The following is a 230,686-nucleotide window of genomic DNA, read 5'->3' as shown; positions in this document are numbered from 1 at the left end:
TCTGGCGGACCGTTCCGTGGGCGTACCCGTGCCGAGTTGGCCCACGTCACCGCTGCCGATGCCCTCAAGCACCCCACCTGGAACATGGGGCGGGTCATCACCATCAACTCCGCAACCTTGGTGAACAAGGGGCTGGAGTTGCTCGAGGCCGCCCTGCTCTACGACGTCGACCTCGACGACATCACCGTGGTGGTCCATCCGCAGTCGGTGGTGCACTCCATGGTCGAGTTCTGCGACGGAGCGACGATTGCCCAGGCCTCCCCGCCGGACATGCGGCTGCCCATTGCCCTGGGACTCACCTGGCCGGATCGTCTCCCCGATGCCGCCGCCGGCTGCGACTGGACCCAGGCCGCCTCATGGACCTTTGAACCATTGGATTCCGAGACCTTCGGTGCGGTGGAACTGGCCCGACGAGCCGGCAAGGCCGCCGGGACGGCACCAGCCGTCTTCAATGCCGCCAACGAGTCCTGCGTCGACGCCTTCTGCCGTGGCGAGATCGGGTTCACCGACATCACCGACATCATCACCGAGGCGGTCGACGAGCACCTTGCCCAGGGACACGTCGACGATGCCCATGTGAGTCTCGACGACGTCCTGGCTGCCGACACGTGGGGTCGCGAACGTGCCGCAGAACTCTGCGTGCAGCACAGGACCCACCCGTGAACGTCCTCATCTCGATCCTGGGCGGAGTCGTCTTCTTCGGTCTCATCATCGTCTCAGTGCTGCTGCACGAGGCTGGCCACTTCATCCCGGCGAAACTGTTCGGGATGAAGGCCACCGAATTCTTCGCCGGTTTCGGGCCGACCATCTGGTCGACGCGGCGGGGCGAGACCACCTACGGCTTCAAGTGGCTGCCGTTCGGGGGCTACACCAAGATCATCGGCATGTATCCGGTCGACGTCACCCATCGGCGCAGTACGTGGTTGACGAGGGTTGCCGACCAGGCCCGGCAGGCCGAGAGCGAGGAGATCACCCCGCAGGACCGGGGGCGTCTGTTCTGCGACAAACCGGTGTGGCAGCGTCTGGTCGTCATGAGCGGGGGAATCCTCACCAATCTACTGCTGGCTTTCCTGCTGTTCTGGGGTGTGTTCGGCATCGCCGGGCGCCCAGCTCAGACGACGAGTGTGGCGGCAGTCAACGAGTGCGTGCTGAGCACCAGCGACCCGTCGCGGTCGTGCACCGCGAATGATCCCGAGACGCCGGCCCACCGGATGGGTCTGCAGCCAGGTGACGAGGTCGCCTCGTTCAACGGTGTCGAGGTGACGTCGTGGGAACAGCTCTCCGATCTCATCCGGGCCAACACCGACCAGCCGGCCACCCTCGTCATCGTCCGGGACGGCCAGCGACGTACCCTGCCCACCGTCAACACCGTCACCAACACCGTGCGCGACCGTTTGGACCCGACCCGCACCGTCGAGGCCGGGTTCATGGGATTCATGCCGCAGGCCGTCGTCGTCCACTCCGGGCCGGGTGACACCGTCTCCGAGATGTGGCAGATGTCCAAGCAGTCCCTGCACGCGCTGGTGCGTCTGCCGGTACTCACGTGGAACGTCGCCTCCGACGTCGTCACCGGGAAGGCACGGGATGTCAACAGCCCGATGAGCATCGTCGGGGCCTCCGTGGTGGCAGGTGACGTTGCTGCCAACGACCAGCTCACGACGGGGGACAAGGTGGCGTTCGGGGCGAGCCTGCTGGGTGGTCTCAACCTCTTCCTGTTCTGGCTCAACGTCATCCCGCTGCCCCCGATGGACGGTGGACACATTGCCGGGGCGATCTACGAGTGGATCAAGCGCGGTGTCTTCCGGGTGCTGGGCAGGCCCGATCCCGGTCCAGCCGACACCGCCATGATGCTTCCGGTGGCGTGGGTGATCGGCGGAGCACTGTTGGTCATGGGCATCATCCTCATCATTGCCGACCTCGTCAGCCCGGTACGGCTGTTCTGAGGTGGCGTCGTTCGTCCGGTCGTGCTCCGGAACGCGTGCGGTTGCGGATCTACTGCGTGACGTTTCGGGGTCCTTCGGGTGTATGACAGGTGAAAGGCCGGTAATCATTGGATGGACTGGCATGTGAAGGGGCAAAGTGTGCTGTGGCCGCGCCTCTGCGGCTGAAAAGCTCTACCCTTGGAGTACCCGATGATGAACACCTCTGGCCGTATGCGCCGGGTGCTGACCGGTATCGCCGCGGTGACGACCTCGGCCCTCGCATGTGCCGGTCTGCTCGTACCAAGTGCCAATGCCGGCCCAGCTTCCCACCCACTCATCAATGAGGTCTACGGTGGCGGTGGCAACAGTGGAGCCACCCTCACCCACGACTTCGTCGAACTCGTCAACCCCACCTCCGAGACGATCTCGCTGGACGGATACGTCGTGGAGTACTACGGAGCCACCGGCAATCGCGGCAACAGGTGCACGTTGAGTGGATCGGTCGCCCCCGGCGGTCACTTCCTCGTCCAGCAGGCCAAGGGAGCCGGTGGTACCCAGGCACTGCCCACCCCGGATGCCACCTGCGGTGCCAACATGAGTGGCACCAAGGGATCGGTGCAGCTGGTCGGCCCGGATGGTACGGTCGTCGACCTCGTCGGCTACGGTGCCGCCACCAAGGCCGAGGGAAAACCGACCAAGGCACTGTCGAACACCACCTCGGCCCAGCGGGGTGGCCTCGAGGACACCGACGACAACTCCGCGGACTTCGTCATCGGCACTCCCAGCCCGATGAACTCCGCCAGCACACCGGCTCCCAGCACGCCAGGCACTCCTGACCAGACGGGCAGCCCCACCCCGAGCGGTTCTGCGACCCCCACTGCCTCCGAGACCCCGGCCGGCCAGACGAGCATCGCCGACATCCAGGGCACCACCGACACCAGCCCGATGGTCGGCAGGACTGTGACCACCACGGGCGTCGTCACCGCCGCCTACCCCAAGGGCGGGTTCAATGGTCTCTACATCCAGACCCCCGGAACTGGTGGTGTGGCCAAGGCCCCGACCGATGCCTCCGACGGCATCTTCGTCCACTCCGCCAAGGCCGCCAGTGCCTACACCGCAGGTCAGTGCGTCGTCGTCTCCGGTGAGGTTTCGGAGTTCAACGGCCTCACCGAGATCAATGGGACGAACGTCACCGAGACCAAGGGCTGTGCCGACGTCAAGCCGGTGAAACTCGCAGCCCTGCCGCGCACCGATGCGCAGCGTGAGGCGTATGAGTCCATGCTCGTGGAGCCACAGGGCACCTACACCATCTCCAACAATTACCAGCTCAACCAGTTCGGCACCGTTGGCCTCGCCTTCGGCACCGAGCCGCTGTACCAAGGTACCGAGGTGGCCCGTCCCGGTGAGGATGCCAAGAAGGTCGAGGACGAGAACCGTGCCCGATCCATCAATCTGGACGACGGTGCGAGCTGGAACTACCAGACCAACGACGAGGCCAAGAACTCCCCGCTGCCGTACCTGTCCCAGGACACACCGATGCGTACCGGCTCCCACGTGGGCTTCACCAAGCCGGTGATCATGGACTACCGATTCGGGTGGAACTTCCAGCCCACTGGCATGGTCTCGGGCGCCCAGTCGCCCCACAGTCCGATCACCACCACCAATGATCGTCCGGCCAAGGCCCCGAGCTTCGACTCCGATCTCAAGCTCGCCAGCTTCAACGTGCTCAACTACTTCACCGACCTGGGCAAGGACGAGGACGGCTGCAAGGCCTACACGGATCGCACCGGCACGCCGGTCACCGCCAATTTCTGCACGGTGCGCGGTGCCTACACCCGAGAGGCGTTCCACGACCAGCAGGCCAAGATCGTCACGGCCATCAACGGTCTGGACGCCGACGTCGTCGCGCTCATGGAGGTGGAGAACTCCGCGTCCATCACCTACCTGCCCGGTCAGCCTCGTGACAAGGCCCTGGCCCATCTGGTGGACGAGCTCAACAAGGCTGCTGGTTCCCAGGTCTGGGGCTACGTCGCCTCGCCGACCGTCGTGCCGCCCCATGAGGACGTCATCCGTACCGCGTTCATCTACCGACTCGACTCGGTGCGCCCGGAGGGACCATCGCTCATCCTCATGGATGATGCCTACGCCAATGCCCGTCAGCCACTGGCCCAGAAGTTCGCGGCCACGAACGGCAGGGGCTCCTTCGTCGCCGTCGCCAATCACTTCAAGTCGAAGGGTTCCGGGGAGGACGACGGCACCGGTCAGGGCAAGTCGAACCCCTCACGTACTGCCCAGGCCCAGGCACTGATCGACTGGAGCGCCAAGGAGTTCGCCGGCGAGCCGGTGTTCCTGCTCGGTGACTTCAACGCCTACGGCATGGAGGATCCGGTCATGAAGATCAAGGACGCCGGCTACACCGAGGTCGTCGAGCAGCTCGCTCCTGGCGCGTCGACCTTCCAGTACGGTGGACGTCTGGGTTCCCTGGACCACATCTTCGCCAATGCTGCTGCCATGAGGATGGTCCATGGTGCCGGGGTGTGGGACATCAATGCCGACGAGTCCATCGCCATGCAGTACTCCCGTCGCAACTACAATGTGACGGATTTCCACACGAGCGGACCATGGGCTGCCTCCGACCACGATCCCGCCCTGGTGGGGATCACGTTCCCGGGCGCGTCGACCCCGCAGCCCAGTGAAACCCCGTCCGTCGAGCCGAGCGCGTCGGTGTCGACACCGCCCAGTGGTGAGCCGTCTGTTTCGCCCACTGCGTCGCCTGCCACGCCGAGTGTGACGCCTGGTGGGCCGTCTGTCACCCCGGCTCCGTCGGTCTCGACCCCGTCTGCCTCGCCGTCGTTGCCTGCGTTGCCGACGCCTGATCCGGGCGATGAGCCCAGTGTGCTCCCCGTCCCCACGGTGACTTCCGAGTCCACTGTTACCCTCGGGCCCGCGATGAGTTCGGAGCCCACCGTGAGCCCGGAACCGACTCGTCCTGCCACACCCGGTGACGAGTCCAGTGCTGCTGCGGGTGGGACGCCCGGCACCCCGAGCGCCACACCGGCGGGGGCTTCGGCATCCGCACATGGAACCGGTACTGACGACGTGTCGGGGGATGCCGCTCAGGCTGCCGTCGTACCTGGAGGGTCTGCTGAGTTGCCGGCCCTGCCGGCCACCGGCATCTGATCACGCCATCGGCTGATTCGTCACCGAGCCGCCCCTGCCACTCGTGGTGGGGGCGGCTCTGGTGCTCCAGACGTGTTGCGCCTGCGGGTTACTATGAGTTCGGCATCTGATACCACCACGGCTGCACGCCACGGCGACAGACCATCACGGGGCCCACGCTTCGGCTCCCAACGCCTGGGTCTGCACCACTGCCGTGGAGAAGGTACTAGGCTCGCCATGTTGGATCGCACCCGCTTGCGAGGAGAACGTCATGACCGTCAATCTGGGCATGCCCACGCCCCCCATCCCGACCTTGGCACCGCGTCGCAAGACCCGCCAGATCAAAGTCGGTGACGTGCTGGTCGGTGGTGACGCCCCCATCAGTGTGCAGTCCATGACGACGACCAAGACGCACGATGTCGGGGCCACCCTGCAGCAGATCGCTGCCCTCACCGCCGCTGGTTGCGACATCGTACGGGTGGCCTGCCCGACCGACAAGGACGCAGCAGCCCTGCCTGCCATCGTGGCGAAGTCACCGATCCCGGTCATCGCAGACATTCACTTCCAGCCCAAGTACGTCTTTGCCGCCATCGAAGCCGGTTGCGGGGCAGTGCGCGTCAACCCCGGCAACATTCGCAAGTTCGACGACCAGGTCGAGACAATCTGCCAGTCGGCCCACGAGCACGGCACCAGCCTGCGCATCGGTGTCAACGCCGGCTCCCTGGACCCGCGACTGCTCGCCAAGCACGGCTCGGCCACTGCCGAGGCCATGGTCGAGTCCGCCCTGTGGGAGGCGAGCCTCTTCGAGCAGGTTGGATTCCACGACTTCAAGATCTCGGTGAAGCACCATGACCCAGTCGTCATGATCAAGGCGTACGAGCTGCTCTCCCAGGAGTGCGACTACCCCCTGCACCTGGGTGTCACCGAGGCCGGCCCGGCGTTCCAGGGCACGATCAAGTCGGCAGTCGCCTTCGGACACCTGCTCGCCGAGGGCATCGGCGACACCATCCGGGTCTCGCTGTCCGACGACCCCGTCGAGGAGGTCAAGGTCGGCGTCAAGATCCTCGAGTCGCTCAACCTGCGTCCCCGCGGCCTGGAGATCGTCTCGTGCCCGATGTGCGGTCGCTGCCAGGTTGACGTCCTCAAGCTCGCCAACGACGTCACCGACGCATTGGCCGATGTCGACGCTCCATTGCGCGTGGCCGTCATGGGATGCGTCGTCAATGGCATCGGGGAGGGTCGCGAGGCCGATCTGGGGGTGGCAGCCGGAAATGGCAAGGGCAAGATCTTCCAGCACGGCGAGGTCATCACCACCGTGTCCGAGGACCAGATCGTTGACACGTTGGTCTCCGAGGCCCATCGCATGGCGGCAGAACTCGACGAGGGCGGTGCCCCCGAGGTGACGGTTTCCTGAGGTGAGGACTCGAGTCCGTCCACTCGACGACGACGACCTTCCCGACACCCTGGCACTGCTCGGTGCCCACCCGGTGGAGAACCTCTTCTTCCTGGATCGCATCCAGCAGGGCGGGCTGAAACGATCGCGGTTGGGCTGCCCGGTGTACGGGGCATTTCGTCATGGCGACCTCGTCGGCCTGGTGCACGTCGGGTCCAACCTGGTTCCGGTTGCCGACGACGAGGAGGTACTCGCCGCCCTGGCAGCCCGGGTGGGGCCGTGGCGCACGTCAACGTCGATCATGGGTACCCAACGAGCTGTGCTGCCGTTCCACGAGCACCTCACCCATCTGTCGGAACGAGCATGGGGACACCCCCGTGCCACACGCACGGACCAGCCCCTGCTCGTCATCGACTCCCCACCGGCGATCACGCCGGATCCGCGAGTTCGGATCGTGGGATTCGAGGACTTCGAGTCGTACTTCCGTGCTGCCGTCGACATGTACACCGAGGAGGTTGGCGTCAGCCCGCTGGATCCGTCCAACGGATATCGTCGTCACATGCTCGCCATGATGCAGCGGGGGGACACATTCGGCATTCTCGACGAGCATCGCATCGTGCGATGGAAGTCCGACGTTGCCCTGTCCTGGGGCGGGGTCTGTCAGATCCAGGGGGTGTGGCTCGATCCCGCCCTGCGTGGCCAACGTCTGTCCGCCCCCGCCATGGCTGGTGTGGTTCAGCTCGCCAGGCTTCGCCACCACACCGTCACGTTGTACGTCAACGACTTCAATGTCGTTGCGCGGGGCACCTATGACGCGGTTGGTTTTCGTCGGATCGGCACGATGACGACCATCCTGTACTGAAGCGTTCTCGGCTGGACGTCCTGCGCCGAGGGCTGCGCACCGGATGACCGGTTCGGAGGCGATAGGATCACCCCGGTTGGTGACAGTCACGCCGAAGGGCGGCGGAGGGCCGAGCACCACCGGAAAGGCAGACATGTTGACGCGCATGAGCGAGTTCTTCGTCCGAACGCTGCGGGAGGACCCGGCCGATGCCGAGGTGCCCAGCCACCGTTGGCTGGTACGGGCGGGATACATCCGTAGGACGGCACCGGGCATCTACACCTGGCTGCCGTTGGGACTGCGGGTGCTGCGCCGGATCGAGGCCATCGCTCGTGAGGAAATGGCGGCCATCGGCTCCCAGGAGGTGCACTTCCCGGCGCTGCTGCCATCGGAGCCCTACAAGCAGACCAATCGGTGGGTCGAGTACGGCGACAACCTGTTCCGCCTCAAGGACCGCAAGGGGGCCGACCTGCTGCTCGGGCCCACCCACGAGGAAATGTTCACCCTGCTCGTCAAGGACATGTACTCCTCGTACAAGGACCTCCCGTTGTCGATCTACCAGATCCAGAACAAGTACCGCGACGAGGCGCGACCACGTGCCGGAATCTTGCGTGGCCGCGAATTCGTCATGAAGGACTCCTACTCCTTCGACATCGGCGACGAGGGTCTTGCCGCCTCCTACGAGAAGCATCGTGCGGCCTACATCAGAATCTTCGACCGGTTGGGATTCGACTATGCCATCGTGCGAGCCATGTCCGGTCCGATGGGTGGGTCACGCTCCGAGGAGTTCCTGGCGGTCGCCGAGAACGGTGAGGACACCTTCGTGCGCTCTCCGGGTGGGTACGCCGCCAATGTCGAGGCCGTGCGCGTCGCTGCCCCTGAGCCGCTCGACTTCTCGGACGTTCCGCAGGCGCAGGTGCGTGACACCCCGGATGTGCCGAGCATCGATGCTCTGGTACAGCTGTCCAACGAGCGCTATCCGCGTGAGGACCGAGCCTGGCAGGGCGACGACACCTTGAAGAACATCCTCTTCAAGGTCATCGAGCCCGACGGCACGACCCACCCGCTGGCCATCGGTCTGCCCGGGGACCGTGAGATCGACGAGAAGCGTCTCGAGGCAGCCCTGGAACCAGCTGAGGCCGTCCCGTTCACCGACGAGGACTTTGCCGTCCATCCACACCTGGTCAAGGGCTACATCGGTCCGCGAGCGCTGGGGGAGACGAGTGAGTCGAAGGTGAGGTACCTCGTCGATCCGCGGGTGGTCACCGGCACGGTGTGGATCAGCGGTGCCGACGAGGCCGGACGACACGTCTACGATCTCGTTGCCGGGCGCGACTTCACCCCCGATGGCGTCATCGACGTCGCCGAGGTGCGCGAGGGTGATCCGGCTCCGGATGGCTCGGGGCCGCTCACCCTGGCCCGTGGCATCGAGATGGGCCACATCTTCATGCTCGGCCGCAAATATGCCGAGTCGCTGGGGCTCAAGGTGCTTGATCAGAACGGCAAGCTCGTGACCGTGACGATGGGCTCCTATGGCGTGGGCATCTCGCGTGCCGTGGCCGCCGTGGCCGAGTACACCTGTGACGACAAGGGCCTGGCCTGGCCGCGCAGCGTCGCCCCGTTCGACGTGCACGTGCTGGCCACCGGCAAGGGTGACGACATCCGCACCGAGGCCACCCGGATCGCCACCGAGCTCTCGGAGGCCGGCCTGGAGGTGCTGTTCGACGATCGCAAGGCATCCCCGGGGGTCAAGTTCGCCGATGCGGAGATCCTCGGCATGCCGACCAGCGTCGTCGTCGGGCGTGGCCTCAAGGACGGGTTGGTCGAGATTCGTGATCGCAGGAGCTCCGAGCGTCGTGACGTGGCCGTGGCCGATGTCGTTGCCCAGGTTCTCGACGAGGTTCGGGGTTGACGCAATTCGTGGTCGGCGATGGATTCACCGGCGGGGTGTTCCGGCCCCCTCGGAATTGTTTGCCAGAACGTAACCTGAACTTCAATTTCTCGATGACTCGATGACTCCTCGGGGTCGGTCCATCTGCCTAGTATGCAGAAAAGACCGACCCCGTTCGTCAAGCTGAGTCGCGATGCCGATGGTGCCTCTCATGGGCACCATGACACCTCGAGTCGCTTGACGGATGTGGTTTTCCGCGTATGGAAGGACAGTCAGAGCCTTGACGAACATGCCCGAGAATCGTCCTGACACCCACCTCACCAACACCAACATCGGCCGACGTGGTTTCCTCGGCGGTGCCACCTTGGTTTCTGCTGCAGCTCTCCTGGGTACCGATGTGGTCCCCGGTCATGCCGCAGAGCGTACTCACAGCATTGCCGGCACCACCCTCGAGCAGGTTGGCCTGCCTGCGAGCAATGACGGCTACCAGCGCATTGTCGCCCACAAGGGTTTCCCGCTGCGCGTGCGTGAGGACATGATCTCGGCCAAGGGCGGACGCGACGATCGTCGTACCGCACTGGCCAGCTTCGTGCAGGTCACCGACTTGCACGTCACCGACGTCCAGTCGCCGATGCGAGTGGAGTTCATGCATCCCTTTGCCGGACCGGCATTCCGCCCCCAGGAGCCCCTCGGCCCGTTGGGCACCGCCTCCTTGGTGCGTCGCATCAACTCCTTGCCCGGTGGACCGTTCACCGGTCGCAAGTTCGACATGGTCGTGAGCACCGGTGACAACACCGACAACCACGAGACCATTGAGCTCGAGTGGTACCTCACCATTCTCTCCGGCGGCACCCTGACCGCCAACAGTGGCTCCAAGGAGCGCTGGGAGTCCGTCCAGACCTTTGGCGACAAGCTGTACTACAACCCCGAGTCCAGCATCAACGACATGTACAAGAAGGCCGGCTACCCCAAGGTGGACCGCTACTTCGAGCGCATCATGAAGCCGTTCAGCTCCCCGGGCCTCCAGATTCCGTGGTACGCCGTCTTCGGCAACCACGACGACTCGGTCCAGGGCACCCTGCCCTCCGACTGGAGCCTGTTGGAGGCCATGTACACCGGTGACCAGAAGCTCATGGGCTTCGCCGACGAGCGCGACAAGCAAGCCTTCCTCACGGCCACCAAGGGTGGCCAGAAGGTTGACCTCACCAACCGTGCCGTCTCGCTCACCCAGCACGTCACCCCGGATGCCAAGCGCCGCCCCTTCACCCCGGCGCAGTTCATCAAGGCGCACCTCGACAACGCCCCCGCCGGATCCCCAGCTCCCGGTCACGGCTTCACCCAGAACGATCTCGACGCCGTGCGCGGCTACTACACCTTCCAGATCGCTCCGGGCGTCACCGGCATTTCGATGGACTCCACGAACCGGGCTGGCTACACCAACGGTTCGCTCGACGACGTGCAGTGGAAGTGGCTCAAGCAGGTGCTGCGGGCTGGCAGCTCCACCTACTACGACGACTTCGGTGTGCGCCGCCACCACCAGGTCTCCGACCAGATGTTCATCCTGTTCAGCCACCACACCTCGTGGACGATGAACAACCTCATCCCGCCGATGGATGGCACCGGCAAGCGGCACGGCGGCAATCAGCTCGTCGACCTGCTGGGGCACTACCCGAACGTCCTGGCCTGGGTCAACGGTCACACCCACAACAACAACATCGTTGCGCACCGCAACTTCAGCGATGCACGTCGTTGCTGGTGGGAGATCAACACCGCTTCCCACGTCGACTTCCCGCAGATGGGTCGCATCCTCGAGGTCACCGACAATCACGACGGCACGATCAGCCTGTTCGCCACCCTGATCGAGTCCGATGCCCCCTACCAGGTGGACTACGACACCACCACTCCTGAGGGTCTGGCCAGCCTCTACCGTGAGTTCGCTGCCAACGACCGTCACCTGGGCGTTGTCGACCACCACGGAAACCGTCGTATGGGCAAGAGCACGGATCAGAACACCGAGCTTCTGCTGGCACACCCCTGGGCCTGATCTCCTGCTCCATCTCCCCTCATTCACCCAAGGTACTCGGTCAGTCACGGGGGATGCCTGACCGGCTCACGAGCGCCCGTCCAAGGACATCTTGGACGGGCGCTCTGGGTCGTCATCCGGGGATTGTCACGAACAATTTTCCAAACGCGGGGGATCGGACGCCGCGCCAGGCCATCACGGCACGGGCCGATCACCACCGGAGTCCTGTACGGCAGGATGTCCGACCCCAGTGCCCATCACGGCATGGAGCCGATCACCTTCCGGTGGGGGATCGGACTGCCGCTGCATCGTGGCCAGTTGCGGGTCGGTGGCCATGAGTGGTTGCCTGTGAGGTGGTGCCAGATTCCGCAGCACTGGGCTCCAGGGTGCCCGGTCTTCACAATGTCAGGTCCAGGAGTGTCAGCCGAATGCATGGCACCGACGTCATGTCTGGGGAGAGGAATTCATGGTCTCGACCGCTGTCCTGATCGGATTGATCGTAGCTGCCTTTGGAGCGGGATGGGTCAATGCCGTGGTTGGAGGTGGCGGATTGATCATGCTGCCCTCGCTGCTGGTGAGTCTGCCCCGGGAGGTTCCGGTGGCAAGCGTCGTCGGTACCAACAAGACGGCTCAAGTGGTGGGAAACATCACTGCCGGGGCGTCGTACCTTCGCAGGCAACGCCCGGACTGGCGAATCTTCCTGTGGGCTGCGTTCACCGCGCTGCTGGGTGCGCTGGCCGGGGTGCGCGTGCTTCGTCTCATGTCTCGCGACGTCTACACCCCCATTCTCCTGGTGGTACTCGTCGTCATCGGTGTCTTCACCTGGCGGCGCCCCACGATGGGGGTCAAGGTCAACGAGGCCGACCAGGGCGGGCACCCATTGCTCATGGCGATCATCGGATTCTTTCTGGGGTTCTACGATGCTGCAATCGGTCCAGGGGTGGGAACTTTCTGGGTGCTCGCCTTCGTTGCCGTGGGCGGTTACAGCTTCCTGCGCGCCTCGGGTATGGCCAAGATGTGCAACTCGGTGACGAACCTCGTGACGATCGTCACGCTGGCCCTTCATGGAGCCGTGTTGTGGCACGTGGTCTGGCCACTCGTCATTGCCAACGTCACCGGGGGGCTCGTGGGAGCCAGAACCGCGCAGAAACACGGTGACAGCTTCGTGCGCAAGGCATTTCTCGTCGTCATTGCCGTGCTGGGGGTCAAGTTGTTCGTCGAGATGATCTGGGGCGGGTGAACAACCACGCGGAGCGCCAGCCGCTGGTTCGTGGTCAGTGTTCACGCACGCCAACCACTCACTCCACCATTGCGCAGAAGGCGTGTCGGCGACGGCATACAGGGGCAGGGCCTCCCCGTACGGCACATCAGCCCGTACGGTACGTCAGGGCTCACACCCAGCCGGGCCAGGTCGGGGTCGCCGCACCCAGCTCACCCAGATGGGTGAGTTCGTCCGCCATGAGTTTCACGGCATCGGCGCGTTTCTGACTCTGCGTCGCAGCGGTGACACGTCCAGCCGCCGAGATGACGTTCTCCTGCAGCTGCGCCCACATGGCTCGCGTCGCAGCGGGGTTGGCCGGTCGTCCGGGCATGGAGTAGGCCGGGTTGAACGGTGTGGGCGTGGCCGATGCGTCGCGTACCTGCTCATGGATGCTCGTGCGCAAGGTGCGCAGCTGCTCGCGGCGTTGCGAGCCCCACTCGTGCAGGGTGGCATCGGTGGTCTGGCCGAGTCCCCACTCCAGCCCGCCCAGCATCGCGTTGATGTGACTGAGCAGCACCTGCTGGGCATCGACCACGGGTTCCTCGTCGATCTGTACCAGCCAGATGTCGTCGAGACGAGCCGCCGGAGCCGTTGAGGAGTTTCCGGCGAAGACGCTCAGCGATGCCCACAGCAGTGCCAGGGAGGGATCATCTGCACTGACGGCGTGGGTGCGGTACCACGCGGCCGTCTCCCGGCGTGTCCTGCGCAGCGAGTCAAGGGTGGGCGACTCGTCCGGGGTGGGGGAGGAACTGGCTTTCGCAGGGGTGCTCGAAGCCTTGGTCGCGGCCTGGGCATCGAATGGGTCGTCGGCGCCCAGCACGGCTGCGTGGCGGCGATGGGCTGCTGCCAGGGCGTTGAGTTTGGCACGGTTGGCGGCGTCCGCACCAGCCACGGCGGTGGCAAGGTCTGCGAGCTGGTTCTCCTTGTGTGCTCCGGCAGACAGGTCGTTGCGCACCTGGGGAGTGAGCTGTCTGCCCCCCGGTGCTTCCTTCTCACCGCGATGTTTTCTCGCTTTCGGATCGGGTGCACACCCCGCCAGTGCGAGTGCTGACATTCCCAGGGCCGTCCCGATGACCTGACGGCGTGACCACAATCCCATGACTGGCATTTTATCGCCGTTGGGCCACGGCTCGGCACTGGTGGAGTGCGCGTCATGAGTGTTCTCACGAAGTTCGTTAAGATGGCGTGGACAATCATGACGACAACAGGACAGGCTTGAGGCTATGAGCAGTGACAGGGTGAGGGCCGTGGTGGCCCCGATTCTCGATCAGTTGGGGTTGGAGCTGGACCGCATCGATGTCGTTCCTGCGGGTCGACGCCGTGTCGTCAAGGTGACTGTCGATGGAGACGGCAAGGACGGTCACGGCCCCGATCTGGACGAGATCGCCGAGGCCACCAATGCGATCTCCCACGGCCTGGACGACGCCGATGCGATGGGGGAGTCCCCCTACACCCTCGAGGTGACGAGCCGTGGGGTGCCGACCCCACTCACCGAACCCAGGCATTTCCGCCGCAATGTCACCCGGTTGGTCAAACTGACCCTCGCGGGCGAACCAACCGAACAGCTGCTCGGTCGCATCCTCAGTGCCGACGACGAGAAGATTGTCGTGCAGGTCGAGGCTGCCAATTCCAAACCCCACAAACGCGTGTACGACGAGCGCATGATCGACCTGACGCAGATTCAACATGCTGTGGTCCAGGTCGAACTCAATCGCCCCACCGACACCCAGGAGAACTGAACATGGACATCGATCTGGCCGCACTGCGGATGATTGAACGTGAGAAGGAGATCTCGCTCGACTTCCTCGTCAAGACCCTTGAGGACGCGCTGCTCAACGCCTACGGCAAGACCGAGCATCCCGTCAAGGACGCTCGAGTCGACATCGACCGCAAGTCGGGCAATGTCGCCGTCATGGCCCCGGAGAAGGACGACGAGGGCGAGGTCGTCGGATGGTACGACGCCACCCCGGACGACTTCGGCCGGGTTGCTGCCTCCACGGCTCGTCAGGTGATCTTCCAGCGGCTGCGTGAGGCCGAGGACGAGCACAAGTACGGCCAGTTCTCCGCCGTGGAGGGCGACATCGTCACTGGTGTGGTCCAGCAGTCCTACCGCGACACCCGCACCGTCCGAGTGGATCTGGGAGGGCTCGAGGCCATCATGCCGCCCGATGAGCAGGTGCCGGGCGAGGACTACCGCCACGGACGCCGGCTGCGAGTCTTCGTCGTGGCGGTGCGCAAGGAGATGCGTGGTCCCCAGGTGGTCGTCTCGCGTACCCACCCGGATCTGGTGCGTCGGCTCTTCACCATGGAGGTGCCCGAGATCGAACAGGGTGTGGTGGAGATCAAGGCCGTCGCCCGTGAGGCGGGACACCGCACCAAGATCGCCGTCGTGTCCCACAACGAGAATGTCTCGGCCAAGGGCGCGTGCATCGGCCCGATGGGGCAGCGTGTACGCGCCGTCATGCACGAACTGGGCGAGGAGAAGATCGACATCATCGACTGGTCGGAGGATCCGGCCCGATTCGTCGGGGAGGCTCTGAGCCCGGCCAAGGTCAAGCAGGTGACGATCGTCGATCCCAAGGCACGCGCTGCTCGTGTCGTGGTGCCGGACTACCAGCTCTCCCTGGCCATTGGCCGTGAGGGACAGAACGCACGACTGGCAGCTCGCCTCACCGGATGGCGAATCGACATTCGTCCAGACACCCCGGTCGCCCCGGGCACCCCGGTCGATGGAGCCCAACCGGGAATGCGACGTCCAGCCCAAGGCTGAATCACGGCCAGGTGCGAGCAGAGCCAGTCAGGGGATGCAGGGTGACTGAACCAGTACGCACGTGCGTCGGGTGTCGTCACCAGGACGCCCCCGGCGCCATGGTGCGCTGCGTGCTGGACGGATCCCTCGTGATACCCGACGTCTCGCGCACGGCTCCGGGACGTGGGGCTTGGGTGCATCCCCGGCAGACGTGCCTGACTGCTGCGCGACGCGGGGGATTCGCTCGATCGTTCCGCCGTGCCGTCCACGTGAGTGACGATCTTGCTGCGGTGATCGAGTCCTGCTGAATTGAGCTGGTGGGGGCCGATTGACTACACTGGGCCGCACATGTCTGTCGGAGAGTCCGGCAGCCTCACCGAACGTGCCCAGATCATCTGCTGGGCTTGAGAGAAAGTGGGCACACGCTCATGACCACTCGATGAGTTCGCGACAATGAGTATCCACGTCAAGCAGTTGGCCTGAGTCCTGACCGGACCAGGCCCGAAGGAGAGTAGTGGCCAAGGTCCGCGTTTATGAGCTCGCCAAGGAGCTCGGACTGACAAGCAAGCAGCTTCTGGGGAAGCTGAACGACATGGGGGAGTACGTCAAGTCCGCGTCCTCCACCCTGGAGACTCCGGTGGTGCGCCGGGTCTCCGACTACGTGACCAAGAATTCCGATGCCCCGGCGGCGAAGGCACCCAAGCCCGGCAAACCGGCCCCCAAGCCCGGCGCGTCGGTCAAGAAGGACGCCAAGCCGAGCCGTCCCCGTTCCGACAAGGGCAGTGCAAAGCCTGCAACCGGGAAACAGGGTGCTGGCAAGTCCGGTGCTGCCAAACCAGTTCCGCACCCGACTCCACGCAGTGTGCGTCCCGGGGCACGTACTGCCCCTTCGACGGCATCGTCGTCGGCGGCCCGGACGTCTGCGACACCACGTCCCGGCCTCATGAAGGCCAGGCCCACCACGTCGCAGGACAAACCTGCTGCTGAGCCCAGGCCCAGTGCAAAGCCGGGGCCCAAGCCGACTCCGAAACCCGGTAAGGCATCGCAGACCGGCAAGGCCTCCCGCGGCGAGAACACGAAGTCCGATGGCAGGAGGCCCACGTCGGAGGGTGCTGGAAGGCCAACTCCGTCGTCGGTCAAGCCCGGGCCACGTCCGGTTCCCGGTCCGCGGCCATCATCGGCAGGACGCTCCGGGCCCAAGCCCGGTCCTCGTCCCTCCAACGGACGCCCCGGCCCCGGTGGACACGCCAAGGGCGGTCGGCGCTCCGGTGCTCCCCGCCCGGGCAACAATCCGTTCGCCTCCAGCCAGGGAATGGGTCAGCAGCGTCATCGTTCCGACGGTGGTCAAGGTCGTTCCGGATCCGGCCGCGGTGGATCGCGGTCGGGCGGCGATCGGATGCCACGCCCGGGCGGCGGCTCTGGCATGCCGCGCCCCAACCCGGCCATGATGCCCAAGCATCAGTCCAAACAGCTCGGCCAGAATGCCCCGAGCCGTGGCGGTGGTCGCGGTCGTGGTCGTGGTGGCTCTCGCCCAGGTGGCTTCGGCGGCGGTTTCGGTGGCCGTCCCATGGGTGGCCGCGGTGGTCGTCGTGGTACGCAGGGCGCCTTCGGACGCGGCAATTCCCGTCGCGGTCGCAAGTCTCGCAAGCAGCGCAGGCAGGAGTTCGACGAGATCAAGGCACCGCTGGTTGGCGGTGTGCGTATCCGCAAGGGTGATGGCCAGACGGTGCGCCTGCGTCGTGGTGCCTCGCTGTCCGACCTTGCCGAGAAGATCAACACCGATGCCGCACAGCTGGTGCAGGTGCTGTTCAACCTCGGCGAGATGGTGACGGCCACTCAGTCGGTGCCCGATGAGACCCTTGAGGTCCTGGGCGCCGAGCTCGACTACAACATCGTCGTCGTCTCCCCGGAGGACGAGGATCGTGAGCTGCTCGAGTCCTTCGACCTCGAGTTCGGTGAGAACATCGGCAGCGAGGAGGACCTTGCAGCACGTCCGCCGGTCGTCACCGTCATGGGCCACGTCGACCACGGCAAGACCAAGCTGCTCGATGCCTTCCGCGACACCCATGTGGTGGAACGTGAGGCTGGCGGTATCACCCAGACCATTGGCGCCTACCAGGTGGATACCGAGGTGGACGGTCAGACCCGTGCCATCACCTTCATCGACACCCCTGGTCACGAGGCGTTCACGGCCATGCGTGCCCGCGGTGCCAAGTCCACCGACATCGCGGTGCTGGTGGTCGCGGCCGATGACGGCGTCATGCCCCAGACGATCGAGGCACTCAACCATGCCAAGGCGGCCGATGTGCCGATCGTGGTGGCCGTCAACAAGATCGACAAGCCCGAGGCCGATCCGAACCGGGTGCGTGGTCAGCTCACCGAGTACGGTCTGGTGCCTGAGGAGTACGGCGGCGAGACCATGTTCGTCGACGTCTCCGCCAAGCAGGGCACCGGTCTCGACGAGTTGTTGGAGGCCATCGTCCTCACGGCCGATGCTGCTCTCGATCTGCGTGCCAATCCGGACATGCCGGCCCAGGGCGTGGCCATCGAGGCTCACCTGGACAAGGGCCGTGGCCCGGTGGCGACGGCACTCATCCAGCGCGGAACCTTGCGGATCGGTGACTCGATCGTGGCCGGTTCGTCCTATGGACGCGTGCGTGCCCTCATCGACGACCAGGGCAGCAGCGTGGACGAGGCCGCTCCCTCCACCCCGGTGCAGGTGCTCGGTCTCACCTCGGTGCCCGGTGCCGGCGACAACTTCCTCGTCGTCGACGACGACCGGATGGCTCGTCAGATCGCCGAGAAACGTGCTGGCCGAATGCGTGCCGCCCAGCAGGCCCGTATGTCGCGCCCGAAGACCTTGGACGACCTGTTCAACCAGCTCAAGAAGGGCGAGACCGAGGAACTGTTGCTCATTCTCAAGGGCGACGGTGCCGGTTCCGTCGAGGCGCTGGAGGACGCACTGGTCAAGATCGACGTCGGCGACGAGGTCAGCCTGCGTGTCATCGACCGCGGTGTGGGTGCCATCACCGAGACGAACGTCTCCTTGGCATCGGCCTCCAACGCCGTCATCATCGGCTTCAACGTGCGCCCGACGGCCCATGCCCAGCGCATGGCCGACGAGGAGAACGTCGACATCCGGTACTACTCGGTCATTTACGACGCGATCAACGAGATCGAGGCGGCCCTCAAGGGCATGCTCAAGCCGATCTACGAGGAGAAGGCGATGGGTACGGCCGAGATTCGCCAGATCTTCAAGTCGTCGAAGGTCGGGACGATCGCCGGTTGCATGGTCTCCGACGGTGTCATCAAGCGCCACGCCAAGGCACGTCTGGTGCGCGACGGCACGGTGGTCAAGGAGACGGAGATCAACACCTTGCAGCGTGAGAAGGATGCCGTCACGGAGGTCCGCGAGGGGTACGAGTGTGGTGCCACACTGACGAACTTCTCCGACCTGCACGTGGGTGACGAGATCCAGTGCTACGAGATGGTCGAGGTCGCTCGCGACTGAGTCCAGTGATCATGACGGGGCCGTCCGATCCGAGGATTGGGCGGCCCCGCCATATCGGTCATCACCATGCATTCACCGTCCATGCACCTTGGCAGCTCCTCGACTGTCTTGGCATTTCCACGACTACCAAGAAGGGACGCCCGCCGGGAAACCTGCGTGGTGTATGGAGCCTGAGCACCATGGGACTGGGAGCCTCGACATCGCGGCGAGCTGCTCCTGATATGAGGGTCGGTGTGGTGGTCGATCGTGCTGAATGATCGGGACATGTCGTGGGTGTGGCAAGATGGACAAGCCGTTCACCCCCGTTGCGGTCGATGAGGAGAGATCATGAACACACCGAATCCACGTGTCGCCAAGTTGGCCGATCAGATCCGGGTTGTGGTTGCCGCGACCCTGGAGCGTCGCGTCAAGGATCCCCGGCTCGGCTTCGTGACGATCACCGATGTGCGTCTGACCGGGGATTCCCGTGACGCCACCCTGTTCTGGACTGCCATGGGCAGCGACAAGGAGATCGCCGACACGGCTGCTGCCCTGGAATCGGCCAAGGGAATGCTGCGCTCCACCGTCGGCAAACGGCTCGGCCTGCGCTATGCCCCCACCCTGACCTTCGTGCGTGACGCCACTGCTGAGACTGCCAAGTCCATCGAGGATGCCCTGGCCCGGGCCGCTGCCTCCGATGCCGACATCGCACGTCGTTCCGAGGGAGCCACACCTGCTGGTGAGACTGATCCCTATCGTCATCGTGACGCGGAGTGAAGCGCCAGCTATCTGCAGACGCCGGTGACCAGCCGAGGTGGGTGTTTGACACAGGACCGATCCTGTGCGCGGTGATGACGCCGGCCGTTGAGGGAGTCCTGACGGTGGGCCAGACCCGGGTCCTGCTGTGCCCTTGTGGGTCGAGGATGGCCCGGTAGCAGGAGTCCTGCTTGCGGCAGTCCGGCTTGTTGAAGCCCTCCTGAGTCCGAGATACTGGCTTCGATGAATACTCCTCAGTCTGGCGTCCTCGTCGTCGACAAACCTGCCGGTGTCACCTCCCACCAGGCGGTGGGGCGGGTGCGTCGCCTCATGGGCACCCGCAAGGTCGGACATGCCGGAACCCTGGACCCGATGGCCACCGGGGTTCTGGTCATCGGGGTCAATCGCGCCACCCGACTCCTCGGCCATCTGTCCCTGCGCGACAAGGACTACACCGCCACGATGAGGCTGGGGGTGAGCACCGTCACCGACGACGCCGAGGGGGATGTCACCAGCACCACCGACGCATCCGGGATCGACGACGCGGCGATCCTCGCTGCGATGACACGCCAGACCGGTGAGATCCAGCAGGTTCCGACCGCCGTCAGCGCAATCAAGATCAACGGTCAACGTGCCTATGCCAAGGTGCGAGCCGGGGAGGACGTCGTCCTGCAACCCCGCGCGGTGACCGTCTCCCGCTTCGAGGCCACCGAGACACGACGCCATGACGAGGTGATCGACGTCGACGTCGAGGTCACCTGTTCCTCCGGCACCTATGTGCGGGCCCTGGCCCGTGACGTGGGCGCCGATCTGGGAGTCGGAGGTCACCTCACGGCGCTGCGGCGCACCCGGATCGGACCTTTCGACCTCACTGCGGCGTGTCCCGACATCTTTGCCGATGATGCCGGCGCCCCGGCCCCAATGACGATGGCCGAAGCTGCCAGGCTGAGTTTCCCGGTCGTCGAGGTCACCGATGACCAGGAGGCTGCCATCCGGGTCGGACGACGTCTGGACGTGACCGTTCCCGCCGACGTCACCGCGATGATCACCGGAACCGGAGAGATGCTGGCTCTCTACCGGCCAGACGACGAGAGAAGGGGGCAGAGCCGCGCGATCTGCGTGCTGGTCTGACCGCACGCAAGTGCGTTTGGGGCCGTCAGGATGCAATCCGGCTGCCATCGGCAGGTGAGGCGTCCCACACTGCTTTGTACCATTCGGTACCTGTGCAGCTGACGCAGAGCAATTTCTGAGTATTCGCCGAAATTGATTCAGATCGGCGACAATTCCTTCTGGTTGCAGGTGCAAATACGTCATGATATCTTCAAAAGGTACTTTGCTCTGGGCTTGGCGTGATTTTTTGCGGCCCACCGCCCGTGACGCGAAGTCGTGGTGTCCTCGTGATCCGCATGAGTTGCTTCCAACTGCCCCTCCTTGACCCCATAGCCCATGTGAAAGGTTGCCGTACGACGTGGATTTGGTTCGAGCTTCCCATCTGTACAAGGTTTTCGGTAAACACGAACGAGAAGTGATCGAAAGACTCAAGGCAGGGGAGTCTCGAGAAGATCTTGCCTCTCTGGGCACGGCGGCTGTCATCGACGTCAGCTTCGAGGTCGCCAAGGCAGAGACCTTCGTCGTCATGGGCCTGTCAGGTTCCGGGAAGTCCACCCTCATCCGGATGATCAATGGGCTGTGGGCCCCCTCCGAGGGCACCGTCGAGGTCGCCGGCAAGGTCGTCTCCGACATGAATGACGCCCAGCTGCGCGAGTTGCGCCGGGACCATGTGTCCATGGTCTTCCAGCACTTCGCACTGCTTCCTCACCTCACCGTGCGTGAGAATGCGGCCTACGGTCTGAAGCTGCAGGGCAAGCTCAAGTCGAAGGACCGACTCGAGAAGGCCAATGAATGGCTGCACACCGTGGGCCTCAAGGGATGGGGTGACAAGTATCCCCATCAGCTCTCCGGTGGTATGCAGCAGCGAGTCGGTCTGGCCCGTGCCCTCGCCGCGGAGACCGACATCCTGCTCATGGACGAGGCCTTCTCGGCCCTCGACCCGCTCATCCGCCGCGAGATGCAGGACCAGCTCCTCGAGCTGCAGAGCACCCTCAACAAGACGATCATCTTCATCACCCACGACCTCAACGAGGCCATGTACCTGGGCGATCACATCGCGGTCATGCGCAACGGTCGAGTCGCCCAGATCGGCACCTCCGACGAGATCCTCACCCAGCCGGCCGACGACTACGTTGCGGATTTCGTCCAGGACGTCGACCGCAGCCGAGTGCTCACGGCATCGGCGGTCATGCGCCCCACCGAGGCTGTCGTCTCCGGGTCGGCGGACCCCCGACGTGTCCAGCGCATCATGGATCAACACGACTGGGTGGGCGTCTTCGTCGTCGACGAGCACCGTCGTCTGCTCGGCATGGTCGGTGACCAGGAAGTCACCGAGGTGGCCCGTCGTGGGGATCGCAGCATTGCGGCGGTCGTCGAGACCGGCGGCATCCTCACCGTGCGCACGGACACCCCGCTGTCGGAGTTGTTCGCCCCGTCGAAGGACGCACGAGTGCCCTTGGCCGTCGTCGACGAGGACTTCCACCTCATGGGAGTCATTTCCCGAATCGCCCTGCTCGACTCCATGTCAAGGTCCCAGGACAACGCGTCCGACGGATCGGTGAGGTCCTTGGAGGACACCGGGAAGTTGCCCGTCATCAAGGACGCCGGAGACCCCGTCGGTCTCTCGCCAGTTGACCAGACGACGACCGCTGCCACCCCGAGCATCGAGAAGGAGGCCTGATCGAGATGAGCTTCAATTTCGCCAACCCCCGTATTCCGTTGGGAAGCTGGATCGAAACCTTCTTCGACTGGTTCCAGCACGCCTTCGACTGGCTCATCACCTTCACCAATGTCGTCATCGGTGGCATGTACGACGGGCTCAACCTCGTCCTGTCCAAGCCGCTGTACCTGGTCATGATGGTGATCCTCGCCGCCATCGGCTGGGCCTGCGCCAACTGGAAGGTGGGCCTCTTCGCGCTCATCGGCTTCTACCTGGTCCGGGCCATGGATCAGTGGAACAACACCATGCACACCCTGTCCCTGGTCGTGGTGGCCGTGATCCTGGCCCTCATCCTGGCGATTCCGCTGGGGATCTGGGCTGCCAAGTCGAAACGGTTCTCGGCCATCATCAAGCCGATTCTCGACTTCATGCAGACGATGCCCTCGCTGGCGTACCTGGTCCCGGTCATCGTCCTCTTCGGCATCGGCCAGGTTCCCGGTGCCATCGCGACGATCATCTTCGCCCTGCCGCCTGGCGTGCGATTCACCGAGTTGGGCATCCGCGGCGTCGACACCGAGACGGTGGAGGCCGGCGCAGCCTTCGGTGCCAGTCCGCATCACATCCTGTGGCGCATCCAGATGCCGTTGGCCATGCCGACGGTGATGGCCGGCGTCAACCAGGTCATCATGCTGGCCCTGTCCATGGTCGTGCTGTCGGGCATGGTCGGCGCCGGTGGTCTCGGTGGTGACGTCGTCGCGGCCCTGTCCCAGGTCGACATCGGTCTGGGCATGGAGGCTGGACTGGCAGTGGTGATCGTGGCCGTCTACCTGGACCGCATCACCAACGGACTGGCCAATCGCACCTCGCTCGCCCGGGCGCAGCGTGCCAACTGATGACAAACAGCTGAACGCAGGAGGACGACCGAGTCCCATGCAGAACACGAACACGAGGTAACAAAGATGAGCACAGGTATGATTCGACGCAAGGTCATCGCCGTGACCTCCATCCTGGCGATGGGGGCCCTGGCCCTGTCCGGTTGCGATGCCTCCAACAGTGGAAACGGAGAGTCCGGCAGCTCCGACACGGGCTCCGACAACGTCAACACGAAGTGGGCCGACTGCACCCCGGGCGAGGGGTCGAAGGACACGACGTCCATGAAGGCCGATGGCAAGAAGAACATCACGATTGGCGCCTTCAACGGCTGGGATGAGTCCTTCGCCACCGCCGGGATCATGAAGAACGTCCTGGAGAAGGACGGTTACAAGGTGACGATCAAGGGCTTCGACGCCGGCCCAGGCTATGCTGGACTTGTCGCCGGGGACATCGACCTCATCACCGACGGTTGGCTTCCCCTGACCCACGCCGACTACGTCAAGCGCTACGGCGACAAGATGGAGAACCTTGGCTGTTGGTACGACAACGCCAAACTCACCATCGCCGTCAACAAGGACTCCAAGGCGAAGACCATCGGCGACCTGAAGTCGATGGGCGACGACTATGGCAACACCCTCTATGGCATTGAGGCCGGTGCTGGACTGACCAAGGTGACCCAGCAGTCTGCAATTCCGAAGTACGGGCTGAAGAACCTCAACTTCAAGATCTCGTCGACACCGGCGATGTTGTCCCAGCTGAAGAAGGCCACTGCCGCCAACCGTGACATCGCGGTGACGCTGTGGCGTCCGCACTGGGCCTACGGCGCCTTCCCGGTCCGCGACCTCGAGGACCCCAAGAACGCCATGGGTGACGCCGAGGTGATCTACAGCTTCGCTCGTCCGGGCTTCGAGAAGGACTTCCCGAAGGCTGCTCAGTTGATGCGCAACATGGCTTTCGACGACAAGACGCTTTCCGATCTTGAGGACACCATGTTCTCCGCGGACAAGTACGGTGGCAAGAACCAGGAGAAGGCCGTGGCGGAGTGGACCTCGCACAACGAGGCGTGGGTCGACAAGCTCAAGTCCGGTGAACTCACCGAGAAATGATCGACAGGACGGGCCGCCCCAAGGTGGGCGGCCCGGTTTGCGTCCGACGCGGTGAGGTGCCTGCCAATTTCACGGGGGACGACGTTCAGTGATGATCGTCGAATTCGGGTCATGGGCGGTTGTCACCATAGAATGACGGGCGTGTCTGTTCCCGAAGAATCGCCAACCGTCGTCATCGGAAACTTTGATGGTGTGCACCGTGGCCACCAGGCCCTCGTCCAGCAGGCCAAGAAGCTTGATCCGGACGGTCATGTCGTCGTCGTCACCTTCTGGCCCCATCCACTGACCGTCCTGGCCCCTGACCAGGCCCCAGCCCTGCTGTGCCCGTTGGAACGACGCATTGACTGGCTGACGGAGGCCGGTGCCAGCGAGGTGCGCGTGGTCAATTTCACTCCGGAGATCGCGAAGTGGTCCCCGGCAGACTTCGTCGAACGGATGATCACCCCTCTGCAGCCCGAGCACGTCCTGGTGGGCCAGAACTTCCGCTTCGGGCGTCACGCCGTGGGCACCCCGCAGGCCCTGTCCGAGATTGGCCATGGCCGCTTCGAGGTTCATGCCATGGATCTCGTCGCCATGTCCGGTGTCACGGTGTCGTCGACCCGGGTTCGCGAGGTGGTGGCAGCCGGTGATGTCGCTGAGGCCGCCAAGCTGCTCGGGCGCCCCTTCGAGGTCGGCGGTGTCGTCGTCATGGGAGACCAGCGCGGACGCGAACTGGGATTTCCGACGGCCAACCTCGTCCTGCCGGAAGGACGTGCCGTTCCTGCTGACGGGGTGTACGCCGGATGGTTGGAACCCAGTAGTGGTCCGGACGCCGGTCGCCGACTTCCCGCTGCGATATCGGTGGGGACCAACCCGACCTTCGACGGTCTCGAGCGCCGAGTCGAGACCTACGTCATCGATCGCGATGATCTCGAACTCTACGGGGTCGACGTCACGGTCACCTTTGCCGAGCACCTGCGTGGGCAGGTCAAGTTCGACGGCGTCGAGCCGCTGATCGCGCAGATGACCGACGACGTCGACGCGGCCCGCAAGATCCTGGCCTGAGGCGGGCATCACGCCGGCAGCCAATGGACCGGTACGGGGTGCGAGCGCCGCGGGCAACAGTGGGTCATGGTGCCGCTGGTCACGTGCCGAAAGACCATCCAGGTGCGGCCCGTTTCCGATCCGTGGTGCGGGCCAGGTGCCTTGGCCGGAACCTTCGTCAGACCGGATACACCAGGCTGGGCACACCCTCTGCATGAGGCGCTTGGCTGCTGCTCAGCACACGCGAATTCGCGCTTGGTGAGCAAGAGCTGATATCCTTATTCAGTTGCCGTCAGAACGGCCGCGGTCTCACAAGAGTTCCCTGCACACCGAGCATCGGGAACGCCGCGCAACGGATGGAAAGGGAGTATCAGACATGGATGCTGCCACGAAGAAGCACATCATCGAGGAATACGCGACTCACCCCGGCGACACTGGTTCCCCGGACGTCCAGATCGCGCTGCTGACGCGCCGCATCGCCGAGCTCACCGAGCACCTCAAGTCGCACAAGCAGGACCACCACTCCCGTCGTGGCCTCATGCTCATGGTCGGCCAGCGTCGCCGCCTGCTCAACTACGTCGCCAAGAACGACATCGAGCACTACCGTGAACTCATCGCCCGTCTGGGCCTGCGCCGCTGAGTGAACATGCATCCTGCTTCGGCCCTGCTGGCCGGAGCCGGGATCGGATTCTTTGCTCGCAGGGGCCGCTCCTTCATGGAGCGGCCCCTGCGGCGTTTCTCGGGGGAAGTACTGAGATGTGTCGTCCGAGGAAGGCATTGTCAGTGAGAAAAGCGGTGAATCCCTCGGCGAGAATCATGGCCCCGAGAATCCCGATGCCCGGGTGGAGTCCCTGCTGCCTCGCAGAGCATTGCTGCGCGCCCCGTAGCCGTTTCGCTATTCACGCTCGGTACCGTAGGCTTGAATCACAACAGGTGTGCACATGCACACCGCCCATTGATCGCTCACCCGCCGGACGCACGTCTCGGTCCTCGGTAGTGGTCACCGGGCTCAGGCCCCGATGACTTCGATCGAAGACCGGCGCGAGTGCCGGGCGGTGCACAAGGCGCCGCAGGGTGGCGGTTTCATCCCCACCTGAAAGGAATACCCCATGGAGGGACCCGGTCTCGAGTTCTCCGAGGCAATCATCGACAACGGTGCTTTCGGCAAGCACGTCGTCCGTTTCGAAGCCGGTCTGCTCGCTCAGCAGGCCGATGGTTCGGCTGCCGTCTACCTGGACGGCGACACCATGTTGCTGTCCACGACGACGGCTGCCAAGACCCCACGCGACTCCATCGACTTCTTCCCGCTGACGGTTGACGTCGAGGAGCGCATGTACGCCGCCGGGCGCATCCCCGGCTCGTTCTTCCGCCGTGAGGGACGCCCATCGGAGAACGCCATCCTGGCCTGCCGTCTCATCGACCGGCCGATTCGCCCGTCGTTCGTCAAGGGGCTGCGCAACGAGGTGCAGGTCGTCGTCACCGTCCTGGCCCTCAACCCCGAGGTCTACTACGACGTCGTCGCCATCAATGCCGCGTCGATGTCCACCCAGATCGCCGGTCTGCCGTTCTCCGGCCCGATCGGTGGCGTGCGCATGGCCCTCATCGGCGACCAGTGGGTCTGCTTCCCCACCGTCGAGCAGCGCAAGGAGTCCACCTTCGACATGGTGGTCGCCGGGCGTGTGCTGGCCGACGGTGACGTCGCCATCATGATGGTCGAGGCCGAGTCCACCCCTGCCACCTGGAACTTGGTGCGCGGCGGACGTACCGCCCCCACCGAGGAGGTCGTCGCCACCGGCCTGGAGGCCGCCAAGCCGTTCATCAAGGTGCTCTGCGATGCCCAGCTGGCCCTGGCAGCCAAGCTGCCCAAGGAGACCTACGACTTCCCGATCTTCAAGGACTACGAGGACGACGTCTACGCTGTCGTCGAGGAGCTCGGTTCCGACGAGCTGGCACGCATCGAGCAGATCGCTGCCAAGCTGGAGCGCCAGGACGCCGAGTCCGCCCTCAAGGCTCGCATCAAGGCCGAGCTGGCCGAGAAGTTCCCCGAGCGTGAGAACGAGATCTCCGGTGCCTTCAAGGCCCTCATGAAGAAGATCGTGCGCAAGCGCGTCCTTGACGAAGGGGTGCGCATCGACGGTCGCGGCCCCCGTGACATCCGTACCCTGTCCGCCGACGCCGGAATCATCCCCCGGGTGCACGGATCGGCCCTGTTCCAGCGTGGTGAGACCCAGATTCTGGGCGTCAGCACGCTCAACATGCTCGACATGGAGCAGAAGCTCGACACCCTCTCGCCGCAGACCACCCGGCGCTACATGCACAACTACAACATGCCGCCGTACTCCACCGGTGAGACGGGCCGCGTCGGCTCCCCGAAGCGCCGCGAGGTGGGTCACGGAAACCTCGCCGAGCGTGCCCTCATCCCGGTGCTGCCCACTCGTGAGGAGTTCCCCTACGCAATCCGTCAGGTCTCGGAGGCCATCGGTTCCAATGGCTCCACCTCGATGGGTTCGGTGTGTGCCTCCACCTTGGCCCTGCTCAACGCCGGTGTGCCGCTGCGTGCCTCGGTGGCCGGTATCGCCATGGGACTCATGAGCGAGACCGACGAGAACGGCGAGACCAAGTACCTGGCCCTCACCGACATCCTCGGCGCCGAGGACGCCCTGGGTGACATGGACTTCAAGGTGGCCGGCACCAGCGAGTTCGTCACCGCCCTGCAGCTGGACACCAAGCTCGACGGCATCCCCGCCGACGTGCTGGCCGGGGCGCTGCGCCAGGCCAAGGAGGCTCGTACCACGATCCTCGGTGTGATGAACGAGGTCATCGACGTGCCCGACGAGATGGCCCCGACCGCCCCGCGTATCATCACCGTGCACATCCCGGTCGCCAAGATCGGCGAGGTCATTGGCCCCAAGGGCAAGATGATCAACCAGATCCAGGAGGACACCGGCGCCAACATCTCCATCGAGGATGACGGCACGATCTTCATCGGGGCCGACAACGGTGATGCCGCCGAGGCAGCCCGTTCGACGATCAATGCCATCGCCAACCCGCAGATGCCCGAGGTGGGGGAGCGCTACCTGGGCACGGTCGTCAAGACGACGAGCTTCGGCGCCTTCATCTCACTGCTGCCCGGCAAGGACGGTCTGCTGCACATCTCGAAGATGCGCGAGCTCAACGATGGCAAGCGTGTCGAGGCCGTCGAGGACGTCGTCTCGGTGGGACAGAAGCTGCAGGTCGAGATCGCCGAGATCGACGATCGTGGCAAGCTCTCCCTGGTCGTCGCCTCCGATGAGGATGACGAGGACTGACGTCTGAGCCGACTGCTCCGCCGGAGTCTGTTGCCCTAGGGCGCAGATGTGGATGGATCCAGTGATCTGCCGCATTCGACCATGACTCATGGCGGGCCAGATCGGAGTGGCTGTGGTTGGGGCCTGTGCGGTGGCGCAGGCCCCTTCGTCATCCCTGACCCCGTGTGTGGGGACCTGCGGCCGTGTGGGGACCGGCGACACGGGATGTCTTCGCTCGAGTGCCCCGCGGCAGTTCCGCTCGAGAGCTTCGGTGCGGTTTCCGGGCCCCGCTGTCATGGGTGTCAGAGGCTGGTGGTGGGGCAGGGACGAGGAAGGTGCATCGAAAGTGTCTCACCAGCTGGGTAGTCTTGGTACCGATCGTCGTTCATGAGGAAGGTTGCCAGATGATCAAGGTTGGAGTGTTCGGATCTGCTGGACGGATGGGTTCGCAGGTCGTGCAGGCCGTGACGGATGCCGACGACATGGAGTTCGTCGGCGGGGTCGACGACGGGGACTCGCGTGACGCCCTGACCGGAGCCGACGTCATCGTCGACTTCACCAGGCCCGATGCCGTCATGGACAATCTTGCCTGGGCCATCGACCACGACATCAGCGTCGTCGTCGGCACCACCGGGTTCACCGAGGAACGCTACGAGCAGCTGCGCGCCCAGCTGGCCGAGCACCCACACACCGGTGCGGTCGTCGCACCGAACTTTGGCATCGGCGCTGTTCTCATGATGCACTTCGCCAAACAGGCGGCACGGTTCTACGAGTCCGCCGAGATCGTCGAGCTGCATCATCCCAACAAGGTGGACGCCCCCTCCGGCACCGCCCGCACCACCGCCGCCCAGATTGCCCAGGCCCGGGTCGATGCCGGATTGGGCCCGGTTCCCGACGCCACCGCACAGCAGGAGCCGGGAGCTCGCGGAGCCGACATCGACGGTATCCATGTGCACGGGGTGCGGCTGCGCGGCCTGGTGGCCCATCAGGAGGTGCTCTTCGGATCGGAGGGTGAGACCCTCACCATCCGCCATGACTCGTTGGATCGCGCCTCGTTCATGCCCGGTGTCCTGGTGGCGGTGCGCGCCGTGCAGGATCGTCCCGGCCTGACCATCGGTATCGAGGATCTTCTCCATCTTGACTGATCACAGCCGGTCCAGCAGTTTCGGTGGCGACGATCCCACGTGGTCACTGGGGGGTGCTGAGGACGATGTCACGGCCACCACGCAGCAGGCCAGCTCGTGGGACCCGACCGCGCCCACCCAGCCCTTGGGTTGGGATCGCGACATACCGGTGAGCCAGCCATGGGGCAGTGGTGATGACCGTTCCAACGCCAGCGGCCATCAGCGCGACGGTGGGTACCAGGTCGGGGAGGAGTACTGGGACGACGCCCCCACCATGATCCTTGGTCAGGAGCCCACCATGCCCGATTTCAGTCCAGCAGCCCATGAGGCTCCACCGCAGATGAATGCCCGCACATCCACAGCCTCCCAGGCCCCGATCACGCCACGAAAGCGTCGCCGACGCTGGTTGCCCAGGTTCATCGCCATTCTTGTCGTGCTCGTCGTGGTGGCTGGTTTCGTCATCGGTGACGCCACGGCACGTGCCAGAACCGAACAGCGCATCGACCAGGAGGTTGCCACCCAGGCCAACATCGACCCCTCCCAGGTGAGTACGAGTATCGGCGGATGGCCATTCCTGGCGGTCATGGTGACCAATACGCTCACGTCCCTTGACATCACCGTGCCACAGGCCACTGTGACCGAGGGAGACAAAACCCTCTCCCTCAGCAACCTCTCAGCTCATGCGCGTGACCTGCGCAATGTCCGGGACAACGACAATGCCACCGCTGGACACGTCGAGATGTCCGGTCGGATCGGCTACGACGAGCTGTCCCGACTTGCCCAGTCCGACGTGGGATTCGCCGAGCAGGGCCGTGTGGAACTGCACCGTGAGATGAATGTGCTGGGGGTGGACGTTCCGGTCGTCGTCAGCGCCCAGCCCGGTATCGACACGCAGCGGCAGGTGGTGGTCTTCACCGATGCCCACGCGAAGGTGGCGAACCTGTCGATTCCCGAGAGCCTGCTGGACTCCGTGTTGGACTCGATGACCCAGAGCGCTCCGTTGCCCGAGCTGAATGGCGTCGATTACACCGACCTGCATGCCGACGAGGACGGCCTCACCATCGAGATGTCCGGTGACAATGTGCGGTTGGCCGATCTCAGGATTCGCTGAGCGTCGGCAACTCCACTCATGGCCAGTTCTGATCGACGGAATCGAGGCATCGTGAAAGACAGAAATGACGTAAGGTTGAATCATGAGCACGATGGCGATGAGTTTCAGGAAGGCGATGTTTCGCGGGGCGCATCTGGTCACCCGCGCAGACCCCGCCGCGCTGAGTCGTCAACGAGAGCCGCAAGAGGTCAGCGCCTACCAGATCACTCAGATGGCTTGGGAGCAGGCGGGCAAACACCTGTACCGAGCGATGGACGAGATGCCGTCCCAGAGCTCCACGACGCCACCCTCGTCCGAGCACTGAGCTTCCAAGGTCCGCTTCCGCCACCTGAGATCCTGGCTGGCTACAACGATCTTGATGAAAGCTATGCTGACCGCATCTTCCACATGGCGGAGCAGTCCCATGAGGCCGAGGTCGAAGCCGCCAGAGCGCGCACGGAGTACCAGAGAGAATACGCGACTGGTGAGGTTGGGGACGCAGGTTGGCATCTGGACCCACGCTGCCGTCACCGTCACCTGTCTGGGGCTGGTCATTTTCGCAGTGGTGACGGGACGTTGGGCCGTTGCCGGTGTGAGTGCGGTCCTTCCGCTCGCTGAAGCTGCCGTCCGCCTCATCCAGGCTGTGCACGATGGTGACGAAAACGACGACAATTAGGAGCTTTCGTCAAGCGGCATACCCAACCGTGTTGGACCGTGTTGGTCGCACGGATCCCTCGTACCACCTGCAGCCGTGCGGCGAGAGCGGCATCGTGGGGAACGCAATACTTGACGTGGCGCGACTTGGCGGGGCGCGAAAGGTGAGAAACTTCACCAAACGTGTCGTAGAATGACCGTGGGTCGTGCTGGCCATCTCATCGCCGCTGCTACACCGGAGGACTTACATGAACGTTGCCGAACAACTCGTCAACCAGCTGCTGGATGCGGGAGTGCGCCGTATCTACGGCATCGTCGGGGACTCGCTCAATCCCGTCGTCGACGCCGTACGCAAGACCGGTGGATCCGCCAAGGGCGGTATCGACTGGGTGCACGTGCGTCACGAGGAGGCGGCCGCCTTCGCCGCTGCCGCCGAGGCCCAGCTCACTGGCGAGCTTGCCGTGTGCGCGGGTTCCTGTGGCCCGGGCAACCTTCACCTCATCAATGGTCTGTACGACGCCCAGCGCTCCCAGGCCCCGGTGCTGGCCATCGCCTCGCACATCCCCAGCGTCCAGATTGGCGCGAACTACTTCCAGGAGACCCACCCGGATCGCCTCTTCCTGGAGTGCTCGAACTACTGCGAGCTCATCTCTACCGCCGACCAGGCACCGCGTGTCGTCAACAGCGCCATCCGGCACGCCATGGCCAACAAGTCCGTCTCGGTGGTCACCCTGCCCGGTGACATCACCGATCAGAAGGCCACCGCACCGACCCCGCTCTACGTGCCGTTCCGTCGTCCGGTGCTCGCTCCCAACTCCGAGGACGTCGAGCAGCTGACCAAGCTCCTCAACGACGCCAGGAAGATTGCCATCTTCGCCGGCGCCGGTGTCGAGGGTGCCCACGACGAGGTCCTGGCCCTGGCGGACAAGCTCAAGGCCCCGATCGGTCACTCGCTGCGTGGCAAGGACTTCATCCAGTACGACAACCCGTTCGACGTGGGCATGACCGGTCTGCTCGGCTACGGTGCCGCCGCCGAGGGCATGAACGATGCCGACGTGCTCATCCTGCTGGGCACCGACTTCCCGTACAACCAGTTCCTGCCCGACACCCTCACCGTCCAGGTGGAGAACAACCCGGAGAAGCTCGGACGTCGCACCGACGTCTCCTTCCCGGTCTGCTCCGACGTCAAGGCCCTCATCGAGGCCATCCTGCCCCGACTCAAGGAGCATGACGACAAGTTCCTCAAGCAGACGGTCAAGCGCCACGCCAAGATCATGAAGGCCCCGATCGGCTCCTACACGCGCAACGTCGAGAAGATGAAGCCGATCCACCCCGAGTACGTCGCCCACATCCTCAACGAGGTGGCCGACAAGGATGCGATCTTCACCGCCGACACCGGTATGTGCAATGTGTGGACCGCTCGATACATCGATCCGCTGGGTACCCGCCGTCTCATCGGCTCGTTCCTGCACGGGTCGATGGCCAATGCCTTGCCGATGGCCCTGGGCGCCCAGGCCTCGCACCCGGGTCGTCAGGTGATCTCGGTCTCCGGCGATGGCGGGCTGTCCATGCTGCTCGGCGAGCTCGTCACCGCTCGTATGCTCAACCTGCCGGTCAAGGTGATCGTCTTCAACAACTCGACCCTCGGCATGGTCAAGCTGGAGATGCTCGTCAACGGCCTGCCAGACTTCGGCACCGACGTCCACGACGTCAACTACGCCGGAATCGCGGAGGCCGCCGGATTCCACTCCCAGCGAGTCGATGATCCCAAGCAGGTGCGTCAGGCCCTCACCGACGCCCTCGAGTTCGACGGACCGGCGCTGGTGGAGGTGCTCACCGACCCCAATGCCCTGTCGCTGCCCCCGGAGATCAAGGGTGAGCAGATGATCGGGTTCGCCACCGCCATGAGCAAGATCGTCCTCAATCGTGGTGCCGGCGAGGCCGTGTCGATGGCCACCTCGAACATGCGTAACATCCCGCGGTTCTGATCTGCCTGCAGTCCTGTCTGCTGTGCGAGGGGCGTCCCGTCATGGGATGCCCCTCGTGTCATGTCAGGCACGGTCACATGGGGAACACAGAGACTACTGTGTGGCGGCGCGGCCCTGATGCCCCGCGGTCCGGAATCCCCGCGCCGTGAGAGGTCTGCAGCGAGCAGGTCCGAGCTGGCAGCAGTGCGTTCCGCCGGTGGCGATTCTCAGTCCGTACCGATCCCGGTGTGCAGCCGGACTTCCTTGATGCGTATCCGATCATCCTCGGTGCCGGTCTCGCGGTGCGCGCCGTCGGCACCCCAGCCAGCTTCGGTGAGGAATCGGCGGGTGGCGTCGTCGCCAGCGCGTACCCACCACGTCGCCCGGGTGAAGCGGTCGGCTCGCAGGGTGTCGACGACGGCGTTGAGCAGCCTGGACCCATGCCCCTGACCACGGTGCCGGGGGTCGACGGCGAACTCTGCGACCAGCGCGTCGGTGTGCTCGGCGTCGGCATCCTCACTTGGACCGATTGCCGCGAAACCGCGCACCACTGCCGCGCCGTCCTCGTCGGGTTCCACGGCCACCAACACCCGGAAATCGGCCATCGGTGGGCGCATGATCGCCTCCGACCACGCGGTCGCGGCGTCGGTGCCGCTCACCTCGTTCGTCAGGACGGCCAGGTCGGGGTCCTCGGTCCAGGCGCGCTGCTGGATCTCGGCGATCGCCGTCGCCTCGGTGGGCAGGGCCAGTCGCACCGAGGCGGTGTGTGCCGGGTTGGCAGGGCAGGTGTGGGAGTCAGCCATGTCACCAGCCTACGAGGTCTTCTGACGCATGGGGGCTTGGCCAGGGCGATGATGCGAATGGACGGTCCAGGCCGCTTCGCCGGCGGGGTTGCCCCTGCGGTGGGGACGGATGAGGTGACGCAGGAGAGTTCCGAGGGTTCGGGGATTTCCGAGAGTTCTGGGCAACAGGTGGGCCGCACGGCTTGTACTGCCCGCCCAGCCGAGTCGTTGCCGCTATGCTGATTTCGTGCAGTTTCAAGGACTCAAGACCCCGCCCGCCCTCAAGCCCAATGTGCTACGCATCATCCCGCTGGGAGGGTTGGGCGACGTCGGCCGCAACATGTCCTGCTACGAGATCAACGGGGAACTGCTGCTCATCGACTGCGGCGTCCTGTTCCCCGAGGACGACCATCCCGGCGTCGATCTGCTCCTGCCGCACCTGGACTACCTCGACGACGACAAGCTGTCGCGAGTCAAGGCCTTGCTGCTGACCCACGGCCACGAGGACCACATCGGTGCGGTGCCGTTCCTGCTCAAGCGTCGTCCGGACATCCCGGTCTACGGATCCAAACTCACCCTTGCCCTGGTGGAGGCCAAGCTCAAGGAGCACCGCATCCGCAACTACGACCTGCGCGTGGTGCGTGAGGGCGACACCGCCGAGATCGGCGAGGAGTTCGACGTCGAGTTCGTCGCCGTCAACCACTCCATCCCCGACGCGCTGGCCGTCTACGTCAAGACCGACGCCGGGTCGATCCTCAACACCGGTGACTTCAAGATGGACCAGCTGCCCATCGACGGGCGGATCACCGACCTGCGGGCCTTCGCCAAGCTCGGTGAGGAGGGGGTCGACGTCTTCATGGTCGACTCCACCAACGCCGAAGTGCCCGGATTCGTGCGTTCCGAGCGCGACCTCGCCCCGGCCATCGAGCAGACCTTCGACCAGGCCACCCAGAAGCTCATCGTCGCCACCTTCGCCTCGCACGTCCACCGCGTCCAGCAGGCGGTCGACGCCGCCGTGCGGCACGGGCGCAAGATCTGCTACGTCGGACGTTCCATGGTGCGCAACATGGCGATCGCCCGCGATCTGGGCTACCTCAAGGTGCCCGACGACTCGCTCATCGAGTTGCGCGACCTCGACAAGTACCCCGACGACAAGGTCGCCATCATCTGCACCGGCTCCCAGGGTGAGCCGCTGTCGGCCCTGGCTCGCATCGCCCACGGTGAGCACCGGGACATCTCGGTGGGGGAGGGCGACGTCGTGCTCATGGCGAGCTCGCTCATCCCCGGCAACGAGAACGCCGTCACCCGCGTCATCAACGGCCTCATGAGCTGCGGTGCCACCGTGGTGCACAAGGGCAATGCGCTGGTTCACGTCTCCGGGCACGCCGCCCAGGGTGAGCTGCTCTACGCCTACAATGTCGTGCGACCGCGTGCCGTCATGCCGATCCACGGCGAGTACCGGCACCTCATGGCGAACTCCCGTATCGCGGTGTCCACCGGTGTGCAGCCCGAGGACGCCATCGTCGTCACCGATGGCGGCGTCGTCGACCTGGACGACGGCCGGGCCAGCGTCGTTGGCAAGGTGGATGCCTCCTACATCCTCGTCGAGGGAACCGGGGTGAGCGAGCTCACCCCCGACGCCCTCGCCGATCGCAAGATCCTCGGTGAGGAAGGGTTCATCTCGGTGTCGGCCGCCATCAACCCCAAGAGCGCGAGCATCGTGTCGGGGCCGGACATCAAGGCCAAGGGATTCGCCGAGGACGATCGTGGCTACGACGAGATCCGCGACCGACTCGTGAGCGAGCTGGAGTCGGCGATGCGCGGCGGCATGAGCGACCAGCACAAGCTCCAGCAGGTCGCCCGACGCACCATCGGACGCTGGGTGGCGCAGACCTACCGACGTCGTCCCATGATCGTGCCGGCCATCATCGTCGTGTGAGGGTGATTCCGGCTCTGGGGCGTGCGGGCGCTCCCAGAGGGTGCGCGTGACGATGGACATCGTCCAGTCGCTGCCGGAGCTGCCCATCTCATAGGATTTGGGTTCTGGTCGCTCGACCGTATAAGCTTGTCCAGTTCCCAAGGGAGCCCCTTGAGTTTCCCAGGAACCCTCGAACCCATCGATTGTGTGGGCGTCCGCGTGGCGCCGACCCCGAACAAGGAGATCTCCCAGTGGCTGCTGTCTGTGACGTCTGCGGCAAGCGCCCCGGTTTCGGACACAACGTCCCCTGGTCGAAGAAGAAGACCAACCGGCGGTGGAACCCGAACATCCAGCGCGTGCGCGTTGTGGTTGAAGGCACTCACAAGCGGATGAACGTCTGCACCTCGTGCCTCAAGTCCGGCTCTGTCGGACGCTGACCTTTTCCGGTACCGATCAAACACTGGTCGGTACCTCAGTCGATGAGCCCGTCCCTGTGGACGGGCTCTCGTCGTGTTTGCGGTGCCATAGCCGCGTGGCCAGGTGAGCCGGGCGCGGGTCAGGTGGGCCCCAGGGGCCGATTCGTCCAAGCGCCCCGTTTCTGCACTCGATGACCCGCACCCCAGCTCCCCACCTGTCCCGACAGTCCCGGGAGTATGGCTGCCCCACAGCCAGGCCGCCCCAGCCGTGTGCCGCTCAAATCATTGTCCGGTAACCTCGAAGCCGTGGCTGATGTCTCGTGGTTGACCCGTACCCAGAAGGAACTGCACCGGCCCCTGCGCTCGGTGCTGGGCAACCGAGCCGCCAAGGCCTTCGACGCCCTGGGCGTGCACGACGTCGGCGACCTGCTCGGCCACCTGCCACGCCGATACCTCACCGGCACCCAGAACACCGACCTCTCCGACCTCGTCGTGGGCACCGAGGTGGCGCTCATCGCCGACGTCTCCCGGGTCGAGATCCACGACATCGCCGGCGGGGCCGGATCCAGTGCCCGGCAACGCCTGGAGGTCACCCTCACCGACGGCAGGGCCACCCTGCCCGTGACGTTCTTCGGCCGTAAATGGCTGGTGGCCTACTGGAGCAAGCAGTTCACCGTCTCCAGCCACGGCATCTTCGTGGGCAAGGTGACCTCGTTTCGTGACAAACCCCAGCTCACCCACCCCGATTTCGTCATGTTCGACGAGACCGGTCAGGTGGTGGGGCGCGCCGACAAGAAGACCATGGCCAGCCAGGTGATGCGCAACGGACTGGTGGGTCTGTACCCCGCCAGCTCCAAACTGCCCACCTGGACCATCGCCGAGACCATCGACCTCGTGCTCACCGAGATCGGCCAGCTGGACGACACCCTGCCCGACTGGCTCGTCGCGGAGGCCGATCTGGCACCGCTCGCGCAGGCCTACGAATGGGTGCATCGTCCCGCGGCGGTCTCCGATGCCGCCAAGGGCGCCGAACGTCTGCTGTGGGAGGAGGCCGTCGCCACCCAGGTGACGATGGCACACCGTCGCCAGGTGGCGGCAACCCGCAGGGCACCAGCCTGCCCGCATCGTGACGACGGCATCGCTGCTGCCTTCGACGCCCGGCTGCCATTCACCCTCACCGAGGGCCAGGAACAGATCGGTGAGACCATCAGTGCCGATCTGGCCGCCGAGGCCCCCATGCAGCGGCTCCTGCAGGGCGAGGTCGGCTCCGGCAAGACCCTCGTGGCGCTGCGTGCCATGCTGCAGGTGGTCGATGCCGGACACCAAGCGGTGTTGCTCGCCCCCACCGAGGTGCTGGCCCGACAGCACTGGCAGACGATCACGTCCATGCTCGGTGACCTGGGCGGTGGACAGGTGCTCGGTGCGCCGGAGAACGCGACCGACGTCGTGCTGCTCACCGGATCGATGCGCACGGCCAGTGCTCGGCAGGCCCGTGCCCGGATCGCCGACGGGCAGGCCGGAATCGTCATCGGCACCCATGCACTGCTCTCCGGCACGGTGCAGTTCGCCGACATCGGCTTGGTGGTCGTCGACGAGCAGCACCGGTTCGGCGTGGCCCAGCGCGGTCTGCTCACTGCACGCGACGACGCCCGCCCCCACGAGTTGGTGCTCACCGCCACCCCGATTCCACGTACCGTCGCCATGACGGTCTTCGGAGATCTCGAGGTCTCCACCCTTGCGCAGCTGCCCAGCGGGCGAGCCGAGGTGCAGACCACCGTCGTCGACCTGCCAACCCATCAGACGTGGCTGGACCGGGCCTGGCAGCGGGTGCGCGAGGAGGTGGATGCCGGCCATCAGGTCTTCATCGTGTGCCCACGCATCGGCGCCGACGATGCCGAGATGGGGGCCGATACGCAGGTGGGGATCGGTCCGGGGATGTCGCGGGGGCCCGGGGGCAGGGCTGGCTCCGGGAACCTCGGGGGAGTCAAACCGGCTGCCTCGGTGGAGGAGCTCGGCCCCCGTCTGGCTCGCGGCCCACTCAACGGGTTGCGCATCGAGGCGCTGCATTCCCGGCTCGACGCCGAGGAGAAGGAGGCGATCATGGCACGGTTCACCGAAGGCGAGTCGCAGGTGCTGATCGCCACCACCGTCATCGAGGTGGGGGTGGACGTGCCCAACGCCACGATGATGGTCATCATGGATGCCGACCGGTTCGGCGTCTCCCAGCTGCACCAGCTGCGCGGGCGCATCGGGCGGGGCCAGTACCCCGGGCTGTGCCTGCTGGTGACCTCGGCCGCCCCGGACACCCCGGCACGCACCCGGCTGGACGCGGTGGCCAGCACCCGGGACGGATTCCGGCTCGCCGAACTCGACCTGGCCCAACGACACGAGGGCAATGTGCTGGGAGCCGATCAGTCCGGGCGTTCGGTGCTGAGCATGCTGCGGGTGCTCGATCATGCCGACGTCATCACTGCGGCCAAGGACCTGGCCACCCGCTGGGTGAGTCAGGATCCCGATGATCCACGTCTGGCAGACATGGTGCGCTCGACCGAGGAAATGGCCACCGGCGACCTCATGGAACAGGGCTAGTCAGGAAGGACTGGTCAGGAAGACAGCCAGCCCGACACTTGCAGGTGACGGCATCTCGGGCAGCATGGGATTTCCGCAGAAGGCACGGTTCTGCAGTACGAACACGCCTGCGCAGCATGCACTCCAACCGCGCCCGTCGCTCCAACCGGCCGCCTCGAGGACGACGCAATGGTGCGCAGGATCTCCTCAAGTGGGGTCCCAGGGCGGTACGAGAGCCGATGGAGGGGCCCTCCAGGGCGAAGTCAATGGGGAACACCTTTGTTTGACCATCCATGCTGGTGACCAGCCGCCCCACCTGCACGGTGCCCATGCGCTCCCTGTGCCCGATGCAACACCGCTCGCGACAGGTATGAGAGGGCAACGCGTGTGGTAATCCTGTTTCAGACCGTGGCATCTGCATCTGCCCGTGGCAGCAGGGGCCATTGGTGACACGATGTCCATGGAGCCGTGTGCAGTCGCGGCACGTGCCGGGCGCTGGCAGCTCGTCGAACCTTCCCAGGCGGGGTCGATATGCTGGAACCGTGAGCAGAATCATCGCTGGCCGTCACGGAGGACGCCGCATCAAGACGCCGCCCACCCAGCTGACCCGTCCGACCACCGACCGCGTGCGGGAGGCCGTGTTCTCCGCCATCGCCTCGTGGAACGGCACCGCCGACGAGCCGGTGAGCGATGCCCTGGCAGGGATCGCCTTCGCAGACCTCTTCGCCGGCTCGGGGGCGATGGGGCTGGAGGCTGCCAGCCGAGGGGCCGGGCCAGTGGTGTGCGTGGAGAAAACGCCCGCGACGAGCGCCATCATCGGTGCCAATGCCAAGGCGTTGTCTGCCACGGTGCAGGTGGTCACCGCCGACGTCTCTGCCTGGATCTCCCGGTCTGTCGGTGCCGCTGGAAATGACGGCACCGGGCATGGCGAACCGGGACGCGACAACCCGGGGCACGACGACACCGGGCGCTACGACGTGATGTGGTTCGACCCTCCCTACGACCTGTCCAGTACCAAGATGGACGAGCTCATCGCCCGAGCCACCGGCCTGCTCGTCGACTCCGGGCTCCTCGTCGTCGAACGCTCCGCTCGCACCGCAGCACCGACCTTTCCCGAGGGAATGGAGCACTGGTCGTCGTCCTACGGACAGACCGTCGTCCACTACGCCCAACGGGCTGATCCCAGTCAATGAGTTCTTCGGCAGCCCGCCCACCGGCCTGCAACCACGTCAACCCACCGCACCAACTCACACCAGGAGGAACGCCCATGAAGGCCGTCTTTTCCGGGTCCTTCGACCCGATCACCCGGGGCCATGTCGACATCGTCACCCGAGCCAGGAACCTTGTCGACGAGGTCATCGTGGGGGTGGCCGTCAACACCGCCAAGAACGGGATCTTCTCCATGGATGAGCGGGTCTCCCTCGTCCGGGACGCCGTCAAGGACATACCGCAGGTCTCGGTGCATCTCGTCGATGGGCTGCTCGTGGACTTCTGCCGCGCACATGGTGCCGACGTCATCGTCCGTGGCCTGCGATTCGGCGGCGACTTCGACTACGAGCTGCAGATGGCCCACCTCAACAAGGAGATGAGCGGCATAGAGACGATCCTGCTCCCGGCCGGACGAGAATTCGGCACGATCAGCTCGTCGATGATTCGTTCAGCAGCTTCTTACGGGGGAGACGTCAGCGCATTCGTCACTCCGACGGTCACCGAGGCCCTGCGCCGGAAGTTCGGTTCTGGCGTGTTGGGGGGCGAGCCCGGTCGTGACGAGTGACGTGACCCACGGCGACATATGGCCCGGTGCGTCCGAGGGGATTTGTCTGAGACGTCAGAGAGAGTAAACTGATGCGCCGGTCATGACCTCGTCGTGTTCCACTGGTCGAAGGGAATCTTGCGATGAACACCAACCATCGCCGTCCTGACGGTGACAATGCCCTGCTGATGGATGTCAGCGGACTGCGCCGTCAAGCTGGTCAGATGATTGCGGTGCATCGTCCGTTCCCCGCTCCAGCGGAGCTCGGTGTGGACATGATTCGTGTTCCCGAGGGCTCGTCGATCGACGTCGATCTCCGTATGGAGTCGGTGGTCGAGGGGATCCTCGTGACGGGAACTGCATCGACCACGCTGGTGGGGGAGTGCTCACGCTGCCTGGACCGGATCGAGGATCCTCGGACCTTCGACCTTCAGGAGCTGTACTTCTACCCCGATCGCGAGGCCGAGGAGGACTCCTTGTGGGTGCAGGACGATGACACCATCGATCTCGACCCAGTGCTTCGGGAGGCCATCGTGTTGAACCTGCCGCTCAACCCGTTGTGCGACCCGGACTGCTTGGGGCTGTGCCCGGAGTGTGGAGCCCACCTCAACGATGATCCCGATCACGACCACGGGGACCAGATCGATCCCCGATGGGCCGAACTGGCGAAGTTCGACCCCACGGAGTCCTGAGCCCGAAAACGCCGTCAAGACACATACCCCAAGGAGAAGATCGTGGCTGTCCCGAAGCGGAAGATGTCCCGTTCCAACACCCGGCACCGTCGTTCGCAGTGGAAGGCTGTCGCCCCGACCCTCGTCATGTGCGCCAACCCCGCCTGCCGTGCCAAGCACCTGCCGCACACCGCTTGCCCGGAGTGTGGCCAGTACGGTTCCCGCAGCAACATGCGTCAGGTGACCCAGGCCTGATGACCAGGCCAGCAGCTGGACCGGGGGCCCGCACCCCCGACGACAGCTGGGCATTCTTGGCGTTGCTCAAGGAGTTGGAGGTCGAGATCGACCCCCAACTCCTTGATCTCGCCCTCACACACCGCTCCTACGCCTTCGAACATGGCGGACTGCCCACCAACGAGCGACTGGAATTCCTCGGCGACGCCGTCCTGGAAATTGGGACGACCGACTACCTCTATCGAGCCTTCCCCGAGCTGAGCGAGGGCCATCTGGCCAAGTTGCGCGCAGCCGTCGTCAGCACGGTGTCGCTGGGACAGGTGGCACGATGTCTCGGCATCGGCCCGTACGTCAAGCTTGGCAAGGGTGAGGAGCTCACCGGCGGGCACGACAAGACGTCGATCCTGGCCGACACCACCGAGGCGCTCCTGGGCGCCGTGGAGCTGTCCGCGGGGTTGCCAAGTGCCCTGCGGCTCGTCCACCACCTCTTCGATCCGCTCATCGACGAGGCCCAACGCACCGGTGCCGGTACGGACTGGAAGACCGTCTTGCAGGAACTGTGCGCCGCCCATGACTGGGAGGGTCCGCAGTACCACGTCGTCGGATCGGGGCCGGATCACGACCGACGCTACGAGGCCCACGCCGTCGTCGCCGATGTGGCACACACCGGTTTCACCGGCCACAACAAGAAGGAGGCCGAGCAGGGAGCTGCTCGCCTGGCCGTCACCGAGTTGACGAGTGCCGGAACTTCCTGAGGTCGAGACGGTTCGACTCGGGCTCCGGGAACACGTTCTGGGCCGCCGAATCCGTTGCGTTGAAGTCAGCCATCCCCGCCTGGTGCGACGCCAGGTCGGGGGTGCTGCTGCATTCGTCCGCGGATGCCAGAATCGCACCATTGTCGAAGTGCGCCGCCGCGGCAAGTACCTGTGGTTCGCCCTGGATGACGACGCCGCACTGGTGGCACACCTGGGGATGAGCGGGCAGTTCCGCGTCGACGCCGGGCCCCACGCCGTCCGCACCGAACCTCTGCAGGCTGGCAGTGGGCACCAGTCGGCTGGTTCTGGGCGGCAACCGACTGACGCTGGACACCGTCACACCCGCGCCACCTTCCTCCTGGATGAAACGGCTCGCAGTGATGCCCGTTCCGGTGGGGCAGGGATCCTCAGGTTCGTCGACCAACGCACCTTCGGGGCCATGTGGGTGAGCCCAGGTGATGCTGCGCTGCCCACCGAGATCGCACACATCGGGCGGGACCTCTTCGACCCAGAGATCGACCTCGACGCTGCCGCCCAGCGAATGCGTCGGCGACGCAGTACCGTGAAACGCGCCATGCTCGACCAGAGTCTCGTCTCCGGGATCGGCAACATCTATGCCGATGAGTCCCTGTGGCGTGCCCGGCTGCATCCGCTGACCCCCACCAATGCCATGAGCCAGCGGCAGGCCGTCGAGCTGTGGCAGGTTGCTCGCGGGGTGATGGTCGAGGCCCTGGAGCAGGGTGGTACCTCGTTCGACAAGCTCTACGTCAACGTCAATGGCAGCTCGGGATACTTCGGGCGCTCCCTCGACGTCTACGGACGAGAAGGTGAGCCCTGCCACCGCTGTGGAACGCCCATCGTTCGCGAGTCGTTCATGAACCGGTCCAGCCACCTGTGTCCGGGGTGCCAACGGCTGCGCTGACGGCACATGCCGCGCTTCGGTGCATGTCCATCATTGTCGTATGAACAAGGACACGCCCATCGAGGAGCAGATCCAGGCATGGGTCGCTGAAGCCGAGGCTGGCTGTGACGTTGCGGCACTCAAGCGACGTGGTCGAGGTCATCCAGGGCGTGGAGCCGAGCCTGTGGACGTGGTCACGGTTCCTCTGCCTGCAGACGAGCTTGCTGCTCTGGATCGAACCGCTCGAGGATGACGACTGGCCGCATCGCGAGCTTCGCCTTGGGCTCGACACGAGCGTGATGTGCCTTATCCTGCCCATCGCCGTAGGATTACGGCCGTGATGTCCACCCACAAGCAGCGAGATTGGGCGAAGATCCTGCGCGAACTCATCAAGTTCGGGATCGTCGGAGGATCCGGGTTCGTCGTCAACGTCCTGGTCGCGATCGTCCTCAACAAAATGCACGGCGGCACCGCACATGCCCAGGACGTGCTGTTCAACCTGTTCGGGACGAGGTGGAACTTCCGGTTCACCTCGCTGGTGTGGATCGTGGCCTTCCTGGTGGCGAACGTCTTCAACTTCCAGCTCAACCGCTCCTGGACGTTCAAACGGGATGTGCGTCGCGGCTGGTGGGCCGAGTTCGGCCCGTTCTTCCTCGTCGGTTCGGTGGCCGCCGTCGCCGGTCTGTTCATCAAGGTGGCGTTGACGAATCCCACCTCACCCGTCTACCTCCCCGAGGGTTTCTTCCACGAATCTGCCGGTCTGCACTCCCGGGAGTACTGGTCGCAGATCATCACGATCGTCGTCACGATGCCCATCAACTTCGTCGTCAACAAACTGTGGACCTTCCGGGCCGTCAAGAGTCATGAGGGACAGACGCTGGCCTACATCGAGGCCGATGGCACGGCTGCGGGGCACCCCACCGAGGCTGCTGAATCGGCTGGCGATCCGACGGCAACCACCAGCGGTTCCACGACTGCCGCTGAATACTCCCGGTGAGATGGAGACACATTTCACGTCGGCTCGCTGATGGCTGTTCCCACGTCCGTGCCTGCGGTGCCATGGATCATCTGAATCCACGGCAGACCCCAGCGTCACTCGAAGGACGTCTTGCCCCGACCCGATAGGATGACGTCGTGAATTCTGCTGTTGTCATCGGAACCATCCTTGTCATTCTTGTCATCCTCGGGGTGATCGCCCTGGGGGTCGCGATCGTCAATCGCAAACAGGTCAAGAGTGGGCAGCGTCCACAGATCGGTGAGGGCGAGCCCACCTCCACCGATGAAGCTGCACATGCAGGTGCAGCGGACCAGGCTGAAGGCGCACCTGCCCAGGAACCGACCGGTGCCCCGGCTGCCGAGGAACCGGCCGACCGTGCCGAGGCCCAGCCCACCGTGGAGACGCCGGAGGCCTCCGCCTCACGTCTGGCACGGCTGCGTCGCCGTCTGGCCAACAGCAACAATGCCCTGGCTCGCGGTCTCGCCGAGCTGCTCAGCTCCGACCACATCGACGAGGACACCTGGGACGACTTCGAGACCACCCTCATCACCTCCGACCTCGGCGTCGGGCCGAGTACCGAACTCGTGGAGAAGCTGCGCTCCGAACTCGCCATCGACGGTGTCGCCGATCCGCAGCGCGCCCGCACGGTGCTGCACGACGAACTCGTCACACTCGTCAACCCGGACATGGACCGTGAGCTGAAGCTGGACCACGAGGAGGGCAAGCCGGCAGTCATCCTCATGGTCGGAGTCAATGGCACGGGCAAGACGACCACCTGCGGAAAGATTGCCCGCATGCTCGTCGCCGACGGCAAATCGGTCGTCCTCGGTGCCGCCGACACCTTCCGCGCAGCTGCCGGTGAGCAGCTGGAGACCTGGGGGGAGCGCGTCGGGGTGCGCACCGTGCGCAAGGACGCCGGGGCTGACCCCGCCTCGGTGGCCTACGAAGCAGTCCAGACCGGTATCGACGACGGCGCGGACGTCGTCATCGTCGACACCGCTGGTCGACTGCACAACAAGGCCGGGCTCATGGACGAGCTGGGCAAGGTCAAGCGCGTCATCGAGAAGCTCGCCAGCGTGTCCGAGGTGCTCCTCGTCCTTGACGCCACCACTGGCCAGAACGGCCTCACCCAGGCCCGCGTCTTCGCCGAGGTCGTCGACGTCACCGGTGTCGTCCTGTCCAAGCTGGACGGTTCGGCCAAGGGAGGCATCGTCGTGCAGGTGCAGCAGGAGCTCGGCGTGCCCGTCAAGCTCATCGGGCTGGGTGAGGGGCCCGACGACCTCGCACCCTTCGAAGCCGCGGGCTTCGTCGATGGACTCATGGGGCAGTGAGATGGGCACGCTGTACGGTGTGTGCCCCATGTCGATGTGAACCGGTGCCGACATAAGCCTGTGCCGATGTAAGCAGCGTCGATATAGGATCGCCCAACGTGATCGACATACTCAGCCCGGGCCTTGAGCTCACCGTGGCCATTCTCGCAGTTGCCACGCCACTGATCATTGGCATTGTCGTGGCCCTGCGTAGCTGGGGTCGATCGGTTCCACGACGGATCGGACGAGGTGCGGCTGCTCTCATCGTCGTCCTTCTGTGTCAGGCACTCGGGCTTGTCGCCGTATTCCTGCACGTCAACAACACCTATGCGTTCTACACGAGCTGGGACGAGTTGTTCGGGAGGACTTCCACCGTCTCGACTCACGACCTCGTCAAGATGACGAGTCCATCGGCCAGTGTCGTTCCGGTGTCACCACACAATCCAAATCCGGGTGGTCTCCTCACCGGCGTCGACGTGGCGGGGACAGACCCTGCGTACTCGCATGTGCCGGTCTGGTTGCCGCCACAGTACTTCGAGAAGTCCGAGGCACACACCCAGTTCCCGGTCCTCTACTGGATCGGAGGCGTCAATGACACCGGTGGCCACGCTCTGCAATCGATCCCGCTCATCGACCCGGCACTCTCGTTGGTCAAGAGCGGTGAGGTCACCCCATTCATCGTCGTCGTCCTGCCGGGCAAGATTCGTTCTGGGCAGGATACCGAATGCATGGACATTGCGGGGACCAACCATCAGACATGGGTCATGAAGACGGTCCGGGAACAGGTGGAGAGACACTATCGCGTCGGAAGCACACGGGAATCGCGATTCGTGGCTGGATGGAGTACTGGCGGCTACTGCGCTGCCAACCTCACCTCCAAGTACCCGCTCGACTTCAATGCGGGTTTCGCCTTGGCAGGGTACTATCATCCGACTTTCGAGGGGCCAGCACTTTCCAAGGTGACGCCTCAGTTGATTGCTGACAACTCGCCCTTGGCGAGGGTCAAGGAAGGGAATGTGGACTCCAGGGTGCGTTTCCTCTCGGTCATGTCAAAACGCGATCGGTCAACATGGGGCGACGTGGACAATCCGCTGATGTTGAACGGTCAGGTGTGGTCCGACGGACAGGATTTCTGGAATCATGCCCACGCACTCAAGCAGTATGAGTTCATCGTCCTCGACCAAGGAGGGCATGGTACTGGGACCTATGTTCCGTACCTTCGCCAATGTCTGAGATGGCTTGGCCAGTTCGGCCTGTGAGGCCTGTGCCGTGGTTCCCCGCCTCTCATGACAAGGTGAGGCGGTAGCCTAGGAGGAGCGCTCCCTGCGCACCTCGTCTTGTGACCCTTACCGAAGGACTATCCGTGTTCGACACTCTGCAGGACCGTCTCGCAACCACGTTCAAGGGGCTGCGTGGAAAAGGTCGTCTCACTGACGCTGACATCGATGCCACGACTCGGCAGATCCGTATCGCGCTGCTCGAGGCCGACGTCAACCTCAGTGTTGTCAAGGAATTCGTCGCAGCCGTCAAGGAACGCTGTCGTGGTGAGGAGCTGTCCAAGGCGCTCAACCCCACCCAGCAGATCATCAAGATCGTCAACGAGGAACTCGTCGACATCCTGGGCGGCGAGACGCGTACTGTCCGGTTCGCGAAGAATCCGCCAACGGTCATCATGCTTGCTGGTCTGCAGGGTGCCGGCAAGACGACCCTGGCCGGCAAGCTCGCCGCATGGTTCAAGGCGGAGGGGCACTCCCCGATGCTTGCCGCCTGCGACCTCCAGCGTCCCAATGCCGTCACCCAGTTGCAGGTGGTCGGGGAGCGGGCCGGGGTGCAGGTCTTCGCCCCCGAACCCGGCAATGGCGTCGGCAACCCGATCCAGGTGGCCCAGGACGCCATCGCCGAGGCACAGCGCAAGCTCTACGACGTCGTCATCATCGACACCGCTGGTCGTCTGGGCGTTGACGAGGAACTCATGGCCCAGGCTGCCGACATCAAGGCAGTGACCCACCCCGACGAGACGCTCTTCGTCGTCGACGCCATGATCGGACAGGATGCCGTCAACACCGCCGTGGCCTTCCAGCAGGGAGTCGGCTTCGACGGGGTCGTCCTCACCAAACTCGACGGTGACGCCCGCGGCGGCGCGGCGCTGTCCATCGCCCGGGTCGTCGGCAAGCCGATCATGTTCGCCTCCTCCGGTGAGGGACTCAAGGACTTCGACGTCTTCCACCCCGACCGGATGGCCTCGCGCATCCTCGACATGGGCGACATGCTCACCCTCATCGAACAGGCGGAGAAGGCCTTCGACGCCAAGCAGTCCGAGGAAGCTGCCGCCAAGATCATGGCAGGCAAGGGGGAGTTCGGGCTGGACGACTTCCTCGGCATGATGCGTCAGATGCGACGCATGGGGCCCATGTCCAAGATCATGGGCATGCTGCCGGGCATGGGCCAGATGAAGGACCAGATCGAGTCGATCGACGAACGCGACATCGACCGCATCGAGGCGATCATCCTCAGTATGACTCCGGCCGAGCGAGCCGACGTGGGCATTCTCAACGGATCGCGGCGAGCCCGTATCGCCAAGGGTTCCGGAGTCGAGGTGAAGGACGTCAACAGCCTCGTCAATAGGTTCGTCGACGCTCGCAAGATGATGGGTCAGATGACTCAGATGATGGGCCCTGGGGCCGGACGCGTCATGGGATCGGTCGCCAAGCGCGGCAAGAAGTCCAAGAAGAAGAACCGCAAGGGGTCCGGGAACCCGGCCAAGCGTGCCGCCCAGGAACGTGCCGCCGCCCAGGGACGTGCCAACAAGAAGCAGAAGCCCCAGGGCAGTGCCTTCGGTCTGGGCGACTCCAAGCCTTCTCAGGCCGATCTGCAGCAGGCCATGTCCGAGTTCCAGATGCCCTCGGGCATGGAGAAGATGCTCAAGCAGGCCAACAAGGGTCGGCGATGAGCAGGCCATGATGGCTGAGCAGAGGATGCCCGAGCAGGTGCTGCCGCATTTCCACGGTCACGACCATCCCCACCCGCGCCTTCCCGCCGGTCAACGGCTCGCCCCGGCGCAGGACCTGCACATCCACGGCGTCGTGCTTCCGGCTGGAGAGGTTCGCGATCTCTGGATCCATGATGGTCGGTGCGTCGAGGGACCATTGCCGCATGCCCGGACCCTGGCGTCCGAGTGCTGGGTGATCCCTGGCCTCGTCGACGCCCACAACCACATCGGTCTGGACGGCCACGGAGCCGTCGACCGGGAGACTGCCGAGGAGCAGGCCCGGGTGGAGTCACGGGTGGGTACCCTGCTCATCCGCGACGCCGGGTCTCCCAGCGACACGCACTGGATCGACGCCCGCGACGACCTGCCTCGGATGATTCGAGCGGGACGTCACATCGCCCGACCCAAGCGCTACATCCGCAACTATGCCGCCGAGGTCGATCCGGACGATCTCGTCGCCGAGGTGGAGCGACAGGCCGTGGCCGGGGACGGTTGGGTGAAGCTCGTCGGTGACTGGATCGACAGGTCGATCGGTGATCTTGCACCACTGTGGCCAACCGACGTCGCACGTGCCGCCATCACCCGAGCCCATGGGCTCGGTGCCAAAGTGACGGCACACTGTTTCAGCGAGGAGGCTCCCGCCCAGCTCGTCGCCGCCGGAATCGACTGCATCGAGCATGGCACCGGTCTCACCGACGAGACGATCGAGCTCATGGCGAGCCGGCAGGTGGCCCTGGTGCCGACGCTCGTCAACATCCAGACCTTCCCGAGCATCGCTGCCCGGGCCGAGTCCAAGTACCCGGTGTACGCCGCGCACATGCGTTCGCTGCACCAACGCCATGTGGACACGGTGGGCAAGGCCGTTGATGCCGGAGTTCCGGTCTACGCTGGCACCGACGCCGGGGGCACGATCGCCCATGGCCAGATTCCCACCGAGATCCGCCTGTTGTCGCAGCTGCGAGATCCCCTCTTCGGCCTGGGGGCAGCGTCCTGGCGGGCTCGCAGCTGGCTCACGGGCGACCGGGCGGCTGCCGGGTTGGGCGTTGGGGCCGCAGCCGATCTGCTCGTCCTCGACGCCGATCCACGTCGCGACGTCAGGGCCATCGCCCATCCCACGTTCGTCGTCCTGCGTGGTCGGGTGCTCCGCGACAGGTGATGAGCATGTCAGAGGTTCGGTAGGAGCCACAGTGCGAGTGCGGCAAGGCTTGCAGTGTGTGACTGTACTGTGGCAGGACTGGCTGGTGGCTCGGTTGGCCTCCGACCCCCGAATGTGGCAGAATATCGAGAGCTTCTGCCCGGCCGGTGCCCTCTCAATGCCGTTCGGGTGGTCCATTCTCGGAGCTGACTGGTGACCCCACATCATGATGGTCCGACCCCGTACGTCCCGGGACCTCCCGGGTGAGATCAACAGGAGATTCCACACACGTGGCTACCAAGATTCGTCTGAAGCGTTTCGGCAAGATTCGTACCCCGCACTACCGCGTCGTCGTCATGGACTCGCGTACCAAGCGCGACGGCCGCGCGATCGAGGAGATCGGCCAGTACCACCCCAAGAGCGATCCTTCGGAGATCACTGTCGACTCCGAGCGCGTCCAGTACTGGCTCGGCGTGGGTGCCCAGCCCACCGAGGCCGTCATCGCCCTGCTCAAGCGCACCGGTGACTGGCAGAAGTTCACCGGCGACACCACCGCCGCCGGAATCGACCCACAGCCGACCCGTCAGGACAAGGACGAACTCTTCGCCGCTGCCCTGGCCGAGGAGGATGACGCTCCTCGGGAGGCCATCACCAAGAAGGCGGATGAGACCAAGGCCGACGAGGCCGAGTCCTCCTCCGACGAGGCCTGATCATGCTCGCTGACGCACTGGAGCACCTGGTCAGCGGCATCGTCGCCAATCCCGACGATGTCCGCGTGCGCGACAAGGACCTGCGCCGGGGCCGGATGCTCGAGGTTCGCGTGAACCCCTCCGACATCGGCAAGGTCATCGGTCGTCAGGGCCGTACCGCATCTGCACTGCGCACGGTGATCTCGGCGCTGTCCGGCGGTGAGCAGGTCCGCGTCGATTTCGTCGACGTCGACCGGCGCGGCGCACGTCGCCGCTGAGAGCAGAAGCATTGATGTGACCGTGGTCCCGAGGGGCCGCGGTCATTGCTCTGTGTGAGGCCAGTTGCACATCGGTACACCCGAGCGCAGGTAGGAAAGAGTCATCATGGATCACGAGGAAGTCCTCATCGGCACGGTAGGCCGAGCCAATGGGCTCAAGGGAGACGTCGTCGTCAGGGTTCGCACCGACGAGCCAGAGATGCGTTTCGCGGTCGGTGCACATGTGCGCACCGCCGACCGTGATCTCACGATCGTCCGATCCCGATGGTCCAAGGGGTCACTTGTCGTCGGGTTCGCCGAGGTGACCGATCGCACGGCGGCAGAACGGTTGCGTGGCGCCGAGCTGTTCGTCGACGTCGATCTCGACGAGTCACCCGACGACCCGGACGAGTACTACGACCGTCAACTCCGGGGTCTGTGCGCCCTCGACCCGGCCGGCGGCCGACTTGGGCAGGTCACCGACGTGCTCCACCTACCGGCCCAGGATCTCCTCGTCATCGAGGTGGATGGTGGGGAACGCCTCGTGCCATTCGTCGGCGAACTCGTCCCCGAGGTGGATCTCGACCAGGGCACACTCACGATTGCCGAGCCCGGTGGTCTGCTGGACGATCAGGCTGAGGAGGCGCGATGAGACTGGACTACCTGACGATCTTTCCGGAGTTCTTCGACGTGCTGGGCATCTCCCTGCTCGGCAAGGCCGTCGACAACGGGATTGTCGACATCCATGCCCACGATCTGCGCACCTGGACCCATGACCGGCATCGTACGGTGGACGACACCCCCTGTGGCGGTGGGGCGGGCATGGTCATGAAACCCGATCCGTGGGGGGAGGCATTCGACGACCTGCTCGGAGCCGACCCAGACCCCAGCGTGCACGTCGTCGTCCCCACTCCCTCGGGCACGCCGTTTCGTCAGGATGACGCTGCGCAGCTGTCCCATGTCGATCGCATCGTCTTCTGCTGTGGACGCTACGAGGGCATCGACCATCGCGTCATCGACTATGCCAGCGAGCACTGGAGTGTTCATGAGCTCAGCCTGGGCGACTACGTCCTCAACGGGGGAGAGGTGGCTGCGCTTGCCATGACCGAGGCAATCGTTCGTTTGGTTCCCGGCGTCATCGGCAATCCGGAGTCGCTGAGTGAGGAGTCCTACTCGCAGGATCAGGAGGGTCTGCTGGAGTACCCGGTGTACACCCGTCCAGTCTCCTGGCGTGGCTGGGACGTCCCCGAGGTGCTCATGAGTGGTCACCACGGCCATATCGCGCAGTGGCGCCGGGAACAGTCGCGAGAACTCACCCGACGTCGACGTCCGGACCTCCTCACCGACGAGTGACACGTCCGCACCCGTGCCGGGGCCGGAAAACCCGTAGACGACTGCCCAGGATCGTGGTCCTGACCGGATGGCTCCGTGGTGTTGCGGAAAACCGACGCCAAAAGTGGACTTCACCATGAAAAGCTGACACAATGTATCGCTGTTGTCCGTCCCGGCTCCTGCCACAGGGGGATCGTTCGGGTTCGGAGAATGTCACTGCCTTCAGACCACCAGGTGACCTGTGGCACCGGCGAGGAAAAATCATGAGCAACGTTCTGGACGAGATTGCGCGCAGCGCCATGCGTGACGACATCCCCGAGTTCCGTGCCGGAGACTCGGTCAAGGTGCACGTCAAGGTCGTCGAGGGCAACCGGTCGCGTATCCAGGTGTTCGCAGGAACCGTCATTGCCCGTGACGGCGGCGGGGTCCAGGAGACCTTCACCGTTCGCAAGTCCAGCTTCGGTACCGGCGTCGAGCGCACCTTCCCGCTGCACTCGCCCATCATCGACAAGATCGAGGTGGACCGCCACGGTGCCGTGCGTCGCGCCAAGCTCTACTACCTGCGTGGCCTGCACGGCAAGGCCGCCAAGATCAAGGAGCGCGGCTCCAACCGTTGAGGCTGAGCCCTCAGACGTTTCCACGATGTGGAGAAAGCGGCAGATCATCGATCATGGTGACCTGCCGCTTTTGTCATGGACCGTGATCCGGTGCCGTCGACGCTTCGGTAGGTTGTGAGGAATCAGCCTTTCTCGTGACGGGCTAAGCTGTTTCCCGTCCCCGATCTGCAGTGGGTCATGGACGATGTCGAGCAGGATGGATCAGTGAGCAGAAAAACACATGGCGAGACCAGTACCTCAACCGGCGGCGTCGGTACTCGATTCCTCATGGGGATTCGGGAAATAGTTCTCATCCTCGTTCTGGCACTGGTCATCTCTGCGGTCATCCGAGCCTTCGTGGGCCAGCTCTTCGTCATCCCCTCGGGCTCCATGGAGCAGACCATCGAACCCGGTGATCGTGTCGCTGCCATCAAACCAGCTGATTTCAAACGGGGCGACATCGTCGTCTTCAAGGATTCTGGTCACTGGCTGGGAGCCAACCCCCCCAAGCGTTCCGCTGCTGGGCAGTTTGGCGAATTCGTCGGTGTTCTGCCCAACACGAGCTCGAACTACCTCATCAAAAGGGTCATCGGGATGCCCGGTGACACCGTGTCCTGCTGCGGTCCCAAGGGGCGAATGAGCGTCAACGGCAAGCCGCTGGACGAGAACTCCTACCTGTATCGCACCAATGGCGTGCCAGTGGAACCCTCGCAGATGAGATTCGAGGTGCGGGTACCCAGGGACCGCATCTTCGTCATGGGTGACCACCGGGACGCTTCGGGAGACTCCCGATGCCATCTCAGTGATCCGGCTCCCGGCGCCTACCGTGGGGCCAGCGCATTCATTCCCATCGATGATGTCGTCGGGCCGGCAAAATTCACCGTCTCCCCCTTGTCCCGCATGACGCACTTCTCCACTCCGGAAACCTTCGACGGGATCGCGGACCGGTCGGCCTCGGCTCCCGACAAGGCCGACATCACCCTGCATGATGCCGGGTGCTCCTGAGTCCTGACCAATGGAAGACTCCTCGAACCGTGACCTTGGGGTGACTCGGGCACCGACTGCTCGCAGCTGGCGAGTCGGTACTGGGGTACGCGGGCACGAGCGTCTGCTCACTCGCGCCGGTCTGGGGCCAGTGGCTGGTTGCGATGAGGCCGGTCGTGGTGCCTGCGCTGGCCCCTTGGTGGCAGCTGCCGTGATCCTTGACGACTCTGCCCAGCGCCGTATTCTTGGACTCGCGGATTCCAAGAGGCTCACCGCCAAGACACGTGATCGGCTCTTCGATGAGATCACTGACCGGGCGAGAGCCGTGTCCTGGGCAGTGGTCACCGCAGCCGAGTGCGATCGACTGGGGATGCAGGAGGCCGACATCCAGGGGCTGAGACGAGCCAGCTATCGTCTTGCAGTTCGGCCTGGTTACGTCATCAGTGACGGTTTTGCCGTCGACGGGTTGGACTGTGGCAATGTCGGCATGTGGAAGGCAGACGCCGTGTGTGCCTGCGTCTGTGCGGCCTCGATCGTCGCCAAGGTGGTGCGCGATCGCATGATGATCGACCTGGATGCGCGTCTTCCCGGGTATGACTTCGCCGTGCACAAGGGGTATGCGACGAAGCTGCACCAGCAGAGACTGGAAGCCCTCGGGCCATGCCCAGAGCATCGATTGACCTACGCCAATGTGCGTCGAGCGGCTAGAGTTCTTACATCATGAGCACCGAGGATCTTGAAGAGTACGAGAACCGGGCGGAGTTGTCGCTCTATCGCGAGTACAAGGACGTCGTCGGTATCTTCACCTATGCCGTGGAGACCGAACGACGTTTCTACCTGTGCAATGCCGTCGATCTGAAGGTACGCACCGAAGGCAGTGACGTCTACTACGAGGTGTCCATGGCCGACGCCTGGGTGTGGGACATGTATCGACCGGCGCGATTCGTCAAGACGGCGAAGGTGCTCACCTTCCGCGACGTGTCCATCGAGGAGATCGCACATTCCGAGCTGGAGGTTCCGGAGGCCTGAGCTCTCCAACTGCCGTGTGACCGCGAGATTACGAGGAATGCCAATTCCTGTGGACAACTCGGCGGGTCACGCGTCCGGGAGAATTGGGGTTGTGGACAACTGCCGGTTGACGGCCTGCCACGCATCAGATGGGTGTGGAGGTGGTCCACATGCCAGTCAGACCAGTCGATCAGGACGTCCCCACGACGACTCGCGGCGCCGCGCTGCGAGCCAGGAGGGGACATCGACATCACATCGCCGCATGGGGTGAGGATGTCGCTGCACGCTACGTGACGTCCCTGGGATGGCGAATGGTCGCCCGAAACTGGGTGACGGACATCGGTGAGGCAGACATCATTGCTCTCGATGACGAGGGCTGGGCGGTGCTCGTGGAAGTGCGCACCCGTACCGGCACCGGTTTCGGCACACCCTTGGAATCCATCACCCCGGCGAAACTTCACAAGCTCACTCAGCTGGCCCTGGTCTGGCGACGTCAGCATCCGGAACACCACCACATTCGAGTCGATGTCATCGGTGTGCTGAGGCGCAACTCGGCCGACCCGCAGATCACTCATGTGCGAGGGGTGGGACAATGACCTTGGCCAGTGCACGGTCAGTCGCCCTCATCGGTGTGGCGGGCACGATGGTGGAGGTGGAGGCCGCCACCGCAAGTGGTCTTCCCCGTACCATTCTGGTGGGGCTGCCCGACACCTCGCTGTACGAAGCTCGTGACCGGTGCCGAGCTGCCGTGGCCTCAGCTGGCCTGTCGTGGCCCGCGCAGGCCCTGACCATCAATCTCACCCCAGCCTGTCTGCCCAAGGCAGGTACCCACTTCGACCTTGCCATCGCGGCAGCAGCCCTGGCAGCAGACGAAGTCATCCCCACGGCCATGCTCTCCTCGACGGTGCTGCTGGGTGAGCTGGGACTGGATGGACGGGTCCGTCCGGTGCGGGGTGTGCTCCCAGCGTTGCTGGCAGCCCGGGAGGCGGGCTTTCACCGCGCCGTCGTCCCGCGTGGACAGGCTGCCGAGGCCAGGCTCGTCGAGGGGATGGCCGTGACATCGGTGGGGCACCTCAGTGAGCTCATCGACGTGTTGCACGGGCGTGCGCCACGTGAGGAGGACGCTGACGAGCCGCTCGCGCAGCCCTCCACCGCAGACCCCTCGAGTGCTGGGCGAGGAGATTTCTCCGAGGTCATCGGACAGCTGGAGGCACGTCATGCCATGGAGGTGGCAGCAGCAGGTCGACATCACATCGTGCTGCGTGGGGCACCGGGGTGTGGCAAGTCCATGTTGGCGGCGCGACTGCCGACGATTCTTCCCCCACTGGATGAGAAGGAGGCACTGGAGGTCACCGCGGTGCACTCCCTCGTGGGAAATGGTGCGGTCCATGAGCTCATGACGACACCCCCGTTGTCCGAGCCACACCACAGCGTGTCGATGGCGGCGATGGTCGGGGGAGGAGCTCGTGTGGCACGTCCCGGAGCGGTGTCGTTGGCCCATCGTGGGGTGCTCTTCCTCGACGAGGCACCGGAGTTTCCACCGCGAGTGCTCGACGCGCTGCGCGGTCCGCTGGAGAACGGGTACGTGACGATCTGTCGCTCCCAGGCCCAGACCACCTATCCGGCACGGTTTCAGCTCGTCATGGCACTCAATCCCTGCCCATGTGGGCTGGCAGACGACCGAGATGGCGGGTGTCGATGCACACCGCAGATGGTGCTCCGATACGCCAGTCGCATTTCCGGGCCGATCCTGGACCGGGTCGACATCCATCAACGTATGCGCCCACTCACCAAGATGCATCTCGTCGGTGCCACGAGTCTGCCGCAGGGCGAGTCGAGCAGGACTGTGGGGGAACGCGTCCAGGAGGCCCGCCACCGTGCTGCCCGACGCTGGGCAGGTACTCCGTGGCGCGTCAACGCAGAAGTTCCCGGCTCACAGCTTCGGAAAAGACTTCCCTCACCGGCGGCCGTCCAGGTCATCGAGGATGCCCTGGCACGCAGACAACTCACCGCACGCGGAGTCGACAAGGTACTGCGCATTGCATGGACCGAGGCCGACCTGGCTGGTTGCGATGACGTGACTGCCACGCACATTCGACAGGCCATGGCACTGCGGCAGGGGAATTGATCATGACGTGGGACGACGAACGACGTGCCCGAGCTGGCCTGTGTGCAGTATGTTCCCCAGGAGATCCCTGGTTGCGGCGTGCGCTGCACGACAGGAGCGCAGTCGAGCTCTGGGACGTCATTTCACACAGCAGTGAGGAGGATGCTCGTACCAGACGAGCTCACAAGTTGAGCGTGGACAGGCTCATGGACACCACCGAGGAACTGGGTTTTGAATTCCTCATCCCCACCGATGAGCAGTGGCCGGTGAGCCTGGGCGATCTTGACTTTGTCGACGAGCACCTGGGTGGGCCACCAGTAGGGCTGTGGACCCGCGGACATGCCGACCTCGCCAACCGTGTCACGAACTGTGTGGCCATTGTCGGATCTCGGGCAGCGACGAGCTATGGGCAGGACGTTGCCTCGGAACTGGCCTTTGACCTCGCCCGGCGCAGTGACATTCCCGATCACACGTCGTGGACGATCATCTCTGGGGGAGCCTTCGGTGTCGACGTGGCGGCGCATCGCGGGGCACTGGCGGCGCGGGGTTGCACTGTGAGCGTTCAGGCAGGTGGGCTTGACCAGCTCTACCCGCGAGGGAACACCGCAGTTCTGGAGCACGTCGCCTGCGGTGGAGCATTGGTGTCAGAAGTACCGCCGGGTGCTCATCCCACCAAACCCGGATTCCTGGCGCGCAACCGTCTCATTGCAGCAATGTCTTCTGGAGTGGTCATCGTCGAAGCCGGGACTCGATCAGGAGCACTGAACACGACGATGTGGGCCAATGCGCTCATGCGACCTGTGATGGCCATTCCGGGGCCAGTGACCTCATCCATGTCCGCAGGTACCCATCGGCTCATTCGAGACAACCAGGCTGTTCTGGTACGCGATGCTGACGACGTCAGCGCCCAGATTGGACCATTGCAGCCTGAGCTGCCACCAGTGCGTTCGCCGCAGCGGCAGATTGACACCTTGCGCTCGGATCTGTTGGCAGTTCACGAGGCGCTCCCGGCCTCCGGGGGATCCTGGGTTGATGAGATCGCACTCGATGCTGGAGTGGCGGTGAGTGAGTGCCTGGCGTTGTTGGCGGAGCTGGCTGAGCTGGGGATGGCGCAGCGGGGAGCAGATGGCACCTGGTCAGTGGTACCACCATGGCAGCGGGGTGCGTGCGGCATGTGACTGATCTGCGAGTGACTGCTCACCCATGCAATTCATGGTGACGCATGAAGACGTCACGCAGTTCTGATTCTTGGACGTGGTTCCAAAAACTTTGGTGACACTAAGCATGTGTCAGTCATGCACTGATACTCACTGCAGATGGATCAGGGCGAGGAGTGGATGGGCGATGCCATCGGTAGACGGAAAAGGCCCGATCTGGACGGATCCAGATCGGGCCGACATGCCTGTTTCAGTGAGACGGCTCACTTGTTCTTGTCGGCAACCTCGGAAATCTTGTCGTTGAGGTTCGAGGTGGCTTCCTTGACGTCGTCCTTGAGTCCCTCGACGACCTGACCGAGCTTGCCCTTGGCCTTGTCGCTCGAGCCCTCGTTCTTGAGGTCCTGGCTGTCGGTAGCCTCCCCGATCTTTTCCTTGGCTGTTCCCTTGAGCTCGTCACCCTTGCTCTGAATCTTGTCGTCAAGTGCCATGTCAAGTCCTTTCGTGAACTGTTGTGGGAATGACGCTCGAGGTTCCCGAGCATCTGGATCCACTCATTGTGGATGGCTCCACAGGGCCGGTGTGTACCAGCACTGAGCACAATGCTACGTCGTTGTGCATTATTCCTGAGCTGAATCCAAGAATTTGTTGGTGTGTGCACGCAACAGTGTCGAAGCAGGGGCACTGTGGTGATCGAGGCGTGAGCACTCCGCAGCGAGGTGTGTCAGGCGACCAGCCCGGAACGACCACATGATCCATGTGAGATGTCACGCCGAGATGGCGTAGGTTTGTGCCATGAATGCACGCACCCCATTCATTGCCGGTCTCGTGACCGTTCCGCTGGCTGTTTCTGCCATCATGGCAGCTGCCCATCCCACCACGGCTGCCGCAGAAAGTGCCCCGGTTGTGCCCATCGTGACTTCCCAGAAGCACAACGAGTACGTCAACAGTCTCGCTGAGGCTAGGGATACGGTGGCGAACACGGAGGAACAGGAATCATTCACTCGCGACGAGACTGCAGCAGCCTTGAAGGCCACGGTGGCCGATGACGTTGCCGGGGTGGCGGCAGCCCAGACCAGTCTTGACGCCGCTCATGCGTCGCTGGCCGCTGCCAGGAAACGTGCGGTCAGCACCGAGAAGCAGGCCATGAAGGCCGGGGACAAGTTGACTGAGGCACGCAAGGTCTTCGAGGCGGCCAAGCAGAACTCTCGCATGACGAAGTCCGACCACGACGCCGCCCGGTCAGCGTACGAAAGCGCCAGGAAGGCTGCCGACGAGGCCGACGCAGAATTGGACAGGGCCAACTCGAAGGTCGCTGACACTGACAAGGCGAACTCCATTGCCCGGGGTGAGCTTGCCAAGGCGCAGAAGGCCGAGGTGCATGCCCAGGGCGTCTGTCTGGCCGCTCAGAGCGCCGTCGACCAAGCGGCGGCTGAGGTGGATCAGACAAGGGCTGCTCTGGCCGCAGCACTCGAGCAAGGCGTGGATTCACCCACGGATCTCCAGGCCAGGGTTGACGCTGCCCTGCGTGTCTGGAACGAGGCTGAGCATACGTTCGAGGATGCCAGAAAGAGCAGACTTCAGGCCGAGGAGGTCGTCTCCGCCGCGGAGAAGAAGGCCGAGGGAGCCACCCAGGCTCACGACGCCGCGGTTTCCGCCGGCTCCGATCTCGCTGCACGTCGTGCCCAGGCCCGGGCCACGCTGGATGCTGCCCGGCACCATCTTGCCGAGACCAGGAAGGCCGACGCCGACGCCCAGCAGCGCGTGGCCGAGGCCAGTGCTGTTGTGCAGGAGGCCAGTCAGGATCGCGCAGATGCCGTTGGAATGGTTGGTGCCACGTCCTCGGCTGTGGAGAAGGCGGAAGCAGACAAGGTTGCTGCTGATGAGCGTCTGGCCCATTGGAGCAACGTCATGATCGACGATCTCATTGCAGCGGGATCCTTCGGTGAGGACCCCACCATCGATGCCCTTGTCAAGAAATTTGTCCAGGCTCGTGCCACTGCGGAGTATGCCAAGGCGGCTCTGGAGAAGGTAGCTGCGACCGAGGCGGAGGACTCTGCTGCGTACGCCGCCGCCTTGGCCAGGTACCGGACAGCTGTGGCCGATCTGGACAAGGCCGAGAAAGCCCTCGCCACTCATCTTTCCGCCAACACTGGTCGAGAACGAGAAACTCTTTCCGCCATCACCAGCCGAGGAACGGATCAGAGCGCAAGGACCGCCTCCGAATTGCCATCTGCCACAGCTGGTACCACGACGGTCACCAATGTGTCGCACCGCAAGGTGGCTGAGCAGCCGGGTGGACGAGTGGACAATCCGGTACACATCGGACTGCCACCCACCGGTGTCGACTCCGATCCGGTGAGCAGCTTGGGCTACATCGCAGCATCCCTGACCCTCGCCATGGGGATCACGATTTCGCGTCGCAAACGCTGAGCAGCAGATTCTGCCTCCTCTACTTGAGTGTTCCCGGCCGCTCGGACAGCTGAAGGACGTTCATTGACTGGCATCCTCACACCCCAGTCTTGTCTCCGCAGGTTCCTGAGGGGTGTTCAGACGGTCGTCAGATCAGGTATGGATGGAAGCATTTGATCGGGGCGTGGCAGGTGAGCAGATGGGATACGGGTGCCGCCTCGTGCTCCGAGAAGTCTGTGCTGACGGATGTGAGGAGCGGGAGCACACGGAGAAGCAACAAGGCCGGTGACCAGGATTCTCACCTGGTCACCGGCCTACGCCACTGTGTCCGGAAGAGGACTTGAACCTCCACAGCCTAAAAGCGGCCACTAGCACCTCAAGCTAGCGCGTCTACCAATTCCGCCACCCGGACGTGTGTCCTGCTGAATCACGTATGAACCACTCGGACAAGACAAGGATAGTAGTGGAAGATCCAGCAGCAATGCAAATCAACGTTCGACCTCCCAGAATCTGGGCGGGTCGTGGCATGGCGATCGCCGGTGGCATCATTGGGTCATGGTAGACATCTCTTCACCAAGTGTCGTGTCCAACACCCCCGACGCCGAGGTCATCGACATCTGCCAGCGTCTGGTGCGTATCGATTCATCCAACTATGGGGCCAATGGAGCTCGTGGTGAGACCGAGGTTGCCGACGTCGTGGCTGAACTGCTTGCCGAGATCGGTGTCACGTCCACCCGGTACAGCGCCGTGGAGGGGCGTCCGTGCCTGGTGGCCGACTGGGTCCCCGAAGGTACGGACACCTCCCGTCCATTCCTGTTGTTGCATGGCCACTCCGATGTCGTCCCCGCTGCCGCCGAGGACTGGACGGTGGATCCGTTCAGCGGCGAGATTCGCGATGGATTTCTGTGGGGCCGTGGCACGTTGGACATGAAGGACTTCCTTGCGATGATCCTCTCAGCCATTCGGGCCAGACACCGCCGTGGCGAGGTGCCGTCGCGTCCAGTTCGATTCATCCTCTTCGCCGACGAGGAAGGTTCGGGTGATCTGGGCTCCACCTGGATGGGGCAGAACCATCCTGAGGTGTTCGACGGAGTCACCGAGGCCATCAGTGAGGTCGGTGGATTCTCCCTGCCCACCCCGTCGGGCAAACGCGCCTATGTCGTGCAGTCTGCCGAGAAGGGGCTGTGGTGGTTCCGCATGAAGGCCACTGGCCTGGCCGGACATGGGTCGATGCACAATCCGAACAATGCCGTCACTCGGCTCGCTGCAGCCGTCAATCGGATCGCAAGTCATCAGTGGCCAGATCTACGTCATCCCGTGCAGGAGGAGTTCCTCGCCAAGGCTGCCGAGCTGTGGAACCTCACCATCGACCGTGACAACGTGGAGAGGTCGCTTGCCCCACTGGGGCCGTTGGCGCTCATGGCTGGGTCCGGGTGCACCAACATGGTCACTCCCACTGTGCTCGACGCCGGTTACAAGGCCAATGTCATTCCCAGTCGTGCCACTGCCGAGCTGGATGCCCGATTCATCCCCGGTCACGAGGACGAGATGGTGGCCACCATCAAGGAACTTGCCGGCGAGGGGATCGAGTTCGAGACGATCAGTACCAAACCCTCGGTGGAGGCGCCGTGGCGCGGGCCTGCCGTGGATGCCATCACGAGTGCCCTGCAGGCCGAGGACGATGGTGCCGTCGTGCTGCCCTTCCTCAATCCTGCCGGCACCGATGGCAAGGGCTTTGGCGAACTGCCCAATGGTCGCCACATCGACTGCTACGGATGCACCCCGCTGCGTCTGCCCGAGGGCTTTGAGTTCCTGTCGCTGTTCCACGGTGTCGACGAGCGCGTCCCACTCGACGCACTGCAGTTCGGTGCCCGTGTCGTCGATCGAATTCTGGGGGAGTCCTGAGATGACGGAGAACACCTGCACCATCACCATTGACGGCAAGACCGTTGAGCTCCCGGTGGTCGAGGGGACGACGGGGGATCGGGCCATCGACATCTCGCGGCTGCGCGAACTCACCGGTGTGACGACCTTGGATTCGTCCTTGGCGAACACGGCGTCGTGCCGGTCGGCGATCTCGTGGATCGACGGCGAGAACGGGCGTCTGCTCTACCGAGGAATCCCGATCGAGACCTTGGCCGAGAACAAGGTGTCGTTCGTGGAGACGGCGATGCTGCTCATCACTGGTCGGCTGCCGACCCCGGCGGAGCGCAATGACTTTTCCGAGCTGTTGGCGCGCAACTCGGCACTGCATCGCAACATGGATCTGCACTTCAACGCCTTCCCGCCCAACAGCCATCCGATGGCGATCATGTCGGCGATGATCAATGCGATGAGCACCCATGATCGTCCGAAGATCACCGACGAGGACTCCGCCATTCGCAACTCGGCCAAGCTCATGTCGCGAGTGCGTACCATCGCAGCTGCGTCGTACAAGGCTTCGGTGGGTGAGCCAGCCATCTATCCGCGGATGGACCTCAAATACGTGGAGAACTTCATGCACATGATGTTCTCCCTACCGTACCAGCTCTACGAGCCCGATCCCGTCGCGGCACGTGCCCTCAACCTGTTCTTCGTCCTGCATGCCGACCACGGCCAGAACTGCTCGACGACGGCGGTGCGGACCGTTGGTTCCTCTGGTGCCAATCTGTTCGCCTCGGCCTCGGCGGGGGTGTGTGCCCTGTGGGGCGATCGGCACGGTGGGGCCAACGTCAACGCAGTTCGTCAGTTGCAGACCATCAAGGAATCTGGCCTCACCCCGGCGCAGTACGTGGCGCGAGCCAAGGATGGCAAGGTGCGCATTGCTGGTTTCGGTCATCGGGTGTACCGCAACTGGGACCCGCGGGCTCGGGTGCTGCGCAAGGTGGTTGGACCGCTGCTGGAGCGGATGGATCGTCAGGACCCATTGCTCGACATCGCCCAGGAGCTGGAGGAGGCCGTTCTGGCCGACGACTACTTCATCGAGCGTCGTCTGTACCCCAACGTCGATTTCTACTCCGGGATCGTGCTGCGAGCCCTGGGAATCCCGCTGAACATGTTCACCGTGATGTTCGCCATCGGACGGGTCCCCGGTTGGATCGCGCACTGGCTCGAGCAGTTCAACGATCCGAGCATTCGTATCTGCCGACCTCGGCAGGTCTACGACGGGCCGGCATCGATGACGTGGGTGCCTCGTGAGGAGCGGTCGTAACCACTGATTGCATCCAATCGCCCGGGGCCTGAATCGGCCCCGGGCGATTGGCACAGGGGTGGCTGGAAGGTGCGGGGATCCTCCGTTGGTGTGGAGGGTTGCCGTGCGGGCACCCGCACTGCGTGGGTACTTGCCCGTCTCGTCGGTGTCGATCGAGGAAACCTCACACCCGGTGAGCGGAGGCGTTCCAGGACACCCCACGGATTCTCAGTCCACGTACTCGGTCAGCCCTGGCCGGCGTCCTGCTGGGGTTTGCGTCGAGCCAGGTTGGGCCCACCGGTGATGTCGTCGAGGGCCGTGGTGATCTCGTCGGGCAGGCTCATGTCCGCTGTCGCGAGCAGCTCTGCAAGTTGCTTGCGGTGGCGCGGTCCCACCAGGGCACATGCCACCGTCGGTGCATCTCGCACCCAGCACAGTGCCACCTGGGCTGGCGTCATGCCCAATCCTTCTCCGGCCTTGGCCACGGCGTCGACGACGGCTCGAGGCTTTTGCGCCAGATATGGCTCGACGAACCACGAAAGTTCCTGCGATGCCGCCCGGGAGTCACGCGGCGTGTCGGTGCGGTAGCGTCCGGCCAGCACACCTCGTCCCAGGGCCGACCAGGCGAGGATCCCCATGTGGTGGAAGGCTGCTGCCGGGATGACCTCGATCTCGGCGCGACGTGCCAACAGGGAGTACTCCACCTGGTTGCTGACGATGGGGATGCGCGATCCCATGGCCTTCTGCCAGGTGGCCGCAGTGGCCGACTGCCACCCCACGAAGTTCGACACCCCGACGTAGCGAGCCTTGCCGGAGGTCACTGCATGGTCCAGCACCTCGCAGGTTTCCTCGATCGGTGCGGATCCCCAGGCGTGCACCTGCCACAGGTCGACGTGATCGGTCCTCAGGCGTCGCAATGAGCCCTCCAGATCCTTGAGCAGAGCAGTTCTGGAGGTGTCGATGATCCGGGTGCCGTCCTCGACGCGGAATCCGGCCTTGGTGGAGATGACGAGATCGTCACGAGTCAGGTCGGTGTGCATGAGCTTTCCCAGCAGCTCCTCGGCCTGACCGGAGCCATAGGTGGGCGCGGTGTCGACGAGCGTGCCACCGGCTTCGACGAAGTCATGCACCATGGCCCGGGCCTGCGCGGTCGGGGTGGTGCTTGCCCACGTCAACGTCCCCAACCCCAGCCGTGACACCTGCAGGCCGCTGGCTCCGACGGTTCTCGACGCCATCTGTGTCCTTCCCATGAGATTCTCGACACAAACCATAATGGCAAGAGTCGGCGAAGGCTGGGCAACGTGCGTCGGTGAAACCGTCATCAGGCACTACAGTGAGCTGCATGACGCGTATCACCCATCGGCTCCATCACCCCGATCGCGTCGTCGCCGGCAGTGTGGGGGAGCCTGGACATCGTACCTTCCACATTCAGGTGCGTCAGTCCAATGAACTGTTCACCATGCTCTGCCACAAGGAACAGCTGCAGACCCTCGCCGACAGCCTCGATCGGCTGCTCAACGATCTGCATCGACTTTCGGAGGGACGACTACCCATCCCGCCCCAGGCGGATGAGGCTGATGATCAGCGGCCCCTCGAGCTGCCGATGGAGACCGAGTTCGAACTGGGCACCGTTGCCCTGCTGTGGGAGGAGATCCGCAATCTGGTGGGGCTGGACTTCTTCGCAGTCACCGATGACGAGGTGATGGCTGCCGATCCGCAATTCCTGCTCGATCTCTCTCCCCAGGCCGCTCCTGACTCGGTGGAGATTCGAATGCCTCCCGCAATGGCTCGTCAATTCGCCGCTCGGTGCCGGCAGGTCATTGCCGCTGGACGTCCGATCTGTCCGTTCTGTGCCCAGCCCATGAACCCCGGTGGCCACCTCTGCCCTCGTGCCAACGGATATCGACGGCCGCTGTTCCTGTGACCATTCGTGTACCGTGTGTCCACCGATGGTGGTGGGGCTGGGATGAGTGTCGGTGCAGCCAGCATGGCTGTCCATCGGCACCCCAGGAGGAACCTGACAGGGTCTCACCGTTGTCAACAGGTGCTGCCCCGGGGAGCGGCAGTCGTGGGGGAGGGGAGTTTCATGGGTGAGGCGCTGACTCAGATCGTCAATGCCCAGCTGGACGTGGGTCTGGGCAAACCGGTGCTGTACCGAGAGGTCGTCGGCAACGTCTTCGGACTCGCCTCGGCCATCGGTGGTGCTCATCGGAAGGTGTGGGCGTGGCCGGTTGGCATCATGGGAAATCTCGTGCTGTTCACCGTGTTCCTGGGTGCGGTGTTCCACACCCCGCAGAATCTCGACATGTGGGGGCAGGCCGGTAGGCAGGTGTTCTTCCTCATCACCTCGGCCTATGGCTGGATCGTCTGGGCCGGCACCCGACGGGGCAACGTGACGTCCAAGGTTGGGGTCTTCCCACGTTGGGCCACCCGATCCGAGCGTGTCGTCGCTGGAGGAGCTGCACTCATCATGCTTGGTGTCTGCTACGTCGTCCTCAGGGCATTGGGATCGTGGGGGCCGCTTGCCGACTCATGGATCCTCACCGGCTCCATCCTCGCCACCTTCGGGATGGCACGTGGCTGGAACGAGTTCTGGTTCGTGTGGATTGCCGTGGACGTCGTCGGTGTTCCGTTGCTGCTCGCGGCCCAGTACTATCCCAGTGCCATCATGTACATCTTCTACGGGCTGTTCTGCCTGTACGGTTTTCTGCTGTGGCGTCGGACCCAGAGGGAACAGTCCCGGAAAACCGATCTGGCTGCCAGATCCCACGTTCCCGGTGAGACCTCGGGGCCGCGACAGACGCACTGATCCGATTCCCCCATCCGAAAGTGTTCGGAGGGCTCTGGGCAACCGGGTCCGCTGGTTGAGCACGACGAGGAGACGATCACGGGGCAACTTACCCTTGAGTCGTGAGCAAATCGTTTGAGCAGCTTTTCGCAGAACTCACCACCAAGGCCCGCAATCGCCCCGAGGGCTCCGGCACCGTCGCCGAGCTGGACCATGGCGTGCATGCCATTGGCAAGAAGGTCGTCGAGGAGGCGGCTGAGGTGTGGATGGCCGCTGAGTACGAGGGCAAGGATCGTGCTGCCGAGGAGATCAGTCAGGAGATCTATCACCTGCAGGTGATGATGATCAGTCTTGGCCTCACCTTGGACGACGTGTATGAGTACCTGTGAGGTGTGATGATGTCGAGATCAGTCCCCAACCCTGATCAGTGCGCAAACTCGGACCTGCTGCGCATAGCCCTGCCCAACAAGGGCACCCTGTCGGACGCGTCGGCTCAGCTGTTGCGGGAAGCCGGCTATCGGCAACGCACCGATCGCAAAGACCTCACCTTGCGAGACGAGGACAATGGCGTCGAGTTCTTCTATCTGCTATCTGCGTCCGCGTGACATCGCGGTCTACGTGGGTGAGGGCACCCTGGATCTGGGCATCACCGGGCGAGACCTGTTGCACGACTCCGGTGCCTCGGCAGCGGAGGTTCGGGGCTTGGGCTTCGGACGTTCCCGGTTCCGCTTTGCCGGTCCGCAGACGGGAGCACGCACTCCCGCCGAACTCGACGGGCGACGCATCGCGACCTCCTATCCCCGGTTGCTGCAGGAGTTCCTGACTGCCCACTCCATCGACGCCCGCATCGTCAAACTTGACGGCGCAGTGGAGTCATCGATCAGCTTGGGGGTGGCCGATGCCATTGCCGACGTCGTGGAGACCGGTACGACCCTGCGTAAGGCTGGGCTGAGTCTCTTCGGTGAGACGATCCTGGAGTCCGAGGCGATCGTCATCCAACGCCAGGACTTCACTGGTGGAACGATCTTCGAGCACTTCCTGCAACGCATCAATGGTGTCCAGGTGGCGCGGGAGTACGTCATGCTCGACTACGACGTGCCGGAGGACGCTCTGGACCGCGTCATCGAGTTGACGCCGGGGTTGGAGTCCCCGACGATCTCCCCGCTGAGCAGAACGGGGTGGTACGCCGTGCGCGCCATGGTGGGTCGCGGACTCGTGCAGTCACTCATGGACGAGCTGTGGGATGCCGGTGCCCGTGCGATCATCTCCACGGAGCTCTCGGCCTGCAGATTGTGAGCGGTTCAGATCCCGCGATCCTTGAGGATCTTCTCGAGCTCCTCGTCCTCGGGTGACATCCCGGATCTGCGGGACGCAGCGGGTGAGGATGCGGTCCGTCGGGTCTTGGTGGCTCCTGCCTGAGAGGACTGAGAGGTGGGCGCAGTGGGCTTCCCCGCCGCTCCGGCAGCCCTGCGCTCCCGATGCTCGGCACGACGCTGTCGGGCTTCCTCCCTCGTCAGTGGGGTCATGAATCCTGCCCCGATCCATGTGAGCAGGCCGATGGCGGCGACGATCACACCCGTCCAGATCGTCGTCGTCATCTGGGTGTGTGCGAACCAGTTCACCACGAGGGCGAGTGCGCGTACCAGCAGCCGCATGAGACCTGTGACGAGCAGGCCGATGGGAACGAGCGCCAGGCCCAGTCCGCGGAGCACGGGCCGCCAGGAACGTCGGGCGAGCCATCCGAATATGGCCCAGAGCACTGGGAGCACGGTGGTGATGATCGTGACGAGGATGACGATGCTGGTTTCGTCCATGCGTCAACCTAACCACATGCGAGATGACGGTGGTCCATATTCGCTCAGGACGAGCGAGTACGTGGACGATGGGGAGGGTTGTGGTGTCGCAGACCTGTCACGTGTGCGCAGCGGTGGGCGCACAACGGTAGGATCGGGTGGGCGTCCGACGTGGTCATTGCGGATCATTGCGAGGCATGGGGAACGCTGCCACGATCTTGTGGCAGGGATTTTGTGCCAGGTCCCAGCTGTTCTATACTCTCCGCGTGACCAGCCGCGAGGTGGTCTGTGGAAGTGGAGGCCTGATCTCCCACCCGAGCGGAGCTCGTGACTGCGAGCAGCTCAGAGTTTCTGCCGGGTTCGTGGCCCGTCGTCAAGACGTGCTGGCTGCTGCGTGTTGACATGCGTCGCCGCAAGCAGTTCTGTGTCAGGCTCCTGCATCTGCAGGAGCCTTTTTGTCTGTCCTGACTCGGTCGGTCCTTGGCATTGTGCACATGAGCACAGTCGGGCCAACTGTCGCGGTTGTCACGGTCGACGAGAATACGAGTCCTTGGAGGAAGCATCAGCACTGAACCCCGCATCAACGAGCGGATCCGAGTTCCCGAGGTACGCCTGGTCGGGCCAAATGGCGAACAGGTCGGTATCGTCCGGGTGGAGCAGGCCATGCAGTTGGCCCGTGAACATGGACTTGACCTGGTGGAGGTGGCCCCGCAGGCCCGTCCCCCTGTCGTCAAACTCATGGACTACGGCAAGTTCAAGTACGAAGCTGCCCAGAAGGCCCGTGAGGCTCGTCGCAATCAGTCGAATGCCATCATCAAGGAGATGAAGCTTCGGCCCAAGATTGACGATCACGACTACGAGACCAAGAAGGGCCATGTCGTGCGCTTCCTCAAGGGCGGCGACAAGGTCAAGATCACGATCATGTTCCGTGGGCGTGAGCAGTCTCGGCCGGAGCTCGGCGTCAATCTCCTCAAGCGTCTTGCCGACGACGTGGCCGAGTACGCCACCGTCGAGTCGCCTCCCAAGCAGGAGGGGCGCAACATGCTCATGATCCTGGCCCCGACCCGCAAGAAGACCGAGGCGCGTGCCGACCAGCGTGCCGAGCGTGATCGCAAGGCTGCCGAGCGTGCCGCCGCGGCCGAAGCGGACAAGGCCTACGAGGCCCGTCAGCGAGCCGCAGCCGCTGGGCAGGCAAAGAAGAAGAAGGGTCCCGCCGACAACATGGACCCTGACATCGACCTCTGATCCGTCGGGGATCAGATCCACTCCAGGCGGTCGCATGGCCGCATGACTATGAAATGGAGCCACCATGCCGAAGATGAAGAGCCACTCGGGTGCCAAGAAGCGTTTCAAGGTGACTGGTTCTGGCAAGATCGCCCACAACCGCGCTGGAAAGCGTCACCTCAACGAGCACAAGTCCTCGCGTCGCACTCGCCGTCTGACCGGCCAGTCCGTGCTGCCCAAGGGTGCGGCCAAGAAGGCCAGCAAGCTGCTGGTCAAGCACCCGGGCCGCTGAGACCACCTCAATCATCCGCGTCCGGGTCCCCGTGGTTCGGACCACAGAAACTTCGCCCGAGTCCGTCGGCTCGGACACATGAACCCCGAGTCCGTCGGCTCGGACACATGAACCCCGAGTCCGTCGGCTCGGACACATGAACAAGGAGAGCAACTATGGCACGCGTCAAGCGTTCTGTGAATGCCAAGAAGAAGCGTCGCACAGTCCTCGATCAGGCCTCGGGCTACCGCGGCCAACGCTCGCGCTCGTACCGCAAGGCCAAGGAGCAGCTGCTGCACTCCGGCACCTATGCGCTGCGTGATCGCCGCGCCAAGAAGGGTGACTTCCGGTCGCTGTGGATCCAGCGCATCAATGCTGCAGCTCGCGCTGAGGGCATGACCTACAACCGGTTCATCAATGGTCTGAAGAATGCCGGTGTCGAGGTGGATCGCAAGATGCTTGCCGAGCTTGCCGTCAGTGACCAGGCTGCCTTCGCCCAGCTCGTGGCTGTCGCGAAGCAGAACCAGCCCGCGAGCACTGCTGCGTGAGTGACATCACGATGACCGACGGGTCGGGCGCCTTGCCTCCCATCTCCAAGGGGGCGCTGCGTTCGGCCCGTCGTCTGTTGTCCCGACGTGGTCGGGACGATGCCGGGCAGTTCCTCGCCGAGGGCGCCCAAGCAGTTCGGGAGGCCCTGCGTTGGTCGGGGCGGGTGAGCCTGCTGGCCACCTGTGATCCGGATCGTGACGTCGACTTCATCGCGATGGCTCGGCAGCGTGGTATTCGTAGTGTCCTTCTCGATGAGGCCCAGGTCGAGACTCTTTCGGAGACCGTGACGAGCCAGGGGCTCTTCGCCGTGTGTCAGAGACTTGCCAGCGATGAGTTACCCGTCCTCGAGGATCCCAGACTCGTCGTCATCTGCGCCCAGGTGCGGGATCCGGGCAATGCGGGAACGGTGATTCGATGCGCTGACGCCTTCGCCGCCGACGCCGTCATCCTCACTCGCGGGTCGGTCGATCCACACAATCCCAAGACGGTGCGTGCCTCGGTCGGTTCCTTCTTCCACCTACCGGTGTCGGTGGGTGTCGATTCGGTCAGCGCTGTGCGGTGGGCCCACGATCATGGCATGCAGGTGCTTGCCGCCGACGGCGGGGGAGACAGCCTTGACGAGCTGTCGCGCAGTGGTGCCCTGGCTCGACCAACAGCCTGGTTGATGGGCAATGAGGCATGGGGCCTCCCCGAGGCCGAGCGCAATCTGGCCGACGCGATTGTCGGTGTGCCGATGTGGGGCCGGGCGGAATCACTGAATCTGTCGACGGCAGCCGGCATCTGCCTGTATGCGACGGCAAGTGCCCAACGTGCTGGGGGATCCGACTGACTGCCTTGGCAACGTGCTGGGTACGACACACCTGCTGAACCGTGGCGTGCCTGCTGAACTGTGGTGTGGACGTGCAGACACACAGCAGAGTCGGTGCACGGTAAGCCCATGATGGGCGCCCAGCGATACGTCGATCAGCACTTTCACTAAACTTGCCAGTGACGCGGGGGAGCCCCCGTGCACATCTGGCCAACATCAGGGAGGGAGGCCCATGAGCGGGCCCAACACTAATTACGACCCGGTGCAGGTGAGCGCCTTGGACGAGCAGAACGTCGCGCAACGCGTCGACGAGGCGCTCAGTGCCATTGAGCAGGCCACCAGCACCGCGCAGCTCAAGCAGGTTCGTCTGGACCATGCCGGGGATCGTTCACCGCTGGCCCTGGCCAACCGTGAGATCGGGGCGCTCCCTCCTGCCGCTCGCAAGGAAGCGGGCCAGCGCATCGGCAAGGCACGTGGCCGAGTCTCCCAGGCCCTCAAGGCCAAGCAGACGGAACTGGCCTCCGCCGAGCTCGAGGCTGCGCTGGCCAGCGAGACGGTTGACGTCACCCTGCCGGTCACCACACATCCGCGGGGGGCCGTCCACCCACTCACCGCTCTCATGGACATGGCAGCCGATGTCTTCGTCTCCATGGGCTGGCAGGTGGCCGAGGGGCCGGAGGCGGAGTCGGAGTGGTTCAACTTCGACGCCCTCAACCTTGGTACCGATCATCCTGCCCGGGCCCTGCAGGACACCTTGTGGCTCGACCCGGTCTCCGACGGCAAGTGCATGCGTACCGCCACCAGCCCGGTGCAGATCCACACCCTGCTCTCCCAGAAACCCCCGGTACGCATCGTGAGCCCCGGCAAGGTGTTTCGTGCCGATGAGTACGACGCCACCCATCTGCCGGTCTTTCACCAGATCGAGGGACTCTGCGTCGATCGTGACGTCACCATGGCCCACCTCAAGGGCACCCTGGACGCCTTCGCACAGGCCATGTTCGGCGAGGTGCGTACCCGGTTCCGTCCGCACTACTTCCCGTTCACCGAACCCAGTGCCGAGGTCGATCTCGAGTGCTTCGTGTGCCACGGTGCCTCGGTGGATGATCCCGAGCATCCCTGCCGCACCTGCAAGTCCGAGGGCTGGATCGAATGGGGCGGTTGTGGCATGGTCAACCCGCGGGTGCTCACTGCCTGCGGTGTCGACACAGCTGAGTTCACCGGTTTTGCGTTCGGAATGGGCATCGACCGCACCGTCATGTTCCGCAACAATGCCCCCGACATGCGTGGTTTCGTCGAGGGTGACGTTCGTTTCAGCCGTTCCCTGATGGGAGGAGCACGATGAGGGTACCTATGAACTGGTTGCGCGAGCTCATCGCGCTGCCCGAGGGCACGACCACTGTCGACGTGGCACGCACCCTCACCGAGCACACGGCTGCCGTCGAGCGCATCGAGCGAGTCGGTGGCGAGGTGAGTGGCCCGGTCGTCGTGGGCCAAGTGTTGTCGATGGTCCCCGAATCGCACAAGAACGGCAAGACGGTCAACTGGTGCCGCGTCGACGTCGGCCCAGCACTCAACGCCCAGGGTCATCCCAAGAACGTTGAGGAGGGCGTCGAGGGTCGTGGCATCGTCTGTGGCGCACACAACTTCCAGGTGGGTGACTTCGTCGTCGTCTCACTGCCCGGATCCGTCCTGCCGGGCGGTTTCGAGATCTCTGCCCGCCGCACCTACGGTCACATGTCCGACGGCATGATCTGTGCCGTTGACGAACTGGGGATTGGTGAGGACCACACCGGTATTCTCGTGCTGCCCAGCTCCGTCGACGGTCATGCACTGGTGCCCGGTGAGGATGCCAGGACGATTCTCGACATTCCCGAGGACGTCCTCGAGGTGGATGTCACCCCCGACATCGGCTACTGCATGTCCATGCGCGGGATTGCTCGCGAGATTTCCGGGGTTCTCGGTGGGGCATTCAGCGACATCTACGGCGGTATTGGCACTGCCAGCTCCGAGGATTGCGTGGATGGCCCCGTCGCAGTCGAGGGACCGGTGCCGGTACGTCTGGAATCCGAGGCCTGTTCCCGGTTCGTCGCCCTGCCACTGGAAGGGTTTGATGCGACCGCACCCACGCCACGATTCATCCAGGATCGGTTGTTCCGCGCCGGGATGCGTCCGATCAGCCTTGCTGTCGACGTGACGAATTACGTCATGCTCGAGTCCGGACAGCCCCTGCACGCCTACGACGCCGACAAGGTCACCGGATCCATCGTCGTGCGCAAGGCAGGTCAGGGTGAGAAGCTGCGCACCCTTGACGACGTCGAGCGCACTCTGGATCCCGATGACCTCGTCATCGCCGACGACTCCGGTGCGATCGGCCTGGCAGGAGTCATGGGCGGTGCCACCACCGAGATGTCCGCCGAGTCCAGCTCCATCATTCTCGAAGGTGCCCACTTCGATGCCATGACGGTGGCTCGCACCTACCGGCGACACAAGCTCGGTTCGGAGGCATCCCGTCGTTTCGAACGCGGTGTGGACCCGGCTGCGACCCTTCCAGCCGTCAACCGGGCTGCCGAGCTGCTGGTCCGCTATGGCGGTGCCACCGTGGGAACTGCCACCGCCGTCGGGACGATCGCTGCGATGCCGCGTCAGAGCATCAACGCAGACCTTCCGTCTCGTGTCCTCGGCCAGAACATCGGCGAGGACGAGGTCATCGACATCCTCACCCGCTCCGGGGTCACGGTGACGGCCATGGGAGACAGTCTCTCCCTGGTGCCACCCACATGGCGCCCGGATCTCGTCGATCCGTTCGACTACGTCGAGGAAGTGGCTCGCAAGCGCGGGTTCGACGCAGTTGAGTCGGTGCTGCCACGTACCGCTGGCGGTGGTGGTCTCACCAAGGCCCAACAGGCGCGTCGCCGGGTGAACGCTGCCGTGGCCGGTGCCGGGTTCGTCGAGGTGATCTCGCTGCCATTCATGGGCGATGCGGACCTTGACCATCTCGGGCTGGACGCCGAGGACCCTCGGCGGGCCACCGTCAAGTTGGCCAATCCGCTTGACGACACCCATCCCTACCTGCGCACCACACTGCTGCCCGGGCTGATCGAGGCGGCCGGACGCAACATCTCGCGTTCTCAGGATGATCTTGCCATCTTCGAGACCGGCACGGTCTTCCGTGCCACGTCGAAGGCTGCCGCGCCGCGTCCGGCTGTCGATCATCGCCCCAGCGACGCAGAACTCGCTGAGATCGCAGCAGCCCTGCCCGCCCAGCCGCGGATGCTGGCCGGACTGCTCACCGGGCACTGGCTGCCGGATCGCTGGGACGGCACGGCCGTCAAGGTGAACTGGACCCATGCCGTGTTGCTGGCCGAGGAGGCCTGTCACGCAGTTGGTCTGGAACTGCAGCGTCGTGCTGCTGCCCTGATGCCCTGGCATCCGGGGCGTTGTGCCGAGCTCGTCGCTGCAGGACAGGTCATCGGACATGCTGGCGAGTTGCATCCCACCGTGTGCCGGAAGGCTGGTCTACCAGCTCGCTCCTGCGCAGTCGAGCTGGATCTCGACGCGTTGATTGCTGCTGCCCCGGATGGCGGTACCATTCGGGGGCTCTCCACCTACCCGGTGGCCAAGGAAGACGTCGCTCTCGTCGTGGATGAGGAGGTCTCTGCTGCCCAGGTGCACGAGGCTCTTGTTGCTGGCGGCGGTGAGTTGCTGGAATCGGTGGAGCTCTTCGACGTCTACGCAGGCGAGCAGGTGGGCGAGCACAGGAAGTCCTTGGCGTTCAGTCTGCGGTTGAGGGCAGCTGATCGCACCCTCACCGATGCCGAGGCTGCCGAGGCACGCGACGCTGCCGTGGCTCGTGCCGAGCAGGTGTGTGGGGCCCAACTCCGGGCCCAGTGACTCCGCCACTGGTGGTCGGTGCACCAGTACCGACCACCAGCGCTCACGCCCATCGGCGGTCACACGTCGTCGCCATCGTTCCCGGCGGGCCCGTCTGCCCAGTCCGTTCCGACTGCCCCGTCCGTTCCGACGCCGGTTTTCCACTCCCGATCCCCTGATCTCTCCTCAGGAGGGTTGAGCCGGGAACGGTCAGCCCCTCCCCGAAACAGGTTCGAGGAGGGGCTGACCGGTGGGGGATCAGTACGAATCAGGCGTTCGCCGGCTCTGGGGAACCGATGCCGCGATGACGGATGTCGACATGCAGCTGCTCGCGGTCCTTGCGGACCTGGCTCACCGGCACGGGCTGGCCCTCGCCGCCCTCGAGCACGAATCCGGCGTCCTCGATCATGGCGAGGTCGGAGGCACCCGCAGCTCCTTCGCTGGTGAGGTAGTCGCCCAGGAAGATCGAGTTGGCCACCTCGAAGATGAGTGGCTGCAGGGTACGGATGTGCACCTCGCGACCGGCAGCCGAACGCACCTCGGCGTCCGGGTGGATGAAACGCACCATGGACAGCACACGCAGGCAGTGCCGTGGGGTGAAGTTGTCGGTGGTGTGGGCGTTGCCCAGCGGAGTCCCCTCGAAGGGCAGCAGGAAGTTCACCGGGACCGAGTCGACGCCATGCTTGCGCAGGTCGAAGATGACGTCCACGAGTTCCTCGTCGGTCTCACCCATGCCGACGATGACACCCGAGCAGGGGGAGAGTCCCGCCTCCTTGAGGACGTCGACGGTCTCCATGCGCTCCTCATAGGTGTGCGTGGTGCAGATGTCGCGGTAGTTGCTCTGCGCGGTGTTGGCATTGTGGTTGTAGGAATCCGCACCGGCCTCCTTGATGGACTCGGCCTTGTCCTTGTCGACGAATCCCATGCACACGCAGACCTCGACATTGGGGTGCTCCGACTTGACGTTACGCACCATCGCATTGACGCGGTCCACGTCCCGGCTGGATGGTCCGTGGCCCGAGGCAACCATGCACACGCGTCGTGCGCCGCCGGCGATTCCTGCCTCGACGGCATTGTGAACGGTCTCGGGGTCGGCCCAGGAGTACTTCATGATGTTGGCCTGGGAGGAGAGCCGCTGCGAGCAGTAGAAACAGTCCTCCGGGCACAGACCGCTCTTGAGGTTGACGAGGTAGTTGAGGCGTACGCGGTTGTCGAAGAAATGGCGGCGGACCTTTCCGGCAGCTGCCACAATGGACAGCAGCTCGGAGTCGTCGCTGCGCAGGATCTCCAGCGCTTCCTCTCGGGTGATGGACTGCCCGTTGAGGCCACGTGCTGTCATGTCAGCTAGATTCATGGAAGCTCCTGTGAGGTACACGGTGCGTGTTGAACGCCGTTCATCTTAACGGTGTTCAAGTTATCTCATGTTGGGTCAGTGCAAATGAGGGGGTCCGGTGTCACTCACCACACACGACATCGTCGCAGCGGGTCTGGAGATCCTGGACAACTACGGGTTGGAGGACCTGTCGATGCGACGGCTGGCACAGCTGCTGGACGTCAAGGCCAGCGCACTGTACTGGCATGTCGCCAACAAGCAGACCCTGCTCGCTGCAATGGCCGATGAGATTCTGGGGGAGGAGGAGCAGTTGACCCCCACGGACGATGGTGGGGAGCTGGCCCGAGAACTGCTGGGGTGGGCGCATGCGCTGCGCTCGAAACTCCTTGCGCATCGGGACGGTGCCGAGTTGGTCTCATCGGCCATGTCGGTCGGGTTGGTGACGACCGACCCGAGCGTGCAGCTCGCCAGTTTTCTGCAGGATTGTGGGGGGTGCGACTCCCAGACCGCCCGAGCAGCCTCCCAGGCCCTCACCCATCTGGTCGTCGGTCACGTCATGGATGAGCAGGCGCGTCGCCAACTCTTCGAGCTCAACGTCATCGACACCTTCGACGGCGAGGCCCAGGAGATCGAATTCGACGTCGGAGTCAGGTTGCTGGTGACGGGAATCCGTGGTGCCAGTTGTATGATGAAAACCCACGATGCATAATTATTCGTGGTTTTGGAAGGTTTTCGATCACGGAGAGATGATGGCCCAGGACAATCACGCCCCGGCATCCCGAACCGCTCGGCAGGCACGCATCCGTGAATTGGTACGGTGCGGACGGGTCGCCTCGCAGTCGGACCTGGCCTCGATCCTCGCAGCCGAGGGGCTGACCGTCTCCCAGGGCACCTTGTCACGGGACCTGGTGGAGATCGGAGCGGTACGCGGGCGTGACCTGAACGGCAAACTGCGCTACACGATTCGTGAGGGAAGTCACCCCTCCGATGTGACGACTGGATCACCGGCCTGGGAACACCTTGCCCGGCTCACCAAGGAGTTGTGCACCGGAGTACGCAACAATGAGTCTCTCGTCGTCCTCAAGACCCCACCCGGTGCTGCCCAGTACTTTGGTTCGGCAATTGATCTGGCTGGGTCGCAGGCCATTCTCGGCACGATTGCCGGTGACGACACCATCGTCATCATCTGCGCGTCGGGCATCCGGGCCACCGACATGGCCGAGGCCTTCCGCTCGATGGCGGAGTCGGCAACCCCTGCGCCGATACTTGCCGCCGAAGCCACGAGCAGCTGACGAAACCCCCTACTCGCACCGGGCGACGAACTGACCCGGTATGGTGAAGGGGTCAGAGAGCCAGAAGAAAGGATCATCCGGTGAACAGCGTCCTGGACGAACTCACGTGGCGTGGCATGATTGCCGATTCCACCGACAGGCAGGCCCTTGCGGGCCATCTCGCCCAGGGGCCGGTGACTTTCTATGTGGGCTTCGACCCCACTGCATCGAGCCTTCACATTGGTCATCTCATGCAGCTCATGGTGGTTCGAGCCATGCAGGAGCATGGACACCATCCGTTGTTGCTCGTCGGTGGGGCAACTGGCCTCATCGGGGATCCCAAGATGACGGGCGAGCGCAAGATGAATGATCGCGAGGTCGTCGAGGGTTGGGTGGAATCGCTCAAGGCCCAGGTGAGCAAGTACGTCGACATGGACGGACCGGCAGGCGCTCGGGTCGTCAACAACTACGACTGGACCAGTGAGTACTCCGCCCTGCGCCTGCTGCGTGATGTCGGAAAGTACTTCTCCGTCAACCGCATGCTGGCCCGGGACGTCGTGGCCCGACGTCTGGACTCAGGCATTTCGTTCAGCGAGTTCAGCTACGTCCTGCTGCAGTCGTTGGACTTCAAGGAACTGCACGAGCGCTATGGATGCACCCTCCAGACCGGTGCCCAGGACCAGTGGGGCAACATCACCGCCGGGGCGGAGTTCATCCGGCGTACCTCCGGCGACGTCGTCCACGGACTGGTGACTCCGCTGCTCACCAAGGCCGATGGCACCAAGTACGGCAAGACGGAGTCGGGAACGGTGTGGGTGGACCCAGAACTCACCAGTGCCTACGCATTTCACCAGTTCTTCCTCAATGCGGAGGACGCGAAGGTCATCGACTACCTCAAGGTGTTCAGCCCGCGTCCGCACGATGAGATAGACGACCTTGCCCGCCAGACTGCCGAGCAACCATGGAAACGTGCTGCCCAACATGCACTGGCTGACGACATCACGGACATGGTGCATGGTCCAGAAGCCAGGAGGGCAGCCGAGAAGGCGGCGCAGGCCCTGTTCGGCAAGGCCGAACTCCACGAGCTGGACGAGACGACCCTGGGCTCGGTCGCGCGTGAGGTCGACGCCGTGACGTTGCAGGGGCCGACCCTGCCCACAGTTGCCGATGCCATGGTTCTCGCCGGTGTCGTGGAGTCGAAGTCTGCAGCCCGACGGGCTGTTCGCGAGGGAGGCGCCTACCTCAACAACGTCAAGGTGACTGACGCAGATCAGCCACTCACCTGCGACGACTTCCTTCCCGGCGGGGTGGCTTTCCTGCGACGCGGCAAGAAGACGATCGGTGCGGTACAACGATGAGTCGTCACAGATGAGTACGTCACATGCGTGGTGCGGTGTGCACCACGGCACCGGACGTCGCTCGTCACACTGAGTGAGTACCACGTCACCTGCATCTCGAATCGGCCTCAGGACACTGGTCCTGGGGCCGATTTTGCATCTGGTCGGAGGGTGTGTATTGTTTTCCGAGTCCTTGCGGGGTTGTCCGGGTTTCTGGGTGGTTTTGTGGGGGTGTGGTTTTGCCTTTCTTCTTTGGGTTGGCCATGGATATGGTGTGTCTGCAGTGTGTAGCCGCTTAGGTCCGGGTTTGACTTGGGGATTGTTGATGGGTAGAGTCAGGTGGGCTGCCTGAGGGTGGCTGGCTGCGTCGAGTGGTCTGGATTGGTTTCTGGGTTGTTTGGTGTGGTGGCTGGTGATGTGAGCCGGGGTTGATTTCGGTGATCTGATCTGGTAAGCTTGGTCGAGTCGCCGTGAGGCGGTTTGCCGGTCTGGATGGTCGTGTGGTTGTCCGGGGCTGGGATCCGGGTTTGACATTCGGGTTTCGGTCTGGTAGACTTGATCGGGTGCCCCAAGGGGTTGTCGGGAGACGGTTCCGCGGGTCGCGTGTGATGCTTGAGAACTCAACAGCGTGTCTTTCATAGTCAATAGATGCACTTTTGTGTGTCGTTTTAATTATGATTCCTTTGATTGATTCAAATGGACGGATTGACGTTTTTCGTTGGTTGTTTGTTTGGGTTAGTGTTTTGGATTCTTCATGTTGACACCGTTGCCCTGTGCCTTTTGGGTGTGGGGTTGGTGATATTTTTTCATTGGAGAGTTTGATCCTGGCTCAGGACGAACGCTGGCGGCGTGCTTAACACATGCAAGTCGTACGGTAAGGCCCTTTCGGGGGTACACGAGTGGCGAACGGGTGAGTAACACGTGAGTAACCTGCCCACAACTTTGGGATAACGCTAGGAAACTGGTGCTAATACTGGATATGTGCTCCTGCTGCATGGTGGGGGTTGGAAAGCTCCGGCGGTTGTGGATGGACTCGCGGCCTATCAGCTTGTTGGTGGGGTAGTGGCCTACCAAGGCGGCGACGGGTAGCCGGCCTGAGAGGGTGACCGGCCACATTGGGACTGAGATACGGCCCAGACTCCTACGGGAGGCAGCAGTGGGGAATATTGCACAATGGGCGCAAGCCTGATGCAGCAACGCCGCGTGCGGGATGACGGCCTTCGGGTTGTAAACCGCTTTCAGCAGGGACGAAGCTTTTTGTGACGGTACCTGCAGAAGAAGCACCGGCTAACTACGTGCCAGCAGCCGCGGTGATACGTAGGGTGCGAGCGTTGTCCGGATTTATTGGGCGTAAAGGGCTCGTAGGCGGTTGATCGCGTCGGAAGTGGAAACTTGATGCTTAACGTTGAGCGTGCTTTCGATACGGGTTGACTTGAGGAAGGTAGGGGAGAATGGAATTCCTGGTGGAGCGGTGGAATGCGCAGATATCAGGAGGAACACCAGTGGCGAAGGCGGTTCTCTGGACCTTTCCTGACGCTGAGGAGCGAAAGCGTGGGGAGCGAACAGGCTTAGATACCCTGGTAGTCCACGCTGTAAACGGTGGGTACTAGGTGTGGGGTCCATTCCACGGATTCTGTGCCGTAGCTAACGCATTAAGTACCCCGCCTGGGGAGTACGGCCGCAAGGCTAAAACTCAAAGGAATTGACGGGGCCCCGCACAAGCGGCGGAGCATGCGGATTAATTCGATGCAACGCGAAGAACCTTACCTGGGTTTGACATGGATCGGGAGCTTCCAGAGATGGTTGTGCCTCTTTTGGGGTCGGTTCACAGGTGGTGCATGGCTGTCGTCAGCTCGTGTCGTGAGATGTTGGGTTAAGTCCCGCAACGAGCGCAACCCTCGTCCACTGTTGCCAGCAATTCGGTTGGGGACTCAGTGGAGACCGCCGGGGTCAACTCGGAGGAAGGTGGGGATGACGTCAAGTCATCATGCCCCTTATGTCCAGGGCTTCACGCATGCTACAATGGCCGGTACAGTGAGTTGCGACATCGTAAGGTGGAGCGAATCTCAAAAAGCCGGTCTCAGTTCGGATTGGGGTCTGCAACTCGACCTCATGAAGTCGGAGTCGCTAGTAATCGCAGATCAGCAACGCTGCGGTGAATACGTTCCCGGGGCTTGTACACACCGCCCGTCAAGTCATGAAAGTCGGTAACACTCGAAGCCGGTGGCCTAACACTTTTTGTGGGGGAGCTGTCGAAGGTGGGACTGGTGATTAGGACTAAGTCGTAACAAGGTAGCCGTACCGGAAGGTGCGGCTGGATCACCTCCTTTCTAAGGAGCAAGTGGCGCACTGTTGTGTGTTCTTGTTGTGGAATGTTGGCTGTGGTCACCGTTTGTGGTGGGGCACGTTGTTGGGGTTCTGGGGTATCACGCCGGCTGGTGTGGTTTCCTGGATGTGCGAACGCCGTGGCTGCATGCGTTGGTGTGTGGTGGGTGTCTCGTGTGGTGGTTGAGAACTGCATAGTGGATGCGAGCATTTTTGTTTTGTGATTTTGTTGTTTGTTGTGTGACAAGCTACTAAGTGCGATCGGTGGATGCCTTGGCACCAAGAGCCGATGAAGGACGTTGTAACCTGCGATAAGCCCTGGGGAGTTGGTAAACGAGCTGTGATCCGGGGATGTCCGAATGGGGAAACCTTGAATGTCCGGAGTCATGTCCGGTGACCCTGCCCTGAATGTATAGGGGTGTGGGAGGTAACGCGGGGAAGTGAAACATCTCAGTACCCGTAGGAAGAGAAAACAATTGTGATTCCGTGAGTAGTGGCGAGCGAAAGCGGATGTGGCCAAACCGTGTGTGTGTTCAAGCCGGCAGGCGTTGCATGTGCGGGGTTGTGGGGGCCTGTGTGATCCTGCTGCCGTGGGATCGGCTTGCATGTGGTGTGAAGTTGAATCGTCTGGGAAGGCGGACCGTAGTGGGTGAGAGTCCCGTAGACGTGAGTGTCATGTGTGGTTTCAGGTTGCCCCAAGTAGCGCGGTACTCGTGGAATGTCGCGTGAATCTGGCGGGACCACCCGTTAAGCCTAAATACTTCTTGGTGACCGATAGTGTATCAGTACCGTGAGGGAATGGTGAAAAGTACCCCGGGAGGGGAGTGAAATAGTACCTGAAACCGGTCGCATACAAGCCGTCGGAGCCTTGTGGGGTGACGGCGTGCCTATTGAAAAATGAGCCTGCGAGTTAGTGGTATGTGGCGAGGTTAACCTGTGTGGGGTAGTCGTAGCGAAAGCGAGTCCGATAAGGGCGTCAGTCGCATGCTCTAGACCCGAAGCGGTGTGATCTATCCATGGCCAGGATGAAGCGTCGGTAAGACGTCGTGGAGGTCCGAACCCACTTCAGTTGAAAATGGAGGGGATGAGCTGTGGATAGGGGTGAAAGGCCAATCAAACACCGTGATAGCTGGTTCTCCCCGAAATGCATTTAGGTGCAGCGTTGTGTGGTTCGTGTCGGAGGTAGAGCACTGGATGGTCTAGGGGGCCTATCAGCTTACCGAAACCAGCCAAACTCCGAATGCCGGCACGTGGAGCGCAGCAGTGAGACGGCGGGGGATAAGCTTCGTCGTCGAGAGGGAAACAGCCCAGATCATCAGCTAAGGCCCCTAAGTGATAGCTAAGTGGAAAAGGATGTGGAGTTGCGTAGACAACCAGGAGGTTGGCTTGGAAGCAGCCATCCTTGAAAGAGTGCGTAATAGCTCACTGGTCAAGTGATTCCGCGCCGACAATGTAGCGGGGCTCAAGTTATCCGCCGAAGCTGTGGCAACTTTTTTTGAGTTGGGTAGGGGAGCGTCGTGTTCGTGGTGAAGCAGCCTGGTGATGGGTTGTGGAGTGGATGCGAGTGAGAATGCAGGCATGAGTAGCGAATGACGGGTGGGAAACCCGTCCGCCGAATATCCAAGGGTTCCAGGGTCAAGTTAATCTGCCCTGGGTGAGTCGGGACCTAAGGCGAGGCCGACAGGCGTAGTCGATGGACGACCAGTTGATATTCTGGTACCGGTGTAGCACCGTCCGTGTCGAGGTGTGTGATGCTAAGCGTGCGAGTGTCCTGGTGATCCCTTCGGGGTGATCTTGTGGCGTGAGTGTGTGAACCGATCATGTAGTAGACAAGCTGCGGAGGGACACAGTGAGGTAGCTCGTCCCCGGCGATGGTTGTCCGGGGCTAAATGTGTGGACTGTCTGGTAGGTAAATCCGTCAGGCGTTGTGTTGAGGCATGATGGCGAGCCATGTTTGTGTGGTGAGCGAGTGATCCTGTGCTGTCGAGAAAAGCTTCGTGAGCGAGGTGTGAGCCGCCCGTACCCTAAACCGACACTGGTGGATTGGTAGAGTATACCGAGGCGATCGAGAGAATCATGGTGAAGGAACTCGGCAAAATGCCCCCGTAACTTTGGAAGAAGGGGGACCTGAGCTGTTGCCGCCACGTGCTGGTGGTTGCGGTGAGGGGCGCAGAGAATTGGGGGAAGCGACTGTTTACCAAAAACACAGGTCCGTGCGAAGTCGTAAGACGATGTATACGGACTGACTCCTGCCCGGTGCTGGAAGGTTAAGGGGAACTGTTAGCTTTGGCGACGCGGTGAACTTAAGCCCCAGTAAACGGCGGTGGTAACTATAACCATCCTAAGGTAGCGAAATTCCTTGTCGGGTAAGTTCCGACCTGCACGAATGGAGTAACGACTTCCCTACTGTCTCCACCATGAACTCGGTGAAATTGCATTACGAGTAAAGATGCTCGTTACGCGCAGCAGGACGGAAAGACCCCGGGACCTTCACTATAGTTTGGTATTGGTGATCGGTTCGACTTGTGCAGGATAGGTGGGAGACTGTGAAGCTGTCACGCTAGTGGTGGTGGAGTCGTTGGTGAAATACCACTCTGGTCGTTCTGGTTATCTAACGTTGGGCCATGATCTGGTTCACGGACAGTGCCTGATGGGTAGTTTGACTGGGGCGGTCGCCTCCTAAAAGGTAACGGAGGCGCCCAAAGGTTCCCTCATCCTGGTTGGTAATCAGGTGTCGAGTGTAAGTGCACAAGGGAGCTTGACTGTGAGACAGACATGTCGAGCAGGGACGAAAGTCGGGACTAGTGATCTGACGGTGGCTTGTGGAAGTGCCGTCACTCAACGGATAAAAGGTACCCCGGGGATAACAGGCTGATCTTGCCCGAGCGCTCACAGCGACGGCATGGTTTGGCACCTCGATGTCGGCTCGTCGCATCCTGGGGCTGGAGTCGGTCCCAAGGGTTGGGCTGTTCGCCCATTAAAGCGGCACGCGAGCTGGGTTCAGAACGTCGTGAGACAGTTCGGTCCCTATCCGCTGCGCGCGTAGGAATCTTGAGAAGAGCTGTCCTTAGTACGAGAGGACCGGGACGGACTGACCTCTGGTGTGCCAGTTGTACTGCCAAGTGCATGGCTGGTTGGCTACGTCGGGTTGTGATAACCGCTGAAAGCATCTAAGCGGGAAGCACGCTTCGAGATGAGGGTTCCCGCAGATGAATCTGGTAAGACTTCCGGTAGACGACCGGGTTGATAGGCTGGATGTGGAAGCACTGTAAGGTGTGGAGCTGACCAGTACTAATAAGTCGAGGGCTTGTTACACAACAACTTCTTGTTGATCGAAACAGTTTTTCTGTGTGTTCGTATCCACTATGTGGCTCCCTTCCACCACCCGAGACAGGTGGTGTGGAAGACACCCTGAGTGTTGGGTGTGTGGCATGTTCAGGGTGTGTGCCCTGTGGATGTTTCGGTGGTTATAGCGTAAGGGAAACACCCGGTCCCATTCCGAACCCGGTCGTTAAGCCTTACCACGCTGATGGTACTGCCAGAGGGATCTGGTGGGAGAGTAGGACACTGCCGGACTTTATATATTGTTTGTGGTTCTCAGCTTGTATGGCTGAGAGCCACAAACACATGTACAGACATTCTCCCGTGATCTCTCGGCTGCGTCCTGGACGACGTGCCCGGGAGGGTGTCAGTGGTGTCGTGCGTCCCAATGCGAGAAGATAGGGCTATGTCAGATTCTTCCTCTCCTCAGTCCGACGGTAGGCGCAACGACCGGGATCGTCCCAGTCGTCATGGTGGCTCGCCCCATCGGGGTGGTTCATCTGCTGGTGGCGGTTCGCGAGGACGTGGCCGTACACATGACGATCGTCGTGACGCCGAGACTCGCCCCGGCCGTCGTTCTGGCGGACGTCGTGACCGAGGCCAGTACAACGATCGTCGGCGTCAGGGTGGCCCGCGTCGTGATGACCGTCGCAAGGGCGTCGATCGTCGGGCCAGCTCACAACGTCACTCGCGTCTGGACAACGAAGTAGAGGAAGAACCGCTGCACCCAGGCCTGCAACCGCGTGACGACGAGCCCATGGCTCCCCTCGACTTTGATGAGAAGGCCCTGCCCGCCTCGGTGAAGGCCGAGCTTCGCGGCGTGCCCTCCGACACCGCGCACATCATTGCCGGGCATCTCGTTGCGGCATCGGAACTCATCGACGAGAATCCCGAACTCGCCAATGCACATGCCCAGGCTGCCCGGCGCCGGGCTGCCAGGTTGCCGGTGCTACGTGAAGTTGCTGCCGACACCGCCTATGCTGCGGGTGACTATGCGTCTGCCCTCAATGACTACCGTGCCTTGCGGCGTATGACCGGCAATGACAACTATGTGCCTGTCATGGCCGACTGTGAGCGTGCGCTGGGGCGTCCCCTGGCCGCCCTCAAACTCATCGAGACCGGCGAAAAGGCCTCCCTGTCCGGCAGCCAGCAGGTTGAACTGGTACTCGTCAAGGCTGGTGCCCGCGAAGACCTGGGTCAGCATGCCGAGGCGCGGCGTCTGCTGAGAGAGGCAATCACCACGACGACTGGTCCCACCGAGGCCGTTGCTCGTCTGCACTATGCATTTGCCGAGATACTGCTTGCCGACGGGGACGAGAAGATGGCACGGCGCTGGTTTGCCAGTGCCGAGACCCATGACCCGGGCAAGCTGCTGGACGCGCAGGACCGGGTGGACGTCATCGACGGGTTGAATCCGGCACCAGAGGATGAAGTTGTCCTCACCGAGATCGAGGACGATGACAAGACCGATGACTGAAGCACTCATCGATTCCCATGATGCTGCGCTCTTCGACCTGGACGGCGTGGTGTATCTCGGATCCGAGGTCGTGCCGGCGGCACCTGCCACGATGTCCCGGCTGCGGGCGAACGGTGTTGGCGTGGGTTTCGTGACGAACAACGCCGCCCGGGCCACCACCGTGGTCGCCGATCAGCTCACCGACATGGGTATTCCCGCAGCACCCTCGGACGTCGTCTCCTCGGCAGAGGCCGTGACGGCCTTGGTCGCCACCGAGCTGGGGCAGGGGACCCGGGTCCTCATCGCCGCTACCTCCAATGTTGACGATCTGGCCCGGAAACGCGGCCTCGTCCCGGTGCACGGCGCTGATGAGCATCCGCAGGCTGTCATCCAGGGCTATGACCCGGACATCGAGTGGTCGCGGTTGGAGGAGGCAGCCTTCGCCGTCCAGGCCGGTGCGCGTTGGTACGCGTCCAATCCCGACATGACCCGCCCTACTGATCGCGGGCTGGTCCCGGGGCTCGGGGCGCAGCTTGCCGTCGTGGGTGCTTGCGTCGATCGGGAACCGACGATGGCCGGCAAGCCGGCTCGCCCCCTGCTGGAAGCCACATGCACTCGGCTGGGGTGCCATCGACCGATCTTCGTCGGGGACCGGTTGGACACCGACATCCTTGGCGCCCGCAATGCCGGCATCACGTCACTGTTCGTCCTCACCGGGGCCCATGGGGTGCACGACCTCATGGATGCCGATCCTGACCGTCGTCCCGACCACATCGGTGCCGATCTTGGTGCGCTCCTCGAGCCACCCCAGCGAGTTGTCGTCGGCGGCGACGCGGCACGGTGCGATGGGCAGCTCGTACGCCAGATCGATGGCGATCTCGAGGTCGACCTGACCAACCATGACATGGCAGCCCAGCTTTCCGGGGTGCGGGCCCTGCTGGAGCTCGTGTGGACGGGTAGGGTGCCCGTGAACCACGACGCTCTGTCGGTGTTCGACCTGCTGCACTGAATCGAGTCGCGCCGGATCGATTCGCGTTGGGTCAAGCTGGGTCGACCCGCGGTGGGTTGATTTGCGCCGGGCCAATCTGGGTTGAACCGATCCGCGCCGGGTCAATGTGCACTGAATCGATCTGCGCCGGGTCAATCCGCACTGGGCCAGTCGCGCTGGTTCATCCCCGTGCCCGTGGCGCATCGCGTTGATCGCAGCGCAGCTGGACGTGTCCGAGCTTGGTGGCCCGTCCTGAACGGTGTTCAAGATGAAGCTATGATACTGGGTGCGCCGCGTGGCGGTGCTGACTGGCACGTCTGATCGAGAACTGAGTCGGATCGGACGTGCGTCATCGCAACGTTTTCTAGGAGATTGATCGTGGCAGCATCCCGCCGCTTCCAGGCAACGGATCTGGCTCTCATCGCGGTTTTCGCAGCCCTCATCGCCGTCCTTGCCATCATCCCGCCGTTGTTCGCGATCGGAGCCGTGCCGTTCGCGATCCAGATGATTGCCGTCATGCTCGCTCCACTCGTGCTGGGCGGTGTGCGCGGCGGCAGTGCCAATGCGCTGTACCTCATCGTCGGGGCTCTCGGCCTGCCCGTCTTCGCCGGGCAGTCCAGTGGACCCGGCGTCCTCTTCGGACCCACTGGTGGATACATCTGGGGATTCGTCGTCGGCGGATTCGTCTCCGGTGCCGTGGCCACCCAGATGCTGTCCCGTCGTCCTCGCAAGGCCATGCTGCCGGTCCACCTGTACCTCGTCGCCATCGTCGACCTGCTCGTCATCTACCTGTGCGGCGTGCTGGGCCTGGTGGGATTCGCCAAGATGGGATTCGGTGCCACCCTAGCCGCCAACGGCCCGCTGCTGCTCATCGACCTCATCAAGGCCCTCATCGCCGTGGCCATCGCCGCCGCCGTCCTCACCGCCTTCCCACGGCTGCTTCCTGCCGCCCGTACTGCCAACGACGTGCCCGCCGGCACCACGACGCAGCCCAACGCCAGCACCTCCCAGGCTCGTGACAGTTCCGACTCCGCCGGCACCGCAGCCCCCAGACACGCCGCCCAAACCGACACCACCGGTGGTCGGCCTGGCGAGGACCCCAGCGCGACGGTTGCGGGGACGGCTACCGATCCGATGACGAAGTGATCGCGTGATCGAGTTCCACGATCTCAGTCTGAGCGTTGACGAGTACGACGTCGAGGGCAACCATCGCACCACCACCATCCTACGCGACGTCGACGTCACCCTACCCGAGCGCCGCATCGCCGTGGTCGGCCCCAACGGTGCCGGAAAGTCGACCCTGCTCAAACTCGTCAACGGCCTGGCCGAACCCACCAGCGGCACCGTCCTCGTCAACGGAATAGAGCCGAAGGCCAACCCGGGACTGGCCCGGCGACAGGCGGGTTACGTCTTCACCAACCCCATGGCCCAACTGGTGATGTCCACTCCGGTGGCCGATGTGGAGTTGTCATTGCGCAGCAGCATCAAGGATCGCAGGGCTCGTCATCGACGAGCCCTGGAACTGCTCGGCAGGCAGGGACTCTCCGACATCGCAGGACGCTCCGTCCACGACCTGTCAGGTGGGGAGCGCCAACTCGTCTCCCTGGCCAGCGTGCTTGCCGTCGAACCAGACATCATCCTGGCCGATGAACCGACGACCCTGCTGGACCTGCGCAATCGGGAGATGCTGCGCATCGCCTTCGAGCGCCTCGAACAGCAGATCCTGTGTTGCACCCACGATCTGGAACTGGCGGCCAGCTTCGATCGGGCCCTGGCCGTCGAGTGCGGGCAGATCGTCGACGACGGGGAGCCCGCAGCCGTCATCGCCCGGTACCGAAGCAGAATGGTGGGGCAGCTGCAGTGAATCGACTGGGACACGGTGGGGACTATCTGGGCAGCTATCGATCCGGCAACAGTGCGGCCCACCGGATGCCGTTGTGGGCGAAATACCTCGTCGTCCTCCTGGTGGGTGTCGTGCCATTCACCTGGCGACGGTGGTGGCTGTCCATTGGCTGCGCCATGCTGGCCGTCGTCATCGTCCTTGTCGTGGCCAGACTGCCGTCCCGGGCGGCCTTGCGACTGGGCCCTGCCCTGTGGGTCATGAATGCCCTCATCCTCGTCTACCACGTCTTCCTCACCACATGGCAGAACGGTGTGGCCTATGTGGGGGCCATCATGGCAGCCATCTACACCGCCAGAATGCTCACCTGCACCACCGATCCCGGGCGGATCATGGATGCCACGGCAGCAGTGGCCAGACCATTTCGTCTTCTCGGTGCCAAACCCGAGAAATTTGCCCTCACCATAGCGATCATGTGGACGACGATTCCCTACCTTCTCTCCTCCTTCGTCACCGTGAAGGACGCTGCACGAGCCCGTGGGTTGGAGAAACAGACCTGGCGATTCCTCATCCCGTTCGTCGTCGGTGCCGTCGGGCACGCCCTGGAACTCGGTGAGGCACTGCAGGCGCGCGGACTCGGGGAGGACGAGCAGGAGCGTGCCCCACGCTCTCGTAACGAGGCCACTGCCGAGGCGGTGTCGGAATGACGCTCACATGTGTGGTGCCTGACACGAGCGATACCTGTGCAGAAGTTTCGGCGGGGATCACCTCGGTGCCCCGACACCGAATGAACCAGTCCCTGTGCCGAGGCGGTGCACCATGTCGCATGGTCCCCGTGGTGCGCCGATGACTCGGCTGGACGTGGAACTGGTGTCGCGCGACCTGGTGCGCTCACGCACCCTTGCCGCCCGGCTCATCAAGGAGGGCAAGGTCCGGGTGGCGGGATCCGTCGTCACCAAGCCGTCGTCCCCGGTGGACGCACACACCCCCATCACTGCCGAGCAGGAGCCGTGGGTCTCCCGAGGGGCGTACAAACTCCTGGGTGGTCTTGACGATCTGGACGTCACGGTGCCACCTCTGGTGCTCGATGCCGGGGCGTCGACCGGGGGATTCACCCAGGTGGTTCTCGACCGGGGCGCCGAGCGCGTCTTCGCCATCGACGTGGGACACGGCCAGATGGCTCCCCAACTCGCCGAGGACCCCCGCGTCGTCATGCGGGAGGGGCTGAACCTGCGGGATCTCACCCTCGATGACCTCGACGGGCAGCCGGTCGATCTCGTCGTGGGGGACGTGTCGTTCATCTCACTCACCATGCTTCTGGAGCCACTGAGCGCAGCAACCCACGATGCGTCGCAGATGCTGCTGCTCGTCAAGCCGCAGTTCGAGGTGGGCAGGAAGGACCTTGGTGCCCGTGGGGTCGTCACCGATCCCATGCTGCAGGCCAGAGCCGTGGACACGGTCGTCTCGCAGGCATCGGCGCTCGGCTGGACCCTCATGGGCACAGCCCCCAGCAGGATCACGGGTCAGGACGGCAATCGCGAATTCTTCGTCCACGTCGTGCGCAGTACGTGAACCTGCAGCTGCTGACACGGAACCTGGGGTTGCCACATGGAACCCGGCGCTGCCGACATGATGGAGAATTCGTTGCAAACCCCACCTTTCGACACGGTGCCTTGCTCGGACGACGATCTGTCACACGATTACCACGGCCGCTAGAGTTAACGTCGTGAGTGAAGCAGCATCCCAGAGAGTTCCCGGACCAGATGCGCCTGCCGACTCGCCCCGAGTCGTCGCGGTGATATCACATCCCATTCGGGAGGATGCCTTTGACGCTGCCGGGGAGTTCATCGCCGGTATCGCCGAGCAGGGTGTGTCCAGCGTGGTGCTTGCCGATCAACGCGACGCCCTGCAGCAGAAGGTCCCCGGGGTGCCGCTGACGACGATCGATCCCAGCGAGGTGAACCCACGCGAGAGCCGTATCGAGGTTGTCGTCGTGTTCGGGGGAGACGGCACCATCCTGCGTGCTGCCGAATGGGCCCTTCCCCGTCGGGTCCCCATGCTGGGGGTCAACCTTGGACATGTCGGATTCCTGGCAGAGCTGGAGCGCTCCGACATGAACTCCCTGGTGCGCCAGGTCATTGACCGTGCCTACACCGTCGAGGACCGCCTGGTGCTCGAGGTCACCCTCACCGACGCCGCTGGTGAGGAACACTGGAGATCCTTTGCAGCCAACGAGCTGAGCGTGGAGAAGGCGTCCAGGCGCCGTATGCTCGACCTCATCGCCTCCATCGACGGCCTGGCCGTGCAGCGGTGGAACTGTGACGGAATCCTGGTGTCCACTCCCACCGGATCCACGGCCTACGCCTTCTCCGCCGGGGGACCGGTGATGTGGCCGGACGTCGACGCCATCCTCATGGTGCCGGTGGCCGCCCACGCGCTTTTTGCCCGCCCCCTGGTTACCTCCCCACGTGCTCGACTGGACATCGACATCCAACCTGACGGTGCCGACTCCGGGATCATGTGGTGCGACGGACGGCGCAGCTGTCAGGTGCGTCCCGGTGACCGGATCACCGTGGTGCGCCATGAGGCGAACCTGCGCATCGCGCGACTCTCCGAGCAGCCGTTCACCTCGCGGCTGGTGAAGAAGTTCGCCCTGCCGGTCGTGGGATGGCGGCAGGGGCAGGCCACGTCATGATCACCACACTCACCATCCGCAATCTCGGAGTCATCGAGGACGCCTCCTTGGAACTTGCCGGGTCACTCACCGCCGTCACCGGTGAGACCGGTGCCGGAAAGACGATGGTCGTGAGCTCCTTGGGGCTGCTGCTCGGGCAGAAGGCCGACCCCGGTCTGGTGCGCCACGGCACGGATCGTGCTGTCGTGGAGACCGTCATGTCCTGTGACGAGCAGATGGCACGACGCGTCACCGAGGTCGGCGGGGAGTGCGAGGACGGCGAGGTCATCTGCAACCGTCAGGTGCTGTCGTCGCGGCGCTCCCGGGCCGTACTGGGTGGAGCACGGGTGACGGCCGGCCAACTCGGTTCGCTGACCTCCCAGACCATCACCATCCATGGCCAGTCCGAGCAGATCCGACTCACCGATCCCGCCCACCAGCTCCTCATGCTCGACCGAGCTGGAGGAGAGGAGATGGCCGCGGCGCTGCATGACCACCACGAGCTGTGGTCGCGATACACCGACGTGGCGGCTCGGCTGCACGAGGCCACCACTGGACGAGACGAGAAGGATCTGCAGATCGAGGTGCTCCGCCGCCGCCTCGACGAGGTCGACAAGGTCGATCCGCATCCCGGTGAGGACGACGAGCTCCTCGCCACCTCACGGCACATGCAGGTGGCCCAGACCCTGCGTGAATCGCTGCAGCAGGCCGACCAGTTCCTCAACGGAGCGCAGGGCGAGGCAGAGCTGCAACCGGGCGCCCTGGCCCTGGTGAGCCAGGCAGCTGCCCAACTCGCCGCGATGGGGGACGAGGACCCACGTGCCGCCGGACTGGCCCAGCGAGCCCAGGGCATCGAGGTCGACCTCACCGATCTGGCTGCCGACGTCGCACGACTGGCCGCCGAGTCCGACACCGGGCCCGGTGAACTCGACGAGGTCATGGCACGGCTCAGCGCCATCCAACGTCTGCTGCGCTCCCGGGCGACGACACTGGACGATCTGTTGACGACCACCCAGCAGGATCGGGAGAACCTCGACCACCTCATCGGCGGTGACGACGACGTCGACGAGCTGACCGAGCAGGTGCAGCAACTCAAAGGTCAACTCGCTGCCTCGGCCTCCCGGCTGAGTGCGATCCGGCATCGCACCGCAGCTCGACTGCACCACGACCTCACCCCGGAACTGGCAGCTCTGGCGATGCCATCGGCCCGGGTGGAGTTCCAGCTCGACGAAGCACCGATGGGCCCCACCGGCACCGATGCCGTCACCATCATGCTGGCTGCGAACTCGGGGGCTGCCCCGGCATCGCTGTCCAAGGCCGCTTCCGGTGGTGAGCTGTCCCGGGTCCGATTGGCCCTGGAGGTCGTCCTGGCCGGGACCGAGAGTGGGAGAACCCTGGTCTTCGACGAGATCGACTCCGGCGTCGGCGGTAGCGTCGGCATCGAGATCGGACGCCGACTGGCAGCCCTGGCCACCCGCCACCAGGTCATCGTCGTCACCCACCTGGCGCAGGTGGCTGCCTTCGCCGACACTCATCTGGTCGTCACCAAGGCCGATGACGGGCGTATCACCCGATCGGGGGTGCGTGAGGTCGGCGAGGCGGATCGAGAACGAGAACTTGCCCGGATGATGAGTGGCATGTCCGGTTCGCAGACCGCCGTCGACCATGCTCGCGAGCTGCTGGACCTTGCCCGGGGCGGCCGGCCATCACGAGACGGTGGGCTGTGAGGCAGCAGTGGTGTGGGATCGAGACGACACGGTGACGTGTCGGGTGGCGTCCTGGTGACGCAGGTGCGGTAATCGTCCCGAGCTGACTCATCGGGGTCAATCAGATAGGCTGGAATTCCGTGGGCAACGAAAATCATCGCAGCAGGCACGTGTTCGTCACTGGAGGAGTCGTCTCCTCACTCGGCAAGGGGCTGACGGCGTCATCCCTGGGTTCCCTTCTCAAGGCTCGTGGGCTCAAGGTCACGATGCAGAAGCTGGACCCCTACCTCAACGTCGATCCGGGCACGATGAATCCGTTCCAGCACGGTGAGGTGTTCGTCACCGAGGACGGTGCCGAGACCGACCTGGACATCGGCCACTACGAACGGTTCCTCAACGAGAACCTCTCCGGTGAGGCGAACGTCACCACAGGCAAGGTGTACTCGGCCGTCATCGCCAAGGAACGGCGCGGCGACTACCTGGGCGACACCGTGCAGGTCATCCCGCACATCACCAACGAGATCAAGGCGCGAATGCTCGCCATGGACGAGGGCAACCCCGATGTCGTCATCCATGAGATCGGCGGCACCGTGGGTGACATCGAGTCCCTGCCCTTCCTGGAGGCTGCTCGCCAGGTGCGTCAGGAGATCGGACGGGAGAACGTCTTCTTCCTGCACGTCTCACTGGTGCCCTACATCAAGCCGTCCGGGGAGATGAAGACCAAGCCGACCCAGCACTCGGTCGCCGCCCTGCGCCAGGTCGGCATCCAGCCCGATGCCATCGTCTGCCGTTCGGAACGCCCGCTGGTCAAGGGCATCAAGAACAAGATCGCCCTCATGTGCGACGTCGACACCCCGGCCGTGGTCTCGTGCCCGGATGCCCCCTCGATCTACCTCATTCCCAAGGTCCTGCACCGTGAGGGGCTGGACGCCTACGTCGTCCAGAAACTCAACCTGTTCTTCCGCGACGTCGACTGGACCACCTGGGACGACCTGCTCGAACGAGTGAAGAAGCCCACCAGCGAGGTGACGATCGCCCTGGTCGGCAAGTACATCGATCTGCCCGATGCCTACCTCTCGGTGACCGAGGCGCTGCGCGCCGGAGGATACGCCAACCGCGTCAAGGTCAACGTCAAGTGGGTTGCCTCCGACTCCTGCGCCACCCCGCAGGGGGCGGCTCAGTACCTGGGTGACGTGGACGGTGTCTGTGTACCCGGCGGGTTCGGTATCCGCGGTGTCGAGGGCAAGATCGGAGCCATTCGTCACGCTCGACAGAAGCGGATCCCCTTCCTGGGGTTGTGTCTCGGACTGCAGTGTGCAGTCATCGAGGCGGCCCAGGACCTGGCGGGGATCGAGGGAGCTGCCTCCAGCGAGTTCGATCCGGACTGCGCCGATCCCGTCATCGCGACGATGGCGGAGCAGGTCGACGTCGTCGAGGGCAAGGGTGATCTCGGAGGAACGATGCGGCTGGGATCCTACCCGGCCAAACTCGACAAGGACTCCCTGGTGGCCAGCCTGTACGGCACGACGACCGTGACGGAGCGACACCGCCATCGTTACGAGGTCAACAACGCCTACCGGGACCGTCTCGAGGCCGCCGGGCTGCACATCAGCGGTACCTCTCCCGACGGCTCCCTGGTGGAGTTCGTCGAGTTGGAGCGCAGCAGCCACCCGTTCTTCGTGGCCACCCAGGCCCACCCGGAGCTCAAGAGCCGTCCGACCCATGCCCATCCGTTGTTCCGTGGACTCGCTGCTGCTGCAGTACGGCGGGCCAAGGGAGAGGATCGTGAGGTCCCGCTACCCAGCAAGCACACCTCCAAGGCCGAGAAGTCCCGGTCCGACCGTTTCACGGCGGAGGCATCCGCGTCTGCGAGCAGGAAGGACGACTCCAAGTGAGTCGCTGGGACGCTGCCGAGACCTGGCAGGTGGATGAGCACGAGGTGCTGGCCACCGGACGGGTGTGTGATTTCGTCAATGACACCATCACCACCCCGGCCGGGGAGCGGATACAGCGTCAGTACACCACCCACCCCAGTGCCGTGGGCATCATCGCCCTCGACGAGCACGACAGGGTTGCAGTGGTGCGTCAGTACCGCCACCCGGTGCGCATGATCTTGGTGGAACCACCTGCTGGTCTGCTCGACGTCTGCGGGGAGGACTACCTGGCTGCTGCCCAACGAGAACTCGCCGAGGAGGCGATGCTCGCGGCCGCGGACTGGCAGGTACTCCTCGACATCGTCACCACTCCCGGGGGATGTCAGGAGGCGTTGCGCATCTATCTGGCCAGGGACCTGAGCCCGGCCCCACGCCCGGACGGGTTCGTCCCGGAGGGGGAGGAGCGTCTCATGACGGCCGACTGGGAACCCCTGGACGACCTGGTGGCAGCGATACAGGATGGGCAGTGTCAGTCACCCACCCTGGTCACCGGTGTGCTGGCGACGGCTCTGGCCAAGGCGCAGGGCAGGCTGGACGATCTGCGTCCAGCGCACAGTCCGTGGTCGGTGATGGATCGGCGGCGAGCCCGCTGAACTCCCCACAGCCTCACTCCACCGCTCAACTCCGGACGACGTCGACACCGTCCCCCCCGCCCGCCGGGGATGCCACGGCGATGGGGCACACGCACACCACGGACGGCTCAGGCTCCACGGGCAGGCCAGCTGCGGTGTCTGGCCCCAGCTCGCTGCCCGGATCCGTTCCAGCTGCTGGAGGCAGATCTGCTGGTGGTCACCGTCCCATCGACGACCAGGTGAGTGACTACCTGCAGCACCTGGTCGTGGAACGTGGCCTGTCCGGCAACACCGTCGCGGCCTATCGCCGTGACCTGGCCAAGTATTCCCAGTTCCTGGCTGGCCGTGGGGTGAATGGGCTTGCCGGAGCCACCAGCCCGGACGTCGCCGAGTTCGCCCGTGAGCTTGCCGACCGGGGGCTTGCTCCCTCGTCGGTGACGCGTACCGTCGTGGCCGTGCGCAACCTGCACAAATTCGCCCTCGCCCAGGGATGGGTGAGCGACGACGTCGCCAAGACCGTCACTCCGGGCGCCCCGGCCAAACGGCTTCCCAAGGCGCTCAGCATCGCGGAGGTGGAGGCCCTGCTCGCCTCCTGCGACACCTCCACCGTTGAGGGGCTGCGGGATCGGGCATTGCTCGAGTTGCTCTACGGCACCGGCGCACGGATCAGCGAGGTCTGTCAGCTCGATGTCGACGATCTGCGCGGGGTACGTGCCGACCCCAGCTCTGGACTTCGATTGATCGGCAAGGGCAACAAGGAGCGAGTCGTTCCGTTGGGCCACTATGCGTTGGAGGCCGTGGAGGCCTGGTTGGTGCGTGGGCGTCCCACCTGGGCGGATCGCGGCGCCGCCACCCCGGCACTCCTGCTCAATTCCCGCGGCTCGCGGCTGTCACGGCAGAGTTCGTGGGCCATCATGCAGCGTGCGGCGCGATCGGCTGGTGTCACGACGCACATGTCGGCCCACAGTTTGCGGCACTCCTATGCCACGCACCTGCTCGACGGAGGCGCGGACGTACGCGTCGTCCAGGAGTTGCTGGGGCACGCCTCGGTGACGACGACCCAGATCTACACGATGGTGACGGCAGAGCATCTGCGTGAGGTCTATCGCAGCTCGCATCCCCGGGCGGTGTCACGCCCGCCCACCGAGAACTGACGGGTGGAGCGCCGTGTCCACCGAATCGAGGGGCCGGCAGGCGTCGATTTTTTCGGGAACATACTAGGGTTGGACATTGACCGGTGAGTACCGGCTCGTCGTCCAAGGAGGTCAAGGTGTCCGAACCGTCACCGGAACCGCTGATTCGCGTGCCCGGGCCTGGGCAACAGGCCATCGAAGCGGCTGAGAACTCGATCGGCCCCACGGGTCGGCCATTACCAGACCTCCCCGACCCTGCTCCGGTGCCCGATGGCCCCCAACACGCCATGGTCATCTCGATGTGCAACCAGAAAGGTGGCGTCGGCAAGACGACGACGACCATCAATCTCGGCGCGGCCCTGGCCGAGTACGGCCGCAGGGTGCTGCTCGTCGACTTCGACCCGCAGGGATCACTCTCGGTGGGTCTGGGCGTCAATCCGCACACCCTCGATGAATCCATCTACACCCTGCTCATGTCTCGGCAGGGAGATCCGCACGATGTCATCACCGACACCGTCATCGAGGGCATGGACCTACTTCCGGCCAACATCGACCTGTCGGCGGCGGAGGTGCAGCTCGTCAGTGAGGTGGCCCGTGAGCAGACCCTCAAGAGGGTCATTGATCGGGTGCGTGATGAGTATGACGTCATTCTCATCGACTGTGCACCGTCCCTGGGGCTGCTGACGATCAATGCCCTCACTGCCTCCGACTGGGTCATCATGCCCTTGGAGTGTGAGTTCTTCGCTCTGCGTGGTATTGCCCTGCTCACCGACACCATCGAGAAGGTGCAGGATCGTCTCAATCCCGATCTCAAGATCCTCGGTATTCTTGGCACGATGTTCGACTCGCGTACCCTGCACGCCCGTGAGGTCATGGAGCGCGTCGTCCAGGCTTTTGGTGATGTCGTCTTCCATACCGTCATCAAGCGCACCATCAAATTCCCCGAGACGACGGTGGCTGGCGAGCCCATCACCACCTATGCCCCCAAGTCGCCGGCGGCCGATGCTTATCGTGATCTCGCCAAGGAGGTGCTGACACGGTGTCAAACCGCCGCGTGAGCCTCCCAGGGGCCTCGGAACTCTTCCGGTCCACAGCCAAGCACAATTCCTTCGGTGACACCGACAAGGCACATGATGGCCTTGACGATGTCGAGCAGCGCACATCCTCGGATCCAGATGCCTCGGCACGGTCCGGCAATGGCACACGGCAGACCGCTGCTGCGGATGCCTCGGCGGACGCACAAGGATCCACCGAGGATTCTCGTGCTGCCACCACGAACAGCTCGGCCACGAGGGGCACGACCGGATCCCGCCGGGGTAGCGGACGGGTACGTCATGATGAGAAGATCACCGTCTACGTCAGTACCGAGGAACTCCTGGCACTGGAGAATGCACGTCTGCAGCTGCGTGCCCAAGGGGTGGCGGCAGATCGAGGACGCATCGTACGGGAAGCCATCGCCATCGCCCTGGCCGACCTCGACCTTCGCGGCACCGAGTCCGCACTGGTCACCCGTCTGGACCAATGAGACGTGAAGAACTCAGCTGTGGGGACAGTGGGCCGGTGAGCCCGACTATTGGAGGAACGATGAGCGACAAGCCCGAGGAAGGAATCCGTCTGCAGAAGGTCCTGGCTCAGGCCGGGCTGGCCTCGCGACGGGCCGCAGAGGAGATGATCGCCGGTGGCCGAGTGGAGGTCAACGGCGAACTCGTCATCGAGCAGGGTCGCCGTGTCGACCCCGAGCACGACGAGATCCGAGTGGATGGGTCACGTATTCCCACGGCACGCCGGCACGTCTACTACGTGCTCAACAAGCCGCGTGGCGTCATCTCGACGATGGACGATCCGGAGGGCCGCCCAGATCTCTCCGACCTGGAGGGGGTGCCGCACGGTATCCGACTCTTCCACGTCGGCCGGTTGGACACCGAGACCTCTGGGCTCATCCTGCTCACCAATGACGGAGAGTTCGCCAACCGCATGACACATCCGTCCTACGAGGTGCTCAAGACCTACCTCGCCGATGTGGAAGGGCGTGTTGACCACAAGGTCATCAACCGGCTGAGCAAGGGAATCACCCTGGAGGACGGCCCGGTGCACCCGGACTCGGTGAAGCTGGTGCAGGCGATGGACGAGCACTCGTTGGTCCAGGTGACACTGCACGAGGGACGCAACCGCATCGTGCGTCGCATGATGGACTCGGTGGCCCACCCGGTGCGCCGACTGTCGCGCACCTCGATCGGTCCGGTGCATCTGGGCAAGCTCGGGGGGGGCGACATGCGCCCCCTCACCCGTGAGGAACTTGGCAAGCTCTACGACATCGTCGGCCTGTGATGACGACCCAGTGGGCGAACAGATGGTCTGTGCGCCCGTACATGAGTGACAGGAAATGTGATGAATGACATGAAACGTCGACCCGCGCGCCGGTTCGTCCAGGCGACGACCCTCCTGGCAGTGGCTGCCATGGGGTTGACCGCCTGCGGTTCGAAGGACTCCGATGCCGGATCCCCACCCTCTGCGACCCCGAGCGCCAGCACGGCTGCCTCATCGGCACCCAGCAAGCCTGCCAAGGCCATCAAGAGCCTGGACGAGCTCAAGGTCGACGCCAAGCAGGGCAAGGAGTCCACGGTGACCGGGGCCTGGCCACTCAAGATCGACAAGACCCAGTCCACCGTGCTCAAGAAGGGATCGGGAGCCGAGGTCAAGGCCGACAGCACCGTCACCCTCGACTACGTCGGTGTCAACGCCCGCGATGGCAAGGTCTTCGACTCCTCCTACAAGCGTGGTCAGGCGATCACCTTCCCGCTGCAGCAGTTCGTTCCCGGATTCAGCAAGGGACTTGCCGGGCACCATGTGGGCGATCAGGTACTCATCATGATGCCCGGTTCCGATGGGTACGACTCCGGTGGCGGCAGGCCCGGTGCCGGCATCCAGAAGGGTGACTCGCTGATCTTCGTCGTCGAGATCAAGGAACTCACTCCCACCGAGGCCACCGGCGAGAAGGTCGATCCCCCTGCTGGCCTGCCCACCGTCAGCATGGCCAAGGACGGCCCCAAGGTGAACATCGGCAAGGCGTCCAAGCCGTCCAAACTTGTCACCCAGCCGCTCATCAAGGGCAAGGGCAACAGGATCACCGCAAACGACGTCGTCACGGTGAAGTACCGTTCATGGGCTTGGTCCACCGGCAAGGTCGTCGATGACGGCTATGACGATCCCGGCATCCAGGGCATGCTCCAGCAGACCATTCCAGCGTGGCAGGAGGGTCTGGCCGGTCAGACGGCTGGATCACGACTGCTCATCATCGCCCCGCCGAACAAGGCCTATCCCGAGGGCAGCCCCGACAAGAAGGTCAAGAAGGGCGAGACGATGATCTACGTCATTGACGTGCTCCGGGCCGAGAAGGGGTGACTCCTAGGGCGCCGTGTGTTTCCCCCTGCGTCCCAGCTGGACCTACTCGTGCCCCAGCTCGACCCGTTCGGGTGTCATCCGGGCAACATCATCTGGTGACTTCCCATCGGGCACCTCTCGAGGGTGGACGTTCCTGGTGACGGTGGTGGTTGGCCGTTTTGGTGGTGGCTCACCACGTGGGTGCCGTCCAGTCACTCCACCAGCCCAGCCTGCTCGACGACTCCGAATCACGGTACGGCCCCGCGTCCACCGGACGTGGGGCTTTCCCCTGTGGTGGGGCGTGGCGTGACGCCGCCGGTTGCGGGGTGGCGGTAGGCGCGTCCGAATGCCGCGACGAGCTCGGATCGTCCCAGGTGCCCGGCGTCCCCGATGGATCAGGGGCCGTCGGGGGAGGAGTGAGGGCTGCCGTCACGTCAGGATCGGCGAGTAACTCATGTGGATCATCCACTGCCGGAAGCCCCAGGGACTCACACAACGCGGCCCGCACCCGAGGAAGCTCCACCCCGCGGGCCGCCAGTTCGGCCAACCCTCCGGCGTGCGCCGATTTGGACAACCGTTCGCCGTCCGGAGCATGCACCAGGCCGCAATGGGCGTAGCGCACCTCGGGAAGACCGAGCAGGTGCCCCAGATGGCTCTGCCGTGCCGCAGAGGGCCACAGGTCACGGGCCCGCACCACCTGATCGACTCCCTGCGCACCGTCATCGACGACGACTGCCAGGTTGTAGGCGTAAACCCCGTCATTGCGACGCAGGACGATGTCGTCCACCTGGCCCAGACAGGTGCCACGGGCTTGGTCGGTGACCTGCCAACCGGAGACCTCGGAGGCCAACCGAGTGGCAGCAGGGCGCATTCTCGCGCGGCTCTGGCGATCTGAGTGGCTCAAAGTGCGGCACGTTCCCGGGTAGGGGCGCCAGCTCTGGACGCCATTGGGGGCCTGGGCGGCGGCCGCAATCTCCCTGCGAGTGCAGAAACACGGATAGGTGGGCAGCTGAGCGAGGGCGTCTGAATAGATGTCCAGCCGTTCCGATTGACGCACCACCGGGCCGTCCCAGTCAAGGCCCAGGGCTTCCAGATCGCGCAACTGTTGATCGGCGATCCCACCGGCAGCAGCCACCCGTTGCTGGTCCAGGTCCTCCACCCGCACGACGAATCGTCGATCACTGCACCGCGCCAACAACCACGCTGCCAAGGCGGTGCGGAGATTGCCGATGTGCAGTGCAGAGGTGGGCGAAGGGGCGAACCGGCCGGCAGGACGCTCGCCGGTGGTGGCATTGCTGAATGGGTGTGGGCAGGACACGGATGGATTGTAGATCGACTCGAGTCACCCATCACGATGGACGCGAGTAGGCTCATCCCCGTCTGACCGTGTGCACCAGCCACCGAGATCGAGGAATCGATGTCTGCGGCACTGCACAGGATTTCGTGGACTGGGGTGATGATGTCGAAACGGCACGAACGAATGGTGAGCCTCGTCACCGCCCTGCTCACCACGGATCGTCCACTGCTGCGCAGCGAGTTGCGCGACCACATCGAGCTCTACCATGACCTCTCCGACGATGCCTTTCGGCGCACCTTCGAACGGGACAAGAGGGCACTGCGCGAACTCGGCATTCCCATTGACGTCGTCGACATGCCTGGCATCGGCCCCAACAAGATGGGGTATCGCATCGTTCGTCAGAACTACGAGCTGAAGCCAGTACATCTCACCACCGACGAGACGGACGTGTTGGCCATGGCCAACACGGTGTGGCGCGACTCCGTGCTCGACGAGTCGGCTCATTCCGCCATTCGCAAGTTGCGTGCTGTCGGGGCCGAGCCGTGCAGCGATGCCGATGCGACGTCGATGCTGGCTGCAGAGGTACCGGACGCCACCATGACGGGTCCGATGGCCCTGGCCGGGCACAGCGATGGCAACGACCAGGTGCCAGTGCTCATGACCGCCACCGACCAAGGTGTTCCCGTGAGTTTCGAGTATCGCGCCGAGCGAGTACGGCACGTCGACCCCTGGCAGGTCATCCTGCAGGACGGTCACTGGTACCTGCAGGGGCGTGACATCGATGTTGACGAGGCACGCACCTTCCGAGTGTCACGGATCACCTCGCACGTGCGGCTGACAGGTCGACCCGGCACGGTCGTACGCCCGGACAGTGCCACCATGCAGCGCGAACTGGGGCCACTGGATCCCACCGACAGCGAGGACATCGAGGCGATCGTCGTCCTCACCGGAGCCGTCCAACTCGCCGGGGTGCGGATCCGAACCCTGAGCGACGACGAGATTCCACCGTCCGTCGGCACCGTGGGAGGCACTGGAAACTCTCGTGTCGTGCATGTCACCGCACCTGGTCTGCGCCAGCTGCAGACGGCAGTCCTCCAGGCCGGTGGTCGAGCAGTCGTCGTCGGACCACCGCAGGTGCGTGAACAGGTCATGGCGTGGCTGCAGGAGCTCGTCGACCAGCCCTGGCTGCAGCAGGCATCGGAGCAGGACGGCGATGGTGACGACATGGTGGAGGTGGGCAATGGCCGGTCACAGTGACCTTTCCCGACTCCTCACCGTCGTGCCGTACCTGCGCTCCCATCCCCAGGTGACGGCGACGCAGGCCGCCAAGGATCTGGGCGTGACCGAGCGCCAGCTCGAAGGCGACCTGCGCACCCTGCTCATGAGCGGTTTCACCGTTGGAGGTCTGGACGACGACCTGCACCTGGAACGTGATGGGCAGGAGCCAGCGATCATCTCGATGGGCAGTCCCGATGAGCTCGATCGCCCCATGAAGTTGTCGTCTGCGGAGGCATGGTCACTCATCGCAGCACTGCAGATCGTGCGCGACCTAGCCGACGAATCGCTGACCCGGACGGTGGATCGTGTCATCGACAAGCTTGTCGAGGCGGGCTCGGTGGACCATGACGCCGTTCGGGTGCATCCCCCGGAGATTGATGAGAAGTCTCAGTGGTACATGCAAGCCTGTGAACGGGGTTGGCGCATCAAGCTCACCCATCGACGCGAATCTGCCGGAGCGCTCACCACACATGTCGTCGATCCCGTCGAGGTGCAGCTGCGGGACGGACACCTGTACCTCCACGGCTGGTCACTGACCCGCAAGGCATGGCGTACCTGGCGGCTGGATCGCATCGTTGACGCGGTGAGGATCGGTTCGGCGACCCGCCACCGACACAGTGACGATGAATGGTTCGCCACCCTGCCAGCCGATGCCGAGGTTCAGGTGATCGTCAGACCCGCTGCCCGATGGTTGGGGGAGCACTTCCCGTCCCGCCGGGTGGAGCGCGTTGAGCAGGGCTGGCAGATCACCTTTCCCGTGGCGAATGACGCGTGGTTCGCCGGTCTGTTGGCGATGTTCCAGGACGAGGTGCTCGCCGTCACCCCTGCGTGTGCCGCTCACCGCCTCGCGGAACTCGCCACCCGTACCCTCGCCGCCCACCGGGTCTGCAGCGTCGATGGCGAGGGGTGAGGGTCTCATGTGGATCTGGATGCTTGGTGTGGCACTCGTCGGCATGATCGTGGTGGTCCTGTGGGGAGCGTGGTACCTGTGGAGACGCTTCACCCGGATGACGGAGAGTCTGGAGCAGCTCACCGCACGACTGGGGGAGGTGGGCCAGGTGGCCGAGCAGATCGACCTTGAGGGACTGCAGCAGAGCATGGACGGATCGGCGTCACCGTGAGGAAGCCGGGCCTTGATCCCTGCCTCCTGGGTGAACGGCTTGTGAACAACGCGTGAATGAGCAACCGGCATGCAGATGATGGCGCAAAGAGTGACGACGATGGTCGAGGGCACGTGGTAGCCTGAACGCCGTCCGACACTGGGGTGCAACTAGGTGGGAGCACCCCCGGAGCTCCTGAAAGGACTGCTCATGTTTCCAGCTCTGCTGCTCGTCCCCACCGAGATATCGGTGCTCATCCTCGTCATCATCGCCCTGCTGCTCTTCGGCGGGTCGCGGTTGGCTGGCGTCGGCAAGGGAGCTGGCCGTGCCATTCGTGAGTTCAAGGAGGAGACCCAGGGACTCAACGACAAGGACAAGAAGGACGACGCTGCTGCGACGGCGCAGGACAAGGCCGTCGAGGGCAAACCCGAGTCCACCGAGAACTGAACGGGCTCCGACTGGTGGCGCAGACGATGAGCGAGGGGACCGAACACCGGCGTCGGTTCGGCAGGTTCCGTCCGCCTGAAGCCGGCGAGGGTGGCACGATGCCGCTGCTCGACCACTTCCGTGAGCTGCGCTACCGACTCATCGTCTCCCTGCTGGCCATCGTGGTGACCACCTCGGTGGCATTCGTCTTCTACCGCCCCTTGGTGCAGGTCGTCATGTGGCCCTACCAGTTGGCCAGTCGGGCGATCGTGGCGAAGAACCCCGGGGCACAGCTGCAGGTGGTCAACACCGGTGTCGTCGCTCCCTTCCTGCTCAATCTGCGGGTGTCCATGGTGGCCGGCCTCATCGCCGCCTGTCCGATATGGCTCTACGAGATCTGGGCATTCATCGTTCCGGGTCTGCTCGCCAGGGAGAAGAAGCTGGCGTTGAGATTCGTGGGGGCGTCCGTACCCCTGTTCCTCACCGGGGCCGCCCTGGGGTACTGGGTGCTGCCCAAGGGCATCACCATGATGCTCAATTTCACACCCAGCGGCATGGGCATCACGAACCTGTTGGACATGAATGCCTTCCTGGCGCTCGAACTGCGTCTCGTGCTGCTGTTCGGGGTGTGCTTCCTGCTGCCGGTCTTCCTCGTCCTGCTCAACCTCATTCACCTGGTGAGTTCTGCCCAGCTCGCTGCTGCCCGCAAGTGGGCGATCTTCGGTTTCTTCGTCCTGGGTGCGTTCGCCAACCCGTCCGGTGATCCAGTGTCGATGATGGCCCTGGCGCTGCCGATGGCCGTCATGTACGTCATCTCGGAACTCATCTGCCGGGCCAATGAGAAGCGGCGTGGCTCCGACCTCGGGATCGATCCCGAGGAGTTCAACATCAAGGTCGACTGAGAGCCCGGTGCCGTTGCGATACCGCGTGCCGGGTGACTCGTGGATATCGTGGAGCCATGGACACCTCCCCGTTGAGCCGTTTCGCGTCCACCTACTCCTTCGAGCTGGACGACTACCAGCTGCAGGGCTGCCACCACCTCGATGAGGGAGCCGGCGTGCTCGTCGCAGCTCCCACTGGTGCCGGGAAGACGGTCGTGGGGGAGTACGCGACCTTCCTGGCCCTGGAATCCGGTCTCAAGTGTTTCTACACCACCCCCATCAAGGCCCTGTCCAACCAGAAGTACCACGACCTCGTCGCTCGGTACGGCGTGGACTCGGTGGGGCTGCTCACCGGGGACGCCTCCGTCAACTCCGAGGCGCCCATCGTCGTCATGACGACCGAGGTGCTGCGCAACATGATCTACGCCGGCTCATCGACCCTCGTCGGGCTGGGATGGGTCGTCATGGACGAGGTGCACTACCTGGCGGACCGGTTCCGCGGCCCGGTGTGGGAGGAGGTCATCCTTGGCCTGGACCCGACGGTGCGTCTGGTTGCCTTGTCGGCAACGGTGTCCAATGCCGAGGAGTTCGGCGAATGGCTCGACGAGGTGCGCGGTGACGTGCGCGTCGTCGTCTCGGAGGAACGTCCGGTGCCGCTCAGTCAGCACGTCGCCGTGCGTGGTGGTCTCATCGATCTCTTCGATCCCCGGGGTGATGACGTCAACCCGGAGCTCACTCGTCTGGCCAAGCAGGAGTCTCGCTACCATCGCGACGATGCCCGCCGGCCTCGTGGTCGCTCGGGTCGGGGCCGCAGGACCGTGTCCTATGGTTCCGGTCGGTTCGGCGGGGCCTCGATGTCACGAAACCGGCGGGGTAACACGGATCGAGGACATGCAAGGAACGGGGGACAGGGCAAGGATCGCGGCAGGGGCCAGAACTGGGGTCGCGGGCAGGATCGCGAGCGGGCCCCGCGCAACTCCCCGAGTCGTGGTCAGGTGGTTCGGGCCCTTCGTCGTTCACGGCTTCTTCCTGCCATCATCTTCATCTTCTCCCGCAGGGGCTGCGAAGCCGCTGTGCACCAGTTGGCCAATCAGGACATCGTCCTCACCAGTGAGTACGAGGCCGGACAGATTCGCCAGATCGCCGAGTCCTACGGCGACTCGCTGGGCGTCGAGGAGAGACGGGCCCTGGGATGGGACACCTTCGTGTCACATCTGGAGCGGGGGCTTGCCGCCCATCACGCCGGCCTGCTTCCGGTGCAGAAGGCCGTGGTGGAGGAGGCATTCGTCCGTGGTCTGCTCAAGGTCGTCGTCGCCACCGAGACCCTCGCCCTGGGAATCAACATGCCGGCACGTACCGTCGTCCTGGAGAAACTCGTCAAGTACAACGGCCAGACCCACGCCGACATCACCGCAGGTGAGTACACCCAGCTCACCGGCCGGGCGGGTCGACGCGGCATCGACACCCAAGGACATGCCGTCGTCTGCTGGCAGCCCGGGACGGATCCGCGAGCCGTGGCCGGACTGGCGTCCCGACGCACCTATCCACTCCGGTCGGCATTCGAGCCCACCTACAACATGGCCGTCAACCTGGTGCACTCGATGGGCCGGGAACAGGCCGTCGATCTTCTCGTGCACTCCTTCGCCCAGTTCCAGACCGACCGCCGAATTGGTGCGCGGGCCGGGCTGGGTCGTGAGGACGAACAGGCCATCTCCGACTACCTCGCAGCAGCACACTGCGAGCTGGGCGACTTCACCGAGTACGCCACGATGCGTGAGAAGGTCTCCCAGCTGGAGGCGGAACAGGCCAGGGCACGCCGTGGTGGAGCCCGGGCCGAGATCCTCGACTCGGTGTGCGAACTCGGGGTGGGAGATGTCATCGCCGTGCCCAGCGGGTCACATGCCGGCTGGGCAGTGGTGCTGGATGCTGGACGACGCGGTGGACGAACGGCGTCGATCCGGGTGATGGCGATGGTCGAGGGGCACACGGTCGTCACCCTGGGCAATGACGACATCGACGCCCCGGTGCACCGGATGGCGGGGATCCACGTCCCCAAACACTTCCATCCCGGCAATGCGGCCGCCAGACGAGCACTGGGGCGAGACCTCGACGCTGCAACGGCCCGTCTGGAACGTCCGAAACCCAACCGGCGTCACGGGGCACCTCCGAACACCGATCTGGCCGATGAGATCGCCAACCTGCGGGCGGCGATCCGTACCCATCCGTGCCACCAGTGCCCAGATCGTGAGACCCATGCGCGATTCGCCGAACGTGCCATGCGCCTGCAGCGGGCCAGGGACAAGGCTCAGGCCAAGGCGCGCAGCCGCACCACCTCCATCGCGACCCGGTTCGACCGCATCTGTCTGGTACTGGAGGCCCTGGGGTATCTGGCCGACGACGGGCACCAGGTCACCGACCGTGGTCGGATGCTCTCGCGCATCTACTCCGAGCTGGACCTGGTGACCTGTGAGGCCATCGGGGAGGGGATTTTCGACGAGCTGGACCCGGCAGATCTCGCTGCCGTGCTCTCCACCCTGGTCCACGAGTCACGGCCGGGGGATCGAGGCCGGATGATGCGCATGCCGACCCACGAGGGTGAACGAGCCGAGAGCAGGCTTCGTGCGGTACGTGCCCGGGTGGGGCGTCTGGAACGCGACCAGCGACTGGAGCCGCGCCGTGACCTGGACATCGGCTTCGCCGAGACGATCCATGCCTGGGTGTGCGGAGCCGGGCTCGACGTCGTCCTCAGCGAGGGTGGCAGTGCGGGGGACTTCGTACGCCAAGCACGTCAGGTGGCCGATCTCGCCGGGCAGATCTCCCGAGCCGGGGTGGACGATGAGTTGGCTCACACCTGCCGGCAGGTGGTGGGCGCCATTCAACGTGGCGTCGTCGTCCTGGACCGTGACGAGGGCTGAGACACTCCGCCAGCGGCAGACGTCGCCGTCGTTCACGGGGTCTTGGTTCGGTGGGGCTTGGGGGCATGCCATCCGTGGGCGTCGTCCCACTTTGCGGAGCTCGGGCGAATACTGCTCGGCTGGCAGTAGGGTTCGGGCATGGGTGTTGCGTTGCGCGTCGTCGCGTGCTTGGACGTCAAGGACGGTCGCGTCGTCAAGGGGGTGAACTTCACCGGTCTGCGCGATGCGGGCGATCCGGTGGGGATGGCTCGCAGCTATGGCGAGCAGGGGGTGGACGAACTCACCTTCCTCGACATCTCGGCCTCCGAGCAGGGGCGACGTACCACCATGCAACTCGTGACGAGGTGCGCCAACACGGTGTTCATCCCACTCACGGTGGGTGGGGGAGTACGCACCGTGGACGACGTCGATGCCCTGCTGCGCCACGGCGCCGACAAGGTGAGCATCAACACCGCAGCAATCGCCGATCCGAGCGTCATCGGTACGATTGCCGACCGATTCGGAAACCAGGTGGTCACCCTGTCGCTGGACGCCCGACGGGAGGCGGGTCAACCGTCCGGTTTCGGTGTCACCACCCACGGGGGCAGCCGTGCCGCTGGTCTGGACGCCGTCGAATGGGCCCGCCGTGCCGTGGATCTGGGGGCAGGGGAGATTCTGCTCAACTCGATGGATGCCGATGGCACCACGGCTGGATTCGACCTGGAGATGATCGAGGCCCTGCGAGACGCCGTGGACGTCCCGCTGGTGGCCTCGGGCGGCGCCGGAACCCCAGACAACTTCGTGCAGGCCGCCCGAGCCGGTGCCGATGCCGTGCTGGCCGCCTCGGTGTTCCACTACGGCAGGCTCACCATTGCCGAGGTCAAGGATGCACTGCGCGCAGCAGGATTCGAGGTGCGTTGACCCTCGCCGCACCGAAAACTCTGGTAAAAGAAGGGGCATGGATTGCCTTTTCTGTTCCATCATCTCCGGTGACGTCGAGTCCCGGCAGGTTGCCAGCGACGACGTCGGTCTCGCCTTCCTCGATGTGAGTCCTGCCCAGGAGGGCCACACCCTGGTCGTGCCGCGTCACCACGTCACCTCTGCCCTTGACGACGAGGGCGAGCTGGCCCGCATCATGCCCATGGTGACGAAGGTTGCCCACATCCTCGTTGACAAACTCGGAGCCAGCGGGGTCAACCTGCTCGTCAACAGCGGCACCGTGGCCGGTCAGAGCGTCGATCACCTGCACGTCCACGTCATCCCGCGCTATGAGAGCGAACCGGGCATGTCGCATGTGCGTACCCAACTGCCGATGCGTCCGGTCGACGAGATCCACGCCCAGCTGTGCAGCTGACATCAACGAAGGAGACATCCATGGCCGCCATCCATTCCGGGGATGCCGATCTCTCCATGATCCAGGACCGGGAGGTCGCCGTCATCGGGTTTGGGGCCGAGGCTCGCGCCCACTGCCTCAACCTGCGTGACTCCGGGGTGGATGTGCGGGTCGGTCTGGCCCCGAGCTCCAGCGGCATCCCTGCTGCTCAGGCCGAGGGATTGCCGGTGATGTCGATTACCCAGGCCTGCCAGGAGGCCGACGTCATCGCCGTCCTGCTCGCCGACGAGCAGATCCCCACGATCTACGCCGAGCACATTGCTGCCCACCTGGGCGATGGTGATGCCCTCGTGTTCCCACGCGGTTTCAGCGTGCACTTCGGGCAGGTTGAGCCGCCTCGCGGGGTGGACGTCTGTCTGGTGGCGGTCGAGGAGTCCGGTGCGACGATGCGGCGTCACTATGAGGACGGACACGCCGTCCCGGCCCTGCTCGGCGTCCACCAGGATGCGACCGGTCGGGCATGGGACCTCGCCAAGGCCTACACCAAGGCCATCGGCGGGCTGCGGAACGACGCCTTCGTCACGACGATGGGTGAGCAGACCCAGGCCGAGCTGTTCAGCGAGCAGGTGGTGCACGGCGGTCTGGCACAGTTGGTGCGGATGGGTTTCGAGACGCTGGTCCAGGCCGGGTGCCAGCCCGAGGTGGCCCACCTCGAGATGCGGCACGTGCTCAAGGACGTCGTGGATCAGATGACGGAAGGGCGGGGGAACACCTCACAGGACGCCACCGCCGAGTACGGCGGTCTGCTGGCCGGCACGAGAGTGATCGACGGACACGTCCGAGCCGCCATGAAGGCGGTCCTCGACGACATCGGTTCGGGTCAGTTCGCCAACCGATTCCGTGCCGATCAGGAGGCCGGTGCCCCCGAGCTCGCCCAACTGCGTGCCGAGCACGCCAGTCACCAGCTGGTGAGGACGGACGAGCGAATGCGTTCCCGCTTCGGTTGCTGATCTTCCATTCGTGGCCAGAGCTGCCTGCCCTACCATCGTTCGAGCGACTGGGCCGTTCAGAGGCGACCACGGTGTCCGCCATACGAACAGTCCGGAACGGACGGGGCCAAGGTATACCGTGACGACCATGACTTTGAGTTTTGCTGCCCCGGATCGTCCCCATTGGTCTGACCAGGAACGGATCGACGAGATTCACGCCGCTCCCAAGATTGGCCAACACTTCGGCGAACAGGTCAGTGACCACATGGCGGTCGCCGACTGGACCGCTTCGGAGGGGTGGACCGGCGACGCGATCACGGACTACCAGCCCCTTGCGGTGAACCCGGCCAATGCCGTGCTGCACTATGCCCAGGAGATCTTCGAGGGACTCAAGGCCTATCGCCATGCCGACGGCTCGGTGTGGCTGTTTCGTCCCGAGGAGAACGCACGACGGCTCAACACCTCGGCCAAGCGACTCGCACTGCCACAGCTGCCCGAGGAAGACTTCCTCACGGCGGTACGCCAACTCGTTGCCACCGATTCACGCTGGGTCCCCGACCCGGGGTCAGGTGAGAAGAGTCTCTACCTGCGTCCGGTGATGTTCGCCAACGACGACTTCCTGGGAGTTGCGCCGGCTGGCAAGGTGCGCTTCGCCATCCTCGGCTCCCCGGTCGGTGCCTACTTCTCCGACGGGGTGCGCGCCGTCGACATCTGGGTGGAGCGTCACGAGGTGCGTGCAGTTCCTGGTGGCACCGGTGCCGCCAAGTGCGGTGGCAACTACGCCGCCTCGCTCACCGCGCAGCTCGCCGCCCAGGATCGTGGATGCGCCCAGGTGCTCTTCCTCGACGCCGTCGAGCACACCTGGATCGAGGAGCTCGGTGGCATGAACTTCATGGCCGTCACCAATGATGGCCGACTCCTCACTCCGGAGCTCACCGGAAGCATTCTGTCCGGCATCACCCGCAAGTCCATCCTCCGGCTGGCCCATGACCTGGATCTGGTGCCGGTGGAACGCAGGATCTCCATCGACGAGCTCCACGACGCGGTGCGTGCCGGGACGGTCCAGGAGGCCTTTGCCTGCGGCACGGCTGCTGTCGTCACCCCGATCGGCGCCCTGGTCGACGAGAACGGACGATTCGAGCTGCCCTCACCCATCGGAGAGGTGACGATGACGATCCGCCAGAGGCTGCTCGACATCCAGTTCGGCCGCGTCGAGGATCCCTACGGCTGGACCCAGCAGGTCTGCTGAGTCACCGAGACCGACCGGGATCGGTCGGAGGGCTCGATCCCGACCAGTCCAGGCCGCGAACCAGATTCTCCGCCCCACGAGGGCGGAGGTGCGGCAGAGGGGTGCATCGGACTGAGAGGCGCATCGGATGGGTGCCAGACCGGGGCCTGCCTCTCGGGAGCTCCGTTGCCGCCTCCAGCGCGCAGCGTCCCAGTCGGGCACGGGCCTCAGCTCGAGGTGAGGGTGAACCGATCAAGGACCACCGGTGTCGGTTCCTCCTGGGTCATGTCGGCGATCCAGCTGGTGAGCACTCCGGTGCCGGTGTCGAGCAGCTGGAAGACGACGTGGTCATCGCTGGCGACGTAGGGCAGCGGTGCACCATGTGCGTCGTGCAGGGGATGGACGGTGGGCACCTGCGGGGTGAGACCACCGGGATCGTCGGCGGCACTGTAGTTGCCGATCTGCCACGGTTCTGGTGGTACGTGCCGCCAGACTTGCTGGGCCGTCGTGTACGCCCCGTAGGAGTTGCCGGTGTTCGACCCCTCGAAGTAGTGGGTGTCACCGCTGCAGAACCGATTCCACAGATGTGAGTGGCCGCTCGCGACCAACTGCACCCCGGCCTCCTCCAGCAGCGGACACAGGTGGTTGAGCAGCGGATTGTCACGCTGGTCGTAGTCGTACCGGATGCCGATCAGCTCGCCCGTGTCGTCGTACTCCTCAACGCGTCGGGGATCGGCGAATGGGGGAGTGAGGTTCTCCCCGAGCCCGTGCGGCCCCTCGTGCATCTGGACGACGGTGTAGCGTGCCGCTCTGCGTTGCGGCGAGTCGAGTTCGTCAACCAGCCACTGCCATTGTGGGGAGCCGGGGGCGATCGACTCGTGGATGAAACATCCCTGACCGTGGCGTTGCGGATCTCCGACGTCGGCACTCGCCTCCTGATAGCGGCTGCGTTGCCGAGCCCGGGGATCGGCGTTCACGTCGAACCCACGCCACATTCGTGCCACGAACAGGGTGATGAGACGCACATTGCCGATGGTGACGGCGTACCACGGTCTGGCACCGGTGATCTGCCGGTAGGAGTCGATCGAACAACTGCTCGGTCCGAGCTCCCCAGACACCTCGTGGTTGCCGATGGCCGGATACAGGGGGACGTTCTGCACCAGTGGCGCACCACGGTACGCCCTGCCGTTGGCAGCGGTGCTGCGTGCTCGGCCCTGCATGATCGGCAGGAACTGCCGAATCTCGGCATCGTCCCCAGCGCTGGGGTGCGGACCGAACCAGTCTGCCGCCCGGTCCGGGGAATTGACCAGATCACCGGGCATGATGACGGCGTCGACGGGGCCGACCGTGGCCGCGGCCAGTTCCATGTTCGCAGCGGTGTGGGGTTTGGCCTGGTGGTCGCTGGTGATGAGCAGTCGCACCCCCGACCCTCTGCCAGGGGCAGGACGCAGAGTGAAACGCGGTGAGGTCTGGCCATCGCTGATGACCCGATACCCCAGGCCACCGGCTTGCAGCCCGCCCACCCGGGCCCGGTGTCGATGCACGGCACGATCCATCCGGGTGAGTCTCGTCGTGGTGGCCGGGATCCGGCGTCCGTCGTCCAGCTCGACGACGTGACGTGCGCCCGCCTCGGTGGTGAACCAGACGACGTCGACGCCGTGTGCATCGGGCCACAGCAGAAGTGGATCGGACAGGAACATCAGTCCACGTGTCCCACGATGATCGGCCGGCAATCAGATGAATCCCCCAGGGTGAAGGCTCCCTCGAGTGCCGCCCGGGCCCGGTCGACGGCCTCGGGGGCGTCGGTGAGCAGGGTCGCCAGCGGCTGCCCGGTCACCACCCGGTCGCCGGGGCGTACCCGCAACAGCACGCCGGCAGCAGCTTGAACCGGATCCTCCTTGCGCGCCCGTCCGGCCCCCAGACGCCATGCAGCGATGCCGACGCTCATGGCATCGATGTCGGTGACGACGCCGTCATGTGGCGCGTGCAGATCATCGGAGTGCTTGGCGATGGGCAGTGCGGCATCCGGGTCCCCGCCCTGGGCACGGATCATCGCACGCCACACGTCCATGGCCGCCCCGGAGGCCAGCACCTGCTCCGGGTCGGCGTCCAGACCGGCGGCCTCGACCATCCGTCGGGCCAGGGCCACCGTGAGCTCGACGACGTCGGACGGGCCGCCACCGGCAAGTACCTCGATGGCCTCGGCGACCTCGATGCCGTTGCCGCAGGCGTACCCCAGAGGTACGTCCATCCGGGTGATGAGCGCGCTGGTGTTCACGCCAGCAGCCTTGCCCAGCCCCACCAGTCGACGCGCCAACTCCCGGGAGTCCTCCTCAGTCTTCATGAAGGCACCCGAACCGGTCTTGACGTCGAGGACGAGCGCGTCGGTGCCCTCGGCGATTTTCTTGCTCATGATGGAACTTGCAATGAGTGGAATCGACTCCACGGTCCCGGTGACGTCGCGCAGGGCGTAGAGCTTCTTGTCGGCCGGTGCCAGCCCGGACCCGGCAGCGCACACGACGGCCCCGACCTCCTCGAGTTGGCGCATCATCTCGTCATGGGTGAGGTTCGCTCGCCACCCGGGAATGGCCTCCATCTTGTCCAGGGTGCCGCCAGTGTGCCCCAGGCCCCGTCCGGACAGCTGTGGCACGGCTGCCCCGCACGCGGCGACCAGGGGAGCCAAGGGCAGGGTGATCTTGTCGCCGACCCCGCCGGTGGAGTGCTTGTCGACCGTGGGACGTGACAGACTGCTGAAGTCCATCCGGTCGCCGGAGGCGATCATGGCGTCGGTCCACTGGGACAACTCCGCATCGTCCATTCCGCGGAAGAACACCGCCATGGCCATGGCGGACATCTGTTCATCGGCGATCACGCCGGTGGTGTAGGCGTCGATGAGCCAGTCAATTTCTTCCGGGGCGAGTCGCCCGCCGCCGCGCTTGGTGCGGATGAGATCGACAACGTCGAATTGTGTCATGGTGCAACAGTATTGCAGTGACGCTCCAGTTCGGCAGCCCCGTTAGTCTGGAGGCATGCGAATCGCCCGTTACGCCCCCGCAGATGGGGATCCTGCCTTCGGAATCGTGGAACTTGCGGCCGACGGTGGTGACCACCCCGACACCATCGCCCAGATCACCGGTGACCCGGTTGCCGGACCGGTGCAGTACACCGGGGCCAGGGTGAACCTGGCCGACGTCCGACTGCTCTCCCCGGTGATTCCCCGGTCCAAGATCATTGGTGTGGGACGCAACTATCCCATATCGGGTGCCGGACGCCCAGATTCTGACGCGGCTCGGGCGGATGGTGATGAGGCCGACCCCTCGGCCACGGGCAGGCAGGGTTCGGCCGACGCCGCCCCCCTCATGACATTTCTCAAGCCCAACACGGCCGTCATCGGTCCCGACACCCCGATTGTGCGTCCGGACGACTGCACGGACCTGCAGGTCGAGGGCGAACTGGCCGTCGTCATCGGACGAATCTGCAAGGACGTGCCAGGCGAGCGGGCGCAGGAGGCCATTTTCGGGTTCACCGTGGCCAATGACGTCACGGCTACTGGCGGCTACGATGCCGACGACATGATTCGTGTCAAAGGGTCGGACACCTTCTGCCCTCTGGGGCCGTGGATGGTCACCCACTTCTCGGTGGCGGAGGCCGACAGTGTGCATCTGCGCACCACGGTGGACGGAAAGGTACGTCAGGAGTCGTCCACCAGTGAGATGATCCGTTCCGTTGCCGAGCTCGTCAGCGAGATCTCGTCGCGACTGACCCTGCTGCCCGGCGATGTCATTCTCACCGGCACTCCAGCGGGGGCCGCGACGGTGGCTCCCCAACAGCAGGTCGAGGTGGAGATCGAGGGGATCGGCACCCTGGTGAACGGCGTGGTCGCGGAGCACGACACGGTTCTCGAGGGCTGAGATGGCTGAATCGAGACGCCGTGGCGCACCCCGTCTGGTGCCGATGGGCCGTGGCCAGTGCGTGCCCCCCGAACCCGGGGTCGACTATGCCCATGTCCTCGATCTGCCACCCGACGGTATGGCCCGGGGGCTCATCGGTGTCGCTGGAGCCATGCTGGGCTATGCCATCGTGGTTCCGCTGCTCACCCAGCTGTTCATCGCCCTGGGATGGCTCGTCACCGGTGCACCCGGCACATGGCGGCAGCACTTGGCACGCGCACTGCGGTACGAGACGGTCGATGGTTTGATCGCCACCCATCTGGGTCTGGCAGCCCTCATTCCCATTGTTGTGCTTCTGGCGAAATTCGTGCATCATCGACGCTCCACGTGGATCTGGTCGGTGCAACCAGGTTTCCGGTGGCGGTTCGCACTGCTGGTGGCCCTCGTCGCAGGAGTCGTCATCAACGTCACCCAGGTCATCGTCAAGGCAGGGGACTCCTGGGGGTTCACCGCACCCTCGGACTGGTGGGTGTGGCTCATCGCCATTCTGCTCACCTCGCCACTGCAGGCGGCTGCGGAGGAGGTTCTGTTCCGTGGCTATTTCATGAACTGTCTGGGCTCGATGGGTGCCAACCGGTGGGTCGCCGTCGTCGTCTCGGCGCTGGTGTTCGCCCTTGCCCACGGCACCCAGAACATGTGGCTGTTCGCAGACCGGTTCACGTTCGGCCTGCTCGCCGGTGCCCTGGTGATCCTCACCGGGGGCTTGGAGGCGGGGATCGCAGCGCATGTGCTCAACAACCTCTTCGCCTTTGGGTACTCCGTGTTCCTTGGTGGGGCCTCCGTGGCCCGAGGGTTGACGTCGATGGGTTGGGCCGACGCGCTGTGGGATGTCACGGGATTCCTGGCCATCGCGCTGGCTGCTTGGTGGATCTCGCGATGGATGACGGTGGCGACGAGGACCCCGGATGACCTTGTCATGGCTGAGCTTGAGCGCTCTGGCAAGGCGTGATGACGGCAGGGGCGGCACGATTTGCGAAGCTTTCAGCACTGCTGCTAAAGTTCTACGTCGTTGCACGGGTTGGTGAAACCGATCAGTGAAATCCCTTGGGGTATAGGGTAATTGGCAGCCCGACAGATTCTGGTTCTGTTAGTCCAGGTTCGAGTCCTGGTACCCCAGCGCAGTGCGTGTGAGCTGGTGACTTGGCAATTCGGTGAATGGCTTGCTAGGCTTCCACGGCGCCGTCAAGCAGTTGACGGCGGACAGATCATGCGACTGTCACGAGAAGTGAACAATGGCCTCGTAGTGCAGCGGCCTAGCACGCGGCCCTCTCAAGGCTGAAACGGCGGTTCGAATCCGCTCGAGGCTACCATTGGCACATGCGGTCCAGACATCGGTCTGGACCGCATTTCTGTTGCCCCTGTCACAGTACCCACCGGTGCCCCCGTCACAGGGCCCACCAGCTGGCACACGTCGTTGGCGCATCCCTCGTTCGTGGCGTTCTCGTTGCGTCGGTACTCTCACAGCGGTGGTTCCCCTCACCGGGGATTGCTCACTCAGCTGTGCGACGCAGCACCTCCGAGAGCCGCTCACCGGCGGCGATGACGGCTGGAGCATGGATACGTCCGGGCTGGCGCGACAGTCTGCCAATCGGCCCGGAGACCGAGACAGCCGCAATGACCTTGTCCGAGGGGGAACGTACGGCTGCCGAGACCGAGGCGATTCCCTGCTCCCGCTCACCCACCGACTGTGCCCAGCCACGTTTGCGCACGGCAGCCAAGGTGACGGCCGAGAACGACGAGTGGGCCAGACTGCGGCGGATCTTGTCGGAGTCCTCCCAGGCAAGCAGGATCTGAGCGGCAGAACCAGCATCCATGGACATGAGGCTGCCCACCGGGATGGTGTCGCGCAGGCCAGTCGGGCGCTCGGCGGTCGCGACGCACACCCTGCTCTCACCCTGACGGCGATACAGCTGCGCCGATTCACCCGTGATGTCTCTCAGACGAGCGAGAATCGGCCCGGACGCCGCCAACAGACGATCCTCGCCAGCAGCAGACGCGAGCTCGGCCAGACGTGGCCCCAGGATGAATCGTCCGTGCAGATCGCGTGCGACGAAGCGATGATGCTCCAGGGCGCGGGCCAGACGATGGGCGGTGGGCCGAGCCAGTCCAGTGGTCTGCACGAGGTTTGCCAGGCTCGCCGGGCCGGTCTCGAGTGCGGCGAGCACCAATGCGGCCTTGTCGAGTACGCCGACGCCGCTGCTGTATTCGTCCATATGCTAAGACTAACGTCTCATTTGGCAGCGGTGTCAGGCACCCACCAAATAAAATTGTTCCGGCACGGTTTCACCACTGCAGGACACCACTGCGAGAAAGGTCGTGTGTCAAGCCCATGACCGGGGTGCTGTGAGTCCATCTCGCTGCATGGCTCGCCACCTGCCTGGTGGGCCGACAGTGTTTCTGGTGTGCAGTCACGGCACGGATTCCGCGTCCTGCGGCCAGAACGTTCTGGGGCCAGTACAGTGTGGTTGTTCACTCTCGAGAGGATGATTCGTGCGTCGGGTACAGCTGACCAATTCCAGTGACCAGCCCGCCCCCGTGGTAGGGGCCGTCTCGGGCTGCCTGGCCCATCTGGCCCAGATGGCCACGGACATGGAATTCACTGGTGTGGAGAATCTTCCCGCCCAGGGGTCCTGCCTCATCGTGGGCAATCACATCTCCAACTACGATCCCGTCGTCATGGGGGCATTTCTGCTCTTCAACGGCAGGTTTCCGCACTGGCTCGCCAAGAAGGAGCTGTTCTCGGTGCCGGCTCTGGGATGGCTTGCCTCGGTCTCCGGCCAGATCCCGGTGGATCGCTCCCACCCCGATCCTCGCCTCATCCTCGGAACGGCACGCGAACAGCTGGAGCACGGCCGGACGGTCATCATGTACCCCGAGGGGACGATCACCGCAGACCCGCTCGGATGGCCGATGACCGGACGTACCGGCGCAGCTCGACTGGCACTGTCGTGTCCCGTTCCCGTGATCCCGGTGGGCCAGTGGGGGCCACAGGACGTCATGGGTTTCAAGAAGATGACCTTCCCCAGGTTCTTCCCGCACAAGACGATGCACCTGAGTGTGGGGGAACCCGTGCGATTGTCGGATCTGTGGTACCACCAGGACGATCGCGCTGCCGTCACGGAGGCCACCGAGCGCATCATGACCGCCATTGACGCCCAGGTGGAGATCGTACGTGGGGAGCACGTGCCGGCCAGCCGATACGATGGGCGTACCGGTCTACGGGTGCCTCGCTGGGCAACTGGTACCGCCACCCGCACCGACAGTGCCGTGGGCAACTGACGCGCCTTGCAGCAATGACGGGATAGGCTTCCTCATCGCGTAGGCTTCGTGCACGGATTTTCGGAAGGACTGTTCCATGGCTGACTCAATCACGGTAGCTGTCGTCTTCGGCGGGATGAGCTCGGAACACTCCATCTCGTGCCTGACGGCTGCCAACGTCGTCGCTGCGATGGATGCCGATCGCTTCACGGTCGTGGGAATCGGAATCTCACCCGATGGGGTGTGGACCTCGTGGAGTGCGCAGGACGTCCTCAACCTTCCGAGGACTGGCTCGCTTCCCGAGGTGAGCAGTGCCGGCCATCCGGGCGTCACCCTGCAACGACATGCCGACGGCTGCCATCTCGTCACCAGTGACGGGCTCGACACCCCCATCGACGTGGTCTTCCCACTCCTGCACGGCCCCTACGGTGAGGACGGCACCATCCAGGGGCTGCTCGAGATGAACGGGGCTCGCTACGTCGGTTGTGGTGTGGCGTCCTCGGCGAACTGCATGGACAAGCACCTCACCAAGGTGGTGCTGAGTGAGGCAGGCATCCTGGTGGGCCCCTACGTCGTCGTGCGTCCCCATGAGTGGGAGGACGACCGCCAGGGATGCCTGGACCGCATCGGCGAGCTCACGATGCCGGTCTTCGTCAAGCCTGCTCGTGGCGGCTCGTCGGTCGGCATCACCAAGGTCACCACCGGTGATGATCTCGTAGCCGCCATCGAGCAGGCGCGTCGGTTCGATCCCAAGGTCATCGTCGAGCAGGGGATCGCCGGTCGAGAGATTGAGTGTTCCGTGCTCGACGGCCACGGCGGACACGCCCCGCGGGCATCGGCACCCGGTGAGATCATCGTTCACGACCCCGATGGTTTCTACGACTTCCAGGCGAAATACCTCACCGGGCAGGATCGGGCGACCGTGTCCATCCCGGCGGATCTGGACGAGGCCACCAGCGCACGGGTGCAGCAGGTCGCCATCGACGCCTTCCGCGCCCTGGGCTGTGAGGGGCTGGCGCGCATCGACACCTTCGTCACCGGTGACGGCACGATCTACGTCAACGAGCCCAACACCATGCCCGGATTCACCACGACCTCGGGTTTTCCCCTCATGTGGCAGGCCAGTGGGCTCACGTACCCCCAGATCGTCACCGAGCTGGTCGAACTGGCCCTGGAACGGCCGCTGGGGCTGCGATGAGGCCGCGCTGCTAGCGTATGGGTCATGACCGAGCAGACCATCGCCCAGGTGGGGGAGTTCCCCCTCATCGACTCCCTCGTCGCACCGCTGTCCATGGGACCACAGGTGCAGCTGGGCCCCGGTGACGACGGGGCCGTGGTCACCATCGACGGATCCATGGTGGTCTCGGTCGACCTCCTCATCGAGAACTCACACTTTCGCCGCGACTGGTCATCGGCCCATGACGTCGGACGCAAGGCGATCGCCGTCAACGTCGCAGACATCGAGGCCATGGGCGCCCAGCCGCTCACCGTCGTGCTGGGGTTCAGCACCCCCGCCGATCTGCCGGTGCGATGGGCTCGTGAGTTCATGGCTGGTATGGCCCAGGAGGCGCAGCTCGCGGGTGTCAGCATCGTCGGGGGAGACACCACCAACGGTGAGATCATCAGCATCTCGGTCACCGTCATGGGGCAGACGGCAGGGCTCGCCCCAGTACGTCGCGACGGCGCCCAGGTGGGTGACGAGGTGGCCTACGTCGGTCGACTGGGGTACGCCGCCGCTGGTCTCGACCTGCTCATGCACGGGATCGGCTGGCTCCAACCGGGGGAAGGAGCGCACCAACGCGGATCCGACGGTTCCACGGCAGACGCAGCCCGGCGTTTCCAGCACGATGTGTCCAGATACCGGGAAACCATCGAGTCACAGCGTCATCCACAACCGCCGTACGGTCAGGGTCGAGTGGCAGCTCGCGCCGGGGCGCACGCCATGATCGACGTCTCCGACGGCCTCATCGCCGATCTGGGGCACATTGCCCAGAACTCCGGGGTGAGGGTGAATCTCGACTCCGAGGCATTCGTCATTGCCGAGCCGGTACGTGCGGCTGCCGAACGCATCGACACCGATCCCATGACGTGGATGCTCACCGGGGGAGAGGACCATGCCCTCGTCGCCACCTTCGCACCGGGCACCGTGCCCGAGGGCTGGACGGTCATCGGCCGCGTCGATGCTGCCGCCGGACCCGACTCCGCCGGTTCCGCATCGGCGGGGCACCCGTACATCATGGTTGACGATCAGCGGTGGCAGGGCGCCGGGGGCTGGACTCATTTCTCGTCGTGACGGCGCCGATCGAGTTCGCCGGTTCGACTCGTCACACGGGCTGACGAGCCCCTGACCCACCCTGCCCGCTCACGGACTCTGCCGCTGGAGGATCAGGTCGTGCCACGCGTGCCTGACGGGGAATGTCTCACCACTTTGGTAGCGTCCAGAGCATGGCTACTCGTGGGGCCTCCCCGTCACGGTCGCGCAAGAAGACCGGGGCAACCACCCAGGGGAGGAAGAAACAGACGTCGACCAGCTCGCGGAGCAAGAAGTCGACGTCTTCTCGTGCGCCCACCTCCAAGGCCACCACATCGCGCAAGAGCGCCTCACGTGGAACGGCGTCGAGCAGCCAGAATCCGATCTCGCGTGCCCTTTCCGCCACCTGGGGCGGATTGGTGGGCGCCATGGGGGCGGTGGTTCGCCGTATTGGCTCGAGCCTGCCCACCCCACAGAATCGCCGCGACGGGGCAGCCACCATCACTGCCTTCGGATCGATCCTCGTGGCCATCGCCTTCTGGTTCCAGCTGCCCGGCCCGGTCGGTGACGCCCTACGGATCGGCGTCTCCACCATTTTCGGCATGATCTCCTACGCCCTGCCGATCGCCGGATTCTGGATGTCGTGGCGTGCCTATCGACACCCTGACCGGCTGGGTTCGGGAAGTCGGCAGCTCGGCGGTTGGCTGGTGCTGTGCCTGGGGTTGCAAGGGCTCGTCAATGTCGCCGACGGGCTGCCTGGCCCCGACGATGCCGCAGTCATGCGGGACGCCGGCGGCATCCTCGGATTCATCTCCTCACACCTGCTCTCCGACATCCTCACCGTCTGGGGAGGGGTCCCCCTGCTCGCCGTGCTCACCTGTCTTGGCTCCTACCTGGTTGCCGGTCCTGGTCTCGGCAGCCGGATGTCCGCCCATCGAGCCAACCGCAGGCAACGCCAGCAGCGTCGTCAGGAGGAGCTGGAGCTCGATTCCCGGGACGCCTACGAGACCCCGCTGGTGGGTGATGGTGACGACGATGACATCCCCACCCTCTCCGGTGCCGCCTACAATCCCGGACTGCTGGGTCGGGACGCCGATGAGACCCCGACCGCCGTGCTTGCCGAAACGAACGACCAGGAACAGTCGGAGGGTCGTTCCCGGACCACGGCGGGTCTCCCGGCTGATTTCACGGTCCACGAGCATGCCGATCTGCAGCTCGCGGATCAGGAGCCCATGCCCGAGCGCGTCGAGCAACTGGCCGACGACGTCGCCTACACCCTGCCGTCCTACGATCTGCTCAAACCCGGCTCGGTGCCGCAGGCGCGCACCGAGGCCTCCGACGCCGTCGTGGCGAAGCTCACCGGGGTGTTCAACGAATTCGGTATCGACGCCAAGGTCACCGGTTACTCCCGAGGACCGACCGTCACGCGCTACGAGGTGGAACTCGGGGCTGCCGTCAAGGTGGAGAAGGTCACTGCGCTGAGCAAGAACATCGCCTATGCCGTGGCCTCACCCGAGGTGCGCATTCTCTCCCCGATCCCGGGAAAGTCCGCCATCGGCATCGAGATCCCCAACACGGACAAGGAGATCGTCTCCCTGGGCGATGTGTTGCGCTCCGCGAAGGCCCGCAATGACCACAACCCACTCGTCGTGGGGCTCGGCAAGGACGTCGAGGGTGGATTCGTCATCGCCAATGTGGCCAAGATGCCCCACCTGCTGGTGGCCGGCGCCACCGGCTCGGGCAAGTCGAGCTTCGTCAACTCACTCATCACCTCGGTGATGATGCGAGCCACTCCCGACGAGGTGCGCATGATGCTCGTTGACCCCAAGCGCGTCGAGCTCACCCAGTATGAGGGGATCCCCCATCTGGTGACGCCGATCATCACCAGCGCCAAGAAGGCCGCCGAGGCCTTGCAGTGGGTCGTGCGTGAGATGGATCAGCGTTACGACGACCTGGCTGCCTTCGGGTTCCGGCACGTCAAGGACTTCAACAAGGCCGTCAAGGCGGGTCAGGTGCAGCTGCCCGAGGGGTCCCAGCGCACCCTGGCCCCCTACCCGCACCTGTTGGTCGTCGTCGACGAGCTGTCCGACCTCATGCTCGTGGCTCCTCGTGACGTCGAGGACTCGATCGTGCGAATCACCCAGCTGGCCCGTGCTGCCGGTATCCACTTGGTGCTGGCCACCCAGCGCCCCTCCACCGACGTCGTCACTGGACTCATCAAGGCCAATGTGCCCTCACGTCTGGCCTTCGCGACCTCGTCGATGACGGATTCCCGAGTGATCCTGGACCAGCCAGGGGCGGAGAAACTCGTCGGTCAGGGCGACGGGCTCTTCCTGCCGATGGGGGCATCCAAGCCGATCCGTGTGCAGGGATCGTGGGTCTCGGACGCGGAGATCCACACGGTGGCCGAGCACGTGCGCTCCCAGATGGCGGCCCATTACCGGGAGGACGTCGCCGCCCCGCCAGCGACGAAGAAGGTTGCCGAGGACATCGGTGACGATCTGGAACTCGTGCTGGAGGCGGCGAAACTCGTCGTCGAGCTGCAGCTGGGATCCACCTCGATGCTGCAACGCAAGTTGCGCGTTGGGTTCGCCAAGGCCGGCCGTCTCATGGACATCCTCGAGACCCGCAATGTCGTCGGCCCCTCGGAGGGGTCCAAGCCGCGTGAGGTGCTCGTACGTCCCGACGACCTGGACGACGTGCTGGCCAATCTGCAGGCCTGAGCACTGCGACAGCCCCTGAGTGCAGCGACGTCCTGACACCCTGAACGCGACACCTGAGACCGAGTTTCCCCGGCGGGAGTTTTCCCGCGGCGGACGGTGTGAATCCGTCGAAGGACGGTGGGGATCCGGGACAACACGATCCTCAGGAGACAACGCGACCCCCAGCACACGGTCAGTGCTGGGGGTCGGTGTGGTCGTGGAGCAGCAACTGCTCAACCGGTCTGCCGGTCAAGCATTCCTCGGTCAGCCCAACTACCCCTAGGTCAGCTCAGGTGCCCTGTGACCAGCTCTGGCCCCTCGTACCCCTCGACCGACTCAGGCCTCTCGGGCTGTCCACGTACCTTTCGGCACCCCCACGGCCGACCCAAGCGCTTTGCCAGCTCTCTCACTCCTCAACCGGCAGCGTGCCGTTGTCGTACCTGCGCCAGGCATCGGGATGGGAGGACTGGCAGTAGAAGACCAGCAGGACGATCCAGCCGATGAATGGAAGCAGGACCCAGAAGTAGTGGAAGCCGCTGCGGTTGGTGTCGTGGATACGACGCACACTCAAGGCAATTTTCGGGACGATGGTTGCTACCTCCCACACGCCTGACACCACCATGTAGATCGTGGTCGGATCGCTGGGTGTGCCTCCCAGTCTGCTGTTGATCGTCTCGAGGATCGTCTCCACGAGGACGTTGAGCAGGAATACCCACCAGAACTCCGAGCGGGAGGCTCGTCCGTTGAACACGGCATAGTTCTTGAAGAAGAGCTTGATGGCGGTGGGGAAGGAGACCGAGGGGCGTGGGTGCCCCGTCTGCTGTGGTGCGTAGGGATCGTAGCCGTATGGATCAGTTTCGGACGGATTCACCAACTGCTGGGTCGTCCCGTACTGCGGCTGGCCTTGTCGTTCCTGCGGGTTCTGCGGAGCATCGCCCCAGGTCTGGGAACTGTTGGAGGCAGCGCGTCCGGGCTGGCCTTCCGGCGTCTCGTAGGGGCCCCACTGGTCGTTCGACATGTGTCTCCTAGATGTTGAAGATGACATGGAAAGTATATGGATGACGTGCAATGCTGATGCCGCTGTGGACGGTCTTCGTCGGCGCGATGAGCCGGACCGATCTGGACGACGAGGCAGGCATGGCTGACGAGGAATGGCGGGACGGACGGGCCGGTCATCGAGGTGGGCACAGCCGGTCTCGAACCGACGACCTCCTGCGTGTAAGGCAGGCGCTCTGACCAACTGAGCTATGTGCCCCTGCGTCGTGGGCATGTGCCCCCGAACCGAACAGACGATAGAGTAGCTTATTGTGGCATTGGTAGACCTGCAACAGACCGTTGATGAGCTCAATCACTCCTTGGAGTCGATCGAGCTCGTTCTCGATCCAGAGACGAAGAAGAAAGAGATCGCCGAGCTGGAGCAGCAGGCTGCTGCCCCCGATCTGTGGGACGACCAGGAGCACGCCCAGAAGGTGACCTCGCGGCTGTCCGCCCTGCAAGCTGAGTTGTCCCGTCTGGAGAAGCTGCGTTCGCGTCTTGAGGACGTCTCCGTCCTGCTCGAGTTTGCCGCCGAGGGTGACGACGAGGACTCCGAGAAGGAGGCCGAGCAGGAGCTGGAGCGGATGCGCGACGAGATCGATTCCCTCGAGGTTCGCACCCTGCTCTCCGGCAAGTACGACGAGCGTGAGGCAGTCGTCACCGTGCGTTCCGAGGCCGGTGGCGTGGATGCTGCCGACTTCGCCGAGATGCTGCTGCGCATGTACACCCGATGGGCCGAACGTCACGACTACAAGGTGGAGATGCTCGACACCTCCTACGCCGAGGAGGCTGGCATCAAGTCAGCCACCTTCATCCTGCACGCCCCATACGGCTATGGCACCCTGTCGGTGGAGTCCGGCACCCACCGTCTGGTGCGCATCAGCCCGTTCGACAACCAGGGACGTCGTCAGACCTCCTTCGCCGGTGTCGAGGTGCTCCCAGTGGTGGAGGAGGCCGACCACGTCGACATCCCCGACTCGGACCTGCGTGTCGACGTCTTCCACTCCTCGGGTCCCGGCGGCCAGGGCGTCAACACCACCGACTCGGCCGTGCGCCTGACCCACCTGCCCACCGGAATGGTCGTCACCTGTCAGGACGAGCGTTCCCAGATCCAGAACAAGGCTGCCGCCATGCGTGTGCTGCAGGCCAAGTTGCTGGAGAAGGCCCACCAGGAGCAGGAGGCCGAGATGAACTCGCTGAAGTCCGAGGGCAACTCGTGGGGTGCCCAGATGCGCTCCTACGTGCTGCACCCCTACCAGATGGTCAAGGATCTGCGCACCAACTACGAGGTCGGCAACACCGATGCGGTCTTCGACGGCAACATTGACGGGTTCATCGACGCCGGTATCCGGTGGCGGCGCAGCACCGAGAACGAATCCTGAGAATCCTCAGACTTACCTCACTGCAGACGGCTCGCTCGGGCGAGTCGCCTGCTTTTTCGTGTCCATGCCCTTCTAGACTCGGTACTGAATGATCCGAGCCCTGGCCACCGGATCATCTCTCGGCCCGCGAGCACGGGGCCGAGGTCAGCAGCGAGCGTCAAGGACGGAATCCTTTGATCACCTTCGACAGTGTCAGCATGGTCTATGCCGGGCAGACCCACCCTGCCCTCACGAACGTCAGTGTTGACATCAACGACGGTGAGTTCGTCTTCCTCGTGGGGCCGTCCGGCTCCGGCAAGTCGACGTTCATCCGACTCATCCTGGGCGAGCAGCGCCCCAGTCGTGGCCGGCTCATGGTCAATGGTCGAAATGTCGGTCTCATGTCACGGCGTCGGGTCGCCTCGCTGCGACGAGGGATCGGCACGGTGTTCCAGGACTTCCAGCTGCTGCCGGGAAAGACGGTCTACGAGAACGTCGCCTTTGCGCTGGAGGTCATCGGCAAGTCCGTTCGATCCATCCGCGACGAGGTGCCCCGAACCCTGGAGCTGGTGGGTCTTGCGGACAAGGGGGATCGCATGCCCGGCGAGTTGTCCGGCGGTGAGCAGCAGCGAGTCGCCATTGCGCGCGCCGTCGTCAACCATCCCAAGATCCTCATCGCCGACGAGCCGACCGGAAACCTCGACCCGGAGACGAGTATCGGCATCATGAAGCTGCTCGACCGCATCCATCGCAGTGGGACGACGGTGCTCATGGCCACCCATGACGCCACCATCGTCGACCAGATGCGCCGACGTGTGCTGGAACTGGATCACGGCCACCTCGTTCGCGACCAGAAGGCCGGCCTGTACGGCACCCAGTGACGATGAGACCTTCCACCCCCAGGAACCCCCATCCCGACCCACCCGAACACGATCCGATCTGCCCCCAGCTGCCAAGGACTGACCACATGAGACACACCCTGCGAGAGACCCGGAACGGTTTGCGACGCAATGTCAGCATGACGATTGCCGTCATCGTCACGATGTGGGTCTCGCTGTCTCTGTTCGGTGCCGCGCTGTTGGCGGCCCAGCAGGTCGATCTCATCAAGGGCAAATGGTACGACAAGGTCGAGGTGTCGGTCTTCCTGTGTGTGAAGAACGTCCCCGGCGACAACTGTGCGCCCGGCAAGGACGCAAGCCAGGCGGACAAGGACGCGATCAAGGCTGCGCTGGAGAGCGATCCGCAGGTTGAGAAGGTCTACTACGAGTCCAAGAAGGACGCCTTCGAGGAGTACCAGCGGGTCTACAAGGACTCCCCGGTCAAGGAGATCCTCACGGTGGACACCATCCAGGACTCCTTCCGGGTGAAACTGGTGAATCCGGAGAACTACCGTGAGGTCGTGGCCGCCACCCAGACCATGAAGGGTGTCCAGGCCGTCGTCGATCTGCACACCGCCCTCGACCCACTCTTCGTGTGGCTCAACTCCCTGCGATGGACGACGGTGGGTCTGTCGGCACTGCTGCTCGTGGCTGCCGCCCTGCAGATCACCAACACCATACGTATGGCCGTGTTCGCGCGTCGCCGGGAGCTGGAGATCATGAAGCTGGTTGGTGCGTCCAACCGTTTCATCCTCACGCCGTTCCTGTTGGAGTCCCTGGTGGCTGGGCTCATTGGTGCGATTCTGGCCGCCGGCACGCTGGCAGTGGGTACCTACGTCATCGTCATGAAGAAATTCGCCGTGACGATGTCGACGATCGCGTGGGTCAACTGGCACCACGTGTGGGTGGCCATTGGATGGTTGGCCATCGTGGCCGTCGTCCTGTCCCTCATCCCGTCCTATGCGGCGGCAAAGAAGTATCTCAAGGTCTGAGTAGTCAGCATGTCAGGAAAGAAGGGTGTCATATGAGGAGGCTGCTTCCCCCGGCCAAATCGACCACGTTCGCTTCGCCCCAGCGAGATGCCAAGGACGGTCCCATCGCCATGTCGCAGCGTCATCGCCGGGTCCAGGGCCTGGCACTGGCCTTCGTCGTCGGACTGAGTGGGTGGGCGGTGAGCGCTGCCGGAACCATCCACACGGCTTCCGCCGATGACCTCACTGATCGCAAGGACGAGGTCTCCAAGCAGATCACGAAGTCCGAGGCTGCCGCTGAGGGGTACAGTGACGAGGTCAACAAGGCGGCCGACGCCCTGCAGAAGTCCCAGAACGACCTGGACCAGGCCAGAAGAACCTTGCAGGGTGCCCAGGATGCCGTCACCCAGGCGAAGGCAGCCGATGAGGCCAAGGCCGCCGAACTGCAGAAGGCAAGGAGTGACCTCTCCCGTGCCGAGCAGAAGGTCAGGAGCAACGAGGCAGCCCAGGTGCGGGAGCACCGGAAGCTTTCCGTCGTCGTGAGTCGAACGGTTCAGCAGCAGACCCCCATGATGGGTGTTGCGACATTCCTCACGAACATGGACTCAGGCGACATGAACGCACGCATTCAGTGGTCCAACGCCCTCATGGCCGGGGGGCAGCAGGCACTGGACCAGCTTGAGACCCGCCAGATCGCACTCAGCAAGGCACGAGACGTGGAGAAGCAGGCGCGAGATCGAGTCGCGCGTGAGAAGCAGGCCGTCGAGGATCTCCTGGAGCGCAAGCAGCAGGCCGAGTCTGCCGCCGACACTGCCAAGCAGGATGTCGCTGCGGCCGTGACGGCCAACGAGAAGGCCAAGAAGAGCGCAGACGCCAAGCTTGCGGGGGAGCGCAAGCACCAGGACGAGCTGCGTGCCGAGGAGGACCAGCTCGACAAGCGCATCAAGGAGCGCATCGCTGCTGCCAAGCGTGCCGAGGAAGCTCGCAGACGTGCCAAGGAAGCTGCCGCCAAGGCCGCTGCCGAGAAGAAGGCCGCCGAGAAGGCAGCAGCGCGCAAGGAAGCCAAAGCTGCTGCAAAGAAGAAAGCCGCTGCCAAGCATCGTGGCTCGGCCAGCAAGGTCGAGTCGACGCCCAGGAGATCCGCCAAGCACAGCAGGCCTCATCGCCATCACCCGAAGAAGGCGCACAAGAGGTCCTCGGGCAGCACCAGGAAGGCGTCCTCGTACTTCGACTACCCGGTCAACGGCCCGATCACCTCACCCTACGGACAGCGGTTCCACCCCGTCCTGCACGTGTGGAAGCTCCATGACGGCACCGACTTCGGCGCCTCGTGCGGCACCCCGATCCGGGCGCCTCGAGACGGAGTCGTTGCCGAGAAGTACTTCAACAGGGGTTACGGGAACCGGCTCATGCTCGATCATGGCAAGATCGGCGGCCACTACGTGACGACCGGGTACAACCATGCCAGCAGCTACACGGTCGGGGTCGGGCAGCACGTGTCGCGCGGCCAGGTCATCGGCTATGTCGGCACCACGGGTTTTTCGACGGGTTGCCATCTGCATTTCATGGTGTGGACCGATGGAAACCGTGAGAATCCGATGGGTCGTTGGTTCTGAAACCGGTGGGGTGGTCTGATCGGCGTGGGCTGATCGGACCACCCCATGCCTGTCGCGCCGGCCTGGTGCACACGCTTGCCGTGCCAGGCTGATGTGGTGAATGGCTCCGCGTCGACGGCGCCGACGGTATAGTGCCGCTGCGATCAATGGTGATCGCCCCGGCGGCCACGTCGCGATAGGATTTGTACTCCTGTCGTCGATGGAGAGGAAGCCCCCATGCCTCGTGAGAGAGGGTTGACAGTCGTTGCTCGCAACAAGAAGGCGCGCCACGACTACACCATCGGTGACACCTGGGAGGCGGGACTCGTCCTGCAGGGCACCGAGGTGAAGTCACTGCGAGCGGGCAAGGCCTCCCTGGTGGATGCCTTTGCCCAGGTGGACGAACATGGTGAGGTGTGGCTCTACAACCTGCACATCCCCGAATATGCGTTTGGTACCTGGCGCAATCACGACGTCATGCGCAAACGCAAATTGCTGCTCAACAAACGTGAGATTGCCAAGATCTCTCGTGAGATGGATTCCCCGGGCAAGACGATCGTCCCGTTGGAGCTGTACTTCAAGGACGGGTACGCGAAGGTTGAGATCGCCGTTGCCACCGGAAAGAGGGAATGGGACAAACGCGAGGCGATCAAGGCGCGGGACGCCAAACGCGAGGCGGAACGGGCCATGTCGAGCCGACTCAAGCGACGTCGGTGAGCCGAACGTCCCGTACTCGATTCACCACTCGCTAGGCTGGCTGCAGGCCCGTGACCGGGCCTCGACCGCAAGACACCGTGGCTCCTCGCGCTGGGAGAAGTGCTGGAGTCCGCTTCCAGGCTGGTCAATTCTCATGAAAGGACGATCGTGACCGACAACGTCAACCCTGTACCCGAACCTGCCCGTCGTCTGTCGTTGTGGGGCGGCCGGTTCGCCGGTGGTCCGTCCGAGGCCCTGGCTGCACTGTCCGTCTCCACGCAGTTCGACTGGCGACTGGCTCGTCACGACATTGCCGGCTCCAAGGCGCACGCCGGGGTTCTGCATCGGGCGGGGTTGCTCACCGACGAGCAGTTCGACGGGCTCATCACGGCGCTCGATCAACTTGACGCCGATGTCGCCGACGGTTCCTTCACCCCGTCGGAGGAGGACGAGGACGTCCACACTGCACTCGAGCGTGGCCTTATCGAGCGTGCCGGGGCAGATCTGGGTGGACGTATCCGTGCTGGGCGGTCCCGCAACGACCAGATCGCCGCCCTGCTGCGCATGTACCTGCGTGACGAGGCGCGCTCCCTGGCGGGGGAGGTGCTGGATCTCGTCGAGGTGCTGCGTCGTCGTGCCGAGGAGGCCGGCGATGCCGTCATTGCCGGGCGTACCCACATGCAGCACGCCCAGCCGGTGCTGCTGGCCCATCACCTGGCTGCGCACGCCTGGCCGCTGATCCGTGACGTGGAGCGGTTGCGTGACCTTGACGCCCGACTCGACTCGAGCCCGTACGGTTCGGGGGCCCTGGGAGGTTCGTCACTCGGACTCGACCCCGTCCAGGTTGCCGGTGAGCTGGGATTCAGCGGCTCGGTGCCCAATTCCATCGACGGCACCGCCGCCCGTGACATGGTGGCCGAGTTCGCCTTCGTCTGTGCCCAGATCGGCGTCGACCTCTCCCGGCTCAGCGAGGAGATCGTCATCTGGAACACCCGGGAGTTCTCCTACGTCACCCTGGACGACTCGTTCTCCACCGGCTCGTCGATCATGCCGCAGAAGAAGAACCCCGACATCGCCGAGCTCGCCCGTGGCAAGGCTGGCCGCCTCATCGGCGATCTGGCGGGGCTCATGGCCTCCCTCAAGGGTCTGCCGCTGGCCTACGCCCGGGATCTGCAGGAGGACAAGGAGCCGGTCTTCGACCAGATCGACCAGCTGCACCTGCTGCTGCCCGCCGTGACCGGCATGATGGACACCGCCGTCTTCCATCTGGACCGCATGGCCCAGATGGCCCCGGAGGGATTCTCCCTGGCCACCGACATCGCCGAGTGGCTGGTGCGCCAGGGGGTGCCGTTCCGCGCCGCCCACCAGATCTCCGGGGCGTGCGTCAAGGTGTGTGAGGAGCAGGGCAAGGAGCTGGCCGATCTCACCGATGACGAGCTTGCTGCGGTGGACAAGCGCCTCACCCCCCAGGTGCGTTCGGTGCTTACGGTGGACGGCGCCGTTGCGGCCCGTACCGGACGTGGTGGCACCGCTCCGGTGCGAGTGCGTGAGCAGCTCACCGAGCTGTGGGAGACGGTGACCACGTTGCGTCGATTCTCGCAGCGTCAGGCTGCCCAGTGACGCCAAGCCACCCGGCCCCTCACCCCTCGCAGCACCAGACTGCCAAATGACCACAGGCTGTCCGCCTCCTCACCCCATGACCCCGGTTCACCCAGTGACCAAGGTCATGGGGTGACCTGACTGCTCAGTGACTTGGCTCATTCAGTGACCTGGCAGGTTCGCCGCCCAGCTCGTTCAGGTGCTCGTTCAGGAGGTGGCTCGCAAACTCACCCTGCTTGGGGGCACGCGAGCACGACTGTGCCCAGCTCGTTTCGGGGCACGCACTGCTTGGGGCGTGAGCACGGTTGCCCCAGCTCGTTCCGGGTCACCCAGCCACTGTGGATCCGGGACCGTGTTCCAGCAGCTGCGCGTTCGGTGTTGTTGCGCACCCACCCGCCCCGCACTTCGAGTGGCTGTGTCGTGGGGTTTGTCACATGCGGCAGAATGGAGGCATGACTGGCACCGACGACATCCTTGATCTCCGGGTGACGAATGAGCAGCGTGACCGCGTCATCGACTACTTGGGTGTGGCGTTGGCCGACGGCCGTCTGGACCACGGGGAGTGGGAGCAACGGGTCGAGCAGGCGATGCGTGCCAAGACCCGTCGGGAGCTCAATGCCACCCTGCGTGGCCTGGCCACCGTCCCCCTGGTGTCGAGTGCGGTGAGCACTCGTCCTCTGCCCACTCACGGCTCGAGCGTGGGTGCTGGCATCGTGGGGCTCAGCGCTCTGTTCACCGGCCCGTTCGGTCCGCTCGTCGGTGTCGCGATCAGCGAGAGGGGATCGTGGTCGCGCCGACAGATTGCCAAGCAGGCCAATTTCCAGATTGACATGTTCGGCCTTGTCGTCATCACGATGATCGTGATCGGTGTGGGCAACATGGATTTGAACGGTGCCGTTGGCGACGCCATGTGGGCCTGGGGAATCGTGTGGGTGTTGGGGACGCTCATCCGCGCCATCAAGGCCTTCGAGGGAACTGACTGGGACGATCCGGTGATGAAGATGCTGCCCAGGATCGTGGACGAGGGGCAGCGCCCTGACTGAGGGTCGGTCCTGGGCCGCAACTGACCGGTGCCTCCGGCGGCCCATGCGGATCCTAGGCTCCCGGGGCCACAGTTCTTCTAGGATCCAGCGACAAGGGGATCAAAAGGTATCTGGCCTAGTGTCCTCCGGTCAGGTAATCGCTCCCATGTGTTCCCCATCAATCTGGCTCGTGCCATGTGGGGGCGTGGCCCCGTGATGCGGTCGAGTCACGAGGGTTGCTTCCCGCCGCGAAAAAGACTAAAATAGCATGGTACAACTCCACAGAGGGGATGACTGGTTTCGACTTGGAACGGTGGTTCCAGGAGAAGCGGGCCGAGAAGCCAGGGTCAACTCGTTAACGATCCTTGGAAACCAATAAGTGCCGATAACAATCGCACTGACTTCGCTCTCGCCGCCTGATCGGTGATCGAAGGGTCAGCCCGGGTGTGGTCCTCCGCCCGGATCCTGGCCTCGTTGAGAGGACTTGCTGCTCAGCTGTGTCGTAGCGGCTGAGTGGGACTTTTTCTACGACTGGGCCTGTCTGCACCGTGTCGGTGCGAGTGCAGGGGCCGAGCAACACGACAGCATCGACTGCGCCCGGAGAATGTCTGGTTCGCCTTTCAAGGACGCGGGTTCAATTCCCGCCATCTCCACCACGTGCCTGCTGGCGCTCACATTGTGATGCGTCGGCAGGCATTTTCATGTGTGCACGGCCTCGGGCGTCCTGATACCGGATCTGGTTCACATCAGATGTTGGTCATGGGGGTGGGTGCCGATCACACCCACCCCACGGAAAAGCTGCTCCGGGAGAAGTGGCAGCCTCAGCCCTGTACGATCTTCAACGCGTCAACGGTGGATTTCAGCGTGGATTCGGCCGTCTTGGCGTCACTGGCGCTGGCACGGATGAGCTGGTCATCGGTGAGCCAGACGTATGCCTGATAGTTGTGCTGCTGGTCGCTCTTGCCCATCGAGCTGGTGGTGTCGATGAGGGAGGCCTGCTTGGAGATGTTCTCGTACCCCTTGAGCGGGCTGGTCTTGACGTTGACGTTCATGGTCTGTCCCTGACCGGACATCGTCATCTTGCCGCACTTGGCGATCTGCTCGTCCTGGGACTGGTAGGTCTTCTTCTGGCGGTCGGTGAGTTTCGTGTTGAAGGTCACGGCAACCGGCTTGGACTCATCGCCACCAGCTGCCACGAGGACGTTGCTCACCTCGTCCTTGGTGACGCCGGCGCTGATCTGCTTGAACACCGTGTCACACGAGGCGGGAGAGACCTTGAGCTGGCTCACGGCTTGGTTGAGCCGGTCAATCTGGGAGCCGACCTGGGAGCTGTCAATGACGGAGAATTTCTGGCCACCCACCTTCTTGTCGGAGAAGGTCTTGGTGAAGTCGTCCTTGCTGACCTGCTTGAGTGTCGTCGTGGACGTCGAGGCAGCAGAGTCGCTGCCGGCGGCGTTCGATGAGGAGTCCGACTTGTTGCCGCATGCGCCCAGACCAATCGTCATGATGCCCGCCATGCCAATCACACAGGCCTTCTTCAACGTCGTGGTCATTGTCTGTTCACCTTTGCATCGTCTACTACGTACTTCTCGGAATATACGTCCTTGCCACAATGAGTGCTGGTTCACACGCTCGATCGGCCGAGACGGTGATCGGCAATGAGGAAGATGGCGATACCGGCTGCGGCGATGATGGCGAGGATCCACAGGATGCTCGAATAGGTTGCGGCCACCCCGGTGTCACCGAGCAGATGGATCCTGCTGTCGGCAAGTTTCGAGGAGTAGGCGATACCCAGCGGGATGGCGAGGTTGATCGTCAGATTGTAGAAACCGATGGCGATGCCGGTCTTCTGCGCCGGAATGTCGGCGATGGCGGTGTTGACCAGGGGTGCGTACATCATGGCGAACCCGGCGCTGAACAACATCATGGCGATGACGAGCACCCAGGTGTTCTGGGAGATGAGGCATGCGGTGAGCACGAGGGCCGCCAGGATGAGGCCCAGCGCGGTGAGGATGGCGCGTCGGGAGGAGAGTCGCTTGCCGATCTGGCCAGACAGGGCCCCGACGATGGCACCCACTGCATATCCCGGAACGATGAGGAATGACGCGGTGGCGAGGGTCTGGTGGTGCACGTACTGCACGGCTCCGGGGATGACGACGGCCGACAGCCCCAACTGGGTGGAGTAGACGACGAGCACCACGAGGAGGGTGGTGACGTAACGACCGTTGTGGAAGAACTCCGGTTGCACGATCGTCTCGCCGTGGGCGTGGATGTGCCAGATGAACAGGGCAATTCCCACCAGGGCGACGACGGCGGGCAGCCAGGCGAAATTGCCCACGACGATGATGAGGCTGGAGGAGAACACCGCGATGAGGAAGAGCCCGAGAACGTCGACGTGGGCTTGGGTGGTCTCCTCGGCCGGAACGGTCCTGACGATGACCGGGATGGTGAGCACCAGGATGAGTGCCACGAGGAACATGGCCGTCCACGAGATGTAGGTGGCGACGACACCGCTGGTGAGCACGCCCAGCAGCATGGCCAGCTGGAAGGCCGAGGTCGAGAAACCCAGATAGGTTTTCTGGTCCTTCTCGGGCAGGTGCTTGGTGACGTAGATGACGTACAGGGTTTCCGCGCAGGCCAGGCCGGAGGTCTGGATGAGCCGGCCGGTGAGCACCATCGGCCAGACACCGTGGAAGAGGAACCCGATGAGCGAGCCGACACCCACCAGGACCATGCCGATGATGAGCAGGGTGCGAATACTCACACTGTCGGCCAGGGCGGCGTAGACCATGGCCCCGATGCCGATGACGATTCCAGCCAGGCTTGCCTGCAGGGATGCCGTGTTCTCCGACAGGTGCAGGTCGTGGGCGATGGGGGAGGTCATGAACTTGAAGCCATTGTCGATCATGAGGCACAGCACGAAGGCGGTGAGCATGATCGGCACGGCGGCCTTGGGATTGACGTCCCGATGGCCGGTGGTGGGGGAACTGTTCGACGGTTCGTCACGACGCGACTGCATGGGGACAATGTACATAATCGGCAGAGGGTTGACGCACCACACCGGTTCTGCACACCGGACAGAGTGCTCCTAGGGGCAGGGACGACGATGAAGCTGCAACGTGCGCAAGAACCGGACGTCAGCCGATTTTCGTCATGGCGCGGTGGTACCCACCACGGCCTTTCGCGCCCCTGACGCCCCGGCATGTTCCACCCGCGGTGTCACCGACACGACGCGGCACCGCATGGAGCCCGTCGCCGGGCAGATACGATCTGATACCACCCGGCCAGCGCAGCCACCGCACCGACGTTGGCAACCCTCTCTTGGTGGGGGTGTAGATCACCATAGACGTTACGTGCGCCCCCGGCAGGTCTTGGGCCACCCGAGACTGCGCCATCGCCATGTTACGGCTGGGCTTCATCGGTGTGTTGTTGCGGCGCATACGTCGCCAGCCTTGCATGGAAACACCGAACAGCGACCAGTAGACGTGGCCGGCCTCCCACCGTTTCGCGTCAATGAGGATGACGCGGCGTCCGTTGACGACCACAAGGTCGATGTCGGAGTTGTAGCGTTTCTGCCCCGTCCGGGCCGGGGTGCGCACCGAGAACCAGATGTGGGCGTCGGGGAACTGCGCAGACAGCTTCTTGAGCAGCCACTTCTCCCCACTCAGACCGGCGGCGGCGTTGGCGGCACCGAACTTTGTTCGGGCGGCGGTGTTGGAGTAGGTGGAATGGGAGGACTTGTGGACGGGCATGGGTGCCTTTCTGTGTGGGGTGTGCCCCCACATCCACATATGGGATGCAGGGGCACAGGGTGGGGGTGGTGATTAGTTGTTGACGAGCCAGATGTCGCCGGAGCATTTGAGGTTGGAGATTTCCTTGGGTGCCCAATGCTGGAACCTCCCAGTTCCATCCGTCCCAAACTGGCCATGTCCGCCGCCCTTGTAGTCGTGTGACCACGGACGACCCCACTGGTCCGTTCCCGTGACATGAATGACGTCATCGAATAGGGCGTCTGCCGGCCCATAATAATTGCCATACACGTCGAGCATCCCCGGATAATCCTTGCTGGGACGGCCACACGCCGTGAACTTGATATACGGCTTCTTCGACGGCTTATCCTTCTTCTTGGTGCCGATGTGGATGATCTTGTTCACTGGCTTGGAGATGTGCTCACGCTTGACCTCACGCCCGTTCTTGTAGGTGACGCGATCCACGCCCTCACGGCCCTGCTGCACAACCTTGGTTTTACCCTCGGGCAGGTTGGGATCGTTCTTCTTCACCGTCTTGAACGGCACCTTCACCTCCTTGGTCGTGATGACGTCCTTCTTCTTGGTGCCCACGGCCACCACCTTGTTCACCGGCTTGGTAATAATCTCACGCTTCACCTCGCGACCGTTCTTGTAGGTGATGCGCACAACACCCTCGCGGCCTTCGGTGAGCACCTTCGTCTGACCCTTGGGCAGGTTGGGGTCCTTCTTCGTGATGGTCTTGAACGGAACCTTCACCTCCTTGGTGGTGACGACGTCCTTGGTGCCCACGCGGATGACCTCAGTCACCGGCTCCTTGATCGTCTCACGCTTGATCTCCTTGCCGTTGCGGTAGGTGACGCGAGCCACACCCTTGACACCCTTGGTCTCGACCTTCGTCTTACCGTGGTCGAGAGTGGGATCATTGCGCTTGACGGTCTTGTAGTCGATCGGCACGTCCTTGGTCGTGATGACCGGCCTGGACCCCTTGTAGACGATCTGCGTCACCGGCTCCGTGATCGTCTCACGCTTGATCTCCTTACCGTTGCGGTAGGTGACGCGATCCACACCCTTGACACCCTTGACACCGACACGAGACGTGCCCCAATCAAGGTTCGGATCATCCTTGGTGATCGTCTTGAACGGCACATCGACGGTCTTGGTGGTGATAACCGGCTTGGTGCCATGCAGGATCACCTCGTCAACACGCTTGACGACGATCTGGCGAGAAACCTCACGCCCGTTTCGGTAGGTGATGCGAATCCTACCGTCGACACCCTTGGTCTGCACCTTTGTCGTGCCCCAGTCGAGCGTCGGATCATTCCTTGTGATCGTGCGATGCTTGTCGATGACGGTACGCACCTGCTTGCTTGACTGCGCAGGCTTGGGCTTTCCTGCCGTGGTGTGAGCACCGTTGAGGTATCGGCTGGCGACATAACCGGTCTGACCGTGGAACGTCACCTTCGTCCAGCCGTCGACCGACCCCTTCACCACCGTGGCGCGGTCACCGGGGTAGAGCACGTCGAGGATCCTGGCGGAGGTGGTGGGCTGGTGGCGTAGCCGCACGGCAGTCGTGGCGGAGACGGTGGCGCCCTGCGTTCGTGGCGCGCTGCTCGGTGCAGCGGATGCCGAGGTGGTGTGACGGGAGTGTGCAGCGGGTGCCTGGGCGGTGTGACGCCGGGACGCCGGATCGGAATGGGACGTGTGCCCGCTGGTGGCGCGAGCCGAACGGGTGCGTCCAGAGGTCGCGTGCCTGCCCGATCGGGTACTGGCAGAGTGCCAACGGGCCGAGCGAGGGCTGGTCGAATCGGAATCGGAGCCCGTGGAACGGGGCGCCGCAGCCGTGACATCGCTGTCATCGTCCGAGTTGGCGGAATTGGACGAATCGACCGAGGAATCCCCTGACTCGGCAGGGGCCGGTGATTCGGTGGATCCCGAAGCAGAGGGTTCAGAGGTGGGGGATTCAGTTACCTGCGGGGGGGTTGCTGTTTCGGGGCTGGCGCTGTCGGTGACGAAGGGCGAAGCCGACGCGGAACCCGTCGCGTCGAGGGTCTCGTCGGACTGCGGGGTGGCCGAGGAGCCGCCACCGCACGCGGCGACGGACAAGGACATGAGTCCCGCGAGCGTCACCCTAATGGCTTTCCGGCTTTTCATGGGTACACAGCTTTCTCTGATCGGGTTTTGGCTGTTGTCGTCCGGGGCCATCGGTGATCGTGGTCCCGGTGTCACGGAAAAATCCATGGCAGGAGAGAACGTGACAATACGATCCGGCATTGATGGCATCCCATACCCATGTTTTTCTCGCCCCGGGTTCATCCTTCACTCGAGAGTCCGCGGATCGGCGAGGCCGCCTCCCACCGTCGGTGCGGAGGAACTCACGCACCTGGTGCACACGATGTACGTGATGGCGTACGCTTGGCCCATGAGTGCAGTCACCATCACAGCTGCCAGGGCCAATCTGTATCGCCTGGTCGATCAGGTCAATGACGAGGCAGAACCCTTGACCATCACCGGACAGCGCGGCAACGCCGTGCTCGTCGGGGAGGACGACTGGCGGGCCATCCAGGAAACCCTTTTCCTGGAAGCCGTTCCAGGCATGGTCGACTCGATCCGCGAGGCCCGTGCCGAGGGCATCGAGGCCGGTTCGGAAGATGTGGACTGGTGAGTACCTGGCGAATCGTCTACTCACGGCAGGCCCGCAAGGACGCCCGGAAACTTTCCGCGTCTGGATTCAGACCGAAGGCCGAGACTCTGCTCGACATCGTGGCCCATGACCCCTTCGCCACGCCGCCGCGCTACGAAAAACTGGTCGGTGATCTTGCCGGGTGCTACTCACGGCGCATCACCATCCAGCATCGGCTCGTCTATGAGGTCTTCCCCGACGATCATGTGGTCCATGTGCTGCGCATGTGGACTCACTACGAGTGACCTGGCCGAACAGTGCCAAGATGGAACCATGATTCTGGCGAACCCGCCGGCTGCCGGCGACCTGCTCATCAGCGGATCGGGACTCACCACCGGGATTTTCGCCCACAGCGTCATCTACCTGCTCGACTGCGACGAGGACGGCGCACTCGGCGTCGTCATCAACCAGCCCTCCCAGCTGGACATGGCCCAGATCCTGCCACAGTGGGTGCATCTCATGACCCCGCCGCAGTGCATCTTCCAAGGCGGTCCGGTCTCTCCCAACGGTGCGATCTGTGTGGCGCGAGTGCAGCAGCCCCACGAGGAGCCGCCCGGATGGCGGCCGGTCCGGGGTGCCACCGGTCTGCTGCACCTCGACACCCCGGTGGAACTCGTGCACGGAGCCTATTCAGACCTACGGGTGTTTGCCGGCTACGCCGGATGGGGGCCGGGGCAGCTGGAGTCGGAGATCATCCGCGGTGACTGGGTGCATGCCCTCGCCCGGGAGTCCGACGTCTTCGGCTCGGACCCCGCCACCCTGTGGCGACGGGTGCTGCGACGCCAGAACGGCACCGAGGCCCTGCTCTCTACCATGCCCGACGACGAGAACCTCAACTGAAGCCGGGCCTCACCGGCACCCCACCAGCTGAGCAGTGCGGCACCTCCAGCCGGCCCTGTCCGCGCGGGAACGAATTTGACGTCCGTGCCCGCACACCGCGGCTCGGCCCCGCTAAAATGACGTCTCGACCGGACGGGTGGTGGGACTGCCGTGGTGGGCCCGTGCTGAATCCCTCACGGTGAGGCAGGAGGTGGACGAGTGGCTGCACGCGACACGCAGGACGACGCCGCTCGGGTGCTCGTCGTCGACGATGACGCCGCCCTCGCCGAGATGGTGCAGATCGTTCTGCAGCGGGAGGGATACCTCACCTACTGGTGCGACAACGGTGCCGACGCCGTCGACTCCTGCACCGGATTTCGCCCCGACCTCATCCTGCTCGACCTCATGCTGCCCGGCCGCAACGGAATCGAGGTGTGTCGAGACATTCGACGCACCAGCGGAGTACCGATCATCATGCTCACCGCTCGTTCGGAGACTGCAGACGTCGTCTCCGGGTTGGAGTCGGGGGCCGACGACTACGTCTCCAAACCCTTCAAGACCAAGGAACTCGTGGCTCGTATCCGAGCCAGGCTGCGGCAACCCAACGACCTCGCCGCCCCGGACGTCATCACCCTGGGTGGGCTCGTCATCGACACCGCCGCACATCGCGTCACCCGTGGGGGGGAGCGGAGATCATGCTCACCCCCTGGAGTTCGAGATCCTCGTCGCCCTGGCTCGCAGACCCAATGTCGTCCTCAGCAGAGACACCCTGCTCGAGGAGGTGTGGGGCTATCAGCGCAGCTCCACCGACACCCGACTGGTCAACGTCCACGTCCAGCGACTGCGCTCCAAGATCGAGCTGGACCCGGAACACCCTCGCCTCATCATCACGGTGCGAGGCGCCGGATACCGAGCCGGTGGGGAAGAACGCTGACCGATGGCCCGGCAGCTTGGGGCGCGACGTGTCCCACACCTCACCCCCGCACGCCGCCTGTGGTGGTCGTCCCTGCCGCTGCGGATGATTGCGATCACCCTGTCGCTCGCCCTCATCGTCCTGGTGGCAGGTGGCATGTTCCTCATGCAACGAGTCGGTGACGGGATCCTCACCGCCAAGCGACAGTCGTCGGTGGCCGAGGCGACGGCAGTCGTCAACCGGATGCAGACCGAGCTGGAGGGCACCGATCTGCGCACCTCGAGCCTGTACGAACGGCTCACCCAGCTCGCCGACGAGGCGGCCAGCCCCACCGGGCACTACCACATCATCATCCAGGGCTCGGTCTCCGGGCTCATCTCGGCAGGCGTCTCGGCGGACTCCGTGCCGCAGAACCTCGTCGACACCATCGCTTCCTCCGACGGGGTCTTCGTCACGCCCACCACCCTGAGATTCACCGACACCTCCCACGAGCAGATCCCGGGAATCGTCGTGGGGACGACGCTGTGGGTGCCGGGGCAGGACATGCGCATTCCCATCTACTTCCTGTTCTCACTCGAGCAGGAGGTGCACACCCTGGCAACCATCAAAGGAGTGGTGGCCCTCACCGGAGTTCTCATCGTCATGGGTCTGGGATTCACGACCTTCTTGGCCACCCGGGCAGTGGCCAGCCCCATTCGCCGGGCTTCCGGGACGACACGCAGACTTGCCGATGGACACCTGGACGAGCGCATGCCGGTGCGCGGTACCGACGACCTGGCGAAACTCGCCACTTCGATCAACGAGATGGCAGCCCAGCTGCAGGGCAGGATCGTCGACCTGGAACAACTCTCCACCCTGCAGCAGCAGTTCGTCTCCGACGTCTCCCACGAGCTGCGCACCCCTCTGACGACGGTGCGGATGGCAGCCGACGTCATTGCAGACCAGATGGACGAGGCAGACCCCGCCGCGCAACGATCCGCCCACCTGCTCATGACCCAGCTCGACCGGTTCGAGGACATGCTCAGCGACCTGCTCGAGATCTCACGCATCGACGCCGGCGCGGCGACCCTGGTCCTTGAGGAGGTCGACATCGTCGATCTGGTGCAGGCAGAGGTGCAGGCCGCCCAACCCCTGGCCACGAGGATGCACACCCAGCTACGAGTGCACGTCTTCTCCGGAGCCACCGCGGAAATTGACGCCATTCGAGTGAGACGTATTCTGCGAAATCTGCTGTCCAATGCCATTGAATATTCAGAATGTCGTCCCATTGACGTCACCGTGGGGTATGACCTGCATGCCGTGGCCGTGACGGTGCGGGATCATGGTGTCGGCCTCGAGGCGTGGCAGGTGGACAAACTGTTCGGCCGCTTCTGGCGGGCCGATCCCTCGCGGGTGCGCACCGTCGGTGGTACCGGTCTGGGTCTGGCCATCTCACATGACGACGCCGAGCTGCACGGCGGACGTCTGGAGGCGTGGGGCAGACCAGGTGACGGTGCCCAGTTCCGACTCACGCTGCCACGACGCCGGGGAACCGAGCTCACCTCCTCGCCACTACCACTGGTGCCCTCCGACAGGCAGGAACCATGAGATTCACACGCCCCCGAGACCAGCACGAGACCCCCAGAACCTCTGCCGACCGAACTCGTCCCGACAGAGTCCGTACCGACCTCACGTGTGACACCGGCGGCTGCCACGGTACCGGCGCCTGTCTCCACACCGGAACCTGCCACCACACCGGCGGTTGTCACCAGACAAGTGCCGATGATCCGTCGCTGCCCATCGCCCACCGGGATGTCCCCCGCCGGTCGGTGCTCTCCCGTCGATCAGTACTGGGGGCCGGGGTGGGGGCTGGAGCCCTCGCCCTGACGGGATGCGCCGGTGTGCCCACCGAAGGCCCCGTCGAGCGGGTCAATTCCCCCGGCCCGGCGGCAGGCCAGGACCCCATCGACGTCAATCCGCGTCCCCCCGAGCCCGGAGCCAGCCGAGAACTCATCGTGGCCGGATTCCTGCAGGCCATGTCGAGCTCCATCGACGCCTACCGCAGCGCCCGGGCATACCTCACCGACGAGGCCGCCCAGCACTGGGACCCGTACGCCGGCGCACTCATCTACGACTCCGAGTTCCACAAACCCACCGTCGACGATGACCGGGCCGTGCTGCACGCACCCCTCATCGCCACCCTCGACGCCAGCGGCCACCATGACCTGTGCGGGCACGGATTGCTGGATCACGACTTCGCCTTGGTCGAGGTGGCGGGGCAGTGGCGGGTCTCGGCTCCGCCCACCGGGCTGTTGCTGTCGTTGTTCGCCTTCGAGCGTGGCTACCACACGACAGCCATCTATTTCTTGGGGAGGGTTTCCGGTCTCGTCGCTCCAGACGTCATTCATCTTCCCCAGGCGGAGGCCAACCCGACCAATGCTGTGAAGGCCTTGCTGGCTGGGCCGCCGAAGGGCGGAGCTGCCGCTGACGGATCGGAATCCATCTGGTATTCTGGCATACCGAGTTCTGTGGAATTGTCGTCGGAATCCATCAGCATTGACGCCAATGGCGTGGCCACGGTGCCGTTGAATGCCCGGGCCGCGCAGATTTCCCCCGATGAGCTCCGGGTCATGGCGGCACAGTTCACATGGACCCTGTCGAAGTTCTCCCAGGTCTCCCGGGTGCGATTCACCGCACGCGGCGTCCCCCTCACGCTGGCCGACGCCGCCGAGGACGGCACCGTCTCCCTCGACCTGTTCGCCTCGATGGCAGCCTACGAGAACCATGACAAGCTGGTCGTCACCGTCGTCAGAGGTGGCACACTGCAGTCGCTGGTCAGCGACGAGACCTTCCGCCCGCTCAGCGGCAGTCTCGGCACCCTGCGCCCCGGCGCTATTTCACCCAGCGCCATCACACCCAGCACCGCTCCCTCTGGCACCATCCCATCGGCCACCCCCGACCACCAGTGGGCACTGGTCGATCAGCGCAGAACCGGCCTGTGGTGGTGCACTGGTGCTCGCACGGCACGAAAACTGGCCAGCGGTACCGCGATGGTGCGTCCCCAGATCACTCGGGACCACACGATCTGGACCGCCGAGGACACCGGCTCCGTCACCCCCGTCGTCCACGCGGTGACCCTGGCAGGCAGGCCGAGACCGGTGAATGCCACGGCCCTGCGTCGTACGAGGATTCGCGCGTTCAGCATCTCCCCGGACATGGACGCGCATCGCCTTCATCTTCGGGGAGGGAGAGGGTTCCCGGTTGGCGATGTCCACCCTGGGCAAGGATTCCTCGGGAATGCTGGTCATTGGCCAGCCCGAGGTGCGTGTCGTCGCCGAGATGGATCCAGGCATGACGATCGCCATTGACGTGGGGTGGATCAGCCAGACCAAGCTCATGGTCATCGCACGATCCGCCGTCGGTGCATCGGGGACGCCGTTCGAGTTGTGCTGCGACGGTGCCGAGGTGACGCCGGTGGGTCAGCTCACCGGGGCGAACATGGTGCAGTTGGCCACCGTGGCATCCGCCGACACGGTGTCGGCCGTCGTCATGACCGAGAGCGGGCACGTGCTGCGCTACGAGTACCGGTATCGCTGGACCCAGCTCGGTGAGGACGCCTCGATCACTGCCGTCGCTCTGAGCGGATAGGGGTGTGGCTGGGCAGATAGGACTGGATAGGGGTGTGGCCGGGCGTGGAACAGGACGGTACGGATGGGGCGACCACCCTCGGGTGGGGTGTCCGCAGTGTGGGTTGTCCACAGCTCCTTCGAGCACCTCGGGAGCGCCGTCAACAGATCGACGAGCTGCCTGGTTCCTGGCAGTGCCACTGGCAACGATGGAGGGCATGAGGATTCTTGAGAGCCTGGCGGATCTGCTGCTGGGAGCCTGCTGCCCCGGATGCCATGCACCCGGGGTGGGGCTGTGCGAGCAGTGCGTGGCAGCCGTGCGTCCAGCACCCCGCATCATCTGTGACGGGCCACCGCCGGTGGTGGCGTGTCTGCCATATCGCGACCCCATCCCCAATGTGGTGACGGCTTACAAGGATCGTGGTGCCGGCTGGCTCGACGAGACTCTCGGCGATTGGCTTGCCGCCGGACTCGGCCCAGTCCTCACCGCCGATGAGCAGGTGCCGCGGGTCGTCCCCATGCCCTCCGATCCGGCTGCGGTGCGACGCCGCGGTGCCGATCATGCCCGCGACCTGGCCCAGGCAGCAGTTCGCAGGTGTGGGGAAGCTGCCGGTACGCAGGCCACGGCGCGTCGTGCCGCGGGTCGAAGTGCGGGGCTTGCAGAACTGGGAGCAACCCGGCACAGACCGGACGGTCGGAGGCTGGCGAGCCTGGTATCTCGCGGCAATGACGTGGTGGTCCCACTGCTCAAGCGCACTCGGCACGTGCGCGACCAGCTGGAGGTGTCACACGAACGCCGCGCCGCCAATCAGGACTCGTCGATGCGGGCAGTTCCCGGGCACGGCCCGGTCGTCGTCATCGACGACGTGCGCACCACCGGGGCGAGCCTGGCCGAGGCCTGCCGTGCCCTCACCGAGGGCGGGTACCAGGTACGGGCAGCGGTGGTGCTGGCCGACGCGCAGACACCGCATCGGTGGGCCTGAGCCGGACGGGTCTGTGACGAACTCCTGTCGTGGAGGGGGCTCTTGAGCTAACGTTGCATCCATGCACGGTTGACACCGGCGATTTCGCTCCTCGAGGTCGAGGGGCGTGCAGCCAGCCGCAGCCGTGTTCGTTACTCGCCGGGTAATTCCGGCACGACTCCACCAAGGAGGATGCCATGGATGTCATCGTTTCGGGTCGCCACTGCCACGTCAGTGATGATGTGCGCTCCCAGGTCGAGGACAGACTGCTCGCCGTGGACAAGATCAGGGATCGCGTCACCCGTGCCGAGGTCGTCTTCACCGCCCAGAACGTCAAGGGATCTCCCGACCAGGCCATGACCTGCGAAATCACGCTGCGTTCCCGTGGACCAGTGGTTCGCGCCGAGGGGCATGCCGAGGACAAGATGGTGGCCTTCGACAAGGCCGCCGACCGGTTGCGCACCCAATTGGTCAAGGCCGCCGACCGCCGTCGCAGTCGTCGCGGGTTGCGCGTCTCCCAGATGCTCGACATTCCCGAGGAACCTGCTGGTGAGGAGCGGGACATCATCCCCACCCGCACGATTGCCGGCGACGTCGAGGTGACCGGGGACGGCCCCCTGTACGTCAAGGAGAAGGTGTTCCGCACCGAACCGCTCACCCTGGCCCAGGCACTTGACGAGATGGAACTCGTCGGCCACGATTTCTTCCTCTACGTCGACGCCGAGTCCGGCCGTCCGAGTGCGGTCTACCGCCGCCGCAAGGGGTACAACTACGGCGTCATCCACCTGGATGTCGACAAGGAGAAGTGACGTCGGGGCGAGAAGTGAATCCATCGGGGGCCGGCCGGGGAAACCTGGTCGGCCCCCCGCTGATTGACCTTGAGGCGTTGATCGACCCCGACGTGCTGACTGCCCCCAAGACGCTGGTCGGCCCTGACGCGCTGACTGCCCCCCCGATGCGTCGAGTCGATCCTCATCGAGGTGGCAGAAAGACTGCTGCCAGCGGCGATTTCCATGCGAAGAACCGTCGATGATGGAAGAATGCCACGATGTTGCCGGCGTCAGTCGAGAGGATTGACGAGCGTGACACATTGGGTTCAGGTGAGAAGTGCCCCTAGGATGGCTGAGGTGCACGTCGTGCACCTTGAACATGTTTTCGAGTTAGGACACCCGTCGTGAAACTGTTGGACCGCGCACTGCACGCCGGAGAAGGCAAGATCATCCGTCGCCTCAACCGGATCGTTGGCCAGGTCAACAGCATCGAGGACGACTACGTCGCCATGAGTGATGACGAGCTGCGTGGCCAGACCACTGACTTCAAGCAGCGCCTCGACAACGGCGAGGACCTCGACCATCTGCTTCCCGAGGCGTACGCAACGGTGCGCGAGGCCTCCAAGCGGGTGCTCAACAAACGTCACTTCGACGTCCAGATCATGGGTGGTGCCGCCCTGCACCAGTGCAACATCGCCGAGATGAAGACCGGTGAGGGCAAGACCCTCGTCGGTCTGCTGCCGGCCTACCTCAACGGTCTGTCGGGCAAGGGCGTCCACGTCGTCACCGTCAACGACTACCTCGCCGAGGTGCAGTCGGAGCAGATGGGACGCGTCCACCACTTCCTCGGACTCGACGTGTCGGCCATCCTCTCCCAGATGAGCCCTGCCGAACGCAAGGAGGCCTACAAGGCAGACGTCATCTACGGAACCAACAACGAGTTCGGTTTTGACTACCTGCGCGACAACATGGCCTCCAGCCTGGACGACTGCGTGCAGCGTGGCCACCACTACGCCATCGTCGACGAGGTCGACTCGATCCTCATCGACGAGGCCCGTACCCCGCTCATCATCTCCGGTCCCGCCGAGGAGAACAAGCAGTGGTACCCCGAGTTCGCGCGTATCGCCACCTCGCTGCGCCGCGACGAGGACTACGAGGTCGACGAGAAGAAGCGCACCGTCGCCGTCCTCGGCCACGGAATCAGTATGGTGGAGGACCGGTTGGGCATCGAGAACCTCTATGAGTCGGTCAACACCCCACTCATCGGCTACCTCAACAACGCCATCAAGGCCAAGGAGCTCTTCCACCGCGACAAGGACTACGTCATCATGGACGGCGAGGTCCTCATCGTTGACGAGCACACGGGCCGCACCTTGGCAGGACGCCGGTACAACGAAGGTCTGCACCAGGCCCTGGAGGCCAAGGAACACGTCGAGATCAAGGACGAGTACCAGACCTTGGCGACGATCACCCTGCAGAACTACTTCCGCATGTACGACAAACTCGCCGGCATGACGGGTACCGCCAAGACCGAGGAGTCCGAGTTCCAGAAGATCTACGGTCTGGGCGTCATTCCGATCCCGACGAACCGGCCCATGATCCGCAAGGATCAGAAGGACCTCGTCTACCGCACCGAGCAGGCCAAGTTCGACGCCATCATCGCCGACGTCGTGGAACGTCACGAGTCCGGGCAGCCGGTGCTCATCGGTACCGCCTCGGTCGCCAAGTCCGAAGTGCTCTCCGAGTCCCTCAAACGCGCTGGCGTACCGCACAAGGTGCTCAACGCCAAGCATCACGAGGCCGAGGCCGCCATCGTCGCCCAGGCTGGACGACTCGGGGCGGTCACCGTGTCGACGAACATGGCCGGTCGTGGTACCGACATCATCCTCGGTGGCAACCCTGAGTTCCTCACCGAGCTGGACCTGCGCGAGAGGGGTCTGGATCCCGTCGAGGACGAGGAGGCCTACCAGCAGGCGTGGGAGAGCACGCTGGCGAAGTACGAGGAGCAGTCCAAGGCCGAGCACGAGAAGGTCACCGAACTGGGTGGGCTCTACGTCGTGGGCTCGGAGCGTCACGAGTCGCGGCGCATCGACAACCAGCTTCGTGGCCGATCCGGCCGTCAGGGCGACCCGGGGGAGTCGCGATTCTACCTGTCGGTGCAGGACGAGCTCATGCGCCTGTTCAAGCCCGAGATGCTGGACCGTGCCATGGTGACCCTCAACGTCCCCGACGACGTTCCCCTGGAGTCCAAGTGGTTCACTCGCCAGATCGAGAGCGCCCAGAAGCAGGTCGAGGCGCAGAACTTCGAGATGCGAAAGAACGTCCTCAAGTATGACGACGTCATGAACCGTCAGCGTCACGTCATCTACGCCGACCGCCGCAAGGTGCTCGAGGGGGCCGACGTCGAGTCCGAGCTGCGTGCCACGACCAATCGCGTCGTCGAGGCCTGCGTGCGCCAGTACACCGAGGGCTACGCCGAGGACTGGGACCTTGACGCCCTGTGGCACGAGATGGGGCAGGTGTACCCCGTGGAACTGCCGAAATCGGAGTTCCATGACTGCGACGACGCCGACGAGCTCGTCGAGGCCTTCACCGACGACGCCCAGGGTGCCTACGACGGTCGGGAACAGGCTCTGGGCGAGGACACCATGCGTGAGCTGGAGCGTCAGGTGCTGCTCACCGTCCTGGACCGCAAGTGGCGGGAACACCTCTACGAGATGGACTACCTGCGCGAGGGAATCGGTCTGCGTGCCATGGCGCAGCGCGACCCGCTGGTGGAGTACCAGCGTGAGGGTGGCGAGATGTTCACCTCGATGATGGATGCCTTCAAGGAAGAGGTCGTGGGCTACCTGTTCAATCTGGAGATCCAGAGCCCGGCCCAGCAGGTCGGTCTGGTGACCGACGAGTCCGGTGAGCCCGTCACCGGTGCCTCGATGAGTGCCGGGGTGCCCCTGGGCAAGGGCCTGGAGCACCACGAGGAGACCGAGCTGAGTTACAGCTCTCCCGATGAGTCCGGCGAGGTCAGCAAGAGCGAGGCCAAGCCCAAGGACAAGCCATTCGCCAATGTGGGACGCAACCAGAAGTGCCCGTGCGGTTCCGGCAAGAAGTTCAAGAACTGCCACGGCGCGCCTGGCCGGGTGAACTGAGTCGGACCTACCGACGCACGATGATCTGCTCGGGACGCCCCTTGGTTGACTGTCTGACTCCACCGGGGCCGGTGATCGGTCCCGCCGGTGGCCCGTGACTGAAGTTCAGGGTGCTGGGCCCCGGGGCAGGATCACCGTGCGGCACTGGAGTTCACGGTGCCGGAGACCGCTGATGGGCCACCGTGCGTCGTGAGTTGCCGGGGCCTCGGTCGAGGATCGTCACCGCGACGGCGCCGAGATGAGCTGCTCGACACCACGGTTGCGCAGCAGCTCGGTCCACGTGACCCGCCACGTCCGGGAGCCGCGGAGCGTGAGGGCCAGGGCAATGCGGTGCTGCTGAATCTCGAGCATGACGACGGCGTTGATCGTCTCGTCCCGACGTTGGATGAGGGGTCGACCGATCTGCACCACGGTGTTCCATCCCGCACCGCGCGGCCACTGTCTGATGTCCTCAACCGCCTGGACAGTTGCAATCCGGCGCAGGTGTGACATGGGACGTCGACCACTGACGCACTCCACGATCACCCGGGTGGCAGTGAGCACCAGACGAGCTGCTGCCACGGGAGCTGAGGTCGATGAGGTCGATGGCCGGCGGACGCTGTGCAGTGCGACGACGTTGCTCGCAGGACCGCGGCCGTCATCGCCGGTGCGCGTGTCACGCGACTCGTCCGCGACGAGGTCGTCAACGCCGTCCGTCATGTCGGGCAGCATCGGATGGGTCCCGAGATCGACCGGGTGAGATGCCGTGGGAGCGTCACCGGATGGCAGCCAACTGGGCAGTTGACGCAGCTCCATGCCGGATTCGCGTGCCAGAAGGGATGAATCATGGATCGTCACGCTGCAAGCTCACACCGTGAGACCCATGAGAGGCCAGAGCCGAGTGGAAATCTGTGGACAACGTCCCGGATCCGGAAAATGGACCTGTGGAGACATGTGTGTCCCACCGTGGAACACTGGTGCAGTGCCTCGTACATGTTGGTCAAGCCGGTTACCGTTGAGAAGTGTCACATCATCATGGAGGCGTCATGTCTGATCCAGCAGAAATAGTGTTCGTCCCGGCCAGCGCAGCCGAGGCCCGAGCCATGGTGCAGCACGTCTCTGAGCAGGTGCAGGCCTTCACCGTCACCGACGAGCTGCGCGCCATCCTCGACGTTGACGGTGACGAGGAACAGACCGAGCGGGCAGCCATGATCATCGCATCGGTCCAAGGCCTTGCCCGGTACGGTCGACGCCTGGTGCTCGTTGCCCATGTGCCGCCGTCGGTCATGGGTGACAACGAGGAGCATGCCAATGGGGGAGTGACCCTCACCCAGCTGGATCCCAAACAGATCACGGCGTGGTTCAGCGACGAAACCCTTGACGTGACCGCCGAGGCCGCCGAGGCGGTACGCGGCATGATCATCGACGACGCCTGGAACGACGTGCTCGTGCAGTCCCTGCTCGTCGAGCACGAGATGTTGTGGCATGACATCACCGAGGAACTGCCAGATCCCATCACCGACCCGTGGAGCTGAACACGGGCACACTGGTACGACCGGCGTCCATCGAGATCACGACTGGACTGCTGTGGCATGCAGAGCCCTGACGCTTTGCCGTGCACCCCGCCGGAGGCACCACTCACCGCCAAGGCCATGCAGTGCCGTGACGCCGCCGGGCAGGGCTGCCGGACGGCGTCAGCAGTGTCACGTCGCGTCCGTCACCGCCGGGCCCGTTGCCCAGCTCTGTGCAGCCATCGTTCAGTCACCGCTCAGCCACGGGAGGGATTCACCACGGTGCTCCGCCATGCGGCGAAGGACTCTCAGTGCGAGGCCAGCCAGGCGTCGCCTGCCTCCTGCTGGGTCCTGAAGGCTGCAGTGGCGTAGGGGGCAGCCTTCTTCTCGAGCTTCTTGCCAGCCAGCGGGATGGAGATCGAGAACGATCCGTTGCAGGTCACGATCGTTCCCGGTCCGCCCGCTGCAACGTGCATCCTGCCTTCAGCCTTGGCCGGCACCCCGGCGCGCTTCATCGTCATGGTCGCCGTGCGGCTGCCGTCGGAGGCCGGAGCGTCCCACACTAGGTCGTGGTGCATCTGCAAGGTCTCACCGATGAACTTCTGTGCCTGGCTGGGGGTGGGGGTTGCCACGTCGAGGGACACGTCATCCCCGGTGCGCTGTGCATTGGAGACGGTGGCATTGTTGCGGTGGTACACATCGGTCCACCAGTCCGGGTCGCTCATCATCTCGATCACACGATCCGGGGTTGCTGAGTACTCAGCAGTCATGTTGATATCCATGACATACATTCTTGTCACAGCGTCCAAATCGATCCAGATCTGCAGTCCAGCCCCGGCGGGGTCGGAAAGATCCACCCGGATTCGCAGGTCCGGCCTGGTGCAGGGCGTGGCCTGCGAGGTGCGGCACGGCGGGGTGAGGAGCCGTGGACACAACGCTGGAAACCTCGCCCGACCACGATCCCGAGACTAGAATCGAGACAGCTGTCATGGCCTTGCCCTTGGGGAGGACAATGGACGTGCCAGCATGCGGCACGTTGCCAGTGACGTCCCCACCACACCGGGGCCTGCCGTGGTGGTGACTCGCAACCCGAGGACGGCGCTAGGAAGCTGATATGTTCATCGATCTGCACACCCATTCCTCCATCTCGGATGGTACGGACTCGCCGACCCGGCTCGTCATGCGCGCGGCCGGGGTCGGGCTGGACGTCATCTCCCTGACGGACCATGACACCTTCGACGGCCTCGAGGAGGCCCATGCCGCCGGTGGACGATTCGGCGTCAAGGTGCTGCCGGGCATCGAGATCACCTGTCGAGAGAAGGACGTTGACGTCCACCTGCTGGGCTACGGCTGCCATCCCGACGATGCGCAGTTGGGTGCCGAACTGGAACGCACCAGGGCGTCACGGTTGGGCAGGTTGCACCGCATCTGCCAGAAGCTCACCGACCTGGACATGCCGCTCACCGTTGAGGAGGTCATGCGGTACGCGGGCACCGCCCACAGCTTGGGACGCCCACACGTGGCCGATGCCATGATCGCCAAGGGATACGTCAAGGATCGCGACGAGGCCTTTGCCACGTGGCTCTCACACGACTGCCCGGCCTATGTGCGTCGTTACTCGATCGACCTGGCCGATGCCATCACCTTGGTGCGGCAGGCCAAGGGGGTGGCGGTGCTGGCCCATCCGTGGGCGCGTGGCGCCGATCGAGTGCTCAGCCCCGAGCGGATCGCCGGGCTTGCCGCTGACGGTCTGGAGGGCATTGAGGTGGATCACAACGAGCACGGCGTCCAGGTCCGTCGTATGCTCTTCGACCTCGGCGGTCGACTGGGGTTGATCCGTACCGGATCCAGTGACTACCACGGCACGGGGAAGAAGGGGCACGAGCTGGGGTGCAACACCACTCGGGAGACCGCCTACCGCGAGATCTGCACTCGCGTGCAGCTGCGCGGCGGCCACCTCATGTGGTGACTCGTGCGTAACGGCGATGCCCGGGCCGCCGGTGGACCGGGGCAAGCTCCACGAGACTGTTGCGGCCGTCAATCCGGGGCAGCACGGGCGACGTGCACGGTCATGGTGACGCGCCTGGTCACTGCTATGATCTTTCCCATGACCGACGCCGTGGCGGCCCCTGTGCCTGTGCCGAGACGGCGCACGACGTGAGTGACACCGCCCCCACCGGCGTCGAATCCTCGTCGGACGAGGGGCGAGGAAAGGACACCATGACTGATCGTGAGACGGTGGGGACCCATGAGGCCACCGTGGCCCGTTCCCAGCAGCGCAGCGACAAGGTCGAGGCCGATCTTGCCGTGCATCCGGATCGCTGGCGAGTGCTCACCGGGGATCGTCCCACCGGCAAGCTGCACATCGGTCATTACTTCGGCTCCTTGGTGAACCGGGTCCGGCTGCAGAACATGGGCCTGGACTCGTTGCTCGTCATCGCCGACTACCAGGTGATCTATGACCGGGACGGCGTGGGTGCGATCCAGGAGAACGTCCTGTCCGGTCTGGCAGACTATTTGGCGGCCGGTATCGATCCGCAGCGCACGACGATCTTCACTCACTCCGCGCTGCCCAGCCTCAACCAGTTGCTGCTTCCCTTCCTGTCACTGGTCACCGATTCCGAGCTGCGTCGCAACCCCACCGTCAAGGACGAGTTGGCCAATTCCGACCGCCCGATGTCCGGGCTCATGCTCACCTTCCCGGTGCACCAGGCCGCCGACATCCTGTTCTGCAAGGCAAATGTGGTTCCGGTGGGGGTCGATCAGCTGCCCCACATCGAGGTGACTCGCCTCATCGCCCGCAGGTTCGACGAGCGCTACGGACGCGTCGACGCGGAGCAACCGGTGTTCCCCGAGCCGGAGGCGCTGCTGTCGGCCACCCCGCACGTCCTGGGCCTCGACGGCACCAAGATGAGCAAGTCACGTGGCAACACCATCGAACTCGGTATGAGTGCCGACGAGACGGCCAAGCTCATCAAGCGAGCCAAGACCGACGCCGATCGGCACATCACCTTCGACCCACAGAATCGTCCCGAGGTGTCCAACCTGCTGCTACTCACCGCGCTGTGCGAGGACGCCGATCCGGCGGCCATCGCCGAACAGATCGGTGACGGTGGATCGGGCACCCTCAAGAAACGGCTCACCGAGTCCCTCAACGAGTACTTCGCGCCGATTCGTGCCCGGCGAGCCGAGCTCGTCAGCGATGAGGCGTATCTGCGTCGTGTGCTGCGTGAGGGCAATGAGCAGGCCTGTGCCGTCGCCGACCAGACCTTGGGCGAGGTGCGCGAGGCCATGAGGATGGTCTACTGAACCGGTTCACCGGGGGCTGGCTCGCTGGGGAGGTCAGCCCTGCCAGGCGGGGCCAGGCTCGGACACGCTCTGACGCGTCAGTCAGGCCGCTCGATGCCGGCGGTGCGTTGATTGCCGGAATGGCCCGGGGAATCGTCGCAGAGCACCGGGTCGCAGGTGACTGGATCGCAGAACACTGGCATCGTCGCAGGGCCTGGTCGCAGCAACCATTGGCGACGGGCGGTCACACCACTATCGGTGCCGGGCAGCGGCCCATCGATCATGTGAGGGCCTATCGGCCATGTGACAAGGGGCACCACTGCCTCGGTGAGCGCCAGACCGCCCTGCGCAGGCAACCAGCGACAAGCTGACCCCTGCGCAGGACGAGTGCCTGGGCGCAGGAGGAGTACTTGGTCGATCAGTGGCCCCTGGGACGACGAGCCCGCCGGGTGCGCCGAGTGTCCGCCGAGGTGCCGCGGTCCTGGTTCGAGTTCGACGCGCTGGCTGACGAGGATCGTGCCCGGGCGGATCGTCGCGTCGGTCGGGAGCCGGTGCGTGCAGATTTCCGGTCGGTGCCACTCGCATGACCTGACGTGCTGGAGGCGGGGCGGGGAGCCGAGGTGTGCTGCTCGGAATCGACACGTCGAGTGCGTCCCTGAGACTCATGGCGGGGACGACGGTGGTCGGTCCCGCGAGCTCGACGACGCCTGGTCCTCCCAGCTCCAGCAGCACGGGAACCGACAGCGTGCGTGGCCTTGGTGGACGTGCTGGGGCGTTGCTTGGTGGCGGAGGATGTCCGGGCCGGCTCGGTGACGGCCCTTGACCCAGCAGTCTCACCGGCTCGAGACCTGGTTGCGGGAGCCTGAGCGTCGCTGCCGGTTCTGTGAGGCCTTGAATTCGCTGAGGTTGCTGGAGCCGTCCCGGCGGCCTCGGCGTCCCGTTGCACCACCACGCCGTTGCGGCGGCGTGTGCGCTGACGCTTGGGTCGGTTCTTCGTACCTCGTGTCTTCGGCCCCTCGCGACGGCGTCCTCGGGTATGGCTCTCGTCGCGGGAATGCCTCGGTTCGGCACCGGGCAGGCGGCCAGTGGCGTCCTCGGGAATGGCGAGGTCACTGAAGAGGTGCGTGGAGGTGGAGTATGTCTCCACCGGCTCGTCGATACCCAGCCCCAGAGCCTTGTTGATGAGCTTCCAGCGGGTGAGGTCGGGCCAGTCCACCAGGGTGACCGCAATGCCCTTGGCGCCGGCGCGTCCGGTACGTCCGATCCGGTGCACGTAGGTCTTCTCGTCGTCCGGGCACTCGTGGTTGACGACGTGCGAGACGCCGGTGACGTCGATTCCGCGGGCCGCCACGTCGGTGGCCACCAAGACCTTCGCCCGCCCCTCGCGGAACCCCTTGAGAGCCCTTTCCCGAGCCACCTGGTTGAGGTCACCGTGAATGGCACGGGCCGGGAACCCTCGGTCGGCGAGATCGTCGGCCAGACGCTGGCAGGCCCGCTTGGTGCGGCAGAAGATGATCGTCTTCTCGACCTCGGAGGACTGCAACAGTCGCGAGATGATCTCGATCTTGTCGAGCGGATGCGCCTGGTAGACGTACTGGGTGGTCTGTGGCACCGTCGCCTGGGAGTCGGCCCCCTCCGCCCGGATGTGCACCGGATGGTTGAGCTGGGCGCGGGCCAGGGACATGATCGCTGCCGGCATGGTGGCCGAGAACAGCATCGTCTGGCGACTGGTGGGGCAGTGGCCGAGCAGCTTCTCCACGTCGGGAAGGAAACCGAGATCCAGCATCTCGTCGGCCTCGTCCAGCACGACGATCGAGCAGCTGGTGAGGTTGAGATCCCTGCGACCGACGAGGTCCAGCAGGCGGCCCGGGGTGCCGACGACGACGTCGACCCCGCGTTTCAGCGCGTCGATCTGGGAGTCGTAACCGACGCCACCGTAGACGGTGAGCACCCGGGCGCCACGCACGCGAGCCGCCGTGTCGATGTCGCGGGAGACCTGGAGGGCGAGCTCACGCGTGGGGCACATCACCAGGGCCTGGGGCAGACGGCTGCCCGACTGCGTCCAGCCCTCGTCACCGGGCAGGACGATGCGTTGCAGGGCAGACACGCCGAATGCCAGTGTCTTGCCCGTGCCGGTGCGAGCCTGGCCGATGAGATCGGTGCCGCTGATGGCGATGGGGATGCTCATCGCCTGAATGGGGAAGGGCGAGGTGATACCGGCGTCTTCCAGCCCCTCACAGATGTCGGCTCGGACCCCCAGGTCGGCGAATGTCTGGTCTTCTGAAGTGTTGTTCGTGGTCAGTGTCGTGGCCTCTTCGTGCGTGGACCCGCCAGGGTCCTGTGTCGTGCGCGGACCGGTTGGCCCGGGATGTGTGCAGGCCCGTCAAGGCCCGATGTCGTGCATGGACAGCACCCGGTGAGGGGTTGGTGCCCGGGAGAGGACGGGACTCGCAGGGTGTTTTTCTCGTGCGAAGTCATGTCCTCGGGTGGTATTGACGGCTCGTCAATCGAACACACCGAGAGTGATTCTACCGTTCCGAGCCGCAGAGCCCTAGCCTGAAGGGGTGGCAAGCATCGACACCGCCCCTTACGCGGCAGCAACGACGTTCTGGTCCATCGTCTGTTCCAGTGCGCTGACCCAGTTGGGTTCCGTGGTCTCGGCAATGGAACTGTGCCCAGACCTCGCCGACCGTTTCCTCATCGCCGATCGTGCCAAACAACTGTGTGAGGTGCTGGACGAGGCTCGTCCACAGGTTGATGAGATCGGTGGCCTGCGTCGTGTGGAGCCGATGATCTCCTCGGTCGTCAGCTACGTCCCGACGACGACGTGGGTCCAGGCCCTGTTGCGTGACCACATCCTCTTCGGGCTGCAGCGCGACTTCATGACCCAGGTGGCCGATCGTATCGATCCCCTCATGCAGCCCCCGGAGTCCACCTGGGCACAGTTCTTCGCCCACGCCGAGGGGCGCAGGGCGCGGTTGGACGCCACACTGCGCAGGATCCTTGACGCCGATCCCCAGGGGACGGATCGCCATGCTGATGCCCAGGACGCCACCGGCCCCGTGCGGATGGACCAGGTGGATCGGCACGAGGGCTCCTCGCCGGACTCCGGTGAGGATCGTGACGACGAGGACACCCTCGGCAGCGGGATACGTGCCGAGGCCTCGGTCTTCGCCCGACGCTATGTGGGCGAGGTGCTGTCGGTGGCGCAACGTCTGGCAGCCGTCGAACAGGATCTCACCGTTGCGCTCACCGGTCGGGACCAGGACGACGATGACATCAACGCCGTCAACGAGATCATGGCCGATGTGCTGCACAGGAATGACGACCGGCTTGCTGATCTTGGCCTGGAGCCGTGATCGCCACCGGCGAACACATCGACCGTGAACTCACCGAGCAGGTGCTGGCGCACCAGCCCTGACCACCGTGGTCACAGTGTGCCGAACCCGACCTTGTGGGGATTGGCCTCGCCCAGATCGACATAGCCGATGGACCGCGACGGAATCAGGACCCGGCGACCCTTGGAACCGGCAAGGGCGAACACCCCGTGCTCCTCGGCCAGTGCAGCACGCAGCTGTGCCTCGATCTCCTCGGGGGTCTGCTCGACGTCCACGACGATCTCGTGGGGCATGTCAGTGATACCAATCTTGATCTCCATGCCTACAACCTAGTCGCACTGACGGTGTGATCGGGAAAATCGCGCTCGGGGCGCAGCAGTTCGCTCGCGGCGAGGCAGGCCATCCTGACCGGGGCAGGGTCCGCGTGGGGACAGGGTTCTCCAGACGGGGGCATCACCGGAGTGTGCTTCAGGATTCGTCGGTGAGATGGACGCAGGCCACCGTCGCATTGTCGTGACCGCCACAGGAGAGGGCGTGGCGGACGAGCCCCTCGGCGATCGTCTGGGCGTCCTGATGCGGTCCGGCACCATGCTGGTCGATGTGGCTCACCAGGGCTGCCAGATCGGCAGGGTCTGCGGCATAGTTCCACACCCCGTCACTGCACAGCAGCAACCATCCCGACCTGGTGGGTTCGTAGGCGACGACACGTGGGGTGATGTCGGTGGCCCGTGCCCCGATCCACTTGGTGATGGCGTGTGCCCCGGCACCATGCTCGGCACGATCCCGCGGTACCCCCATCTCTATCTGCATCTGGGCCACGGAATCGTCGGTGGTGAGTCGAACTGCCTTGCCGTCGCCGGGAAACCAGAACGCCCGAGTGTCTCCGATGTTGGCCACCACCACGCGCGAGGGGCCGTGTATCGCCGCGGCCACGGTGCAGGCTCCCACGGGCTCACCGTCACTGGTGACGATGCGTTCGTGGGCCAGGTCGAAGGCACCGGTGAACAGGGCAATCGTCGCATCGTCGCCGGTGGGAAGGCCGTCGCCCAGGGCGTCGGTGAGGTGCTGACAGATCGTCGTCGCAGCGATGTGCGAGGCGCGTTCGGCACCCGGGGTGGAGGAGACCCCGTCCGCCACGACAACCACCCAGTAGGGGCCGGAGGGGGCGAAGTCGATGCCTGCATAGTCCTGGTTCGTGGCGTGCCGCAGGCCAATGTCGGTCGCCAGACCGATTCTCGCGTCATCGGGCACCGATGCCCCGCGGTACAGACGCTCACGAGTGTCATGCCGAGGATCGTCGTCCTGTGGCATGGGCATGTTCTCCTCCTTGCACGGCAACGGGCGGGGGAACCAGTGGTTGGCCCTGCGTGCGCCTGGATGACGAATTGTGGGTGACGGACACAGTGTAGAACGTGGGTTGGGTTGAGCCAGTTTCATCAAGGACTCTGAACGTACCAGAGTGCTGCAAAAAGTGTCTCACCCTTCTGGTTCCATGGACGTCATGGACATTGAACTCACTGCGCAACAGCAGAACGCTGTTGACGACGATTCCGCGCTGGTGCTGATCCTGGGCGGTCCGGGTACCGGGCGTACCACCCTGTGCCTGCACAAGGCGGTGTCCTTCGTCGAGGCCGGGCACCGGCTTGACGAAGTGCTCATCCTCGCGCGCAGTCGAGCCACCGCACAGGCACTTCGGACCAGACTTCTCCTGCACCTCGATGGTGCCCACCTACGTCCGCAGGTGATGACGGTGCATGGATTCGCCCGAGAACTCGTCATGCCCCACGCCATGATGCCGCAGGCCGGGGAGTCGTCCGAGGGCGATTCAGCAGCTGCGCATCTGCTCACCGCACCGGAACAGGAGTCACTGCTACGAGAGGTCATTGACGCGGCAGATCGATCCGAATGGCCCGCGCAGTTCCAGGCCGCCTGCCACGACACGAAGTTCATCTCCGATGTGCGGTTCATGGCCGCCACCATCAGTCAGGCTGGTGTGCGAGGTGCTGAGCTGGCAGCCCAAGGGCGACGACTCCAGCGTGACGACTGGCGAGTCACCGGTGAGATCCTCTGCGAGTACGAGCGCCGGCTCGCCGAGTCCGGGGATTTCGACTACACCGGGCTCATCCATCGGGCAATCGACGTGCTGAGCAGTCCGACACGACTTGCCGAGGTGCGCGAGCGGATCAAACTCGTCATCTGCGATGACGTCACCGAGGTCGATCACTGCCAGACAGTGCTGTTGGGGCAGCTGAGCGGGGCGGGCATCCCCCTGTTCCTCACCGCCGACCCGGACCAGACGATCGGCACCTTCCGTGGTGCGCAGTCTGGACGCATCGACGGGCTCCTCGACGAACTCACCGGTCATGGGCGGCAACCTGCCATTCACCACCTCACCACCGACATGCGGTGCTGTGGAGATGTGCACGAGCTGGTCGAGAGGGTACGAAGCCAACTACCCGTCCAACCCACCGTGGACCTGCGGCAGATGCCGTCGGAACGCTGGTCGGGGGGCTCCGGGACATGTGAGTACCTCGAGGAATCCAGCAAGGCACGGCTGGCACGCTCCATTGCACGGCGCTTGCGCCGAGCCCACCTATATGAAGGAATCGCCTGGGAACAGATGGCCGTCCTGGCCCGCAACGGTTCGGACGTGGATGTCCTGGCCACCTTGCTGGCTGCTGAAGACGTACCGGCTTATCGGAGTTCCCAGGACGTCGTCCTGTCCGAGGTGCCAGCCGTCCGTGAACTGATCGTCGGGTTGCAGGCCGCCATCGATCTGGCCGAGGGATGCGATGATGACCACCAGCGACGCATGGTGGATCGTCTGCTCGACAGCCCCTTGTCGGCGACGACCCATGAACAGGTGCATCGGTTCCGTGCCTGGCTGGCTGTTCATGGCGGCTCGGTGAACTGGGCGGAGTTGACGTCCCTGCTTCGATCAAGGCAGACTGCAGGTCTCGATGTGCCTGGTGCGCCGGGAAACCTGCCAGAGACCCCGCACGGGCCCCGACACGTCGACGATGACTCTGACACCATTGCCTCGGGAGAGGACGCATCCACTTCTCAGACCTCGGACACCACTGATTCCCGCGATTCCGAGGTGCCCGTCCTCCCAGCAGAGTTGCGTCGTGAACTTTCCGGGGTGAGCGCCCTCATCCGTCGTATCGACATGGCTGCCGTGAATCTCAGGAAGAATGGACCGGTCGACATCTCCCTGTGGCGAGTGTGGGGTGGTGAGAGCGCCCCCAATTCCACGCTGCAGACATGGCCAGACGTCCTCAAGCAACGAGCTCTGGACGCCGACGCGACGGCCAACCGGGAGCTCGACGGGTTGTGCGCCTTGTTCGACATGGCTGGACGACATGGTGAGCACATCGGCACCCACGGAGCTCGTCAGTTCATTGCCGAGGCCCTGTCCGAGCAGACCCCCGCGGACCGGAGCCGGGAAACGGATCGCGATCGCAACGGGGTGTGCATCATGACCGCCCATCGTGCCAAGGAGACGCAGTTTGACCTCGTCGCCCTCTATGGGCTGGAGGAACAGTCGTGGCCCGCGATGAACCTCACGGGGTCCATGACGGGCGCGGATGTGTGGTCACCGGAGGAGCCGCTGCCGCCCCGGGACTGGTCCGAGACCCTCCAGTCGGAGCGACGGCTGTTCCTCACGGCATGTTCTCGAGCACGGCACGTCGTGGTGCTCACCGCTGTGCGCAATGACGAGGAGGGGGTCATCCCATCGCGGTTCCTCACCTCGGTGCGTGACCTGTGTCACGAAGAGGACAGCTGCGAGCAGAGTCGGATCAGTGCGGTGCCCAGACATGAGAACCTCGCAGATCTGATCGCAGATCTGCGACGCAGCGCTGTCGATGAGCAGCTACCCGTCACCCTGCGCAGACACGCAGCCCGTCAATTAGCGTGGTTGGCCGCTCAGAAGAAGGGTGATCGCCCACTTGCAGCTCACGCAGATCCCGACACGTGGTGGGGGCCGGGCATCGACCCAGTACGACAGAACGGTGAGTCGACTGGCAAACCAGACGTGTATCTCTCACCGTCGCACGTGGGGGAACTGCTCGACTGTCCCAGGCGGTGGTTCCTCAGCCACCGACTGGGTGCCTCGGGCACGATGTCTGCCAAGGCTCAGGCCGGTTCCCTGGTGCACCGGATCGCTGAGGAGAATGCCGAGCACTGGTCCCTGGATCGTGCCATGGATCAATTGGACGCTGAATGGGCGACGATCTCCTTCGACTACGAGTGGGAGTCCCGGGCTGTCCTCGAGAATTGCCGAGAGGGATTGCGACGACTCGATGGTTGGCTCATGCAGAGCAGTCACCGTGAACTGGTGGGCACAGAGGTGCCCGTCACACATGTCTTCGATCTGCCCAGCGCCGTGGTGCACATCTCGGGAAGTATTGATCGGTTGGAACGCGACGAAGCCGGAAACCACATCGTCATCGACTACAAGACCGGTACCAAGCTGCCAGGGAAGATGAATCCCCATGTCATCCAGGTGGCCATCTACCAAGCTGCACTGGCAGAGGGGGACGAGAACCGCAGACCTGTCGACGTGGGGCCTGCCGAACTCGTGTACCTCATGGATGAGCCCCACAAACGTGGGAAGGGAGCCACGGTGAAGCCGGTCTCACCGGTGGAGGCAGATCCGTGGCCAAGCGGTGGTGACTTCACAGCAGTGGCAGGGTTCCACGACTGGATCCGACATGACCTCGACAGAGCAGCTCGGGTCGTCCTCGGCGCGCAACGTGTGGCCGTGGAGAACCAAGGTTGCAGGTTCTGCCCGGTCCGCTCCGGGTGCCCAGCTCTCGTCCCACCTGATCCGGCCGTCGACGTGCCGAGAAAATCCGTATCCCCCGCAAAATCTGGTTCACAGGAGAGGAAGTCACGATGACCACGAGCCGTCCGGAGCCACAACCCACCACCCAGATGCTGGATCAGATGACGGAGCTGTTCGGCTTTCGCCCCTCCGACGAACAGGCCAGAGCGATAGCTGCCCCGCTGGAGCCGTCAGTCATCATCGCCGGAGCCGGTACCGGAAAGACGACGGTCATGGCCGCGCGTGTGACCTGGCTCGTCGCCAATGGGCTGGTGCGAGCTGATCAAGTCCTGGGATTGACCTTCACCCGCAAGGCTACTGCAGAGCTGCGTACCCGGGTGGGGAACAACCTTACCAAGGCTGGTCTGCTGAGGCCGGATGACCAGGAACCGACCGTCCTCACCTACGACAGCTTTGCGGCCAATCTGGTCTCCGAGTTCGGAGCATGGATCGGCGTCGACCCAGCAGCTCGGCTCATTTCGGACGCCCGCTGCACCCAGGTGGCCCTGGACGTGCTGCACGATTCTGAGAAGGTTCCGCCCCGCGCCGGACAGGTGACAGCCCGATCCATAGCCCAGGACGCCCTCTCGTTGTCTGAAAAGGCCTCATCGCATGGTGTGTCGATGGACGACATCCGTGCAGCCAATGACGCGTGGCGTCATCAACTCGACCAAGCTGCTCCCAACAATAAAGGCAATCCCTACAGTGACGTGATCAAGGCTCGAGAAGCGGCTGAGCAACGAGATCAGCTGATGGCCTATGCGCAGGCCTATCACGACCGTCTCGTCGAACGAGGGTTCTTTCGGTTCTCCGACCGTCTCAACCAGGCCATCCAGCTGGTTCAAGATTTTCCACAGATTGGCCAGGAGATACGGTCACGATATGCGGTGGTGCTGCTCGATGAGTACCAGGACACCTCTAGTTCCCAGGCACATCTGCTGGCGAGTCTGTTCAGCGGTTCGACACCGGAGGATGGCAGGGGCCATGCCGTCACGGCAGTGGGTGATCCATTGCAGGCCATCTACGAGTGGCGTGGAGCTGCCGCCAACAACATCCTGGATTTCCCACGAACCTTTCCCCACGCTGGCGAGCCTGATGCGTACGGCAATGGTCAATACTCGTTGACCCAGAATCGACGTTCGAACCAAGTGATTCTCGACTGCGCCAATGCCATCTCCAAAAGCATCAGATCTGACCCGAGGGTTGGAAATGTTGTCAAGGAACTGCGAGTCCCCGAGGACAACTACGTTGGACGAGAAGAATCACCCCTGCAGACGAACATGCCAGTACAGGTGCACACCTTTGACACCTGGGAGCAGGAATGTGAAACCATCGCGGACCAGATCGTCGAGGCACATGAGCGTGGCACGGTTGAGCAGTGGAAGGACATCGGCGTCCTCCTGCGCACGAATGCCAAGATTTCCGACCTGTACCTTGCCTTGACCGCACGTGAGGTACCGGTGTGTTTGGCGAATCTGTCAGCTCTGTTGCGGGTGCCCGACATTGCCCTGATTCACAGTCATCTACGGCTTCTGGTGGATCGGCGTGACAATGAGGCTCTGGCAACCCTGCTGACCGCACCGAGATGGGGGCTCACCACCAAGGAACTCGAACTGCTGCACAAGCATGCCAAGGCGATTGCACTGCATCGAGAGCAGCCGAGCGACGACATCGACCCCAACGCCCATCCCGACGTCTTCCTCGTCGACGCCGTGGACGATCCCGGGTTCATTGCGGACGAACCGCACCTTGCTCGCACCATCGCTGGTGTGAAACGTGAGATGGCACTCATCGAGTCCAGTGCAGCAGACTCCCCAGATGATCTGGTACTGCGTATCGCTGCTGTCACGGGGCTCAATGCAGACATTGCCGCCGATGAGCCGGATCGCCGCGACGCTCGGCGCCGCCATGTCGATGCCTTGTGGCGGGAAGTACGTCAAGCCTGTCTCGATGACTCGACGATGGGCCTCACCGGAGTCGTGGAGTGGATGCGTATCGAGGACGATGAAGGCAAGGGCCTTGACCGAGAACTTGTCGATCTTCCCGACGCCGTGGTCATCGCAACGGTTCATGCTGCAAAAGGTCTGGAGTGGCCGATGGTCTTCCTGCCATTCATGGTCGACACCGTTTTCCCGGACAACAAATCAGGGGATAATTTCCTCACCAAGTCGGCAGTCATTCCTCCTCAGGTGCGTGGAGACTCCAAGGCAATACCCCTGCCGGTGTCTGGTGATCATGGCGCTCTGAAGAAATACACCGAGGAGCTCAAGAAGAATGCTCGCGCTGCGGAGGATCGCCTGGCATATGTTGCGGTGACACGGGCCAAGTCCCAGCTCATCGTCTCGTGGCACAAATGGACACCGGGTCTCAAGCGGATACGCCGACCCAGTGACTACCTCACCACCATCCATGACACGATCGTGGCGATCCAGAGACAGGTCTTGGACCAGTACCCCCACGACGCCCCAGGTCGACAGCAGATCGTGAACCGCTACGAACAGATCGTCGCATCGCTGGACGAGGAGGAAGTGGCGGTGCCGACGAGCAGCGATCTACCTGCTGGACGACAGTGGCCACAGATTGCGAACCAGGACGAGGTGGCAGCCCGTCACCTGGTGACCGAATGGATTGCCGAGGGTCCAGATGTCGCGCTCCCGGCCCTTGATAATCCAGACGACGCTGACGTGGCCGATCAGTGGAAACATGATGCCGAAGTGCTCATCAACGAGGAACGACTGCGTCGAGAACACGTCGAGGACCTTCCCACCTCTTTGACAACCTCACAGCTCATGCAGATCGACCAGGACTACGAGGCATTCTTGGACCGGCTGCGTCGACCGATGCCGCAGCCGGTCAGCCGGGGGGCGACCGTGGGGTCGGTGTTCCATGAGTGGGTGTGCCACCGGTTGCGGCCCGATCTGTACCCCGTGTGGGAGCTCGCCCCAGGCGTCTCGGAACGAACGATCCAGCACCTGCAGGATCAGTTCGAGGCCAGTGCGTGGGCACGGCTGAAGCCAGTTGAGGTGGAGGAGCCCTTCGCCCTCAATCTCGCTGGGCACGTGGTGCGAGGCCGGATGGATGCGATCTTTGCCGATCCGCAGTGCGACGGCGGATTCATCGTCGTTGACTGGAAGACCTCACGGCCTGGCAAGGCTGATCCGATCCAGCTGTCGGTGTACCGGTTGGCATGGGCACAGGCCCTGGCGATTTCCCCGAATCGAGTTCGTGCGCTGTTCCACCACGTCGGTGACGGAGTCGATGCTGAACCCGCACAACTGTGGGACACAGAAGAGCTGAGCAGAGTTCTAGACTCACGATCATGACGACGTTCTGCACCCCGAGCCTTGACCGACGCTCCGAGAGTCGTGACGATCCAGCCGTCGTGGCCCAGTTGTGGGATGGGGAGAGTGCCCGACTGCTCCTCGTCGACGGTGATGACCAGGTACTCCTCGCCGGGGACCACCCCGGCAAGCTGGGACGTCTTGTCGGAGTGCCCACCGTGGGGCAGCGTGACGATCAGCGCCAGTACCTCCTTGGTGTTCGCGATGGTGTGGCCTGGTTCACCCAGCGGGTCGAGGACCTCGGTGTGGTGATGGGCCAGATGGATGATGCTGGTGGGGCGCGTCCATCCGGCCGATCCGATCGGGGCTCGTACTCGACGTCGGCATCATCGGCTCAGGGGTTGCGGGACGTCGCCCGGCCGGTTGCCGCACGCCAAGCAGTGCTGGATCGCTCCGACCAGGAACTGCTCTGGTCGGCATTGGCACTGCTCGCCTGGCATGAGAGCGATCCTACGTGCATACGGTGCCACGGTCGTACCGTCGTCACGGTTGGCGGGCTCAGTCGCCGTTGTGTCGACTGTGGTGCGCTGGTGTTCCCACGCACCGATCCGGCGGTGATCGTCGCGGTGCTCGATGACGACGATCGTCTCCTGCTCGCCAGGCAAGCCACGTGGGACCCCGGACGGATGTCTGTCGTGGCCGGATTCATCGAGGCGGGGGAGACGGCTGAACATGCCGTGGCACGAGAGGTTCGGGAGGAGACCGGCCTGGACGTACGCGCTGTGCGCTACCTCACCTCACAACCGTGGCCATTCCCACGATCGCTCATGCTCGCCTACGTGGCCCGAGCCACTGGTGAGGTTCGGGTGGACGGCGTCGAGCTGGCTGAAGGCGGTTGGTACACCACCGACGAGGTACGCCGACTCACGGCATCCGGGGCCATGGGCATGCCCTCGCCGATCTCGGTGGCGCGTCGTCTGGTCGAGGCGTGGCTGCATGGTGCGCTGCCTGTCCCGGAGAGTGACGTGGACCTACCCATGGTTGTGGGCCAGTCATGAGCGTGGGGATCGAGCAATGGTCTGGAGGCATGGCGACGGGTCATTGGAATCGTCGGCTGGATGGAGCCGAGCAATGGTCATGGGGGAGTGACGTAGCCGCCACTGATGGGGACCGGAACGTTGATGGGTTCTGGTGTCGACTGGGACATTGGACACTGGTGTTGCTGGGGGCACTGATTGGGTACAGGTGCTCACTGGGACGTTGCCGGGGTCTGGTGCTGGTTGGGCCATTGGAGGTACTGGTGCTGACGGGGTCACGGTTGCCGGGATTCAACGGGGGCCTCTGCACGCAGCTGCATGCAGGGGTCTCACGCTGCTCCAGGTTTCCCTCGTGTCAGTGATTGGTGCACGCAGCGCATGCAGAGGCCTCACCCCGACGTGACCACGGCTGCCAGCTTCGGGGTGCGGGGGTGAAGTGCGCGAGGCACCCCGTTCTCAGGTGTCGGAGCTGCTGATTCCTCCCTGCCTCATCCGCTGCCACTGACGTTTCAGCCCGGAGTTTCGCTGTGTGGGCTGTCCAATGGCTCGTCGGATCGATTCGCGGGTCCCCATGACTGTCAGATGTCGTCGTGCTCGGGTGATTGCGGTGTAGAAGAGCTCCCGGGTGAGCAGCGCCGAGTCCGGGGGTGGCAACACGACGGTGACGTCAGCGAACTGACTTCCCTGGGACTTGTGAACGGTCATGGCCTGCAGAGGGAACATGGTCGACAGCAGTGAGCAGGGGAGCCTACGACTCGAATTGCCTTTTCCCGGCAGGGCAACTGTGGGAACGGGCGACGTCTCGACGATGACACCGCAGTCACCATTGTTGACCTCGAATTGACGCATGTTGTGCGTCACCATCGTCGTCTCGCCCACGACCCACTGGCCCTGCCCGAGTCCTGGCAAGGTCAGTGACAAGGTCTCGACCATCTGGGCCGACCACGACGCCACCCCATAGGGGCCCAGACGGTGCGCGCACAGCAGACGGTGTCCATCGGCAAGCATCAGCGCCTCGTCGTCCGCACCAGCCGCTGCCTTCTGGCGGACGGCCTCTGCTGTGGAAATGATGGTTTCCTGCAACTCGGGAAGGCTCGACAAAGGAGTCTCAGCGGGGTCGGCATCGATGAAGGAGATCTGGTCAGGATTGGTGGTCAAGATCTCCAGTGCCTCATTGACGGCGTCGTCCAAGGTTTTTTCGTGCTCCTCGTACTGCACCGCCTCGGCCAATGCTGCAATGGCGCCGCCAGATCTGTGGTTGTGGGTGAGCTTGGACACCGGAAGCACTTCTCGGGCGAGCTCGCCGTCCTTGCTCCCGTCATCCTCCTTGCCCAGTTCACCGTGGGAGGCGACGATGTCGGGCAGGACGGACCCAGCCTCAACTGAGACCAGCTGATCCGGATCACCAACGAGGATCAGCCGGGTTCGCGGCCCAATAGCTTCGAGCAGACGAGCCATGAGGGACACCGACAGCATTGATGCCTCGTCGACGACGATGACGTCATAGGGCAACTGGTTGATCGTATCGTACCGGAACCCACCGCCCGGTCCTTGCCATCCCAGCAGCGAGTGAACCGTTGTGGCCTGTGAGGCAGTTGGCAGGGGTTTGAGACCCAAGGCATGGGATGTGTTGGTCACAGCGTCGCGTAGCCTGCTTGCCGCCTTGCCGCTGGGTGCAGACAGTGCTATCCGGCCCAGATGCGGATCGGCGTTGGCCAGTACGGCGAGGATGATGCACACCATGGTCGTCTTGCCGGTTCCGGGGCCGCCAGACAGAACGCTGACATTGTGTGTTGCAGCCGCTCGAACCGCGTCAACCTGGAACTCATCGAGCTGGAAGTGGGGGCGCTGTATCGTCTCCTGAACCTCGTCGAGCACCTGCCGGCACTGCTCGTCGGTAATGGAGGTTTTCTCGTGGGCGAGGTGCGCGAGTCGTGTGGCCACGGTCTGCTCGTCGAGCCAGTACCGTTCCAGGTACAACCGGTCTGAGTCCAGTCGGGCAGGACGTGCGTTGCTGGCAGATCTTCGATCAGCTATCGCAGGACTCCTCTGCAGGGTCAGCATCCAGTGGTCCGGATCGGGCCAGGTCATCTGTTCCACCTGCTCGATCGCAGCAGCAGTCTGCTCGTCCATCAGTCCGCGCAGGGCCGGATCGTCCAGCTGGGTGAGGATGGTCTCGCGTATCGTCCGGGGATTGAGAAAGACCGATCCCTGTCGCAGTTCGCGACTGGTCAATGCCAGGGCCAGACGTACCGATTCCTCGGACTCGTGACAGAGCCGGCACACCATCGTCGCAAGATGGATGTCGGCGGCTGACAGCACGCCCGCAGTGCACAACGTTGCCAAGGTCGGGCTGGCGGAGATGGGAACCACATCAGTGCTCATGGCGTCCTCTCAGAATGTCGCTGACGGCCACCACCAGGGCCGGATTCACTGACCACGTGAACACCCCATAGGGCATTGAGGCATCAGCTGGCGTGGCCAACCCTGCCATGGCGCGTACGAAGAGATACCCCACAGGCCCCAGGCAGGTGGCGGGATCGTACCCTGGCATCGTGTGTGACAGGTAGCGGTGCAGGGCTGCGCTGTAGAGCAGCGCCTGCAGGGGGTAGTGCGAGCTGATCATCATGGATGTCATGGTGGTGACGTCGTACGCACGTGGCTCAAGGGGTTGGCCTGCTGGTCGCGGCGCACGGTTGGTCTTGTAGTCGATGACGAGGAACCGTCCGTCGGGACGGCGTAGTACGGCGTCGATGGAACCGGTGAGATACCCGGACAGGACCGTGGAAGCTGCTGGTGAGGTTGCCAGAACCCTTCCATAGCTGGCGAGTGGGTCGTTCTCGGGCACCAGCGAACGGTCGCTGAGGGCTTGGGCAAGTGCACCGACCGTGTTGGACATCGACGATGACGGAGCCAGTCTCATCTCGAAGTCCAGCTCGGCGAGCCGGTCGGACGGCTTGAAGTCGGCGAGGCACTGGCCAGGTGCCAGTTCTCCCAGGTCGGTGTGCATGACGTCGACGAGGCCGGCTGCAAGGCTGGTTGCCCCGACACCGTCAATGGGCTCAGCACGCAGTTTTCGCGCGGTCCAGTTCGTGATCTCGGCAGACAGATCAGGAACCGAGGTGTCGACATGCTCGAGGATCTCGTGAACCACCAGTCCGAACGAGGTTCCGCCAGGCATGGTGCACAGCCCGTCACCGGTTGATGGGGAGACGTCCGGGGAAGTGCCCAGGGCATCCTCGTCCGGCTCGTCCTGGCCTGCCGAGGCGTCGACGAGGTCGGCCATCGATGATGTGGCACCGTGGATGCCGGCAGTCAGCCCCGAGTACGAGGTACGTTTCCACTGATGGTCGACGCTACGGGTGAATGTGGCCGGTGTCCCGCCGACGGGGGGGACGGGTAACTCTCGAGAAGGCGCTTCCGTCACCTCGACGGGTACCGCTTCGATCGAGGCCCCACCCACTCTCGGGCTCAGCCAGGGTGGTGAGACTGCTGCGTCGTCGACGGGCTCGGGGAACACGGGAGCCTCCGACCCGGCAGACTCCAGCGCGAGGAGCCGCTGCAGACCGGAGTCACCGATTCGGCCAGGTACTGGAGCCCACCACAGTCGTACGGCCGACTGGCTCCGGGTCAGCGCCACGTAGAGCTTGCGCAGCTCCTCGGCGAGAGCGTCATGGCGAATCTGTGCCCATGCCTCCAGTCGAGCAGGATCATTGACATCGGACAGGTTGAGAACGCGCCGTTCCCCGTCGAACCACACCAGGGGAGAGCCATCATCGCGCATGAACGTACGAGATGCCCGTTGCTTCCTACGAGTGCCTTCACCATTCTTCGAGATCCAGCTCAAGGTGGCGTCCGGCAGCAGGACGACGGGGAACTCCAGCCCCTTTGCCTGGTGAACCGTCATGATGGTGACGGCATTACGGTCGGTCTCCAGCCGGCGCGGTGTCTCCTGGGGCGCATATCTGGCCTGATCCTCGACCCATGCACATGTCTGGGCAGGCGTGGGCATGGTGGGCTGATCGCATGCCCACACATGCGTCTCCTGGGCGAGCTGTCGTAGGTCCGTGACGTAACGTTCCGCCTGCGGGCCGGTCAACATCGAATCCAATGAGCCCGGACGGTGCAGAAGTGATTCGATGACGCCCCATGGGCCCAGATTCGGCCAGGCAAGTGCCCAGTTGGCAATGTCCATGGCCAAGGCCGAGCGAAGCTGGGAGTCCTGTCGGGCCAGGTCATACGGTGCAGCACCGATGAGCCTCGACATGGCGATCCTGGAGATGACGGTGGGATCGGGGTCGTCCAGCGCCGAGAGCAGATCGAGGAAATCCGTGGCAGCAGGGGAGGACCACACCGAGGTGGAGCCAGTGAACACGGCTGGCTGGCCGATCTTTCGCAGCTCGTTCTGGATCTTGGTGCCCCGTCGTCTGGCGGTGACGAGCACGGCAATGTCACCGGCCTGCAACGGTCGGGACGGTTGGCCCTTCTCGGGCTGCCACTGGGATCTGCCGTCCAGCATGGCAGTGATTTGTGCTCCGACGTCCTTGGCGATGAGGTCCTCGGCCCTGCCGGAGGAAAGACGGGATCCATCGGATGCGGTGATGCAGCGAATCTGGACGGGGTACGACCAGTCGTAGCCATGGGGATCGGTGCTCTGGAGCCGGCGATGTGCGTGTCGGGCGCTGACCGTGGTGAACTCGATGCCCTCCGCACCCAGATGGGTGTGACGAAACAGCTGGTCCACCCCATCAACGATCCCCTGATCCGATCGCCAGTTCGTCGTCAGCTCGTAGGTGTGGTCCACCTGACGGGTGGCAGCCAGGTATGCATGGATGTCCGCCCCACGGAAGGCGTAGATCGACTGCTTCGGATCACCGATGAGCCACAGGTCACTACGTCCATGGAACGCCGAAGTCAGAATCTCCCACTGCAGGGGGTCGGTGTCCTGGAACTCGTCAACCATGACCAGATGGAACCGGTCGGCGAGCGTCGCGCAAGCCACTCGACCACGCTGCGTGGAGCCCAACGAGCGGGCCAAGTCCTCGATGAGGTCGTCGAAGGTGTGCAGCCCACCGGCCCGCATCCTGCGTGAGGACTCCGTGCGTACCGCCTCGGCAATGTCGAGACGTTCCTCGACACGCCGTGAGTCCGAGTCACGTTGCAGCTCGACCGTGCCGTACTGGGCAGCGACGGTTCGGGCAAGGCTCCTGATCGTGGCACTGCTCGGGGGTCTGGGGACGTGGCTGTAGCGGGAGAGGTACAGATCGGCCGAGACCTCATCGACCAAGGGAGTGGGATCGGCCAGCAGCGAGGAGCGCAGGTCGTGATCCGCCAGAACCCCGAGTTCGGTGAGCATCCGGGCGCAGAACTCATGCGTCGTCGCGATCGTTGCTGTGCTGAACCGCTGGATGGCACTTCGAGCACGGGAGAGGAACTCGTCCCTTCGCTCCCGTTGGGCGAGTAGGTGATGGTCCAGATCATCACGAGCGGGCAGACCAGACTCCAGCATCTCGGCGGTGCGGGCCAGTCGGGCATAGGTCCTGTGCCGCATCTGCCGTGCTGCCGATCTGTTGAAGGTCACCAGCAGGACCTGCGAGATGTCGACATCGCCCTCAAGAATTGCCCTGGTGACGATGGCTGTGATGGACCACGTCTTGCCCGTACCGGCACTTGCCCGCAGCAGTGTTGTTCCGTGCGGTACTTCTCCGGTGATGTCGAAGGCCTTGACCTCGTGGGGACTGGTCATCGGGATCTCCTACCGCGGGTTCGTGCCGTTGTGATCGGTGTCATGAGCCACCTTGCCAGATCGAGGGGGGAGGCCTCGCAGTGCTGCCGACACAGCCGCTCCAGGTCGCTGTAGTCAGCGCTGGCGAAGGGACTCCAGTTGGAGTCATGGTCCTCCTTCCACCCCGCCTGTGCCGGAGTGACCCATCGATTCGGGCGGTAGGGAAGGATCACCTCGGTCAGTGCCGCAGCCGTCCTGGCAGGCATGGGGAACAACTGCTGTGAAGACCACCACGCCACACGCACCAGACCAGCCAGGATGTTGCGTGCCTGCTGCGCATCAGGCGCCACCAGGATCTCAGGGTTCGCAGAGCGGGTCACCACTGCGGCACGCCAGCCGGTGACGTCCGGTTGCGCCACTGCCACTGCAAGAAGTCTGAGCCACGTCTCCAGCAGGGTACGTGGGCTGAGGTTGGCAGGACTCATACGCACGATGGTGACGCCATGGGCTTCGATCCGATCGGTGAGCAGCAGGGGACGGTACGGATCGGTGAGATGGCTGTCCACCCACGGCAGGTGTGGAACGTCACCGTCGGTGAGTTCGAGGTTGACGTCGATCACCTGGCGAGATGCACCGGCGACCAGGGTGGCTTCTCGGTCGACAATGCTCAAGGCCTCCTCGCCAGCCCGATTCAACGACTCGAGTCCCAGTACGCCGGGGGGCGTCGTCCCACGCAGCCGCTCGGCAGCGGTAGCGGTCCCGATGTCTGATCCGTGCGTCAGGTCTGCAAGGAGACGAGCTCGAATCTGGTACCTGTCCAGACCAGTGAGATAAAGAGGCAGCTCCTCGACGACGTCATCGGTGCGTTTGGCCGCGGGAGCACCAATTCGGGCTCTCAACACCGTGCGCGCTGGGTTGGACAGGGCGGTGGAGACATCGGCGCAGGAGTAGATCTGGGCCGGTGGATCGTTGGGTCTGGGTAGCAGGGAGGATCGCTCGACATCCTGCTGCGCATTCAGTTGGACTTCGGCCATCACCACGTCAAAACTTCGCCACGACTGCCCGGACTGATCGGCGAACTCATGGGGGGAGAAGGGTTGGAGCCCGTGGGAGATCAGCACGACGCCATCGGGCGATTCAACCCCATCGGATGATTCATGACGACGTGGCAGGCCATTGTCCCGGAGGGTTGAGACGAACGGTCCGAGGTCCACCTCGGAATTGGTCACGGGATCCATCTTCTGGGCCACGACGACGACCTTGCGCCGCGCAGTGGCCACGGCATCGAAGAGGTACTGGTGTCGCAACGCCATCGGGTCCGACAGCGGATCGGCTGGGTCACGCAGCCCACGCAACGGATCGGCGCCGATCTCGTCCTCATCGGGATCGACGAGGACGACGACATCATGGCTGATGCCGTCCAACTCCGCCGGGTCACTGATGTGGCAGTCGCCGTTGAACCAGGATGGGCGACGAGGACGGGTGCCGGACTGCTCATCGAGCAGGTCCGCGATGATCATGGCGTCGACCTTGCAGTGGGGGGCGACACGTGCCAAAACGTTGATCTGGCCAGTCGCAGCCTGCCTGGCCCACGGCATCTCTGCGGGTGGTGAGGTGAGATTGTCGATGAGAGTGGTCAGCCGGTCCACCCACTGTTGCATCGTGGCTGATGTGGCGGTGAGCACCATGGCATGTCGGACTCGGGAGACGAGTTCTGCCAGGGCCCCCACCAGCGGCACCGTGGGGGACCCGATGTCCCCGACCGCGGTGACCGTGTCGATGTGGGACGGCGGGTCGTCCGACATGGCCACGCCCAGCAACAGCCGCTCGATTCCGGCGAACCAGGTCGACTGACGAATCTCACCGAGACCCACGCGGGATCGGCTCTGGGCGTCCAGTCCCCAACGGATTCCCGAATCCATGACAAGACGACGAATCGTCCCCTGATCGTCCGCCGTGAATCCGAATCGTGCTGCAATCGCTGGCATGGTGCACAGGTCGAGGAGCTCGCCGGCGGTCTGGCGGGTTCGTGACAGTCTCAGTACCGTGCACACGGCTTGAATCACCGGATTGGGTGGAAGGTGGCTGCGTGCCCCACTGATTCGGCACTGTGCCAGGGGGTTCGTGCGACTGGTGCCATCGGATTCGGCGGCGTACGCGAACGCGCTGAGCAGATGCGCCTGTGGAGCATGGGTGGATGTCGTGATGGCGACATCGCGTGGCTCGATGTCGGGAAACTCCTGCAGCGCAGCACACACTGCTTCGGCACAGACCTCTGCTTGACGGTCCTCACCGTGACACAGATGCACCTCGACCTCGGCGGCGCCGGTACTGGTCTCGGGATCCGTGTGATCACAGTGGTCGTGGGCCTGCCCTCCACACTGCTGCACGCACTCATGCCACCGCAGATTCGTGTGCTCTCGAACCGAGTTGAACGGTTCCCACCGGGAGTGTTCCGCACATGCGGGAAGAAGGTGCAGCACCGTCACGGGAATGCGACGACTGAGCGCCTGCGCCAACGAATAATCCTGCCATTCCGGCGCTGCCGGTGAGATCCACACGCAGGACGGCCAACGCAACGGGGCAGCACCAAGAGCAGAACACAGCTGTGTCAGCTGTGTCATGGGGTCCGGGTGTCCATCGTCATGCAGCAGACGCCACACATGCGGCCACCACGCCTTGTCCCAGGGCAGGGCAGAGCCTTCGGCGTCGACGTCTTCACCGGCCCTCCACTGCTCCAACACTGCGGGTGAGTGGTGTATGAGCGATTGCAGAACTGCTGAGAACTGCTGGGCGGTCGTCCAGTCGGCATGGGCAATTCCTCTCACACGACATGCCTGTACATGCTCAGACACCGCCGCCATGTTGGGGTCGTCGGGTCTCAACAGATCGAAGATTCGCAGGGTCAGTGCCGAGCCACTCCACGGATCGACCTGCGGATCCATGTCAAGGAGGGACTGTGACAGCTCACGGCGCAGTGCACTGGCCGTTTTCCCCTGCAGCCCAGCAGCCACACCGACCTCGTCGGCCACCGCCTGCCCCACGGCCCGGGCATGAGCCGTGGAAGGACTGACGAGCAGCGGTATGGCAAAGGGATCCTCACGTGCTGAGGTGAGCAGTGCGACGGCGTCGGCGGTGAGGCCATCCCATCGCCGGTGTGTTCTCAGCTGCAGTTTCGTGTCCATCGGAATTCTCCAGACCCTTCCCTCATGGGGCATCGCCCATTCGGCTGTCTGAACTCTAGATGCAGGGGTGAGACATTTTCCATGTCTGTGGAAAGCGACAGCTCGTGGAGCGGTTCTGTGGACAGCCTGCGTCGGGTGGGCAGAACTGTCTCACCCTGCACCTATGGTGTACCTGTGATTGATGCACCAGAGGAGATCCTTGCCGGCCTCGACCCCGAACAACGTCGCGTGGCGACCTCGTTCGGTGGGCCGGTGTGCGTCATCGCAGGTGCCGGTACCGGCAAGACGCGGGCCATCACCCACCGCATCGCCTACGGTGCCTGCACCGGAAGGCTGGATCCGCGCCGTACCCTTGCTGTCACCTTCACCACGCGAGCTGCTGGCACCATGAGGACCCGTCTTGAGGGGCTCGGTGTTCACGGTGTGCAGGCCCGAACGATCCATTCTGCCGCACTGCGACAGATCAAGTACTTCTGGCCTCGAGCCTATGGCTGCGAGTTGCCACCGGTGAGCACGAAGAGATTCCCCATGCTGGCCCAGGCCGCCCAACGATGTGGGCTCAGCACGGACACCGCCTTGTTGCGTGACCTGTCGGCAGAGGTGTCATGGGCCAAGGTGTCGAACGTCACGATCACTGACTATCCTCCTCTGGCCAGGGCTCGCCAACGAGCCGTTGCCGGGGTTTCCTCGGACACGGTCGGACGGGTTCTCGCCGGGTACGAAGCCGTCAAGCATGAGGCTGCCGTCATAGACCTGGACGACATCCTGCTGTGCGCAGCTGGACTGCTTGCCGATCATCCAGACATCCTGGACCAGGTCCATGACCAGTACCGACACTTCGTCGTCGACGAGTACCAGGACGTCTCGCCCATCCAGCACACCCTTCTCGAACTGTGGTTCGGGGATCGGGATGACGTGTGCGTGGTGGGAGACCCGCATCAGGCCATCCACGCCTTCGCCGGGGCCAAGGCTCGATACCTCATCAACTTTCCGCGGGAACACCCCGACACCATTGAGGTACGGCTGGTGCGCAACTATCGATCCACCGCCCCCATCATCGATCTCGCCAATACTCTGCTCACCCATCATCTGGGCAAGGAGGAAGCCAGATTCCACAATCTCGGAGTGAAACTGCGCTCCCAGACGGGTCAGGGGGAGCCTCCCATCTACCGTGCCTTTGATGACGAGGCCAGCGAGTCAGCTGCCATCGCCACGTGGTTGCGAGGTCAGCACGATGACGGGGTGCCGTGGTCGCAGATGGCCATTCTGCACCGGACCAATGCCCAGACTGCACCACTGGAACTTGCCCTCAGTGATCTTGACGTGCCCTACGTCGTCAAGGATGCCGAGCGCTTCTACGAACGTGCCGAGGTGAAACAGGCCCTTGCCGCGCTCACCCGAGCACTGCAGGCGGATCCACAGGCCCCCGGGCAGCGTGCTCGCGAAGTCCTGGAGGATCAGGGGTGGACCCCCCAACCTCCGGAGGGCAGCGGGATGGTGCGGCAACGGTGGGAGTCCCTGCAGGCGCTCCAGGAGGTCGCCCAGTCGGTCTCGAGGAACTCCCCGTCGGCAGGGTTGGCGGGGATCGTCACCGAGTTGGGCGAGCGAGCCCGGCGCCAGGACATTCCCGTCACCGACGGTGTGACCCTGTGTACGATGCATGCCTCCAAGGGCCTGGAGTGGGACGTGGTGGCGCTGTTCGGTGTCTCGGACTCCATGGTGCCGTTCATCCTTGCCGACAAGCATGAGGAGATCGCCGAGGAGCGCCGACTGCTGCACGTTGCCGTGACCAGAGCGCGCAGGCACCTGTGGATCTCGTACTCACGCAGCGCCAGTTCACGGAACCGATTCGGCATCTCGCGGTTTCTTCGTGGCCTGCCCGGAACACCGACCCAGACACGCAGACGTCCCAGGCGAACTGGTCAGAAACGCAAGGTCACGACCTGCTCGGTGTGCAACGGACCCATGACGGTCGCTTCGGATCAGAAACTTGGTCACCACCTGGCCTGCGAAGTGGGCGTTGACGCCGAACTCGTCGACCAGCTGCGGCAGTGGCGCAAGGAACGGGCAGAACGAGACAGCATGCCGCCATTCGTGGTCTTCACTGACGTGACGATGCTGGCGATTGCAGAGCATGAGCCGCGTACCCAGGAGGATCTGCTTGCCATTCCGGGGATCGGCAGACGCAAGGTTGAGCTGTACGGCGACGAGATCCTGCGGATCATCACTCCTGACGCGTGAGGTGAGTTCCTGCCGAGGTCACGTGTTGAGCGGTCATGCCGCCATGGCGTGCAGCAGCGGTTCGCCGTGCTCACCCGCGCTGAGCACCTGACAGCGATGGCACAGGGGGTGAACGGGTACTGTGCCGCTGCGTTCACCACGCCGGCTCCACGACCACCAGGTACCCCAGGTGTCCTGCTCGAGTCGGCGCAGCAGTGCGAGACTGAGCGCGCCAAGGGCAGGCGCATCGGCCGGTGTGGAGCGCAGCATCGTCGCACACTGTGCCCACGAGAGGTCGCGACGGGCCAGGGCGAGATCGAGGCATCGTTGGCACCGTGGTCGGTGAGGCTCGTTGATCGGTCCTAGGAACGCCATGGACCTGCCCAGCCATGCGACAGCAGTGGGGATGCGATGGCGACGTGCCAGCTGGACGAGTCCACGACCGCCCAGCAGGTCACGAGGCACGACGACGACCAGGTCGGGAGTCCGCGACCGGTGTCTGAGCCGGTGCAATGTGGCGGTGGGGGACTCGAGGACGTCGTGACGCCGGCAGGTGGCGGTGACCTCATCCATGCTGTTGAGGGCCGCTGCCAGTTCGGGCACCCCGGGCCCGTCACCCAACACATGGATGCGCCACGGAGCGGCCCTCGTCACCAGGCCAAGCTCGGTCAGGCTGTGGAGGATCCGCGGTGGTAGCTGAAGATCACGTACCTCCTCGAGGGTGGCACCTGAGAGGAGATAGGACGTGCCGTCGTCGGCCAGTAGGCGCACTCCGCCAGGTACCGGCACAGCTGCGCAGGACAGGGATGGGGAAGATCGGGGGACTGATCTGGCGTTCACGTGCTCGGAACTGGCAACGGATTCATGCATGCCATGAGGATCCCTCGCGGCCGGCGAGGCGATCCAGTGCTCTGACGGTACGGACCACACCACGGCCACGATGGACCACACCTGGAAACGTCTGGGCAACACCGCGGTGGTCTCGAGCAACACCTCATGCTCGACACCATGCCCCGATCAGGGCTGTCGGCATCCTGGCAGTGGATCTCAGTTGGGCACAGTCCAACCCCTCTCGGAGCGCCTCGAAACGGCGTCATCCCGGTTCACCGTCCAGACGATCCAGTGGTGAACCGGGGCTGTGCTGATCGGCCCTCAGTCGCGCGACAGGATTACCACGCTGTAGGGCGGCAGCACCAGGGTTGCCGAGGCCGGGTGGCCGTCGTAGTCGTCCTCGACGGCGTCGAACGACTCAGGGACGTCCACCCCGTCGAAGGCCTCGGAGTACACCTTGGCGTCGGAGTTGAGCCTCGTCACCCAGTGCCCCGCGGCTGGCATGCCAACGGTGTAGTCGCCCCAGGTCTGGGAATCCAGGTTGACCGCCACCACGACGTCGTCACCGGCCCCGCCGTCAGCCCAGCGGTGGAAGGCATAGATGTGGTTGTCCGGGTTGAGGTGCAGGGTGTCGACATGCTGGCCGGTGAGCCCCTTGGTGTGGCCCTCCTTGTTGAGACGCAGTCTGACGAGGTCGCTGTACATGCGGAAAATGCCGGTGAACTCGTCCTGCTGGTCCCAGTGCAATGGCACGGTGTCGCGGAACCACTCGCCCTCCAGGAACTCCTGGCCCTGGAAGATCATCGGCAGGCCTGGGGAGGTGAGCACCAGGGCTGCTCCCAAGGTGGAGCGCTTCTGGGCGTAGTAACCGGTCGGGTCACCGTCGTCGACCTCCTGGGGCACCCGGGCCGAGCCATTGGCGACCTCGTCGTGGGACTCGGTGTAGATGACGCGGGAGAAGGCGTCACCGTAGGAGAACTCCACCGCGTCACGCACCGCATCCATGTCACGATCCTCGTCGGAGGCGGAGATGACGGCGGCACGGATCGGGTGGACGAAATGGTTGTCCCACTGGGCATGGAAGGCGGCGCCGTCATCGTCGGTCGAGACGACCTTCGGCTCGCCGTGCAGGTCCTCGGCGATGGTGATGGCCCGTGGGAAACGCTCGCGGATCTCGGTGTTGATCCAGTGGGTGAGGCTCCAGCCGTCGGGGATGTTCGTCTCACCGGCGTCGACACTGCGCATGTACGGGGTCATGTCGTAGCGCAGTCCGTCGGCGTGGAACTCCGCCAACCACATCATCGCGTTGTCACGAATGAACTCACGCACCTCGCCGCGACCGTAGTCGGGACGGGTGTCGCCCCACGGAGTCGAGGACTTCCAGTCGTTGTAGAAGTAGATTCCGCCCTTGTCGTTCTCGCTCCAGCCGTCGAACTGCCACAGGTCGAGGTCCGAGGGGCCGAAGTGGTTGTAGACGACGTCGATGATGACGGCCAGACCGTGCCGGTGGCACACCTTGACCAGGTCACGCAGTTTCTCCGGGCCGCCGTAGGCGCTCTCGACGGCGAAGATGTGGGCGGGGTTGTAGCCCCAGGAGTAGTCGCCGGCAAACTCCATGAGTGGCATGAGTTCGATGGCGTTGACGCCCAGGTGGACGAGATGGTCGAGCTTCTCCTCGATGGTGTCCAGGGTGGCAGGTTTGTCGTCGTCGGGATCCTTGTCGAAGAAGGTGCCGACGTGCATCTCGTAGATGACCATCTCATTGAGGGTGGGGGCGGTGAAGTCGTCCCCCTCCCAGTCGTAGGCATCTGGATCGGTGATGATCGCGTTGCCGATCGAACTCGTCACATGACGGGCGTAGGGATCGATGCGGGAGATCACCTGGTCACCGTTGACGAGGACGAATCGGTACTCCTCGCCAACCTTCGCCCCGGCCACCTGGCCGTACCAGTAACCATTGTCCTCACTGAGCAGCTGGTGAGGGGCGGACTTCACCTTCTGCGCGTCATCCTTGCTGCCATCGGGCTGGGCAGCCCAGTCGTCGAAGGTACCGGTGACGGCAACGGCCTCGGCGTGTGGAGCCCACACCCGGAATGCGGCGCCGCCATTGATGATGGACACGCCCATGCCCTTGGCGCGCTCGGCATAGTCGGTGGGAATGGGGTCGTTGGCGTTCACACGCAGATTTCCGGTGGCGATCCTCGCGTCGTCGGTCATCGTTCTCCCTCTCATCACGAGTCAATCACTGTGAACAGTACCTGACGGCAATGGGTGAGGGGCCATCTTGGCGAATGAGGTGGTGACGCCGTGTCCAGCGTCTCAGCAGTGCTCGCAGGCTCTCAGGGGAGGACGCGGAGGTCATCTCGATTGTCCGAGATCATGACGGAAAAGCTCTCCGGGCCTGTTGGCGTGTCTTCCCCACACTCCACCGGCCCGAAGAGCTGACCTACATACTAGACGTCCTTGACGCTGAGTGGCAAAACCGCTGATAACCGGGCCTGATTGGTGGGTGGAAAAGCGGCATTGCGCTGCACCCGATCAGGCGCCGCACTGAGTCACAGATGTTGGGGTCACAGGTGTGGGGCATGTCGTGGGATGCAGACTCCCCGGGGCTGCATGGGCCATCATGAAGGTATGACAGAGTCCTTCCTCCCCGCGACCCCGACCCGTCCGGCAGTGGTCGTCCGACGTAGCAAGAAGCGGCATCGCACCTTGTCAGCGCGCCAGGACGGCGACCATGTCCTCGTCATGGTTCCGTGGGGCATGGACCCTGACGAGGAGCGGCGCAAGGTGGAGAAACTCGTCACCACATTGCTCAACCGACGTCGCCGGTACACTGCCACCACCGACGAGGAGCTCATGGAGCGAGCCGACAGACTGGCCAAGAGCTATCTTGATCCAGTCGTGGGCAGCCGGGTACGTCCCAGCAGCGTGCGATGGGTCACCAACCAGAATCACCGCTGGGGCTCGTGCACCGTCCGGACCGGACAGATCCGGTTGTCAGCGAGGATGGCCGTTTTCCCCAGATGGGTGAGTGACTACGTGCTGCTGCACGAGCTGTGTCACCTCGTCGAGCCGAACCACGGCAGCAGGTTTCATGAACTGCTCAGCCGGTACCCACAGGCGGACAAGGCGGAGGGGTTCCTCACCGGCTGGAGTTGGGCCACCTCCATGGGCGGTATCGACGAGGGAGAGGGGGCGGACGCAGTGGACCCGGCACCGGCCGACATCGACTGACACCTCACTCGAGACCAGACAGGCTCGAGCCGGCAGGATCTCAGTGAGTGCCGCCCTCGTCACGCAGCAGCTGCTCGAGCTCGGCGTCCAGACCATCCAGGCTGCTGGAGGAGTCGTTGACGTCACGGTCTGCCTGGACATAGCCGATCGGGTCGGCAAGGTCCCCGGCCGTGGGGATGAGGTCGGGATGGTGCCACACGGCGTCACGGCCCACCGTCCCACGTGCATGACGCAGCGCAGCCCACAGATTACCTGCCTCGCGCACGTGGCGGGGGCGTAGGCTCAGCCCGAGCAGGGAGTCGAAGAACTGCGCAGCGGGGCCGCCGGTCGCCCGCCGCCGCCTCGTCACCTCGATGAGCTGGGCGTGGGAGGGCAGCCAGGTGCGTGCCACCTCGCCGGTGACGTCGTCCACCCAACCCTCGATGAGCGCCAGCAGGGTTTCCAACCGCTTGAGGACCCCCTCCTGCTCCGGGGTGGTCGAGGGTTCGAACAACCGGCCCTGCAGGTCCTGCGACATCTGCTCCAGTTTCTCACCGGTGAGGTTCTGCACGTCGTCCAGGTTGATTGCGGACTCAATGGCGCTGGAGTCGATGCGAATCTCACGTGCATAGTGCTCGATGAGCGCGAGCAGCTGCGGACCGAGCCAGGCCACGGAGTTGAACAATCGCTGCCGCGCAGCCTCACGCAGCACCAGATACAGCTGGACGTCGTGCGGATCCAGGTGCAGATTGTTCCACTCGTCACCGATGTTGGCCGGCAGGGTGATGACCTGCGCACCTGGCAGCACCTGCAGGCCGATCTCGGTGCCGGTGGTCGTCACCGTTGACAAGGTGGCCAGACTCTCGGCGAGTTGGGAACCGTACAGGGATGCTGCGATGCGGCGCAGCACTGGGGTCATGGTGGAGGCCAGTGCGCTGAGGAGTTCATCGTCGAGCATGCCTGGTTCCGGGCGCAGGACACCGGCCAAGGCGTTCGTCAAGGACATGAGGACCGGCTCGACGAGACGCTGCCAGGCCGGGAAGGTGCTCTCGATCCACTCGGCGCGACTCCACGGTGCCGGGGCGGCGGTGACGCCGGGGAACTCACAGTGCTGATCCAGCCAGTTCTCCGCCAGCCGGGTGGTGTCCAGGAGATTCTGACGCTGCTCCGCACCGGGGGTGGGATCTGGCCCCTTGCTGGCCGAGACGTGGCGGGCAACGTCCTTGAGCTGGTTCCAGTCGATCGGTGCGGAGTCATCACCAGGTGCAGCGGCACCTGACGTGGGGAAACCGGCCATGGGGAAGGTGAACCCGAATCCCTGCGATCCCGGTGCTGCGTTGAACATCTCGCCCAGCTGCTTGAGGAACGCCTCCGATTCCGACTGCGAGGGCATGTGGAGCCCCATCTGCTCCATCATTCGTCGCAGTTGCTCGGCGAATTGCTCAGGATCGGGTTCACCAGGACGCGGGTTCGTGGAATCGTCGCTCATGAACATGCTCCTTCGGCAGCGGCTGAGGCGTCTTCTGGCACATTCTATGTGTCCCGTGCCCGTGACCAAACACGTCATGGGCGCGGGAATGGCGCGTGTGCGACCTGTTCACCGACGGTTTGTACGATAAGAACCATGTCTGCTGCACCACCGTCTGCAACCGCCCCAGGTCACACCCCCGGACGGCCACACCGGTGGCGGCACACCGGCCAGGGCGGGCCCGATCGGGGATCTGGACGGCACGGGCAGTCCGGACTGCACCGGTGGACCCTCCTTGCCAGCGCTCTGTGCCTGGTCGTCGTCATGATTCTGCTGTGGGCGGTTCCGGTGCCCTTCGTGGCATGGAGTCCGGGGCAGACCGTCGATCTTGCCGGCCGCAATGGTTCCAAACCAGTGGTGCAGGTCAGTGGTCTGCCGGCACGCCAGACCAAGGGCGAGGTGCGCATGACGACGGTGTCGGTGACCAGCGTCGACTCCGTCCTCAGCCTCTCGGAGGCACTGGTCACCTCGTGGCTCCCGGATCACGACGTCCTTCCCAGGGACGTCGTCTACCAGCCCGGGCTGAGCAATGACGAGGTCCGGGCCAGTGAGATGAAGATGATGGACACCTCCCAGTCCGATGCGGTTGTCGCAGCTCTGCGGGCTGCGGGGCAACCGGTCACCGAGGTCCCCATGGCAGCGGGGGTGAGCACCTCTGGACCAGCGACCAATGTCATGGCGCCGGGAGATCTCATCACCCATGTCGATGGCCGAAAGGTGTCCACCCCTGCTGACGTCCAGCACGAGATCCGAGCCCATGACGTGGGAGAGCCCGTCCCGTTCACGGTGGAACGAAACGGCAAGGCGCGCAATGTCGTCGTCACGACGACTGCCCAACCAGACAATCCCAAGATTCCGCTCATCGGTATCTCGGTGACCAACGGGTACCGATATGACACGCGGGTGCGATTCAACCTTCCCGAGGGCATCGTCGGCCCCAGTGCTGGGCTCATGATGTCGTTGGCCACCTATCAGACGATTGCCCCCTCCGACCTCGTGGGAGACCTGCGCCTGGCAGGAACCGGCACCGTGGCGCCAGATGGAACCGTGTCGTCAATCGGGGGCATCCAGGAGAAGATGGCCGGTGCCGAGCGCGACGGGGCACAGGTGTTCCTCGTCCCCGCTGGCAACTGTCAGGACATCGCCGGGCACAAAACATCCATGAAATTGGTTAAGGTGACCAGCCTGAGGGACGCCATTGCCAGCGTCCAGAACATTCGCTCCGGTGCGCAAACAAAAGAGGTTCCCCATTGCTGAGCAACGCTGATCCCCAGCACGACTCCGACGATCTTCCCGGCCACGACGACGCCCTCGTCGCGGCTCTCACCGAGATTGACTCCTTCGTCAACCAGGCCGGCTGGGGGGTGCCGGCCAGGTTGTTCGCTCTCGTCAACACGGAGAAGCTACGAGAATCGGAACCAGCCCTGGCGCAGCACCTGGTTGCCGGGTCGCCGGATTCCCTGTCGAGCATCGAGCAGGACGAGTTCCACGCCGGTGACGACATCGAGGCTGCGTTGGCATCGGTCATGTGGCCCGACTCGGTGGACGGGGCGGCGATCACCTTGGAGCGGGTCTTCCTCCCCAACGACGTGGAGGACGAGATCCCGGCGGACCCCGCCCAGGCCGCCACCTTCGTGGCCTCCCATCCTCGCCGCCAGGACGTACGCGTCATCGTCGGTGTGCTGCGCACTGGTGAACATCACGCACTGGCACGGTTGCTGGACCACCCCGACGACCTGCTGTCGGGCACCGATCTTGTCCCGGCCCTGGAGATGGCACTGCTGCACACCTTCGACCCGACTACCGGGGACGTCGCAGTGAGCGACGACATGGCTGCGAAGGATGCACACCGTCCGGCCGGGCCCGCCGGCACGAGAGGAGATCGATGATGAGCTCGCCATTCACCCGAGGAGTTCGTCGATCGCGGCGCAATCGCAGGGCCGCGACCCATTGCGGCGGTTGGATCGCTGCTGCAGTGGTGACGGGCATCGTGCTGTGCTGGCTGGTGGCCTCGTCCATCACCTCGAACCTGCTGTGGTTCTCCTCACTGCATTTCCAGCGGGTCTACCTCACCAGACTGCTCACCGGAACCGGACTGTTCCTCGCCGTCGGAACTCTTGTGTGGACCACCACTGCCGGCAACATGGTGCTGGCCATGAAATTGCGTCCTCGCACCGTGGCCGAGACGAACACCGAGTTCGCCCGGAAGTACCGTGCCTACCTCGAGAAACATCACCGCGCGATCATCGGCATCTGCTCCGGGGCACTGGCACTGATCATTGCTGCGACGTCCGTCGCCCAGACCACCACTGTGCTGGCATGGTGGAATGCGACGTCGTTCGGGGCCCGTGATCCGTACTTCGACAAGGACATCTCGTTCTACGTCTTCGACTACCCGTGGTACAGGTACCTGGTGTCGCTGGGGATGGCACTGGTCATCGCATGCGTCATCGCGGCCTTCGGCGTTCATCTCGTCATGGGGTCGGTGAACTACCTCGTGCCGCGCAGCCTGGTTCCCGGTGGCCTGGCCCAGGCCAGACGCACCGAGCAGCATCTGCTCTCCGCACGTGCGCAGTCGCACATCTCGGTGCTGCTGGCCATCGGTCTGGTGTTCTTCGGGTTGTCGACGATCCTGGGGCGTTACGGGCTCGCCGTTTCCGACAACGGTCTGTTCACCGGCGTCGGATTCACTGCCGACCACTACCGGGCCACCGCCAAGATCGTCGTTGCCATCATCGCCTTCCTCGTCGCGGCGTTGTTCGTCGCCAACGCCTGGTGGCGACGCTGGGGTGTGCCGGGAATGGGCATTGCGCTCATGCTCGTCTCCACCCTCATCATCCAGGGCATCTATCCAGCCGTCATGCAGCGGTTCCAGGTCGTTCCGGACGCCCCGGACAAGGAACGGCCCTACATCGTCAACAACATTGCTGCCACCCGCAAGGCGTTCGGCATCCAGGACACGACGATCACCGACTACGCTGCACGCACCACGACGTCAGCCGGTCAGCTCAAGACCGACGCCGAGACGCTGCCGGCCATCCGACTCATGGACCCCGCCGTTGTCGCTCCCACTTTCGAGCAGTTGCAGCAGGTACGCGGTTTCTACTCCTTCCCCAAGATCCTTGACGTGGACCGTTACACGATCGACGGCAAGTCCACCGATGTCGTCGTGGGAGCCCGCGAGATCGACCAGAACGGCATCGCCGACAAGAGCTGGAACAACGTCCACACCGTCTACACCCACGGCTACGGCATGGTCGCCGCTGCCGGTGGACGCCGGGAGAACTCCGGGGAACCCACCTGGTTGGCCAAGGACATCCCCACCACCGGATCCATCAAGGAGAACCAGTCACGCGTCTACTACGGCGAGATGGCGGATCCCTGGGTGGTCGTCGGTGCTCGAGACGGGGCAGAACCCGTTGAGCTCGACACTCCCGGTGGTGGTTCGGCAGCTGCCGGGACCGAGACCATGACCACCTATGCCGGACACGGTGGGGTGGCCATCGGCAATCCGGTGTTGCGTACCATGTACGCCACCCAGATGGCCGACATCAACCTGCTGCTCTCGGACCGGGTGCACTCGAACTCCAAGATCCTCTACGACCGCAAGCCCCGTGACCGGGTCGCCAAGGTTGCCCCGTGGCTCACCGTGGACAGCGACTCCCTGCCCGCTGTCGTCGATGGACGCATGGTGTGGATCGTCGACGGGTACACGACCTCCTCGGACTACCCGAACTCCACCAAGGTCGATCTGCGCGATGCTGCCTCCGACTCCACGACCGGCAACCGGGTCGCCCAGCGTGGCACCGAGATCAACTACATCCGCAACAGTGTCAAGGCCGTCGTGGATGCCTATGACGGCACGGTCCAGCTGTATGCCTGGCAACCCGACGACCCCATCCTGCAGACCTGGCAGAAGGTGTACCCCGGAACCGTGAAGCCACGTAGTGCCATGTCGAAGGATCTGTTGGCGCACGTGCGCTATCCCCAGGACCTCTTCAAGGTGCAGCGGGCCATGCTCGGCCAGTACCACACCACCAACCCCAACACGTGGTACCAGCACAACGACGTCTGGGAGGCACCCGACGACCCGGTCCGTTCCGACGCCGGGCTGGAGCCTCCGTACTACCTCACGATTCGCTGGCCCGACGACGACGATCCGCAGTACTCCGCGACCGCCGTCATGGTGCCGAACAAGCGGCAGAATCTGGCCTCCTACGTCTCGGTCGGATCCGACGCCACCAAACCCGGGTACGGCAAGATCCGGGTGCTGCGGATGTCTGGGACGACCCAGATCGCCGGCCCCAACCAGACCGCCAGCGCCATCACCGCCGACGAGAACGTCTCGGCGAAACTGTTGCCGTACCAGAATCGTGGTTCGGCCTCGGCAACCCACGGCAACCTCCTCACCCTTCCGGTGGGCGGCGGACTCATGTACGTCCAACCCATCTATGCCCAACGCCAGACGGGTAGCGGTGGATATCCGGTGTTGCGGTTCGTCGCCGTGCGGTTCGGCGAGAACGTCGGCATCGGTGACACCCTGCAGGAGGCCCTGGACCAGGTCTTCGGTGGTGACGCCGGCGCCTCGACGGGGGAGACCGCAGTCGACATGACGGACCCAGACGTGCCTGGCCAGCAGGGATCGGCCGGCAGTCCATCGGCCGCTCCACAGGCGCCGCCCAGTGCTGCATCATCAGCCTCACCGTCACCCGGTGCGAGGAGCGGTGGGGCAACCGGCGTGCCGAGCCCGAATACCTCCACCGACGCCTCCGAGCTGCTGGACCAGGCGCAGAAGGCCTTCGTGCAGGCGGACAAGGCCTTGGACGAGGGCAATCTGGGGGAGTACCAGAAGCAGGTCGACCAGGCTCGCACGCTCGTCGAGCAGGCCCGCAAGCTGCCTCGCTGAGTGCGGCCGCGCACAATCGTCCGGGGGTGATGGACGGTTGTGCGCGGCATGTGTACAGACCCTGCGGAGGATTCCCTGCTTCTGACCATCGTCGGGTGTCGTGGGGCTACTGTGGGACCCATCAAGGATGATCTCAGTCCAAGGAGGCTGACATGACGACCACCGCTGACGTCTCACGAGAATCCGCCTGCCCCGCCTGCGGGTCGACGACCACCAAGCACGAGCACCTTCCGCGAGTTCCCATGAGCGATCATCCCCTCGTGGTGGCAGTGTTTCCCGGAATTCCAGTACGTATCATCGAGGCTGCCTTGGAACATGCCCGTGCCCACCGGTGCGAGTTGGTCATGGCCTACGTCGATGAGTCCCGCGTCCCGGTGGCCGATGGCGAGGGTTCCGTCCCCCTCATCCCCGACGAGGAGCGCACCCCCTGCCACGAGCGTGAGGTCGATCTGCGCACCGCCCTGGAGCAGGTGATGAGCGCCCACCCGGACATCACCTGGCAGTTCCGCTACCTGGCTGGACTGACGGACCGTGAACTCGCGCACCTGGCACACACCGTCAATGCCGGTGCCTTCATGGTGGGCACCCGGGCACCGGGATTCCGCTGGCAGGCCAAGGAGTGGTTCGACGGTTCGGTCGCCATACAGCTCTCGCGACGCCAACGTCGTCCGATCATCATCGTGCCGCTGCGCGGGGAGGACTGGACACTCGTCCTGCACGCCAACCGGGTGGGTACCGGGGTGACGAAGGCCGAGGACCTTCCCGACGACCAGGACGTGTCCCACGGCAGGGAGTCTGACGACTCCCGTGGTGAGGATGGCGCTGGCAGCTCTCACGACTGAGCGTAATCCCTGATGTCCCGACGTGAGGCGTGCTGGGAGAACACCGACGTCCACGTCTCGAATGGTTCCCATCGGAGATGAAAAATCCCCGCCAGCCCAAGAGCTGGCGGGGAACGTGGTAGCGGGGACAGGATTTGAACCTGTGACCTCCGGGTTATGAGCCCGGCGAGCTACCGAACTGCTCCACCCCGCGTCGACTCGTTTCACTATACACATGTCTGTGGTGCATGCAAAATCGAGTCGCGGAGCTACGGTGCGGCAGCGCGAAACAGCTGAGATCGCGTCCTTGATCGTGGACATCGCCCGGGACGCACCTTCTCGTGGCTCTCGGCCTGCTCCACCGGCTCGGGGGGGTCAAGGACACGGTGGCCGCGGTGGAGGTCGCCGATCCTGGCACGGCGTTCACCTCCTGCACCTCTGTCAGCGCCCCGGTGGGTGACCTTGGTCGGTGCGGCCCCAGATGGGGAGTGGATCTCCAGGGAGGTGGGGCGACACGAGGGGTTGATGGATTAAGGACTCGCTGTTGGGAACTGTGGGAATGACCAATTTTCGTCCTCCAATGCTGTGGAGAACGTTCGTCCGAGGCTGGATGGGCGTACATAGTATGACTGCCAAAGCACGGCCCAATCAGGGTCGTCAGGCAGAAAAGGACCAACGCAAGAATGAAGCGTCTGTCAAGGATGATGGGGTTCTTCCTCACCCTGTGCCTGGCAGTGACGGCAACAGGTTGCTCCCCACATTCCTCCAGCAATGAATCGGGAGACAAACCTGTGGTCGTTGCAGCCACTGCAGCTCCACCGACATTGGACATCACACAGAATGCCGCTGCGGCGATCGCCCAAGTATTGCTCTACAACGTCTATGAGACATTGACGAAGATCGACGACAATGGTGATCTCAAACCATTGTTGGCACGGTCGTGGCAGCAGAGCCCCGACGGTCTCACCTACACCTTTCACCTTGATCCTGCGGCCCGATTCGCCTCGGGGGCACCAGTGGACGCCAAGGCGGTTGCCGCATCCCTGGACAACAATCGCAAGAACGGTATCGCCGTCACCAAGGCCCAACTCGGTTCCATCAAGACGGTGCGCGTCAAGGATTCCCACACCGTCGTGCTCAACCTGAGCCACCCGGACAATTTCCTGCTGTTCTACCTGGGGTGTTCCGCCGGCGTCGTCATCGATCCCACCGTCAAGACCGACCTTGCCACCCATCCGGCGGGATCGGGGCCCTACGTCGTCACGGATTTTCGGCCCGGACACTCGGTCGATCTCGCCACCTCCCCGAACGCGTGGCACCTGAAGCCCAAGGTGTCGCACGTGCAGTTCCTGTACTTCGCAGATCCCACCCCCGAGACCGCTGCCCTCATGAGTGGTGACGTCGACATCCTCTCCGATCTCGCCACCCCACAGGCATTGAGCCGGTTCCAGGATCCGTCCCGCTACGACGTCATCACCGGCACGACGAACTATGAGGTCGTCATGGGGATGAACAATCAGTCCACGGCGTTGTCCGACAAGCGCGTTCGCCGTGCGATAATGCATGCCATCGATCGGAAGAACCTCATGAAGGCCGTGACGAACGGGCAGGGGTCGCTCATCGGTTCCATGGTCCCGCCGACCGACCCGTGGTACGAGGACCTGGCGGGCAAGCTGCCCTACGACCCGGACCAGGCCCGGCGTCTGCTCAAGGAGGCTGGCCACGGCAATGGCCTCACCCTGCGGATGCGGGTGCCCACTCTGCCCTACGCCACCGCCTCGGCGCGCATCATCGCCAGCGAGTTGAAGCAGGTGGGAATCACCCTGGTCACCGACGAGCTCGAGTTCCCAGCACGCTGGCTCGACGCCGTCTACACCCGTGCCGACTACGACCTCACCATCGTCGGACACTTCGAGCCGCGAGACATCGTCAACTGGGCCAACCCGAACTACTACTGGCGGTACGACAACCCGCAGTTCCAGAAACTCGTCACGAAGGCCATGACCGGTCCGGCCAATGAGATCAACGACACCATGAAACAGGCAGCACGCATCCTCAATGACGACGTCTCGGGTGGGTTCCTCTACCTCATGCCCAAGACCACCGTCACCCGAGCTGGAATCGCCGGCCTGGGGCACAACGCAACCTCACTGAGCTTCGACCTCACCGAATTGGAGGACAAGGCATGAGTGTTCCGCACAACACCGCACATGTCACGGCTGGTGGCCCACCGCCGAGCGGCACCAGTACGGCTGGCCGCACGGCACGTCTCATCGCACGACGGCTGCTCGGCCTGGTCCTGAGCCTGCTCGTCGCCTCGATCATCATCTTCGCCCTGCTCTCACTGCTTCCCGGTGACGTGGCCCAGGTGATGCTCGGCTCCAATGCCGACCCGAAGATGGCCGCCCAGTTGCGTGAGCAGTTGGGCCTGGACGATCCCTTCTTCGTGCGCTACTGGCACTGGCTCTCCGGGTTGCTCACCGGTGACCTCGGCACCTCGGTGCTCAGCGGCCAGGAGATCGCCCCACAGATCGCCGAGCGGTTGGCCGTCACCGGCTGGTTGGTGCTGCTGGCCGTGCTCATCGCCCTGCTGCTGTGCATCCCCATGGGGGTGCATGCCGCGATCCATCGTCGTGACGTCCGAGGATTCCTCACCTCGGCCCTGGCCCAGTTCCTCATGAGCGTGCCGGCCTTCCTTGCCGGACTGCTGCTCATCCTGCTGTTCGCCATCGAGCTGCGCTGGTTGCCGGCCGGTGCCTACGTGCCGCTGCGGGAGAACCCGGGGGAGTGGATTCGCCACCTCATCCTTCCTGCTCTGGCCCTCGCCCTCGTCCAGGCTGCCGTCATGAGCCGCTACGTGCGTTCGGCGTTCATCGACGTGCTCACCGACGACTACCTGCGTACCGCACGAGCCGCCGGATGGACGTTGCATGGTGCACTGCGCCGGCACGGGCGTCGCAATGCGTCGATCTCGCTGGTGACGGTGCTCGGGTTGGAGATCTCGAGCATGCTCGTCGGTGCCATCGTCGTGGAGAAGGTCTTCGTGGTGCCGGGCCTGGGCAGCTTCCTGCTCGACGCCGTCACCTCACGTGACATACCCGTCGTGGCCGACGTCGTCATGGTTCTCGTGGCACTCGTCCTGCTCATCTCGTTCCTCAGTGACGTCGTCACGGTGAGCCTGGACCCCCGTCTTCGTGTGGTGAAGGAGGCATCCAAGTGAAACGAACTGGACTGGTGGTTGGAGCCACCCTCGTCGCAGTCGTCGTCATCGCGGCCGTCGTGTCCCTCCTCTGGACTCCCTACGACCCCAATCTCGCCATCCCACAGGATCGGTTGCTCGGTCCCAGCGCCCAGCACTGGCTGGGCACCGATCAGGTGGGTGCGGATCTGTTGAGCCGTATGCTCGTCGGCGCCCAGACCTGTCTGCTGGTGGGTGTCGTCTCGGTGCTCATCGCTGCTGGCATCGGTGTGCCGTGGGGCATCGCCACCGCCATGGCACCGCGCCCGTGGTCCACGCTGCTGTCGCGGGCCGCCGACCTGCTCTACGCCTTCCCGGCGCTGCTGCTCGCCATCATCCTGGCTGCTGCGGTGGGCGGGTCCACCTGGACCGGCATGATCGCCATCGGGGTGGCCTCCATCCCGGTCTTCGCACGGATCAGCCGAGTCACGAGTCGCCAGGTCCTCGGCCAGGACTACGTCGTCGCAGCTCGGTCCAGCGGGATCGGGGCGTGGCGCATCGCCGTGACCCACGTGTTGCCCAACATCGCCCCGCTCATCGGGGTGCAGGCATCGGTGTCCTACGCCGTGGCCATCCTTGCCGAGGCGGCGCTGAGCTTCCTCGGGCTGGCCACCCCGGCCAGCGTGCCCACCTGGGGACGGATGTTGCACGATGCCCAGTCCTACCTGTTCTCCAACCCGGCACTGACGATCTGGCCAGCCCTGGCCATTGCCGTGGCGGTGTTGGGCTTCAATCTGCTCGGTGACGGATTGCGCGATCTGCTCGATCCCAAACTTCGGGAGGTGCGATGAGTCTGCTGGAAGTGCGAGACCTGCACGTCGATTTCGGACGACACCGTCGAGTTGCGGTCGATGGCGTCGATCTGACCATGGAACCCGGTGAACGGCTCGGCCTCATCGGCGAGTCCGGTTCCGGCAAGTCCGTGACGGCCCTGTCCATCATGGGGCTGCTGCCCGGCAATGCCCACGTCAGCGGGTCGGTGTGCTGGCGTGGCGAGGAGCTGCTGGGCATCTCGGATCAGAAGATGTCACGACTGCGCGGCACCAGCATGGCGATGGTGTTCCAGGAACCCATGACGGCCCTGGACCCGACGATGAGGGTGGGGCGTCAGATCGGAGAAGTCGTCGCGCTGAGCGGTGGACGACGTGCCAACACCCGCGAGGTCGTGCTTGGCATGCTGGAGACGGCCGGCATTCGTGAGCCCCGACGCGTGGCCCAGGCATACCCACACCAGCTCTCCGGGGGGCAACGTCAGCGGGCCCTGCTCGCCCTGGCCCTGGTCAACTCCCCGGACCTGCTCATCTGTGACGAGCCGACCACCGCACTGGACGTCACCGTCCAGGCCCGGGTGCTGGAAACCATCGACGACGTCCTCACCAGGGTGGGAGCCGCCTGCCTGTTCATCTCCCACGACCTCGCAGTCGTCTCCCAAGTCTGTGACGAGGTCGTCGTCATGCACCAGGGGACGTTCGTGGAACGCGGGGCGGCACGCACCGTCTTCAACGACCCGAAGCACCCCTACACCCGCCGTCTGCTGCGTGCTGCTCGACTCGACGCCGTCGAACCGGGCCAGCCGATCGTCTTGGAGGATCGATGAGCGCCACCGTGAACACCCCGATCATCGAGGCGAGGAATCTCAACCTGCGGCTCGGCACCGGGGCCAACCTCGTCCAGGCCTTGGACCACGTCAACCTCACCATTGCCCGCGGCCAACGTCTCGGCGTCGTCGGTGAGTCCGGATCGGGAAAGTCGACCCTGCTCAAGGTGCTGGACGGGCTGCGTCGCCCCGACGAGGGAGACGTCCTCTTCGCCGGCTCGTCGATCCTCGCCTCGCATGCCGATCTGCGCCCGCTGCGCGCCCAGGTGTCGATGGTCTTCCAGGATCCCCGGTCCTGCCTGGATCCGCGCATGCGGGTGGGCCGGATCATCACCGAACCGCTGCGCTCCCGCATGCTGCGCGGCACGGTGGACGACGTTCCCGCCGCACTGGAACGAGTCATGGCAGAGGTTGGTCTCGATCCGGAAGATCGAGATCGGTACCCCCACGAGTTCTCCGGCGGCCAGCGACAACGTATCGCCATCGCCCGGGCCCTCATCACCAACCCGACGGTGCTGCTGGCCGACGAACCGGTCTCCGCCCTGGACGTGTCGGTACGTGCCCAGGTGCTCAACCTACTCACCCGTCTGGTGGACGAGCGCGGCCTCACCCTGGTGCTCGTCTCACACGACCTCGCCGTGGTGCGACATCTGTGTCAGGAGGTGGCCGTCATCCAGGACGGCCGGATCGTCGAGTCCGGCAATCTCGCCCAGGTCTATGCCGAACCCCGGCATGATCTCACCCGTCGGCTGCTGGCGGCCGTGCCCACCATTCGAGGCCTGGACGAGGACCGGACGTGGGGGAGGGCTGCAGCACCACATTCCTGAGTACTGCTGCCTCGACCGTCCCGATGCAGGGGTGACGGCACGGTGGACGTCACCCCTGCGCCCGGGTGCCCTGTGCCCGCAACGTCATGGCAGCCGCGGCAGGGCAGCTCTGGGTACCTTCCCGTCCTCGCCGAGGTGCAGTGGTGACGTTGGTCGGGCCATTCGTCGAGAGTGCTTGGGGCCGTCTCCTCGCACGGGCGCGATGAGCACACAACCGTGGTGGTTTCATCCCGTGAGACGCGGTGTGCCCCTTCCCTAGACTGGCCTGCATGAAGGCGCTTCTGCTCGAGAACATCCATGACGAGGCTGTACGAACCCTGCGCGAGGCTGGTTACGAGGTTGAACGTGTCTCCGGGGCACTGGGTGAGGACGAACTCATCGAGGCACTCGACGGGGTCGACCTGCTGGGCGTTCGATCTCGCACCCAGGTCACCCCCAAGGTCGTTGCGGAACGCGGTGAGACGTTGACGGCGGTGGGTGCCTTCTGCATTGGTACCAACCAGCTTGCCCTGGATGATCTGGCGCGCGCCGGGGTGGCGGCGTTCAACGCCCCGTTCTCCAACACCCGCTCCGTCGTGGAGCTGGTGATCTCCGAGATCATCGCCCTGGCCCGCAGGTTGGGAGATCGCAACACCCAGATGCATCACGGGGTGTGGCGCAAGTCCGCCATCGGGTCGCACGAGGTGCGTGGCCGCACCCTGGGCATCGTCGGGTACGGAAACATCGGTGCCCAGATCTCGGTGTTGGCCGAGGCGCTCGGTCTGAGCGTCATGTATTACGACGTCGCGGACAAACTCCCCATGGGCAATGCCCACCGCTGCGACAGTCTCGAGGAGCTGCTGCAGTCCGTCGACGTCGTCACCGTTCATGTGGACGGACGCGCCGACAACACGCTTCTCTTCGGTGAGCAGGAGTTCTCGATGATGCGGCCGCGGTCGCTGTTCCTCAACCTGTCGCGCGGACATGTCGTCGACGTCGCTGCGCTCGCGGACAATCTGCGCACCGGACATCTCGCCGGTGCCGCGGTGGACGTCTATCCCAGTGAGCCCCGATCCGGCGATGAACCGTTCGTCTCCGAGCTGCAGAGTCTGGACAACGTCATCCTCACTCCACACGTGGGGGGATCGACCCAGGAGGCCCAGATCGACATCGGTCGTTACGTGGCTGGCAAGCTCATCGACTACAGTGAACGCGCTTCGACGAGCATGAGCGTCAATCTTCCCGACATCACGACGGGCGCCACTCCCGGGGCGCGCATCGGACACCTGCACCTCAACATGCCCGGCATCATGGCAGACCTCAACCGGTTGGTGGCCGATCACGGCGGCAATGTCACCTACCAGGCGCTGGCCACTCGCGGGGAGCTGGGGTACACAGTGCTCGACATCGACGAGACCGACCGGGAACTGTTGGTCGACGTCACTCGTCTGGAAGGTACCATTCGCGCCCGAGTGCTGTGAGTCCGATGCTGCTCATGGGGCCAACCCTTCGATGGAAGCCCCATGAGTACGGGTTTCAGTACTACTAGCAAGCATGTGCCCTGGACCCCAGAATGGCCATGGCCTGGTCGTGTAGCAGACCGTTGCTCGCCAAGGCGTCTGGTCCCCACGGGCCGGGCTTGCCGGCAACGGTCGTGAACGTGCCTCCTGCTTCCCGCACGATGACGTCGAGGGCGGCCATGTCGTGCAGATTGAGTTCGGGTTCGGCGGCAAGATCGACGACTCCTTCAGCCAGGAGCATGTAACTCCAGAAGTCCCCGAAAGCCCGGGTGCGCCACACTGTCGCCATGAGTTCGGCGAATCCATCCCCGCGATCTGATTCCTCCCATCCGTGCAGTGACGAGTACGACAGGAATGCCTCGCGCAGTTCGCTCACCGTCGAGACGTGGATGGGCGATCCCTGCTCGACGTTCGGCCCCGCCCATGCTCCATGACCACGTGCCGCCCACCAACGTCGGTGCAGGGCTGGTGCCGAGACGACCGAGGCAATCACTTCGTCATCCTCGGCCAGGGCGATGAGGGTGGCCCACACCGGAACCCCGCGGGCATAGTTCGCCGTGCCGTCAATGGGGTCGATGATCCAGCGTCGCGGCCCGGAACCGGTGTCGGCCCGCTCCTCACCGTGGACGGCATCGGCTGGTCGAGCTGTCGCGATGACACGTCGTGCAGCATCTTCCACGGCCAGATCGGCGTCGGTCACCTCGCTGTGGTCCGGCTTGTGGTCGATGTGCAGGTCGCTGGTCCGGAATCGAGCCAGCGTCAGGGCATCGGCCTCATCGGCAATCCGGTGGGCCAGGGCAAGATCGTCAAGCACGTTCACCATGACCTAAATCTACGCGGTGGACGTGTCGTGCCGGAGCCCTGATCGACAGGCGGATGGCGGCGTGGCGGTTCCCGACACGGGGACCACCGGCATGGGGCAGCCAGGTGCACGCCACGGACACATGGCCAGACATCGGGACCACCTGGCACGGGTCGGCAGCGTCGATCGGTCCGGTCTCAGGTGAGCGGCGTGCGCGTCGATGGGGCCGTGGATGGTGGCTGTGTCCGGGAGCTGGTGTGTCGTCCCAGCTGCTGCGCTCGCTGCAGGACTGTTCGGAAACCCTCAGGGAAGAAGGTCCTCAGGAGTTGGAGGGGTTCGCCTGTCGAGCAGCGTCCAGCCTCCGAAACGACTCCAGCCGGATCGGCCGGATGAGCCCGTGCTCGACGGCCCGGTCCAGGGCACATTCCGGAGAACTCGTCAGATGCTCACATCCCCGCAGACACTGGGCGGTGATGGGCTCCAGATCACCGAATGCGGCGAGGATCCGGTCAGCCGTCACATGGGACAGTCCGAATGATCGAACCCCTGGGGTGTCGATGATCCACCCCCCGCCGGGCAGCTCGAGGGCCTGCGCAGAGGTCGAGGTGTGTCTGCCTCGTCCCGTGGCATCGTTGACGTGCCCCGTGGTTCGTCCTGCACCGGGCACGAGAGCATTCATGAGCGTCGACTTGCCCACCCCGGAGTGACCCACCAGGACGGTCGTCCGGTCGGTGAGCATGTCGCGCACGGGGTCCAGATCTGCTCCGGGTCGGGTCGTCACCACCGGTACGTCGAGTGACCCGTACAGCCCCATGAGTTCGTCGGGGTCGGCCAGATCCGCCTTGGTGAGGCACAGCACGGGATCAACCCCGGCGTCATAGGCGGCCACGAGCACCCGGTCGATCATGCCCACGCGTGGCTCGGGCTGCGCGAGAGCGGTGACGATGAAGATCTGATCGGCGTTGGCGACGATGGCCCGCTCATGGGGATCGGTGTCGTCGGCCGTACGACGCAGGACGGTGCGACGTCGCTCCACCTGGGGTATTCGAGCCAAGCTGCCCTCGGCTCCCGACGTGTCACCATCCAGTCTGACCCGATCACCGACGATGACGGCCTTGCGGCCAAGGCTGCGAGCCTTCATGGCAACGAGGTCGTGCTCGTCCAGGCGGCACGTGTAGCGCCCACGATCAATGGAGGTCACCTGACCAATGGGCAGATCGGAGTAGTCGGGACGATTCTTGGTACGCGGACGGGACCGCCGCCGGGGGCGATCAAAGGCACTGTAGTCGTCGGTGTCGATACCTGAACTGGCCAGCCGGCGTGGGCTCATGGACGTCCTTCCACTAGGTGGGACCACATTGCAGGAAAGTGTGGCATCGTCTTGGTGGTGCACGAGACGTCGTCGAGGACGACTCCGGGCACGAGCAGCCCCACGAGAGCAAGGGCGTGTGCCATGCGGTGATCGGCACAGGTGCGGACGAGCCCGCCGGTGAGGCCACTGGCGCCGGGACAGCCGTCCTGCCCACACCCGGTGATGACCATCCCATCCTCGGTCTGTGAGACGTCGCTCCCCAGCATTCGAAACTGATCCTCCACGGCTGCCAGCCGGTCGGTCTCGTGACCACGGATGTGTGCGACCCCTCGGATCCTGGTGCGTCCATCGGCCAGCAGACCGAGTGCCGCGACGACTGGTGTCAGCTCGCTGGCTGCGTGCAGGTCGACATCGATTCCATGCAGCTCACCGCCGGTGACGCGCACCACATCGCCGCACCGATTCACGATGGCCCCCATCCGGGTGGCCATGTCGAGGAAGATCGTCCCGGGCTGGTCGGTGACGCGTGGCCAGCCGGGAACCTCCACCGATCCGCCGGTCACCATTGCTACGGCGAGGAACACTGCTGCGTTGGTGAGATCCGGCTCGATCGTCTCGTCCCGGCCCTGCACCGGACCGGGGTGGACAACCCACCGGCACGGTTCCGGCTGCTCGACGCGGACGCCACGTCTGGCGAGCATGGTGCAGGTCATGTCGATGTGGGGTCGGGAGGGTAGAGCCGCTCCAGTGTGTCGTAGGTCGATCCCGTGTGTGCAACGCGGTGCAGCCAGCAGCAGGGCCGAAACGAATTGGCTTGACTGGGCAGCGTCGATCTCGACGACCGGTCCGCCCAGACGTGCCGGGGCGTCCACGGTGAGGGGGAGGGTCGCGTGTGGTGAGTGTCCTGCCCCGCGAGATTCGTACCTGCATCTGGCTCCGAGCTGACGCAACCCCGTCACCAGGCCGTCCATGGGGCGCCGTGCGGCGGCCTCATCACCAATGAACCGAGTGCGTCCCGCCACGGTGGCGGCCAGCGCCGGCAGGAAACGCATGACCGTTCCGGCGAGCCCGCACTCGATGGGGTGCACGGCGTGGTGCAAAATCCTTGGAGCACGCACGAGTACTCGTCCGGGGGCCGGCACCGAGAACCGTGCCCCGAGAGCCTGGAGACCAGCCATCATGAGCTCACTGTCCCGACAACGAAGCACGCCGTCGAGCACGCTGTCACTGTTGCTCGTGGCGGCGAGCAACAGAGCGCGATTGGTCTGGGACTTCGACCCGGGAACGACGACGCGTCCCGTGAGCTCGTGAGGAGCCCGCGGGACAGCCCACGTCGTCTGTGTCGTCACTCGGGAGGACGGTTCCTGGAGTTCGGCAGGTCTCAGCTGCGGGCAGCAGCCTTCTTCTGCATCTTCTCAGCGGTCTTGCGAGCCTTCTTCTCCGCCTTGGCGATGCGCTTGCGAGCCTTGCGGCTCATCTTGTCCTGATTGGCTGCCAGCGACGCCTTCTGGTCGCGAGCCGAGCTCTCGAGACGGTGCTTGGTGTTGGCGGTACGCCAAGCAAGGCCAGGGCGTCCAGCGGTGTCCTTGGAGGCCATGAGGCTGGCACCCAGCAGGGAGACGTTGCGCAGCAGCACCGAACGACCTGCGGCGCGTTCCGCCTTCGGCAGAGTCTTGTCGGGGATCGAGGCGATGACGTGCGGCACCATGGTGGCAGCGACCACGCTGGCACCGAGACGACGCCCCAGCCCGGTGGCCATGGCAAGACCACCTGCCGCTTGGGCGGCACCGGTGGCGCGTACCAGGGCGCGGGTGTCATCGGGGATGTATCCCCCCACGGAGGGGAGGGTGCGCTGAAGCATGGGAACAAGCTTGTCAGCGACAGGTTCGGCTTCCTCGACGAAGTCATTTGGTTTGAGGGCAGCATTCGAACCCTTGACGATGAAGTAGCTGGAGAACAGAACTCGTCCCAGTCCGCGGATGATGCTCATAGCTGTATTCCTACCGTGTGAGAGACCGGGGCGATGGGCCCCGGTGAAGCTGTACCGATACCTCACTGTAATGGGTCGCACGACACGTCTTGGCCAATATGGGCAATAACCGTCCGGGATCGGGGAATACCGTGCCACGTGAGACGTTGCTACCGGCATGGAATCCCTCACACGTGCTGGTACCACGCAAGCCCGGTCAGCGACCGCTGATCAGTTTTCGAGGCAGCGATTTCGCGGCCCGTCGGGGCGTGGTTACGCCAATTGCGATTGGAAGCAGCTAAGCTCATATGTGATGACGATTCCGACTGACGGGCAACCGCTCCCCAGACACTCCGGTCCGTCCAGACACAGTGACCTGTCCGAACGTGCTGGGGCAGATGGCGTTGCCCAGGAGACCGATGAGGAGCGCGTCGCTCGATTCGAGCGAGACGCCTTGGAGTACCTTGACCAGCTCTACGGTGCCGCCCTGCGCATGACACGCAATCGGGCCGATGCCGAGGACGTCGTCCAGGAAGCCTTCATCAAGGCGTTCTCCTCGTTCCACCAGTTCAAGCCGGGTACCAATCTCAAGGCATGGCTGTTCCGGATCCTCACCAACACCTACATCAACGGCTATCGCAAGGCTCAGCGTCGTCCACAGACTGCCGATGGCGATGACGTCGAGGACTGGCAGATCGCCCGAGCCGCCTCCCACGACGCCACCGGGTTGCGATCTGCCGAGGTCGAGGCGCTTGACACGATGCCCGACGAACGCATCCGAGAGGCGCTCGACTCCCTGTCCGACGACTTCCGCCAAGTGGTCATGCTTGCAGACGTCGAAGGCTTCGCATACAAGGAAATCGCGGAAATCATGGGGACTCCGATAGGAACGGTGATGTCTCGGCTCAATCGGGCTCGAAAACAATTGAGAGCCCAACTCACCGAGGTGGCCGGGGCCCGTGGTATCGGTCCGATGGCGGGCCAGATCAGCGATGAGACCTATGAGCCGTTGACCATGATGCAGGAGCGAGCATGAGCATGTCCGAAAGCGAGCGCACCACCGGTCCGTGTCCGGCCCTGGACTGTCAGTGGGTCATTGACCATCTCCAGGCCTTCCTGCACGATGAACTGGGCGAGGAGCAGGCCAACGCCTTCCGTCATCACATCGACGCCTGCGACGACTGCATGGAGCAGGCCGACATCGAGTCGAAGATTTCCCATCTGCTGCATCGGTGCTATCCGCCGGCCCACGTCTCGGAGACATTGCGTGCCAGGGTCGGTGCACTGCGCGTCACCCTGTGAGCCCGTGGCCTGCGCAGGCAGGTAGTTCCAGCATGAGAAAAGTGCCTCCCCCAAGGGGGAGGCACTTTTGCATGGAAACCGCGGTTCAGGCGTTGGGACGCTTGCCGTGGTTTGCTGACTTCTTGCGACGTGAACGACGCTTACGGCCGGTCTTACCCATGGCGTTCTCCTCCTAGTTGACCCCCTCCGGGCACGGAGGGACCACGCGTTGGCGCAGCAACGAGGATACATTGTGCCTCACCGGTGTGATATGCATCAACTCGGGAGCCACCCCCGCAGGCCTCGCGTCTTGAACTGTGGTTAATCTTTGTCCCATGGCTGGAATCAACCATGTAGCACTGGAACACTGCAATCTGGGGCCTGATGACATCGCATGGCTCAGGAGCCTTGTCGACGAATGGCAGATTCTTGCCGACTGCTCGTTCTCAGACCTCATTCTTTGGCTCCCCACCGATGACCCCGCCGTGTTCTGGGCAGGAGCGCAGGCCCGCCCCGACACCGGGCCAACCGCGCTGGAGTCCGACGTCGTGGGCGAATTCACGGCCTATGATGACGAGTCCTTGGTCACCGAGGCCTACATGAGCGTCGACATGTGTGAGACGAGTGACAACAAGATCTCCGCTGGTATCCCGGTGGACGTCTGTGCCATTCCCGTCCTGCGTGATGATCGAGTCATCGCCGTCGTCGAGCGACACACCAATCGAATGGGGGTGCGAGCCCCCGGCTCCACCGAGGACAATTATCTGGAGATTGCCAACATCCTCTCCGAGATGCTCTACCACGGTGAGTTTCCCATGTTCCCGTCATCGAACCCGGCACTGGCACCGCGCATCACCGATGGTGTGGTACGCGTGGCGACGACCGGCACGGTCACCTATGCAAGTCCCAATGCGGTGACGGCGTTCCGCAAGCTTGGTCTGACCGGTGACCTCGAGGGGGAGCCATTCCTTCCAGTGGTGCGCAGCTTGTGCACCGACGTGCAGGAGATAGGCCAGTCAATCGGTCTGGATCTCGAGGGTGGCAGCCTGCGCGAGACCGACATCGAGAACAAACAGGCCACCCTGCGTACCCGAGTCATTCCGCTGTACTCGTGGTTGGTAGGGGAGGAGGTGACCGCCGGGACGATGCTGCTGGTGCGAGACCTCACCGAGCTGCGCAGTCGAGACCGTCAACTTGTCACCAAGGACGCGACGATTCGTGAGATCCACCACCGGGTGAAGAACAATCTGCAAACCGTGGCCGCCCTGCTGCGGTTGCAGTCTCGACGCGTCACCAATGAGGACGCTCGTCAGGCTCTCGAGGAGGCCAAGGAACGGGTGGCCTCGATCGCCGTCGTCCACGAGATCCTCTCACAGAATTTCGACGAGGAGGTTGCCTTCGACGAGATCGCCGATCGGATCCTGCATCGGGTCGGCGATGTCGCAGCCTCCAGCGGTGAAGTGATCGCGCGCCGGGAGGGGAGCTTCGGCATGATCAACGCCGACGTGGCCACTGCGCTCAGCCTGTCGATGACCGAACTGTGCCAGAACGCCATTGAGCACAGCTTTGGCTCGTCATCGGGCACACTGAGCGTACAGCCACACGTGACCGATGATGCACTCGTCGTGGAGATCGTCAATGACGGTGAACCGCTGCCTGAAGGATTCAGCCTTGATGCGCATCGCTCGTCACTGGGGCTGTCAATCGTGACCACCCTCATCGGGGATCTGGGGGGCGACTTCACCCTGACGAACAACCCCGGCGACGTCGGCACCTGTGCGACACTGACCATTCCGCAGCACAAGGCGTGAGCCATGGGCAGTCGTGTCGCAGGTGTTGCCGGTGACGCGTGCGGCCGGGCATCACGAGCGAGGCATCATCAGGACGCTCGCTTCGCCCCAGCAGGTCGGTTGGTGAGTTTCAGGAACGACGTGCCCGTGCCCTGCCTCGTGACTTGCGGCGCTTGATGGCGCGGCGCTCCTCCTCGCTCATACCGCCCCAGACGCCATGGTCCTGGCCGGCCTCCAGGGCCCAGGCCAGACACTGTTCCCGCACTTCGCAACGGGCACAGACCTGCTTGGCGCGCTCGATCTGGGCGAGAGCAGGGCCAGTGTTACCGATAGGGAAGAAAAGCTCCGGGTCCTCGGTCAGACAAGCTGCGTTGTGGCGCCAGTCCATTCGCCATCTACTCCTTAGTCCTGGCAGGTGCCAGGTACAGTTGGTCACATGCCAGCAGTACTGTTTTGGGGCAACCATGAAAGTGTGCCAATGTCAGTCTGCTTTGGCAAGGGGTTGAGAAAAATTCATGCTTATCCAGTGAGTATCCCGGACCAGGAGAGCGAAATACTCTCGACCACACTTTATTTCGCCGTTGTGTGGTGATGCCACGTTTTCTGAAAAATCGTCGCCTGCCCCGGCATGGCGGCAGATGGACTTTCTCGGACGATCATCTCGGCGTCGAGTGAGTCTGAGCACGATCAGTCGTCGTCATCCATGCGGGCAAGCCACGTGGCGAGTCGCTCGATCGGTAGTTCGAACTCAGGATTGATGTCGACGAAGTGGCGCAGCTCGTCAGCCAGCCAGTCCAAGCTGACTTCCTCGTCGCCCCGCCTGCGCTGCAGTTCCTCGATGCCACGGTCAGTGAAGTACACGACGCCAATACTAGGTGGGCTCATGATCCAGCAGGTGGATTCGGCAGATGTCATGCGTGGGCGAACTGCACAGGTGTCTCCACGTAGCTGAAACGTTGGTGGTGGGGAGGCACCCCACCACCAACGCGGTGCGTCTGCAGCAGGGCCTGAGGTCACTCCGTGGTGAAGGCCTGGTCCATGAGAGTCCGCTGCTCCTTGAGGTGGATGCTCTGCTGACCCACCGATGGCGCCGAGGACTCCGGGCGTGCCACGACTGCCATGCGATCCAACAGCCCCCCGGGGAGCTTTGCGGAGAGTTCGGTCGCCAGATGGTTGTTCATGTACGGATACGCCCCTTGGTTGATGGGTTCCTCCTGCACCCAGCGCACATCGGTGACGTGCCGGTAGTCGGCCAGGACGTGGGCCAGCTCGTCCAGCGGCAGCGGGTAGAGCCTCTCCATGGTGACAATGGCGACCTTGCCCTCCAGCCCGCGCTTCGTACGCTCCTTGACGAGCTCCCAGCGCACCTTGCCCGAACACAGGATGAGCTCGCGCACCGCAGAGGGATCGGTGATCGACGGGTCGGCGAGCACCGGCTGCCAGGCGCCCGAGACGAGTTCGGACGGATCCGAGGTGGCCGCCTTGTTGCGCAGCATCGACTTCGGGGTTGCGATGACGACAGGGCGATGCATGTTCTTGTAGGTGTGCTGGCGCAGCAGGTGGAAATAGTTGGCCGGTGTCGAGGGCTGGCAGATTGCCAGCTGCCCCTCGCTGGCGAGGTTGAGGAACCGTTCGATACGTGCCGAGGAGTGATCGGGCCCCTGCCCCTCATATCCGTGTGGCAGCAGGAGGACGACTCCGGAGTGCTGGCCCCACTTGGTTCCAGCAGAGGCGATGAACTCGTCGATGATGGTCTGGGCACCATTGGCGAAGTCACCGAACTGTGCTTCCCACAGCACCAGGGAATCTGGGCGAGCAACCGAATATCCGTATTCGAAGCCCATGGCAGCATACTCACTGAGCAGTGAGTTGTAGATCTCGATCTTCGCCTGCTGACCACGCAGGTGATTGAGCGGTATGTAACGCTCGTTGGTCTGGTGGTCGATGATCGTCCCGAACCGCTGTGAGAAGGTGCCGCGGGCCGAGTCCTGACCTGTCAGGCGTACGTGGACCCCCTCGATGAGCAGCGATCCCAGGGATGCGGCCTCGGCTGTGGCCCAGTCGATCCTGCCCTCGCGCAACATCGTGGCGCGCCGGGCCAACTGCGGAGCAACCTTGGGATGTGCGGTGAAACTCTCCGGCAGGGATTCATGAACCCTGATGACGTCGTCCAGGACGTCCTGGGTGATGGCGGTGGCAGTGCCGATGTGGCCCTTGGCAGGGTACTTCGGCACCGTCGAGATCGCCGGGCTGGTGGAGTTGGCATCACGCACCTCGGCGAACACCGTCTCCAGACGGCTGCGGAACTTCTCCATCACGGCCTCGGCGTCCTCGGTGGTGATGTCGCCACGGCCGATGAGGCTCTCGGTGTAGAGCTTGCGTGTGGAACGTTTCTTGTTGATGAGCTCGTACATGTGTGGCTGGGTGAAGCTGGGGTCATCACCCTCGTTGTGACCCCGCAGCCGGTAGCACACCAGATCGATGGCGATGTCACGGTGGAACGCCTGGCGATAGTCGAAGGCGAGCTTCGCAGCCTGGACGACGGCAGCCGGATCATCCCCGTTGACGTGGATCACCGGGGCATCAATGGCCTTGAGGACGTCGGTGCAGTAGGTGGCGCTGCGACCCTCGTGCGGAGTCGCGGTGAACCCCACCTGGTTGTTGACGACGACGTGAATCGTGCCACCGGTGCGGTAACCCTCCAACCGACTCATCTGAAGTGTCTCGTAGACGACCCCCTGTCCGGCGAATGCTGCGTCCCCGTGCAGCAGTACGGGCACGATCGGAAAGTTCTCCGGATTGCCCAGGCTGTCGAGCTTGGCACGCACGATTCCCTCCAGCACCGGGTCGACGGCCTCGAGGTGGCTGGGGTTGGCGGCGACCGAGGTACGAATGCGTTCCCCGGTGTGGGACTCGAACTCACCTTCGTAGCCCAGGTGGTACTTGACGTCGCCGGACCCCTGGGAGTTGACGAGCTCGGCATTGCCCTCGAACTCCCGGAAGATCTGGCTGTAGGACTTGCCGACGATGTTGGCCAACACATTGAGGCGACCACGGTGCGGCATGCCTATGCAGACCTCGTCGAGGTTCTCCGCGGCGGCCATCGAGCACAGCCCGGCGAGCAGGATGATCGCGGATTCCGCTCCTTCGAGGCTGAACCTCTTCTGGCCGACGTACTTGGTCTGCAGGAAGGTCTCGAAGATCTCCGCCTCGTTGAGCTCGTCGAGGATGCGCAGGTGGGTCTCACGGTTCAGCGGGGTGTGTTCCTTCTCGCAGCGTTCCTGGAACCATCTGCGTACCTCGTGGTCGTCGATGTGCATGTACTCGATGCCCATGTGACCGGCATAGGAGTCACGCAGAATGGTGAGGATCTCGCGCAGGGTGAGGGCGTCGCGGTGCACGCCGGCGAAATTGTTCACCGGGAAGATGCGATCCAGGTCCCACAGGGTGAGTCCGTGACTGTTGAGCATGACGTCGTGGTGGAACCGTGGCCGGTACTCCACGGGGTTGGTGTCGGCGACGAGGTGGCCGAATCGACGCCAGGCATCGATGAGTTCGACGACACGCGCCTGCTTGTCGACCTGGTCGGGACGATTCGCCAACCGATCGGTGGCCCACTGCACCGGGGCGTAGGGGATGCGCAGTGACTCGAAGATCTCTTCGTAGAATCGGTCGGCACCGGTGAGGAGCTCGTGGATGCGGCGCAGGAACTCACCGGACTGGGCACCCTGGATGATGCGATGGTCATAGGTGGAGGTGAGGGTCGTCACCTTGGAGATGCCGAGCTCGGCCATGCGTTGGTCGGAGCCACCCTGCCACTGCGCGGGATAGTTGATGGATCCCATGCCGAGAATGCAGCCCTGGCCGGGCATGAGACGCGGCACCGAGTGGTTGGTGCCGATACCGCCGGGGTTGGTGAGCGAGGCAGTGACCCCTCTGAAGTCCTCGACGGTGAGGGAGTTCTCCCGACCACGGCGCACGATGTCCTCGTAGGCGTCCCAGAACTGTATGAAGTCCATGTTCTGGGCGTCACGGATGGCTGGCACGACGAGTTTGCGGGAGCCGTCCTTGGCATTGACGTCGATGGCCAGACCGAGGTTGATCGACGGGTTCTCGATGAGGTGGGGCTTGCCGTCGATCTCGGCATAGGCGTTGTTCATCACCGGCACGGCCTTGAGGGCCTGCACCATGGCGTAGCCAAGGATGTGGGTGAAGGAGATCTTTCCACCCTTGTTCTGACGCAGGAAGCGGTTGATGAGCATTCGCTGCTCGATGACGAGCTTCATGGGGACGGTGCGCACCGAGGTGGCCGTCGGCATGGACAGTGACTGTTCCATGTTCTTGGCGGTGCGCATCGGTGCACCCTTGAGCTTCAGCGTTCTCGGCTCGGCCACGGTCTGTGACGGTGCGCTGTGCACGGCATCAGGAGTGAGAGAGGTGCGTGACGATGCGGCGGCACTCATGGTGCTGGCCTTCTTCCTGCTGGGAGTGGCTGAGGTGGGGGAGGGTGGCTTGGCGGACGGGGCAGGTTCGCTGGTTCCCGAACCGTCATGCGGGGCCTGATCCGCGCCATGCTGCACTGGTGCAGTACCTGCCGATTCCGAGTGGTTCGTGTGTACCGAGGCAACCGGTTGGCTGCTCGTCTCGGTGCGGAAGAACCTCGCCCATGCCGGGCCCACGGAGTCGGGGTCCTTCTGGAACTGTTCCCTCATGTCGTCGATGAGCCAGTCGTTGGCTCCGAAGTCCAGCTCATTCGTTGAGTTGACCTGTTCGGTGGAGGATGCCACCACTGCCTTCTTCCCTGGTCGTACCGCCCTTGCGGAACGCCACTCCGCTCAAGCGTCGCTGCTCATGGGGCACCGAGAAGCTGGCAGGCCTCTCGGGTCGTGCGTGATGGCTGCAACCGACAGGGCCCTTCCCATGACTGCAGCCATCGGTGGACGGGACTCAGGATGAGTTCCGTCCACCAGCGTCATGACCATCTTTGCATGTGACATGCGTCACAGGAAGTCGATTGACCACATTCACCAGGTCCGGGGAGGGTTTTCACCGTCGGGGGAACCCTCCCCTCCTGGGTGATGCCAGAGGTGGTGCAACCGTCACGCCTCATGGACGTCACCGGGCGGCACCAGCTGCTCGACGGGGCACGTTGGCCTCGTCAGCCGTCCTGCTGACTGCCACATTGGAGATCCTGCGTCGCGGGGCAGACGACTCCAGATGAGCCGGTCGGGACGAGGAGCTGAGGTTTTGGGGTTGGTCACTGCTGCTGCGTTTCGGGGCGGCGATGGTTCCAGACGTGATGAGCATGGTGCCATTGGTGGCTCTGGGGGAGGCGTTGCCGTATCGATGGGTGGTCCTCATCCAAAGGGTCTCGGTGCGGGGCTCTGGAAGAGTCATGGAGGATGATCCGCTGGCTGCGTGACGTGCTGACGTTGTCGCCTCCTGCTCCAGTGCAGTGGTACGCCGTGCGAATCTGGACGTGCGTCGACTCACATCACTGTGGTGTTCGGGCCGCACGAGCGGGGCCGAGGCGGATTTCTCGGTGGAGCGTTCGGCAGTGGTCGTACCAGCGGGGTCTGGATCGTCCAGCGGAGTCGACGAGGACGTCCTCTCCGGGGGCCTGACGTCCTGACTGGGTCCTGGCGGGGTGGGACGACCGTCGTCCTGGGCAACGGTGTCGGCGTTCCCGTCCTGCCGAAGGCTGAGCACCAAGGCTCCCACGGAGGTGAGCAGGGCGAGGACGATCAAGAGATTGCGGGCGACGAGTGTTGCAGTTGCCTCGCTCGTGGGATCATCACCGATGATCTGGCCGTACATGAGTGGGTAGACGGCCTGGGTGAGCAGGGCGATGAGCACCAGCGTCGCTGCGGTGACCAGAGCGAGGGTTTCGATCGCCCCACCTGGCTGGACGTCACGATCCGGATCGGGCAGGAAATCATCCAGAATGGCGGCCATCGGTGCAGCCCACCAGATCATGTACTGCGGTGACAAGGTCTTGTTGGCCAGGATCATCGCCCCCACGATGACGATTGCCGACAGCACGGCCGTGCGATGGGAGAACCCGTTCCGGCGCCAGGCGAGTACTCCCAGCAGGATCGTCCCGGCCAGGGTGAGGACCATGAGCAGTGACGACAACGTCTGCCAGAAGCCCACCCCTGGTCCAGTGATCTCGAAGGCATTGAATCGGCTCATGCCCACGTGGAACGCTCCGGTGTCGTCGGCAAGGCGACGGATCATCGGAATCGTCGACTGGACGGACTCGATCTGCAGACCACGATCGGACTGCCACGTCAGCGGGGAGGTGGTGCGCTGCCAGCCAGTGAGCAGCAGTGAGCTCAGGCCGAGTCCGAATCCAACGACGAGGAAGGAGACGAGTCGGCGGATGGCTTGTCTCGACCTGCCCAGCATGGGCACGATGAGCAACGCAGGCCACAGCTTGAGAGCAGCACCACAGGCAATCATGGCTCCACACGCGAGGGGATGCCGTTTGTGCCACAGGGCGGCCAGACCCATGCAGACAGCCGGGACCATGTCGAAGCGGAACCACATGATCGGACCGAGGGCAGGCACGAAGATGGACCACCACACCGCACCCCAACGTTTTCCGTTGCGCCACAGAGCCATGGCCATGACGGCGTCCAGGACGAGCATGATGACGACGAAGAGCTGATTGAAGTACTGCACCTGCTCGCCGACGGAGAACCACGTGAGTACTCGCATGAACCACAGCACCGGTACTGGGTACTCAATGAGCATTTCCTTGTCAGTGTGCCCGCCTGTCAGCCACGCGCGGTAGTAGTTCACGTCCCCGGTGATGTAGTTGCTCGAGGGGTTGCTGAACACCTTGAGCATGACGAGTCGGCCGAGCACCCACAGGAGGACGACGGCCACAACGGTGAGCAGTTCCCGTCGGTTCTGGGTGGATGAGGCAGCGCGCACACGACGCCACAGTGGTACGGAAGGATCGACAGGCACGCTGGCAACCATAGCCAATTGATCTGAGAGCGTGAAAAACGAGGATGTTCGTTCTTGACACTCAGGTGTACCTGCGGGGTAGTCATGGCCCATGAGGCGTCCGTCTCCTGGGAGGACGGTAGGCAGAATCCTGAGTGGTTCGCGTGATGTCGTGGCGCCCCCACGAGGACTCGAACCTCGGCACCCGCCTCCGGAGGGCGGTGCTCTATCCGCTGAGCTATGGGGGCTGAATCTGATGCTTCAGACCGCAATCACCCAATATAGACCAGGATGTCGCAAAAACCTATTCGACCCTCATCTGCCACGCTGGTACGTCCCTCGTCTTCAGTTGTCTCCGCGCTTCTCATCCGGTCCTCGGTCACCCGTCTCGAGCGGCATGGGCGTTTCCACGGCGTGGACACGGCGCATCTTCCACCCGTGCTCTGGCAAGGTGGGAGTATGACTCACATGCACGTCGCAGGCTCGGTCCATGCCGATGTCGCCTCACCGAGCCCCACCTGGCTCACGGTGCCGGCTGACGTCAACTCCCTTGACCGGGAACTGTGGAGCACCACCGTCACCAGGAACGAGCAGGGGGCTCTGGAGGTGGGAGGAGTGTCCGTCGTCGAGCTCGCCCAGCAGCAGGGAACCGCTCTCTACGTCCTCGACGAGGAGGATTTTCGGGCTCGTGCCACGTCCTTCCGACAGGCCTTCGACGGATGGGACGTCTACTACGCCGGCAAGGCATTCCTCACTCGAGCCATTGCCGGGTGGGTGCACGACCTGGGGCTGTGCATGGACGTCTGCACGAGTGGGGAACTCGTCACCGCCCTTGAGGGGGGCATGGATCCCGAACGCATTGGGATGCATGGCAACAACAAGTCCGTCGACGAACTGAGGTTGGCCCTGAACTCGGGAGTGGGGCGGGTCATCGTCGACTCCCTGGACGAGATCGATCGTATCGAGCAGCTGTGCCGAGAACTGGACTGCACAGCTCGGGTGATGGTCCGCGTCACCCCGGGCGTGGAGGCCCACACCCATGAATACATCGCCACCGCCCACGAGGACCAGAAATTCGGATTCTCCATCGCCAATGGGGCGGCGATGGTGGCCATGGTGCGCTGCTTCTCCAGTCCGGTCATCGATCTGGTGGGTGTGCACTCCCACATCGGGTCACAGATCTTCGACACGGGTGGTTTCGAGGTCGCGGCGCGACGCACCATGAAACTTCTCGCCCAGTTCCAGCAGGCCACTGGTCACGTGCTGCCCGAATTGGACCTCGGTGGTGGGTTCGGCATTGCCTACACCTGTCAGGACACCCCGTCCACCCCGTCCCAGCTTGCCCACGACCTCACCGAGATCGTCGAGCTCGAGGCCCGGGCTCGCAATCTTTCGGTCCCACACCTGTCGATCGAGCCCGGCCGGGCCATCGTCGGTCCGACGACGTTGGCCCTGTACACGGTGGGAACAGTCAAGCCGGTGGATCTGGACGGTGGTGCCCAGCGGGTCTACGTCTCCGTCGATGGAGGGATGAGCGACAACATCCGCCCCGCGCTCTATGCCGCGGAGTACTCGGCCGTGCTGGCGAATCGGCGGTCACAGAGATCTGCAGTGTTGTGCCGCGTCGTCGGCAAGCACTGCGAGGGAGGCGACATCGTCGTGCGAGACGTCTATCTGCCAGCCGATGTGCGGCCCGGAGACCTCATTGCGGTTCCCGGTTCCGGGGCGTACTCACGCTCCATGGCGAGCAACTACAACCATGTTCCCCGCCCCCCGGTGGTCTCGGTGCGCGGCGGGACGTGTCACACGCTGTTGCGTCGGGAGACCATTGACGATCTGCTTGCCCTCGATGCAGGTGCGGTCGTGACTCGGGTTGATCGGTAACATCGGACTGGACTCTTGGTCCACGTGTGACCGGTCATGTGGAACGATTGACGAAGTTGGAAGTGTGATGATGAACGGGGGAGTGCTGATGAGTGAGGTCCAGGTCCACGACACGGCTGGGCATTCGAGCAGTGAACCGCTACGGGTGGCCCTGTTGGGCTGCGGCACCGTGGGGTCCCAGGTGGCACGAATGATTCTCACCCGTGGTGATGACATCATCGCCCGAGTCGGACGCCCGCTGGAGATCGCCGGAATCTCGGTGGCACACGTCGATCGGCCACGCCAGGGGCTGGACTCACGACTGTTCACCACCGACTCCGCAGCACTGGTGAGTCGACCTGACGTCGACATCGTCGTCGAACTCATGGGTGGTATCGACCCTGCCCGAGAACTCATCCTCACGGCACTGCGCAGTGGCAAGTCCGTCGTCACCGCCAACAAGGCCCTGCTGGCTGCCCACGGCGAGGAACTCAACGCGGCCGCCGAGCACAATGGTGTCGATCTCTACTACGAGGCTGCCGTGGCTGGTGCCATCCCGATCGTGCGCCCGTTGCGGGAGTCCCTGGTGGGCGATCAGGTACGTCAGGTGATGGGGATCGTCAATGGGACGACCAACTACGTCTTGGACCAGATGACGACCACAGGCATGGATTTTGAGCAGGCAGTTGCCCAGGCCCAGCAGAAGGGATACGCCGAGGCCGATCCGACCGCCGACGTCGAGGGCTATGACGCGGCCGCCAAGGCTGCCCTGCTGGCCTCCTTGGCCTTCCACACCAGGATGCGCGGTGACCAGGTGTACCGGGAGGGGATCACCCACATCACCCCCGACGACATCGCCTCGGCCAAGGACCTCGACTGCGTCATCAAGTTGCTCGCGGTGTGTGAGGGCGGTCCAGATGGCATCGTCGCCCGCGTCCATCCGGCACTGCTGCCACTCAGCCACCCGTTGGCCAGTGTGTCGGGTGCCTACAATGCCGTGTTCGTCGAGGCCCAGGAGGCTGGGCGGCTCATGTTCCTCGGTCCGGGGGCCGGGGGAGCTCCCACGGCCTCGGCCGTGCTGGGGGACGTCGTCACCGTGGCTCGCAATGCCGTGCGAGGGGTGGCCGGGCCACCACAGGCCGTCTTCGACGAGTTCGACATCCTGGACACCGACGACATCCAGATCAGGTTCCACATCCGTATCCAGGTGCGCGACGAGCCGGGGGTGCTCGCATCGGTGGCCGAGATCTTTTCTCGCCATGACGTCTCCATGCAGACCGTACGGCAGACCGCCGAGGACGAAACCGCCAAGGATTCCTCGGCGGTTCTCACGGTGCTCACCCACCAGGCTCGGCAGGCGGATCTCAGTGCATGTATCTCGGAGCTCGGTGAGTCCCCCTTCGTGCACAGCCAACCCAAGGTCATCCGAGTGGAGGGAATGTCATGAGTCAGAATGGATTCTTCGGAGTCATCGAGCGGTACCGTGATCGCATGCCCATGGAGGGCATCGACACCATCGTCACCCTGGGGGAGGGGTCGACCCCGCTGGTTCCCGCTCCCGTACTGGGGCAGGTGCTCGACGCCGAGGTGTACGTCAAGGTCGAGGGGGCCAACCCGACTGGATCGTTCAAGGATCGGGGCATGACGATGGCCATGTCCAAGGCCCTGGCCGATGGCTCCAAGGCCGTCGTGTGCGCCTCCACCGGCAACACCTCCGCCTCCGCCTCCGCCTACGCCTCCCGGGCCCACATGATGCCGGTGGTGCTGCTGCCCCAGGGCAAGATCGCCGCTGGGAAACTCGCCCAGGCCGTCGTCCACGGTGGACGGATCATTCAGGTGCAGGGCAATTTCGACGACTGTCTCACCATTGCCCGTGACCTGACCGCGAACTTCCCGGTCTCCCTGGTGAACTCGGTCAATCCATACCGCATCGAGGGGCAGAAGAGCGCCTCCTTCGAGATCGTGGACTGCCTGGGTGACGCCCCCGACATCCATGCCCTGCCGGTCGGAAATGCCGGAAACATCACGGCATACTGGAAGGGCTATCAGGAGTATGCCGCCGACGGTCCCGCCACCCACACCCCGAGGATGTTCGGTTTCCAGGCCGCCGGTGCTGCACCCTTGGTCCTGGGACACGACGTCGAGAACCCCGAGACGGTCGCCACGGCGATTCGAATCGGCAAACCTGCGTCGGGGAGCAAGGCACTTGCCGCCCGGGACGACTCGAACGGACTCATCTCGTCGGTGACCGATGAGCAGATCCTCGACGCCCAGGCATTCCTTGCCGCCAAGGAGGGTATTTTCGTCGAACCGGCATCGGCCGCTGGCGTGGCTGGCCTGCTGGCCCTCAAACAGAGCGGTGACCTGCCTGCTGGACAGCGCATCGTCATCACGGTGACCGGGAACGGGCTCAAGGACATCGACACCGCGTTGAGTCGCACCGAACTGTCCACCGAGGCCGTCGAGCCATCGACCGATCGGGTTGCCGCGCTTCTTGGACTGCATCAGTGAGTCCCGAGACCGCACCGATGGACGCACCATCCCAGGCTGGTTCCCCGGTGGTGCCGGGGCGAGAAACCGGCTCCCACGAGGTGACGGTACGGGTGCCGGCCACCTCGGCAAACCTGGGACCGGGTTACGACTGCTTGGGACTGTGCCTCGACCTGTGGGACGAGGTGTCGGTGTCCGTCTTCGATGGCCGTGGTGTCGAGATCGACGTGACGGGGGAGGGGGAGCACACCATTGCCCGTGACGAGTCACACCTCGTCATCGCAACAATTCGACGTGCCCTGGCCGATCTTGGCCACCCCGACCCGAGGTGCGGGTTGATGCTTCGCGCGCACAATCGGATCGTCCAGTCCCGTGGGCTTGGCTCGTCAGCTGCGGCCATCGTCGCTGGACTGGCCCTGGGATGGGGGATTGCTCGCCCCGGGCAGCCCCTTGACCGGGACTGGGCGCTTGGCGTCGCCACCCAGATCGAGGGCCACCCGGACAATGCGGCCCCAGCGATCTTCGGGGGAGCGCAACTCTCCTGGCTCGACGGTGACCCAACCCCTGCCGCAGACGTGATTTCCCACGCCTCGGGTGCACGGGAATCGGCTGTGCACCACGTTGACCTCGAGATCGATCCGCGGATTCACCCGGTGGTCTTCGTGCCACAGCGACGGGTGCCCACCTCGGCCGCACGGGCCGTCATGCCGAAGAACGTGCCCCACGGTGACGCCGTGCGCCAAGTGCTCTCGGCCTGCCTGCTGGTGACGTCCTTGTCGCACCATCCCGAACACCTCATGGCAGCCACCCAGGACTGGTTGCATCAGCCGTTTCGCCGCGATCTCATGCCGGAGTCGGCCGACCTCATCGATCAGCTGCGTGCCTGCGGCGTGCCTGCCGTCATCTCGGGAGCTGGGTCCACGGTCCTCGCGCTGGGCACCACGGACCAACTTGCTGGCGTGGCGGAAGCAGACACCCGTGACTTCGCCGTGCACCAGGTGGGCTTCGGTGCCGGCGTGCAGCTGCACGCCTGATCCAGGCACGTGGAACCACAGTGCCGCAGATGCTATATTGAGCTGCAACGCGGTTGGACGCGTTTCCTCTCACTTGGCGCCCTCGGAATGATCCGGAGCGTTCTCCATGGATTCACGACACGGCAGTTTCCTGCACACTTAGGACCAAGTGAATGAATCGACGACCGCCGTCTGGATCCCTCGCACCCCTCACTGATTCGGGATCCAGCAGGCCCTCACTCACATTCGAAGGGACATCCGTGACACAAACCCCCAATTCCGGAAAGCCCACCGGAACGCTGCCGGCCATGCTCCTGCCAGAGCTTCGTTCGATTGCCAACCAGCTGGGCATCAAAGGGGCCAGACAGATGCGCAAGGCAGACCTCATCACGGCAATTCGTGAAGCAGGCTGGCCGGAGGACGGCGGCGCACCGGGCGATGGAGCCGGCAGGTCTGCCCGCACTGCGAGGAAATCCGAGAACAGGCTGCCCGCTGGTGACGACTCGACTGCGAACTCTGCTGAGCCTGAGCCCTCAGCGAGCCGACGCTCCACCTCCGAGCGTGCCGGTGAGAACCATGTCGATGGCCAGGATGCCACCGAGCATCGCGGTACTCGACGCCGTGCCGCTCGTAGCCCACGTCGGGAGTCCCCCTCGGGCAATCAGCGTCACTCCGACGAGCAGCAGCGCGCCCAGACCAGCGAATCCGTCGGAGCCCTGCTCGACGCGCAGAGTGGCGATCATGACCAGGAACGCAGCGGGGACCGGCAGAGCGGTAACACACGAAGCTCCGGACGGGGTTCGCGCGGATCGCAGGACTCCCGCGGTCGGTCCAGCCACGATCCGGGCGATCATCACGGTTCCCGGCAAGCCGATGGTGCGAATGCCGATGTGACCGAGGAGGTGGGTGCCCGTCTGGACGCCCTGGCTGGCCGCAACCACGATGACGAGGCATCCGAGAACTCTGCCAAGCGCGGTGGCAACCGTCATGACGGCAACCGGCGTGACGACGACAACTCACGCAATGACTCAGAGTATGGCGGCAGGCGGAACCGCCGGCGTCGCCAACGAGATCGCCAGGGCCGTCGCCCCCGCCGCAATGGTTACAACGACTCCGAGCCCAACCTGCGCGAGGATGACGTCCTCGTGCCGTGCAACGGAATCCTCGACATTCGCGACCAGTACGCCTTCGTCCGTACCTCCGGCTACCTGCCCAGCTCCGAGGACGCCTATGTCTCGATGTCCATGGTGCGACGCAACGGTCTGCGCAAGGGAGACGTCATCTCGGGCCAGATGCGTGCCAAGCGCGAGAACGATCGTCGTGAGAAGTTCGCACCCCTGGCGCGCATCGAGTCGGTCAACGGCCTGGACCCGGAGAAGGTTCGTCAGCGTCCGGAGTTCTCCAAGCTCACTCCGCTGTATCCCCAGGAGAGGCTGCGGCTGGAGGACAGTCCGAAGAACATGACTGGGCGCATCATCGATCTGGTGAGCCCGATCGGCAAGGGCCAGCGTGGCCTCATCGTCTCGCCCCCCAAGGCCGGCAAGACGATGATCATGCAGTCCGTCGCCAACTCCATCACGACGAACAATCCCGAGGCGCACCTCATGATCGTCCTGGTGGATGAACGCCCTGAGGAGGTCACCGACTTCCAGCGCACCGTGTCGGGGGAGGTCATCGCCTCCACCTTCGACCGACCCGCCGACGACCACACCCAGGTGGCCGAACTCGCCATCGAGCGTGCCAAGCGTCTGGTCGAGATGGGCCAGGACGTCGTCATCCTGTTGGACGGCATCACCCGTCTGGGGCGCGCCTACAACCTGGCAGCTCCGGCCTCCGGACGCATCCTCTCCGGCGGTGTCGACTCCGCTGCGCTCTACCCGCCCAAGAAGTTCTTCGGTGCCGCCCGCAACATCGAGAACGGTGGGTCCCTGACCATCCTGGCCACGGCGCTGGTGGAGACCGGCTCCAAGATGGACGAGGTCATCTTCGAGGAGTTCAAGGGAACCGGCAACATGGAGCTGCGGCTGCGTCGGGAATTCGCCAACAAGCGGCTCTTCCCGGCCATCGACGTGGATGCCTCGAGCACCCGACGTGAGGAGCTGCTGCTCTCCCGCGAGGAGACGGCGATCATGTGGAAGCTGCGTCGCGTCCTGTCGGGTCTGGAGGATTCCCAGGCTCTCGAGATGTTGTTGTCCAAGCTGCGCAGAACGCAGACGAATGCGGAATTCCTCTACACCATTTCGAAGACCACCCCGTCGGTGGAGTGAGGGAGAACACTGCCTTGATTCTGCCTCGGGCATCAGGCAAAATAACCCAGTGATGCCGGTTCACGCCACGTCCTGCATCCGCAAGAGCCACCGCTGTGTGGTGATGGCGACCCGGCACCGGACAAGGAGATCATCATGAAGCAGGGAATCCATCCCGATTACCACGAAACCACGGTGGTGTGCACCTGTGGCAACAGGTTCACCACTCGTTCGACGGCTCCCTCCGGGCAGCTGAGCGCCGACGTGTGCTCCGCCTGCCACCCCTTCTACACCGGTAAGCAGAAGATCCTCGACACCGGTGGTCGGGTTGCTCGGTTCGAGCGTCGCTACGGCAAGAAGGCTGCCAAGTGAGACGCTGAGCCGCTCACATTTTTCACCTGTCGACGCTGGGACCTGCGGGTTCCAGCGTCACTGTTTATGCAGCGTCACTGTTTTTGCAGAGTCCCACGGGAACCAATCCGTGGGGGAGTCCGGTCCGGGAGCGCCCCGGTACCGGAGAACAGACTGATCCTTCTGGAGGGAGGGTAGGGTGACTCATCCTGAGGACGAGGATGCCGTCGCACAGATGAGGTCGCGTCTGGCAGAACTCGACATCGAGCTGGCCAGACCTGAGCTCGCGTCCCGACCGACTGCACTGCGTCGAGCATGGCGGGAACATGCTCGACTGCGCCATGTGGTGACGGTTGCCGACCGGTGCCATGAATTGTGCAGCGACCTCCAGGCCGCCCGTGAGCTGACCGAGGAGGATCCCAGTTTCGCCGACGAGGTGCAGCGTCTGGAGGAGGAGCTGGATCGCCGCCGTCGTGACCTCACCGAACTGCTCGCCCCATCCGATCCACTGGACGTCGAGGATGCGATCGTCGAGATCCTCTCCGGCGAGGGCGGCGAGGAATCGGCGCTCTTTGCCGCCGACCTGTTGCGGATGTACCAGTCCTACGCCGAGTCCGTGGGGTGGACGATGACGGTACTGGACAGTCAGGTCACCGATCTGGGCGGATTTCGTAGCGTCGTCGCCGCGCTCAGCGGCACCGACGAGCGTCCTGCCTACGGAACGATGAAGTTCGAGGGAGGCGTGCACCGGGTGCAACGGGTGCCGGTGACCGAGTCCCAGGGGCGAGTGCACACCTCTGCAGTCGGGGTTCTCGTGTTTCCCGACGTGGACGCCGAACAGGTCGATCTCGACATGTCGGACGTGCGGGTCGACGTCTTCCGATCCTCCGGACCGGGAGGTCAGGGGGTGAACACGACCGACTCGGCAGTGCGGCTGACGCACCTTCCCACCGGAATCGTCGTGAGCTGTCAGAACGAACGCAGCCAGTTGCAGAACAAGGAGCAGGCCATGCGCATGCTGCGCGCAAAACTGGCTGCCCTGGCTGCCGAACAGGCTGCCGACGAGGCCGGCCAGCTGCGTCGACAACAGGTGCGCACCGTGGACCGGTCGGCGCGAATCCGCACCTACAACTTCCCCGAGAATCGGCTCACCGACCATCGGATCGGCTACAAGACACGCAAACTGGACGCCGTCCTCAATGGCGAGCTGCAGGAACTTCTCGATGCCCTGCACGCCGATGATCTGGCCCATCGCCTGGCGCAGTCGGGAATGGGAGCAGATACCGACTCCGCCGACGATGACGGGCGGGCAGCGGTGGAAGGACGCCCCCGATGAATCCGCATTCCCCCTCACGGATGCTGGCGATGGCCACCCGCAAACTCAATCTCGCCGGCTGCCCTGCTCCTGTGGCCGATGCCCGACTCATGCTGTGTGCGGTGCTCGACGTCAGCCCGCAGCGCCTCGTCCTCGCCGGTGACGCCACCGAGGAACAGGCCGAGACCTTTGAGCAGATGATCGAGCGGCGCAGCTGTGGCGAGCCGGTGCAGTACATCGTCGGTCACTGCTGGTTTCGGGGACGCCGACTGGCTGTTGGTCCCGGTGTGCTCATCCCTCGTCAGGAGACGGAGCTGGTGGCCGGGGCGGTCATCGACGAGGCCAGGGCGTTGGCAGTGCAGGGGCAGTGCCCGGTGGTCGTCGACCTGTGCACTGGATCAGGGGCAATCGCCCGTGCCGTGGCAGCCGAGGTGCCTGCCGCCCTGGTGCATGCCGTGGACAATTCCCTCGAGGCACTGGCCTGGGCGCGTCGCAATCTCGTAGACAGCGGGGTACAGCTGCACGAGGGAGATGCCAGGTGCGTGCCGGACGTGTCCGACGTCAACGTCGTCGTGACGAACCCGCCCTACATCCCACTGTCACGTGCCGCGGACATGCCCAGCGACGTCCTCGACCATGAGCCCCACCATGCCCTGTTCGCCGGCGACCAAGGCATGGACCTCATCAATGCGTTGGTGCCCCGAATGGCACGGATCGTGCGCCCCGGTGGGCTCGTCGTCATGGAGCACGACGACTCCCATGCCGCAGCCGTGCTCGCCCTGTTCGGTGCCGGGCCGTGGCGAGAGGTCGTCGACCATGACGACCTTGCCGGGCGCCCCCGATACGTCACGGCACGCCGAGACCAGTTCACCGTGAGTGCACGGCAGTGAGAGGATGACATCCATGGAAGAAGTGACCTGCGGAACGACACCGCTCATCCTCGACGTCACTGGCGTCCATCGAGGTGAGGAACTGACTCGTGCCGCCCAGGCTGTCAGCGAGGGGGAGTGCATCGTGCTTCCCACCGACACGGTCTACGGCATCGGCGCAGATGCGCTCAACCCGGTGGCCGTCGCCGCGTTGCTCGCAGCCAAGGAGCGCGGTCGAGACATGCCTCCGCCAGTCCTCATCGCCGATCCGGCGTTGCTTGCCGCCCTGTGCGAGCACGTTCCCCGCGCGGCGCAGGATCTTGCCGAGACCTACTGGCCCGGTGGGCTCACTCTCGTCCTGCGTGCCCAGGAGTCGCTGACCATGGACCTGGGGGAGACGGCTGGAACCATCGCCGTTCGGGTCCCCGACGACGATGCTGCTCGGGAGCTGCTGCGTATGACTGGTCCCATGGCGGTGAGCAGTGCCAACAAATCTGGCCGGCCTGCCGCGCTCACTGCCCAGGACGCGGCGCATCAACTCGGTACCGAGGTGGCCGTCTACCTGGACGGTGGACCGACTCGGGTGGGGACCCCGTCGACCATCATCGATTTCGCCTCCACCGAGGAGGGCAGGATACTGCGCCAGGGTGCACTGAGCTTCGACGAGATCCACACCGTTGCACCAGAGGTGATCGGCTCGACCGACTCGGCCGGGGACGATGATCCCGGCCGTGAGGACCACGAGGACCACGACGTGCCTGCGGAGGAGAATGTGCCGAGTTCGGAGCAGGCCGCCTCGCAGGAGTCCCCGCCGGAACACCACGACTCCCAGGACCGACCTGGTCATGCGTGAATACCTCGTGGTCGTCCTCACGGCCGGGCTGACGACGTACCTGCTCACCGGAGGGTGCCGCCAGTTGGCGACCCGGCTGGGAGCTGTGGCCCAGGTGCGTGGCCGAGATGTCCACACCGTGCCGATTCCGTACTTCGGTGGCTTGGCCATGCTCGGCGGGACGCTCGTCTCGGCGCTGCTGGCCACCAAGCTGCCCTTTCTGGGCAGTCACCCGGTCGTCAGTCACGACATCAGGGTCATCTGCCTGGCCGGCGCCGTCATCTGCTCAGTCGGCATCGTGGACGATCTCGTCGATCTGGCTGCGTGGGTCAAGGCAGCTGGTCAGGTGCTTGCTGCCGGAATCGTCGTGACTGGTGGTGTGCGGATGTTCTGGATCCCGCTGCCGAACTCCATCATTGCCCTGGGGACCACCACATCCGTCCTCATCACCGTCCTGTTCATCGTGGTGTGTGCCAACGCCGTCAACTTCGTCGACGGGTTGGACGGTCTGGCCTCCGGCGTGGTCGCCCTGGGGGCACTGGCCTTCTTCGGGTACACGTATCTGCTGGCCCACGAGCAGGACCTCGCCGTGGCGACGACGGCGAGCCTCACCACGGCAGTCACTGCTGGGATCTGTCTGGGGTTCCTGCCCCACAACTGGCATCCGGCACGTATTTTCATGGGTGATTCCGGATCCCTGCTGCTGGGCTTTCTGCTCGCAGTCTCGACGATCTCACTGACCGGCCAGATCGACTCCACCGTGCTCACTGCCCAGGACGGCGGTCTGGTGCCGGCATACCTACCGATCGTGCTGCCCCTCATGGTCATTGCGCTGCCGCTGGCCGATCTCGTCATGGGGTACGTACGCCGCACGTGGCGGGGCAACTGGTTCTTCGTTGCGGACAAACAGCACATCCACCATCGCCTGCTGCGCCGCGGTCACTCCCATGTACGAGCCGTGCTGCTCATGTACCTGTGGACGGCCGTGCTCTCCTTCGGGACGGTGTGGATCGGTCTGGAAGCCCGATGGTGGTCGGTGACGACGGTGTGCGCCCTGCTGGCAAGCTGCATCGTCCTCACCATCGTGGGCACGAGGAAGCATCCAGCCGCACCAACTCCGACCGGCACGTCACGCACTGATGAGTGCCAGCACGACGCCCTGGCACATGACGCCGGTCCGTCCCCCGAGGACAGAGGGACAGGCCATGACGGAACCGAGTGTCGAGGAGGCACTGCGATGCGGGAGGCTGCTGAGTCCCGGGGCGACACGCCTGCACACCGTGGGCAGCCCGTGACAGAGCCCCTTCTTGCTGGTCGCCAGGTATCGGGGAGGAGACACCATGGCCCTACGCCGTCCTCGTCGTCATGTCGAGACCGCGCGTGAGGTGATCGACGCCATCTACCGTCACGGTCTGGTGTGGGCAGCGGCAACGGCTGTCCTCGTGGCGCTCATTGCGCTGGTGTGGCGCGGTGGCTCTGGAGTGCTCGGCGCAGCAGTCGGTGGCGGCGTCGCCGTGGCCTTCCTGGCCGCTGGACGAGCAGTGCACATCCTGGACCGTGCGATGCGCATGGGCGACACCCGACCCGAGGACGGACCGGTGAACCGTCGGGGGACGATGGGGCCTGCCGTGGCGGCGTTCATCGTGCAGATGGTCGTCCTTGGCGGGCTCATCCCACTGCTGGGCCGACTCACCTTCCTCGACGACACCATGATGGCCGTCTCGGTCGTGTCCTGCGCAGTGTCGTGGACGGTCGGGGCAGTCGTCGCTCAGAACCACATCCACATGCCGACGTACCGACGTCGGACCACCGACACCGACGAATCGTGAGCAGAGCCGATCCAAATTGCTGAGAGCGAATCGCCTCGTGCGCCGATGCCCTGCACGCCAGTGACGTCCCTGCGAATTTTGGGGTAATGTATCCCCCGGTATGGATGTGAACCGCACAGTGAAGCCGTCAGAGTCATCTGGTGCCACACCGCGTTCCGATGACGGAATGGCAGTGTTGAGCTACTTGCTGGCTGGACTACTCTTCTATGGTGTCATAGGTTGGCTGCTGGGTCGATGGCTGGACAAGCCATGGCTGCTGGCAGTGGGCCTCATCGTTGGTTTCGTGGCGAGCGTCTATCTCATCGTCAAGCGATACGGGACGTCGAGTTCGGTGTCGGACAAGAACCAGGAGGACATGTGATCCACACTCAGGTGGCTCCGTTGGAGTTCAAGTCCCCAGGAGTCGACGACTTCTTCTTTCCCGGAACCTTCGGCGTGGACTGGGCCGACAAGTCCTTCTGGCAGATCCTCATCGCCGCCATCCTGGTGTTGGTGCTGTTCTTCTGGATGAGTCACGACCTCAAGGTCGTCCCCACCGGCAAACGCCAGGTCTTTGCCGAGTACTTCTACAATTTCGTTCGCAACAACATCGCTCGCGAGACGATCGGCCACGAGTACTCGCGATGGGTTCCCTACCTCTTCGCCCTGTTCACCTTCCTGCTCGTCAACAACTGGTTCGGTGAATTCTTCGTCTTCATGTTCCCGACGTTCTCACGCATCGGCTACGTCTATGGCATCGCGCTGGTGACGTGGTTCGTCTACATCATTGCCGGCGTGAAGTCCCAGGGCATCAAGTACTTCAAGAACTCGGTCCTACCACCCGGTGTCCCGTGGTACCTCTGGTGGCTCATGATCCCGTTGGAGTTCCTCTCGAACTTCATCACCCGCCCGTTGACGCTGGCCCTTCGTCTGTTCGCCAACATGTTCGCCGGGCACCTCATCATCATGATCTTCGTTGTCGGTGGTGGGTTCCTGCTCACCTATCCACACAGCATCGGGTACAACCTTGCTGGCGGAATCTCGATCATCTTCAGTTTCGCCATCTTCGCTCTTGAACTCTTCGTGGGGCTCCTGCAGTCCTACGTCTTCACAGTGCTCACTGCGCAGTACATCGCTTCGTCGGTCTCGGTGGAGCACTGATCCCACACACGACGTCGCCCCGTCCGGGGACGGCGAAGAAGAAACGCCCCACACGGGGCATGCTCCGGAAGGATAATCCCCATGGTTCCAATGCTCATCGGCGGTTCGATCAACACCATCGGGTACGGCATTGCCACCCTCGGATCGGCCCTCGGCGTGGCCTGGATCTTTGCCTCGCTCATCAACGGCACTGCTCGCCAGCCTGAGGCCCACAAGCCCATGTTCCAGGCCACGATGATCGGCTTCGCCGTGGTCGAGGCCCTTGCCCTGTTCGGCTTCGTGCTGGCCTTCATCGCGAAGTGAGTGGTGCCATGCACGCGCCACTGGTACTTCTGTCGGGTCCGCTCACGGGTGGCCCCCTCTTGGTCGACATGGGGCCGCTGCTACCCGAGCACCCCATCGAGATCATCGTTGGTATCGTCCTGCTGCTCATCGTGACGTGGGTCACGGCCAAGTTCATCGTGCCCCGGTTCGAGACGATGTACCACGAGCGCACCGAGGAGATCCAGGGTGGCATCGAGCGTGCCGAGAAGGCTCAGGCTGAGGCCAAGGAGGCGCTCGAGAAGTACCAGGACCAACTGGCCGGTGCCCGTGAGGAAGCTGCCCGGATCCGGGAGGATGCGAAGGCCCAAGGTGCACGGATCGTCTCCGACATGAAGGTCCAGGCGCAGAAGGAGGCTGACCGGGTGACCCAGAATGCCACTGCGCAGATCAATGTCCAGCGAGATGCTGCCATGACGCAGCTGCGCCATGAGATCGGTGGGCTGGCGACGACTCTCGCCGGTCGTATCGTGGGGGAGTCGCTCGACGACGATGAGCGTGCTCGGGCAACCATTGACCGGTTCATCTCCGAGCTGGAGCAGCAGCCCGCACACGACTCCACGGCGGCATCCTCACAGGTGGGGGATCGCCCATGACGTCACCGAGGATCCTGTCGCAAAACCTTGACGAGCTCGTTGAGGACTCCGAGGCATCCTCGGAACTTGCCAAGGAGCTTTTCTCGGTCGTTGACCTGTGCGATTCGCACTCGGAACTTCGGCGTGCCATCAGCGACCCCGGCACCAGCGTCGAGGCCCGGCAGTCTCTCGTGCATCACCTTCTTGACGGCAAGGTGAGTACCCAGACATGTGACATCGTCACGCAGGCCGTGTCCCGGCGATGGATCCGCATGTCTGCCATGCCGGATGCCCTGGAGATGCTTGCCGTACGATCGGTGCTGGTGGAGGCACAGGGGCAGAACCATCTCGACGACGTCGAGGAGGAACTGTTCCGGCTGCGTCAGGTGATCCTGGCCGACGTTGAGCTCCAGGCAGCGTTCAATGGCCATGCCAGGCCCGTGGCAGATCGCCAGGCTCTGGTGAACCAGCTGCTGGATGGACGTGCACAGCCGCAATCGATCCTGCTTGCCAAGCGTGCCGTCGTGGCACGCACGGCATCGATGCTCACCACTTTGTCCACCTACATGGAACTGGCCGTTGCGGTACGGGAACGCACCTTGGCCGTGGTGACCACAGCAACCAAGCTCTCCGACGACCAACGCCGTCGGATCTATGAGCAGGTCGAGCGGATCACTGGCCGTGACGTGGTCATGCATGAAATTGTCGATCCGAACGTTCTGGGTGGTGCCCGGGTGGAGGTCGGCAACGAGGTCATCGACGGGACGGTCGCCAGCCGTCTGGACCAGGCCCGGCGCAAGCTCGGCTGACAGTCACATGTTCAACCCGCGATCGGTTGACCGATGAGGCCAACACCGGTGAGGGAAACTCAAGGAGAGGCAATGGCGGAACTGACGATTCGTCCGGAGGACATCCGCGACGCGCTGGACTCCTACGTCCAGAACTACACGCCTGACACGGCTACCCGTGAGGAGGTGGGAACCGTCATCACCTCTGGCGACGGTATTGCCCACATCGCGGGTCTGCCGTCGGCGATGGCGAATGAGCTGCTTCGGTTCGAGAACGGCACGATGGGCATCGCCCTCAACCTCGATGAGCGTGAGATCGGCGTCGTGGTTCTTGGTGATTCCGAGGGAATCGACGAGGGCTCGACAGTCACGGGCACCGGTGAGGTGCTGTCCGTACCGGTTGGTGACGGATACCTGGGGCGTGTCGTCGACGCGATGGGCAACCCCATTGACGGTCTCGGTAAGGTCAAGGACATCGAAGGGCGTCGTGCTCTTGAGATCCAGGCCGCCGGCGTCATGGACCGTCAAGAGGTGCGTGAACCGCTGCAGACCGGCCTCAAGGCCATCGACTCGATGATCCCGATCGGCCGTGGTCAGCGTCAGCTCATCATCGGCGACCGCAAGACCGGCAAGACCGCCCTGGCCATTGACACCATCATCAACCAGAAGGACAACTGGGCGTCCGGTGATCCCAGTAAGCAGGTGCGGTGCATCTACGTGGCGATCGGCCAGAAGGGATCGACGGTTGCCGAGGTGAAGTCGTCGCTGGAGAAGGCTGGTGCGATGGAGTACACCACCATCGTCCACTCCCCGGCGTCCGACCCTGCTGGCTTCAAGTACATCGCACCATATGCCGGCTCGGCCATTGGTCAGCACTGGATGTACCAGGGCAAGCATGTCCTCATCGTCTTCGACGACCTCACCAAGCAGGCCGAGGCCTATCGAGCGATGTCCCTGCTGCTGCGTCGTCCGCCGGGCCGCGAGGCCTACCCCGGTGACGTCTTCTACCTCCACTCCCGTCTGCTGGAGCGTTGCGCCAAGCTCTCCGACGAGTTGGGAGGCGGTTCGATGACCGGGCTGCCGATCATCGAGACCAAGGCCAATGACGTCTCGGCGTTCATCCCGACCAACGTCATCTCGATCACCGACGGCCAGATCTTCCTGCAGTCCGACCTCTTCAACGCCAACCAGCGTCCAGCCGTCGACGTCGGCATCTCGGTGTCGCGCGTTGGTGGTGCTGCCCAGATCAAGGCGATGAAGTCGGTTGCCGGAACCCTGAAGATCTCCTTGGCCCAGTACCGCGACATGCAGGCCTTCGCCATGTTCGCCTCCGACCTGGACGACACCTCACGCCGCCAGTTGGACCGAGGGGCTCGTCTCATGGAGCTGCTCAAGCAGGGGCAGTACTCGCCCTACCCGGTCGAGCAGCAGGTCATCAGCGTCTGGGCGGGTACCACCGGAAAGCTGGACGACGTTCCCGTTGACGACGTGCAGCGTTTCGAGCACGACATGCTCGAGTACGTCGGCGCCAACACCGATGTGTTCGACTCGATCCGCGAGACCGGGAAGTTCCCCGACGAGGACCAGGAGAAGGCCGCCGAGGCCATCGGACAGGTGAAGAACCAGTTCAAGACCTCCGACGGCACGTTCCTGGCTGGTCACGAGGAGTTCGAGCCGATGGACTCCGACGAGATCGGACGCACCCAGATCGTCCGCGCGAAGCGAGGTTGATCCACGATGGCCTCCAACCTGCGTGAATTGCGGGAGAGGCGGAACTCCGTTGCCACGACCCAGAAGATCACTCGGGCGATGGAGCTCATCGCTTCGTCCCGGATCGTCCGGGCCCAGCGCAATGTTCGTTCTGCGACCCCCTACTCCCAGGAACTCACCCGTGCCCTGTCGGCGGTGATTGCGCACACCCACGAGGATCATCCATTGACCCGGGCGACGCAGGACCCGAAGCGTTCTGCGGTGCTTCTCATCACCTCGGACCGTGGTCTGGCTGGATCGTACTCCAGCAATGTCCTCAAGGCAGGGGAGGGGCTCCTCGCCTCCCTCGAGGGCCAGGAGGTCGACGTCTACCTGTGCGGGCGTAAGGCCGTGCAGTACTTCGACTTCCGCAAGCGTGGGTACACGAAGGTCTGGGACGGGTTCTCCGACTCGCCCTCGTACGATGACGCCCGCAAGATCTCCGATGAACTCATCAGGTCCTTCCTCGAACCGACCGAGGAGGGGGTGTGGACCAGATTCACATCGTCTACACCCATTTCGAGTCCATGCTCACCCAGAAGGTGCGAGTGCTGCGGTTGCTTCCCATGGAGATCATTGACGCCGCGGACGATGCGTCCGAAGCCGACCCCGCTGACTCCTCCCAGCCCGACGACACATCGGACGTGTTCCACGAGTACCACTTCGAACCGCATCCAGCGACCGTGCTCGACCAGTTGCTGCCGCTGTACGTTGCCAACCGGGTGCATTTTGCCCTCCTGCAGGCCGCTGCCTCGGAGCTCGCCAGCCGTCAGCAGGCCATGAAGTCGGCCACCGACAATGCCGAACAGCTCATCGACACCCTTGGTCGCCAGGCGAACCAGGCACGTCAGGCGGCCATCACGCAGGAAATCACCGAGATCGTGGGTGGCGCCGCTGCCCTTGCCGAGTCCACCTCACAGGAGTGAGAGAGAAGAACATGACTGCCACAGCCACCAATTCACAAGCCGAGGAGAAAACTCCCGGCATCGGTCGCGTCGTCCGCGTCATCGGCCCAGTCGTCGACGTCGAGTTCCCCGTCGGCCAGATGCCCGAGATCCTCAACGCCCTGCATGTCGAGACCGAGATCATGGGCGAGACCCAGACCATCACCCTGGAGGTCGAGCTCCACATCGGTGAGAATGTCGCCCGTGCGATCTCGCTCAAGCCGACCGATGGTCTGCGTCGTGGTGCCGAGGTGCGCGACACCGGTGCACCGATCTCGGTTCCGGTCGGCACCGTCACCAAGGGGCACGTCTGGAACGTCACCGGTGACGTGCTCAACGCCGACCCGTCGTCCCTGGAGATCTCCGAGCGTTGGCCGATCCACCGCTCCGCTCCGAACTTCGATGATCTGGAGCCGGAGACCCAGATGCTGGAGACCGGCATCAAGGTGCTCGACCTGCTCACTCCCTACGTCAAGGGTGGCAAGATCGGCCTGTTCGGTGGTGCCGGTGTGGGCAAGACCGTGCTCATCCAGGAGATGATCTACCGTATCGCCCACAACTTCGGTGGCACCTCGGTGTTCGCCGGTGTGGGGGAGCGTACCCGTGAGGGCAACGACCTCATCCACGAGATGGATGAGGCCGAGGTGCTCAAGGACACCGCCCTGGTGTTCGGCCAGATGGATGAGCCGCCGGGCACTCGTCTGCGCATCGCTCTCACCGGTCTGACGATGGCGGAGTACTTCCGCGACGTCGAGAACCAGGACGTCCTGTTGTTCATCGACAACATCTTCCGGTTCTCCCAGGCAGGCTCCGAGGTCTCGACCCTGTTGGGCCGGATGCCCTCGGCCGTGGGTTACCAGCCGAACCTGGCCGACGAGATGGGCCAGCTGCAGGAGCGCATCACCTCGACCCGTGGTCACTCCATCACCTCGATGCAGGCCGTCTACGTTCCCGCAGACGACTACACTGACCCGGCTCCGGCGACGACGTTCGCCCACCTGGACGCCACCACCGAGCTCTCACGTGCCATTGCCTCGCGCGGTCTGTACCCGGCCGTGGACCCGCTCACCTCCACCTCGCGCATCCTCGACCCGCAGTACGTGGGCAAGGAGCACTACGAGACGGCCACCCAGGTGAAGCAGATCCTGCAGCGCAACAAGGAGCTGCAGGACATCATCGCCATCCTCGGTGTCGACGAGCTGAGCGAGGAGGACAAGGTCATCGTCGCTCGGGCACGCCGTATCCAGCAGTTCCTGTCGCAGAACACCTACACCGGGGCGAAGTTCACCGGTGTGCCGGGCTCCACGGTGCCGATCAAGGACACCATCGAGGGATTCCAGATGATCGTGCGCGGTGAGGTCGATCACATCGCCGAGCAGGCATTCTTCAATGTCGGCGACATGGACGACGTCATGGCCAACTGGGACCGGATGCAGAAGGAGTCCTGATGGATCGCGCACCCCTTCGCGTCAAGGTCGTCGCTGCCGACCGTGAGGTGTGGTCCGGCGAGGCGGTCAACATCATCGCCAGGACCACCGAGGGTGACATCGGCATCCTTCCCGGACACGAGCCCATCCTCGCGGCCCTGGTGCCCTCTGCCGTGACCATCATCACCGCCGACGGTGAGCAGGAGGTCATCGCGGTCGATGGCGGTTTCATTGCTGCCGACCCCAGTGGTCGGGTGTCACTACTTTCCCAGTATGCGACGCGCAGTGACGAGTTCAGCCCCGAGGAAGCCGTCAAGGTCACCGATGAGATGAAGCGCAAACGAGAGCGCAAGGAGTGGACCGAGGACGACGTGCATCGGTATCGCCTGGCCAAGGCTCAGGTCATGGCCAAGAAGCAGAGCGACTCGCGGTTGTGACGTCACCTCACATGATCGACGGGTGGTTGTCGGAGGTTCCGGCGGCCACCCCTGCT

The 230,686-nt window shown here is 64.1% G+C and carries 185 protein-coding genes, 6 tRNA genes, 3 rRNA genes, 1 other RNA gene and 9 pseudogenes (1 of these 204 cut by a window edge); 165 read left to right on the top strand and 39 right to left on the bottom strand.

The features are described from left to right. From dxr to ACP8JZ_RS05700, 8 genes are all read left to right on the top strand, one after another. Window positions 1-663: the 3' portion of a 1-deoxy-D-xylulose-5-phosphate reductoisomerase gene (gene dxr, locus ACP8JZ_RS05735; RefSeq protein WP_484482221.1), read on the top strand. 540 nt of this gene lie to the left of the window's left edge; only the last 663 of its 1,203 coding nucleotides appear in the window; its start codon lies beyond the left edge, outside the window; the stop codon is at window positions 661-663. Further along, window positions 660-1,943, top strand: a complete 1,284-nt coding sequence (locus ACP8JZ_RS05730; protein ID WP_484482220.1) for a M50 family metallopeptidase — start codon at window positions 660-662, stop codon at window positions 1,941-1,943. The genes dxr and ACP8JZ_RS05730 overlap by 4 nt, the downstream gene beginning before the upstream one ends. A gap of 189 nt (window positions 1,944-2,132) precedes the next feature. After that, window positions 2,133-5,102: an ExeM/NucH family extracellular endonuclease gene (locus ACP8JZ_RS05725; protein ID WP_484482219.1), complete on the top strand. Its 2,970-nt coding sequence runs from the start codon at window positions 2,133-2,135 to the stop codon at window positions 5,100-5,102. 250 nt (window positions 5,103-5,352) lie between these two features. Further along, the gene (gene ispG, locus ACP8JZ_RS05720) at window positions 5,353-6,495 is read left to right on the top strand and encodes a flavodoxin-dependent (E)-4-hydroxy-3-methylbut-2-enyl-diphosphate synthase (protein ID WP_065860532.1); all 1,143 of its coding nucleotides are present in this window, start codon (window positions 5,353-5,355) and stop codon (window positions 6,493-6,495) included. A 1-nt stretch (window position 6,496) separates the two neighbouring features. Continuing rightward, window positions 6,497-7,336 (top strand): GNAT family N-acetyltransferase, encoded by an 840-nt coding sequence (locus tag ACP8JZ_RS05715; RefSeq protein WP_306517742.1) that lies wholly within the window; start codon window positions 6,497-6,499, stop codon window positions 7,334-7,336. Between the two features lie 145 nt (window positions 7,337-7,481). After that, on the top strand, window positions 7,482-9,227 hold the full coding sequence (locus tag ACP8JZ_RS05710) for a proline--tRNA ligase (RefSeq protein ID WP_484482809.1): 1,746 nt from the start codon (window positions 7,482-7,484) through the stop codon (window positions 9,225-9,227). 268 nt (window positions 9,228-9,495) lie between these two features. Continuing rightward, window positions 9,496-11,250, top strand: coding sequence for a TIGR03767 family metallophosphoesterase (locus ACP8JZ_RS05705; protein ID WP_484482218.1), 1,755 nt, complete (start codon window positions 9,496-9,498; stop codon window positions 11,248-11,250). A 445-nt stretch (window positions 11,251-11,695) separates the two neighbouring features. Then, the gene (locus ACP8JZ_RS05700) at window positions 11,696-12,469 is read left to right on the top strand and encodes a sulfite exporter TauE/SafE family protein (RefSeq protein ID WP_306517740.1); all 774 of its coding nucleotides are present in this window, start codon (window positions 11,696-11,698) and stop codon (window positions 12,467-12,469) included. Between the two features lie 151 nt (window positions 12,470-12,620). On the opposite strand, the gene ACP8JZ_RS05695 is transcribed toward ACP8JZ_RS05700, so the two are convergent. Then, a complete protein-coding gene (locus tag ACP8JZ_RS05695; RefSeq protein ID WP_023034064.1) occupies window positions 12,621-13,589 on the bottom strand; it encodes a DUF4439 domain-containing protein in 969 nt (322 codons plus the stop codon). A gap of 124 nt (window positions 13,590-13,713) precedes the next feature. Between ACP8JZ_RS05695 and rimP the strand changes: the two genes are divergently transcribed. The 17 genes from rimP (at window position 13,714) to ACP8JZ_RS05610 (ending at window position 33,400) form a co-directional block, all read left to right on the top strand. Beyond that, entirely contained in the window at window positions 13,714-14,229 is a 516-nt protein-coding gene (gene rimP, locus ACP8JZ_RS05690) for a ribosome maturation factor RimP (RefSeq protein ID WP_484482217.1), read from the top strand. 2 nt (window positions 14,230-14,231) lie between these two features. Continuing rightward, a complete protein-coding gene (gene nusA, locus ACP8JZ_RS05685; RefSeq protein ID WP_023034062.1) occupies window positions 14,232-15,260 on the top strand; it encodes a transcription termination factor NusA in 1,029 nt (342 codons plus the stop codon). Between the two features lie 41 nt (window positions 15,261-15,301). Beyond that, on the top strand, window positions 15,302-15,547 hold the full coding sequence (locus tag ACP8JZ_RS05680) for a YlxR family protein (RefSeq protein WP_306517163.1): 246 nt from the start codon (window positions 15,302-15,304) through the stop codon (window positions 15,545-15,547). 206 nt (window positions 15,548-15,753) lie between these two features. After that, window positions 15,754-18,750 (top strand): translation initiation factor IF-2, encoded by a 2,997-nt coding sequence (infB, locus tag ACP8JZ_RS05675; RefSeq protein WP_306517164.1) that lies wholly within the window; start codon window positions 15,754-15,756, stop codon window positions 18,748-18,750. 327 nt (window positions 18,751-19,077) lie between these two features. After that, a complete protein-coding gene (gene rbfA / locus ACP8JZ_RS05670) occupies window positions 19,078-19,506 on the top strand; it encodes a 30S ribosome-binding factor RbfA (protein WP_306517165.1) in 429 nt (142 codons plus the stop codon). A gap of 222 nt (window positions 19,507-19,728) precedes the next feature. Further along, a complete protein-coding gene (truB, locus tag ACP8JZ_RS05665) occupies window positions 19,729-20,616 on the top strand; it encodes a tRNA pseudouridine(55) synthase TruB (RefSeq protein WP_484482216.1) in 888 nt (295 codons plus the stop codon). A 325-nt stretch (window positions 20,617-20,941) separates the two neighbouring features. Further along, window positions 20,942-22,276, top strand: a complete 1,335-nt coding sequence (locus tag ACP8JZ_RS05660; RefSeq protein ID WP_306517167.1) for a quaternary amine ABC transporter ATP-binding protein — start codon at window positions 20,942-20,944, stop codon at window positions 22,274-22,276. A gap of 5 nt (window positions 22,277-22,281) precedes the next feature. Continuing rightward, entirely contained in the window at window positions 22,282-23,148 is an 867-nt protein-coding gene (locus ACP8JZ_RS05655) for an ABC transporter permease (protein ID WP_021105593.1), read from the top strand. A 78-nt stretch (window positions 23,149-23,226) separates the two neighbouring features. After that, window positions 23,227-24,234 carry a glycine betaine ABC transporter substrate-binding protein gene (locus ACP8JZ_RS05650; RefSeq protein ID WP_036902671.1) on the top strand — a complete coding sequence of 336 codons (1,008 nt, stop codon included), beginning with the start codon at window positions 23,227-23,229 and terminating at the stop codon, window positions 24,232-24,234. 111 nt (window positions 24,235-24,345) lie between these two features. Further along, window positions 24,346-25,278: a bifunctional riboflavin kinase/FAD synthetase gene (locus tag ACP8JZ_RS05645; protein ID WP_484482215.1), complete on the top strand. Its 933-nt coding sequence runs from the start codon at window positions 24,346-24,348 to the stop codon at window positions 25,276-25,278. 355 nt (window positions 25,279-25,633) lie between these two features. Continuing rightward, window positions 25,634-25,897 carry a 30S ribosomal protein S15 gene (gene rpsO / locus ACP8JZ_RS05640; protein ID WP_021104670.1) on the top strand — a complete coding sequence of 88 codons (264 nt, stop codon included), beginning with the start codon at window positions 25,634-25,636 and terminating at the stop codon, window positions 25,895-25,897. Window positions 25,898-26,366: 469 nt separating this feature from the next. Further along, on the top strand, window positions 26,367-28,565 hold the full coding sequence (locus tag ACP8JZ_RS05635) for a polyribonucleotide nucleotidyltransferase (RefSeq protein ID WP_484482214.1): 2,199 nt from the start codon (window positions 26,367-26,369) through the stop codon (window positions 28,563-28,565). Between the two features lie 383 nt (window positions 28,566-28,948). After that, window positions 28,949-29,689 carry a 4-hydroxy-tetrahydrodipicolinate reductase gene (gene dapB, locus ACP8JZ_RS05630; RefSeq protein WP_484482213.1) on the top strand — a complete coding sequence of 247 codons (741 nt, stop codon included), beginning with the start codon at window positions 28,949-28,951 and terminating at the stop codon, window positions 29,687-29,689. Continuing rightward, window positions 29,682-30,779, top strand: a complete 1,098-nt coding sequence (locus ACP8JZ_RS05625) for an LmeA family phospholipid-binding protein (protein ID WP_484482212.1) — start codon at window positions 29,682-29,684, stop codon at window positions 30,777-30,779. The genes dapB and ACP8JZ_RS05625 overlap by 8 nt, the downstream gene beginning before the upstream one ends. An 82-nt stretch (window positions 30,780-30,861) precedes the next feature. Then, the gene (locus ACP8JZ_RS05620) at window positions 30,862-31,083 is read left to right on the top strand and encodes a hypothetical protein (RefSeq protein ID WP_021104674.1); all 222 of its coding nucleotides are present in this window, start codon (window positions 30,862-30,864) and stop codon (window positions 31,081-31,083) included. Continuing rightward, window positions 30,996-31,376, top strand: coding sequence for a DUF2335 domain-containing protein (locus ACP8JZ_RS05615; protein WP_484482808.1), 381 nt, complete (start codon window positions 30,996-30,998; stop codon window positions 31,374-31,376). The genes ACP8JZ_RS05620 and ACP8JZ_RS05615 overlap by 88 nt, the downstream gene beginning before the upstream one ends. A 284-nt stretch (window positions 31,377-31,660) precedes the next feature. Further along, entirely contained in the window at window positions 31,661-33,400 is a 1,740-nt protein-coding gene (locus ACP8JZ_RS05610; RefSeq protein WP_484482211.1) for a pyruvate dehydrogenase, read from the top strand. A gap of 206 nt (window positions 33,401-33,606) precedes the next feature. Here the strand turns inward: ACP8JZ_RS05610 and ACP8JZ_RS05605 are convergent, their stop codons facing one another. Further along, window positions 33,607-34,182 carry a GNAT family N-acetyltransferase gene (locus tag ACP8JZ_RS05605; RefSeq protein WP_306517172.1) on the bottom strand — a complete coding sequence of 192 codons (576 nt, stop codon included), beginning with the start codon at window positions 34,180-34,182 and terminating at the stop codon, window positions 33,607-33,609. Between the two features lie 226 nt (window positions 34,183-34,408). Between ACP8JZ_RS05605 and ACP8JZ_RS05600 the strand changes: the two genes are divergently transcribed. The 26 genes from ACP8JZ_RS05600 (at window position 34,409) to ACP8JZ_RS05475 (ending at window position 57,959) form a co-directional block, all read left to right on the top strand. Next, complete coding sequence (locus ACP8JZ_RS05600; protein ID WP_484482210.1) at window positions 34,409-36,100, top strand: ribonuclease J; 1,692 nt, start codon at window positions 34,409-34,411, stop codon at window positions 36,098-36,100. A gap of 230 nt (window positions 36,101-36,330) precedes the next feature. After that, window positions 36,331-36,516 (top strand): 50S ribosomal protein L28, encoded by a 186-nt coding sequence (gene rpmB, locus ACP8JZ_RS05595; RefSeq protein ID WP_277101666.1) that lies wholly within the window; start codon window positions 36,331-36,333, stop codon window positions 36,514-36,516. A gap of 216 nt (window positions 36,517-36,732) precedes the next feature. After that, window positions 36,733-39,084 carry an ATP-dependent DNA helicase RecG gene (locus tag ACP8JZ_RS05590; protein ID WP_484482209.1) on the top strand — a complete coding sequence of 784 codons (2,352 nt, stop codon included), beginning with the start codon at window positions 36,733-36,735 and terminating at the stop codon, window positions 39,082-39,084. Between the two features lie 560 nt (window positions 39,085-39,644). Further along, a complete protein-coding gene (locus tag ACP8JZ_RS05585; RefSeq protein ID WP_442752459.1) occupies window positions 39,645-40,256 on the top strand; it encodes an RsmD family RNA methyltransferase in 612 nt (203 codons plus the stop codon). A 74-nt stretch (window positions 40,257-40,330) separates the two neighbouring features. After that, a complete protein-coding gene (gene coaD, locus ACP8JZ_RS05580; RefSeq protein ID WP_021104683.1) occupies window positions 40,331-40,837 on the top strand; it encodes a pantetheine-phosphate adenylyltransferase in 507 nt (168 codons plus the stop codon). Window positions 40,838-40,959: 122 nt separating this feature from the next. Then, window positions 40,960-41,508, top strand: coding sequence for a YceD family protein (locus ACP8JZ_RS05575; RefSeq protein WP_023034045.1), 549 nt, complete (start codon window positions 40,960-40,962; stop codon window positions 41,506-41,508). A 42-nt stretch (window positions 41,509-41,550) separates the two neighbouring features. Beyond that, complete coding sequence (rpmF, locus tag ACP8JZ_RS05570) at window positions 41,551-41,742, top strand: 50S ribosomal protein L32 (protein ID WP_021104685.1); 192 nt, start codon at window positions 41,551-41,553, stop codon at window positions 41,740-41,742. Next, complete coding sequence (rnc, locus tag ACP8JZ_RS05565) at window positions 41,742-42,476, top strand: ribonuclease III (protein ID WP_277101663.1); 735 nt, start codon at window positions 41,742-41,744, stop codon at window positions 42,474-42,476. Before rpmF ends, rnc begins: the two co-directional genes overlap by 1 nt. Continuing rightward, window positions 42,460-43,398: a bifunctional DNA-formamidopyrimidine glycosylase/DNA-(apurinic or apyrimidinic site) lyase gene (gene mutM / locus ACP8JZ_RS05560; protein WP_306517176.1), complete on the top strand. Its 939-nt coding sequence runs from the start codon at window positions 42,460-42,462 to the stop codon at window positions 43,396-43,398. The genes rnc and mutM overlap by 17 nt, the downstream gene beginning before the upstream one ends. 128 nt (window positions 43,399-43,526) lie before the next feature. Then, on the top strand, window positions 43,527-43,718 hold the full coding sequence (locus ACP8JZ_RS05555; RefSeq protein ID WP_306517177.1) for a hypothetical protein: 192 nt from the start codon (window positions 43,527-43,529) through the stop codon (window positions 43,716-43,718). After that, on the top strand, window positions 43,718-44,374 hold the full coding sequence (locus ACP8JZ_RS05550; RefSeq protein WP_306517204.1) for a GtrA family protein: 657 nt from the start codon (window positions 43,718-43,720) through the stop codon (window positions 44,372-44,374). Before ACP8JZ_RS05555 ends, ACP8JZ_RS05550 begins: the two co-directional genes overlap by 1 nt. 137 nt (window positions 44,375-44,511) lie before the next feature. After that, window positions 44,512-45,705 carry a signal recognition particle-docking protein FtsY gene (ftsY, locus tag ACP8JZ_RS05545; protein ID WP_306517178.1) on the top strand — a complete coding sequence of 398 codons (1,194 nt, stop codon included), beginning with the start codon at window positions 44,512-44,514 and terminating at the stop codon, window positions 45,703-45,705. A 98-nt stretch (window positions 45,706-45,803) separates the two neighbouring features. After that, window positions 45,804-46,943: an alpha/beta hydrolase gene (locus ACP8JZ_RS05540; protein ID WP_306517179.1), complete on the top strand. Its 1,140-nt coding sequence runs from the start codon at window positions 45,804-45,806 to the stop codon at window positions 46,941-46,943. Between the two features lie 104 nt (window positions 46,944-47,047). Next, window positions 47,048-48,634, top strand: a complete 1,587-nt coding sequence (gene ffh / locus ACP8JZ_RS05535) for a signal recognition particle protein (protein WP_306517180.1) — start codon at window positions 47,048-47,050, stop codon at window positions 48,632-48,634. A gap of 25 nt (window positions 48,635-48,659) precedes the next feature. Then, window positions 48,660-49,829, top strand: coding sequence for an amidohydrolase family protein (locus tag ACP8JZ_RS05530; RefSeq protein ID WP_371415872.1), 1,170 nt, complete (start codon window positions 48,660-48,662; stop codon window positions 49,827-49,829). Window positions 49,830-50,098: 269 nt separating this feature from the next. Continuing rightward, window positions 50,099-50,518: a 30S ribosomal protein S16 gene (gene rpsP / locus ACP8JZ_RS05525; RefSeq protein WP_306517182.1), complete on the top strand. Its 420-nt coding sequence runs from the start codon at window positions 50,099-50,101 to the stop codon at window positions 50,516-50,518. Between the two features lie 2 nt (window positions 50,519-50,520). Then, window positions 50,521-50,775 carry an RNA-binding protein gene (locus ACP8JZ_RS05520; RefSeq protein WP_021104696.1) on the top strand — a complete coding sequence of 85 codons (255 nt, stop codon included), beginning with the start codon at window positions 50,521-50,523 and terminating at the stop codon, window positions 50,773-50,775. Window positions 50,776-50,881: 106 nt separating this feature from the next. Further along, window positions 50,882-51,406, top strand: coding sequence for a ribosome maturation factor RimM (gene rimM / locus ACP8JZ_RS05515; protein ID WP_306517183.1), 525 nt, complete (start codon window positions 50,882-50,884; stop codon window positions 51,404-51,406). After that, on the top strand, window positions 51,403-52,107 hold the full coding sequence (trmD, locus tag ACP8JZ_RS05510; RefSeq protein WP_306517184.1) for a tRNA (guanosine(37)-N1)-methyltransferase TrmD: 705 nt from the start codon (window positions 51,403-51,405) through the stop codon (window positions 52,105-52,107). Before rimM ends, trmD begins: the two co-directional genes overlap by 4 nt. A 242-nt stretch (window positions 52,108-52,349) precedes the next feature. Then, a complete protein-coding gene (gene rplS, locus ACP8JZ_RS05505) occupies window positions 52,350-52,703 on the top strand; it encodes a 50S ribosomal protein L19 (protein ID WP_021104699.1) in 354 nt (117 codons plus the stop codon). Window positions 52,704-52,970: 267 nt separating this feature from the next. Further along, a complete protein-coding gene (gene lepB, locus ACP8JZ_RS05500) occupies window positions 52,971-53,687 on the top strand; it encodes a signal peptidase I (protein ID WP_484482807.1) in 717 nt (238 codons plus the stop codon). 10 nt (window positions 53,688-53,697) lie between these two features. Continuing rightward, on the top strand, window positions 53,698-54,390 hold the full coding sequence (locus tag ACP8JZ_RS05495) for a ribonuclease HII (RefSeq protein ID WP_306517185.1): 693 nt from the start codon (window positions 53,698-53,700) through the stop codon (window positions 54,388-54,390). Continuing rightward, window positions 54,387-54,695: a DUF2469 domain-containing protein gene (locus tag ACP8JZ_RS05490; protein WP_021104702.1), complete on the top strand. Its 309-nt coding sequence runs from the start codon at window positions 54,387-54,389 to the stop codon at window positions 54,693-54,695. The genes ACP8JZ_RS05495 and ACP8JZ_RS05490 overlap by 4 nt, the downstream gene beginning before the upstream one ends. Window positions 54,696-54,844: 149 nt before the next feature. Continuing rightward, window positions 54,845-55,270 (top strand): YraN family protein, encoded by a 426-nt coding sequence (locus ACP8JZ_RS05485; protein WP_306517187.1) that lies wholly within the window; start codon window positions 54,845-54,847, stop codon window positions 55,268-55,270. Continuing rightward, window positions 55,267-56,802, top strand: a complete 1,536-nt coding sequence (locus tag ACP8JZ_RS05480; protein ID WP_484482208.1) for a YifB family Mg chelatase-like AAA ATPase — start codon at window positions 55,267-55,269, stop codon at window positions 56,800-56,802. The genes ACP8JZ_RS05485 and ACP8JZ_RS05480 overlap by 4 nt, the downstream gene beginning before the upstream one ends. Window positions 56,803-56,804: 2 nt before the next feature. Beyond that, entirely contained in the window at window positions 56,805-57,959 is a 1,155-nt protein-coding gene (locus tag ACP8JZ_RS05475; RefSeq protein ID WP_306517189.1) for a DNA-processing protein DprA, read from the top strand. Window positions 57,960-58,201: 242 nt separating this feature from the next. Here ACP8JZ_RS05475 and ACP8JZ_RS05470 read toward each other — a convergent pair whose 3' ends face one another. Continuing rightward, window positions 58,202-58,426, bottom strand: a complete 225-nt coding sequence (locus ACP8JZ_RS05470; RefSeq protein WP_021104707.1) for a CsbD family protein — start codon at window positions 58,424-58,426, stop codon at window positions 58,202-58,204. Window positions 58,427-58,730: 304 nt separating this feature from the next. Here ACP8JZ_RS05470 and ACP8JZ_RS05465 point away from each other — a divergent pair, with 304 nt between their 5' ends. Continuing rightward, the gene (locus ACP8JZ_RS05465) at window positions 58,731-60,368 is read left to right on the top strand and encodes a coiled-coil domain-containing protein (protein WP_306517190.1); all 1,638 of its coding nucleotides are present in this window, start codon (window positions 58,731-58,733) and stop codon (window positions 60,366-60,368) included. 304 nt (window positions 60,369-60,672) lie between these two features. On the opposite strand, the gene ACP8JZ_RS05460 is transcribed toward ACP8JZ_RS05465, so the two are convergent. Then, window positions 60,673-60,759, bottom strand: a tRNA-Leu gene (locus ACP8JZ_RS05460). Between the two features lie 143 nt (window positions 60,760-60,902). Here ACP8JZ_RS05460 and ACP8JZ_RS05455 point away from each other — a divergent pair. Continuing rightward, a complete protein-coding gene (locus tag ACP8JZ_RS05455; RefSeq protein WP_306517191.1) occupies window positions 60,903-62,252 on the top strand; it encodes a M20/M25/M40 family metallo-hydrolase in 1,350 nt (449 codons plus the stop codon). 1 nt (window position 62,253) lies between these two features. Then, complete coding sequence (locus tag ACP8JZ_RS05450) at window positions 62,254-63,537, top strand: citrate synthase (RefSeq protein WP_306517192.1); 1,284 nt, start codon at window positions 62,254-62,256, stop codon at window positions 63,535-63,537. A gap of 224 nt (window positions 63,538-63,761) precedes the next feature. Here the strand turns inward: ACP8JZ_RS05450 and ACP8JZ_RS05445 are convergent, their stop codons facing one another. Beyond that, window positions 63,762-64,751, bottom strand: a complete 990-nt coding sequence (locus tag ACP8JZ_RS05445) for an aldo/keto reductase (RefSeq protein ID WP_306517193.1) — start codon at window positions 64,749-64,751, stop codon at window positions 63,762-63,764. 107 nt (window positions 64,752-64,858) lie between these two features. On the opposite strand from ACP8JZ_RS05445, the gene ACP8JZ_RS05440 reads away from it, so the two are divergent. The 4 genes and pseudogenes from ACP8JZ_RS05440 to hisG all read left to right on the top strand — a co-directional run bounded on the left by ACP8JZ_RS05440 (window position 64,859) and on the right by hisG (window position 67,600). Further along, complete coding sequence (locus ACP8JZ_RS05440; RefSeq protein ID WP_306517194.1) at window positions 64,859-65,440, top strand: DUF3090 family protein; 582 nt, start codon at window positions 64,859-64,861, stop codon at window positions 65,438-65,440. A gap of 162 nt (window positions 65,441-65,602) precedes the next feature. After that, window positions 65,603-66,325: a nicotinamide riboside transporter PnuC gene (gene pnuC / locus ACP8JZ_RS05435; protein WP_286318555.1), complete on the top strand. Its 723-nt coding sequence runs from the start codon at window positions 65,603-65,605 to the stop codon at window positions 66,323-66,325. 101 nt (window positions 66,326-66,426) lie between these two features. Beyond that, a complete protein-coding gene (locus tag ACP8JZ_RS05430) occupies window positions 66,427-66,693 on the top strand; it encodes a phosphoribosyl-ATP diphosphatase (RefSeq protein ID WP_023034023.1) in 267 nt (88 codons plus the stop codon). Window positions 66,694-66,702: 9 nt separating this feature from the next. Further along, window positions 66,703-67,600: pseudogene (gene hisG / locus ACP8JZ_RS05425) on the top strand (ATP phosphoribosyltransferase). Between the two features lie 5 nt (window positions 67,601-67,605). Here the strand turns inward: hisG and ACP8JZ_RS05420 are convergent. Continuing rightward, window positions 67,606-68,118, bottom strand: a complete 513-nt coding sequence (locus ACP8JZ_RS05420; RefSeq protein ID WP_306517197.1) for a hypothetical protein — start codon at window positions 68,116-68,118, stop codon at window positions 67,606-67,608. 501 nt (window positions 68,119-68,619) lie between these two features. Here ACP8JZ_RS05420 and infC point away from each other — a divergent pair. The 6 genes from infC to pheT all read left to right on the top strand — a co-directional run bounded on the left by infC (window position 68,620) and on the right by pheT (window position 74,840). Then, window positions 68,620-69,342 carry a translation initiation factor IF-3 gene (gene infC, locus ACP8JZ_RS05415; RefSeq protein WP_081659136.1) on the top strand — a complete coding sequence of 241 codons (723 nt, stop codon included), beginning with the start codon at window positions 68,620-68,622 and terminating at the stop codon, window positions 69,340-69,342. Window positions 69,343-69,406: 64 nt separating this feature from the next. Then, the gene (gene rpmI / locus ACP8JZ_RS05410; protein WP_021104718.1) at window positions 69,407-69,613 is read left to right on the top strand and encodes a 50S ribosomal protein L35; all 207 of its coding nucleotides are present in this window, start codon (window positions 69,407-69,409) and stop codon (window positions 69,611-69,613) included. 155 nt (window positions 69,614-69,768) lie between these two features. After that, a complete protein-coding gene (gene rplT / locus ACP8JZ_RS05405) occupies window positions 69,769-70,140 on the top strand; it encodes a 50S ribosomal protein L20 (protein WP_023034019.1) in 372 nt (123 codons plus the stop codon). A gap of 11 nt (window positions 70,141-70,151) precedes the next feature. Next, the gene (locus ACP8JZ_RS05400; protein WP_484482806.1) at window positions 70,152-70,970 is read left to right on the top strand and encodes a TrmH family RNA methyltransferase; all 819 of its coding nucleotides are present in this window, start codon (window positions 70,152-70,154) and stop codon (window positions 70,968-70,970) included. A gap of 211 nt (window positions 70,971-71,181) precedes the next feature. Continuing rightward, entirely contained in the window at window positions 71,182-72,291 is a 1,110-nt protein-coding gene (pheS, locus tag ACP8JZ_RS05395; protein ID WP_484482207.1) for a phenylalanine--tRNA ligase subunit alpha, read from the top strand. Beyond that, window positions 72,288-74,840, top strand: a complete 2,553-nt coding sequence (pheT, locus tag ACP8JZ_RS05390; protein WP_484482206.1) for a phenylalanine--tRNA ligase subunit beta — start codon at window positions 72,288-72,290, stop codon at window positions 74,838-74,840. Before pheS ends, pheT begins: the two co-directional genes overlap by 4 nt. A gap of 247 nt (window positions 74,841-75,087) precedes the next feature. Here the strand turns inward: pheT and bioB are convergent, their stop codons facing one another. Continuing rightward, the gene (gene bioB, locus ACP8JZ_RS05385; RefSeq protein ID WP_323458791.1) at window positions 75,088-76,173 is read right to left on the bottom strand and encodes a biotin synthase BioB; all 1,086 of its coding nucleotides are present in this window, start codon (window positions 76,171-76,173) and stop codon (window positions 75,088-75,090) included. A 97-nt stretch (window positions 76,174-76,270) separates the two neighbouring features. Between bioB and ACP8JZ_RS05380 the strand changes: the two genes are divergently transcribed. From ACP8JZ_RS05380 to ACP8JZ_RS05275, 22 genes and pseudogenes are all read left to right on the top strand, one after another. Continuing rightward, window positions 76,271-76,861: a TetR/AcrR family transcriptional regulator C-terminal domain-containing protein gene (locus tag ACP8JZ_RS05380; protein ID WP_484482205.1), complete on the top strand. Its 591-nt coding sequence runs from the start codon at window positions 76,271-76,273 to the stop codon at window positions 76,859-76,861. Window positions 76,862-76,901: 40 nt separating this feature from the next. Beyond that, entirely contained in the window at window positions 76,902-77,444 is a 543-nt protein-coding gene (locus ACP8JZ_RS05375) for an arginine repressor (RefSeq protein WP_306517207.1), read from the top strand. A gap of 80 nt (window positions 77,445-77,524) precedes the next feature. After that, the gene (gene tyrS, locus ACP8JZ_RS05370) at window positions 77,525-78,781 is read left to right on the top strand and encodes a tyrosine--tRNA ligase (RefSeq protein ID WP_484482204.1); all 1,257 of its coding nucleotides are present in this window, start codon (window positions 77,525-77,527) and stop codon (window positions 78,779-78,781) included. Window positions 78,782-79,566: 785 nt separating this feature from the next. Beyond that, window positions 79,567-81,090, top strand: a 16S ribosomal RNA gene (locus ACP8JZ_RS05365). Between the two features lie 236 nt (window positions 81,091-81,326). Further along, window positions 81,327-84,400, top strand: a 23S ribosomal RNA gene (locus ACP8JZ_RS05360). Between the two features lie 144 nt (window positions 84,401-84,544). Next, a 5S ribosomal RNA gene (gene rrf / locus ACP8JZ_RS05355) occupies window positions 84,545-84,661 on the top strand. The 16S, 23S and 5S rRNA genes sit together here, the layout of an rRNA operon. Before the next feature lie 215 nt (window positions 84,662-84,876). Further along, complete coding sequence (locus ACP8JZ_RS05350) at window positions 84,877-85,116, top strand: hypothetical protein (protein WP_484482203.1); 240 nt, start codon at window positions 84,877-84,879, stop codon at window positions 85,114-85,116. Between the two features lie 47 nt (window positions 85,117-85,163). Further along, window positions 85,164-85,883, top strand: a complete 720-nt coding sequence (locus tag ACP8JZ_RS05345; RefSeq protein WP_410172888.1) for a hypothetical protein — start codon at window positions 85,164-85,166, stop codon at window positions 85,881-85,883. Next, window positions 85,876-86,871 carry an HAD-IIA family hydrolase gene (locus ACP8JZ_RS05340; protein ID WP_484482202.1) on the top strand — a complete coding sequence of 332 codons (996 nt, stop codon included), beginning with the start codon at window positions 85,876-85,878 and terminating at the stop codon, window positions 86,869-86,871. The genes ACP8JZ_RS05345 and ACP8JZ_RS05340 overlap by 8 nt, the downstream gene beginning before the upstream one ends. 357 nt (window positions 86,872-87,228) lie before the next feature. Then, window positions 87,229-87,795 (top strand): annotated as a pseudogene (locus ACP8JZ_RS05335) (biotin transporter BioY); the annotation flags it as partial. 205 nt (window positions 87,796-88,000) lie between these two features. Next, a complete protein-coding gene (locus ACP8JZ_RS05330; protein WP_484482201.1) occupies window positions 88,001-88,714 on the top strand; it encodes an energy-coupling factor ABC transporter ATP-binding protein in 714 nt (237 codons plus the stop codon). Window positions 88,715-88,779: 65 nt separating this feature from the next. Continuing rightward, the gene (locus ACP8JZ_RS05325) at window positions 88,780-89,397 is read left to right on the top strand and encodes an energy-coupling factor transporter transmembrane component T (RefSeq protein WP_484482805.1); all 618 of its coding nucleotides are present in this window, start codon (window positions 88,780-88,782) and stop codon (window positions 89,395-89,397) included. A gap of 139 nt (window positions 89,398-89,536) precedes the next feature. Continuing rightward, a complete protein-coding gene (locus tag ACP8JZ_RS05320) occupies window positions 89,537-90,262 on the top strand; it encodes a TlyA family RNA methyltransferase (RefSeq protein ID WP_306517724.1) in 726 nt (241 codons plus the stop codon). A gap of 154 nt (window positions 90,263-90,416) precedes the next feature. Next, window positions 90,417-91,385: an NAD kinase gene (locus ACP8JZ_RS05315; protein WP_051167175.1), complete on the top strand. Its 969-nt coding sequence runs from the start codon at window positions 90,417-90,419 to the stop codon at window positions 91,383-91,385. Further along, a complete protein-coding gene (gene recN, locus ACP8JZ_RS05310; protein ID WP_484482200.1) occupies window positions 91,382-93,091 on the top strand; it encodes a DNA repair protein RecN in 1,710 nt (569 codons plus the stop codon). The genes ACP8JZ_RS05315 and recN overlap by 4 nt, the downstream gene beginning before the upstream one ends. 119 nt (window positions 93,092-93,210) lie before the next feature. Further along, entirely contained in the window at window positions 93,211-94,965 is a 1,755-nt protein-coding gene (pyrG, locus tag ACP8JZ_RS05305) for a CTP synthase (protein ID WP_277101008.1), read from the top strand. Further along, on the top strand, window positions 94,962-95,597 hold the full coding sequence (locus tag ACP8JZ_RS05300; protein ID WP_371415916.1) for an NUDIX domain-containing protein: 636 nt from the start codon (window positions 94,962-94,964) through the stop codon (window positions 95,595-95,597). The genes pyrG and ACP8JZ_RS05300 overlap by 4 nt, the downstream gene beginning before the upstream one ends. Window positions 95,598-95,803: 206 nt before the next feature. After that, complete coding sequence (gene xerD, locus ACP8JZ_RS05295) at window positions 95,804-96,730, top strand: site-specific tyrosine recombinase XerD (RefSeq protein WP_306517738.1); 927 nt, start codon at window positions 95,804-95,806, stop codon at window positions 96,728-96,730. Between the two features lie 116 nt (window positions 96,731-96,846). Then, window positions 96,847-97,767: a ParA family protein gene (locus ACP8JZ_RS05290; protein WP_023035185.1), complete on the top strand. Its 921-nt coding sequence runs from the start codon at window positions 96,847-96,849 to the stop codon at window positions 97,765-97,767. Continuing rightward, the gene (locus tag ACP8JZ_RS05285) at window positions 97,749-98,234 is read left to right on the top strand and encodes a hypothetical protein (RefSeq protein WP_371415917.1); all 486 of its coding nucleotides are present in this window, start codon (window positions 97,749-97,751) and stop codon (window positions 98,232-98,234) included. The genes ACP8JZ_RS05290 and ACP8JZ_RS05285 overlap by 19 nt, the downstream gene beginning before the upstream one ends. A gap of 59 nt (window positions 98,235-98,293) precedes the next feature. Beyond that, window positions 98,294-99,037: a pseudouridine synthase gene (locus tag ACP8JZ_RS05280; protein ID WP_065860618.1), complete on the top strand. Its 744-nt coding sequence runs from the start codon at window positions 98,294-98,296 to the stop codon at window positions 99,035-99,037. A gap of 69 nt (window positions 99,038-99,106) precedes the next feature. Further along, window positions 99,107-100,111: an FKBP-type peptidyl-prolyl cis-trans isomerase gene (locus ACP8JZ_RS05275; protein WP_306517727.1), complete on the top strand. Its 1,005-nt coding sequence runs from the start codon at window positions 99,107-99,109 to the stop codon at window positions 100,109-100,111. Window positions 100,112-100,280: 169 nt separating this feature from the next. Here the strand turns inward: ACP8JZ_RS05275 and gluQRS are convergent, their stop codons facing one another. Further along, on the bottom strand, window positions 100,281-101,408 hold the full coding sequence (gluQRS, locus tag ACP8JZ_RS05270; RefSeq protein ID WP_484482199.1) for a tRNA glutamyl-Q(34) synthetase GluQRS: 1,128 nt from the start codon (window positions 101,406-101,408) through the stop codon (window positions 100,281-100,283). A gap of 138 nt (window positions 101,409-101,546) precedes the next feature. On the opposite strand from gluQRS, the gene ACP8JZ_RS05265 reads away from it, so the two are divergent. The 10 genes from ACP8JZ_RS05265 to ACP8JZ_RS05220 all read left to right on the top strand — a co-directional run bounded on the left by ACP8JZ_RS05265 (window position 101,547) and on the right by ACP8JZ_RS05220 (window position 111,537). Then, a complete protein-coding gene (locus ACP8JZ_RS05265; RefSeq protein ID WP_306517728.1) occupies window positions 101,547-102,644 on the top strand; it encodes a helix-turn-helix transcriptional regulator in 1,098 nt (365 codons plus the stop codon). After that, on the top strand, window positions 102,628-103,575 hold the full coding sequence (locus tag ACP8JZ_RS05260; protein ID WP_306517729.1) for a helix-turn-helix transcriptional regulator: 948 nt from the start codon (window positions 102,628-102,630) through the stop codon (window positions 103,573-103,575). The genes ACP8JZ_RS05265 and ACP8JZ_RS05260 overlap by 17 nt, the downstream gene beginning before the upstream one ends. A gap of 7 nt (window positions 103,576-103,582) precedes the next feature. Then, on the top strand, window positions 103,583-103,786 hold the full coding sequence (locus ACP8JZ_RS05255) for a hypothetical protein (RefSeq protein ID WP_306517730.1): 204 nt from the start codon (window positions 103,583-103,585) through the stop codon (window positions 103,784-103,786). Between the two features lie 189 nt (window positions 103,787-103,975). After that, entirely contained in the window at window positions 103,976-104,212 is a 237-nt protein-coding gene (locus tag ACP8JZ_RS05250; protein ID WP_023035192.1) for a twin-arginine translocase TatA/TatE family subunit, read from the top strand. Between the two features lie 26 nt (window positions 104,213-104,238). Continuing rightward, window positions 104,239-105,093, top strand: a complete 855-nt coding sequence (gene tatC / locus ACP8JZ_RS05245; protein WP_036903975.1) for a twin-arginine translocase subunit TatC — start codon at window positions 104,239-104,241, stop codon at window positions 105,091-105,093. Between the two features lie 56 nt (window positions 105,094-105,149). Next, complete coding sequence (locus ACP8JZ_RS05240) at window positions 105,150-107,987, top strand: DEAD/DEAH box helicase (RefSeq protein ID WP_306517731.1); 2,838 nt, start codon at window positions 105,150-105,152, stop codon at window positions 107,985-107,987. A gap of 138 nt (window positions 107,988-108,125) precedes the next feature. Beyond that, entirely contained in the window at window positions 108,126-108,887 is a 762-nt protein-coding gene (hisF, locus tag ACP8JZ_RS05235; RefSeq protein WP_484482198.1) for an imidazole glycerol phosphate synthase subunit HisF, read from the top strand. A gap of 37 nt (window positions 108,888-108,924) precedes the next feature. Then, window positions 108,925-109,320, top strand: coding sequence for an HIT family protein (locus ACP8JZ_RS05230; protein WP_323458756.1), 396 nt, complete (start codon window positions 108,925-108,927; stop codon window positions 109,318-109,320). A 20-nt stretch (window positions 109,321-109,340) separates the two neighbouring features. Continuing rightward, window positions 109,341-110,309: a ketol-acid reductoisomerase gene (gene ilvC / locus ACP8JZ_RS05225; protein ID WP_484482197.1), complete on the top strand. Its 969-nt coding sequence runs from the start codon at window positions 109,341-109,343 to the stop codon at window positions 110,307-110,309. 127 nt (window positions 110,310-110,436) lie between these two features. After that, window positions 110,437-111,537, top strand: coding sequence for a branched-chain amino acid aminotransferase (locus ACP8JZ_RS05220; RefSeq protein ID WP_484482196.1), 1,101 nt, complete (start codon window positions 110,437-110,439; stop codon window positions 111,535-111,537). 206 nt (window positions 111,538-111,743) lie between these two features. On the opposite strand, the gene ACP8JZ_RS05215 is transcribed toward ACP8JZ_RS05220, so the two are convergent. Beyond that, window positions 111,744-113,216 (bottom strand): metallophosphoesterase family protein, encoded by a 1,473-nt coding sequence (locus tag ACP8JZ_RS05215; protein ID WP_484482195.1) that lies wholly within the window; start codon window positions 113,214-113,216, stop codon window positions 111,744-111,746. After that, complete coding sequence (locus tag ACP8JZ_RS05210) at window positions 113,216-114,490, bottom strand: thymidine phosphorylase (protein WP_277100994.1); 1,275 nt, start codon at window positions 114,488-114,490, stop codon at window positions 113,216-113,218. Before ACP8JZ_RS05210 ends, ACP8JZ_RS05215 begins: the two co-directional genes overlap by 1 nt. 55 nt (window positions 114,491-114,545) lie before the next feature. Here ACP8JZ_RS05210 and ACP8JZ_RS05205 point away from each other — a divergent pair, with 55 nt between their 5' ends. The 4 genes from ACP8JZ_RS05205 (at window position 114,546) to ACP8JZ_RS05190 (ending at window position 116,776) form a co-directional block, all read left to right on the top strand. Then, the gene (locus ACP8JZ_RS05205; RefSeq protein ID WP_306517912.1) at window positions 114,546-115,427 is read left to right on the top strand and encodes a fumarylacetoacetate hydrolase family protein; all 882 of its coding nucleotides are present in this window, start codon (window positions 114,546-114,548) and stop codon (window positions 115,425-115,427) included. Window positions 115,428-115,470: 43 nt separating this feature from the next. Continuing rightward, a complete protein-coding gene (locus ACP8JZ_RS05200; protein WP_371415930.1) occupies window positions 115,471-116,415 on the top strand; it encodes a CPBP family intramembrane glutamic endopeptidase in 945 nt (314 codons plus the stop codon). 96 nt (window positions 116,416-116,511) lie between these two features. Then, window positions 116,512-116,583: transfer RNA gene (locus ACP8JZ_RS05195), tRNA-Gln, on the top strand. A 117-nt stretch (window positions 116,584-116,700) separates the two neighbouring features. After that, window positions 116,701-116,776 (top strand) — tRNA-Glu (locus tag ACP8JZ_RS05190). A 180-nt stretch (window positions 116,777-116,956) separates the two neighbouring features. Here ACP8JZ_RS05190 and ACP8JZ_RS05185 read toward each other — a convergent pair. Beyond that, a complete protein-coding gene (locus tag ACP8JZ_RS05185; RefSeq protein WP_021103501.1) occupies window positions 116,957-117,679 on the bottom strand; it encodes an IclR family transcriptional regulator in 723 nt (240 codons plus the stop codon). A gap of 364 nt (window positions 117,680-118,043) precedes the next feature. On the opposite strand from ACP8JZ_RS05185, the gene ACP8JZ_RS05180 reads away from it, so the two are divergent. From ACP8JZ_RS05180 to ACP8JZ_RS05160, 5 genes and pseudogenes are all read left to right on the top strand, one after another. After that, complete coding sequence (locus ACP8JZ_RS05180; protein WP_306517914.1) at window positions 118,044-118,745, top strand: lysophospholipid acyltransferase family protein; 702 nt, start codon at window positions 118,044-118,046, stop codon at window positions 118,743-118,745. Window positions 118,746-118,821: 76 nt separating this feature from the next. Then, entirely contained in the window at window positions 118,822-119,922 is a 1,101-nt protein-coding gene (locus ACP8JZ_RS05175; RefSeq protein WP_306517908.1) for a D-alanine--D-alanine ligase family protein, read from the top strand. 24 nt (window positions 119,923-119,946) lie between these two features. After that, window positions 119,947-121,017, top strand: a complete 1,071-nt coding sequence (locus ACP8JZ_RS05170) for a thiamine-phosphate kinase (protein ID WP_306517900.1) — start codon at window positions 119,947-119,949, stop codon at window positions 121,015-121,017. A gap of 122 nt (window positions 121,018-121,139) precedes the next feature. Further along, window positions 121,140-121,868, top strand: a pseudogene (locus tag ACP8JZ_RS05165) (DNA translocase FtsK 4TM domain-containing protein); the annotation flags it as partial. 198 nt (window positions 121,869-122,066) lie between these two features. Beyond that, window positions 122,067-123,698: pseudogene (locus ACP8JZ_RS05160) on the top strand (DNA translocase FtsK); the annotation flags it as partial. A 385-nt stretch (window positions 123,699-124,083) separates the two neighbouring features. Here the strand turns inward: ACP8JZ_RS05160 and ACP8JZ_RS05155 are convergent. Next, window positions 124,084-124,695, bottom strand: coding sequence for a DUF805 domain-containing protein (locus tag ACP8JZ_RS05155; protein ID WP_306517904.1), 612 nt, complete (start codon window positions 124,693-124,695; stop codon window positions 124,084-124,086). Between the two features lie 163 nt (window positions 124,696-124,858). Continuing rightward, window positions 124,859-124,932: transfer RNA gene (locus ACP8JZ_RS05150), tRNA-Val, on the bottom strand. 52 nt (window positions 124,933-124,984) lie between these two features. Here ACP8JZ_RS05150 and prfB point away from each other — a divergent pair. From prfB to ssrA, 8 genes are all read left to right on the top strand, one after another. Beyond that, entirely contained in the window at window positions 124,985-126,094 is a 1,110-nt protein-coding gene (gene prfB / locus ACP8JZ_RS05145; RefSeq protein ID WP_021103494.1) for a peptide chain release factor 2, read from the top strand. A gap of 173 nt (window positions 126,095-126,267) precedes the next feature. Continuing rightward, entirely contained in the window at window positions 126,268-126,954 is a 687-nt protein-coding gene (gene ftsE, locus ACP8JZ_RS05140) for a cell division ATP-binding protein FtsE (RefSeq protein ID WP_323459152.1), read from the top strand. A gap of 86 nt (window positions 126,955-127,040) precedes the next feature. Further along, window positions 127,041-127,943 carry a permease-like cell division protein FtsX gene (ftsX, locus tag ACP8JZ_RS05135; RefSeq protein WP_306517860.1) on the top strand — a complete coding sequence of 301 codons (903 nt, stop codon included), beginning with the start codon at window positions 127,041-127,043 and terminating at the stop codon, window positions 127,941-127,943. 110 nt (window positions 127,944-128,053) lie between these two features. Next, complete coding sequence (locus tag ACP8JZ_RS05130) at window positions 128,054-129,538, top strand: M23 family metallopeptidase (protein WP_306517861.1); 1,485 nt, start codon at window positions 128,054-128,056, stop codon at window positions 129,536-129,538. A gap of 216 nt (window positions 129,539-129,754) precedes the next feature. Beyond that, on the top strand, window positions 129,755-130,234 hold the full coding sequence (gene smpB / locus ACP8JZ_RS05125; protein WP_021103490.1) for an SsrA-binding protein SmpB: 480 nt from the start codon (window positions 129,755-129,757) through the stop codon (window positions 130,232-130,234). A 147-nt stretch (window positions 130,235-130,381) separates the two neighbouring features. Next, on the top strand, window positions 130,382-131,833 hold the full coding sequence (gene argH, locus ACP8JZ_RS05120; RefSeq protein WP_371415928.1) for an argininosuccinate lyase: 1,452 nt from the start codon (window positions 130,382-130,384) through the stop codon (window positions 131,831-131,833). A 431-nt stretch (window positions 131,834-132,264) separates the two neighbouring features. Next, window positions 132,265-132,855 carry a DUF1707 SHOCT-like domain-containing protein gene (locus ACP8JZ_RS05115; protein WP_157738760.1) on the top strand — a complete coding sequence of 197 codons (591 nt, stop codon included), beginning with the start codon at window positions 132,265-132,267 and terminating at the stop codon, window positions 132,853-132,855. Between the two features lie 265 nt (window positions 132,856-133,120). After that, window positions 133,121-133,490: a transfer-messenger RNA gene (gene ssrA, locus ACP8JZ_RS05110) on the top strand. A 165-nt stretch (window positions 133,491-133,655) separates the two neighbouring features. Here ssrA and ACP8JZ_RS05105 read toward each other — a convergent pair. From ACP8JZ_RS05105 to ACP8JZ_RS05090, 4 genes are all read right to left on the bottom strand, one after another. Then, window positions 133,656-134,387, bottom strand: coding sequence for a hypothetical protein (locus tag ACP8JZ_RS05105; RefSeq protein ID WP_306517862.1), 732 nt, complete (start codon window positions 134,385-134,387; stop codon window positions 133,656-133,658). A 71-nt stretch (window positions 134,388-134,458) separates the two neighbouring features. Further along, window positions 134,459-135,853 carry an MFS transporter gene (locus tag ACP8JZ_RS05100; RefSeq protein ID WP_484482194.1) on the bottom strand — a complete coding sequence of 465 codons (1,395 nt, stop codon included), beginning with the start codon at window positions 135,851-135,853 and terminating at the stop codon, window positions 134,459-134,461. A 118-nt stretch (window positions 135,854-135,971) separates the two neighbouring features. Next, window positions 135,972-136,586, bottom strand: a complete 615-nt coding sequence (locus ACP8JZ_RS05095; protein WP_306517864.1) for a nuclease-related domain-containing protein — start codon at window positions 136,584-136,586, stop codon at window positions 135,972-135,974. Window positions 136,587-136,658: 72 nt separating this feature from the next. Then, the gene (locus tag ACP8JZ_RS05090; protein ID WP_484482193.1) at window positions 136,659-138,692 is read right to left on the bottom strand and encodes a G5 domain-containing protein; all 2,034 of its coding nucleotides are present in this window, start codon (window positions 138,690-138,692) and stop codon (window positions 136,659-136,661) included. A 310-nt stretch (window positions 138,693-139,002) separates the two neighbouring features. Here ACP8JZ_RS05090 and ACP8JZ_RS05085 point away from each other — a divergent pair, with 310 nt between their 5' ends. The 10 genes and pseudogenes from ACP8JZ_RS05085 to secA all read left to right on the top strand — a co-directional run bounded on the left by ACP8JZ_RS05085 (window position 139,003) and on the right by secA (window position 149,478). Further along, entirely contained in the window at window positions 139,003-139,245 is a 243-nt protein-coding gene (locus ACP8JZ_RS05085) for a type II toxin-antitoxin system Phd/YefM family antitoxin (protein WP_306516887.1), read from the top strand. Beyond that, the gene (locus ACP8JZ_RS05080; RefSeq protein WP_306516888.1) at window positions 139,242-139,508 is read left to right on the top strand and encodes a Txe/YoeB family addiction module toxin; all 267 of its coding nucleotides are present in this window, start codon (window positions 139,242-139,244) and stop codon (window positions 139,506-139,508) included. Before ACP8JZ_RS05085 ends, ACP8JZ_RS05080 begins: the two co-directional genes overlap by 4 nt. 28 nt (window positions 139,509-139,536) lie before the next feature. Beyond that, on the top strand, window positions 139,537-140,103 hold the full coding sequence (locus ACP8JZ_RS05075) for a YqgE/AlgH family protein (RefSeq protein ID WP_306516889.1): 567 nt from the start codon (window positions 139,537-139,539) through the stop codon (window positions 140,101-140,103). Between the two features lie 270 nt (window positions 140,104-140,373). Further along, window positions 140,374-141,016 (top strand): annotated as a pseudogene (gene mtrA, locus ACP8JZ_RS05070) (MtrAB system response regulator MtrA). A gap of 99 nt (window positions 141,017-141,115) precedes the next feature. Then, entirely contained in the window at window positions 141,116-142,582 is a 1,467-nt protein-coding gene (gene mtrB, locus ACP8JZ_RS05065; RefSeq protein ID WP_484482804.1) for an MtrAB system histidine kinase MtrB, read from the top strand. Further along, window positions 142,579-144,342, top strand: a complete 1,764-nt coding sequence (locus ACP8JZ_RS05060) for an LpqB family beta-propeller domain-containing protein (RefSeq protein WP_484482192.1) — start codon at window positions 142,579-142,581, stop codon at window positions 144,340-144,342. Before mtrB ends, ACP8JZ_RS05060 begins: the two co-directional genes overlap by 4 nt. Next, a complete protein-coding gene (locus tag ACP8JZ_RS05055; protein WP_484482803.1) occupies window positions 144,242-144,622 on the top strand; it encodes a hypothetical protein in 381 nt (126 codons plus the stop codon). The genes ACP8JZ_RS05060 and ACP8JZ_RS05055 overlap by 101 nt, the downstream gene beginning before the upstream one ends. A 295-nt stretch (window positions 144,623-144,917) precedes the next feature. Beyond that, entirely contained in the window at window positions 144,918-145,583 is a 666-nt protein-coding gene (locus tag ACP8JZ_RS05050; RefSeq protein ID WP_371415852.1) for a ComF family protein, read from the top strand. A 176-nt stretch (window positions 145,584-145,759) separates the two neighbouring features. Beyond that, on the top strand, window positions 145,760-146,371 hold the full coding sequence (gene hpf / locus ACP8JZ_RS05045) for a ribosome hibernation-promoting factor, HPF/YfiA family (RefSeq protein ID WP_021103477.1): 612 nt from the start codon (window positions 145,760-145,762) through the stop codon (window positions 146,369-146,371). A 365-nt stretch (window positions 146,372-146,736) separates the two neighbouring features. Next, a complete protein-coding gene (gene secA / locus ACP8JZ_RS05040) occupies window positions 146,737-149,478 on the top strand; it encodes a preprotein translocase subunit SecA (RefSeq protein WP_462917157.1) in 2,742 nt (913 codons plus the stop codon). 219 nt (window positions 149,479-149,697) lie between these two features. Here the strand turns inward: secA and ACP8JZ_RS05035 are convergent, their stop codons facing one another. Next, window positions 149,698-150,315: an Rv3235 family protein gene (locus tag ACP8JZ_RS05035; protein WP_306516893.1), complete on the bottom strand. Its 618-nt coding sequence runs from the start codon at window positions 150,313-150,315 to the stop codon at window positions 149,698-149,700. 188 nt (window positions 150,316-150,503) lie between these two features. Between ACP8JZ_RS05035 and ACP8JZ_RS05030 the strand changes: the two genes are divergently transcribed. Beyond that, window positions 150,504-150,992 (top strand): DUF6912 family protein, encoded by a 489-nt coding sequence (locus tag ACP8JZ_RS05030; RefSeq protein WP_306516894.1) that lies wholly within the window; start codon window positions 150,504-150,506, stop codon window positions 150,990-150,992. A gap of 284 nt (window positions 150,993-151,276) precedes the next feature. Here ACP8JZ_RS05030 and ACP8JZ_RS05025 read toward each other — a convergent pair whose 3' ends face one another. Next, window positions 151,277-151,750, bottom strand: a complete 474-nt coding sequence (locus tag ACP8JZ_RS05025) for a DUF2505 domain-containing protein (protein ID WP_036904097.1) — start codon at window positions 151,748-151,750, stop codon at window positions 151,277-151,279. Window positions 151,751-152,082: 332 nt separating this feature from the next. Here ACP8JZ_RS05025 and ACP8JZ_RS05020 point away from each other — a divergent pair, with 332 nt between their 5' ends. Both ACP8JZ_RS05020 and trpS read left to right on the top strand, forming a co-directional pair. Continuing rightward, a complete protein-coding gene (locus ACP8JZ_RS05020; protein ID WP_021103472.1) occupies window positions 152,083-152,937 on the top strand; it encodes a PHP domain-containing protein in 855 nt (284 codons plus the stop codon). Window positions 152,938-153,188: 251 nt separating this feature from the next. Next, a complete protein-coding gene (gene trpS / locus ACP8JZ_RS05015) occupies window positions 153,189-154,277 on the top strand; it encodes a tryptophan--tRNA ligase (RefSeq protein ID WP_023035227.1) in 1,089 nt (362 codons plus the stop codon). A 745-nt stretch (window positions 154,278-155,022) separates the two neighbouring features. Here trpS and ACP8JZ_RS05010 read toward each other — a convergent pair. Next, a pseudogene (locus ACP8JZ_RS05010) lies at window positions 155,023-156,558 on the bottom strand (DEAD/DEAH box helicase); the annotation flags it as partial. A gap of 262 nt (window positions 156,559-156,820) precedes the next feature. Between ACP8JZ_RS05010 and ACP8JZ_RS05005 the strand changes: the two are divergent. After that, window positions 156,821-157,615 (top strand): hypothetical protein, encoded by a 795-nt coding sequence (locus ACP8JZ_RS05005; protein ID WP_306516895.1) that lies wholly within the window; start codon window positions 156,821-156,823, stop codon window positions 157,613-157,615. Between the two features lie 71 nt (window positions 157,616-157,686). On the opposite strand, the gene ACP8JZ_RS05000 is transcribed toward ACP8JZ_RS05005, so the two are convergent. Next, complete coding sequence (locus ACP8JZ_RS05000; RefSeq protein WP_023035230.1) at window positions 157,687-157,914, bottom strand: DUF3107 domain-containing protein; 228 nt, start codon at window positions 157,912-157,914, stop codon at window positions 157,687-157,689. A gap of 148 nt (window positions 157,915-158,062) precedes the next feature. Continuing rightward, a complete protein-coding gene (locus tag ACP8JZ_RS04995; RefSeq protein WP_306516896.1) occupies window positions 158,063-158,911 on the bottom strand; it encodes a PP2C family protein-serine/threonine phosphatase in 849 nt (282 codons plus the stop codon). A 184-nt stretch (window positions 158,912-159,095) separates the two neighbouring features. Between ACP8JZ_RS04995 and ACP8JZ_RS04990 the strand changes: the two genes are divergently transcribed. From ACP8JZ_RS04990 to nudC, 3 genes are read left to right on the top strand one after another with little or no spacing between them, the layout of a single operon-like run. Then, the gene (locus ACP8JZ_RS04990; protein WP_484482191.1) at window positions 159,096-162,497 is read left to right on the top strand and encodes a PD-(D/E)XK nuclease family protein; all 3,402 of its coding nucleotides are present in this window, start codon (window positions 159,096-159,098) and stop codon (window positions 162,495-162,497) included. Next, on the top strand, window positions 162,494-165,745 hold the full coding sequence (locus ACP8JZ_RS04985) for an ATP-dependent helicase (protein WP_323458897.1): 3,252 nt from the start codon (window positions 162,494-162,496) through the stop codon (window positions 165,743-165,745). The genes ACP8JZ_RS04990 and ACP8JZ_RS04985 overlap by 4 nt, the downstream gene beginning before the upstream one ends. Next, the gene (gene nudC / locus ACP8JZ_RS04980) at window positions 165,742-166,761 is read left to right on the top strand and encodes an NAD(+) diphosphatase (RefSeq protein WP_484482190.1); all 1,020 of its coding nucleotides are present in this window, start codon (window positions 165,742-165,744) and stop codon (window positions 166,759-166,761) included. The genes ACP8JZ_RS04985 and nudC overlap by 4 nt, the downstream gene beginning before the upstream one ends. Window positions 166,762-167,196: 435 nt before the next feature. Here the strand turns inward: nudC and recD are convergent, their stop codons facing one another. Genes recD through ACP8JZ_RS04965 form a run of 3 tightly spaced genes read right to left on the bottom strand, consistent with a single transcriptional unit; the run spans window position 167,197 to window position 175,650 of the window. After that, entirely contained in the window at window positions 167,197-169,125 is a 1,929-nt protein-coding gene (gene recD / locus ACP8JZ_RS04975; RefSeq protein ID WP_484482189.1) for an exodeoxyribonuclease V subunit alpha, read from the bottom strand. Next, window positions 169,115-172,486: a UvrD-helicase domain-containing protein gene (locus ACP8JZ_RS04970; RefSeq protein WP_484482188.1), complete on the bottom strand. Its 3,372-nt coding sequence runs from the start codon at window positions 172,484-172,486 to the stop codon at window positions 169,115-169,117. The genes recD and ACP8JZ_RS04970 overlap by 11 nt, the downstream gene beginning before the upstream one ends. Further along, complete coding sequence (locus ACP8JZ_RS04965) at window positions 172,483-175,650, bottom strand: exodeoxyribonuclease V subunit gamma (RefSeq protein ID WP_306516902.1); 3,168 nt, start codon at window positions 175,648-175,650, stop codon at window positions 172,483-172,485. Before ACP8JZ_RS04965 ends, ACP8JZ_RS04970 begins: the two co-directional genes overlap by 4 nt. Window positions 175,651-175,731: 81 nt before the next feature. On the opposite strand from ACP8JZ_RS04965, the gene ACP8JZ_RS04960 reads away from it, so the two are divergent. Then, window positions 175,732-177,891 (top strand): ATP-dependent DNA helicase UvrD2, encoded by a 2,160-nt coding sequence (locus tag ACP8JZ_RS04960; RefSeq protein WP_371415849.1) that lies wholly within the window; start codon window positions 175,732-175,734, stop codon window positions 177,889-177,891. A 33-nt stretch (window positions 177,892-177,924) separates the two neighbouring features. Here the strand turns inward: ACP8JZ_RS04960 and ACP8JZ_RS04955 are convergent, their stop codons facing one another. Together ACP8JZ_RS04955 and ACP8JZ_RS04950 are read right to left on the bottom strand one after the other, a co-directional pair. Continuing rightward, window positions 177,925-178,659, bottom strand: coding sequence for a hypothetical protein (locus ACP8JZ_RS04955; protein WP_484484251.1), 735 nt, complete (start codon window positions 178,657-178,659; stop codon window positions 177,925-177,927). A 363-nt stretch (window positions 178,660-179,022) separates the two neighbouring features. Further along, a complete protein-coding gene (locus tag ACP8JZ_RS04950; protein ID WP_484482186.1) occupies window positions 179,023-180,918 on the bottom strand; it encodes an alpha-amylase family glycosyl hydrolase in 1,896 nt (631 codons plus the stop codon). A gap of 417 nt (window positions 180,919-181,335) precedes the next feature. Between ACP8JZ_RS04950 and ACP8JZ_RS04945 the strand changes: the two genes are divergently transcribed. Further along, window positions 181,336-181,938 (top strand): M48 metallopeptidase family protein, encoded by a 603-nt coding sequence (locus ACP8JZ_RS04945; RefSeq protein WP_484482185.1) that lies wholly within the window; start codon window positions 181,336-181,338, stop codon window positions 181,936-181,938. A gap of 40 nt (window positions 181,939-181,978) precedes the next feature. On the opposite strand, the gene ACP8JZ_RS04940 is transcribed toward ACP8JZ_RS04945, so the two are convergent. Next, window positions 181,979-183,406: a zinc-dependent metalloprotease gene (locus tag ACP8JZ_RS04940; RefSeq protein WP_484482184.1), complete on the bottom strand. Its 1,428-nt coding sequence runs from the start codon at window positions 183,404-183,406 to the stop codon at window positions 181,979-181,981. A 135-nt stretch (window positions 183,407-183,541) separates the two neighbouring features. On the opposite strand from ACP8JZ_RS04940, the gene ACP8JZ_RS04935 reads away from it, so the two are divergent. From ACP8JZ_RS04935 to ACP8JZ_RS04920, 4 genes are all read left to right on the top strand, one after another. After that, window positions 183,542-184,702 carry a YlbL family protein gene (locus ACP8JZ_RS04935; protein WP_286318416.1) on the top strand — a complete coding sequence of 387 codons (1,161 nt, stop codon included), beginning with the start codon at window positions 183,542-183,544 and terminating at the stop codon, window positions 184,700-184,702. Next, window positions 184,699-185,334, top strand: coding sequence for a PPA1309 family protein (locus ACP8JZ_RS04930; protein WP_484482802.1), 636 nt, complete (start codon window positions 184,699-184,701; stop codon window positions 185,332-185,334). The genes ACP8JZ_RS04935 and ACP8JZ_RS04930 overlap by 4 nt, the downstream gene beginning before the upstream one ends. Further along, window positions 185,331-188,351 (top strand): UPF0182 family membrane protein, encoded by a 3,021-nt coding sequence (locus ACP8JZ_RS04925; protein WP_484482183.1) that lies wholly within the window; start codon window positions 185,331-185,333, stop codon window positions 188,349-188,351. The genes ACP8JZ_RS04930 and ACP8JZ_RS04925 overlap by 4 nt, the downstream gene beginning before the upstream one ends. A gap of 152 nt (window positions 188,352-188,503) precedes the next feature. After that, on the top strand, window positions 188,504-189,193 hold the full coding sequence (locus ACP8JZ_RS04920; RefSeq protein ID WP_484482182.1) for a universal stress protein: 690 nt from the start codon (window positions 188,504-188,506) through the stop codon (window positions 189,191-189,193). 116 nt (window positions 189,194-189,309) lie between these two features. Here ACP8JZ_RS04920 and ACP8JZ_RS04915 read toward each other — a convergent pair. Beyond that, window positions 189,310-189,386 (bottom strand) — tRNA-Met (locus ACP8JZ_RS04915). Between the two features lie 469 nt (window positions 189,387-189,855). Between ACP8JZ_RS04915 and ACP8JZ_RS04910 the strand changes: the two genes are divergently transcribed. The 6 genes from ACP8JZ_RS04910 to serA all read left to right on the top strand — a co-directional run bounded on the left by ACP8JZ_RS04910 (window position 189,856) and on the right by serA (window position 196,294). After that, window positions 189,856-191,361 (top strand): ABC transporter substrate-binding protein, encoded by a 1,506-nt coding sequence (locus tag ACP8JZ_RS04910; protein WP_484482181.1) that lies wholly within the window; start codon window positions 189,856-189,858, stop codon window positions 191,359-191,361. Then, window positions 191,358-192,392, top strand: a complete 1,035-nt coding sequence (locus ACP8JZ_RS04905; RefSeq protein ID WP_484482180.1) for an ABC transporter permease — start codon at window positions 191,358-191,360, stop codon at window positions 192,390-192,392. The genes ACP8JZ_RS04910 and ACP8JZ_RS04905 overlap by 4 nt, the downstream gene beginning before the upstream one ends. Beyond that, window positions 192,389-193,201 carry an ABC transporter permease gene (locus ACP8JZ_RS04900; protein ID WP_484482179.1) on the top strand — a complete coding sequence of 271 codons (813 nt, stop codon included), beginning with the start codon at window positions 192,389-192,391 and terminating at the stop codon, window positions 193,199-193,201. The genes ACP8JZ_RS04905 and ACP8JZ_RS04900 overlap by 4 nt, the downstream gene beginning before the upstream one ends. Continuing rightward, window positions 193,198-194,007, top strand: a complete 810-nt coding sequence (locus tag ACP8JZ_RS04895; RefSeq protein WP_484482178.1) for an ATP-binding cassette domain-containing protein — start codon at window positions 193,198-193,200, stop codon at window positions 194,005-194,007. Before ACP8JZ_RS04900 ends, ACP8JZ_RS04895 begins: the two co-directional genes overlap by 4 nt. After that, entirely contained in the window at window positions 194,004-194,834 is an 831-nt protein-coding gene (locus ACP8JZ_RS04890) for an ABC transporter ATP-binding protein (RefSeq protein ID WP_484482177.1), read from the top strand. The genes ACP8JZ_RS04895 and ACP8JZ_RS04890 overlap by 4 nt, the downstream gene beginning before the upstream one ends. 269 nt (window positions 194,835-195,103) lie before the next feature. Then, the gene (serA, locus tag ACP8JZ_RS04885) at window positions 195,104-196,294 is read left to right on the top strand and encodes a phosphoglycerate dehydrogenase (protein ID WP_023035253.1); all 1,191 of its coding nucleotides are present in this window, start codon (window positions 195,104-195,106) and stop codon (window positions 196,292-196,294) included. Window positions 196,295-196,358: 64 nt separating this feature from the next. Here serA and ACP8JZ_RS04880 read toward each other — a convergent pair whose 3' ends face one another. The 4 genes from ACP8JZ_RS04880 to ACP8JZ_RS04865 all read right to left on the bottom strand — a co-directional run bounded on the left by ACP8JZ_RS04880 (window position 196,359) and on the right by ACP8JZ_RS04865 (window position 200,437). Beyond that, window positions 196,359-197,156, bottom strand: a complete 798-nt coding sequence (locus ACP8JZ_RS04880; RefSeq protein WP_484482176.1) for an inositol monophosphatase family protein — start codon at window positions 197,154-197,156, stop codon at window positions 196,359-196,361. A gap of 298 nt (window positions 197,157-197,454) precedes the next feature. Further along, window positions 197,455-198,465, bottom strand: a complete 1,011-nt coding sequence (gene rsgA, locus ACP8JZ_RS04875; protein ID WP_484482175.1) for a ribosome small subunit-dependent GTPase A — start codon at window positions 198,463-198,465, stop codon at window positions 197,455-197,457. Beyond that, a complete protein-coding gene (gene aroA, locus ACP8JZ_RS04870) occupies window positions 198,462-199,796 on the bottom strand; it encodes a 3-phosphoshikimate 1-carboxyvinyltransferase (RefSeq protein ID WP_484482174.1) in 1,335 nt (444 codons plus the stop codon). The genes rsgA and aroA overlap by 4 nt, the downstream gene beginning before the upstream one ends. A gap of 32 nt (window positions 199,797-199,828) precedes the next feature. After that, window positions 199,829-200,437, bottom strand: a complete 609-nt coding sequence (locus ACP8JZ_RS04865) for a DoxX family membrane protein (RefSeq protein ID WP_484482173.1) — start codon at window positions 200,435-200,437, stop codon at window positions 199,829-199,831. 292 nt (window positions 200,438-200,729) lie between these two features. Here ACP8JZ_RS04865 and ACP8JZ_RS04860 point away from each other — a divergent pair, with 292 nt between their 5' ends. Both ACP8JZ_RS04860 and ACP8JZ_RS04855 read left to right on the top strand, forming a co-directional pair. Beyond that, window positions 200,730-201,452: a sigma-70 family RNA polymerase sigma factor gene (locus ACP8JZ_RS04860; protein ID WP_410172907.1), complete on the top strand. Its 723-nt coding sequence runs from the start codon at window positions 200,730-200,732 to the stop codon at window positions 201,450-201,452. Next, window positions 201,449-201,718 carry a zf-HC2 domain-containing protein gene (locus ACP8JZ_RS04855; RefSeq protein ID WP_023035259.1) on the top strand — a complete coding sequence of 90 codons (270 nt, stop codon included), beginning with the start codon at window positions 201,449-201,451 and terminating at the stop codon, window positions 201,716-201,718. The genes ACP8JZ_RS04860 and ACP8JZ_RS04855 overlap by 4 nt, the downstream gene beginning before the upstream one ends. A gap of 85 nt (window positions 201,719-201,803) precedes the next feature. On the opposite strand, the gene ACP8JZ_RS04850 is transcribed toward ACP8JZ_RS04855, so the two are convergent. Next, window positions 201,804-201,878: a 50S ribosomal protein bL37 gene (locus ACP8JZ_RS04850; RefSeq protein WP_371415854.1), complete on the bottom strand. Its 75-nt coding sequence runs from the start codon at window positions 201,876-201,878 to the stop codon at window positions 201,804-201,806. Between the two features lie 154 nt (window positions 201,879-202,032). Here ACP8JZ_RS04850 and ACP8JZ_RS04845 point away from each other — a divergent pair, with 154 nt between their 5' ends. Continuing rightward, window positions 202,033-203,508: a sensor histidine kinase gene (locus tag ACP8JZ_RS04845; RefSeq protein WP_484482172.1), complete on the top strand. Its 1,476-nt coding sequence runs from the start codon at window positions 202,033-202,035 to the stop codon at window positions 203,506-203,508. Window positions 203,509-203,617: 109 nt separating this feature from the next. Here the strand turns inward: ACP8JZ_RS04845 and ACP8JZ_RS04840 are convergent, their stop codons facing one another. The 5 genes from ACP8JZ_RS04840 to ACP8JZ_RS04820 form a co-directional block, all read right to left on the bottom strand. Next, window positions 203,618-203,875, bottom strand: a complete 258-nt coding sequence (locus tag ACP8JZ_RS04840; RefSeq protein WP_023035261.1) for a WhiB family transcriptional regulator — start codon at window positions 203,873-203,875, stop codon at window positions 203,618-203,620. Window positions 203,876-204,174: 299 nt separating this feature from the next. Next, on the bottom strand, window positions 204,175-204,348 hold the full coding sequence (locus ACP8JZ_RS04835; protein ID WP_021103431.1) for a DUF6104 family protein: 174 nt from the start codon (window positions 204,346-204,348) through the stop codon (window positions 204,175-204,177). Window positions 204,349-204,500: 152 nt separating this feature from the next. Next, window positions 204,501-208,274 (bottom strand): multifunctional oxoglutarate decarboxylase/oxoglutarate dehydrogenase thiamine pyrophosphate-binding subunit/dihydrolipoyllysine-residue succinyltransferase subunit, encoded by a 3,774-nt coding sequence (locus tag ACP8JZ_RS04830; protein ID WP_484482171.1) that lies wholly within the window; start codon window positions 208,272-208,274, stop codon window positions 204,501-204,503. A gap of 328 nt (window positions 208,275-208,602) precedes the next feature. Then, complete coding sequence (locus ACP8JZ_RS04825; protein ID WP_306516920.1) at window positions 208,603-210,462, bottom strand: glycosyltransferase family 87 protein; 1,860 nt, start codon at window positions 210,460-210,462, stop codon at window positions 208,603-208,605. A 152-nt stretch (window positions 210,463-210,614) separates the two neighbouring features. Beyond that, a tRNA-Arg gene (locus ACP8JZ_RS04820) sits at window positions 210,615-210,689 on the bottom strand. A gap of 211 nt (window positions 210,690-210,900) precedes the next feature. On the opposite strand from ACP8JZ_RS04820, the gene lysA reads away from it, so the two are divergent. From lysA to ACP8JZ_RS04720, 20 genes and pseudogenes are all read left to right on the top strand, one after another. Further along, window positions 210,901-212,325, top strand: coding sequence for a diaminopimelate decarboxylase (gene lysA / locus ACP8JZ_RS04815; protein ID WP_306516921.1), 1,425 nt, complete (start codon window positions 210,901-210,903; stop codon window positions 212,323-212,325). A gap of 88 nt (window positions 212,326-212,413) precedes the next feature. Beyond that, window positions 212,414-213,751, top strand: a complete 1,338-nt coding sequence (locus ACP8JZ_RS04810; RefSeq protein ID WP_306516922.1) for a homoserine dehydrogenase — start codon at window positions 212,414-212,416, stop codon at window positions 213,749-213,751. Beyond that, window positions 213,748-214,815, top strand: a complete 1,068-nt coding sequence (thrC, locus tag ACP8JZ_RS04805; protein WP_306516923.1) for a threonine synthase — start codon at window positions 213,748-213,750, stop codon at window positions 214,813-214,815. Before ACP8JZ_RS04810 ends, thrC begins: the two co-directional genes overlap by 4 nt. Window positions 214,816-214,832: 17 nt before the next feature. Then, window positions 214,833-215,828 carry a homoserine kinase gene (gene thrB, locus ACP8JZ_RS04800; RefSeq protein ID WP_306516947.1) on the top strand — a complete coding sequence of 332 codons (996 nt, stop codon included), beginning with the start codon at window positions 214,833-214,835 and terminating at the stop codon, window positions 215,826-215,828. Window positions 215,829-216,115: 287 nt separating this feature from the next. Beyond that, the gene (gene rho / locus ACP8JZ_RS04795) at window positions 216,116-218,074 is read left to right on the top strand and encodes a transcription termination factor Rho (RefSeq protein ID WP_371415855.1); all 1,959 of its coding nucleotides are present in this window, start codon (window positions 216,116-216,118) and stop codon (window positions 218,072-218,074) included. 135 nt (window positions 218,075-218,209) lie between these two features. Further along, window positions 218,210-218,425 (top strand): 50S ribosomal protein L31, encoded by a 216-nt coding sequence (gene rpmE, locus ACP8JZ_RS04790; protein ID WP_484482170.1) that lies wholly within the window; start codon window positions 218,210-218,212, stop codon window positions 218,423-218,425. 214 nt (window positions 218,426-218,639) lie between these two features. Next, window positions 218,640-219,740, top strand: coding sequence for a peptide chain release factor 1 (gene prfA, locus ACP8JZ_RS04785; protein WP_306516948.1), 1,101 nt, complete (start codon window positions 218,640-218,642; stop codon window positions 219,738-219,740). Then, a complete protein-coding gene (gene prmC, locus ACP8JZ_RS04780) occupies window positions 219,737-220,609 on the top strand; it encodes a peptide chain release factor N(5)-glutamine methyltransferase (protein ID WP_323459108.1) in 873 nt (290 codons plus the stop codon). The genes prfA and prmC overlap by 4 nt, the downstream gene beginning before the upstream one ends. A gap of 31 nt (window positions 220,610-220,640) precedes the next feature. Next, window positions 220,641-221,441, top strand: a pseudogene (locus tag ACP8JZ_RS04775) (L-threonylcarbamoyladenylate synthase); the annotation flags it as partial. Next, window positions 221,434-222,531: pseudogene (locus tag ACP8JZ_RS04770) on the top strand (MraY family glycosyltransferase); the annotation flags it as partial. The pseudogenes ACP8JZ_RS04775 and ACP8JZ_RS04770, both read left to right, overlap by 8 nt. Before the next feature lie 229 nt (window positions 222,532-222,760). After that, a complete protein-coding gene (locus tag ACP8JZ_RS04765; protein ID WP_323457773.1) occupies window positions 222,761-223,249 on the top strand; it encodes a hypothetical protein in 489 nt (162 codons plus the stop codon). Window positions 223,250-223,349: 100 nt separating this feature from the next. Next, on the top strand, window positions 223,350-223,610 hold the full coding sequence (locus ACP8JZ_RS04760; protein ID WP_036903992.1) for an AtpZ/AtpI family protein: 261 nt from the start codon (window positions 223,350-223,352) through the stop codon (window positions 223,608-223,610). After that, a complete protein-coding gene (atpB, locus tag ACP8JZ_RS04755; protein ID WP_484482801.1) occupies window positions 223,610-224,389 on the top strand; it encodes a F0F1 ATP synthase subunit A in 780 nt (259 codons plus the stop codon). The genes ACP8JZ_RS04760 and atpB overlap by 1 nt, the downstream gene beginning before the upstream one ends. An 81-nt stretch (window positions 224,390-224,470) precedes the next feature. Continuing rightward, complete coding sequence (locus ACP8JZ_RS04750) at window positions 224,471-224,692, top strand: ATP synthase subunit C (RefSeq protein ID WP_021103414.1); 222 nt, start codon at window positions 224,471-224,473, stop codon at window positions 224,690-224,692. Window positions 224,693-224,700: 8 nt separating this feature from the next. Continuing rightward, window positions 224,701-225,306: a F0F1 ATP synthase subunit B gene (locus ACP8JZ_RS04745; protein WP_484482169.1), complete on the top strand. Its 606-nt coding sequence runs from the start codon at window positions 224,701-224,703 to the stop codon at window positions 225,304-225,306. Then, window positions 225,303-226,094 carry a F0F1 ATP synthase subunit delta gene (locus ACP8JZ_RS04740; protein WP_484482168.1) on the top strand — a complete coding sequence of 264 codons (792 nt, stop codon included), beginning with the start codon at window positions 225,303-225,305 and terminating at the stop codon, window positions 226,092-226,094. Before ACP8JZ_RS04745 ends, ACP8JZ_RS04740 begins: the two co-directional genes overlap by 4 nt. A gap of 72 nt (window positions 226,095-226,166) precedes the next feature. Continuing rightward, window positions 226,167-227,804, top strand: a complete 1,638-nt coding sequence (atpA, locus tag ACP8JZ_RS04735; protein WP_484482167.1) for a F0F1 ATP synthase subunit alpha — start codon at window positions 226,167-226,169, stop codon at window positions 227,802-227,804. A 6-nt stretch (window positions 227,805-227,810) separates the two neighbouring features. Next, a pseudogene (locus tag ACP8JZ_RS04730) lies at window positions 227,811-228,748 on the top strand (F0F1 ATP synthase subunit gamma). An 11-nt stretch (window positions 228,749-228,759) separates the two neighbouring features. Continuing rightward, the gene (gene atpD, locus ACP8JZ_RS04725) at window positions 228,760-230,214 is read left to right on the top strand and encodes a F0F1 ATP synthase subunit beta (RefSeq protein ID WP_306516932.1); all 1,455 of its coding nucleotides are present in this window, start codon (window positions 228,760-228,762) and stop codon (window positions 230,212-230,214) included. Further along, the gene (locus ACP8JZ_RS04720) at window positions 230,214-230,630 is read left to right on the top strand and encodes a F0F1 ATP synthase subunit epsilon (RefSeq protein ID WP_023035280.1); all 417 of its coding nucleotides are present in this window, start codon (window positions 230,214-230,216) and stop codon (window positions 230,628-230,630) included. The genes atpD and ACP8JZ_RS04720 overlap by 1 nt, the downstream gene beginning before the upstream one ends. The last annotated feature ends 56 nt before the right edge of the window (window positions 230,631-230,686 follow it).

The organism is Cutibacterium sp. LaCa_286 (genome assembly GCF_057198075.1).
Note: the sequence above shows the minus strand (reverse complement) of the source record. Positions and strands in the feature narration are given on the sequence as shown.

What these genes read in the sequence shown, in the direction of transcription:
- ACP8JZ_RS05725 (WP_484482219.1), top strand. Translation starts at nt 2,133, where the DNA reads ATGATGAACACCTCTGGCCGTATGCGCCGGGTGCTGACCGGTATCGCC.
- ispG (WP_065860532.1), top strand. Translation starts at nt 5,353, where the DNA reads ATGACCGTCAATCTGGGCATGCCCACGCCCCCCATCCCGACCTTGGCA.
- ACP8JZ_RS05710 (WP_484482809.1), top strand. Translation starts at nt 7,482, where the DNA reads ATGAGCGAGTTCTTCGTCCGAACGCTGCGGGAGGACCCGGCCGATGCC.
- ACP8JZ_RS05705 (WP_484482218.1), top strand. Translation starts at nt 9,496, where the DNA reads ATGCCCGAGAATCGTCCTGACACCCACCTCACCAACACCAACATCGGC.
- ACP8JZ_RS05700 (WP_306517740.1), top strand. Translation starts at nt 11,696, where the DNA reads ATGGTCTCGACCGCTGTCCTGATCGGATTGATCGTAGCTGCCTTTGGA.
- ACP8JZ_RS05695 (WP_023034064.1), bottom strand. Translation starts at nt 13,589, where the DNA reads ATGGGATTGTGGTCACGCCGTCAGGTCATCGGGACGGCCCTGGGAATG.
- rimP (WP_484482217.1), top strand. Translation starts at nt 13,714, where the DNA reads ATGAGCAGTGACAGGGTGAGGGCCGTGGTGGCCCCGATTCTCGATCAG.
- nusA (WP_023034062.1), top strand. Translation starts at nt 14,232, where the DNA reads ATGGACATCGATCTGGCCGCACTGCGGATGATTGAACGTGAGAAGGAG.
- rbfA (WP_306517165.1), top strand. Translation starts at nt 19,078, where the DNA reads ATGAACACACCGAATCCACGTGTCGCCAAGTTGGCCGATCAGATCCGG.
- truB (WP_484482216.1), top strand. Translation starts at nt 19,729, where the DNA reads ATGAATACTCCTCAGTCTGGCGTCCTCGTCGTCGACAAACCTGCCGGT.
- ACP8JZ_RS05655 (WP_021105593.1), top strand. Translation starts at nt 22,282, where the DNA reads ATGAGCTTCAATTTCGCCAACCCCCGTATTCCGTTGGGAAGCTGGATC.
- ACP8JZ_RS05650 (WP_036902671.1), top strand. Translation starts at nt 23,227, where the DNA reads ATGATTCGACGCAAGGTCATCGCCGTGACCTCCATCCTGGCGATGGGG.
- ACP8JZ_RS05645 (WP_484482215.1), top strand. Translation starts at nt 24,346, where the DNA reads ATGGGCGGTTGTCACCATAGAATGACGGGCGTGTCTGTTCCCGAAGAA.
- rpsO (WP_021104670.1), top strand. Translation starts at nt 25,634, where the DNA reads ATGGATGCTGCCACGAAGAAGCACATCATCGAGGAATACGCGACTCAC.
- ACP8JZ_RS05635 (WP_484482214.1), top strand. Translation starts at nt 26,367, where the DNA reads ATGGAGGGACCCGGTCTCGAGTTCTCCGAGGCAATCATCGACAACGGT.
- dapB (WP_484482213.1), top strand. Translation starts at nt 28,949, where the DNA reads ATGATCAAGGTTGGAGTGTTCGGATCTGCTGGACGGATGGGTTCGCAG.
- ACP8JZ_RS05620 (WP_021104674.1), top strand. Translation starts at nt 30,862, where the DNA reads ATGAGCACGATGGCGATGAGTTTCAGGAAGGCGATGTTTCGCGGGGCG.
- ACP8JZ_RS05610 (WP_484482211.1), top strand. Translation starts at nt 31,661, where the DNA reads ATGAACGTTGCCGAACAACTCGTCAACCAGCTGCTGGATGCGGGAGTG.
- ACP8JZ_RS05605 (WP_306517172.1), bottom strand. Translation starts at nt 34,182, where the DNA reads ATGGCTGACTCCCACACCTGCCCTGCCAACCCGGCACACACCGCCTCG.
- ACP8JZ_RS05590 (WP_484482209.1), top strand. Translation starts at nt 36,733, where the DNA reads ATGGCTGCCCCACAGCCAGGCCGCCCCAGCCGTGTGCCGCTCAAATCA.
- coaD (WP_021104683.1), top strand. Translation starts at nt 40,331, where the DNA reads ATGAAGGCCGTCTTTTCCGGGTCCTTCGACCCGATCACCCGGGGCCAT.
- ACP8JZ_RS05575 (WP_023034045.1), top strand. Translation starts at nt 40,960, where the DNA reads ATGAACACCAACCATCGCCGTCCTGACGGTGACAATGCCCTGCTGATG.
- rnc (WP_277101663.1), top strand. Translation starts at nt 41,742, where the DNA reads ATGACCAGGCCAGCAGCTGGACCGGGGGCCCGCACCCCCGACGACAGC.
- ACP8JZ_RS05550 (WP_306517204.1), top strand. Translation starts at nt 43,718, where the DNA reads ATGTCCACCCACAAGCAGCGAGATTGGGCGAAGATCCTGCGCGAACTC.
- ACP8JZ_RS05530 (WP_371415872.1), top strand. Translation starts at nt 48,660, where the DNA reads ATGCCCGAGCAGGTGCTGCCGCATTTCCACGGTCACGACCATCCCCAC.
- ACP8JZ_RS05520 (WP_021104696.1), top strand. Translation starts at nt 50,521, where the DNA reads ATGCTCGCTGACGCACTGGAGCACCTGGTCAGCGGCATCGTCGCCAAT.
- rimM (WP_306517183.1), top strand. Translation starts at nt 50,882, where the DNA reads ATGGATCACGAGGAAGTCCTCATCGGCACGGTAGGCCGAGCCAATGGG.
- trmD (WP_306517184.1), top strand. Translation starts at nt 51,403, where the DNA reads ATGAGACTGGACTACCTGACGATCTTTCCGGAGTTCTTCGACGTGCTG.
- rplS (WP_021104699.1), top strand. Translation starts at nt 52,350, where the DNA reads ATGAGCAACGTTCTGGACGAGATTGCGCGCAGCGCCATGCGTGACGAC.
- lepB (WP_484482807.1), top strand. Translation starts at nt 52,971, where the DNA reads ATGGGGATTCGGGAAATAGTTCTCATCCTCGTTCTGGCACTGGTCATC.
- ACP8JZ_RS05495 (WP_306517185.1), top strand. Translation starts at nt 53,698, where the DNA reads ATGGAAGACTCCTCGAACCGTGACCTTGGGGTGACTCGGGCACCGACT.
- ACP8JZ_RS05490 (WP_021104702.1), top strand. Translation starts at nt 54,387, where the DNA reads ATGAGCACCGAGGATCTTGAAGAGTACGAGAACCGGGCGGAGTTGTCG.
- ACP8JZ_RS05485 (WP_306517187.1), top strand. Translation starts at nt 54,845, where the DNA reads ATGCCAGTCAGACCAGTCGATCAGGACGTCCCCACGACGACTCGCGGC.
- ACP8JZ_RS05480 (WP_484482208.1), top strand. Translation starts at nt 55,267, where the DNA reads ATGACCTTGGCCAGTGCACGGTCAGTCGCCCTCATCGGTGTGGCGGGC.
- ACP8JZ_RS05475 (WP_306517189.1), top strand. Translation starts at nt 56,805, where the DNA reads ATGACGTGGGACGACGAACGACGTGCCCGAGCTGGCCTGTGTGCAGTA.
- ACP8JZ_RS05470 (WP_021104707.1), bottom strand. Translation starts at nt 58,426, where the DNA reads ATGGCACTTGACGACAAGATTCAGAGCAAGGGTGACGAGCTCAAGGGA.
- ACP8JZ_RS05465 (WP_306517190.1), top strand. Translation starts at nt 58,731, where the DNA reads ATGAATGCACGCACCCCATTCATTGCCGGTCTCGTGACCGTTCCGCTG.
- ACP8JZ_RS05455 (WP_306517191.1), top strand. Translation starts at nt 60,903, where the DNA reads ATGGTAGACATCTCTTCACCAAGTGTCGTGTCCAACACCCCCGACGCC.
- ACP8JZ_RS05450 (WP_306517192.1), top strand. Translation starts at nt 62,254, where the DNA reads ATGACGGAGAACACCTGCACCATCACCATTGACGGCAAGACCGTTGAG.
- ACP8JZ_RS05445 (WP_306517193.1), bottom strand. Translation starts at nt 64,751, where the DNA reads ATGGCGTCGAGAACCGTCGGAGCCAGCGGCCTGCAGGTGTCACGGCTG.
- ACP8JZ_RS05440 (WP_306517194.1), top strand. Translation starts at nt 64,859, where the DNA reads ATGACGCGTATCACCCATCGGCTCCATCACCCCGATCGCGTCGTCGCC.
- pnuC (WP_286318555.1), top strand. Translation starts at nt 65,603, where the DNA reads ATGGGTGAGGCGCTGACTCAGATCGTCAATGCCCAGCTGGACGTGGGT.
- ACP8JZ_RS05420 (WP_306517197.1), bottom strand. Translation starts at nt 68,118, where the DNA reads ATGGACGAAACCAGCATCGTCATCCTCGTCACGATCATCACCACCGTG.
- rpmI (WP_021104718.1), top strand. Translation starts at nt 69,407, where the DNA reads ATGCCGAAGATGAAGAGCCACTCGGGTGCCAAGAAGCGTTTCAAGGTG.
- rplT (WP_023034019.1), top strand. Translation starts at nt 69,769, where the DNA reads ATGGCACGCGTCAAGCGTTCTGTGAATGCCAAGAAGAAGCGTCGCACA.
- ACP8JZ_RS05400 (WP_484482806.1), top strand. Translation starts at nt 70,152, where the DNA reads ATGACCGACGGGTCGGGCGCCTTGCCTCCCATCTCCAAGGGGGCGCTG.
- pheS (WP_484482207.1), top strand. Translation starts at nt 71,182, where the DNA reads ATGAGCGGGCCCAACACTAATTACGACCCGGTGCAGGTGAGCGCCTTG.
- pheT (WP_484482206.1), top strand. Translation starts at nt 72,288, where the DNA reads ATGAGGGTACCTATGAACTGGTTGCGCGAGCTCATCGCGCTGCCCGAG.
- bioB (WP_323458791.1), bottom strand. Translation starts at nt 76,173, where the DNA reads ATGAATCTAGCTGACATGACAGCACGTGGCCTCAACGGGCAGTCCATC.
- ACP8JZ_RS05375 (WP_306517207.1), top strand. Translation starts at nt 76,902, where the DNA reads ATGGCCCAGGACAATCACGCCCCGGCATCCCGAACCGCTCGGCAGGCA.
- ACP8JZ_RS05350 (WP_484482203.1), top strand. Translation starts at nt 84,877, where the DNA reads ATGGTGGCTCGCCCCATCGGGGTGGTTCATCTGCTGGTGGCGGTTCGC.
- ACP8JZ_RS05345 (WP_410172888.1), top strand. Translation starts at nt 85,164, where the DNA reads ATGGCTCCCCTCGACTTTGATGAGAAGGCCCTGCCCGCCTCGGTGAAG.
- ACP8JZ_RS05340 (WP_484482202.1), top strand. Translation starts at nt 85,876, where the DNA reads ATGACTGAAGCACTCATCGATTCCCATGATGCTGCGCTCTTCGACCTG.
- ACP8JZ_RS05325 (WP_484482805.1), top strand. Translation starts at nt 88,780, where the DNA reads ATGCCGTTGTGGGCGAAATACCTCGTCGTCCTCCTGGTGGGTGTCGTG.
- ACP8JZ_RS05320 (WP_306517724.1), top strand. Translation starts at nt 89,537, where the DNA reads ATGACTCGGCTGGACGTGGAACTGGTGTCGCGCGACCTGGTGCGCTCA.
- recN (WP_484482200.1), top strand. Translation starts at nt 91,382, where the DNA reads ATGATCACCACACTCACCATCCGCAATCTCGGAGTCATCGAGGACGCC.
- ACP8JZ_RS05280 (WP_065860618.1), top strand. Translation starts at nt 98,294, where the DNA reads ATGAGCGACAAGCCCGAGGAAGGAATCCGTCTGCAGAAGGTCCTGGCT.
- ACP8JZ_RS05275 (WP_306517727.1), top strand. Translation starts at nt 99,107, where the DNA reads ATGAAACGTCGACCCGCGCGCCGGTTCGTCCAGGCGACGACCCTCCTG.
- ACP8JZ_RS05265 (WP_306517728.1), top strand. Translation starts at nt 101,547, where the DNA reads ATGATGTCGAAACGGCACGAACGAATGGTGAGCCTCGTCACCGCCCTG.
- ACP8JZ_RS05260 (WP_306517729.1), top strand. Translation starts at nt 102,628, where the DNA reads ATGGCCGGTCACAGTGACCTTTCCCGACTCCTCACCGTCGTGCCGTAC.
- ACP8JZ_RS05255 (WP_306517730.1), top strand. Translation starts at nt 103,583, where the DNA reads ATGTGGATCTGGATGCTTGGTGTGGCACTCGTCGGCATGATCGTGGTG.
- ACP8JZ_RS05250 (WP_023035192.1), top strand. Translation starts at nt 103,976, where the DNA reads ATGTTTCCAGCTCTGCTGCTCGTCCCCACCGAGATATCGGTGCTCATC.
- tatC (WP_036903975.1), top strand. Translation starts at nt 104,239, where the DNA reads ATGAGCGAGGGGACCGAACACCGGCGTCGGTTCGGCAGGTTCCGTCCG.
- ACP8JZ_RS05240 (WP_306517731.1), top strand. Translation starts at nt 105,150, where the DNA reads ATGGACACCTCCCCGTTGAGCCGTTTCGCGTCCACCTACTCCTTCGAG.
- hisF (WP_484482198.1), top strand. Translation starts at nt 108,126, where the DNA reads ATGGGTGTTGCGTTGCGCGTCGTCGCGTGCTTGGACGTCAAGGACGGT.
- ACP8JZ_RS05230 (WP_323458756.1), top strand. Translation starts at nt 108,925, where the DNA reads ATGGATTGCCTTTTCTGTTCCATCATCTCCGGTGACGTCGAGTCCCGG.
- ilvC (WP_484482197.1), top strand. Translation starts at nt 109,341, where the DNA reads ATGGCCGCCATCCATTCCGGGGATGCCGATCTCTCCATGATCCAGGAC.
- ACP8JZ_RS05220 (WP_484482196.1), top strand. Translation starts at nt 110,437, where the DNA reads ATGACTTTGAGTTTTGCTGCCCCGGATCGTCCCCATTGGTCTGACCAG.
- ACP8JZ_RS05215 (WP_484482195.1), bottom strand. Translation starts at nt 113,216, where the DNA reads ATGTTCCTGTCCGATCCACTTCTGCTGTGGCCCGATGCACACGGCGTC.
- ACP8JZ_RS05210 (WP_277100994.1), bottom strand. Translation starts at nt 114,490, where the DNA reads ATGACACAATTCGACGTTGTCGATCTCATCCGCACCAAGCGCGGCGGC.
- ACP8JZ_RS05205 (WP_306517912.1), top strand. Translation starts at nt 114,546, where the DNA reads ATGCGAATCGCCCGTTACGCCCCCGCAGATGGGGATCCTGCCTTCGGA.
- ACP8JZ_RS05200 (WP_371415930.1), top strand. Translation starts at nt 115,471, where the DNA reads ATGGGCCGTGGCCAGTGCGTGCCCCCCGAACCCGGGGTCGACTATGCC.
- ACP8JZ_RS05185 (WP_021103501.1), bottom strand. Translation starts at nt 117,679, where the DNA reads ATGGACGAATACAGCAGCGGCGTCGGCGTACTCGACAAGGCCGCATTG.
- ACP8JZ_RS05180 (WP_306517914.1), top strand. Translation starts at nt 118,044, where the DNA reads ATGGCCACGGACATGGAATTCACTGGTGTGGAGAATCTTCCCGCCCAG.
- ACP8JZ_RS05175 (WP_306517908.1), top strand. Translation starts at nt 118,822, where the DNA reads ATGGCTGACTCAATCACGGTAGCTGTCGTCTTCGGCGGGATGAGCTCG.
- ACP8JZ_RS05170 (WP_306517900.1), top strand. Translation starts at nt 119,947, where the DNA reads ATGACCGAGCAGACCATCGCCCAGGTGGGGGAGTTCCCCCTCATCGAC.
- ACP8JZ_RS05155 (WP_306517904.1), bottom strand. Translation starts at nt 124,695, where the DNA reads ATGTCGAACGACCAGTGGGGCCCCTACGAGACGCCGGAAGGCCAGCCC.
- ftsX (WP_306517860.1), top strand. Translation starts at nt 127,041, where the DNA reads ATGAGACACACCCTGCGAGAGACCCGGAACGGTTTGCGACGCAATGTC.
- ACP8JZ_RS05130 (WP_306517861.1), top strand. Translation starts at nt 128,054, where the DNA reads ATGTCGCAGCGTCATCGCCGGGTCCAGGGCCTGGCACTGGCCTTCGTC.
- smpB (WP_021103490.1), top strand. Translation starts at nt 129,755, where the DNA reads ATGCCTCGTGAGAGAGGGTTGACAGTCGTTGCTCGCAACAAGAAGGCG.
- ACP8JZ_RS05115 (WP_157738760.1), top strand. Translation starts at nt 132,265, where the DNA reads ATGACTGGCACCGACGACATCCTTGATCTCCGGGTGACGAATGAGCAG.
- ACP8JZ_RS05105 (WP_306517862.1), bottom strand. Translation starts at nt 134,387, where the DNA reads ATGACCACGACGTTGAAGAAGGCCTGTGTGATTGGCATGGCGGGCATC.
- ACP8JZ_RS05100 (WP_484482194.1), bottom strand. Translation starts at nt 135,853, where the DNA reads ATGCAGTCGCGTCGTGACGAACCGTCGAACAGTTCCCCCACCACCGGC.
- ACP8JZ_RS05095 (WP_306517864.1), bottom strand. Translation starts at nt 136,586, where the DNA reads ATGCCCGTCCACAAGTCCTCCCATTCCACCTACTCCAACACCGCCGCC.
- ACP8JZ_RS05090 (WP_484482193.1), bottom strand. Translation starts at nt 138,692, where the DNA reads ATGTCCTTGTCCGTCGCCGCGTGCGGTGGCGGCTCCTCGGCCACCCCG.
- ACP8JZ_RS05085 (WP_306516887.1), top strand. Translation starts at nt 139,003, where the DNA reads ATGAGTGCAGTCACCATCACAGCTGCCAGGGCCAATCTGTATCGCCTG.
- ACP8JZ_RS05075 (WP_306516889.1), top strand. Translation starts at nt 139,537, where the DNA reads ATGATTCTGGCGAACCCGCCGGCTGCCGGCGACCTGCTCATCAGCGGA.
- ACP8JZ_RS05060 (WP_484482192.1), top strand. Translation starts at nt 142,579, where the DNA reads ATGAGATTCACACGCCCCCGAGACCAGCACGAGACCCCCAGAACCTCT.
- ACP8JZ_RS05055 (WP_484482803.1), top strand. Translation starts at nt 144,242, where the DNA reads ATGTCCACCCTGGGCAAGGATTCCTCGGGAATGCTGGTCATTGGCCAG.
- hpf (WP_021103477.1), top strand. Translation starts at nt 145,760, where the DNA reads ATGGATGTCATCGTTTCGGGTCGCCACTGCCACGTCAGTGATGATGTG.
- ACP8JZ_RS05030 (WP_306516894.1), top strand. Translation starts at nt 150,504, where the DNA reads ATGTCTGATCCAGCAGAAATAGTGTTCGTCCCGGCCAGCGCAGCCGAG.
- ACP8JZ_RS05025 (WP_036904097.1), bottom strand. Translation starts at nt 151,750, where the DNA reads ATGGATATCAACATGACTGCTGAGTACTCAGCAACCCCGGATCGTGTG.
- ACP8JZ_RS05020 (WP_021103472.1), top strand. Translation starts at nt 152,083, where the DNA reads ATGTTCATCGATCTGCACACCCATTCCTCCATCTCGGATGGTACGGAC.
- trpS (WP_023035227.1), top strand. Translation starts at nt 153,189, where the DNA reads ATGACTGATCGTGAGACGGTGGGGACCCATGAGGCCACCGTGGCCCGT.
- ACP8JZ_RS05000 (WP_023035230.1), bottom strand. Translation starts at nt 157,914, where the DNA reads ATGGAGATCAAGATTGGTATCACTGACATGCCCCACGAGATCGTCGTG.
- ACP8JZ_RS04995 (WP_306516896.1), bottom strand. Translation starts at nt 158,911, where the DNA reads ATGCCCATGCCACAGGACGACGATCCTCGGCATGACACTCGTGAGCGT.
- ACP8JZ_RS04990 (WP_484482191.1), top strand. Translation starts at nt 159,096, where the DNA reads ATGGACATTGAACTCACTGCGCAACAGCAGAACGCTGTTGACGACGAT.
- ACP8JZ_RS04985 (WP_323458897.1), top strand. Translation starts at nt 162,494, where the DNA reads ATGACCACGAGCCGTCCGGAGCCACAACCCACCACCCAGATGCTGGAT.
- nudC (WP_484482190.1), top strand. Translation starts at nt 165,742, where the DNA reads ATGACGACGTTCTGCACCCCGAGCCTTGACCGACGCTCCGAGAGTCGT.
- recD (WP_484482189.1), bottom strand. Translation starts at nt 169,125, where the DNA reads ATGAGCACTGATGTGGTTCCCATCTCCGCCAGCCCGACCTTGGCAACG.
- ACP8JZ_RS04970 (WP_484482188.1), bottom strand. Translation starts at nt 172,486, where the DNA reads ATGACCAGTCCCCACGAGGTCAAGGCCTTCGACATCACCGGAGAAGTA.
- ACP8JZ_RS04965 (WP_306516902.1), bottom strand. Translation starts at nt 175,650, where the DNA reads ATGGACACGAAACTGCAGCTGAGAACACACCGGCGATGGGATGGCCTC.
- ACP8JZ_RS04960 (WP_371415849.1), top strand. Translation starts at nt 175,732, where the DNA reads ATGTCTGTGGAAAGCGACAGCTCGTGGAGCGGTTCTGTGGACAGCCTG.
- ACP8JZ_RS04950 (WP_484482186.1), bottom strand. Translation starts at nt 180,918, where the DNA reads ATGACCGACGACGCGAGGATCGCCACCGGAAATCTGCGTGTGAACGCC.
- ACP8JZ_RS04945 (WP_484482185.1), top strand. Translation starts at nt 181,336, where the DNA reads ATGACAGAGTCCTTCCTCCCCGCGACCCCGACCCGTCCGGCAGTGGTC.
- ACP8JZ_RS04940 (WP_484482184.1), bottom strand. Translation starts at nt 183,406, where the DNA reads ATGAGCGACGATTCCACGAACCCGCGTCCTGGTGAACCCGATCCTGAG.
- ACP8JZ_RS04935 (WP_286318416.1), top strand. Translation starts at nt 183,542, where the DNA reads ATGTCTGCTGCACCACCGTCTGCAACCGCCCCAGGTCACACCCCCGGA.
- ACP8JZ_RS04925 (WP_484482183.1), top strand. Translation starts at nt 185,331, where the DNA reads ATGATGAGCTCGCCATTCACCCGAGGAGTTCGTCGATCGCGGCGCAAT.
- ACP8JZ_RS04920 (WP_484482182.1), top strand. Translation starts at nt 188,504, where the DNA reads ATGACGACCACCGCTGACGTCTCACGAGAATCCGCCTGCCCCGCCTGC.
- ACP8JZ_RS04910 (WP_484482181.1), top strand. Translation starts at nt 189,856, where the DNA reads ATGAAGCGTCTGTCAAGGATGATGGGGTTCTTCCTCACCCTGTGCCTG.
- ACP8JZ_RS04905 (WP_484482180.1), top strand. Translation starts at nt 191,358, where the DNA reads ATGAGTGTTCCGCACAACACCGCACATGTCACGGCTGGTGGCCCACCG.
- ACP8JZ_RS04895 (WP_484482178.1), top strand. Translation starts at nt 193,198, where the DNA reads ATGAGTCTGCTGGAAGTGCGAGACCTGCACGTCGATTTCGGACGACAC.
- ACP8JZ_RS04890 (WP_484482177.1), top strand. Translation starts at nt 194,004, where the DNA reads ATGAGCGCCACCGTGAACACCCCGATCATCGAGGCGAGGAATCTCAAC.
- serA (WP_023035253.1), top strand. Translation starts at nt 195,104, where the DNA reads ATGAAGGCGCTTCTGCTCGAGAACATCCATGACGAGGCTGTACGAACC.
- ACP8JZ_RS04880 (WP_484482176.1), bottom strand. Translation starts at nt 197,156, where the DNA reads ATGGTGAACGTGCTTGACGATCTTGCCCTGGCCCACCGGATTGCCGAT.
- rsgA (WP_484482175.1), bottom strand. Translation starts at nt 198,465, where the DNA reads ATGAGCCCACGCCGGCTGGCCAGTTCAGGTATCGACACCGACGACTAC.
- ACP8JZ_RS04865 (WP_484482173.1), bottom strand. Translation starts at nt 200,437, where the DNA reads ATGAGCATCATCCGCGGACTGGGACGAGTTCTGTTCTCCAGCTACTTC.
- ACP8JZ_RS04860 (WP_410172907.1), top strand. Translation starts at nt 200,730, where the DNA reads ATGACGATTCCGACTGACGGGCAACCGCTCCCCAGACACTCCGGTCCG.
- ACP8JZ_RS04855 (WP_023035259.1), top strand. Translation starts at nt 201,449, where the DNA reads ATGAGCATGTCCGAAAGCGAGCGCACCACCGGTCCGTGTCCGGCCCTG.
- ACP8JZ_RS04845 (WP_484482172.1), top strand. Translation starts at nt 202,033, where the DNA reads ATGGCTGGAATCAACCATGTAGCACTGGAACACTGCAATCTGGGGCCT.
- ACP8JZ_RS04840 (WP_023035261.1), bottom strand. Translation starts at nt 203,875, where the DNA reads ATGGACTGGCGCCACAACGCAGCTTGTCTGACCGAGGACCCGGAGCTT.
- lysA (WP_306516921.1), top strand. Translation starts at nt 210,901, where the DNA reads ATGACTCACATGCACGTCGCAGGCTCGGTCCATGCCGATGTCGCCTCA.
- ACP8JZ_RS04810 (WP_306516922.1), top strand. Translation starts at nt 212,414, where the DNA reads ATGAGTGAGGTCCAGGTCCACGACACGGCTGGGCATTCGAGCAGTGAA.
- thrC (WP_306516923.1), top strand. Translation starts at nt 213,748, where the DNA reads ATGAGTCAGAATGGATTCTTCGGAGTCATCGAGCGGTACCGTGATCGC.
- thrB (WP_306516947.1), top strand. Translation starts at nt 214,833, where the DNA reads ATGGACGCACCATCCCAGGCTGGTTCCCCGGTGGTGCCGGGGCGAGAA.
- rho (WP_371415855.1), top strand. Translation starts at nt 216,116, where the DNA reads ATGCTCCTGCCAGAGCTTCGTTCGATTGCCAACCAGCTGGGCATCAAA.
- rpmE (WP_484482170.1), top strand. Translation starts at nt 218,210, where the DNA reads ATGAAGCAGGGAATCCATCCCGATTACCACGAAACCACGGTGGTGTGC.
- prfA (WP_306516948.1), top strand. Translation starts at nt 218,640, where the DNA reads ATGAGGTCGCGTCTGGCAGAACTCGACATCGAGCTGGCCAGACCTGAG.
- prmC (WP_323459108.1), top strand. Translation starts at nt 219,737, where the DNA reads ATGAATCCGCATTCCCCCTCACGGATGCTGGCGATGGCCACCCGCAAA.
- ACP8JZ_RS04765 (WP_323457773.1), top strand. Translation starts at nt 222,761, where the DNA reads ATGGCCCTACGCCGTCCTCGTCGTCATGTCGAGACCGCGCGTGAGGTG.
- ACP8JZ_RS04760 (WP_036903992.1), top strand. Translation starts at nt 223,350, where the DNA reads ATGGATGTGAACCGCACAGTGAAGCCGTCAGAGTCATCTGGTGCCACA.
- ACP8JZ_RS04750 (WP_021103414.1), top strand. Translation starts at nt 224,471, where the DNA reads ATGGTTCCAATGCTCATCGGCGGTTCGATCAACACCATCGGGTACGGC.
- ACP8JZ_RS04745 (WP_484482169.1), top strand. Translation starts at nt 224,701, where the DNA reads ATGCACGCGCCACTGGTACTTCTGTCGGGTCCGCTCACGGGTGGCCCC.
- ACP8JZ_RS04740 (WP_484482168.1), top strand. Translation starts at nt 225,303, where the DNA reads ATGACGTCACCGAGGATCCTGTCGCAAAACCTTGACGAGCTCGTTGAG.
- atpA (WP_484482167.1), top strand. Translation starts at nt 226,167, where the DNA reads ATGGCGGAACTGACGATTCGTCCGGAGGACATCCGCGACGCGCTGGAC.
- atpD (WP_306516932.1), top strand. Translation starts at nt 228,760, where the DNA reads ATGACTGCCACAGCCACCAATTCACAAGCCGAGGAGAAAACTCCCGGC.
- ACP8JZ_RS04720 (WP_023035280.1), top strand. Translation starts at nt 230,214, where the DNA reads ATGGATCGCGCACCCCTTCGCGTCAAGGTCGTCGCTGCCGACCGTGAG.